General features: G+C 58.6%; 123 protein-coding genes, 4 tRNA genes, 1 riboswitch and 1 other annotated feature (1 of these 129 cut by a window edge). Of the genes, 32 read left to right on the top strand and 95 right to left on the bottom strand.

The window, feature by feature from the left end:
* Positions 1-219 (top strand): hypothetical protein (locus tag H7B67_RS30660; RefSeq protein ID WP_221468804.1); only part of this gene is annotated, 219 nt, incomplete at its 5' end.
* Between the two features lie 78 nt (positions 220-297).
* On the opposite strand, the gene H7B67_RS17965 is transcribed toward H7B67_RS30660, so the two are convergent.
* Positions 298-1254, bottom strand: coding sequence for a 3'-5' exoribonuclease YhaM family protein (locus H7B67_RS17965; protein ID WP_185121228.1), 957 nt, complete (start codon positions 1252-1254; stop codon positions 298-300).
* A 153-nt stretch (positions 1255-1407) separates the two neighbouring features.
* Between H7B67_RS17965 and H7B67_RS17960 the strand changes: the two genes are divergently transcribed.
* The gene (locus H7B67_RS17960) at positions 1408-2247 is read left to right on the top strand and encodes a cupin domain-containing protein (RefSeq protein WP_342592605.1); all 840 of its coding nucleotides are present in this window, start codon (positions 1408-1410) and stop codon (positions 2245-2247) included.
* A 73-nt stretch (positions 2248-2320) separates the two neighbouring features.
* Here the strand turns inward: H7B67_RS17960 and H7B67_RS17955 are convergent, their stop codons facing one another.
* From H7B67_RS17955 to uxaC, 9 genes are all read right to left on the bottom strand, one after another.
* Positions 2321-3940: a sensor histidine kinase gene (locus H7B67_RS17955; RefSeq protein WP_185121227.1), complete on the bottom strand. Its 1620-nt coding sequence runs from the start codon at positions 3938-3940 to the stop codon at positions 2321-2323.
* 213 nt (positions 3941-4153) lie between these two features.
* Positions 4154-9979: a glycoside hydrolase domain-containing protein gene (locus H7B67_RS17950; protein ID WP_185121226.1), complete on the bottom strand. Its 5826-nt coding sequence runs from the start codon at positions 9977-9979 to the stop codon at positions 4154-4156.
* A gap of 27 nt (positions 9980-10006) precedes the next feature.
* On the bottom strand, positions 10007-11617 hold the full coding sequence (locus tag H7B67_RS31325) for an S-layer homology domain-containing protein (protein WP_185121225.1): 1611 nt from the start codon (positions 11615-11617) through the stop codon (positions 10007-10009).
* Between the two features lie 25 nt (positions 11618-11642).
* Entirely contained in the window at positions 11643-14378 is a 2736-nt protein-coding gene (locus tag H7B67_RS17940) for a metallophosphoesterase (RefSeq protein WP_342592604.1), read from the bottom strand.
* Between the two features lie 266 nt (positions 14379-14644).
* Entirely contained in the window at positions 14645-15121 is a 477-nt protein-coding gene (locus H7B67_RS17935) for a CBO0543 family protein (RefSeq protein ID WP_185121223.1), read from the bottom strand.
* Entirely contained in the window at positions 15118-15609 is a 492-nt protein-coding gene (locus H7B67_RS31495) for a CBO0543 family protein (RefSeq protein WP_425353915.1), read from the bottom strand. The genes H7B67_RS17935 and H7B67_RS31495 overlap by 4 nt, the downstream gene beginning before the upstream one ends.
* Before the next feature lie 355 nt (positions 15610-15964).
* On the bottom strand, positions 15965-17506 hold the full coding sequence (locus H7B67_RS17930) for a 2-isopropylmalate synthase (protein WP_185121222.1): 1542 nt from the start codon (positions 17504-17506) through the stop codon (positions 15965-15967).
* A gap of 148 nt (positions 17507-17654) precedes the next feature.
* Positions 17655-17887 (bottom strand) — a binding site (T-box leader).
* A gap of 841 nt (positions 17888-18728) precedes the next feature.
* A complete protein-coding gene (locus H7B67_RS17925; protein ID WP_185121221.1) occupies positions 18729-20711 on the bottom strand; it encodes a heavy metal translocating P-type ATPase in 1983 nt (660 codons plus the stop codon).
* A gap of 199 nt (positions 20712-20910) precedes the next feature.
* The gene (gene uxaC, locus H7B67_RS17920; protein ID WP_185121220.1) at positions 20911-22311 is read right to left on the bottom strand and encodes a glucuronate isomerase; all 1401 of its coding nucleotides are present in this window, start codon (positions 22309-22311) and stop codon (positions 20911-20913) included.
* A 94-nt stretch (positions 22312-22405) separates the two neighbouring features.
* Here uxaC and H7B67_RS17915 point away from each other — a divergent pair, with 94 nt between their 5' ends.
* Genes H7B67_RS17915 through H7B67_RS17905 form a run of 3 tightly spaced genes read left to right on the top strand, consistent with a single transcriptional unit; the run spans position 22406 to position 25040 of the window.
* Positions 22406-23083 carry a GntR family transcriptional regulator gene (locus H7B67_RS17915; RefSeq protein ID WP_185121219.1) on the top strand — a complete coding sequence of 226 codons (678 nt, stop codon included), beginning with the start codon at positions 22406-22408 and terminating at the stop codon, positions 23081-23083.
* Positions 23084-23099: 16 nt separating this feature from the next.
* On the top strand, positions 23100-24167 hold the full coding sequence (uxuA, locus tag H7B67_RS17910; protein ID WP_185121218.1) for a mannonate dehydratase: 1068 nt from the start codon (positions 23100-23102) through the stop codon (positions 24165-24167).
* 18 nt (positions 24168-24185) lie between these two features.
* Positions 24186-25040 (top strand): SDR family oxidoreductase, encoded by an 855-nt coding sequence (locus H7B67_RS17905; RefSeq protein ID WP_185121217.1) that lies wholly within the window; start codon positions 24186-24188, stop codon positions 25038-25040.
* A 53-nt stretch (positions 25041-25093) separates the two neighbouring features.
* Here H7B67_RS17905 and H7B67_RS17900 read toward each other — a convergent pair whose 3' ends face one another.
* Positions 25094-25834, bottom strand: a complete 741-nt coding sequence (locus H7B67_RS17900) for an SDR family NAD(P)-dependent oxidoreductase (protein WP_185121216.1) — start codon at positions 25832-25834, stop codon at positions 25094-25096.
* 118 nt (positions 25835-25952) lie between these two features.
* Here H7B67_RS17900 and H7B67_RS17895 point away from each other — a divergent pair, with 118 nt between their 5' ends.
* A complete protein-coding gene (locus tag H7B67_RS17895) occupies positions 25953-26846 on the top strand; it encodes a LysR family transcriptional regulator (RefSeq protein ID WP_185121215.1) in 894 nt (297 codons plus the stop codon).
* A 25-nt stretch (positions 26847-26871) separates the two neighbouring features.
* Here the strand turns inward: H7B67_RS17895 and H7B67_RS17890 are convergent, their stop codons facing one another.
* Positions 26872-27624 carry a YdcF family protein gene (locus H7B67_RS17890; RefSeq protein ID WP_185121214.1) on the bottom strand — a complete coding sequence of 251 codons (753 nt, stop codon included), beginning with the start codon at positions 27622-27624 and terminating at the stop codon, positions 26872-26874.
* A 413-nt stretch (positions 27625-28037) separates the two neighbouring features.
* Positions 28038-28139, top strand: a riboswitch (purine riboswitch).
* 127 nt (positions 28140-28266) lie between these two features.
* Here H7B67_RS17890 and H7B67_RS17885 point away from each other — a divergent pair.
* From H7B67_RS17885 to H7B67_RS17875, 3 genes are all read left to right on the top strand, one after another.
* Positions 28267-28827: a phosphoribosyltransferase gene (locus H7B67_RS17885; RefSeq protein ID WP_185121213.1), complete on the top strand. Its 561-nt coding sequence runs from the start codon at positions 28267-28269 to the stop codon at positions 28825-28827.
* A gap of 32 nt (positions 28828-28859) precedes the next feature.
* On the top strand, positions 28860-30371 hold the full coding sequence (locus H7B67_RS17880) for an IMP dehydrogenase (protein ID WP_185121212.1): 1512 nt from the start codon (positions 28860-28862) through the stop codon (positions 30369-30371).
* 118 nt (positions 30372-30489) lie between these two features.
* Positions 30490-32115, top strand: coding sequence for a M4 family metallopeptidase (locus H7B67_RS17875; RefSeq protein ID WP_185121211.1), 1626 nt, complete (start codon positions 30490-30492; stop codon positions 32113-32115).
* 44 nt (positions 32116-32159) lie between these two features.
* On the opposite strand, the gene H7B67_RS17870 is transcribed toward H7B67_RS17875, so the two are convergent.
* The 19 genes from H7B67_RS17870 to H7B67_RS17780 form a co-directional block, all read right to left on the bottom strand.
* Positions 32160-32639, bottom strand: coding sequence for a VOC family protein (locus H7B67_RS17870; protein WP_185121210.1), 480 nt, complete (start codon positions 32637-32639; stop codon positions 32160-32162).
* A gap of 101 nt (positions 32640-32740) precedes the next feature.
* Positions 32741-41149: a cadherin-like beta sandwich domain-containing protein gene (locus H7B67_RS17865; RefSeq protein WP_185121209.1), complete on the bottom strand. Its 8409-nt coding sequence runs from the start codon at positions 41147-41149 to the stop codon at positions 32741-32743.
* A gap of 238 nt (positions 41150-41387) precedes the next feature.
* The gene (locus tag H7B67_RS17860) at positions 41388-42527 is read right to left on the bottom strand and encodes a GNAT family N-acetyltransferase (RefSeq protein ID WP_185121208.1); all 1140 of its coding nucleotides are present in this window, start codon (positions 42525-42527) and stop codon (positions 41388-41390) included.
* A gap of 15 nt (positions 42528-42542) precedes the next feature.
* A complete protein-coding gene (locus tag H7B67_RS17855) occupies positions 42543-43481 on the bottom strand; it encodes a Gfo/Idh/MocA family protein (protein ID WP_185121207.1) in 939 nt (312 codons plus the stop codon).
* Between the two features lie 39 nt (positions 43482-43520).
* Entirely contained in the window at positions 43521-45278 is a 1758-nt protein-coding gene (locus H7B67_RS17850) for an IlvD/Edd family dehydratase (protein ID WP_185121206.1), read from the bottom strand.
* A gap of 28 nt (positions 45279-45306) precedes the next feature.
* Positions 45307-46149, bottom strand: a complete 843-nt coding sequence (locus H7B67_RS17845; protein ID WP_185121205.1) for an amidohydrolase family protein — start codon at positions 46147-46149, stop codon at positions 45307-45309.
* Positions 46146-47051: a fumarylacetoacetate hydrolase family protein gene (locus H7B67_RS17840; protein WP_185121204.1), complete on the bottom strand. Its 906-nt coding sequence runs from the start codon at positions 47049-47051 to the stop codon at positions 46146-46148. The genes H7B67_RS17845 and H7B67_RS17840 overlap by 4 nt, the downstream gene beginning before the upstream one ends.
* A gap of 141 nt (positions 47052-47192) precedes the next feature.
* Entirely contained in the window at positions 47193-47963 is a 771-nt protein-coding gene (locus tag H7B67_RS17835) for an SDR family NAD(P)-dependent oxidoreductase (protein WP_185121203.1), read from the bottom strand.
* 16 nt (positions 47964-47979) lie between these two features.
* Positions 47980-48876: an SMP-30/gluconolactonase/LRE family protein gene (locus H7B67_RS17830; protein ID WP_185121202.1), complete on the bottom strand. Its 897-nt coding sequence runs from the start codon at positions 48874-48876 to the stop codon at positions 47980-47982.
* 359 nt (positions 48877-49235) lie between these two features.
* Complete coding sequence (locus tag H7B67_RS17825; RefSeq protein ID WP_185121201.1) at positions 49236-50003, bottom strand: SDR family NAD(P)-dependent oxidoreductase; 768 nt, start codon at positions 50001-50003, stop codon at positions 49236-49238.
* Between the two features lie 82 nt (positions 50004-50085).
* Complete coding sequence (locus H7B67_RS17820) at positions 50086-50742, bottom strand: RraA family protein (protein WP_209649213.1); 657 nt, start codon at positions 50740-50742, stop codon at positions 50086-50088.
* 67 nt (positions 50743-50809) lie between these two features.
* A complete protein-coding gene (locus H7B67_RS17815) occupies positions 50810-51808 on the bottom strand; it encodes a Gfo/Idh/MocA family protein (RefSeq protein ID WP_185121199.1) in 999 nt (332 codons plus the stop codon).
* Positions 51805-52803: a Gfo/Idh/MocA family protein gene (locus tag H7B67_RS17810; protein WP_221468803.1), complete on the bottom strand. Its 999-nt coding sequence runs from the start codon at positions 52801-52803 to the stop codon at positions 51805-51807. Before H7B67_RS17810 ends, H7B67_RS17815 begins: the two co-directional genes overlap by 4 nt.
* Before the next feature lie 205 nt (positions 52804-53008).
* On the bottom strand, positions 53009-55303 hold the full coding sequence (locus H7B67_RS17805; RefSeq protein ID WP_185121198.1) for a peptidase C14: 2295 nt from the start codon (positions 55301-55303) through the stop codon (positions 53009-53011).
* Between the two features lie 105 nt (positions 55304-55408).
* Positions 55409-57040 carry an extracellular solute-binding protein gene (locus H7B67_RS17800; protein ID WP_185121197.1) on the bottom strand — a complete coding sequence of 544 codons (1632 nt, stop codon included), beginning with the start codon at positions 57038-57040 and terminating at the stop codon, positions 55409-55411.
* Positions 57041-57204: 164 nt separating this feature from the next.
* Entirely contained in the window at positions 57205-58083 is an 879-nt protein-coding gene (locus tag H7B67_RS17795) for a carbohydrate ABC transporter permease (protein WP_185121245.1), read from the bottom strand.
* Between the two features lie 41 nt (positions 58084-58124).
* Positions 58125-59087, bottom strand: a complete 963-nt coding sequence (locus H7B67_RS17790) for an ABC transporter permease (protein ID WP_185121196.1) — start codon at positions 59085-59087, stop codon at positions 58125-58127.
* Positions 59088-59111: 24 nt separating this feature from the next.
* Positions 59112-60101, bottom strand: a complete 990-nt coding sequence (locus tag H7B67_RS17785) for a zinc-dependent alcohol dehydrogenase (protein WP_185121195.1) — start codon at positions 60099-60101, stop codon at positions 59112-59114.
* Positions 60102-60530: 429 nt separating this feature from the next.
* Positions 60531-61961: an extracellular solute-binding protein gene (locus H7B67_RS17780; protein ID WP_185121194.1), complete on the bottom strand. Its 1431-nt coding sequence runs from the start codon at positions 61959-61961 to the stop codon at positions 60531-60533.
* 213 nt (positions 61962-62174) lie between these two features.
* Between H7B67_RS17780 and H7B67_RS17775 the strand changes: the two genes are divergently transcribed.
* On the top strand, positions 62175-63893 hold the full coding sequence (locus H7B67_RS17775; RefSeq protein ID WP_185121193.1) for a permease: 1719 nt from the start codon (positions 62175-62177) through the stop codon (positions 63891-63893).
* 622 nt (positions 63894-64515) lie between these two features.
* Here H7B67_RS17775 and H7B67_RS17770 read toward each other — a convergent pair.
* From H7B67_RS17770 to nrdR, 5 genes are all read right to left on the bottom strand, one after another.
* Positions 64516-64591 (bottom strand) — tRNA-Lys (locus tag H7B67_RS17770).
* A gap of 34 nt (positions 64592-64625) precedes the next feature.
* Positions 64626-64701 (bottom strand) — tRNA-Lys (locus tag H7B67_RS17765).
* 57 nt (positions 64702-64758) lie between these two features.
* Positions 64759-64834, bottom strand: a tRNA-Lys gene (locus H7B67_RS17760).
* A gap of 6 nt (positions 64835-64840) precedes the next feature.
* A tRNA-Ala gene (locus H7B67_RS17755) sits at positions 64841-64916 on the bottom strand.
* Between the two features lie 225 nt (positions 64917-65141).
* Positions 65142-65603, bottom strand: coding sequence for a transcriptional regulator NrdR (gene nrdR / locus H7B67_RS17750; RefSeq protein WP_185121192.1), 462 nt, complete (start codon positions 65601-65603; stop codon positions 65142-65144).
* 144 nt (positions 65604-65747) lie between these two features.
* Between nrdR and H7B67_RS17745 the strand changes: the two genes are divergently transcribed.
* Positions 65748-65969 carry an alpha/beta-type small acid-soluble spore protein gene (locus tag H7B67_RS17745; protein ID WP_185121191.1) on the top strand — a complete coding sequence of 74 codons (222 nt, stop codon included), beginning with the start codon at positions 65748-65750 and terminating at the stop codon, positions 65967-65969.
* A 135-nt stretch (positions 65970-66104) separates the two neighbouring features.
* Here H7B67_RS17745 and H7B67_RS17740 read toward each other — a convergent pair whose 3' ends face one another.
* The 15 genes from H7B67_RS17740 to H7B67_RS17670 form a co-directional block, all read right to left on the bottom strand.
* On the bottom strand, positions 66105-66683 hold the full coding sequence (locus H7B67_RS17740) for a lytic transglycosylase domain-containing protein (RefSeq protein ID WP_185121190.1): 579 nt from the start codon (positions 66681-66683) through the stop codon (positions 66105-66107).
* Positions 66680-67276, bottom strand: coding sequence for a dephospho-CoA kinase (gene coaE, locus H7B67_RS17735; RefSeq protein WP_185121189.1), 597 nt, complete (start codon positions 67274-67276; stop codon positions 66680-66682). Before coaE ends, H7B67_RS17740 begins: the two co-directional genes overlap by 4 nt.
* Positions 67277-67296: 20 nt before the next feature.
* A complete protein-coding gene (gene ytaF / locus H7B67_RS17730) occupies positions 67297-67986 on the bottom strand; it encodes a sporulation membrane protein YtaF (protein ID WP_185121188.1) in 690 nt (229 codons plus the stop codon).
* Between the two features lie 103 nt (positions 67987-68089).
* Positions 68090-69046 (bottom strand): DNA-formamidopyrimidine glycosylase, encoded by a 957-nt coding sequence (gene mutM / locus H7B67_RS17725; RefSeq protein ID WP_185121187.1) that lies wholly within the window; start codon positions 69044-69046, stop codon positions 68090-68092.
* 97 nt (positions 69047-69143) lie between these two features.
* Entirely contained in the window at positions 69144-71810 is a 2667-nt protein-coding gene (gene polA, locus H7B67_RS17720; RefSeq protein ID WP_185121244.1) for a DNA polymerase I, read from the bottom strand.
* A 114-nt stretch (positions 71811-71924) separates the two neighbouring features.
* Entirely contained in the window at positions 71925-72767 is an 843-nt protein-coding gene (locus tag H7B67_RS17715) for a TerC family protein (protein WP_185121186.1), read from the bottom strand.
* A 303-nt stretch (positions 72768-73070) separates the two neighbouring features.
* A complete protein-coding gene (gene phoU, locus H7B67_RS17710; protein ID WP_185121185.1) occupies positions 73071-73730 on the bottom strand; it encodes a phosphate signaling complex protein PhoU in 660 nt (219 codons plus the stop codon).
* 15 nt (positions 73731-73745) lie between these two features.
* Complete coding sequence (pstB, locus tag H7B67_RS17705; RefSeq protein ID WP_185121184.1) at positions 73746-74495, bottom strand: phosphate ABC transporter ATP-binding protein PstB; 750 nt, start codon at positions 74493-74495, stop codon at positions 73746-73748.
* Positions 74496-74519: 24 nt separating this feature from the next.
* On the bottom strand, positions 74520-75278 hold the full coding sequence (gene pstB, locus H7B67_RS17700) for a phosphate ABC transporter ATP-binding protein PstB (RefSeq protein ID WP_185121183.1): 759 nt from the start codon (positions 75276-75278) through the stop codon (positions 74520-74522).
* Between the two features lie 12 nt (positions 75279-75290).
* On the bottom strand, positions 75291-76178 hold the full coding sequence (gene pstA / locus H7B67_RS17695) for a phosphate ABC transporter permease PstA (RefSeq protein ID WP_185121182.1): 888 nt from the start codon (positions 76176-76178) through the stop codon (positions 75291-75293).
* Positions 76175-77104 carry a phosphate ABC transporter permease subunit PstC gene (gene pstC, locus H7B67_RS17690; RefSeq protein ID WP_185121181.1) on the bottom strand — a complete coding sequence of 310 codons (930 nt, stop codon included), beginning with the start codon at positions 77102-77104 and terminating at the stop codon, positions 76175-76177. The genes pstA and pstC overlap by 4 nt, the downstream gene beginning before the upstream one ends.
* Before the next feature lie 102 nt (positions 77105-77206).
* On the bottom strand, positions 77207-78157 hold the full coding sequence (locus tag H7B67_RS17685; protein ID WP_185121243.1) for a phosphate ABC transporter substrate-binding protein: 951 nt from the start codon (positions 78155-78157) through the stop codon (positions 77207-77209).
* A 181-nt stretch (positions 78158-78338) separates the two neighbouring features.
* Positions 78339-79562: a methyl-accepting chemotaxis protein gene (locus H7B67_RS17680; protein WP_185121180.1), complete on the bottom strand. Its 1224-nt coding sequence runs from the start codon at positions 79560-79562 to the stop codon at positions 78339-78341.
* A gap of 209 nt (positions 79563-79771) precedes the next feature.
* The gene (locus H7B67_RS17675) at positions 79772-80950 is read right to left on the bottom strand and encodes a carboxypeptidase-like regulatory domain-containing protein (protein WP_185121179.1); all 1179 of its coding nucleotides are present in this window, start codon (positions 80948-80950) and stop codon (positions 79772-79774) included.
* Positions 80951-81026: 76 nt separating this feature from the next.
* Positions 81027-82781 (bottom strand): outer membrane protein assembly factor BamB family protein, encoded by a 1755-nt coding sequence (locus H7B67_RS17670; protein WP_185121178.1) that lies wholly within the window; start codon positions 82779-82781, stop codon positions 81027-81029.
* A gap of 426 nt (positions 82782-83207) precedes the next feature.
* On the opposite strand from H7B67_RS17670, the gene H7B67_RS17665 reads away from it, so the two are divergent.
* On the top strand, positions 83208-83618 hold the full coding sequence (locus tag H7B67_RS17665) for a cupredoxin domain-containing protein (protein WP_185121177.1): 411 nt from the start codon (positions 83208-83210) through the stop codon (positions 83616-83618).
* 201 nt (positions 83619-83819) lie between these two features.
* Positions 83820-84245, top strand: coding sequence for a cupredoxin domain-containing protein (locus H7B67_RS17660; protein WP_185121176.1), 426 nt, complete (start codon positions 83820-83822; stop codon positions 84243-84245).
* A gap of 60 nt (positions 84246-84305) precedes the next feature.
* Here the strand turns inward: H7B67_RS17660 and H7B67_RS17655 are convergent, their stop codons facing one another.
* The 3 genes from H7B67_RS17655 to H7B67_RS17645 form a co-directional block, all read right to left on the bottom strand.
* The gene (locus H7B67_RS17655) at positions 84306-85442 is read right to left on the bottom strand and encodes a Gfo/Idh/MocA family protein (RefSeq protein ID WP_185121242.1); all 1137 of its coding nucleotides are present in this window, start codon (positions 85440-85442) and stop codon (positions 84306-84308) included.
* 20 nt (positions 85443-85462) lie between these two features.
* On the bottom strand, positions 85463-86425 hold the full coding sequence (locus H7B67_RS17650; RefSeq protein WP_185121175.1) for a sugar phosphate isomerase/epimerase family protein: 963 nt from the start codon (positions 86423-86425) through the stop codon (positions 85463-85465).
* 203 nt (positions 86426-86628) lie between these two features.
* On the bottom strand, positions 86629-87678 hold the full coding sequence (locus H7B67_RS17645) for a Gfo/Idh/MocA family protein (RefSeq protein WP_185121241.1): 1050 nt from the start codon (positions 87676-87678) through the stop codon (positions 86629-86631).
* Between the two features lie 149 nt (positions 87679-87827).
* Here H7B67_RS17645 and H7B67_RS17640 point away from each other — a divergent pair, with 149 nt between their 5' ends.
* From H7B67_RS17640 to H7B67_RS17595, 10 genes are all read left to right on the top strand, one after another.
* Complete coding sequence (locus H7B67_RS17640; RefSeq protein ID WP_185121174.1) at positions 87828-88697, top strand: AraC family transcriptional regulator; 870 nt, start codon at positions 87828-87830, stop codon at positions 88695-88697.
* A 130-nt stretch (positions 88698-88827) separates the two neighbouring features.
* Entirely contained in the window at positions 88828-90288 is a 1461-nt protein-coding gene (locus H7B67_RS17635) for an ABC transporter permease subunit (RefSeq protein ID WP_245363943.1), read from the top strand.
* The gene (locus H7B67_RS17630) at positions 90281-91003 is read left to right on the top strand and encodes an ATP-binding cassette domain-containing protein (RefSeq protein ID WP_185121173.1); all 723 of its coding nucleotides are present in this window, start codon (positions 90281-90283) and stop codon (positions 91001-91003) included. Before H7B67_RS17635 ends, H7B67_RS17630 begins: the two co-directional genes overlap by 8 nt.
* Positions 91004-91245: 242 nt before the next feature.
* Positions 91246-92130 carry a carbohydrate ABC transporter permease gene (locus H7B67_RS17625; protein ID WP_185121172.1) on the top strand — a complete coding sequence of 295 codons (885 nt, stop codon included), beginning with the start codon at positions 91246-91248 and terminating at the stop codon, positions 92128-92130.
* A 19-nt stretch (positions 92131-92149) separates the two neighbouring features.
* Positions 92150-92995 (top strand): carbohydrate ABC transporter permease, encoded by an 846-nt coding sequence (locus tag H7B67_RS17620; RefSeq protein WP_185121171.1) that lies wholly within the window; start codon positions 92150-92152, stop codon positions 92993-92995.
* Positions 92996-93033: 38 nt separating this feature from the next.
* A complete protein-coding gene (locus tag H7B67_RS17615) occupies positions 93034-94812 on the top strand; it encodes a sensor histidine kinase (protein ID WP_185121170.1) in 1779 nt (592 codons plus the stop codon).
* Positions 94797-96395: a helix-turn-helix domain-containing protein gene (locus H7B67_RS17610; RefSeq protein ID WP_185121169.1), complete on the top strand. Its 1599-nt coding sequence runs from the start codon at positions 94797-94799 to the stop codon at positions 96393-96395. Before H7B67_RS17615 ends, H7B67_RS17610 begins: the two co-directional genes overlap by 16 nt.
* Before the next feature lie 121 nt (positions 96396-96516).
* The gene (locus H7B67_RS17605; RefSeq protein WP_185121168.1) at positions 96517-97932 is read left to right on the top strand and encodes an extracellular solute-binding protein; all 1416 of its coding nucleotides are present in this window, start codon (positions 96517-96519) and stop codon (positions 97930-97932) included.
* A gap of 103 nt (positions 97933-98035) precedes the next feature.
* Entirely contained in the window at positions 98036-98377 is a 342-nt protein-coding gene (locus tag H7B67_RS17600; RefSeq protein ID WP_185121167.1) for a cupin domain-containing protein, read from the top strand.
* Entirely contained in the window at positions 98374-100356 is a 1983-nt protein-coding gene (locus H7B67_RS17595) for an alginate lyase family protein (RefSeq protein ID WP_185121166.1), read from the top strand. Before H7B67_RS17600 ends, H7B67_RS17595 begins: the two co-directional genes overlap by 4 nt.
* Before the next feature lie 310 nt (positions 100357-100666).
* Here the strand turns inward: H7B67_RS17595 and rsgA are convergent, their stop codons facing one another.
* The 4 genes from rsgA to H7B67_RS17575 form a co-directional block, all read right to left on the bottom strand.
* Positions 100667-101788 carry a ribosome small subunit-dependent GTPase A gene (rsgA, locus tag H7B67_RS17590; protein ID WP_185121165.1) on the bottom strand — a complete coding sequence of 374 codons (1122 nt, stop codon included), beginning with the start codon at positions 101786-101788 and terminating at the stop codon, positions 100667-100669.
* 313 nt (positions 101789-102101) lie between these two features.
* A complete protein-coding gene (locus H7B67_RS17585; RefSeq protein WP_185121164.1) occupies positions 102102-102833 on the bottom strand; it encodes a response regulator transcription factor in 732 nt (243 codons plus the stop codon).
* A 125-nt stretch (positions 102834-102958) separates the two neighbouring features.
* The gene (gene pnpS, locus H7B67_RS17580; RefSeq protein WP_185121163.1) at positions 102959-104758 is read right to left on the bottom strand and encodes a two-component system histidine kinase PnpS; all 1800 of its coding nucleotides are present in this window, start codon (positions 104756-104758) and stop codon (positions 102959-102961) included.
* Positions 104759-104815: 57 nt separating this feature from the next.
* Complete coding sequence (locus H7B67_RS17575; protein ID WP_185121162.1) at positions 104816-106363, bottom strand: fumarate hydratase; 1548 nt, start codon at positions 106361-106363, stop codon at positions 104816-104818.
* A 218-nt stretch (positions 106364-106581) separates the two neighbouring features.
* Here H7B67_RS17575 and yfbR point away from each other — a divergent pair, with 218 nt between their 5' ends.
* Positions 106582-107175, top strand: coding sequence for a 5'-deoxynucleotidase (gene yfbR, locus H7B67_RS17570; protein ID WP_185121161.1), 594 nt, complete (start codon positions 106582-106584; stop codon positions 107173-107175).
* An 84-nt stretch (positions 107176-107259) separates the two neighbouring features.
* On the opposite strand, the gene H7B67_RS17565 is transcribed toward yfbR, so the two are convergent.
* From H7B67_RS17565 to citZ, 4 genes are all read right to left on the bottom strand, one after another.
* Positions 107260-107685, bottom strand: coding sequence for a hypothetical protein (locus H7B67_RS17565; RefSeq protein WP_185121160.1), 426 nt, complete (start codon positions 107683-107685; stop codon positions 107260-107262).
* A 192-nt stretch (positions 107686-107877) separates the two neighbouring features.
* Positions 107878-108822 (bottom strand): malate dehydrogenase, encoded by a 945-nt coding sequence (gene mdh, locus H7B67_RS17560; RefSeq protein ID WP_185121159.1) that lies wholly within the window; start codon positions 108820-108822, stop codon positions 107878-107880.
* A gap of 225 nt (positions 108823-109047) precedes the next feature.
* Positions 109048-110343, bottom strand: coding sequence for an NADP-dependent isocitrate dehydrogenase (icd, locus tag H7B67_RS17555; RefSeq protein WP_185121158.1), 1296 nt, complete (start codon positions 110341-110343; stop codon positions 109048-109050).
* Positions 110344-110462: 119 nt separating this feature from the next.
* Complete coding sequence (gene citZ / locus H7B67_RS17550) at positions 110463-111578, bottom strand: citrate synthase (RefSeq protein ID WP_185121157.1); 1116 nt, start codon at positions 111576-111578, stop codon at positions 110463-110465.
* Between the two features lie 283 nt (positions 111579-111861).
* On the opposite strand from citZ, the gene H7B67_RS17545 reads away from it, so the two are divergent.
* Positions 111862-113406, top strand: coding sequence for a Ppx/GppA phosphatase family protein (locus tag H7B67_RS17545; RefSeq protein WP_245363941.1), 1545 nt, complete (start codon positions 111862-111864; stop codon positions 113404-113406).
* 55 nt (positions 113407-113461) lie between these two features.
* Here the strand turns inward: H7B67_RS17545 and H7B67_RS17540 are convergent, their stop codons facing one another.
* Both H7B67_RS17540 and ppk1 read right to left on the bottom strand, forming a co-directional pair.
* Complete coding sequence (locus tag H7B67_RS17540) at positions 113462-113626, bottom strand: mechanosensitive ion channel protein MscL (RefSeq protein WP_185121156.1); 165 nt, start codon at positions 113624-113626, stop codon at positions 113462-113464.
* Positions 113627-113749: 123 nt separating this feature from the next.
* Positions 113750-115840 (bottom strand): polyphosphate kinase 1, encoded by a 2091-nt coding sequence (gene ppk1, locus H7B67_RS17535; RefSeq protein ID WP_185121155.1) that lies wholly within the window; start codon positions 115838-115840, stop codon positions 113750-113752.
* A 206-nt stretch (positions 115841-116046) separates the two neighbouring features.
* Here ppk1 and ytvI point away from each other — a divergent pair, with 206 nt between their 5' ends.
* Positions 116047-117168: a sporulation integral membrane protein YtvI gene (gene ytvI, locus H7B67_RS17530; RefSeq protein ID WP_185121154.1), complete on the top strand. Its 1122-nt coding sequence runs from the start codon at positions 116047-116049 to the stop codon at positions 117166-117168.
* A gap of 222 nt (positions 117169-117390) precedes the next feature.
* Here the strand turns inward: ytvI and H7B67_RS17525 are convergent, their stop codons facing one another.
* From H7B67_RS17525 to H7B67_RS17495, 7 genes are all read right to left on the bottom strand, one after another.
* Positions 117391-117798: an FxsA family protein gene (locus H7B67_RS17525; RefSeq protein WP_185121153.1), complete on the bottom strand. Its 408-nt coding sequence runs from the start codon at positions 117796-117798 to the stop codon at positions 117391-117393.
* 131 nt (positions 117799-117929) lie between these two features.
* Positions 117930-118385 carry an acyl-CoA thioesterase gene (locus tag H7B67_RS17520; protein WP_342592602.1) on the bottom strand — a complete coding sequence of 152 codons (456 nt, stop codon included), beginning with the start codon at positions 118383-118385 and terminating at the stop codon, positions 117930-117932.
* A gap of 88 nt (positions 118386-118473) precedes the next feature.
* Positions 118474-120231 (bottom strand): pyruvate kinase, encoded by a 1758-nt coding sequence (gene pyk, locus H7B67_RS17515; RefSeq protein WP_185121152.1) that lies wholly within the window; start codon positions 120229-120231, stop codon positions 118474-118476.
* A gap of 97 nt (positions 120232-120328) precedes the next feature.
* Positions 120329-121309 (bottom strand): acetyl-CoA carboxylase carboxyl transferase subunit alpha, encoded by a 981-nt coding sequence (gene accA / locus H7B67_RS17510; protein ID WP_185121151.1) that lies wholly within the window; start codon positions 121307-121309, stop codon positions 120329-120331.
* Positions 121299-122207, bottom strand: coding sequence for an acetyl-CoA carboxylase, carboxyltransferase subunit beta (gene accD / locus H7B67_RS17505; protein WP_185121150.1), 909 nt, complete (start codon positions 122205-122207; stop codon positions 121299-121301). The genes accA and accD overlap by 11 nt, the downstream gene beginning before the upstream one ends.
* A gap of 217 nt (positions 122208-122424) precedes the next feature.
* Positions 122425-122613: a glutamate decarboxylase gene (locus H7B67_RS17500; protein ID WP_136373484.1), complete on the bottom strand. Its 189-nt coding sequence runs from the start codon at positions 122611-122613 to the stop codon at positions 122425-122427.
* 257 nt (positions 122614-122870) lie between these two features.
* A complete protein-coding gene (locus H7B67_RS17495; RefSeq protein WP_185121149.1) occupies positions 122871-126566 on the bottom strand; it encodes a DNA polymerase III subunit alpha in 3696 nt (1231 codons plus the stop codon).
* A 128-nt stretch (positions 126567-126694) separates the two neighbouring features.
* Here H7B67_RS17495 and H7B67_RS17490 point away from each other — a divergent pair, with 128 nt between their 5' ends.
* The 3 genes from H7B67_RS17490 (at position 126695) to H7B67_RS17480 (ending at position 127949) form a co-directional block, all read left to right on the top strand.
* The gene (locus tag H7B67_RS17490; RefSeq protein ID WP_185121237.1) at positions 126695-127021 is read left to right on the top strand and encodes a YtrH family sporulation protein; all 327 of its coding nucleotides are present in this window, start codon (positions 126695-126697) and stop codon (positions 127019-127021) included.
* A gap of 6 nt (positions 127022-127027) precedes the next feature.
* On the top strand, positions 127028-127513 hold the full coding sequence (locus H7B67_RS17485; RefSeq protein ID WP_185121148.1) for a sporulation membrane protein YtrI: 486 nt from the start codon (positions 127028-127030) through the stop codon (positions 127511-127513).
* 130 nt (positions 127514-127643) lie between these two features.
* Complete coding sequence (locus H7B67_RS17480) at positions 127644-127949, top strand: YtpI family protein (RefSeq protein WP_185121147.1); 306 nt, start codon at positions 127644-127646, stop codon at positions 127947-127949.
* Here H7B67_RS17480 and H7B67_RS17475 read toward each other — a convergent pair.
* From H7B67_RS17475 to H7B67_RS17450, 6 genes are all read right to left on the bottom strand, one after another.
* Positions 127921-129270, bottom strand: a complete 1350-nt coding sequence (locus tag H7B67_RS17475; protein WP_185121146.1) for a DRTGG domain-containing protein — start codon at positions 129268-129270, stop codon at positions 127921-127923. The genes H7B67_RS17480 and H7B67_RS17475 overlap by 29 nt on opposite strands.
* Positions 129271-129397: 127 nt before the next feature.
* Positions 129398-131239 (bottom strand): ABC transporter ATP-binding protein, encoded by a 1842-nt coding sequence (locus tag H7B67_RS17470; RefSeq protein WP_245363939.1) that lies wholly within the window; start codon positions 131237-131239, stop codon positions 129398-129400.
* 263 nt (positions 131240-131502) lie between these two features.
* Positions 131503-132729, bottom strand: a complete 1227-nt coding sequence (locus H7B67_RS17465; protein WP_185121145.1) for an S-layer homology domain-containing protein — start codon at positions 132727-132729, stop codon at positions 131503-131505.
* Between the two features lie 14 nt (positions 132730-132743).
* Complete coding sequence (locus H7B67_RS17460; protein ID WP_245363937.1) at positions 132744-132974, bottom strand: helix-turn-helix transcriptional regulator; 231 nt, start codon at positions 132972-132974, stop codon at positions 132744-132746.
* A 293-nt stretch (positions 132975-133267) separates the two neighbouring features.
* Positions 133268-133957, bottom strand: coding sequence for an AIM24 family protein (locus tag H7B67_RS17455; RefSeq protein WP_185121144.1), 690 nt, complete (start codon positions 133955-133957; stop codon positions 133268-133270).
* A complete protein-coding gene (locus H7B67_RS17450) occupies positions 133954-134460 on the bottom strand; it encodes a hypothetical protein (RefSeq protein WP_185121143.1) in 507 nt (168 codons plus the stop codon). The genes H7B67_RS17455 and H7B67_RS17450 overlap by 4 nt, the downstream gene beginning before the upstream one ends.
* Positions 134461-134686: 226 nt before the next feature.
* On the opposite strand from H7B67_RS17450, the gene H7B67_RS17445 reads away from it, so the two are divergent.
* A complete protein-coding gene (locus tag H7B67_RS17445) occupies positions 134687-134944 on the top strand; it encodes a hypothetical protein (RefSeq protein ID WP_185121142.1) in 258 nt (85 codons plus the stop codon).
* A complete protein-coding gene (locus tag H7B67_RS17440; RefSeq protein ID WP_185121141.1) occupies positions 134944-135333 on the top strand; it encodes a retropepsin-like aspartic protease in 390 nt (129 codons plus the stop codon). Before H7B67_RS17445 ends, H7B67_RS17440 begins: the two co-directional genes overlap by 1 nt.
* Before the next feature lie 102 nt (positions 135334-135435).
* On the opposite strand, the gene H7B67_RS17435 is transcribed toward H7B67_RS17440, so the two are convergent.
* The 17 genes from H7B67_RS17435 to H7B67_RS17355 form a co-directional block, all read right to left on the bottom strand.
* Positions 135436-135660 (bottom strand): helix-turn-helix domain-containing protein, encoded by a 225-nt coding sequence (locus tag H7B67_RS17435; RefSeq protein WP_136373465.1) that lies wholly within the window; start codon positions 135658-135660, stop codon positions 135436-135438.
* A gap of 363 nt (positions 135661-136023) precedes the next feature.
* A complete protein-coding gene (locus tag H7B67_RS17430) occupies positions 136024-139647 on the bottom strand; it encodes a chitobiase/beta-hexosaminidase C-terminal domain-containing protein (protein ID WP_185121140.1) in 3624 nt (1207 codons plus the stop codon).
* A gap of 582 nt (positions 139648-140229) precedes the next feature.
* Positions 140230-142011 carry an extracellular solute-binding protein gene (locus tag H7B67_RS17425; protein ID WP_185121139.1) on the bottom strand — a complete coding sequence of 594 codons (1782 nt, stop codon included), beginning with the start codon at positions 142009-142011 and terminating at the stop codon, positions 140230-140232.
* Between the two features lie 106 nt (positions 142012-142117).
* On the bottom strand, positions 142118-143062 hold the full coding sequence (locus H7B67_RS17420; protein ID WP_185121138.1) for a carbohydrate ABC transporter permease: 945 nt from the start codon (positions 143060-143062) through the stop codon (positions 142118-142120).
* Positions 143063-143079: 17 nt separating this feature from the next.
* Positions 143080-144021: an ABC transporter permease gene (locus H7B67_RS17415; RefSeq protein ID WP_185121137.1), complete on the bottom strand. Its 942-nt coding sequence runs from the start codon at positions 144019-144021 to the stop codon at positions 143080-143082.
* A 790-nt stretch (positions 144022-144811) separates the two neighbouring features.
* On the bottom strand, positions 144812-146626 hold the full coding sequence (locus H7B67_RS17410; protein WP_185121136.1) for a cache domain-containing sensor histidine kinase: 1815 nt from the start codon (positions 146624-146626) through the stop codon (positions 144812-144814).
* Positions 146623-148242: a response regulator gene (locus H7B67_RS17405; protein ID WP_185121135.1), complete on the bottom strand. Its 1620-nt coding sequence runs from the start codon at positions 148240-148242 to the stop codon at positions 146623-146625. Before H7B67_RS17405 ends, H7B67_RS17410 begins: the two co-directional genes overlap by 4 nt.
* Positions 148235-149575 carry a glycoside hydrolase family 140 protein gene (locus H7B67_RS17400; protein WP_245363935.1) on the bottom strand — a complete coding sequence of 447 codons (1341 nt, stop codon included), beginning with the start codon at positions 149573-149575 and terminating at the stop codon, positions 148235-148237. Before H7B67_RS17400 ends, H7B67_RS17405 begins: the two co-directional genes overlap by 8 nt.
* Positions 149576-149961: 386 nt before the next feature.
* Positions 149962-150996: a phosphotriesterase family protein gene (locus H7B67_RS17395; RefSeq protein ID WP_185121134.1), complete on the bottom strand. Its 1035-nt coding sequence runs from the start codon at positions 150994-150996 to the stop codon at positions 149962-149964.
* Positions 150997-151030: 34 nt separating this feature from the next.
* Positions 151031-152968, bottom strand: coding sequence for a DUF2961 domain-containing protein (locus H7B67_RS17390; RefSeq protein WP_185121133.1), 1938 nt, complete (start codon positions 152966-152968; stop codon positions 151031-151033).
* Positions 152969-153055: 87 nt separating this feature from the next.
* On the bottom strand, positions 153056-154846 hold the full coding sequence (locus H7B67_RS17385; protein WP_185121132.1) for an L-fucose isomerase: 1791 nt from the start codon (positions 154844-154846) through the stop codon (positions 153056-153058).
* Positions 154847-154861: 15 nt separating this feature from the next.
* A complete protein-coding gene (locus tag H7B67_RS17380) occupies positions 154862-155710 on the bottom strand; it encodes a sugar phosphate isomerase/epimerase family protein (RefSeq protein WP_185121131.1) in 849 nt (282 codons plus the stop codon).
* A complete protein-coding gene (locus H7B67_RS17375; protein WP_185121130.1) occupies positions 155707-156660 on the bottom strand; it encodes a phosphoglycerate dehydrogenase in 954 nt (317 codons plus the stop codon). Before H7B67_RS17375 ends, H7B67_RS17380 begins: the two co-directional genes overlap by 4 nt.
* A gap of 13 nt (positions 156661-156673) precedes the next feature.
* Positions 156674-157267 (bottom strand): glucose-6-phosphate isomerase family protein, encoded by a 594-nt coding sequence (locus H7B67_RS17370; RefSeq protein WP_245363933.1) that lies wholly within the window; start codon positions 157265-157267, stop codon positions 156674-156676.
* Between the two features lie 47 nt (positions 157268-157314).
* Positions 157315-158307 (bottom strand): shikimate dehydrogenase family protein, encoded by a 993-nt coding sequence (locus tag H7B67_RS17365; RefSeq protein WP_185121129.1) that lies wholly within the window; start codon positions 158305-158307, stop codon positions 157315-157317.
* A 606-nt stretch (positions 158308-158913) separates the two neighbouring features.
* Positions 158914-160434 (bottom strand): xylulokinase, encoded by a 1521-nt coding sequence (locus H7B67_RS17360; protein ID WP_185121128.1) that lies wholly within the window; start codon positions 160432-160434, stop codon positions 158914-158916.
* A gap of 20 nt (positions 160435-160454) precedes the next feature.
* Positions 160455-161501: an alcohol dehydrogenase catalytic domain-containing protein gene (locus tag H7B67_RS17355; RefSeq protein WP_185121127.1), complete on the bottom strand. Its 1047-nt coding sequence runs from the start codon at positions 161499-161501 to the stop codon at positions 160455-160457.
* Between the two features lie 193 nt (positions 161502-161694).
* Between H7B67_RS17355 and H7B67_RS17350 the strand changes: the two genes are divergently transcribed.
* Entirely contained in the window at positions 161695-162489 is a 795-nt protein-coding gene (locus H7B67_RS17350) for a DeoR/GlpR family DNA-binding transcription regulator (RefSeq protein ID WP_185121126.1), read from the top strand.
* Positions 162490-162625: 136 nt separating this feature from the next.
* Here the strand turns inward: H7B67_RS17350 and H7B67_RS31320 are convergent, their stop codons facing one another.
* On the bottom strand, positions 162626-162726 hold the final stretch of the coding sequence (locus H7B67_RS31320) for a Gfo/Idh/MocA family oxidoreductase (protein WP_185121125.1). It continues 925 nt past the right edge of the window; only the last 101 of its 1026 coding nucleotides appear in the window; the start codon falls outside the window, past its right edge; it ends in the stop codon at positions 162626-162628.

The raw sequence follows: 162726 nt of genomic DNA, 5'->3' as shown, positions 1-162726 counted from the left end.
TATTTCATTACGCTCGATGTTCAGTTTTCAAGGAACAAGTCGAATCTTAACGATTCTATTCTTTTAACTCGCTGCCCCGTTACCGAAGCAGGAATTACATCTTACCGCATTCCGCCTTCGCTTGCAACCCACAATGTTTTCCAAGTTGTCGTCTTACCGATGATCTTGGAGTTTGTCGGTCGCGTTCGCTTCAGCGGCGCGAGAAATAATGTACCATAAAGCAAAGAGAGAACGCAACAGGAATGTTCTTCCATCTCGCATTCTCTCTTGTCCGCTCTAGTTGCGTCGCTTTCGCAGTTATATTTTCAACCGGTAAATCGCCTTGTTCTCCAGGCCGCGGATCATAGGCGTCCACTCCTCCGACTCCGGAGTCGTCGACAGGGCGTCCTCCACCATCTGCAGCTTCGCGTCCATCGCGTCGATAAAGTGCAGCGCCACCGCTTCCGCCGTCTGAGGCTGCACCGGGCTTCCCCATTCGCCGAGATTGTGATGGGACAGAACCAGGTGCTGGAGGCCGACTACCTTCTCCGATTCCAGCGGAATGCCGAGCCGTACGGCCGCTTCGACGATCCAGCCCGAGGCCAGCGCGATATGCCCGATCAGCTTGCCCGTATTGCTGTAGTCCGATACGATGCCCATCTCCGCGTTCATTTCTTCAGGCTTTGCAATGTCATGAAGGATTATTCCCGCCTTCAAAAGATCGGCGTTAAGGAACGGCCGCTGCTTGCAGAGGAATTCGCCGAGCTCCAGCATGCGCACCATATGGTAAGCGAGACCGCCGTAATAAGCATGATGGTGAGTCTTCGCCGCCGGATAGCTCGGAAGTCGCTCCTCTACCTTATTAATGCAATAATGAACGATCTTGCGAGTCTCTTCGTCGGAGATGCTCTCCATCGTCCGCTTGATGATCTGCACGAGATCGTTCGAGTCGATCGGTGCCGAACGGATGAAATCCGTCAAGGACACGCCGTCCTCCGCCTTAGCCGGACGGATCTTCGCGATCTTGATCTGCGGCTTCTCCCTATACAAATGAACGAGTCCGCGAACCTTCACGAGCCCCATCGGAAAGAACGTCTCCTTGTCCGCGGGCGACACGTCCCAGAACTTCGCCGGCAGCTGACCGCTCGAATCGCAAAGCACGATATCGAAATAATCTTTGGGGGGCGTTGCGTTCGTCTGCCTAACCTCTAATTCTTTCAATAAATAGAAGCCTTCGAATTCGTCCTGCGGCTTCAATTGCTTGATTTGCGTCATGTGCGTTTCCTCCCCCTGTCGATAGTGCCATTATACTATGGATAGCCGAAAAGAATAGCCGAAAAATCGAGAACCAGCGGATAGGCGATCGCATATATTGCCGCAGAACCGCACGCGCGCCGCGTGCTTAACGAAAGGCAGGGAAAACGCCCGGTGTCTTACAACGATCTGGGATTCGGTTCTCCGGACACGCAATTTTTCTTCGACGTGAATACGAATACGCTTTTCAAAAAAGACGATCGAAATTTCATCAACGCGTTGGGGATTCAACAGTTGAATACGCTCGGCAACTCCTCGCTGCTGGATATCTACTTAAGCGCCGGGAACGTCGTCGAGCCTCACTACCACCAGAACGCTTGCGAGCTCGTGTACTGCATCTCGGGCGCCGCCGTCGTCTCTATCCTCAATCCGTTCTCTAAGCAGCTGTTAAACATTCCGATCAAGCCCGGCCAAGTCGCCAACGTCCCGAAAGCGTGGTGGCATTACGAGATCGCTTCTGTGGACAATACGCATCTGCTTGCCATTTTCGACGCGCCGACGCCGGAGGTCATTCTGGGCTCCGACATTCTGCGGCTGACGCCGGCGAACGTCTGGGCGCATACGTATTGCCTCGACGAGAAAAAAGTATCGGAGACGTTCGCGCCGATCGAGCCATCCGTCTTTATCGGTCCGCCCGCGAATTGCCCGAAGCGTCCTCCGTTTTCGGCGGAATACGAGCAACGGTATCCCCAAGGTTATGCGGCTCCCCAGGGTTATGGAGCTCCGCAGGGTTATGGAGCTCCGCAGGGTTATGGGGCTCCGCAGAGCAGCCTCGTTCCGCAGGGCCATGTCCCAATTCAAGGCTATTCGGCTCCGCAAGTCTACTCCATTCCGCAAGGTTACGCGGTACCTCAAGGATACGCCGCTCCTCAAGGCCATGGAGAAGCGCCAGGAAATTCGCAGCCGTATTCGCTGCGATTCCCTCAACCGAAATGGGACGATCTTACCCTCTGATACCTGAAGAAAAAGGCTGGAGCCGAATTCAAGTCCATCGGGAACTTGCTTCGGGTCCAGCCCTTTTGCTTGTTTATGCGGTCGTGTCCAGCCTTCCGTCATCCGCACGGCGGGATGCCTCCGGCTCGGCGGGCAGCCAGCAGGAGAACGTGCTTCCCCGGCCGAACTCGCTCTCCACGCGAATGTCTCCGCCCATCAGCCCGCAGAATCTCTGGCTGATCGCCAGCCCTAACCCCGTCCCGCCGTATTTGCGCGTCGTCGACGAGTCCGCCTGCGTGAACGGCTGGAACAGGTTCCGGAGCTGCTCGGGCGTCATGCCGATTCCCGAATCCTTGACCCGGAATACATAGCCTTGGCGTTCTCCCCTGTCCATCCGTTCGACATCGAGTTCGACGCTTCCATCCTTGGTGAACTTGCAGGCGTTGCTGAGCAGATTAATGAGAATCTGCCGGAGCTTGACCGCGTCCACCGTCATGATGCCGTCCTCGGAACGCACCTGCAGCCGGTTCCCGTTCGCCTCGGCAAGCGGGAACACCGCCGCCTTCACGTCCAGGACCATATCGGGCAGTCGGCATTTCTCGTAATAAACGTCCATCTTCCCCGCTTCGATCTTCGAAATGTCGAGAATGTCGTTGATCATCTCCAGCAGATGGCGCCCCGACTTCGCGATCTTGGCGAGATCGTCCTTATAATCGTCGTGTCCGTTCTCCTCCGCATCCTCGGCGAGCATCTCGCTGTACCCGATGATCGCGTTAAGAGGAGTCCGCAGCTCATGACTCATGTTCGCGAGAAACTGGCTTTTGACGAGATTGGCGCGGATCGCTTCGTCGTGGGCTTTCTCCAGCTCGGCCGTTCTCTTCGCCACAAGCTCCTCCAGATGCTCGTTCATCTCGCGGAGCTCTTCGTTGATAAGCTGAATCTCCAGTTTCTTCTCCTCGATCTCCGAGTCTTTATTCGAAAGTCTCTTCGAGATGACGATTCCGATCAGCGAAATCGACAACGTGATCAGCGTTCCGAAACCGATGAAGAAAGCCAGCCACTTGTGGTTCAGATTGACTCCGGTAGACAGAATGGAATCCCCTCCCGGGTGGAAGGTCGATCCCCACATTCCCGTATAATGCATGCCGACGATCGCGGCGCCCATGATAAGCGCGCTGCCGAGCTTTTTCCAAATGGCCCCCGAACCGCTTGCCTTCCGGAAGTACAGCCCGAGCCATAGCGCCACGATGGAGGCGACGAGCGCAATGACGATCGATAGCGCGTAGAAAAACGGATGGTAATCGATATCCGCGATCATGGCCGCCATCCCGATGTAGTGCATCGCCGAGATGCCGATCGCGAGCATAACGCCCCCGCTAATCAACCGTATTAAAGATACGTTTTCCCGGCTAAGGACACGAAGGGCGACCGCGGAAGCCGCTATGGCTACCAATACGGAAATAACGACAACGACGATATCGTAAGAAACCTCGAAAGGAAGCCGGTATGCCAGCATCCCGATGAAATGCATCGACCAGATTCCCATTCCCATCGTGACGGCTCCGAAAAGAATCCACAGGAGACGGCTTCTTCCCTTCACCTCGCTAACCCGTACGGCCAGATCGAGAAGCGTATAGGAGGATACCGCAGCGACAAGGTACGAGAAAACAACGAGAAGCATATCGTGATCGCCGTGGACATGTCCCATATGCATGAGCTTAATTCCCCCTCTAGACCTCCATGGCCCGCTTAGCGTGAGTCGACTTTGTCAGATGCTTCCTACACCGATTGAACCACAAGTCGCGAGGCTCGGCAACAAAATTCAACATAAAAACAGATGGGATTGAAGAAGACTATCCGCTCAGCCTTACTCCTTACCTTAATAAGAAAGCTCCCGGCTGGCTCGCCGAGAGCTGTGCAAATCCTATTATCCTTTAGAGAAGATTATCCGGTCCAAGTTGCCGACATACCTCAGGCTCGATGTCGTGGTGCCGCGGAAGGAGACATAAAGCTTCTGCTGTCCGGCGACCGTCCGGCTCAGGTCGGCTTGGGCCGATTTGTACGTTCCCCAACCGGTTCCCGTATTCGGAAGATTGACGGTTCCGATGATCTCTCCATCCTTGTCGTTTAGTCGGATCTCCGCGACGACGTCCGCCGGAGCCTTATCGGAAGGGGCGTCGTACACGATAGAGACCCGGTTCTTGCCCTGAACCCCGAAGTCGATGCTGTCAAAAAGCAGCCACATTCCGTTGAAGGTGTTGGAGACGGTCGTTCCGCCATTGTTGTTCTCTGCCTTCAATGGCTGGTTATTGAAGGTATTGTTGTCCGTCGACCAGGAGCTGCGATTTTCGAATTCCACGGTCACGTCGGGCTCCGGCGCAAGCAAAGAGAAGCTCGCCTTGTCGAAGTTGCCGATGTACTTGTAGGTCGAATCCGTCGTTCCGACGAGAACGAAATACAGATCCTGGACGCCGGTCACCGTGCGGGTCAGATCGCCCGTTACGTTGGCGTAGGTGGTCCAGTTGCCGCCCGTCGGAGGAGCGGCGATCGTTCCCACGAGCTCTCCGTCGGCGCCGCCCAGCCGGATCTCGACTGCCGAATCGGCTGCCGTGTTCGTGCTGTTGCCCACATAGAGAATAGATACCCGATTCACGCCTTCGCTTCCGAAGTCCATCTTCTTGTATGCGAGCCATGCGCCGTCGAACGTATTCTTGATCTGCTGGCCGCTTTGGCCCTTTTCCGTGCCGAGCGGATTGTTGTTCGCCGGATTCACGGACGTCGACCACTCGTCATAGGTTTCCAGTTCCAGAGCCGCGAAGTCACTGCGGGCATCCTCGCCGGGATCCGGATTCTCCGGTTCTTCCGGATCCGGTTCCTCCGCGGCGAACGCGAAACTCGCCTTGTCGAAGTTGCCGATGTACTTGTAAGTCGAATCCGTCGAACCTACGAGCACGAGGTACAGGTCCTGCATGCCCGTTACCGTTCGCGTCAGAGTGCCGGTCACGGTCTCGTACGTGCTCCAGTTTCCGCCCGTCGGAGGCGCGGCGATCGTTCCGACCAGCTCCCCGTCGATTCCGCCGAGCCGGACCTCCACTGCCGAATCGGCCGCCGTGTTCGTGCTGTTGCCTGCATAAAGAATGGATACTTGGTTCACGCCTTCGCTTCCGAAATCCATGTTCTTGTAAGCAAGCCATGCTCCGCTGAACGTATTGGCGACCTGCTTGCCGCTCTGGCCGTTCTCGGTCTTCAGAGGGCCGTTGTTAACCGGATTTACGGCCGTCGACCACTCGTCGTACGTTTCCAGCTCCAAATCGGCATAGTCGCTGCGAATGTCCACCTTGTCAAATGCAAGCCAGTCGAAATTGCCGATATACGGAAGAGAACTGCTCGTATTGCCCTTCAGCACGATATAGACGTTCTGAGTTCCGACAATCGTGCGCTCGAGCAAGCCTGTCGCCGTGCCATACGTTCCCCAAGAGCTGCCCGTCGACGGCAGCGCGATCGTGCCGACGAGCTCCCCGTCGACGCTGCCTAGCCGGACCTCAAGAGAGCTGCCGGCCGGTACTTTCGCGGCAGGCGCATCGTACTCGACCGTAAGGCGGTTCGCTCCTTCGTCTCCGAAGTCGACGCCTTCGAACGCAAGCCAAGCGCCGTCGAACGTGTTCGCGACGACCTTGCCCTTATTTCCATCCTCGGTCTGCATCGGCCTGTTATTGAAGCTATTAACTTCCGTCGACCACGAGCTGTTCTCTTCGAATTGCAAGTTCAGAGCGCCCGGTACGCCGGGTACTTCCGGCTCGTCGGGCTCGATCGGATCGATCGGCTCCTCGGGTTCCTTATCGGGCAGAGGAATAAACTCCGGCAACGGCTCCTCGACCGGAGGCTCCGGATCCGGATCGCTTCCCGATCCCGGCGCCGGCTTCGGCTCCGGCTTAGAGACGGATGGCTGAGCCAGCCATAGGGAATCGTAGATGTTGCCGTTGAACGAATCAACGAGATAGACGTTTACCTCATACTTGTCGGCATTCACGTTGAACAGCTGCGTCAGATCGAAGTCCCCGGTCGGTACGGGCACCGCGCTGGTCATCCAAGCCTTATCGCTGCCGTCCATCAATTGGAACACCGCAACGGCCGTATCGTTATAGGCGCCTTTCAGCTTGCCTTGAACGGCGACGTTCATGTTGCCGCTGCCCTTTACGTCGACGTCAAGATCGAACACTTCCAGAATGTCGGGCGTGTAAGCCTTGTCCGAGACAAGAGCTTCGCTGGAGGAATGGCCTTGCTCCGCGTTCGCCTTCACCCGCACTTGCACTTGCCCTTCCTCGTAAGCCATCGGGCCTACCGGCTGCGGATTCGCGGTGGCCGTCGTCCAGCTCGCGCCGCCGTTCGTGCTGAATTCGTAGTCGGACGGTTCTTCGAAGCCCGCTACGTTCGTCCAACCGAACGTGTTCGCCTCGTCATCGACGACAGGCTCCGTCGGAGCCGTCGGCTTGTCCAACTGGCGCACCGCTGCCAGGCTGAACTCGAAAGCGATGTCCGAGCTCGTCCCGCCGGACTGGTGGACCTCGGCGGTCAACACGTTCGTTCCTTCTACCAGATAGGAGGGATCGATCGAGTACGCGTTCCGGTCTCTCTCGTCGTTCACGGTCGCATTCGCGTACGTGTCGTAACCGATGCTGCCGGAAGGCATGTTGGTGCGAATGATCTCGTTCCCGTTCAAGTAAACGACGGCTCCGTCGTCCCGAATCAGGCTGGCGTCTAATTGAAGAATACGGTCCGCGTTCTCCGCCTCGAACGTCTTGCGGAAGTACGTCGTCGGGTACTTGTTGTTGGCGTCCGGCCCATAGCTGACCGTCGTTGCCGGATTGCCGAACTTGTCGTAGCCGAGCATCGCCGGCCCGGAGGACCATGCGCTGTCGTCGAAGTCCAGGGACGTCCAGCCTTCGCCGGAGTATTGGCCCTTGTCGTAATATTTCCAGGTCGATTGCTCCGCAATCAGCTCTTGGCGGGTCAAGGAATCGTCCACTTCCGTATCGTAATCCGTCGTCGGAGGCGCGGCGCTTGCGACGGCGCCCCATGCCGCATTCGGCTCGGCGCCCATCTGGAACTCCAGAGTGCCTCCGTCCATAATGTCGGAGTAATCGATCCACGCCTGATTGAAGTTCTGTCCGTTCAGTTGAGCGGACTGGATGAACCGGTTGTCGCTCGACACTCCGTTCGCCTTGATCGTGAACGTTTTGCCTCCGTCCAGATGCAGTTTCACCTCGGAGAAGATAGGCGAGCCGATCAAGTAATACGGATCTCCCGGGGAGCCCGGGAATAAACCCAGCGCGCTGAACACGAACCAGGAGGACATGCCGCCGGCATCGTCGTCCATCGAAGGAAGATAGCCTTCCGGATCGTCGCGGTAAACGCGGGATTTGATCGGATAGTTGTATCTGCCATGATTATGATAATTCTGAGTGACGACTTCCGTCGTATACTCTCTGGCATAGTATTGCGTCAAGTAAGGATAGCCCAAGTAATCGAACAGATAAGGCGCATGCAGATCCGGTTCGTTGATCGCGACGTATTCGCCGATCTCGAAGAAATGCTGCAGCTGCTTGGCCATCTCCGTCTTGCCGCCCATCAGCTCGGCAAGCCCGTTCACGTCCTGCGGAACGGACCAGCGATACGTCCACAGGTTGCCTTGGTAAGCGTACTTGTCTACCGCCGTCACGTCGCCTTGGGCGACGGTCGATCCGTTCGGGGTGAAGAAGCCGCGCTCCGTCCCGGTCTCGTCGACTTGGCTCGGATTCCAGAGGTCTTTATAAGACAATGCGAGTTTTTTGTATTTCTCGTAGGTTGCCTGATCCCCGAGCATCTGGGCGAGCTTCATCGGGAAGGAAGCGCTGTTCGCCTTCTCCAGCTTCCCGGAGATCTCCCCGTCGCTGATAGAGAAGTTGTCCGCGTCGACCGCCATTCCTTGAAGCGCCTTGTACGCGTCGAAGTCCGTAAAGCCCTTCGCGTAAGCGTCGAGGATAACCGCTCCGTTGAATTCATTGCGTACCGTAGGGCTTGGCCAGTAGCCGTCTCCCCACTGCGTATAAGAACCTCTCGTGCCGTACAGATCGACAAGGGACTTCACCATGTTCTCGAACTTCTTCGGCTCGAACAGCGAGAACAGGGAGTATTTCCGATAATCGTCCCAGGTCGTCCAGCCGTTGTAATATTCGAAGTCGTCTCCGATCTCGGATACGTTGCGGACGGTGTCCTCGTCCCTGCCCGCCTTGAACGTGCCGAGAGAGCTCGTGACATTCTTCGGATGAAGGAACGAATGGTACATCTGGGTGTAGAACACGGTCTTGTTCTCTTCGTCGGAATCGGTAATCTCGACCTTGTTCAGCAGATCGCTCCAGACGCCTCTCGCCTTCTCGCGCTGCGCCTCGAAGTTCCAGCCCTCGATATCGTGATCGCGCTCGTACTTCGCTTGCTCGACGCTGACCGGAGACAGGCCTACCTTCGCCTGAACCACGCCGCCGTCGATCGAGTCGAAGTTTACCCAAACGCCGCTATTGGATCCGCTGCGGCTTGCTTCCGTGCCGACCGAATCTCCCGACCAAGAGGTGTAGGAATCGAAGTCATGGTCGAACTGAATCGAGAAGTACATCTTGTAGTAGCCGTTGCCGCATACGTTCTTGGATTGCACCATGCCCGAAATCTCGTTGCTGCCGTTCACCGTAAGATTGGCATCTATCATGCCGGCATAAGAATTGGACAGATCGACGAGAACGGATCCCGCTCCCGAGCTCGGGAACGTGTAACGGTGGAAGCCTACGTTGTCCGAAGCGGTCAGCTCGACTCCGATCCCGGAGGCAAGTCCCACGGCGTAATAGCCGGGAGAAGCCAGCTCGCTGGACTTGTCGTACGATTGCTTGTACTCGTTGCTGTTCTTGGTGAACGCGCGGGTCTCCGGCATCATCAGAATGTTGCCGCCGGCGCCGCTGCAGCCGACTCCGCTGAATCTCAGATGAGAGAATCCCTTCAAAGATTTATCCTGGTAGTAATAACCGCTGAACGCTCCCCCGTCGCTATCCGGTCCGAGCGAGACGAGCCCGAACGGAGTGGACGGTCCAGGGTTCGTCTGCCCGTTGTCCCCTAACGTATTAATGAAAGGATCGACGTAATCGACCGGATCGAGGTTAATGATCGGCACGGCTGGCGTCTGATCGGCATTTACCCCGTACACCTCGAATTCGTACAGCCTTACCGTGTTGGAGTCGTACGCGCCGTTATCGACATAGAAGCGAACATACCGCGCGGAAAAGGTCGGGACGTAGCGATCCACGATCGTCTGCGCGTTGTTCCGAACGACATCGACGTCTTCCCAGGTCACCCCGTCCTCGCTTTTCTCCAAACGGAAGTTTTTCGTGTTCCAAAAAGGGCTGTTCGAGGATTCGCCGATCGCGGCGTTCTTCACGACCCATTCGTTGATGTTGTACACCTGGCCCAAATCCAGCTTAAGCCACTTTTTGTTCTTGGCCGTATTGTCGCACCATTTCGTATCGGTTCTGCCGTCCACGGCGTTCGCCGCGCTCTCGTTGCTGTTGCACTGTCCCGACGCGGTAGCCGTCGCGTTCAAGGCCACGTTCCAGGTCGGCGTAAACGTGACGGGATCGGCGCCGGCGGCCGAAGCGGTCATCCAGCCTGACGGGGAAACCGTCAGGAATAGGATGATGATCGCCATCAAAAGGGATGTCAGGCTTTTGTTCATTCGATTCGCTCCTCCAGGGGAAGGTTATTAAGCGCCTGTCGGCAATAAACGCTCGATCATGACGGCGATTTCGGCTCGGGTCAGAGGGTTGCCCGGATGGAATCGCGTTCCGTCGCCCTCGATCAGCCCGTTCGCCGAAGCGGCTCTGACCGCTTCTAACGCCCAAGAAGAAATGCTGCCCTTGTCGCTGAAGCTAAGCTCGGCCGACCCCGTCATCTCCTGTCCGATGACCTTGGCCGCGCGGATCAGCGCGACGACCGCTTCCTCTCTCGTGATCAGGGCATTCGGGCGGAAGGCTCCTTCGTATCCGTTCAGAATGCCGAGGGCTGCCGATTGCGCCGCTTGTTCCGCGTAATAACGATCCGATGGTACGTCCTTAAACGGATTCGCCGCGTTCGGAATGGAGGCTTTGCCCGTCCAATCGACCGCCCTCATCAGCGCAACCGCGAACTCGCCCCGGGTAATGCTGCGGTTCGGCTCGTAATGGGAGTTGTCGACGCCGTTCACGATATGCTTAGCCGCCAGCGACAGAACGGAATTCTCCGACCAATGCCCCTTCAAATCGGCGAAGGTCTTGGCGAATTCGAGAATGGAATAAAGCGAGAAGTGATCCGTCTGGAACGTGAACGTGCCGCCGCTGACGGTTCCCTTCACGTATTGCGGCGCGCCTCCGTCGATGTAGTACACGCCCGCCAAGTTCGCCATGATTTGCCTCGCCTGATCGTCCGTCAGCTTAATGGCAACGGTGGCGGGTTTGTTCAGCTGATGAACGTTCGTTACTTTATCGCCGGAGATCCATTCGATCACGACGGACAGAACGACGCCCGTCGGCTTATAGTCCGAAGACGATTGAAGCGACTGGCTGACCAGCTTGCGCGCCTCGTCCGAATAGGCCGCTTGCAGAACGACGCGGAATCTCGAATTGTCTCCGGAGGATGCCGGAATCGAGCCCGCCGGCAGGCGAACCGTCCGGTTGCCGGACGTCAGGATCAAATCGAGCGATTTGTCCCGGAGGGCTTGAATCGAACCGGCCGGGAGCTCCAGGGCGGAGCCGGCTTCCGCCGCGGAAGCCGGAAGCTCGATCGTAACCGAGCCTCCGTTCGCCTGCGAGATCGCCCGGTTCATCGTCTCGCTGCCCGCGAGATATCGTCCGTCCGAGGCAAGCTCCGGCGTGACGACCGATCCGCTGGCCGACCCGGAACCGCTCGGAATGTCCTTGCCGGACGAAGCCGGCGGCGTTACGACGGGCGGATTCGTCGGAGTTGGATCGACAGGCGGATTGGTGCCGCCGCCCTGAACGACCGCGAAGGTCTTCGTGGCCGACTCGGCGCCGTTGCCGGCCACGACCGTATAGGTACCGTCCGGGGCCGAATTCGCGTCGCTCGGAATCGCGACTTGCGCCGAAAATTGACCGTCCGAGACGGTCAGGACGTCGATATGGAATACCGCATTATCGGGTTTGACGATCTTGACGACGATATCGCCGTTCTCGGCCGCCGCGGTACCTTTCAGGACGAGGGAGTCTCCTCGCTGTACTTCCGTCGCGCTTAATTGGAGAGTAAGCGGCGATGCGGCATAAACCGACAAGGGCGCCAAGACGAACAGCAGCGCCAAAAGCGACGCGATAGTTTTCTTCACCGGATTCCTTCCTTTCTTCTATCCGTTACTGGAGCTCGATCGGTCTGGCCAACTGAACGGGAACGGCTAACTCTCCGTCGAATTTATCGAAGACGAACGCTTTGACCCGGTACTCTTCGCCGCTGACGTTGAAGTACTGGGAAAGGCTCAGCTTGTCCTGCTTTACCGAGACCGCGTTGATGAGAACCGGCTCGTCGCCCTTCAGTAGCTCGAAGACGAGGTAGGCGTCTCCGCCGTAATCCGCGACCTGTTCCGCCGACACGTCGATTCGAAGCTGATCGCCGCGGGTCATCGTTCCGGCAAGCTCGTAGGTATCGCGAACGTTATTCGCGGTAAAAGCGGCGTTCGACGCGAGAGCGTTGCCTGCCGGCGTGCCTTCCGCTTCGTTCGCCCTAACCCGAACCTGAACGGTCCCTGCCGGATAATCGCCGGCTTCGAGCTGCTGCGGATTCTGCTCTACCGGCTCCCAAGTTGCGCCGTTGTCGACGCTGTATTCATAGTCGGCCGGGTTGTCGTAGCCGGGAACGTTCGTCCAGCCGAACGTGTTGCGGCCGTCGTCCACTACGGGGGAGGTCGGCGCCGCCGTCTTGATGTCCGCCGTGCTGACGAAGCTGGCTTCCGAATTGTCCCTCTTGTTTACGGTTTTCACGGCAAATTCATAGACCTCGTCGGAGCCGGTACTTTCCACCGTGAATCGATAATCGGTTTGTCCTTCGACGGCCGGAACGTATTGGCTCCAGTTCGCGCCCAGCTTGCCATTCGCCTCGTAGATCCGGAAGCCTCTCACTTGATCTTCGGAATCGGAATCGTTCGGCTTCGTCCAGGAGATCACCGTCTTCCCGTCGCCCGTCTTCTCGGAGGTTAGTCCCACGACCGGCTCCGGCTTGCTGTCGTTTCGGATGATCGTGTACGTGTCGAACGGATCCGCTTCTCCCGATCTGTAGGACTCGATCGTGAGGCTGTTCTCGGTCATTCGGATGCCCGAATATATCGCGACATACGGCTGCTCGTATACCGCCGCGTAATAGCGGTCGACCCCGCTCTTGAGATCGTAAAACTTCCTTCCCGACGCATTGTTGATCATGTACAGCGTTCCGTCCGGATTCAGGACATTGCCATTATCATCGGTTTCGATGTCGGTCGCCGGCTTGCCGTTATACATCTGATAGGATCTCATGAACGTGTGATCATGCCCTTGCAGGACGACGTCGATGCCAAGCTCGTCGAAGATCGGATACATTTTTTGCCGGAGCGCGATAATATCCGAATCCGTCGAATGGTTGCCAAGCGAATAGATCGCTTTGTGCATGGCGACGACCTTCCACTTCTTGTCCGTTTCGGCCACTTCTTTTTTCAGCCATTCGATCTGTTGCTCGAAGGATTCGCTTTGCGCGCTGTCCCAATTGATGTCCATCGTGTTCAGAACCATGAAGTGGGCATCCCCGTAATCGAAAGAATAGACGGTGCCCGGCGGCAGCTCGCTATCGATCGCGTTCGTCGGATAGTTGAAATGATAGGAGAAGTTCGGATTGTAAGGCCCTTCGTGATTGCCGATCGCTGCCATCAGCGGCAGGTTCAGCAGCATGTCCTGAGGCTTGCCGAAGTAATCGAGCCATTGGGATTCCAGCGCTCCCGCATCGACCTGGTCGCCCGGCATCAACAGAAACTTGGCGTTCGGGTAATCCTCCAGCCCGTTTCTCAGCGTATTCGCCCAAACCTCGTAATCTCCCGAATTCGCTCCTTGAGAGTCCGTCAAGTATAGAAAATCGTAGGATTTCTCGTCTTCCGCTTCCGTCGTAAAGCTTCCGGTTTCACTCCAAAGACCGTCGCTTCCGACCCGGTATTCGTACTTCGTTCCCGAAGCTAATCCGTCGGCGACGACTTTGTGGCTGATAAAAGAACCCGTGGTGGAGCTCGTCACCTTAAGGGTCAAAGCCTTCGTATCCTCCGGATCTCCCGTGAAGCGCAGCTTGGACGGAGAGTCGAACCCCTCGCCTGCCGGCACGACTTCGACGATGCTATCCATGACGTTCGCGGGAGCGTTCTGCGGATTCGCATAATTGGTATACCAAGCGAAGGAGCGGCTCGTTTTCGCGTTGCCATACAACGACATCGCGATCGCGATCGGCGCGTAAGGCGAAGTATCCGAGCTCGCAAGCTCCAGCGAGAAAAACAAATCCGAGCTGGTCGCCGCGTTCTGATGCACCTCGACGGCGATAACGTTCGTCCCGTTTACGAGCAGGGACGAATCGATGCTGAAGTCGTCGTTCGTCCGCTCGTCGCCGACGGCGCTGGAAGCTAGCGTAGCGTAGGAGATCGTTCCGCTTGGCATGTTCGTGCGGTAAACCTCCCGGCCGTTCAAGTAAACGACGGCTCCGTCGTCGCGGACGAGCGTGGCCGCCAGCTGCTTGATCGCCGCGAGGTCGGTCACTTCGAACTCCTTGCGGAAATAAGTCGTGATATATTTGCTGTTGGAATCGGAGCCGTATCCGATCCACGTCTTAAGGTCCAGCCCCTTGCCGCTGCTTGCGTAGCCAAGCGGAGCTGCCGCCTGCTTCCAGACGCTGTCGTCGAATGCGGCCGAACGCCATGCGGTGCCTTGATCGGTGCCGTCGTCCAGATACGTCCATTCGCTGTCACGCGCGAGAATGACGTTGCTTGTCGTCTCTTCCGCGGCCGCTCTATCCGTTGAAACTCCCAACGTAAATACTAGAGTTAACAGCATAGAGAGCACGGTTAGAGAACTGACTGCTTTTTTCACTACGATTCCTCCCGTTTCCTTCCCGTTCATTCATTTGAACGGTTGATTCTTGTCTCGTAACCCGATCGATTATAGTTTCTGAGAGTACGGGGTATGTTCGGGAAGTGTAAAACTGAGGTAAATTATGCCACTGTTTCTCTTTTTTCGACATTTTTCGAGCTTGTTGCTGCTGCCGAATACAAAAAAGCCCGGTTTCTAAGAAGCCGGGCGTTCAGTTGCTCCGATCGTATTGAAAAAAAGCCCTGAGCTTGAGTGTCGCTTCGGGGCTAATCGCTGGCTATTTTGCTGATGCTAAAGTACCACTTGCAAAATTTACGGGACATAAGAAAGGTGGCAAACAGCGTTATCCATGTCCAGTACCAGTTCCAATGAAGATACCTGATTAGATCTGTATTTATTTCGATCAGCAGTTCTATTACGGTTATTACACTGCAGTACGAGCAGTAGTAAAGCAGCTTAAAACCCAAGCTTCTATTCTCCGGATAACGAGCATTAAAAAGCCCGCATACGATGGGGTAAACTAAATACTCAAAAGTGAAGCTTGATCTGTTTTCGGATGCAAACTCACGTACCGGGTATTCGATCAAGCCGAGTTCTACCACGACAAGACCGATTATCCATGTAATCAACTGCTTGAACAATATTGCCAATTGAGCCAACCGAAATGCTTTGCGAGGAATGAAGAAAAACAGGGAGAACGCCGTTACCCATACAGCAACCAATATCATCCATTCCCTACTCATCGAGCCGTTCTCCGTTCTTGATATAATACTCCACGTTTGAAAAACCATTTACAATAAACGTTGGTTAACAAGAATATCAAGAAGAAATCGATCCATGTCCAATACCAAGAATAGTTTGTGTATTTAATAAGGTTCGTGTATGTACTAATAATTACATCAATGAGGGTTAGACAGGATATGCACCCGGCTAGATAGAAGAGCCGCAGCAGGTTACTTGATCCGGGTTCATGAATAAAATAAAGGGAACACATCAAAGGATACATCATGTACTCCGAAGTGAATAAAAGATCGGTCGCTTTCGGAAATTCTCGTACAGGAAACTCAAGCAAACCATATTTAACGTGAAGCATGCTGTTCACCCATGTAATCGCTTGACACGCAAGAAAAGATAATATGGCTTCTCTTCGCTTGTTTTTTGGAATAAACAAAATGATTGCAAGGATGCTTACAATCCAAATTACTATGAGTACAAGCCGCTCTAATGTCATGCTGCGCGATTCCTCTCCCTGCTTGAAAACACTCTTGTTATGTTCCCCAGGTTCTTGAGGATTATTTGAATATTCCTTTGGATCCGTGCCTGACTTCTTCTGGCCATGGCTATTTTCAATGTCTGCGATTTGGGGTCTTGACAGAGTCTTGTTGCCGCCCCTAAAAAAAAGCGCCAAAGACAGAAATCTGTCTCCGACGCTTCATGGCTCAATACTCGAACGTAGATGGACATCTCACCTTCAAATCCTCGGTCTCCGTACCGTGGCCACTTGATTGCAGGCAGCATGCTCCCTTTTATAAGCGACTGATCGCTTCCCGTCGTCAAGGCTTTAATGATGTCGAATTCATGCCGAATCACCTCAGCACGGGCTGCTCATCCAACACGGCGGCATTGATACCGTTCAAGAAAGCAAGCGCGCTGGCCTTGAGAATGTCCGTATCCATCGCGCGGCCGGAATAAATCTTGCCCTGGTATTCCAGGCGGATGCTCACCCGGCCGACCGCTTCCGTTCCTCGCGACAGGCTGTTAATCTTATAATCCTTCAGCTCCACGTCCAAGCCGGTCAGCGATTTCAGCACGCCGTACAGAGCGTCGATCGGGCCGTCTCCGACCGACGTTCCCGTGAACGTCTCGGTCCCCTTCTTGAGCTGCACCGTGGCCGTCGGGTACAGCTCGTTGCTGATCACCTGGAACGATTCCAGCTCGAACAATTGCCGGTCCGCCGCCGGAATGTCGCGATGCTTCGTCAGCAGGTAGAACACGTCGTGGTCGTACACTTCCTTCTTCGAGTCGGCCAGCGCCAGGAACTGCTGGAACAGCTGCTCGAAGTCGTCTCCTTCTCCCGGCTCGAAGCCCATCTTCTCCACCGCGTTCTTGAACGCGTGGCGTCCCGAACGGGCCGTAAGAATCAGCTCCATGCTGTCGCCGCCGATGTCCTCCGGAGACATGATCTCGTATACGTTCTTATCCTTCAGCAAGCCGTCCTGGTGAATGCCGGACGAATGCGCGAACGCGTTGTCTCCGGTAATCGCCTTGTTGACCTGTACGTCCAAGCCCGTCAGCAGGCTGACCAGCTTCGACGAACGCAGCAGCTCCTTGGTCTCGATATCCGTGCGGCAGTTGTAGAAATTCTCCCGCACCTTGATGCCCATGACGACTTCTTCCAGGGAGGCGTTGCCGGCCCTCTCGCCCAAGCCGTTGATCGTGCATTCCACCTTGTCGGCTCCGTTACGCACCGCGCTAAGCGTATTCGCCGTCGCCATGCCCAAGTCGTTGTGACAATGAACGCTCAGAATTACCTTGTCGTTCAAGTTCTTCAAACGCTCGTTGATCCGGCGAATCAGGTCGCCGAATTCCTCCGGCACGGCGTAGCCGACCGTATCGGGCACGTTGATCATCGTCGCTCCGGCCTTGACCACAGCCTCGATCGTGCTCCACAAATATTCGAAATCCGAACGGGACGCGTCCTCCGTGGAGTATTGCACGTTAGGCAGCAGCGTCTTCGCATACTTGACCGCATCGACCCCCATCTGCAAAATCGCGTCCTTGGAACGGTTGAACTTTTTCTCCACATGGACGTTCGACGTGCCCAGCACGATATGGATCAGCGGATTCTGCGCCAGCTTGATGCTCTCGTACACGGAATCGATATCGTTCTTGACCGCGCGGGCCAGGGCGGTGATCGACACGCTGTCGCCGACGCTCTTTACGATCTGCTGCACGGCTTGAAAGTCGCCCAAGGACGAGGCCGGAAACCCCGCTTCGATAATGTCGACGTTCAGCCGCTTGAGCTGCTGCGCGACCTCCAGCTTCTGCTGCACGTTCAGCTTGGCTCCGGGCACTTGTTCTCCGTCGCGCAGCGTGGTGTCCAAAACGATAATTTTACGGTTGCTCATATGGTTGGCCTCCTGTAGGATGCGGAATGGGTTAGGGTAATGCGGCAAAGACGACGAACGATTATATGTGAAGCGCGGTCGGTTAAATCCGGATTTTAACCCACCAGACGCAACTTGTTCGAAGATGCAAAAAAACCCCGTCTCTACGCATAGAGACGAGGTTTGAACTCGCGGTACCACTCTAATTCATTCCCATGTGGAAATGATCTTCTTCGATGGCCATCACCATCTATCCCTGTAACGGTGGAACTCCGTCTAACCCTACATTGTCGGGCAGCTGTTCATAGACGAGTTCGATGGGATCGACGCTGCCGTTTCGCACCAACCAACGGCTCTCTGAAAGGTCATATCGCATCTACTATTTCTAATCACAACATTTAGCGTATTGTGTTGTCGCTTGATTCATTCATCACTTGATTAAGTGCAATTCTACGCTCCGGATTCCGGAATGTCAACCGTGTTTTTCGCGGAGATCGAAATTTTGGCAAACGTAAAAAAAGAGCCTCTCTGTTATCTCTAGGATATCGGAAAAGCTCCGCTTTTATTCGCTCGCCTGCATCTCGCGGCTGCGCCGATCGTTCGCCATCGCCGCGAACAGGCAGAAAGCGCCCAGAATCACGAGCACGAACGTCGTTGCCGGCAGTAAGAATTCCATCTTCTTGCCCCTTCCTCATCCGCTCACGTTAATGATAATCATTATCATAATTATAACGGAAACGAAGGATTTCGCAACCTGTATTTTGCGGCATTCTCGCTTTGCATTTCAAGTTATTCGTCGAAAATCCTAGGTCTGGTCTTAGCTTTGGTCTTAGCTTTGGTCTTAGCTTTGGTCTTAGCTTTGGTCTAGCTTTGGAACTGCACGACTTGCTGAGGTCTCACCTTCTAACGGAACTGACAGCCGCTATTTGTCTTCCTACGCCCACTTCTGAAGTTTAACGGAACTGTGAGCCTCTATTTTGACGAAATGATGATGAAACGGGCTGTTTTTCCAAAATAAGGGCTCTGATTTCCGTTAAAATGGAAACCAGCCGTGTTGAACCCAAATAACGGCTGTGCGTTCCGTTAGAGTTCGAGAAACCAAAAAAAACGCCAAGCTCGAGCCATTATCGAGACTTGGCGTTTATCATGTTGGTCTTGTTTCCGCTATCTTGCGCCTGAGCGAAGGGGAGAAGAGGCCAAAGCCAAGCTGCGAAGCTAAGAGAAGCCCCCCCTCACCCATCCCTTACCCTTTGACGTTAACGGCCGCCGTTCTCTCCGCCCTGCGCATCCTCCCGTTGCCGAGAAGCCGCAGCCCGTTCAGAATGACGAGGATGGTACTTCCCTCATGCCCGACGACGCCGAGCGGAAGAGCGATCCCTTGGGCAAAATTGCCGACGATGAGCAGCACGATGACGCTTAGAGCAAAGACGATGTTCTGCTTGACGATTCTCCGAGTCCGTTGCCCCAGCTCGACGGCGTCCGCGATCCGGCCGATATCGTCGTTCATCAGGACGACGTCGGCCGTCTCCAGCGCCGCGTCGCTGCCCGCTCCGCCCATCGCGATCCCGACGGATGCGACGGCCAAGGCCGGCGCGTCGTTGACGCCGTCGCCGACCATCGCGACGGAGCCGCGGCTCGCCCCGAGCTCCTTCACCTTCGCGACCTTGTCTTCCGGCAACAGCTCCGAATAAACTCGCTCGATCCCCAGCTCGTCGGCAATCGCCGCCGCGGTTCTACGGCTGTCTCCGGTCAGCATCGCCACTTCGATGCCCATTCCTCGAAGCCTGGCGACGGCGCTCTTCGCCTCGGGACGCACCGCATCCCGCAGGGCAATGATTCCTGCGACTCCGCTCTCCCGATGCAGGACCGTTACCGTCTTGCCCTGCCCCTCCAGCCGGGAGACCAGGTCCGCGAGCTCCGGCGTGCGGAGCCGTTCTTCGACGTAGTCCGCCTTGCCCAGCTTCCAGACTTCGCCATCCATCTCCGCCTGAACGCCCCATCCGGTCAGAGCCTGGAAGTCCGACGGACGCCGAAGCTCCACGCGGTTCTCCTCCGCTTCCTTAACGATAGCCCGGGCGAGCGGATGCTCGGACAGGCTCTCCATCGAGGCGGCGATGCGCAGAACCTCCTTCTCGGAGAACTCTCCCCATCCGACGAGATCGGTAACGACCGGCTTGCCCTCCGTCAGCGTCCCCGTCTTGTCGAAAGCGACCGCCTTGACTCCCGCGATGTGATCGACATGGGCGCCGCCCTTAAAGAGCAGACCATGGCGCGCTCCCGTGGAGATCGCCGACAGCACGGCCGGCATGATGGAAGCGACAAGCGCGCAAGGCGAAGCGACGACGAGGAACACCATCGCTTTGTAGAAGGTCGACTCCCAAGAATAACCGAGCAGAAGCGGCGGAACCGCGATCAATAAGGCCGTGGCAATCAGAACGATACGTACGTAGACGCGCTCCAGCTTCTCGATAAACCGCTGCGTCGCCGGCTTCTCGCTCTGGGCTTCCTGGACGAGACGAATCATCTTGGCGAACAGCGTCGAGTCGCTTCTCCGGGACACTTCGACGAACAAAGCTCCTTGGCCGTTAAGCGTTCCGGCGAACACCTCGTCCCCGGCTCCTTTATCGACCGGGAGCGATTCTCCCGTGATCGAGGACTGATTGACGGACGACGTTCCCTCGCGAATGAAGCCGTCCGCCGGAATCCTCTCGCCCGGACGCACCAGTACGACATCTCCCACGTTCAAGCTCTCGATCGGAACGACGGTCTCTCCTTCGTCCGTATAAAGCACGGCCGTCTCGGGCTTCAACCCCATCAGAGAAGAGATGTCCCGGCTGCTGCGGTTCATCGTGTACGTCTCAAGCGCTCCGCTCAGCGAGAAAATAAAGATAAGGACGGCGCCTTCCGTCCAATAGCCGATGCTGGCGGCCCCGATGGCGGCGACGATCATGAGCAGGTTCACGTCGAGTTCTTTATCCTGAATGAGAGTCTCCCATCCTTCTTTCGCTTTGGCGAAACCTCCGACGAGGAACGCCAATACATAAAAGACGATCGAAGCCCGCTCCGAATACCCGGACAGCGTCCAAGCAACGCCGATCAGCAAGCCGCTCGCGAGAGCGGCGATCCCTTCCCCGTAGCGTTCCAGATCCGCTTTAAGCCGGCTCCCGGCCGGATTCGCCGCTTTTTCGATCCCGCGTTCCGTTTGTTTAGTCATCGCATGATTCATAATGTTTCCCCCTTTTAGTGAGAATGAATCCCATTATTACGGCCCTTAAAATGACACATGCAGCCCCCCAGGAAAGGGAGCTGCATGACGAACGAGGCCATTCTCGTTGAATTGGATATAGAACTTGTATCTTTCTACATTAGAATAATTCCAAAATTAAAGAAAGTAAAGAGTCATTTTCAAAATTAGGCGATCCCAATTAAATGCCGAAATAAGACTCCGCGTTACGGTAGCAAATATCGCGGATCATCTCGCCGATATACTCGTAATCCATCGGAAGCTCGCCGTCTTCCATCCACGTTCCGAACAGGCCGCACAGCACCCGGCGGAAGTACTCGTGGCGCGGGAACGACATGAAGCTGCGGGAATCGGTCAGCATGCCGACGAAGGTGCTGATGAGGCCTATGCTGGACAGCGCCTTGAGCTGCTGGATCATCCCTTCCTTCTGGTCGTGGAACCACCATGCGGAGCCGAGCTGAAGCTTGCCCCGATGTCCTCCTCCCTGGAAGTTGCCGATCGTCGTCGCGATCATCTCGTAGTGATAAGGATACAGCGAGTAGACGATCGTCTTCGGCAAGCGATCCGCTTGATCCAGCGCGTTCAGCACCCCGTTCAGGGAGCGCGCCAGCTGATAATCGAGAATCGAATCGTAGCCGCTGTCCTTGCCGAGCAGCGAAGACATTCGGTCGTTGTTGTTGCGGATCGCCCCAATGTGAAGCTGCATCGTCCATCCGCGAGCATGATACTGCTCCCCGAGGCGCAGAAGCATATAGGTTTGGAACTCCGCGGCCTCCGCCTCCGTTACCGATCCTCCATCCAAGGCTCGCTTCAGGATTCTTGCGATCTCCGATTCGGGCACCGGCGTATACGGCAGTTCCCCGAAGCCGTGATCGGACAGCCGGCAGCCGTTCGCGTGGAAGAAGTCGATCCGCGTGCCGATAGCCGTCAGCAAATCCGCCAATCCCGTTATCGCAACGTCCGCCGCTTCTCCGAGCTTAGCGATATAGTCCCGATAATCCTCTCTCCGAATATCGAGAATCCGGTCCGGCCGGAAGGTCGGAGCCACTCTCGCCCGGATCGATGGATTGGCCTTGATGGATGCGTGGTCCTCCAAGGAATCGATCGGGTCGTCCGTCGTGCAGACGACGCGAACCTTGAACTTCTCCAGAATGCCCGAACCGCCGAAGTCCGGTTCCTGAAGCCGCTCGTTCGCCCGATTCCAGATCTCCTCCGCGTTGCTCTCCGACAGACGGTCCCCGATGCCGAAGTAACGCGACAGCTCCAGGTGCGTCCAATGGTACAGCGGATTGCCCGCCATCGCGGGAGCCGCCTTCGCCCAGGCGAGGAATTTGTCCTTGTCGGAGGCCGAACCGGTTATGTAGGCTTCATCCACTCCCAGCCAGCGCAGCGCTCTCCACTTGTAATGATCCCCGTTCAGCCACAGCTCGGTCAGGTTGCGGAACGGCTGGCCGGACGCGATCCTGCGCGGATCGAGATGGCTGTGATAATCGTAAATGGGCATCTCCGCCGCATAATCGCGGTACAGAATACGGGCACTCTTGTTCGTCAACAGCAGATTCTCCGTCGAAAACGCTATCATTCCGTTAGATCCCCCCGTTTAAAATAATCTCCTTGGCAGTTCCATACTACCATACAAGTGTGGTAGTATGGAACCGAAAGGAGTAGATTTGCCCATGACCTTTATCGGACCGTCGCCGACCCCATCCGCCAGAGACTTCGTTTACACGAAGCTCAAGAGCCAGATTCTCAGCCTGGAGCTCCCTCCCGGCACCGCTTTATCCGAGAAAGAATCTTCGCTTGCTTTTAGCGTGAGCCGCACCCCGGTTCGGGAAAGCTTCCTTCGTCTCGCTCAGGAAGGTCTTGTGCAGGTGCTTCCGCAGCGCGGCACCTTCGTTTCTCTCATCGATCCCGAGCTGGTCGAGGAAGCCCGGTTCATGCGCGAGCAATTGGAGAAAGCGGTCATTCGGCTTGCCTGCGAGAGCTTCCCTTCCGATAAGCTCGAAGAGCTGCGCGGCAACCTGAAGGAGCAGCAAGAGAGCATGGCGAGGAAGGATGACCTGCGGCTGTTCGAGCTGGACGAGATCTACCACCGCACGCTGTTCGAAGGCTGCGGCAAGCTGAACACGTGGGCGGTCATTCAACAGATGAACGTTCATCTGAACCGCACCCGGCTGCTGCGGCTCGTCTCGGATCACCAATGGAACCATCTGTACGAGCAGCACGAGACGATGGTTCAAGCGATCGAAGCGCATGATGCGGGCCTGGCGGAGAGCACGATGCAGGAGCATCTGCTGTTAAGCGTCAAGGATCAGGTCGTCCTGCGCGAGAAATTCCCGCATTATTTCAAATAAGGAGGACACATTCGCTATGAAGATGGGTTTCCGGTGGTTCGGCGAGGGGAACGATACCGTTGCCTTAAGCCAGATCAGGCAAATTCCCGGCGTGGAGACGATCGTCTGGTCGCTCCACGACGTTCCGGCGGGAGAAGAATGGCCGATGGACAAAATCCTCGCGCTCCGCGACGAGGTCGAAGCGGCCGGCTTCAACATCGACGTCGTCGAGAGCGTGAACGTTCACGAGGACATCAAGCTGGGGCTTCCGAGCCGCGACCGTTACATCGAGAATTACAAGAGAACGATCGAGAAGCTGGGCCAAGTCGGCGTCAAGGTGATCTGCTACAACTTCATGCCGATCTTCGATTGGCTCCGGACGGACCTGCACAAGGAGATGGAAGACGGCTCCACCGCCCTTTTCTACGAGAAGGCCCGCATCGAGAACATCGATCCGTTCGACCTGGTCGCCAAGATCAATGAGAATTCGGCTCTGACGATGCCCGGCTGGGAGCCGGAGCGGCTTGCCCGCCTCACTTCTCTATTTGAAGCTTACAAAGGCGTCACAGACGAGAATCTGTGGGAGAACCTCCGCTACTTCCTGAACGAGATCATTCCGGTCGCCGCCCGTCACAACATCAAGATGGCCATCCACCCGGACGATCCGCCTTGGTCCATCTTCGGGCTTCCCCGCATCATGACGAGCCAGGAGAACTTCCGCCGGTTCCTGAAGCTGCACGACAGCCCCTATAACGGCATCACGCTGTGCAGCGGCTCGCTCGGGGCGAACCCGGACAACGATATCGTCGCCATGATCCGCGAGTTCGCGGACCGCATCCCGTTCGCGCACATCCGCAACGTGCGGCGCTACGAGAACGGCGACTTCATCGAGTCTTCTCACCGGACGCAAGATGGAAGCGTTGACATCGCGGGCATCGTGAAGGCTTACCACGATATCGGCTTCGCCGGCTACGCCAGGCCCGACCACGGCCGCCACCTGTGGGGCGAGCAGTGCCGTCCCGGCTACGGGCTGTACGATCGCGCTCTCGGAATCATGTACTTGTGGGGACTGTGGGACGCTGCCGAGCGCAGCGCTCAAAAATAACGGAAAGAAGGCAGCGGCATGAGCGGACTTCCTATTCATTCTTCCTTAAGCGGCAAAGTCGTCGTCATTACCGGAGGCTCCGGTGTTCTGTGCAAAGCGATGGCCATCGAGCTCGCCCGCCAAGGCTCCAAGGTCGCCATTTTAAACCGTACATTGGAAAAGGGCGAGGCGGTCGTTCGCGAGATTAGCGAATTCGGAGGAACGGCGATCGCCGTCGCCTGCGACGTGACGAACGCGGAGAGCGTTCGCGAAGCGGAACGCGTCGTCGGCGAGAAGCTCGGCCCGTGCGACATCCTGCTGAACGGAGCCGGCGGCAACCATCCGAGCGCGAATACGACGAACGAGGTTTATAAGCCCGAGGATCTGGCCCAAGACGGCATCACTTCCTTCTTCGATCTCAGCATCCCGGGCTTCCGCAACGTGCTGGACCTGAACTTCATGGGAACGATGATCCCGTCTCAGGTCTTCGCCCGGTCCATGACCGAGCGCGGAGGAGGCGTCGTCCTGAACGTCTCCTCGATGAGCTCATACAGCCCGATGACGAAGGTAGCAGCCTACGGCGCGGCCAAAGCCGCGATCAACAACTTCACGCAATGGATGGCCGTCCACTTCGCCGAATCGAACATTCGCGTGAACGCGATCGCTCCCGGCTTCTTCGAGACGGAGCAGAACAAGACGCTGCTCCGCAACCCGGACGGAAGCCTGACCGCCCGTTCGAACAAAATCCTGACCCACACCCCGATGCGAAGATTCGGCGTGCCGGAGGATCTGCTAGGCACGGTGCTGTGGCTGCTGGACAACGACACGTCGGGCTTCGTTACCGGCGCGGTTATTCCGGTCGACGGCGGGTTCATGGCTTATTCCGGCGTTTAAGGACAACAAGGCCAAGGCGGCTTAAGGGTTCATCCCTTCGCCGCCTTGTTCCGCTATAACGTCTGCCCGCAGTCTACGGTAATGATCTGCCCGGTCATCGCTTCCTGCTCCAGGGCGGAGCAGATCATGGCGGCGATATCTTCGGGCGTCGAAATCCGCCGCAGCGGAAGATTCGGGGCGAGCTGCTTCATCTGCTCCTCCCTGCCTTCCCACCACCGGGTCGCTACCGCCCCCGGCACGATGCAATTCACCCGAATATGCGGCGACAAGGCTCGCGCCAACGATTTGGTCAGGCCATGGACCGCCGCTTTGGTCACGGCGTAAGGAAGAGAAGAACCCAGTCCCGTCTGGCCGGCGATGCTTCCCAGATTGACGATGGCGCCTTGTCCGCCCGCCTTCATCCAGGGGGCGGCCGCTCGCGCGCAATAAAACATGCCTTTCACGTTCACGCCGAACAATTCGTCCCAAGCCTCCTCCGTCGCGGAATCCAAATCCTCCATCGGGATATGGCGGGTAATGCTTGCATTGTTTACGAGCATATCCATGCGACCGTAAGAACGAACGGCAAGTTCCATCATCCCGCGAACGTCGGCGTCTTGCGACACGTCGGCCTTGATCGCTAGGGCCTGTCCCCCTCTCTCTCGAATCAGCCTTACGGTAACCTCCGCTTCGCTATGGGAACGCGAATAATTCACGATCACCTTCGCTCCCCTTTCGGCGAGCTCCAAGCTTGTCGCTCGGCCGATTCCCGTTCCCCCGCCCGTCACAAGCGCCACCTTGCCGAGCCATGTCATCCCGCAACCACTCCCTCTGCTTCGTTGAATTCATTGTAATCGGCAGAGTCCGTTCCGTATAATTGAATTAAATGAGTATTCTGTTCAAAAATTTTGAATTCGATCGGAAGGGACCGGGATGGATCTTAAAACGCTCAAAACTTTTCAGTCCATCGTAAAGCATCGAAGCTTTAACCGCGCGGCGCAAGAAATGAATTACGTGCAATCCACGGTCACCATGCAGATCCAGAAGCTCGAAGCCGATCTGGGGGTCGTTTTAATCGAACGAGGGAGAGACTTCCGTCTCACGGAAGCCGGACGCTTGTTCTACGAGCAGAGCCTGCAGATCGTCAAACAGATGGAGCAGCTTCAGACAAGCATAACGGATATGAGATTGGGCGATGCCGGACATGTCCGCTTGGGGGTAACGGAGCCGACGGCCAGCTATCGCCTCCCCGCCGTCCTTGGCAGGTTTATGCGCGGCTCCCCCCACATCCGAATCTCCTTGGAGATCTCGGGCACCCCTTATCTATGCGAACGTCTTATCGGAGGAGAGCTCGATTTCGCTGTCTCTACGGCTCCCGGCTTGGGAACGGAGCTCGAATTCGAGCCTCTATTGCGGGAGGAGTTCGTCCTGCTCCTGCCCGAAGACCACCCGTTAGCGGATCGGGAGAAGGTTGAAACGGAGCATCTGGAGGGACACCGGCTGCTTATCACGTCCGCGACGTGCCCTTACCGGAGAAAACTCGAGAGCGCGATGCAAGAGAAGGGCAACGTGAAGCTGGACACGATGGAGATCGGGAGCATGACCGCGCTGAAGTTTTACGTAGAGAGCGGATTAGGGATGGCGCTGGTCCCCCGCATCGCCGCGGAGCCTCTGACTAACGGAATGACAATACGGCCTATCGGCGACAGCCTCATCCATATGCCTATCGGGATTCTCCGCAAGCGATCCGATCCGTTGCCGCTAGCCAGCCGCAAGCTATATCAAGCCCTGAAGGACGAATTAACGGAAAAAACGGCGCCGGGATAAATCCCGAACGCCGCTTCTCGCATCGTTAACGAAGAATGTTGGCCGCGAGCAGCCCCAAATACTCCTTCAAGGCGGTCCCGGTCGTCGACACCGCGTCCGCGTTCGGAGTCAGCTTGGAGACCGAGAAGCTCCAATCCTCGTCCGTCCGGTAATCGACGGGATAAGGCAGAACGTCGACTCCGAAGTGCCGGAATTCGTGCACGGACCGCGCCATGTGGAAGGCGGAAGTGACGAGAATCGGTCGGGCGAGTCCCTTCTGCTTCAGAAGCTCGGCGGAGTATTCGGCATTCTGCTCCGTATTGAGCGAACGATTCTCGACGAGGATGGAGGGTTCCTGAATACCCAACGCGATCAATTGACGGCGGGCGATGTCCGCTTCGTTGCCGCTGTCGGAATATACCTGACCGCCGGAGAAGAGTATCGGAAGCCCGGTCTCGCGGTGCAGGCGGGCCGCCGCAAGCAGACGGTTCGCAGCGCCGCCGGACAGGTTGCCCTGGCCGTCGAGGTCGGGAGTGGCGCGGGTCGCCCCTCCTCCCAAGACGACGATGACATCTCCTTGGGGATCGCTAGGCTGAACGTAAGTGCGCTCCAGCGCGCCGATCAAGGCTCCCGAGACAAGCATTGTGGAGCTTAAATAGAACAGGATCGTCAGAACGGCTAGCAGGAGCGACGCGCGACGAACTTTTCGCCATAGCCAAATGGACAGCACCAGCAGGAGCACGATAAAAAGGCCGGGAGGAAGCACGAAGCTATAAACGAACTTGATGAAATAGACCATCCGAGGTACCTCTGCCATCCAAGAGAAGTCTGTCTTTCTCTTTTCTTGTCATTGTACCACGAAGCAGCGAGGACGGGACGAGGACGGAGAAGCGTTATTTTTACTGCAAGCGATCCGGGAACTCCTGTCGATGGGTCCCCGTCTTCACTTCGGTAAACAGAGTATCGTCGCCAGCAAAAGGGGGCGCCTACGGAAAGTATGTTCTCAGCAGCATCTCCAAATCCCCTTTGATTACTTATTGTCGCGCAATCACCTCTGTTATTATGAGCTCATACCACCCAATTCTTGCCTCGCAGCGAACGGATTTCGGAATCAGCGGGCACTCGCCTTTATGAATCCATGCGGCAACGAACCGATTGACAGCCCCTTTCCGCGATGATACTATTGGGAAAATCCTTCTATGTAATAAAACTTAACACCAACCTGCAATCTCTTGTATAAGCCCGCTAATACGGTGCGGGCGTATCTACAGGCAACCGATAATTGCCCCAGCTACAAGAGGCGCATCGCTCTGAGACGCTGCCCGTTCTTGCCCCGAGCCAGCTTCATGCTCCCTGCCTCGGCTGAACGAAGGCGCGCTCCGGCGGCGCCTCTTCGCTCGGGGCTATTCGGCCTATTCCCTACCCTCAAGGAGTGAGAACGATGACCAAGGTTTACGCGCAGCTCGACCGGTCGATCCGCGACGCGAGAAGCGTCCGCATCATGAAGACGCCGACCACAGCCTACGATTTCAAGCTGTATCCGTTCGGCGAGCGGGGCACGTACATCGCGCCCGAGTTGATGGCGGAGATCGCCGACAGCTTGGCGGAGAGCGCCAGGCAGCATTTCGGGGAATACGATTATATCGTCTCGCCGGAGCCGGGCGGCCACACTTGGGGAATACTCGCCGCCTACAAGCTAGGCAAGCCGATGAACATCCTCCGCCTCAGCACGGAGCTGTATGAGGAATACGAGGTACGGATCAAGCGCGAGACGGCTTACAACGAGAACTACTTGTACTTCGACGGATTCAAGAAGGGAGACCGCATCCTGCTCGTCGACGACGTGATCAGCTCGGGAGCGACTATCCGGTGCATCGCAGCCCAGTTCCTCGAGATGGGCGTGGAGATGGCCGGCATCCAGGCGATCATCGCCAAGGGCGAGCATTACCGCAAGCTCGAGACGGATCTCGGCGTTCCCGTTCGTTGTCTGACTTACGTGTAAGTTAATCTAACGCTAGAGAGGAGAGAAAAAGCATGGCTTTTTACTACGAGCAGCCCTCCCGGACATTTAACGAGTATCTGTTGGTTCCCGGACTGACGCGGAAGATCAACATTCCGGATAACGTTAATCTGCAAGCTCCCGTTACGAGGTTCAAGAAGGGCGAGAAGCCTGCTCTTATGATGAACCTGCCGATCGCCTCCTCGATCATGCAAGCCGTCTCGGACGCGAACATGGCGATCGGGCTGGCGAAGTGCGGCGGCATCTCGTTCATCTACGGCTCGCAGTCGATCGAGAAGCAGGCGGAGATGGTGCGGCGGGTCAAGAAGTTCAAGGCCGGGTTCGTCATGAGCGCTTCCAACCTGCGTCCCGAGGATACGTTAAAGGACGTGCTCGCGCTCAAAGCCCGAACCGGCCATGGCACGATCGCCATTACGGAGGACGGAGCTCCGAACGGCAAGCTGATGGGGATCGTCACGAGCCGCGATTATCGCGAGAGCCGCACGCCCCTCTCCTCTCCGGTGTCCGAGTTCATGACGCCGTTTTCTTCCCTTATCTACGCGGAGGAAGGCATTACTCTCTCCGAAGCGAACGACATGATCTGGGAGCATAAGCTGAACAGCTTGCCTATCGTCGATAAGAACGGCAGCCTTCTTTATCTTGTTTTCCGCAAGGACTATGACAGCCAGAAGGAAAATCCGCTGGAGCTGCACGACGAGAACAAACAGCTGATCGCCGGGGCGGGCATCAACACGAGGGATTACGCGCAGCGGGTTCCGGCTCTGCTGGACGCGGGGGCGGACATTCTATGCATCGATTCCTCGGACGGCTATTCCGAATGGCAGGCGGAGACGATTCGCTTCGTGAAGGAAACTTACGGGGCTAAGGCGAAGATCGGAGCCGGCAACGTCGTCGACCGGGACGGGTTCCTGTACTTGGCGGAGGCCGGGGCGGACTTCGTCAAGGTCGGCATCGGCGGCGGATCGATCTGCATTACCCGCGAGCAGAAGGGGATCGGCCGAGGGCAAGCCTCCGCGGTGATCGAGGTCGCGGCCGCGAGACAGGAATATTACGAGAAGACGGGCATATACGTCCCGATCTGCTCGGACGGCGGCATCGTGCACGATTATCACATTACGCTGGCGCTCGCCATGGGAGCCGACTTCGTCATGCTCGGCCGCTACTTCGCCCGCTTCGACGAAGCGCCGGGACGCAAGCTGCTCGTGAACGGCAACTTCGTGAAGGAATATTGGGGCGAAGGCTCCAGCCGGGCGCGCAATTGGCAGCGGTACGACTTCGGCAGCGCGGCCAAGGAGTCGAAGCTGGAATTCGAAGAAGGCGTCGATTCGTTCATCCCTTACGCCGGCAGGCTGAAGGACAACCTCGACATCACCGTCAGCAAAATCAAATCCACGATGTGCAACTGCGGCGCGTTGACCATTTCGGAGCTCCAAGAGAAAGCGAAAATCACGCTTGTCTCCTCGACCAGCATCGTGGAAGGCGGCGCCCATGACGTCATCCTGAAGGAGCAGGAGCGCACGAGCTGATCCGGTCCTAAACGATCATCCCCCTGTTCATAGAGACTATAGTATAATAGTAGGAACATGTCCCGACGCCTTCGGCCGTTACTTGCCGGAGGCATCGTTCGGATAACAGGGGGTCCACATGCGGCAGCACCGTTTAAGAACGACAATTCTTTTTATAGCCCGAACGATGATCGTCGCGGCAGCGATTCTCCTGCTCGCCGCGGCGGCGGCGCCATCCTCTTTTTCCTCCGGATTGCATGCAAGCGCAGTCTCTCTCCCGGCTTTGCCCCAACCTTACGAAGACGACGCAAACTACCAAGTGCTCCATAAGAGCGCGAACTCCGATGGGAGCGTCAGCTATCTGCTGCAGTCTATCTATCGAGGAGTCCCCATTCACGGCAGCTACCTCTCGCTAGATCGGAAAGCAGGTTCGGCGGACATTCAGATTCGCGGCGAGCCGAAGCCGACTCCTGACTTATCCGAGGTGAACGTCGAGCCCGAGATGACGGGGTATGAAGCCATCTCCCTCTATCGGGCGGCCCTGGAACGCAAGCTTCGCGGGAAAATAGGCGTCGGAGCGCAGGATGGCGATGTACCGGAGCCGTCGGCGACTCTTCTCCTTTATCCATTTGAAGGTCAAGCGTATCTTGCCTATAAAGTAGAGCTTCGGTTCACGCTGCCGGAGCTAGGAGACTGGGTTGGCTACATCGATGCGCATACGGGGCGCCTAATCGACGAATACAGCCGGTTAAGCGGAGCCCAAGCCTCGGCCTCTCCCGCTCCTCTCGTCGGTTGGGGCAAGGGTTATAACGGAGTTCAGCAGTCCTTCTACATAAAGTCGGAGAAAACCTCGGGGAAGACCGTCTACCAGATGATAGACGATACCCGGCCGGCGGCGATCAAGACGCTGGACTTCCGCAAGGCGGTCCAAAGCAAGTCCCGACCCGAAGGCTTCGATTATATCGCGTCCGGCTCCAAGACATTCGGGGATGCGGCGGCCGTGGATGCGACCGTCCATGCCAAACGGGTCTACTTGTTCTACAAAAACCGCTTCGGACGCAACAGCATCGACGATAAGAACATGGACATCCTTTCGTTCGTGCACGTCGACAGCGCCGCGATGCGAAACAATGCGGTATGGACCGGTTGGGCCATGTATTACGGCGAGGCCACCGGTCTGAAGAACGGCGGCGTCGACTGCACGTCCTGCGCCTTCGACCTGGTCGCCCACGAGATGACCCACGGCGTGACGCAGCACACGGTCGGGCTCGAATATCGCGGCCAGTCCGGCGCTTTAAGCGAATCGATCTCGGACGTCATGGCCGCCGTCATGGATTCGGACGATTGGGAGATAGGCGAGGATACCGGAGCCGCTTCGCGAAGCTTGGCCGATCCGGCCAAATACGGGCAGCCGGCCAACATGAGCGAATACGTCGAGCTTCCCGAAGACGAGAAGCACGACAACGGCGGCGTCCATCTCAACAGCGGAATCCCGAACCGGGCCGCTTACCTGACGGCGCTGAAGATCGACAACGCCGACATCGGCCTGAAGGGCCGCGACACGCTGGGCCGTCTCACCTACGTCCTGCTTCGGGATCGTCTTCTCTCGCCGACGGCCGACTTCCGGGAAGCGCGCGACGGCTACGTCGCCGCCGCCTCCAGGCTCTCCGGCTTGACTGCCGAGCAGAAGAGCGCGCTCGCCTCGCTGGTAAGCGACGCTTGGAAGGCGGTCGGGATCGGGGAGCCGAGTTCAAGCAAAGGTTAACGCGAAGAAGCTGCCGATCGCGTCGGCAGCTTCTTTAATCTGTCTCATTTCTCGTAAGCATCCTTCAAAGCTTGAATATCGATTTTGTCCATCCGCATCATAGCTTCCGATACGTTGCGAGCTCTCCGGGCATCCTTGTCCGCCAGCAGCTCGCCGAGGAGGGCGGGAACGATCTGCCACGACAGCCCGAATTTGTCCTTCAGCCAGCCGCACCGGCCGGGTTTCCCTCCATCGGCGGTAAGCTTCTCCCACAGCTCGTCGACTTCCTCCTGCGTCGCGCAGTTCACGAAGAACGAAACGGCCTCGTTGAACTTGAAGTGCGGACCGGCGTTCAACGCCATGAATCGCTGTCCCTCCAGCTCGAAAGTGGCGGACATCAGCGTCCCTTTCGGGAACGGCGCTCCCTCTCCGTAACGGGTAACGTTTAACGTTTTTCCGTTCTTGAACACCGAGCTGTAGAAATCGATAGCCTCCTCCGCGTTGTCGTCGAACCACAAAAAGGGAGTAATTTTGTCGGTCGGCACGGGCTTACATCTCCTTATATCCGATTCTTGAATCCCTATTAAGTAAAACACGACATCCACGCCCTTGGAAAGGAAGAGGATGTCGTGTTCCTATTCTTTCTTTATTTCGATTGAATCAAGTCGCTGCGGATGAGCAGGTTCTGCAGCATCGCGGCGGTTTCCTCTCTCGATACCGTGCGAAGCGGCTTCACGGTGCCGTCGACGTAGCCGGTGAGAAGTCCCAGCTGCACGGCCGAACCGATGGAGGCGCGAGCCCAAGCCGGAATCTCGGATTGGTCAGCGATTCTCTCGAGAGTAAGCGCCGATTCCGTCTCGCCGATCGCCGTCTTGCCGGCGAGCACCCACGCCTTATTAAGGATGGCTACCGCTTCCGCGCGGGTAATCGTCTGAGCCGGACGGAACGTTCCGTCCGTGTAGCCATTGATGAGACCGTAAGTCTTCGCCGTCGCCACGAACGGAGCGTACCAATCCTTCGCCTTCACGTCGCCGAAGCTGGAGTCCGCCTGAGCCGGCAGACCGAGCGCCCTGACGATCATGGCCGCGAATTCGGCGCGGGTGACGCTGCGCGTCGGCGCGAACGTTCCGTCGCTTTGTCCCGTTACGATCTTGCGGGACGCGAGGTTCTCGATGGCGGCTTGAGACCACTTGCCCGCGATGTCGCTGAACGTAGCCTTGTTGTAGATCACCGCGTACACGCTGTTCGTGAAGCTGTTCATGACCGCGAAGTAGCGATCGCCGACCTGCTTCACGTATGTCGGAACGTGATACAAGGTGCCGTCTTCGAGAACGCGGACTCCGGTCGTCACCTTCGAACCGTCCGTGCCTTCCGGCAGGGCGATGCCGCGCTCGATGTATTGCGAGAAGCGATCCGCGGATATCGTCCGTCCTTCATACGTATAGTTGACGTTGAAGTCGATCGCTTGACCGACGAGCGTCGCGCCGGACTTGTCCGCCTGCTTGCCGATGGACTGCTGCTCATCGGCTCCCAGAAGGCGAATATCCAGGCGAACGGTCACTTCCTCCAAGGTCTTCGGAGCGAACGTGCTGCTCAGTTGAGCCAGATTCATCGCCGCTGTCGGAAGCAGGTAATAGGAATCTCCCGCCTCGATGAGAATAACGGCATTCTTCTGCTGCATCAGCTGAACGAGATCGGCCGTCAGCTCGGTCGTCATCCGATCCGGAGAGAAGCCTGCGTTAATGGTGATGACCGGATTCGCGGTTTCGCTCTCGAGCAGCTTCTTCGTCTCGTCGCTTAGGAAGGATACCTTAAGAAGCGATTGCCCGTTCTCTTCGGTCTTCTTGCCCGTTGCGATCTTATCGTTGGAGTTGCTGTTCACCTTCACTTCGAACTTGTCCGTCGGAGCTCCGCCGCCGACATAACCGCGGGTAATCCCGATCGAATACGTATTCGTCTCGGACTTGTCCGGAGATTCGACTTGAACGAGAACCGAGTTGTCGCCTACGTTGAGCGAAGCAATCGCAGTACCTTCACCGTTCAATTCCTGTCCGTTCACCTTCACGACGGAATCTGCGTCCGCCGCTTTAGCCGTAACTTTAACGCTGGAGCCTAACGTGCTGTCCTTCGCATTATAATTTCTTACAAGCGGATTGAATTCGCTCGTCAGCTCATAGCCTTCGACAGACAGCTCGCTCAGCAGCAGCGCTTCGGACAACGGCTTGTCCCGGTACACGACGATCGTATACTCGCGGGAAGTTCCGTCTTGGGCCTCGACTTCAAGGATGAATCGATTATTGCCTTCGATCAAAGTACGGTCCGTGCTGCCGGAAGCGCTCAGCGCCTCTCCGTTCAAGGTAACCACGGCTCCCGCATCGGAGGCTGCGTAGTTCAATGTTACGGAGGTGGTATTCGCTCCGACGCGAGCCGTGTATTCGGACACTTCGGCATTGAACTCGGCCGGCGTCATCGTCGTACCCGCAAGCTGAAGCTGCGAGAGAGTCGCATCGCCGCTTGCCTTGCGAGCGATCGAGATTTCGTACTTCTTGGCCTTGCTCCAATCCGGCGAAGACGCGGAAGCCTCGCTTAGAGACAATACTTCTACCGTGATCTCCGGTTTCTTGCCGGCATCTAGCGCGATCGTTCCGGACAGTTGGCCGGACGCAACCGGCGTGCCGTTCACTCGGATCAACGAACCGCTTACCGAAGCCGTTGGCTTCACCTTCACCGATGCAACGTTCGACTCGACTTCGGCTTCATAGCTCTCGATCGTGCTTCCGAAGGAGCGGGACAGCTCGATCGGCACCTCGGCAGCGTCCGTCTGAACCCCGGTAAGCTGAAGCCCGCTCAGGCTCGCCAGATCCGATTCGGATTTAACGGCGATCGAATACTTCTTCGGTGCGCTACCATCGCTCGTTACGGAGATCGGGATCTCCGTGCCTTGCGTTACGTTGATCTCGGCGGAATAGTGCTCGTCCGCCGCTTGGCCCGCGATCGTCACGGCAGCGGACGGGTCGGCCGGTACCGCCGTCACGCGGAGCTGCTTCGTGCGCACGTCGAGCGCAAGCTCGTAGTTCGCAACGTCCGGTTTGAATGCCGAGGTGAAGACACCGTCGTCCGTTCCAAGCGTTACCAGTTCGGAGGAGGATTGCCCTTCGCCGTCGCCCGAGGAGAACACCTCCAGACGGTGAACGGTTTCGTTGCCGGCTTGGTCGACCGCGATCATCTCGATCGGCAGCACGCCTGCTTCCGGAATGGAAGCGTAGTAAGCATAATGCCCCATCGCGTCGACCGGCACGGTTACGCCGTTAACGGTCAGCGCAACTCCCGCTTCCGACACGCCTTCCAGGAGGATGCGGTCGTCTTCCACGACTTGTCCGTTCGTTGCCGACTTCAAGTAGAGGTAAGGAGCGGTTCTATCGGCGAACAATCTTCCGACCGACGAGCTGATGTCGCCTTCGGCATTGACAGCCTCGACTTCGATCGTATAGTCCTTCTCCGCGAGAGAACCGAGATGGAACTCGTTCGGAGCTCCGTCTGCCGCCTGCGCCTCGACTCCGTCTACGAACAGCTTAAGCGTTACATTCTGATCGCTCTCCACCTTAACGGTGACGTCGTCGGAAGCCGTAATCGCCATCGTTTGCTGCAAGCTCTGTTTTTCTTCGGCAGTCAAACCGGCCAGCTTCTCCTCCGTCACGTTGTACGGATAATAAGAGCGCGTGACCGTCGGCGCGTCGCCGGTCAGGTAAGTCACGTTCAGCTTCGCCGGATTCGGCACCGGCAGGCTGACGCTAGCCGCATCGGACAACTCGCTGACGTACAGGTTCGCCAGCGCATCGTCGTTGACTCCCGGAATCGATCCGTATACCGCTCGGATAGCCATCACGCGGAAGCTGTAATCGCGTCCCGTCTCCAGTCCCGACAGGGTGACGCTTTGGTTCGCGCCGTTCGCCGGAACGACTTCTCCTTCGTAGGAGGTTCCGTTGAAGTCTACGTTGCCGGCCGCGTCGGCCGGATAAATCCGGTAAGACGTCGTCTCGGCGTATCCCGGATCGTTGAAGCCGATCTTGATCTCGCCGTTGCCGATTGCCGTCGCTTGAACTCCGGTCGGCTTTGGCTGCATTTTCACCGCCTGATAAGTAAGCGGGTCGTTCAAAGTCTTGAATACCGGTCCGTACGATTCGCTGTCGGCCACGACGGCCAGGTAATAATCGCCCGGCAGATAACCTTCCGGCAGGGTTACGGTACGAATGCCCGCCGCCGGCAGATCGGATGCGATCGTGTCGCCGACCGGAATCAGTTGGCCTTCCTCGTCTCTATCGCCATTAGCCAGAAGCAAGCTTACCTTCGTGTCCGGCTTGGCGTTCTCGACCTTCCACTCCACCTCGTACGTATTGCGTTGAAGCTGAGCCGACGCCGAGAGCTTCGTCACTTCCGGAATCGGGGTCAGCAGGTATTGCTTGATCGAAGCGCCCGGCTTCGTCGTAATGCTCACGATTCCCGAAGCGGGAACGTCGAGGGTCACCATCAAGCCCTTATCGTCGATAATCGCGTTCTGCGAAGGAGAACCTTCCGTGCTGTTGATAGTAGCCGCCGCGTTGTTCACGTTGATCTTCGCGGTTGCGTCGCCGCCGGCGATATCGAACAGATACTTGCCCTTCTCCTGGATTTGCAGATCGTAAGTAATCGTCGTATCCGAACCGTACAGCTCCGCCATCGTTAACTTCTGCGACAACGTCAAGCCGTTGGAATCGGTGAAGCCGTTCGATTTGATTAACCAAATGCCGTCTTGGTCGACATCGACCAGAGCATGGATTACGCCTTGAGCAGCGTCATAGCTGGCGTTCCAGTTCGAGCTTGCTTGGTTCAAGTCGAACGGATAAAGCGTTCCGTCCGGACGATAGAGGCGGGTCGCTTCGGTTGCTCCTTGAATCTCGAGCAGCACCTGCATTCCCTTAAGCCCGGTGAACTTCGCGGCCGAAGAGAATTCGTCGCCGCCGATCCAGGCAAGGGCATCGCCCATCGTCGTTCCGACAGCCATCCGGTACAGGTTCGCATGAGCGTCCGCGCCGGCGATCGCGTACCAGACGCCTGCATCCGGAACTTCGACGAGCATGTAAAGCTTGCCGTCCGCCGAATCCCAATACGTATTGTAGGCATCGCTTACGGAATCGGCTTCGGTCGCATACGGTCTGCCGTCCGCCTTAATCAGCTTGGCGTCCGCGGCGCCTTCGCCGACTTCGACCAGATAGGTTCCTCGTTTCTGGAACTCGAGCGGAACGTACGCTTGAACGTCGGATGCGGCGAGTTCGGTTGCCGCGGCTTCCAACGTCAGCGAAGGATTCCGATACAGCTCTCTGCTTACCGACAAGGCCAAGCTGCTGCCCGAGGTCAGCTTCCACGTTCCCGGGGTCAGATTGACTTCCAGAATCGTCTCGTCGTTCGCCGCGTCATAGTAGGCATTGATTGTCTTGTTGTCTTTTTCCGCGAATCGAATCTCGTAAAGAGCTCCGTTCGGCTGGGTCAATCGGACGCCGGAAGCGTCTCCTTGGACCTTGATCAGCGCCGGATAACTTTCTTCCGCGACGAAGGATTGGCTGATCTCGCTTCCCGACTTCGTCATATTCGGGTTCGTCTCCGTAACGACGGTCGCCAGCTTGCCGGACGAATACGTTCCGACTTCCGTCGCGCGAATGCCGCTTGCGGAGAACAGCTTCTCTCCGACAAGACCAGGTACGGCCTCGACGGAATCCGCGGCGGTCCATTCCCCGGCCTTGCTCGGATCGTCGTACCAGATCCAGCTCGTGAAGGCTTTCACGACGGATTTGCCCACGTTGACGACCGCGTTCGCCACGTTCTTGATCGTCGAGCTCATGTCGACGTCCCAATCGAACTTGCTCGTCGAGAACGGATATTTCACCGTAAAGCCGATGCCGATGACCGACAGGGCGCCCTTGAAGCGGGTAGAGTCGACGCCGACTTCGGCCGAGGTCAGCTTCTTGCCTCCGACGAGAGGAACGCTGCCCGGAATTTGCACGGCCGTCTTGGCGTACCCCGTGAACGAGGAGCCTTGGAAGTAGTTCGCCATCACCTTGCCGACGATAACGTCGATGATGTTGATCGACGCGTTGAAGTCGAAGCCGGCCTTATTGTAGCCCTTGTAGCCGGTCGGGTTGAAGACGACGAACATGTCGACGCCCGCGATGTTGATCTTGTAGATGGCCAGCTTGCCCGACGCTCCGAAGTGGTTCGCGGACAGCTCGATCTTCAGATCGTTGCCGTTCACCATATACGTATTGGCTAGCTTCGGCGTAATGTAATCCGACATGCCGCCCAGCACGGAGAACGTCAGAGGAGCCTCCGATTTGCTTGTCATGTTGGACACGCCGCCGCCGATCTTGGTCAGCTGGGCGCCCGTGGAGCCGAGCTTCATCTCTTTGACCACGGCGAAGCTGAGCGAATCGAGCTTCTTGTCGACGATAAGCAGGTCGATATCGAAGCCGATTTTCGCTTTCTTCAGCTCGGCGGAAGCTCCCGCCCCGTATTCGGGAACGCGGGTATCGAGCGAGAAGCGGAGCGCGCCCGCTTCCAGAGGACCGGACTTGAAGTCCGCGTTGAGCTCGAAGTCGGCATCCAGATCGAACCGATTCTTCTTAAACTCGAGAGCGTCCAGGTTGGCTTTGCCTCCGATGGTCGCGCTTCCCATCTTGAAGCCGAGGTTGATTTCGCCGGCGAGACGGATTCCGCCCGGGATAAAGACTAATTTATTGACGTTGACCGGAACGTTCAATCCCGTCAGGTCGGAAGCCGCTCCCGCAAGCCCGCCCTTCAGATTAAAAACAAAGTTATCCGTCGTGAATTCGAACTCGCCTTCGTAAACCGTGTACGTCGCGAGCATCGGAATCGTGTTCTTGCCGTTCACGTAGAAACGGCCGCTGCCGGTAATCTTGCCCGCGTTCGTGTCGACCGTTAACTGCGATCCCTTGAACAGAAGGTTGTCGTTAAAGGTAAAGACGGCGTTCGAGTCCCGCTGTTGGTAAATGCCTGGCGATGACGCCTGGACGACGAACGGGCCGCGGACCGCGATCGAATCCAAGTCGTTCGGATCCGGTCTATGATTTAGCGTATCCGTTACAACTACTTCTTCGTAATTGATCGAACGGTAAGACGGATCGTCCGTCAATTCGATTGCGCTTAGGAACGTCTTGTCGCCGAAGAACTCGTGCTCGATGACCAGATTGTACTTGCCGAGAGGAAGCTTGGCCCCGCCCGGGGTCGGCAGCTTAAGCTTAAGCGTCGAATTGGAGACCGCTTGAATGTCGGAGCGCGGGATCGCGTACTCCTCGCTTCCGCTGGTTAGCTTCACGCTCAGATCCTCATGCGGCAGCCGCTTAAGGAGCCAGTACAAATTCTCGCCTACGACCTGCATGCTCTCGGCGTCGTCGCGATAAATTTTGGAAGGACCTGCATTCGTATATTTAACGCCGTCCGCCGGCATCGGCATTTGCACGGCGAACGTGACGGGCTCGCCGCGAACGGCGCCCTTCGAGTTGCTCGCGTATGCCCGAGCTTCGTAATAAGTGTCTTCCTTAAGTCCGTTCAATTGAACGTAATACGTTCCGGATGCCGTCAAGACGGGCTGAGGAACCGATCCGTAGACGGTCGGGCTCCATTCCCCGTTGCCGTCGGCGGTCTTCTCCCGGTATTCGACGCCCCACTTCACGTTCTCGCCGCCGGTGTTGACGATTTGGACCGGGATGGAGGCTCCTTGGTTCGCCGGAGCGTTAGGCACATACTGCGGGTTGGCGGCCCCGGTCGCTACGGTTGGGGGAGCCGTGAACCTCAAATCGTAATAGGCCCCGTATTCCGTGGATATCCGGAAGTTCGGAATCGCCTGGGTCTCATCGACGGCCGTGTAGTAGTAGGTCGCCTTGCCTTGAGCATCCGTTACGAGAGCAGGCGGCGACGCCAGCGGCGCCATCTCGTTGGCCGGATCCAGGAAGGCGGTATTGTCCAGATTCTCCGCGATCAAGCTTACGCCCGGACCCGGCTCGTTGGAAGAATTGACGAGCGTCACGTCGCTCTGGTAATAAGTCGCTCCGGTGACCGACGATTTGCCATAGACGGAGGTCGCTACCGAGAAGATGCTCGGAGCTTCGACGTAAGTCGCGCTGGAGAGATCGATCGGATCGTATCGATTCGTGAAATACCATTGCTTGATGTCGTGATTTTGCCACGCGGCTCCCGTCGCCGCGGTAAAACCGACGTAAATGTCGTCTTGTTTAAGACGCTCCGCAAGATTTAAGCCGGTTTCGGTCAAAATCGGAGAGCTCGGCCGATTGCTTGAAGAGCTCAAGAACACTTCCAATTTCTGCTCGGTCGACTTGTAATCGATCCAGACGTGTACGTCCTGTCCGGAATTAAAATCGACTCCGGGCACGTTGACGGCTGCCGGGTTCCCGTTCTTGCCATGGGTGACGACGCCGTCATAATCGACGGCGACATGGTTATTGCTCGGGTCGCCGTTGCTGCCCCACGTCGCGCTGCCGTTATCGAACGTATCGAACTCGATGCCGACGCTGTCTTTGATGTTCTCGAATCCCATGCCGACGCCCAAGCTGCCGGCGCTGTTCGAGCGCGTCTGCAGAGCGAACACGATTCCGTCCGCTCCCTTCGGCGTCGTCCCCGATCCGTCGGGGCTGGACATGTTGAAGGTAAAATAAGTACTGAAGCCGGTACCGGCACGCAGAGAGACTCTCTCTTTATTAAAAACGGTGCCGAATTGGTTCCCTGCGGAAGGAGTCAAGCGAAGATCGCCTTGATTGGCGCCTGAATCCAGATAATCCGCATTGCCGTTGAACTGCAATCGGCTGGACGCCTTCGCGAAATCCTGGTACAAGAACGTAATGTACTTGGTCTCGCTTACCGCGCTCGCGATGCCCGCCCCGCCGATGATCGACGAGTAACCTGACAGGACAAGCTGCAGGGCAAGCGTAAACGCCAGCGCCGCGGCTATCCTTTGCCGACTGAACAGCCTCTTGATCGAGCTCCTCATTTTGTCCCTCTTCCTGATAGATAGATTTTTTCTGTATCCGGTCTTTTCCCTGCGGAATTCGGAATCTAGTCCTTTCCGCTCAGCGGACCGGTTCTTCCGACCCAAGTATATAGAGGAGCTCTTAAAAAACACTAAACAATTCGACAAAAACTGCCACATTTCGCTCCATTTGTCCTAGTTCAAGGAATATTTTCGCAAAAAAAAGAATTCCTGTCCGAAAGAACAGGAATCCGTAAGGTCATACGAAGTTTAAACCGGAAGGAGATGGCAGCGGTATCGGCAGTAACGCGTTTAGCAAGTCCGCTCGACGGAAGGACTCCCGCGGGCCGGATGCCGGGTCGAACAGAAAGGAGATCAGCTGCTCCGCGGCTAGACGTCTGGTCTCCCCGTCGATCGACACGTCCGCGGTGCCCGGCTCCTCTCGTACGTCGGATATCGCGACCTGCCGGGCGGCACCGGGATGGAGACTGTCCAGATATGGCCGAAGCTGCTCCCATAATCGGCTAGGGTTCCCGACCTTGACCGTTCCGGAGTGCTGGACCTCTTTATACGTCAACCCCTCGAGAGCCTGCATCAGCTTGCGCTCCTGCCAAGGAACGAATGCGTCCAGTCCTTCCTTCAGCTCGAAATGGACCGCGGCAGCCGACATCAGCTTGGCGGCATCCTTCGCGTCCCCTCCCCACTCCACGACGAACGGCCGCGTCTCCGCGGGGATTTCCCCGGGAAGGGCCAGTACCAGAAAGGCCGTGGCTTGGCCGCCCCTGCGACCTAGCAGAACTTTCTGCTTCATGCGGCAAACTCCCGCGAGAGCCGCCGTGCGAAGCAGCTCCGCCGTCTCGTATAGGCTCCTGTCGTAGCGGACCTCATGGCCTTCGGACAGCTCCTGAAGCCGATGCAGATCCGTTGCCCGAAATTCGCTCCACTCGAATGCCGGATCTTCGGGTTGAACGGATGCCTCTTCGGGAGATAGCCGGTATTGCCGGACGGAACCGAACGGATGGCATCCATTCCTGCGATAGATAGGGAGCGTGCCGGAGACGAACAGCAGCGAGCCGCCGGCGTCCTCGATGTGGCGGAAGGTCTCGCGCAGCAGCGCGCTTGCGTATCCCCTGCCGCGGGACTCCGGAGCCGTGCAGACGGCGCCGATGGAGAACAATGGGACGCGCGCCGGGCCGATCCGAAGAACCGCCGGGACAAGACCGACGAAGGCGGCGAGCCTATCCTCCTCGTACACCCCGTGGGAACAAGGAAAGCTGCCGGAGAAAATGGACGGAAAAGCCGCCCCCATAAACGTCTCGCCTTCCCTAAAGACGCGATCCGCGAGAGCGGCGGCTTCTTCCAAACGACCCTGGTCTACTCTACTGACGATTCCGTTCATGCTTCGCCTCCGCGTTTATTCGATCTCATGCAGCCGCACTTCTCTGCCGCTCTCGCGGCTTCGATTGGCCGCCTCCAGAAAACGGATAATCTCCAACGATTCGTCCGTTGTCGGCAGCCTATCCGCCCGTCCGTCGCGGAATAGCCCGATAACCCTCTCTAGCAAGCTTGCGTAATAAGGCTTGGATTCCGGCTTGATCGGGACATAGACGCTCTTCGCTCCAAGATGAAGCACCGCCGCGAATTCGCTTCCCTCGAAGCTGCCGCGTACGGTGCCGACGCGCCCGCCCGGCCAAACGCCGACCAGATGCTCGCCCCCGGGCGATGAAACGGCGGTCACCCGCTCGCAGCCCGTTCCCATCGCCGCATAGAGCATCTCCGCCGCATGGATGCCGTACCAGAGATAGCCCCCCTGAGTCGGCTCCATCGAGATCGGGCCGAAGCAATCGGCGCCGTCGACGACATCCGAGCCCTCGTTATTCGAGCCCTCGGCAGCCGCAAGCGCCGCGACGAGATCCTCGGCGTAGCGAAGGGAGGAGCCGGTCATGAACGGCACGCCAAGCCGCTCCGCCCGTGCGGCGATCTCCTTCGCTTCCCGGTAGGTCGTCGCGAGCGGCTTGTCGATGAAGACCGGCCGTCCCGGCTCCGCGACCCTCCGGAACAGCTCGAGATGCTTCCGTCCGTCGGCAGCCAGCAGCAGAACGCCGTCGGCTCCCTCCGCCGCTTCCTCCGGGGTCGCCGCAAGCCGGACGCCGAACTCGTCCCGCAGCCGCTTCGCGAAGCCGTCCACTCGGGACCGGCTCAATTCGAAATCCGGCGAGCCGCCCGGATATGCGGCGATCACCCGAGCCCCCGGGACATGATACGGATGCGCCTCGTCCTGCAGCAATTGAGCAAAAGCGACCGAGTGGGAGGAATCGGTACCGATGATCGCCAGCCGAATCGTCTTCTTCATGTTGCCACCTCCTCTCGATGGCTTGCTGCCGTCCCTTCTTTATTCTCCGCTTCCCCCAAGCAATTCCTGCCGCAGCTCCTTCGGAAGCAAGAAGTCGAAGTCGCAGCCGAGATCCGCCTGAAGCACCCGTTCGTGGAAAAGCAGCCCATAGCCCCGGTCGTAATGAGGCTCCGGAGCCTTCCACGCCTTCCGGCGCTCCGCCAGTTCCTCGTCGTCCACCTTAAGCTCGAGCCTTCGCGCCGCGATGTCCAGCTCGATCTCGTCGCCGTCGCGCACGAGCGCCAGGTTCCCGCCGACCGCCGCTTCCGGCGCCGCGTGTACGATGAGCGCGCCGTAGGACGTGCCGCTGATCCGGGCGTCCGAGATGCGCACCATGTCGCGTACTCCCTTCAGGAGCAGCTTCTTCGGGATCGGGATCTGCCCGATCTCCGGCATCGCCGGCGCCCCCCTCGGTCCCGCGTTCTTCAGCACGAGCACGCTGTTCTCGTCCACGTCCAGATCCGGATCGTCGATGCGCGCCTCCATGTCGGCAGGACTATCGAAGACGACCGCCTTCCCCGTATGCTTCTTCAGATGCTCGGACACCGCCGTCTGCTTGATGAGCGAGCCGTTCGGCGCAAGGTTGCCTCGCAGCACGACGACTCCGCCTTGGCTGCCCAGCGGCTCTTGCACCGTCCGGATCACGTCCCGGTCCAGCGTCATCGCTTGCTCCAAGTTCTCGCCGATCGTTCGTCCGGTAACCGTCAAGCAATCGAGATGAAGCTTCGACTCCAACTCCTTCATGAGCGCGGGAACGCCTCCCGCCTCGAAGTATTCCTCCATCTGATACTTGCCCGAAGGACGCAAGTTCAGAATAAACGGCGTCCGCGAGCTGATCTCGTCGAATTTCTCGAGCGGAAGCTTGCGTCCGAGCCGCTGGGAGATCGCCACGAGGTGAATGATCGCGTTCGTCGAGCCTCCGCTGGCCATCGTGACCGCGATCGCGTTCTCCAACGCTTCCGCCGTCATGATGTCGCGCGGACGGATGTCCCGGCGAACGAGCTCGACGATCTGCTTGCCCGTCCTCTCCGCCATGTGCCGCCTGCGGCTGTCCGGAGCCGGAATGGCCGCGTTGCCCGGCAGCGCCATGCCGATCGCCTCCGCGATGGAAGCCATCGTGCTCGCCGTTCCCATGACCTGGCAGTGGCCGTCGCTTCGGCAGACCGAATTCTCGGCGCTCGCCAGCTCCTCGTCCGTGATGTTGCCCGCTTTATGCTCCAGCGTGAAGCCGTAGCAATCGGTGCAGGCGCCGAGCGAGCGGCCGTTCTTCCGCCCGTTCAGCATCGGACCGCCGGTCAGGACGATCGCCGGGATGTTGACGCTGGCCGCCGCCATGAGCTGCGCCGGAACCGTCTTGTCGCAGCCGCCGATCAGCACGACGCCATCTATCGGATGGGCCTTCATCATCTCCTCGGTGTCCATCGCCATCAGATTGCGCAGCAGCATGGACGTCGGTTTGATGTACGGTTCGCCAATCGAGATCGTCGGGAACTCCATCGGAACCCCGCCCGCCTGCCAGACGCCCCTTTTGACATAGTCGACCAGTTCATTGAAGTGCGAATGGCACTTGTTCAGCTCGCTGAACGTGTTGCAGATGCCGATGACCGGCTTGCGGAGATCCTCCTCGGTGTAGCCCATCGACTTCGTGAACGAGCGATGAATGAACCCCCACAGATCCTTCTCCTGAAAATACTTCTCGCTCTTCAGCTTGCGGCCCGCTTGCTCCGTTGGTCCGCGTTCCTCTCCCGTTGATGCCATCCCGCTCTCTTCCCTTCTGCTACTTCGATTATTTGACTAGTCCCAAGAGCTCCGGAGTCGGCCGATGAAGAATCGCTTCGATCACGCTGTCCGGCACGCGCGGCAGCTTCGTTCCTTCGACCAGATCGTTGATGCGCATAAGCGAGTCGATCGTCTGCTTGGTCGTGAAGAACGGGTAGTCGGAGCCGAACAGGATTTTGTCCTGTACGCCGTACTCAAGTGCCGACACGAGAGCGTTGTAGAATTGCCATGGACGGCCGCCGAGCGCGGACAGGTCCATGTATAGATTCGGGTGCTTGCGAACGAGCGAGATACACTCATCCACCCACGGATGGCCCATGTGCGCCACGATCATTTTCAAATTCGGAAAAGCCCGCGCAATCGGATCCAGCATCGCCGGACGGGACGCATCCAGATAGCCTTCCGGCACGAACGAGGTGCCTTGGTGCCACAGGATCGGAACGTTCAGCTCGTCCGCCTTGGCGTACAGCGCAAAGTGCTCCTTGGCGTCGGGATAGAAGTTCTGGTAGATCGGGCCGAGCTTGAGGCCTCGCAGTTTCATTTCGCGAATCGCCGTCTCGAACTCGGTCACGCAATTGAGATGATTCGGGTCGACGCTGGCGAAGCCGAACAGCCGGTCCGGATCGGTCGCGCAGTAGTCTGCCACGTACTCATTGGGCACGACCATGCCGGTCGCGTTGCCCGCGAAGGCGAGCACGATCGAGCCGCGGAAGCCTTCCAGGTTCTCGCGGTGCTGCTCGGGAGTTGCGATAATGTTCATGTTGGGGCCCCAGGCGCGCTTGATCGCTTCGTCGGAAGGACCCGACACCATGCCCGGACCGAAGAGATGAGTATGACTGTCGAAAATCATGCGCCCGCCTCCTCTGAGACCATCGTGTTCGTGATCGAACCGAGCTTCTCGATCTCGATCGTGACGACGTCTCCCGGCTTGAGATAGATTTGCTTCTCTTCCGGATAGCCCATCACGACGCCCTCAGGCGTACCCGTCATGATAAGGTCGCCCGGCTTGAGCGTCATGACCTGCGACACGTAGCTGACGATCTGCTTGACGTCGAAGATCATGTCGGCCGTGTTGGAGTTCTGGCGTATCTCGCCGTTTACGATGCAGCGGATGTCAAGGGCGTTCGGATCGCGGACTTCGTCCGCGGTCACCAGGTAAGGGCCGATCGGCGAGAAGCCGTCGCAGGACTTGCCCGTCAGCCATTGGCTGGTGCGGAACTGCAGGTCGCGAGCCGACAGGTCGTTCGCATTGCAGTAGCCGAAGACGTAGTCGAGCGCGTCGGCTTCGCTTACGTTCTTGGCGTTCTTGCCGATGACGACGGTCAGCTCGGCCTCGTAATCGACTTTGCTGGAGTTGCTCGGCAGCGGAACCGTGTGGCCGTGGCCGTTCAGCGTATTCTCGAATTTGTTGAACAGGATCGGGAACGCCGGAATCGGCATGTTCGTCTCTTCCGCGTGGCGGCGGTAGTTGAGGCCGATGCAGATGATTTTGCCGGGGTCGGCGACGCAGGGGGCGAGGGTGAGTCGGTCTTCTTGCTTTAAGTAGTTGGCGTTATCGGTCGGCGGCAGGTTGGCGATGTAATGAGACAGCGCGTCTTGCGCTTGGGGTCCGCCGTTCAGTACCTCGCGCACCGTCGTCGGCACCTGCAGGCTCGTCGGGTTCGCCCGCAGCGCCAGCTCGACGTCGACGACTCCCTTGTCCGTCACGACTCCCATTCGAAGTCCATTATCGTAGTAGTTAAGCAACTTCATCTCGTGGTCCCTCCTGTGGGTGCATGAATTGACTTGAATACGACCGTACGGTCGTTGTGGCGATCTCGCCACATTTCGCCCTTCGAACCCTTTGTGCGAGGTCCGTTGTGGCCATTCTCGCGACGATTCGGCTTGCAGGCGTTAAGCGTTCTTCCCGTGAATCAGCCCTCCGTCGACATAGAACGGCGATCCCATCACGAAGCGCGACTCGTCCGACGCGAGGAAAAGCGCCGCGGCGGCGACATCCTCCGGGCGGCCAAGCTCTCCGCTGAGCTGCCGGTTCTTGATCGAGGCGATAGCCGCTTCGCGATCCGGCGACTTCGCGAGGTAGCCCTCGACGAACGGCGTCAGAATGGTTCCGGGAAGCAGCGCGTTCACGCGAATGCCGTACGGCGCGTAATCGACCTGCATCGCTTTCGTCAGCGCAAGAACAGCTCCTTTCGAAGCCGTGTAGGACGCGCGCTCCTTGACGCCGATCTCCGCGATGCTCGAAGACATGTTGATGACCGAGCCCCTTCGCTTCTCCATCATATATGGGATCGTCGCCTTGCAACTGAGGTACACGCCGCGCACGTTCGCCTTCATGACCCGGTCCCAAGCTTCCGGCTCGATCTCGTGCAGCGCGCCGACTCCGCTGACGCCCGCGTTGTTGAAGAGCACGTCGATCTTGCCGAAGCGCTCGACCGCCTTGCGTGCCATCTCGTTCGCTCCATCCGGCTCCGAGATGTCGCCGTGAACAAAGATCGCTTCGCCGCCGGACTCGCGAATCTCATCGGCTGCATCCGCTCCTCCTTTCGCGTCGGCGTCCGCGATCACGATCGCCGCACCCTGCTCGGCGAACAGAAGCGCGGATGCTCTGCCGATTCCGGAGCCCGCTCCGGTAATGATTGCTGCTTTATTTTCAAGGCGCATCGCTACCCATCCTCCCTCACTCGTTGTATGCACCATAACGCCGAGAAGCCGTTCCTTTCACTCCGGGGCGCAACTTGAACAAGCTGCCCGATAAAGGATAATTCTGAAGTGTCGCTTCCTTTAATCCTTCGCGCGCCGTCGTGACATACAGTTCATCCAGTTCCTCCCCGCCGAAAACGCAGGAAGTAACAAGAGGAGCAGGCAGCTCGATTTCGCTCAGCTTTTCCCCGCATTGCGGGTTCCAGCGTGAGAGGCGTCCGCCTCCCCAATGGGCGATCCAAAGCATGCCTTCCGCGTCGATCGTCATTCCGTCGGGCAAGCCTTCGAACTCCGAGAAACGAATGACCGTTTCTCTTCGATCAATCTCGCCTGTCGCATCATCATAAGCGAATCGGTCCACCCGGCGGGTCGGCGTATCGATGTAGTACATCGTTTTCCGCTCCCCATCCCATGCAAGACCGTTGGAGCAGCCTACGCCCGAGAGCGCTTGGCGAAGCCGCCCGTCGGTCTCGAGCACGTACAGCCCGCCTGCATTCGGCTCATTGTCCATGCTCATCGAACCGACCCACAACCTTCCCGCGCGATCGCACTTGGCGTCGTTCAACCGGTTGCGAGGCAGTTCCGATTCAATAGGTGCGATCTTCCGCAGAGTGCCCGACTCTCCCGACTCTTCATCGAACCGATAGACTCCGTCTTGCATCGCAAGCAGAAGGCCTCCGTCCGAGTCGGGGAGAACGGCGCTGACCATCCTATCGAACGAGTAACTAGTCTCTGCGCCGCTCTCCGGATGATAGGCATGCAGCTTCCGCCCCGTGATATCGACCCAGTACAATCGCCCGGACTCCGCATCCCAGTGGGGGCCTTCGCCTAACTGGGCGTTAACCGTACCGACTCGCTCCCAATGAATGCTCATCTCGCTCCATCCTCTCGCTACCGTCTCTCCTGCTTAAAAAGGGAGTTAGTCGATTTTTTCGACTATCTAGCTGTCGCACACGCCCTCCGGGCCGTCGTTAGTCGATTTTTTCGACTATCTCGCCGTTACACACGCCCTACAGACCGCCGTTAGTCGATTTTTTCGACTATCTCGCCGTTACACACGCCCTCCGGTCCGACGTTAGTCGATTTTTTCGACTAACTCACCACTGCACATGCCCTACAGACCGCCGTTAGTCGATTTTTTCGACTATCGGATACTCATTATTCACTCAAGCCCGGCGTTGCACGGTTTTTTATGCATCTCCGGCCAAGCCCGCGAAGCAAGCAAACGCCACCCTACAGCTCGCTCCCGTTCGCCAGGTGCCCGCCGTCGACGCGGATCGTCGAGCCGGTGACGTACGACGCCTCCTCTGATGCGAGAAAAAGAAACACGTTCGCGATCTCCTCGATCGTGCCGCCGCGCTTCATCGGCGTATGCTCCGAGTAGGCGGGCAGGTTCGACTCCTCCCGCAGCTTGCGGTCCAGCGGCGTGTCGACGAAGCCCGGCGCCACCGCGTTCACGCGGATGCCGTACGGCGCGAGCTCGACCGCCATCGACTCGGTCAGCAGCACCACCGCCGCCTTCGACGCGTTGTAATGCGCCAGCTCGCCGCTCGCCGCGAGGCCGTTCTTCGAGCTCATGTTCACGATCGAGCCGCCGCTCCCCTGCGCGATCATCCTCTCCGCCGCCAATTGCCCGAGCCGGAAAGTCGCGTGCACGTTGATGTCGAACACGGCGTCCCAATGGTCGCGCGTGATGGACAGGAACGGCTCGCGAAAAGCGATCCCGGCATTGTTGATCAGAACGTCCACGCCACCGAAGCGGTTAAACGCGCTCTCCGCACTCTTTTCCAAGCCGTCTACGTCCCGCAGGTCGCACACCTCCATCGCCACACGTCCCGGCGCCAACTTCTCCAGCTCCGAGCGCGCCGCGATCAGCTCCGCCTCGCTCCGGTCGAGCAGCACGACGCCGGCTCCCTCCTCGAGGAAGCGCTTCGCGATGCCCAGCCCGATGCCTCTCGCCGCCCCCGTCACGAGCGCGCGCTTGCCCTTCAGCCTCACCATCCACCCTCTCCAATCCCGTCGAATTCCGCAGAGCCTCTCCATCCTGCATCTCGCAAATCCGCCTTCGGCATGCGCCTGCTCCTTACAGAACCCCGTACTTGTCGTAAACCTGGCGAAGCGTCCGCCCCTGCAGCAGCTCGTCGCGCGTATGGTTTTCCCGGGTCGCCTTGTCCAGCGCGCGCTTTACCACCTCGTCCACGATCGCAGCCGGAATGACGACGATGCCGTCCCGATCCCCGAAAATCACGTCGCCCGGATTAACCAGAACGCCGCCGCACTTCACCGGAACGTCATACTGGATGACAAGGCCGCGCCCCTGCGAATCGACCGGCTTCGTGCCCGTCGCGAACACCGGGAAGCCGAGCTCCAGAATCTTCTTCGTGTCCCGGATCAGGCCGTCGACGATCGCCCCTCGGGCCCCGCGCATTTTGGAAGCCGTCGAGAGCAGCTCTCCCCACAGCCCGTTCTGCAGCGACTCGTTCGTGCAGCCGATGACGACTTCGTTCGGCTTGATGCTGTCCACCGCCGCGATCTCCTGCTCGTACGGGTTCTCCGGGATGTAGTGGACGTCGACCGACAGAATCGTTTTGGCGCGGCCGGCTACGACCCAGTTCGGATCGATCGGATTGATGTTCTCCCTCATCACTTGATCGCGGTAGCCCAGCTCGTCGAGCGTGTCGGAGATCACCGCAGCGTAGAGTGATTCGGTCATGCGGTCGAACAGTTGTTGATCGTTCATCGTTGTCATCCTCCATAGGGGAAAAGGTAGTTTAGTAGAATGGCCTCAAAAAGCGGTAACGCGAACTTCAAACCTTAACGGGCGAGCCTGCTTCCACGGAATCGTATGCCCGCAGGGCCACGCGAGCCGAGCGCAAGCCGTCTTCTCCCGTCACCGGGACCGGCTTGCCTTCGAGAATCGCCGTCACGAACGCTTCCAGCATGAGCGCGTTCATGTCATCGCCCCAGAACGCCCAGTCGCCTTTGCCGGACTTGCGGCTGTAGACGCTGTTTTTCTGATTGAAAGCATCAATAGAGATGACGCCCTTCGTGCCGATGATGTCCATCGTGACGTCGCCCCACGTCGGGAAGCCGGGATTGCGCGACCAGCTCGGATCGAGCACGGCGCTGACCCCGTTCTCGAATGTGACATGCACCATGCCCGCGTCGTCGATCGTCCGCTTGCCCTCCGGATCGAACAGGGTAGCCGCATAAGCGTATACGCTCGCCGGATTCGAGCCCGTGAACCAGTTCATCAGGTCCATGACGTGAACCGTATGGTCCAGCACCGCGCCGCCTCCGGAGAGCGACTTGTCGGAGAACCAAGGGACATCCGGGAACGAGCCGCGGTTCGTCGCCTTGAACGAGAGGATCTCGCCGATTTCCCCGCGTTCCAGCGCTTCCTTCGCCCGGACGACCGGGGTCAGATAGCGGCAAGGGAACGCCGTCATGAGTTCGACTCCCGCTTCCTTGCACGCGGCGATCATGCTCTCCATCTCTTCCGCGCCGAGGCCGAGCGGTTTCTCGCACAGCACGTGCTTGCCGGCCTTGGCGGAAGCAATCGTCAGCTCCGCGTGGCGGACGTTCTCCGAGCAGATGACGACCGCTTCCACGGAAGCGTCCGCCAGAAGATCGCGGTAATCCGCGTAGTATGGAATCGAGTGGCGCGCCGCCAGCTCCTTCGTTCTCTCCGGCGCTTCGTCGGCAATCCCGGCGACCTCGACGTTCCGCATCCGCAGCAGGCTGTCCAAATAATCGAACGCATGGCTATGCGCGAAGCTCAGCATTCCGATTTTCAACTTTCTCATCGCGCGCCCCCCTCTCCGAGTTTGACCGGCTGGCCGGTGCGGGCCGATTCCAGCGCCGCTTCCGCCCATCGCACAGCCAGCAGCGCATCCTTCGCCGTAACGATCGGTTCGCCGCCGCTCTCAATGCAAGAGAGAAAATGCGCCAGCTCCCGATAATAAGGATCCTGAAGGAGCACGCTTTGCGGCGTCTCCACGAACCCGGCCGCCGATCCCGGAGGCGCGGCGACGCGCACGCTCAGGCTCTCCGAATCCGAACTCGCACCGCGAACGATGCCGCCCGCCGCGGCGTACTCGAACGACGTATAGAACGGCCCCGGGTAGCCCCAGAACGCTTCGATCTGCGCGATCGTGCCGTTCTTGAAGCGGAATGTCGCCGTCGCATAGTCGATGTCGTCGGTCACCTTGTTGAAAGCGAACACCTCCGTCGCTTCGCCGAACGTTCCAAGCGCGTAGTCGATGTCGTGAATCATCAGGTCGAAGACGACGCCTCCGCTCTTAGCCGCATCTTTGAACCAAGGCTGCACGAGAGCCGGATGGCTGCCCGCCCGCTTCGCGTGGTATACGCCGCCGCGTTCGCCGCCGAATTCGCGCACCTTGCCCGCGAGTTGCTCGTAGTTCGGGAAGAACCGCACGACGTGGCCGACGAACAGCCGAACCCCGCGCTCCTCGCAATAACGAATGGCCTCCGCCGCTTCCGCCGACGACAGCGCGATCGGCTTCTCGCAGATCACGTGGACGCCGAGATCCGCCGCCTCCTTCAGAAGAGGCACGTGTAAATACGTCGGAACCGCCAGGCTGACCGCCTCGGCGCCGACCTCCTTCAGCATCTCCGCCATCGAGGTAAACCAAAGAACCCCCATGGCGTCCCCGAGCGCCTTCGCCGCCGCTTCGTTCACGTCGCAGACGCCGACGAGCGAAGCCTCCGGCATCGACGCATAGCGGTCGGCATGAATGTTGCCCATGCCGCCGCAGCCGACTACCGCTACTTTTATCATGTCAGAAGGACTCCCTTCGTTCGTTTCCGTTTCTGCGTTGATTTTCTAACGGACATAGAGTCCGTTAGAGCCTCTAAATGGCCTGCTTCGGTTTCTAACGGACAAGAGAAACTCTAAGAATGGGAAAGTCGCCAGTAACAGAGCCATTTCTGACGCTTAACGGACTCCATGTCCGTTACGTTTCCAAAGCAAGATTTATCGGCGTTTAAGAGTCGCCGGTGTCCGTTAGCCGGGCCGGAAGGATCAAATTCCCCTGCACGTGCCGGACCGCCGCCGATTCCTCCGGCAGCTCGCTTCGGTCCACGCCGCGCTCCACGTTGGAGGCGTGCAGCATCAAACTCCCCTCGCCGAAAGCCCCGTCGGCAATCTCGAACCGGCCGCCTTCGAACGTCGAGCCGGTCGCGACGTATTCGTTCGCGCCGCCGGAGCCGCCGGAGCCGCCTAAGCCTTCGTAGCTGCCCGATACTCCGCGGCCGCCGATCGCGTAATGCGCCATGGCCGGATCGGCCGCGCGGCTTGTCATTCCGTCGAATCTCCAGCGGGTCGTCGCCTGCGAGGCCAAACTTTCCCATGACGTTCCCGCTTCAACCGCCGCTATGCCTGCTCTTACATTAATCGCAGACGTTCCTGCTCCAGTCTTCTCCGTTCCCTCTCCGGCAGCCGACATTCCTGCTCCTGTCCCGCATCCGGCCGCCCCGCTCCGCCGGAAGAAAGCCTGTTCCCCATTGCTCCCCGACACCTGGGCGCCCGAGCCGACATCCACCCGAAGCTCGCCCTCTCCAAGGAAGCGGAATCCGGTATTCCGAAGCTCCCCGCCCCGGAATACCAACTCTCCCCCATGAATGCGGAGCGGCAGCGAGTCCGAGCCCGCACCTTCCACACGACAATCCGAGAACCGCACGCCCCCCGGACCCGCGAACGAGTTGCCGTCGGCGCCGGTGAACCGGCAATTCCGAAACGTCAGCTCCGCCGATACCTCCTCATGGGAGACGCGGCGCCCCGCCGTCAGCGCGAACGAGCAGTTCTCCGCCACGTTGGGTCGGCTGGAGCGCGAGGACGCCTGCTTAAACTTCACCAGTCGATCCGCCGTGCAGTTCTTCATCTGGACGCCGTCCGCGTTCAGCCAGAACGAGCCGGTGTTCTCGGAATTGTCGACCCCGGCGCGATACCGCACGTGAACGTCCTCCAGCGTCAGGTCCGTTACCTTGCGGAACGCCAGGAACCACGAGGCGACGTGCTGCTTCACGGTGATTCGCTTCGCGCTCTCGCCCCAAGTCGGCCCGCTGTTCGCGAACGACATGAGCCCGGAGTTGCCGACGTACGTCAGGTCGTGCTCGTACTGTCCATGCGTGACGAACGCGCCGAGGTCATCCCCGTCCGCGTGGCAATTCTCGACGTGGCAGTAAGCCGAGCCGGTGAAGTCGTTCAGGTGCCGTCCGTTGCTCGTCAGGCAATCCCGAACATGTCCGTACAGGCAGTAAATCTGCTGCGTCAGGTACCCCGTTCCTCCGACCACGACCTCGGTCGGATTCAGAAGCTGGCAGCGCTCGGTGACGTAGTTCGTGTTGTAACGCCGCATGACGACCGGCCAGAACGTGCCCGTAGCGTCGATGCCGACCGCGTCGCACTCGACCGCGAACTCGAACGCGAGCGGATGCGAGCCCTTCACGTCCGTCGTCCCGTCAGCCACGAACTTCATGTTCCTCACGCAAGCCTGAACGACGGGGTTCACCCTCCGGTAGGTCACCGTACGACCCGCGGCGATAGTCCATCCGTTCTTATACTGGAAACGGACGCGAGTCGAATCCAGCACCTCCGTCACCTTGACGAGCTTCTCCAGCTCCCTCTCCGCGCCGCCGGACAGCCGATCCCCGCGCACCAGCCACCATTCTCCAACCTTAAACGCCGAAGAGTCCGCCACTTCGAAGCGCTCTTCCAACTCCGCGAGCTCCTCCGACAGAACGACGCTTTGCTCGTCTTCCGTCTCCTCGCCGCGGAAGAAGAAGACCGCCGCGAACGGATCGTTGGGCGGCGCGGGCTCGATTCCTTCCGTCGTAACCGCGAAGCCGTTAAAATCCAGATCGATAAAGCTGCGATGAATGCGGTGCCTGCGCGTGAAATTCAGATCGGAATCCGCTTCGATCCGGCGAACCGAAGGGTCGGCCAGCATCGCTTCGAGCGCGGAATCCGCGGCCGTCTCGGGCCCGAACACGCCAAAAAAACGGAATCTTCCGACTCCTCCGTGCTGTACGACCCATCTTCCTCTGCCTCCGTCGACCGGAGCGTGTATCGTCCCTCCGTTATCGGCAAGCGCGCACCCGACTCGCCACGACACCAGCTTAGCTCCGCCGTCGCCGGGAGCTGCGAATCCGCGAACCCAAATCGCCTCTCCTTCCCGCCGACCGACGGACGGCAGGCTTCTAAGCGCCGGAACGCTATCTACCTGCCGGATCGCTTCGAGTTTCGCCCTTTCGATCTCCTGCCGGTCCCAACCTTCCATGACGGCTCCCCCCTTCGCTAAGATGGTTAGATAAGGCGGAGAGCCGCGCGTTCCGTCTCTCCGCCTTTTTCAACTCTTATTGCCTCGCTTCATCAATCCCGGAGATCAGCTGCCCGAATTGAACGTAATCGTCGTGCCGCGGGCTTCCGATACTTGCTGGGCGTAATAGTCGAAGATTTCCTTGCCTTGGTACTTGGTCATCAGCTCTTCGCGATACTTCGGCCAGTTGTCGGCGTTCTTGTCGTCGTAGAGCACCTTGACCTGCAGCTCGTTCATGCGCTTGCGAAGCGCGGCCAGATCCATGCCTTCCTTGACGACCATGCTGGTGCCGACGCTGTCCACGAGCTTGTAGGAGTTGATCGTCTCGAGGATCTGCTTGTCGCGCTCGGTGACGTTCGGGTCGAACACTTCGATTCCGAACGCTTCCGGACCCGAGATCGGCGTGAACCATTGGTAGACGGACAGGAAGTTGCCTTGGTCGGTGACGTTCGTCTTGAACGCTTCCTGATTCAGCGCGATCGTGCTGCCGTCGCGGGTGAACTCGGTTCCTTCGCGGCCGTAGTGAGTCATCAGGAAGCCTTCCTCGCCGGCGAGCCAGTCGAGTATCTGCATGGAACGGTCGATCTCTTCGTCCGACGACTTGGAGCTGAACAGGAACGGGTTGCCCGGCACCGGAGTCAGGTAGGTGCCCGTCTCGGCGAACGGATCGAACGCCGCCCAGTTGGCCGTCTCGACCTTGGTGATCTCCTTCGTCTTCGCCTGCAGGCCTTCCGGATTGTTGTCGAACGCCAGGTTCTTGCCGAAGCCGAGCACGATGCCGACCTTGCCCTGCTCCGCCTTCTCGAGCTGCTGGCCGTTCTTGTTCAGCAGCCAATCCGGATCGACGACGCCGAGGTCGAGAAGCGCGCGGGTATCGGTCAGAACTTGCTGCATGCGCGGATCGGTGCGGGTGTCGATGAACTGATCGCCTTCGACCATGAAGTCGCCGAACAGTCCGTTCTTGACGTAAGTAGGGAATTCGAGCGACATGTTCGTTCCGTTGCCGTACGCGGAGAAGCCGTACGTGTCGTTCTTGCCGTTGCCGTCCGGATCGCCCGTCGTGAACGCCTTCATGACCTCGACCATCTCGTCGTAGGATTTCGGAACCGACAGGCCAAGCTTATCCAGCCAATCTTGTCGAATGTAATAAGAGCGGTAGTAGTTCTTCTCGTACGGAATCGGGGCGCGGGCGAACTTGCCTTGGACCTGATACTTCGGAAGCTCCTCTTCCGTGATCCAATACTTGAAGTAGTTCGGCATGTTCTCCGGAGTGACGAGGCCGGTCATCTCGCGGGCGACGCCGTCCTTGATGTACTGGTTGGATGGAATGCCTTCGGAGAAAAAGACGTCCGGGATGTCGTTGGAGGCGACGAGCGAGTTGAACTTGTTCTGGAAGTCGGTGCCGAGCGGCATGTAGTCGACGACCAGGTCGACGTTGAACTTCTCGTCGATCGCCTTCTTGACGAAGTCGGCGTCTCCCTTGGGAAGCTGGGCGTCCGCCGAAGCGATAACGTACCAATTGAGCTTAAGCTTCTCCGTTTGGGCCGCGGACGCCGACGGAGAGCCGGATGCGGACGAGCCGGAGCCGGGAGCGGGCGACGCTTCGTTGCCGTTGCCGTTGTTGTTGTTGCCGCTGCAGGCGGTCGCCAGAACGGCTACGGCCGTAAGACTTGCCAGAAGTGCGCTTGATCGTTTCATGTGTAGACCTCCCTTGGTTTGGTTGAACCTGTCGAGCTTGCCTTGCCGCAACGCGGTTGCCTTGAACGCCTATCTGTCCCCCCTATCGGTCGCCGGCGCCGCTTGGCGCTTGGGCTCGCGCATACCCCCTTCATGTCATTCACTGTTTCTTCCGTTTGTATGGATCAGCCCTTCACGGCTCCGAGAAGCATGCCCTTGATGAAGTACTTTTGGAGGAAAGGATAAACGGCGATGATCGGAACGATCGCGACGACGACGGTCGCCATCTTGATCGATTCCGGCGGCAGGGAGCTGAGCTGGGACTGCGGAACGGACAGCTCCTGGCTGACGCTCGGCGTAATGATCATGTTCCGGAGCACGACCTGCAGCGGATACAAGTCCCGATCGTTCAAGTACATGATGCCGCCGAAGTACGCGTTCCAATGGTTGACCCCGTAGAAAAGCCCCAGGGTGGCCATGATCGGCATGGAGAGAGGAAGCACGATGCGCAGGAGCGTTCCGACGTCCGAGCAGCCGTCCACCTTCGACGCCTCTTCGATCTCCGCCGGAAGCGATTCGAAGTACGTCTTCATGACGAGCAGGTTGAAGGTCGACACGAGTCCGGGAATGATAAGAGCCCAGATCGTATTCATGAGCCCCGTCGCTTTGACGGTGAGGAAGGTCGGGATAAGACCGCCCGAGAACAGCATCGTGAACACGATTCCCATCAGCACCGCATTTCGTCCGGGCAGGAACTTTTTCGATAAAGGATAAGCCAGCAGCGTGGTCACCAGAAGGTTCAGGGCGGTGCCCAGCAGGGTGATAAGGATCGTGACGTTAAGCGCCTTCGGAACGACGCCGCTCGTGAAGATAGCCTCGTAGGCATCCCAGGTGAACGTCTTGGGGATGAGGAGGAATCCGCCGTTGCGAAGAACTTCCGTGTATGGCGTGATGGAGACGACCGCGACGTAATAGAGAGGGAATAGGGTCGCCAGGCCGAAGACGGCCAGAACGGCGTAAATGACGGTGTCGACGATGCGGTCCGGAATCGACTTCTTGAATATATAGGGCACTTGCGCCACCTCCGTTCGATTCTTCTACGCGGTTACCAGATTCCGGAGCCGCCGAACCTCTTCGCCAGCCGGTTCGCCCCGAGCACGAGCGCGAAGCCGATGACTGACTTGAACACCCCGACCGCGGCCGGCACGCTGTAGTTCATCTCCTCGATGCCCCGGCGGAAAATCCACGTGTCCAGAATGTCGCCGACGTCGTATACGCGGACGTTCAGGAAGATGTACACTTGCTCGAAACCGGCATCCAGGATGCTGCCGAGGCGAAGAATGACGAGAAGCATGAAGACGTCCCGGACTCCGGGCAGCGTCACGTGCCACAGCTGGCGCCAGCGCCCGGCGCCGTCGATCGCGGCCGCCTCGTACTGCTCGTTGTTGATGCTGGCTAGAGTGGCTAGATAGATGATGGCGCCGTATCCGGTGCTTTTCCAAATGTCCGTCATGACGAGCATCGGCCGGAACAGATCCGAATTCGTCAGGACGTCGACGTTGCCCCAGCCCATGTCGCGGAAGAACGTGGTGACGAGGCCCGAGCCCGGCGCGAAAAAGGAGAACATGATGCCGTAAACGATGATCCACGATAGAAAGTGAGGTCCGTAGGTGAGCGTCTGGATCGTTTTCTTGAACCAGCGGACGCGGATTTCGTTCAGCATGAGCGCCAGAACCAGATCGGGCAGCATGCCGAAGACGAGCCGGTACAAGCTGAGGATGACGGTGTTCTTCATTAATTGAGGGAAGTCGGGAGATTCGAAGACGGCCTTGAAGTTATCCCAGCCGACCCACGGGCTGCCCGTGACGCCCTGCATCAGGTTGTAGTCCTGGAAGGCCACGACCAGGCCGAACATCGGCACGTAATGATAGATAAGGTAATAGAGAATGCCCGGTATCATAAAAAGGTAGAGCCAGCGGTAACGCCACATTTTGCTTCTTAAGCCGGGCTTATGAACGTCCGGGACGCCGCCGCCTTCCAGGGCCGCCCTTGCGGAACCCTTCGCCATGCCGATCACTCCTCTTCTGACGTCTTAATCGAACCGAACGACGATTCCCATCATCTTCCGGGGAGTCGCCTCGACTTGCCGGTACAGCTCCGGCAGCTCGTCGAACTTGACCCGGTGGGAGATGAGCGACTTGATGTCGATTCGTTTCTCCTGGACCATTCTCAGGAAATCCTGCACGTTGCGGCCTTCCGTCCAACGAACGAACCCGATCGGGTAGTCGATGCCGAGCTGCTCGTAATCCGGCTCGTAGCGTCCGGGTCCGCCGGCCCTCGAGATGTGCACGCTCGCTTCCTTGGAGAAGAGCAGGTCCCGGTCGAACTCCGTGCCGGTGTCTCCGACGATGACGACCCGGCCGCGATCCCGGAGCCAATGGAGGGAGGAATCGATCAGGCTGACCTGCCGGTTGCTCGCGCAAACCAGAACCGCATCCGCTCCGAGGCCTCCGGTCGTCGAGCGAAGCGCTTCCGCTACCTCTTCCTCATCCTTGCAGGCGTATGGAATTCCGGAGGACAGGAGCATCTGCCGTCTCTCCTCGAAATGCTCCAGCCCGATGACGCGATAATTGGACGCGTGGGCGATCCGCGCGATGATCTGTCCGAGAATGCCGACTCCGACGACGAGTACCGTTTCCCCGAACTCCAGCTCCGCTTGCCGGAGAGCATGGATCGCGATGGCGCCCAGCCCGCAGAACGCCGCTTCCTCCGGTTCCACTCCGTCCGGGACGGGAACGGTCAGATGCTTCGGGGACAGCATCACTTCCCGGTGCGCCGGGCTTCCGTAACAAGCGACTCTCTGGCCCGGGGTTACGTGGGTGACTCCCTCGCCCGCTTCCAAGACGATTCCCGTCGCGCTGTAGCCAAGCGGCGCCCCCGGGTTGGTGCGAATCATGAGCAGCTCCGTGCCGATGCTGACGGAGGAATGATCGATTCTGACTTTGACATACTGCGGCTTGATCTCGGGATCGGGTAAATCTACGATTTCCGCAGTGCCGCTCCGGCTTTTAATCGCTCGCATACGCGCCTCCTGATTTATAACTGATTTACATTCCATCATTTGTAAATAATTTAGATGATTTTTGATGTACAACTGATGTACTGATTATACACAGCTAACAAAAAGACCGTCAACCCTAAATAAGCGATTTTCGGCCTTTTATTAGCAGCTTACATTTTTCAAACAAGCGAGTTGTAGTGAATACGCTAACATTCAAGGGGATCAAGCATGAAATCGCTATCAGATTTTAGAGAAAACCCACTAATATTTGCCACGCCACCCCCCTCTGCCCCATTGCTTCGTTTGCCGGAAACGGAAGGTGCGCCCTGCCTCAGCCACCGCTTCTCTCTGCTTTTTCGTCCCCAAATCGACTTGAAACAACAAAAAATCCGCCTCCGATGTCTTCAAAATGACATCAGAAACGGATATGTGATGTACGAAAATCGGGGATCAAGGAATCCCATTTTCATTAGCTGCTGTACTTCGTTCGCCCGGTTTTAGACCTGTCCGGTATAGCTCCTCCAACTTTCGTCGCAGCGTCTCCTCGTCGATCATGTCCGACCAATACTCCTTGAGCCACTTCGTGAACTGCCTTAAATCCTTTATTTGCAGGCCTAGGTCGCGATGATAGGAGAACGACGGGAACATCTCCCGGAACATCCAATAGCGCGACGGGCGCTTCAAGCCGTCCATCGGCGCTCTCTCCGCCGACGCCTTGCGCGCCGGAATGCTGACCGTGCGATCCCGAATGACGTTCTGCGCGTCCTCGGACGCCAGGAAGTCGACGAACCTTCTAGCCGCCTCCTTCCACTTGGAATGCCGAACGAGCGCCATGCCGATGGACAGCAGCAGCGTCTTCTGGGGATCGCCCCTCTGCAGGCTCGGAAGCGGGCAAATGTCGTATTCCAGCGGCAAATGCGCGAATTCATTCAGATTAAAGTACGTGCACAGGATGACCGAAACCTGGCCCTCCGCGAACAGCTGGACGGTCTCGTCGTTGCCTTGCGCCCAATAATTCGGGAACACCTCGCGGCTCGAGATCAACTCGTTTAGCGCGCGCAGCCCCTCCTGGACGTTCTCGTTCAGGCCGCTGCCGCCGATTCCCTTCGGGCGGTTGCCGAATCCCTGAAGCAGGAACACGGGATAACGATTCTCGGAGGCGGGCAGGAAGTAGATGCCGTGGCGGCCGCGGGACTTGGACAGCTTGGAGGCGGCCGCCATCAGGTCGCTCCAGGTCCAATAGCTGTCGGGCTCGTGAATGCCGGCTTCTTGAAAATGCCGCTTGTTATAGCAGAGGACGACCGGCGAGAAGGAGACCGGCTTCGCGTAGCCCACCCCGTCCACCCGGAAGGCCTCCTCGGCGATCGGATAGATATCGGGATCCGAATCCAATCCTTCCAGAAGGGAAGTCAGCCCTTCCTCCGTCCACTCCTGGAATTGGGGGCTATTGAAAGCGACGACGTCGAGCAGCCCGTTGGAGATCATCTCCTGAGCCGACTGGGCGTAGCTTAAATGGTTCAGCGTAATTCTCCGGACGTGAATGCCCGGGTTGCGCCTTCCGAATTCCGCGATAAGCTCGTCGATCAGGAAGTCCGTCGTCAGGGAGATCGGACAGCCGAAATTAAGCGTGATGGACTCTTTCGGACGCGGCGTCACCATGCTGCCGACCCGGTCGATCTTCTGGATCAAGCCTTCCTCGACCAATTGCTCGAGCCCTTTGCGAATGGACTTGTTGCTGAGCTGGAACTGCTTGGCCAGGGCGCTCTCCGCGGGCAGATAAGTGCCCTCCTGCCGGATGCCGTTTATAATTTCCGTACGAATGACGCTGACGAAGTGATCTAGCCGCTCCTGGAACGATGGACGATCTGATTTATAACTCATGTATAATTCACCTGTCTCTCGCGGCATAAACATCAGCTTATATTCTCGAACATTTCACATCAAATGTCAACTCGGCCGCTGGCCGCCGGAATAGCGGGACATGCGGCGCAGCCTATCGTTCCGGCTCTGTTCCCGGCTTTCAATCCCGTGTATAATGATTTTGTAAAACGTTTTCTTCATCGTCTCTCATCCCTATTCGAAGGAGCGATACCCATGTCCGACAAGTCCTACGACCAATTCCAACTAGCCATCTACTGCACGGCCGGCTGCCTCTCCGGCAGCTTCGATCAGTTGGAGCAGGAGCTGGCTTTCTTCCGCAAGCACTTGAAGCTGTCCAAGGTATACATCGAGAATCACCGCGGCGACGTCAGCTTAAGCCGGGAACGGCTGCTGGAGCTGAAACGATTTTACGAGGAACGCGGCATCGAGACGGCCGGGGGCATCACTCCCACGCTCGGAGACGCCTATCGGCCCGGTTACAATCGGCTATTCGGGGGCATCTGCTATACCGAGGAGGCGTCCCGCGCCAAGTTCCGGGAAGCGGTCGAGACCGCGGCTTCCGTCTTCGACGAAGTCATCTTCGACGACTTCTTCTTCACGAACTGCGCCTGCGACGATTGCCTGGCGCGCAAGGGAGACCGAACCTGGGAGGAATTCCGGCTGGAGCTCATGGCCGAGGTGTCCGAGAATCTCATCATGAAGCCGGCCCGCGCCGCGAATCCGAAGTCCCGCATGGTCATCAAGTACCCGAACTGGAACGAAGCCTATCAGGCGTCCGGCTACAACACCGAGAAGCAGCCGGACATCTTCGACTTCCTCTACACCGGAACCGAGACGCGAGATCCGGCGATCAGCCAGCAGCACATTCCGAGGTACGCGTCCTATTCGCTGCTTCGCTGGATGGACAACCTGGCGCCGGGGCGCAACAACGGAGCCTGGTTCGACAGCTTGGACTGCACTTATCTCGACTATTATCTGGAGCAAGCGAACCTGAGCGTCTTCGGCAAAGCCAAGGAGCTGACGCTGTTCTGCTACTCCCTACTGAAGGACAGCGTGCACGTTCCGGCACTCGGCTATCAGCTGGATAAGCTGGACGCGGCAGCGGCGGCGCTGGGCCGTCCGGTCGGCGCTTGGGTATACGAGCCGCACCACGCCAAAGGCGAGGATCATCTGTACGATTACCTGGGAATGCTCGCGATTTCGTTCGAGCTCACGCCTCATTTTCCGACGGACATCTCCCGGCCCTTGCTCGTCACCGCGAACGCCGCGCGGGATAAGGACATTATCGATCGGATGAAAAGCTACTTGAAAGCGGGCGGACAGATCGTCATGACGTCGGGCTTCGTGGAGCGCTTGAGCGGCAAGGGAGCGGAGGAATTCACGACCCTGCATCCGACCGGCAAGAAGCTGGCGGTGCGCCGATTCGCGATCGACACGCACAGCTGCACGTTCGACCGGTTCTCCGAGTCCTCCGAGGAACTCAGCTTCCCGATTCTCGACTACAGCACGAACGGCACGTGGCAATCCGTCGTCGCGCTTAAGGGACACAACAACATCCCGATCCTGATGTACGACAATTACGGCAAAGGCAGAATCCACACGCTCGTCATCCCGGACGATTACGCGGATCTGTGGAAGCTGCCGGAGGCGGTCGTTTCGAAGCTGCGCTCCGTCCTCGCTGGCGATGCGCACCCTTACCGTATCGAAGGCCCCGGCCAGGCGGGCTGGTTCCCTTACGACAACGGAACGTTCGTGCTCGAGAACTTCGCACCGATCCCGCAGCGATGGGAGATCGCGGTGCCGGAAGGCTCCGAGCTCGGCCGAATCGCCGGGCGGGAAGCGCCGAGAAGGCTGGGCACCGATGCGGACGGTTCCTCTCGGTATGAAGTCCGTCTTGCTCCCTCCTCTTTAGTCGTTTGCCGACTCCAATAAGCACAGCAAATGCAAAAGGCACTCTCCTCCGACTATCCGGTCGGCGAGAGTGCCTTTTCTTTGTATGCGATCACTCAAGCGTACTCGTTTCGCCGTCTAACGGACATCTGAAGCACTTAGAAGAGTAAAAAGAAGCTTTTCGAATTCTAACGGACACACGATACGCTTACCTTCTCTTTTCTCGGTTGATTAGGCGTTTCCCAACGTTTAAGAAGCTCTAATGTCCGTTACAATTCAGAAATGGCGTTTGCGGCCGTTTAAGGGTCTCTGGTGTCCGTTAGAACTCAAAGGGCAGATCCGCAGCCCGCCGCCTCAACCGTTGGCTCATCAAGCGCGCATAATTCGTTTGGCATTTCCGGAGAGTGCGGCAGCTCCCCTGACTCGGCTGCAAGTTAACCCAACATCATATAGGAAACGCGCCTGTTAACGCTCCGTCTTCGGGCTTCCCGTCGGACGGAGCGTTCTTTTGTCACGCGAAATTGGAATGGTCTTGGCGGTCAAACCCCCGATCCCTCCACCCGCATAGCGGGTAGCTTTATGTTTCGCGCGTTTCACGCTCTCAACAGGCTTAAGCCTACAAACAACAAAAAAACGGCATCGCTGCCGTTTCCGTTTCATAAGTTGGTGGATTCTCAGGGACTCGAACCCTGGACCAATTGATTAAGAGTCAACTGCTCTACCAACTGAGCTAAGAATCCATATTATGAAGTTGTTCTTCGGTCAAGAGAAGAATGGTGGGCTCTCAGGGACTCGAACCCTGGACCAATTGATTAAGAGTCAACTGCTCTACCAACTGAGCTAAGAGCCCATATTGGATAACGTGTCGTTCCACATTATGCCTGCAAGTATCGCCGTAAGAGAAGACTGGTGGGCTCCCAGGGACTCGAACCCTGGACCAATTGATTAAGAGTCAACTGCTCTACCAACTGAGCTAGGAGCCCATATTATGGTGGACCCAAGGGGGATCGAACCCCTGACCTCATCGCTGCCAGCGATGCGCTCTCCCAGCTGAGCTATGGGCCCGGAACGTCTTGTCTCTCTTGGCGACAAGAATGAGTGTAACACAAGCAAACAGGAGGTGTCAACGGCTTTTGACGCGGTCAAACGAACTTTTTTCTGGAATCCCGCACTTTAGCTACTATCGTGCAAAAACGCCTCCGAAGTCACTAGGGACGCCGAAGGCGTTCTGCCCGATCGGGTATATGATGTCAATCGAATTAGCTTGTCCGATTTTCCTCTTGCCCGAGCTTAAATGCCGTGCTTGTTGATCAATACGTTCAATTCCTTGAGAAACATATTGATATCTTTGAATTGTCGATAAACCGAAGCGAAGCGAACATAGGCGACTTCGTCCACGTTGTACAGCTGTTCCATCAGCAGCTCGCCGATGATACGGCTCTCGATCTCCGGATTCGCGGTATTGCGCAGCTCCCGCTCCACGTTCGAGACGATGACCTCGAGCTGTTCGATCGATACCGGACGCTTCTCGCAGGAACGCAGCAGCCCTCTGAGCACCTTGTCCCGGCTGAACTCCTCGCGCCCCCCGTCCTTCTTAATGACGATCAGAGGGGTCTCTTCGACCATCTCGAAGGTGGTGAATCGTCTGCTGCACGACTCGCACTCTCTCCGCCGGCGGATGGACTTGTTGTCGTTAGCGGGACGAGAGTCCAATACCTTCGTTCCATTGTAATCGCAGAATGGGCATTTCACTTGTCGCTTCATCTCCTCTCCAACTATAAATTCGTTTTTACGTCCGATCTTTCGACCTTATCCGATAATTCCCAACGATAATTCTACATGATGCGATCGTTCCTGCACATAATACTTGTACCAACCGCAAGGAGGTGAACAACAATGGGTCAAGGATCCCGCAGCAGCAACGAGCTGGTCGTTCCTCAAGCGTTCGGCGCGCTGGACCAGCTGAAGTATGAAGTGGCTCAAGAACTCGGTATCGCTATCCCTCAAGACGGTTACTACGGCAACATGGTAACTCGCGACACCGGTGCTATCGGTGGTAACATCACCAAACGTCTGGTTCAGATCGCCGAGCAGCAACTTGCCGGTCAATTCAAGTAAGGCCTAGAAGCAATCTTCATCGGAAAGTCTTGAAGCCAACCCGGCTTCAAGGCTTTCTTCATGCACGTTTCAGCCGGGATTAACGTCTTCGCATAGCTTCTTAGGCGCCCAAGGACGCCGATGCGTTTTGGCTTGTTAGAATAAGTCCTTATGCACTTCTTGATACTTATTATAATAATACAACACTTTCTTAACGTAATGCCTGGTCTCGCCGTAAGGAATATCGCCAAGCCTCTTCTCGGTGCCGTCCCAAACGTTGTCGTCCACCCACTGCTTCACCTTGCCCGGTCCCGCGTTATAGGCGGCGAGCGACAGGTTCAAATTGCCGTCGAACTGCCTTAGCAGCTCTTGTATGTACCAGGTTCCGATACGAATGCCGGCTTCCGGATTCCGGCCGATATCCTCCACGGTGATCGCTCCGAAATCCTCCTTCTTGAGAATCCACTGGGCCGTATCCGGCATGACCTGCATGATTCCGAGAGCGCCCTTGGCGGATACAGCTTCCGCTTTATAGTTCGATTCTACCCGAATAACGGCGGCGATCAGATGAGGATCGATCTGGTACCTTTGCGCGCTGCGCTGGATTTCATCTTTATAGTATATCGGATAAATCGTTCTGCCAAGCCATTCCGACTGGAAGAACAGGAGGCCGACCACGACAAGGAATAGCAGCAGGACCAGCCCTCTTCTGCGTTTGGCTCTGCCCTTCTTCATAGCTGTCCGTGCTCCCGCCAGAAATCGTCGATTTGCCGGATCGTGTCTTCCAAGCTCCCGCTGTTATCGATGACGTAATCCGCCCGTTTACGCTTCTCCTCGATATCCATCTGAGCATCCAATCGGCGTCGCGCCGCTTCCAGGCCGAGCCGGTCTCTCTCCATCAATCGGGCCAGCTGAACCTCTCGGGGAACATAAACGACCATGACTTTGTGGAAAAGAGAGCCGAGCTCCGATTCGTACAGAAGAGGGACATCCACCACGACGAGCCGCTTCGGGTTCTCCCGCCCGAAGTCGGCCATCCTGTCTTTCATGATCCCGCGGATCGCCGGATGCGTAATTTGCTCCAAAGCCTCGCGTTCGGAAGGATCCGAGAACACGATCTCGCCGAGTTTCTTGCGATTGAGGGAACCGTCCTCCAGAAGGACGGCTTGTCCGAACCTCTCGGCGATAAGCCGGAGAGAAGGCTGCCCGGGCTCCACGACCTCCCGGGCAATCTTATCCGCATCCACGAGAGCGGCACCGCGCTGGACAAGCAGCCGGCTGACCGTGCTTTTGCCGCTGGCGATCCCTCCCGTTAAACCCATATTCATTCTAGGCACCTCGACTTTGTCTATAACAGCTTCATGATTCCCATAATAATGAGGATAATGCCTGGAAGTATGCTTAACCGCCGTACCCACTGCATCCCCGCGACCAGAAAACCGACCCTCATTCCAAGCCAAAGAAAGATTCCGCTCGTCGTTGCGATCAGCACCGCCGTGATTACCGGCGAGTAGCCGACAAGCGCGGCCCCGATCCCGGCTCCGAACGCGTCCAGGGACAGGGCGATCCCGAGCAGGAAAGCTTCCCCCGTCGTAATGATGCCCGAGCGGTCCATATCGGCGGCGGAAGGGGTGCGGAGAATTTGAATGATAATGCCCATCCTTCGGAGCTCCAGCGTGATCAAAGCGCGCTTCTGAATCGGAGGAGAAGGTTGAGCTTCCGCCTCCGGCGCCCCTGCCGATGGCTCCTCGTTGTCCTTCTGCCGGTTCTGCAGGAACCGGATAAGCGCCCAACCCCCGATTCCGATGAGGATGACCGCTCCCAGAGCGGAAGCCCCCCGCGGCGACAGCCAAGAAGACAGCGCGACGCCGACCATCATCGACAGAAGAATAATCAGTCCCGAACAAACCGAGATAATTAGAACCGAGACGACGGGAATCCGAATTTTGCGCAAACCGTACGTAATCCCGACTCCGAAGCCATCCAAGCTGACCGCCATGGATAGCAATAAGAGTGATAGCAAGCCGTAAGGGTGCATTCGCCGTTCCTCCTGCATAAGCGAAACCTGATCGATTGCGGACGCATGCCGTATCGACTTCATTCCATCCTATGCAGCTACGGGCGGGAATGCCCCCGCGGCGTTATTCCGCTTTGCCTTCCTTCGGCTTGCTTCCTCTCGAGACCGCGCCGTCCAGTCTGCGCTTGACCGCGTTGCTCTCCGATTTGCCTGCCGAATGGCGCTTCATGGCCGGAGCGACCGAACTTCCCTTCGGCGGCTTCTGGCAGCGGAGGCACACATGGGTGCCACGTCCGCCGAGAACGAACTTCACGATCTCGTTTCCGCACTCGCGGCAGGCTTCCCCCGTTCGTCCGTATGCTCTTAGCTTATGCTGGAACATTCCCATTTCGCCCTGTCCGTTGACGTAGGACTTGATCGAAGAGCCGCCGGCTTCCACCGCCGAGCCGAGCGTCGAGACGATCGACTCGTGCAAACGCTTCTTCTCGGAGCGGCTTAAGCTGTCCGCCGTTCTCTCCGGATGGATTCCCGCTTCGTGCAAAGCTTCGTCCACATAGATATTGCCGAGCCCTACGATAACTTCCTGGTTTAGCAAGAGCGGCTTAATCTTCGTCGACCTTCGTCCGATGGCTTCGTCGAAGGCGGCGAACGTGAACGTATCGCTAAGAGGTTCGAGCCCCAGCTTCTTCAACGGAGCCGATTGAAATTCCATGCCCGGCTCGAATAAGTGCATGGTGCCGAATTGGCGAACGTCCTTATATCGCAATGCCGTACCGTCCGTAAAGTGGAAAATGACGTGGGTATGATTCTCGACCGGATCTTCCTCCCGGTATAATCCATAGCGGCCTTCCATTCGCAGATGAGACACCAGCACGATTCCGTCCAGGAGCAAACGAATGAACTTGCCTCTCCTCTCGACGCTTTGGAAGGTCCTTCCTTCCAACAAGGCTGCGAACAGCTGCGGATCGTCGGGCTTCTGAATGATTCGGGGCAAGCTTACCGTCACTTGCTTGATCGTTTTCCCGGCGATTAGGCTGTTCAAGGTGCGGCATACCGTCTCGACCTCCGGCAGCTCCGGCATAATAGCTCCCCCTCTCTTGACTTTTTATATCTTATCAATTATAGCGCAAACAAGCGGCCTGAACCACCCGGTTCAAACCGCTTGTCCTCTAATGGTTTTATTTGGCCTCGTACCAATTCAAGCCGACGTTCACTTCCGCCTTGAGCGGAACGTCCAGCGGAACCGCCTCCGCCATGATGGCGGGAACCAGCTCCTTCATCGTGTCCAGCTCATCCGGAGGAACCTCGAAGACCAGTTCGTCATGCACCTGCAGCAGCATGCGACTGCGGAGGCCTCGGGCCTTAAGCGCTTCGTCCATCCGAACCATCGCGAACTTGATGATATCGGCCGCCGTCCCTTGGATCGGAGTATTCATCGCCGTGCGCTCGGCGAACGAACGGATATTGAAGTTCGACGCCTTGATGTCCGGCAGGTAACGGCGTCTTCCGATCAGCGTGGTGACGTAGCCGTCTATCCTCGCTTGCTCCTTGATGTCGTCCATGTACTTGCGCACGCCCGGGAATGCGCTTAGATACTGCTCGATGAAGTCGCCCGCTTCTTTGCGGGTAATGTTCAGGTTCTGGGACAGGCCGTAATCGCTGATTCCGTAGACGATGCCGAAGTTGACCGCCTTCGCCTGGCGGCGCATGTTGGAATCGACCTGCTCCGCCGTTACCCCGAACACGTCCATCGCCGTCTTCGTATGGATGTCCATCTCGTTGCGGAACGCTTCCTTCAACCCTTCGTCGCCCGAGATGTGGGCCAGCACGCGAAGCTCGATCTGGGAGTAGTCCGCCGCCAGGATCAGCCAGCCTTCCTCCGAAGGAACGAACGCCTTGCGAATCTGCCTGCCTTCCTCCAAGCGGATCGGGATGTTCTGCAGGTTCGGGAACTGGCTGCTCAGGCGTCCCGTCGCGGCGATCGTCTGGCGGAAGTACGTGTGGATTTTGCCGTCCTCCGGACGGATTTCCTTCAGCAGGCCTTCGATATAGGTCGATTGAAGCTTGGTCAGCGTCCGGTAGTTCAGGATTAGCTGAACGATCTCATGGTACGGCGCCAGACGCTCGAGCACCTCCGCGTCCGTCGAATACCCGGTCTTCGTTTTGCGGCCCGAAGGCAGCCCCAGCTTATCGAACAGGACCTCGCCAAGCTGCCTGGTGGAGCCGATGTTGAACTCCATTCCGGCGAGACGGTGGATATTCGTCATCATGCGATCGATGCCGGTCTGGAACTCTTTGCCGAGCTCCTCCAGCGCTTCCGCCTTCGTCCGGATGCCCTGCTTCTCCATGCCGGCGAGAATGCCCGCCAGCGGCTGCTCCAGCTCGTAATAGAGCGTCTTCATTCCGGTCTCGTCCAATTCCTTAGCCAGCGGCCCCGCCAGCCTCCGAACCGCATCGGCCTTCGCCGCGAGATGGGAGAACAGAACGTCTCGGGCGGGCAGCTTGAACTTGACTCCTTTGCCATAGATCGCTTCGTCGGAAGGAATGGCGCGTTGTCCATGACGCTGCAGCAATCCCGTCAAGGAAGGATCCGCTTCGGTCGGATCGAGAAGGTAGGCGGCAAGCTGAACGTCGAACTCCTGCCCTCTCAGCTCGATTCCCGACCTTGCGAGCACCAGCTCGGCTCGGTGCAGATCGTAGCCCGTTTTGCCCTTGGACGCATCCGCCAGCCATTCCTTCAGTTCCGAGGCCTCTTGGGACAGAAGCTGCTCATACGTCAGAAGGTAGATTTGCTCCGGCGTCGCTACGGCGATGGCGATTCCTTCGCTCTGATGGGGGTTGTCCCCATGCGATTCGACGATGAACAGGTCGGCCTTCCGCAGGTCGCGGTTCAGAGCCTCCCAATCCTTATCTTCCAGAACGGCTACGTATTCCACGGCTTCGGTTTCTTCCGCCGCGCCGCCCGCTCCCGCGGCATAGAGATCCAAGCGCTCGATCAGCGACCTGAACTCCAGCTTGCGAAGCCCGGCTTCGAGCTGGGAAGGATCATACCCGCTCCACGCCAGCTTGTCCCACGTCCAGTCCATCGGAACCTCGCGGAATATCGTCGCCAGCTTCTTGCTCATCCGGGCGGAATCCGCGTTGTTCCTCACGTTCTCGCCCAGCTTGCCTTTGATTTCGCCCTGGTGGTCGAGTACGTTCTCCACCGTGCCGTAATCGGCCAGCAGCTTCAGCGCCGTCTTCTCGCCGACGCCCGGGATTCCCGGAATGTTGTCGGAAGAATCGCCCATGAGACCCTTCAGATCGACGATCTGGGCGGGCGTCAGGCCGTAGCGGTTGGCGATTTCCTCGGGGGTGTAGCGTTCCACCTCGCTGACGCCTTTGCGGGTGAGCAGCACCGTCACGCCGTCGGAAGCGAGCTGGAGCATATCCTTGTCCCCGGAGACGATAACCGCCTCCTGGCCTTGCTCTTCCGCCATCCTTGCAAGCGTGCCTATAATGTCGTCGGCCTCATAGCCGGGAAGCTCGAATTGCTGGATCGAGAACGCGCCGATCAGCTCCTTGAGCAGCGGGAATTGCTCCGACAGCTCCGGCGGCGTCTTCTGGCGTCCTCCCTTATATTCCGCGTAGCCTTCGTGACGGAACGTTACCTTGCCGGCATCGAAGGCGACCAGAAAATGAGTCGGTTTCTCTTCCTCTATCACCTTAAGAAGCATCGTCGTAAAGCCGAAAACGGCGTTCGTATGCACCCCGCTGCTATTCGTCAGCGGCGGCAGGGCGTAAAAAGCCCGGTTTACGATGCTGTTCCCATCGATCAGCAGAACTTTCTGCCTGTCGGTTCCCATCATTCAACGACCACCTTGTCCGGTAACTATTTTCCAGTGTTATCATACCACATCGAAGCAGGCGAGGCGATTCATGGCAAGCTCTATTCCGCGCAGACAAAAAAAACGAGGGCGTCAGCCCCCGCTTTTCTCCAGCCGGTTGATTTTGCTCTCTCGATCGCCTTCGCCGGTTCCGCCGTGAGCGCCGCCGCTCGACTTCTTCGGACTCGAGAAGAACCAGCCGCATACGGCGATAAGGACGAGCACGATGTAGAATGTCGCCTTCCAGGCGCCGCTCTCCGCAAAATCGTGCGAAAGAACGTGCACGTTCTCGTGAGCGAGCGTGTGAACCGCCAGCTTGACGCCGACCCAGCCTACGATGACGAATGCGGCCACCTCCAGCGAAGGACGGGAATGCAGCAGCTTCACGAAGAAGTTCGCCGCGAACCTCATGAGCACCAGACCGATGAAGCCGCCCAGGAACACGACGATGAATTGTCCGCCGTCCATGCCGCCAAGCTCGCGGATTCCGCTCGGAGGAAGAGCGACGGCCAGCGCGACGGCGGCGAGGATCGAGTCGATCGCGAACGCGATATCCGCCACCTCGACCTTGACGACGGTCGCCCAGAAGCCGCTTTTTTTGACCGGCTTGTCGCTGGCCGCGGCGATTTCCTCCTCCGTCTTGCCCCTTCTTCGAACGAACTTCACGATGTTGCTTATCGCGATGTACAGCAGGTAAAGAGCTCCCAACGCCTGAACCTGCCACACGTCGACGAGGAACGAGATGATAAAGAGCGATGCCAACCGGAAAATGAAGGCGCCGGCCAACCCGTAGAACAAAGCCTTCTTGCGTTCCTTCTCGTCCAGATGCTTGACCATGACGGCCAGCACGAGCGCGTTGTCCGCCGCGAGCAGGCCTTCCAGAGCGACCAGAACGACGAGCACCCAAGCGTACTCCATAAACAAAGACATATCCATTGGAATTCCTCCTTCTTTAACTTGCGTAGCGAACGCGTATCTATGCAAAAAGACCTTTACCATTGAAGCTAGGTACGCCCGGAAGGACGCCTAACGTTCCATGGTAAAGGTCTCGCCAACAATAGTTACATTGCCAATAAAGCCGGAGACTTCGCGTCTCGTAATGACGACTTTATTGTAGCAGCTACTCCCCTTTAAGGGTATTCGGTTGGAAGGAGGCAGATTTGCCTCCCAAGCTCTATCGGAATCATAAAAGAGATCCGAACGCTTGTCAATCTATTTCTCAGAACGTCTATCGGACTTCTATTGATTGAGGTCCGGCCGCTTCCCTACCACGAGGAAAACGACGCTCTCGCCGATGTTCGTCGCATGGTCAGCGATTCTCTCGATGTAGCGGCCGACGAAGCTCAGGTGCATCGTCTGCGCCACCGACTTCGGGTTGTCCGCCATGTACGTGAACATCTCCCGGAGGAATTGAGAGTACATCGCGTCGACCTGATCGTCGTCCTTGGCCATCTTGTAAGCCAGATCGACGTTCTCGTCGATGTAGGACTGAATCGATTCGATGATCATCGTCCGTACGAGAACCGCGATCTGCGGAAGATCGTTAATCGGCTTCAGGAACGTTTGCCCTTCCAGCCGGATGACAACCTTTGCTATATCTACGGAGAGATCACCCATCCGTTCCAAATCCGAAGAAATTTTCAGCGCGACCAGAATACGGCGCAGATCCTTGGCTACGGGCTGCTGCGTCGCGATCAGCTTCGCTCCCAAATCGGAGATGTTCTCCTCGATCCGGTTAATGACGGGATCGTCCTTGACGATGGCTCGCGCCGCCTCTACGTTAAGCGTCTCCAGAGCGTTCATCGCATCCGCGAGCGCCCGCTCCACTTTCGTTCCCATCTCGACCAGCATGTTTCTGAGCTGTTCGAGGCCTATGTCGAATTCTCTGCGAGTCACCATGCCGCTAAGCCCTCCTTAACCGAATCTTCCCGAGATATAATCTTCCGTGCGCTGATCGACCGGGTTGGAGAACAACGATTGCGTATCCGACGCCTCCACCACCTCGCCATTTAAGAAAAACACCGTCCGGTCCGAGATTCTCGCCGCTTGATGCATGTTGTGCGTAACCATGACGATCGTGTAATTCTGGCAAAGCTCGCGAGTGAGCTCTTCGATCTTCGTCGTCGAGATCGGGTCCAAGGCGGACGTCGACTCGTCCATCAGCAGAATTTCCGGTTCGACCGCCAGCGCCCGCGCGATGCACAGCCTTTGCTGCTGCCCGCCGGATAAGCTCCAAGCCGACTTCTTGAGAACGTCCTTCACTTCATTCCAGAGCGAGGCGGAGCGCAGGCTCTTCTCGACGATGGCGTCCAGCTCCGATTTCTTCGAGATTCCGTGCAAACGCGGACCGTACGCGACGTTGTCGTAGATCGACTTCGGGAACGGATTCGGCTGCTGGAACACCATTCCGACCTTCTTCCGAAGGAATTCGACCTCCATATCCGAGGAATAGATGTCTCTTCCCTGAATGTCGACCTTGCCTTCGATCCGTACCCCGGGAATCGTATCGTTCATCCGGTTGAGAGTGCGAAGCAGCGTCGATTTGCCGCAGCCGGAAGGGCCGATGAAGGCCGTGACGCTCCGTTCCGGAATGGACAGGTTCACGTTCTTAAGCGCGTGGAAATCGGTGTAATACAATTGAAGCTTATCAATTTCGATAATCATGGGGGATCCTCCTTCCGCCGCGGCTTAGCCGAAACGTCCCGAGATGTAATCGTCGGTCGACTTTTTGCTTGGGTTCGTGAACATTTTCTGCGTATCGTCGTACTCCACCAGGTCCCCGAGGAAAAAGAACGCGGTGCGGTCGGACACCCGGGCGGCTTGCTGCATGTTGTGCGTGACGATGACGATGGTGTAATCCTTCTTCAGCTCCGCGATCAGCTCTTCGATCTTCGCCGTCGAGACCGGATCGAGCGCGGACGCCGGCTCATCCATAAGAAGGATGTTCGGCTGCACCGCAAGCGAACGGGCGATGCACAGCCGCTGCTGCTGTCCTCCGGACAGCGCCAAGCCCGATTGATTCAGGCGATCCTTCACTTCGTCCCACAGCGCCGTCTTCCGCAGGCTGGTCTCGACGATCTCGTCGAGCTGCTTGCGGTTCCGGATTCCGTGGTACCGCGGCCCGAAGGCGATGTTCTCGTAGATCGATTTGTGAAAAGGATTCGGCTTTTGCCAGACCATGCCGATCTTCTGGCGCAGAGAAACGACGTCCGTGCCCGGATCGCAAATATTCTGATCCCCGATCCAGATTTCTCCCTCGATGCGGGCGCCGGAGATCAAGTCGTTCATTCGGTTGAGCGAACGAAGGAAGGTCGACTTGCCGCAGCCGGACGGCCCGATCAGCGCAACGACTTCCCGCTCTGGGAAGTCCATGCTGACCTTTTTGACCGCCTGCTTTTCGCCGTAGAAGACAGATAAATCTTTGGTAGTTAAGCTTTGTGCAGACATTCGTTATCCCTCCTACTTGCTCGCGGTCAGCTTGCGGTAGACGACTCGGCCTAACCAGCGCGCGCCGAGATTGAACAAGAGCACCATGATGACGAGGACGGCGGAAGCTCCGGCCGCGATCTCCGGCGCATCGGGCGCAAGCCCTTCGCTATTGATCTTCCAGATATGAACCGCCAGCGTCTCCGCGGGACGCATCGGATTAAGCGGCGAAGTCGGGCTCAGCGGATTCCAGTTCGAGAAGTCGAGCCGCGGGGAGCTCATCCCCGCCGTGAATAGAAGCGCCGCCGCTTCGCCGAACACCCGTCCGGCCGCCAGAATCGAGCCGGTCACGATCGATGGCAGGGCGACCGGAATCATGACGGAGGTGATGGTCTTCCATCGGGACAGACCGAGGGCTAGCCCCGCTTCCTTCTGCTCCTTCGGGACGCTGCGAAGGGATTGCTCCGTCAGGCGAACCATCATCGGCAGATTAAATATCGTGAGTGCCAACGCTCCGGAGAGCAAGGAATAGCCGAAGCCGAACGTGTTTACGATAACGAGCAAGCCGAACAATCCGATAACGATGGACGGGAAGGAGGACAGCACTTCGACGATAAGGCGAATGAAGGCGGTCAGCTTGTTGTCCTTCGCGTATTCGCTCATATAGATGCCGGCGCCAATCCCGAGCGGCACCGTTATGATCATGGTCAGAACCAGCAAGAAAACGGAATTGAACAGCTGCGGGCCGATACCTCCCCCGGCCTTAAGGGCTTGCGGCGCGGAGGTCAGGAAGTCGAAGCTGATATGGCCGAGGCCCCGAACGAGCAAGTAGCCCAACAAGGCGGCCAGCAATAGAATGATAAATCCGGCGACGCACACGATGACGGCCGTCGCGATTCGGTCGACTGTCTTGGCTCTCATCGTTTGACCCTCCTTTCCAGTACTCGAACGATAAAGACGAACAGGAAGGTCATCAGAAGCAGAATAAGCGCGAGACTCCACAGCGCGTTATTATGCAGCGAGCCGCTTGTCGTGTTCCCCATCGATTGCGTGATGATGCTTGTTAACGTCGTAGCGGATTCGAACAGCGAATGCGGAATGTGCGGCGCGTTGCCGATGACCATCTGCACGGCGAGCGCTTCGCCGAACGCGCGCGCGATCCCGAGGACGACGCCCGTTAGCAGCGAAGGAAGCGCCGTCGGCAGGATCATTCGGTAGATCGTCTGCCACCGCGTAGCCCCAAGGGCATACGAGCCTTCTTTAAGACCGTTAGGCAAGCTTCGGAGCGCATCCGTCGCGATCGTAGTGACGGTAGGCAGAATCATAATGGAGAGGACGGTAGCGCCGGCCATGATCCCGATGCCTTGTCCGGGGAACGTATCCCGGTAGAACGGAACGACGACGGACAGGCCCACGAAGCCGTAAACGACGGAAGGAATGCCCGCGAGCAGCTCGATCGCCGGCTGAAGCGCGCTCTTGCCGAACTTCGGCATGATCTCCGTCATGAAGACGGCGGCGCAGAAGCCGAGCGGCGCCGCGATAACCGCGGCAAGAATCGAGGTCGCAAAGGAGCCGAACAGGAACGGCAACGCTCCGAATAGAGGCGGATTCCCTTCCGGCTTCCACTTCAAGCCGAACAGCATGTCCTTGATGCTGACTCCCTGCGAGAGAAACGGAGTCAATCCCCGGGAAGCGATAAAGTAAACGATCGAGAATATCGTAATGACGAGCAGGAGAACGCAGAAATAGACGAACGCCTTGCCGCGCAGCTCCTCCATCACGTGTTTTCTGAATTTATTTGGCTTGGTCGCGAGATCTTCGCGGCTATTAGGTGCTGGTAAATTCATGCATGCCTCTCCTTTAACGGCAAGGAGAGGCGCACTTGTCGTCCGCCTCTCGCCGCAGTAGATCGATTGATCTTCAGGGATATTTATTCCGTTGTCGTATGATTACTTGTTCGTAACGTTGCCCGCCGCGTCGCGCTCAACCTTCATCGCGGAGACCGGAACGAAGCCTTCCTCGATAACGAAGCCGTTCTGAATCTCATCGCTCATTACATAGTCGATGTAAGCCTTGGCGGCCGGAGTCGGTTCGCCCTTCGTGTACATGTGCTCGTAAGCCCATACCGGATAAGCGTTCGTCGCAACGTTCTCGGTCGTCGGCTCAACGCCTTCATACTTCAGAGCGACGATGGAATCGTCCAGGTAGGAGAGCGCCAGGTAACCGATCGCGCCGGGAGTCTCGTTAACCAGTTTCTTAACCGTACCGGAGGAATCTTCTTGAATGGAGCCTTGCAGGTCTTCCGTCGTCGTTCCGAGAGCGAACTTCTCGAACGTGGCGCGAGTACCGGAGCTGGACGGACGGTTCACGATAACGATCTTTTGATCGGCGCCGCCTACGTCTTTCCAGTTGGTGATCTTGCCCGTGAAGATGTCGACCAGCTGTTGCTTCGTCAGGTTGTCGACGCCTACGTCCTTATGAGTAACCGCAGCCATGGCGACTACGGCGATCTTATGGTCAACCAGCTCGGCTGCCTTGTCGGCTTCCAGCTTCTCTTCGGCGAAGATATCGGAGTTCCCGATGTCGGCTTGTCCGTCGGACACTTGGGAGAGTCCCGTTCCGCTGCCGCCGGCTTGAACCGTTACGGAGACATCCTTATAAGCGTCCTGTGCCATGAAATCATCGGCTACGGCTTGCGCCAGGCCTTGCATCGCCGAGGAGCCTACCGCGATAACCGAACCGCTGACGGTTTCGGCAGGAGCCGACGCGGAAGCGGAAGCGGACGGGGAAGCCGAAGGAGAGCTGCTCGAACCCGAGTTGGAGTTATTGTTGTTGTTTCCGCAAGCGGCGAGCGAGAAGGCGAACGCCAGCGCGAGAGTCGTAAGCAATGTTTTCTTCATCTTCATTTCAAGAAATCCCCTTTCCTAATGCCAACCTTTTTTTAGTATGATTCCGGCTTGAGCGACGTGTCGACATTTGGCTTGCTTGTGATTACGTTTTTGATTCTAACTTCCCTGCGTAAATAGCGTGTTTTCGTTTTGTTAACGCAATGTAAAAAATCAATTCCTTTTACAATCAATTTTAAACGTTCGTTCCGTTGAGCTCGGAAGCGAGTCTCAGCAGCTGCTGCCGGATTTGCTCCGTGATCGAGCCGGCCTCGAGGGAAGCCTCGGTCAGTTTAACGGTATCCGCCGCGTGTCCCGAGCTGATCGTCCACAATTGATTGAAGGTCGCTTCCGTGCTGCGCACGCTTCGCGCTCCTTCTTCCGCGCCCGTCCGCCCTTCGCGGACATCGGCGGCCGTCGCTTCGGCGGCTTCGGCAATATCGGTCAGCTGGCGGTTGATCCGAACGGTCGATTGCTTCGTTTGATTCGCCAGTTCGCGAATCTCCGAAGCGACGACGGCGAAGCCTCTCCCATGCTCGCCGGCTCTGGCCGCCTCTATCTGAGAGTTTAGGGCAAGCAGATTGCATCGGTCGGCCAGCTCCGAGATCAGCTTCGTAATGCCGAACGCTTCATTCGCCTTGTCGAGCAGACTGGCGGCCGATTTCTCCTGCCGGTTCGCCGAGTCGTTCCATAACTGGAATAGATCCAGCGTTCTAAGCAGCTCGCTTCGGCCGCGTTCGGTCATCTCCGCGATTCGGTCGCTGCTCTCCCGGGAGCGGCGGGACGTCTCCGTCACTTTCATGACCGCGTCGTGAATGTTAGCGATCATTCTCTCCGTGCCGCGAACGGTTTGGATCTGACGCTCGGACGCTTCTCGTTGAAGGAGCCTTGACAGCTGTAGCAGATCGCTGACGGTCAGAATGCCTGCCGTCTTGCTTTGGCGCGTCATGATCACGGCATCGTATAAGGTGTCTTCGCTTCTCGACATCGCGCCGTCAATTAAAGCCTGAGGCAGCGTATCCGCCTCCGCCGTCATGGGATTCGTTTCCATAAGCTTGGAAATCGACTTATCCCCGAATAGCGATGGACCGAACCTGGAGCCGAGCGAACGAAAAAATTTATGCTTCATCATCAGTCCGACCGGGCGCTGCTCGTCATCCGAGACGACCACGCATTCCAAGTCCTTGCGGTCCCGGAATAACGCCTCTACTTGCCCGCAGGTCTGATTCCGATTCACGATCGGACAGGTACGGATCCAATCTTCAAGACGCACCTGAGTCCAAGCGGGCTCTTCCATTCTCGGCGCAGGTTCGGCATCCGGCATCGATAGTCTCGGCTCGGCTTGGGTCGGATTCAATGGAACGTTATCAGAGGACTCGCGTTTCTTGGCAACAAGCGGTCTGTCCAAAAGCAGACTCATGGCAGTCCCTCCTTTTCCCCTTGTTTGGGTATGTATGCCTTGATGCTAGCAAAGGGTTGTCAACCGACCGTTCGAGGAATGTTCCTTCTATGTAAACTTTAGTCTTTAAGAACTAATCAACGAACGACAAAAAGGCGACGCGGGAACGATCCCGCATCGCCTGATCAGCTTTTTCTTCTTATTATATAGGAGAATAGTACGACTCGCGCTTATGCGCCAAGAGACTCGGCAACGATGTGCTTCGGATCGCTCGCTCCCGGCTCCACGAAGCTGGAATCCAGCGTATCTCCCCAGGTCAATTCGCGATCTTCGACGAACTTGGTCAGCTTCGTCTCGAAGAAGGTCGGGTGCCGCTCCCAGACTTCTTTATCCACCGTCACTTTGAAATTGCCTTCCTTATCCGGAATGGTAACGGTATAGGCAACGTCGGAAGGAACGTTAAGCCCGGCCAGAATCCCCGTGTACATCGCTCCGTCGGACGTTACGCTTTCCAAGGTAGGAGGCTTGTCGACGATCTCGTAGCCTTCTTTAGGAAGCGTGATATTGATCAACACGCTCGTTTCGTCGGGGATATGGAATACCTTCCCTTCAGGCAACGTGTAGCGCGTCGTTCCGATCGTAACCGTTAAATTCGTTCCTTCATCCGCCTCCGGGAGATAGAACAGCTGATACTCGCCTTTCTCGTTCGTCGGAGTCGACTTGCCGAATCCTTCTCCCTCGTCCCGGTCGATCCAAACGACCGCGTTCGGAACGGGATTCCCGTCGGCATCCTTCACGACGCCGCCGATCCGATATTTATCCACTTGGAAAAACGAAATGACGTCGCCTTCCTGCGACTTGATTCTCGCATTCACTTCCACTTTGCTCGCGTCGGCGGCGGAAGGCTGAACGCTGCCGATCTCGATCGGGTAGTTCACCGTGATGAAGGTGGAGGCTTTAAGCAGTTCCTCGGAAGCCGAGCTGTCGATCGGTCGGCCTCCGATCGTCGCATTGTCCAAGGATACGACTTTAACCTCTGTATCCTTCAGAAGGCTTTGGTCGACGATGAGCTCGAAGGAACCCGTTTCGTCCGTTACGATATCCTTCTTGTTCTCTCCCGCGTGAAGAATGGCGTTCTGCACGGGAGAATCGCCGACGACCAGCTTCCCCTCTACCGTCGTATTATGAGTTCCATCTTGCTCCCATTGCTTAAGATCGAAGGAGGTTTGACTAATATCCAAGCGAATGTCTCCGCTTAAAGCAGCGGAAGCCGATGGCGATGCCGATGCCGACGGCATGGCGCTGACGGTAGCCGAGGGGGAAGGCGCAGTCTCGTTCGAGCCGCTCTCGCATCCCGCGAGCGCGGCGGCGAGGAGAACGAATACGGATAAGGCTCCCCACTGTTTCATGCTTCTGCTCCTTTCCTAAACGCAAGTCGGGGCAGGCTTCAAGAAGAAGCCTGCTCCCGACTGTCGCTTCTATCTATTATTTCGAGTGTGCGCTGCCGGTGTCGGCCGTTCCTGCCGCTCCTTGAGTCTTGTTGCCGCCAAGCGCAAACACGTAAACCTTAGGCTTGCTGCCGCCGGAGGTGAACGTGATATATTCCTTGCCGTCGACCGTGAAGATAGCCGGAGCGGCTTGGATGTTGTCTCCTTCCGTTTGGAAGGTCCACAGAATCTTGCCGGTCTTGATATCGAGAGCGTTCATTTTGCCTTCAAGCTCTCCGAAGAAGGCAAGGCCGGAATCGGTGCTGCTCAAGCCGCCGCGCTGCGGGCTCGTCGTCTTGATTTGGTATGCTTGCTTGCCCGTGTTGACGTCGATCGCGGTAATCGTGCCGTAGCCGGTTTCCTCGTTCTCGGCCGCTTCGTAACCCGTTCCGAATGCCATCGCTCCCGGGAATTCGGTCTTGGATTCTTCTTGGCTCTTGGCGGATTTGATGACGACGCCTTGCTCGACGCCCGGAATAAGTACGTAATTCGTTGCCGGATCATAAGTTTCCGGAGCGTAGTTCTCGCCGCCGAGAACGCCAGGATACACCAGAACGCCTTCCGGAGTCGGAGTCGGGTGGTCGATTCTCGCGAACGGAATTCCGTCCCATACGACATCGCCCGTAGCCGCATCCCATGCGAACCATTGACCGGATTTGCCGCCTTCGACGACGATCTTCTGCTGCTTGCCGTTCACCGTTGCGTTCAAGATCATCGGGGATGCCGCGGCATCGTAGTCCCAAAGGTCGTGGCTGATTTCTTGCTTCGCCCATACGAGCTTGCCCGTCGCCGCTTCAACCGCGACGACCGAGTCCGTATAAGGGTTGTCGCCCGGACGGGATTCCCCGTAGAAGTCCGGCGCGGGATTGCCGACGGCGAAGTACATGATTCCGGTTTCGGTATCGATCGCAGGCGGGTTCCAAACGGCGCCGCCGCCTTGGAAATTGCTGTTCGCGAGCCAATCCTGGCCCTTCGGCGGGACCGTCCAGAACGGGCTGTCCCATGCCGGCGTCAGGTCGCTCGATTTGAAAGCGGCTTCGAATCCGCGCACGCCGTTGTCTCCGCCGGAGCTGCCTACGTAGACGATGCCGTTGTAGAACAGCGGAGCGGTTGTCTCGTAGTATCCGTTCTCCATGGTGACGTCCGGATAGTAATCGCTCAGCTTCACTTTCTTGACCAGTTCGCCCGTCTTCTGATCGAGAGCGACGAGCTGGCAATCGATCGTGAGCATGAACACCTTGCCGTCGCCTACCGCTACGCCGCGGTTCGCGATAATGCCGGCCTTGCTGTAGTTGGCGGCTTCTTCTGCCGGCGGCTTCCAATGCCAAATTTGATTGCCGGTTACCGCGTCGAACGCGAATACTTGGTTGCCGGACGTCGAGATGTAGATGACGCCGTCAACGACGACCGGATACGATTGGTTGCCGTTCTTAACGTCGGCATCCAGCGTCTTCAGGTCGGCGGACCAAACGACGCCCAGATCGTTCACGTTGTCGGCCGTAATCTCCGTAAACGGCGCATGACGGGTGTTGTTCAGATCGAATCCGTACGTGCCCCAGTTCTCAAAGCTGGTTCCCGTAACCGTCGCAGGGGCGCTGGCCGATGCGGACGCGGAAGCCGATGCCGATGCCGACGGAGACGCCGATGGCGACTCGCTGGCGCCGGAGTTGTTGTTGTTGTCGTTGCTGCACGCCGTAAGCGCGAGGCTGGCAGCCAGTACGCCGCCGATAACCGCGAAAGAAGTTTTCTTCACAGTCGATTCCTCCTGATGTCTGAATTTTTAGCTCTCTTAGTCCCCTTACTTAATGACTACCCATGTCTAAAGACGAACCAAAAACCCGCTACTTCAACAGCAGCGGACATGCCTAAAGACCCTAACCCTTTAACTTCAAAGCAAAAAAATAATGGCGACAGGAACTTCGACTTACCAATAAGATACTCACAAGCAAAATGTATGTTACTCCTCTAAGTGCACTCCGTCAATGATTTTTTGACAAAATTATGTCCGAACATTGGCGTAATGTGACAAATTCGTGTTGTTAGGGTAATAAGGACTAATTAACGCGAGAAGGCGGTGTTCATATTGACGATCTAAAGAAGAGAAGCGTATAATGATCCATCGACAGGATACTTACTGGTAAGATACAAACAAGGGAGTCTATCATCAGGAGGCAAGATAATGAACAAGAAATCGTATCTCTTTTTGGCACTCGTCGCTATCGCTGCCGTAATCGCCCTTAGCGCATGCGGCAACAACAACAATAACAACTCGAGCGCATCCAGCTCTCCTTCGGCTAGCGCAAGCTCTTCCGCGGCTGCCGGCGGCGAAGCCAAGGCCATTACGATCAGCGCCAAGAGCTTCGAATTCGACCAAACGGATATCCAACTGAATGTCGGAGATACCGTAACGCTGACTTACACGAACACGGAAGGCAACCACGGACTGGCCATTCCGGACCTGAACGTTAACCTGAAGAACGGCGAATCGACTACCTTCACGGTCGATAAAGCCGGAAAGTACGACTTTAACTGCTCCATCCAATGCGGAGCCGGCCATGATAACATGACCGGTACGATCACGGTATCTTAATCCGCTAGCCAGCATCACCTAAGTATTCCTGCAATCATAAAGCGACTCCGCAATAGGAATTGCCCTCTGCATGGTCTTTATGTCCATGAAGCGGGCAATTTTTTTGTCTAATGGCATCCCGTCCGCAAGAATGAAATGTCTCAAATTGGGGATATTATTCATGACATGACGTATAGCAACCATTCAGGAGGGTCCAAAAAGATGAACAAAAAATCCATAATGTTTCTGGCGTTGGTAGCGATCGCCGCCCTAATCGCGCTGAGCGCATGCGGAAACAAGACAAATAACAACGCTAACAATGCCGGGAACGCCGCAACGGGAACGGCTCCCGCGGGCACTCCTGCCGCCGGCGGCGGCGAAGCCAAATCCATAACGGTCAACGCGAAAAATTTCGAATTCGAACCCGCCGAATTCCAAGCCAAAGTCGGCGATAAGCTTACGATCTCGCTCAACAACACGGCCGGCAATCACGGGCTGGCCATTCCGGAACTGGGCGTCAACCTCAAGAACGGCGAATCCGCGACGGTCACGTTGGACAAAGCCGGCACCTACGACTTCAATTGCTCCATCCAATGCGGCTCGGGACACGATAACATGGTAGGCAAGCTTACCGTAACCGAAACCTAAAAGAACAAAGCGGATCCCAGGGTCGGAACGACCCCGGGATCCGCTCTTTATTATTTTCGCTTAAACCTCTTCCACGCTTACCCACGTTCCGCGCTCGATAGACAGATCGACGGCTTCCAGAACCTCCTGGCAGCGAACTCCGTCCTCGAAAGTCGGAGCGAACGGAGAGCCGCTGGCCAGATGCTGAACGAATTCGTAAGCGATGTGCACGAAGCCGTGCTCGTAGCCGATGATGTGTCCGGTCGGCCACCAATTGCCGGCGTACTTGTGTTCCGGTTCGGTCGCGAGCACGCGGCGGAAGCCGGCCAGCTCGGGCTCGTCTTCGCGGAAGTACACCTGCAGCTCGTTCAGGTTCTCGAGATCCCAACGAATCGTTCCCTTGCTGCCATGGATCTCGAACGTATTGTGGTTCTTGCGGCCCGTCGCGAAGCGGCTGGCGACGAACATGCCCATCGCGCCGTTCTTGAAGTCCGCCAGGAACGCCGTCGCGTCATCCACCGTTACTTCGCCCTTCTCGGTAGCGGAACCCGTTCCGGTCAGGCCGCTGGAGCTCTCGAGCACCGGACGCTCCTTGACGAACGTGCGATTATGGCCGATTACGCGGTCGAACTCTCCGATCAGGAAGCGAGCGAGGTCGATGCTGTGCGCGTTGATGTCGCCGTGGGCGCCGGAGCCGGCGATCTCCTTCTTCAGGCGCCATGCGAGAGGAGTCTCCGGATCGACGAGCCAATCCTGCAGGTAAGTCGCGCGGTAATGATGGATCTCGCCAAGCTTGCCGCTGTCGACGATTTTCTTCGCCAGCTGAACCGCCGGCAGGAACCGGTAATTGAAGCAGATTCCGTGCTTCACTCCCGCTTTCTCCGCAGCCGCAAGCATCTCGCGAGCATCCGATAGATTAAGAGCAAGCGGCTTCTCGCAGAAGACGTGCTTGCCTTCGGCGATCGCGGCAAGCGCGATCTCCTTATGCGCGTCGCTCGGCGCGTTGATGTCGATAAAGTCGATATCGTCGCGCTTCACCAGCTTGCGCCAGTCGGTCTCGTAGCCTTCCCAGCCGAACTTCTCGGCGGCGGCCTTGACGCCTTGCTCGTCGCGGCCGCAGATCGCCTTCATGACGACTTCCGCGTCGGGATCGAAGAACATGTTCACTTGCTTATAAGCGTTGCTATGGGCTTTGCCCATGAACTTGTAGCCGACCATGCCGACGTTGATTTTATTGTTTACGCCCACCACATCTCACCAGCGCTTTCTTTCAGAATGAGTCCGTTCAAGAAGTTAGCGGCCTTCGTGAACCCTTCGTTCACGCTCATGATGCCGTCTTCGTGCTCGATGCTGATCGCGCCGTCGTAGCCGACTACGCGCAGCGTGCTGATCAGGGACTTCCAGAACTCGTCGTCATGCCCGTACCCGACGGTGCGGAACACGAACGAGCGGTTCAGGATGTCGCCGTAATGCTTCGTGTCGAGAACGCCGTTAAGCGCGGTATTGCGCGCGTCGATCTTCGTATCCTTGGCATGCACGTGGTAGATGGAATCGGCAAGCGCCTTTACGCACTCGATCGGGTCCATTCCCTGCCAGAACAAGTGGGACGGATCGAAGTTGACGCCGATATTGTCTCCCGCTTCGCGGCGAAGCTTCAGCGCCGTCTCCGTGTTGTAGACAAGGAAACCCGGATGGGATTCGATCGCGACCCTTACGCCATGCTTGCGGCAGAACTCGGATTGCTCCTTCCAGTACGGAATGGCCACCTCGTTCCATTGCCATTCGAGCACCGTCAGGAAATCCGGCGGCCATGGGCAGGTCACCCAGGACGGATATTTGGAGTTCGGCGATTCTCCCGGGCATCCCGAGAACGTGATGACCGTATCGACGCCAAGCTTCTCGGCGAGCAGCACCGTGGCGACGAAGTCGTCGTGATGCGCTTTGGCTACGCTTTCATCCGGGTGCAACGGGTTGCCGTGGACGCTGAGCGCGCTGATGGACAAGCCGCGCGATTCGACCGCATCCTTGATTCTTGCGATTTGGGCTTCGTCATTCAGAACGGCCGCCGCGTTCACGTGCGCGGTACCCGGAAACCCTCCGGTGCCGAGCTCGACGGTCTGAATGCCGGCGGCCTTCGCCGTATCGAGCGCTTGTTCCAACGATTGTTCGCCGAATAAAACGAGAAATACTCCAAGCTTCATTACCTTCACCTTACCTTTATGGAATGATGGGTACAGCGTCTTGGCTTGCCAGCCGGAGGAAGATCGAAGCGACGCGGCGCCTCGACCTCCTTCCCTCGATAGGCATGGCATCAAGCCTAGTTTACTATTAGTCTTAAGCGCTGTCACGGGACCCGCGATCCGATTCCGGCCCGATCGGCCCTGCCGTCATTGCCCGGGCAATGTCAGACGAACGATACGGCTTGCCCCTTCTCCGCGGACTCGTAGATCGCTTCCAGGATCTCTTGCACGACAAGAGCTTGCTTGGCGGTTACGACCGGCTCCGTATCGTTAAGAATCGAATCGATCCAAGCCCGCGCCTCGCGCTCGGCCGAATCGTTCGGAGGCGCGCTGTTCCACTGGTCGCCGAGCACGATCTCCTTCGTATACAGGTGGCCATGCTCTTCCCCGTTGATGCGCAAGCCGTTCTTCATATCGGCTCCCGCCTTCGTTCCGGACAGCGTCACCTTCGCCTCGTCCACGTCGAGCGTGTTAAGCGCCCAGCTCGATTCCAGCCAGATCGTCGCGCCGTTCTTCATCGTAATCATGGCGAACGCGGAATCCTCGACCGTGAACTTCGCGGGATCCCAATTGCCCCAGGCGTTAGCCGGGCTGCCCTGCTCCGCCAGCTTGCGGTAGGTCGTGCCCAGAACGTTCTTCGGCTCATAGTTATCCATCATCCACAGCGCGATATCGAGAGCATGGGTCCCGATGTCGATAAGCGGTCCTCCGCCCTGCTTCTCCTTATCGAGGAACACGCCCCAAGTCGGAACCGCGCGACGGCGCACGGCATGCGCCTTGGCCATGTAGATCTCGCCGAGCTCGCCCTTGCGGCAGGCTTCCTTCAGCCAGCGGCTGTCGGCGCGGAAACGATTCTGATAGGCGATGCTCAGCTTGCGCCCCGTTCTCTCGGACGTTTCCAGCATTCGGCGGGCGTCCTCGGAGGTCTTCGCCATCGGCTTCTCGCAGAGCACGTGCTTGCCCGCTTCCATCGCCGCGATCGAGATCTCCGCATGCGTGTCGTTCGGAGTGCACACGTGTACAACCTGGACGTCAGGATCGTTCAGGAGGTCTTGCACGCTGGAATAAACCTTGGCATCGGGCGTTCCGAATTTCTCCTTGGCATCGTGGGCCCTCTCCGCCGAAACATCGAAGAACGCCGTCAAGCGAACTTCCGGAATTTTGGCCAGCGATGGAAAATGTTTGCCATAGGCAATCCCGCCGCAGCCGATCATGCCGACATGAACTACGCTCACAATCGTGTCCTCCTTGCATGGATGCTTGTTCTCTTCTACAATTCAAGTATAGCAACTTTCCGATGGATTCCCATTGCCAATGATGGGACGGCATTATGCTATTTTGTCATTAGGGGGCTACTTTCGACATGCAGGTCCTACCCGAGAAGATCCAATACGAGAACCCGCTGCTCTCCATTAAGATATGGCAGGCGACGAGAGCTCCCCATATCCTCTACGACTGGCACCATCATCCGGAATGCGAGCTGCTGCTGATACAAAGCGGTCAACTGGACGTCGAAGCGGCGGGCGAGATTCATTCCCTGCGGTCGGGCGACGTCATCGTGCTCGGAAGCTCGCAGCTGCACCGGGACCGGAGCCACGAGGAGAAGGTTCAATATACCGTCCTGCAATTCGATTTGCAGACGTTCTTCGACCAGAGCACGATCCCCTACCTGCAATACTTCAACGAGACCAAGGTTCCGCTCAGCACGATGAACTACGTTTTCCGGGAGAATCCGTCCGCCAGGCAAGAGGTGGCCCGCTGCATCGAAGAGATCTATCGGGAGACGTTGACCAAGGACAGCGGATACGAGCTTGCGGTTAATCTGCTGATCAAGAAGATCTTGCTCGTTCTGATCCGAAGCGATACGCAGGGGCTTCTCGCCAATCAGGACCGCGTCGAACGGATCCGCCTGAAGCCGGTGCTCGATTACGTCGAGGACAGCATAGGCGACCGCATCAGCGTGGAGGACGCCTGCCGGCTGGCCAACATGAGCTATTATTACTTCGTTAAATTCTTCAAGAAGAACATGGGATTATCCTTCACGGAATATGTAAATTTTCGCAAAATCAAACGGGCGGAGCAACTTCTTCTGACGAGAGACCTGAGCATCAGCGAGGTAGGCGACTTGACCGGCATGCCGAACATGGCGCACTTCTACAAGATGTTCAAGCGATTCAACCACTGCTCCCCGAAGGAGTTTCAGAAAAAAATGCTGGCGTGGGGACGGGAATGACTTCTTCCGGATTGGATTTGGATAATTTTCTGCATTGTGACCATTGGTTGCTTTTGGGTATATTAACTATGGCGGCTGCTCTGTCAGCCGCCTAATTTATGCGCCGGAAGTGGGTAGGAAGTTGAAAGCATTGGATTCTTTAATAAGCCGGGCGCTCGTCGCCCTTGCCTGCCTCTGCGTGCTTGCGGGCTGTTTGGTCGTTCCCGGCGCCTCGACCCCGTCCGCCGCCGCCGCGGGGAAGACGATCACGATGGGAACTTCGCCGGATTATCCTCCTTACGAGAACATCGACGCCGCCGCTGGCGGGGAAATCGTCGGGCTCGACATCGATATCGCCCTCGCGATCGCGGACAAGCTCGGGTACGAGCTGAAGATCGCTCCTTCCGACTTCGACGGCTTGATCGCCGCCCTCCAATCCGAGCGGGTCGACTTCGTCATGTCCGGCATGTCCGTCACCGAAGAACGGAAGCAGAGCGTGGATTTCTCCGATATTTATTACGTCGCGAGCAACATGATCGTCAGCTTGAAGGATTCCGGCTACGATAGCCTCGACGATCTGGCCGGCAAGAAGGTCGGCGTGCAGCTCGGCTCGACTCAAGAGAACGTCGTCTCCGGGATCGAGAAGCCGGACGTCCTGAAGCTGAATAAGATTCCCGACCTGATCCAGGCGCTGAAGGCGGACCGGGTCGACGCCGTCATCGTCGAGGATGCCGTCGCCGCCGGGTATGCCGGGGCCAACGAGGACTTGAAGATCGCGGCTATTCCTGCGAGCGACGAAGGAGAGGGCTACGCGATCGCGTTCCCGAAGGGCTCCGAGCTGACCGAGCCGTTCAATAAGGCGCTTCAGGAGCTCAAAGACGACGGCACCCTTCAGCAGATGATCGACAAGTGGTTCGGAACGGAATCGACCGCCGGCACCATGGGCAAGGGAGGCGGCCTGCACTTCGAACGTTTGGAGAAATACTTCGGGTATATTCTCCGCGGCGTCTATGTGACGCTGCTGTTCACGCTCGTCTCCGCGGCGTTCGGCTTCGTATGGGGCGCGATCCTGTCTCTGTTCAAGCTGTCGAAGGTGGCCGTGCTCCGCGGCTTCTCCACCGTCTACACGTCTATTTTCCGGGGAACCCCTTTGCTTCTGCAGCTGGCCTTGATTTATTATGCCGTTCCTCAATTGACCGGCTACAACATTCCGCCCCTGCTGGCCGCCGGACTCGCGTTCGGCTTGAACTCCGCCGCTTATCTGTCCGAGACGATCCGGGGCGGCATCCTGGCGGTCGACAAGGGGCAGCGGGAGGCGGCCCTGTCGCTCGGCATCCCTTACCGGACGATGATGTTCAGCATCATCATGCCGCAAGCGGTCAAGAACATCCTGCCCGCGCTCGTGAACGAATGCGTGGCGCTCGTCAAGGAGTCGTCCCTCGTCTCCGTGATCGGGGTGGCGGACCTGATGAGAAGAGCTACCGTCGTGCAGGCGAACACGTTCCTAGCGTTCGAGCCGCTTCTCGTCGTCGGGGCCATCTATTACGTGCTGGTGCTCGCGCTGACCTCGGTTGCCCGATTGCTAGAAAGGAGGATGCGCCGCAGTGATTAAAGTGGAAAACGTAACGAAATCGTTCGGCAAGCTGGAGGTGCTGAGAGGAATCTCGACGACGGTCGAGCGCGGAGAGGTCGTGGCGATCATCGGGCCGTCCGGCTCCGGCAAGTCGACCTTCCTTCGCTGCCTCAATCTGCTCGAAGTGCCTACCGGCGGAACCATCGTCGTGGACGGCGTCGAGCTGACGGACCCGAAGACCGACATTACCCGGATTCGCCAGCGGATCGGAATGGTGTTCCAGCATTTTCACCTGTTCCCTCATCTGACCGTGATGGACAACCTGATTTTCGCCCCCACCCGGGTGAAGGGAATCGCCAAAGCCGAAGCCCGCGACAAAGGAATGAAGCTCCTCGAGCGGGTAGGGCTGGCCGACAAAGCCGACGTTTATCCGTCGAAGCTGTCCGGAGGCCAGAAGCAGCGGGTCGCTATCGCGCGATGCCTCATGATGGACCCCGACGTCGTCCTGTTCGACGAACCGACGTCGGCGCTCGATCCGGAGATGGTCAAGGAAGTGCTCGCCGTCATCCGCGACCTTGCGCATTCCGGATTGACGATGCTGATCGTCACCCACGAGATGAAGTTCGCCCGCGAAGCCGCGGACACGATCTACTTCCTCGACGGCGGAGTTCTTCTCGAGCGTTCTTCGCCCGAAGCCTTCTTCGCGAAGCCGCAGACGGAACGCGCCGCTCGATTCTTGGAGCAAGTGCTTTAACGGCAAGAAGCCGCATAGGACTCGGAAGCTTCGCTTCCTCCTTATGCGGCTTTTTTTCTGCGTCAAGAAACGAACTTCGTTCCTTCGTAATGGTCTGCCGGCCATTCAGCCAACTCCCCATCCCATCAGTCTGTTCCCCATCACAGTCACTTTCTCCCCTCTAGACAGTGGAATCGTCCGTCCCGCCGCCAAGTCCCCCTCTTCTATAATCGTTACTATCTACTCGAGGAGGGTTGCGGACCATGAGAAAAATCCAACCGTACGTATTCGTCATGCCGAGTCTGCTGCTGACCTTGGCGCTTGGGGTTTACCCTATCCTGTGGGCTCTGAGATACATGTTCTACGACTATCCGGGCTACGGTGCCGCCACTTATGTCGGCTTCGACAACTTCGCCCGGCTGATGCGGGACGCCGAATACTGGAACTCGGTGAAGAACACGTTCATCTACGCCGGCGGCAAGCTCGTGCTGACGCTTCCGATCTCCCTGATCCTGGCCGTCATCCTGAACAAGGCGTTCCGCGGCCGGCAGCTGCTGAGGGCGATCTACTTCCTGCCCACGATCATCAGCGCGTCCGTCATGTCCATCGTCTTCTTCATTATCTTTAACGCTTACAACGGCATGGCCAATCAATTCCTGATGAAGTACCATCTGATCTCTTCCCCGGTCAATTGGCTCGGCGCGGACTACGCGATGCTGACCACGATCCTGATCGCCGTGTGGGGCGCCGTCGGCAACTACATGCTGCTGTTCCTGGCGGGCCTTCAAGGCATCCCGAACGACCTGTACGAAGCCGCCTCGCTGGACGGGGCGAACGCGTCGCAGAAGCTGTTCAAGATCACGATCCCGATGCTAGGTCCCGTCCTGCAGATGATCGTCATGTATGCCATCACGGTCGCGCTCAAGGGCTACGAGAGCATCATGGTGTTCACCGGCGGCGGCCCTTACGGCAAAACCGACGTCATGTACCTCTACGTGTTCAAGCAGTTCTTCCCCATCTCCGCGGACACGGCCAGCATGCAGCGCTTCGGCTACGGCAGCGCGGTCGGCTTCGCTTCGGCGGTCATCGTCGGCGCCGTGACGGCCCTGTACTTCTACTTCTCTCGAAAAATGGACAAAATCTACTAAGAAAGAGAGGCGGCTCCCCATGTCATCGGCGAAAATGCTGGCTTTGGTGCCGAGAACGATCCTCTGGCTGTTCCTGCTCCTCACGGCCTTCCTGATGCTCTTCCCCGTCGCGCTCACCGTGCTTGGCTCCTTCAAGACGAACCTGGAGGTCACGACCGGAGCGACGATCTTCCCCAAGGTATGGCAGTTCGGCAATTATACGACCGCTTGGAAGGCGGCCAACTTCTCGCGGTTTACTTGGAACAGTACCTTTGTAAGCGTAGCCACGACGGTCGGAACGCTCCTGGTGACGACGATGGCGGCTTACGCGATCGACCGCGCCAACTTCATCGGCAAGCGTTTCTACGTAGTCCTGCAAGCGAGCACGCTGTTCATCACGATCGGGGCCGTCGTGCTGCGTCCCCAATTCGACATGATGATCGGCCTCGGCCTGCAGAAGTCGCTGTGGGGCGTCGTGATCATCCTGATCAGCGCCCACGCTTCGATCTTCTTCATGCTGATCGGCTTCTTCCGCGGCATCCCCCGCGATCTCGACGAAGCCGCTCTGATCGACGGCTGCAACTTCTACTCGGTATTCTGGCGCATCGTGCTGCCGCTGCTTCGCCCGGCTCTCGCCGTCTGCGGCCTGTTCGTCTTCCGCGGAGCGTGGAACGAGTACATCCTGCCGCTCGTGTTCACGATGACCAGACCCGAGCTGCAGACGCTCACCGTCGGCCTCGCCGGCCTTCGCTACAGCATCGGCTCCGCTTCGGAGACGCAGCTCATGCTCGCCGGAGCTTGCCTGTCGATCCTTCCGATGCTGATCGTATATATTTTCGCCAACAAGTCGTTCATGCAGGTGTCCGCCGGGGCCGTGAAGGGATGACGAGTTGCGTTATAATGGGAGGCGGGGAGTGAGATCTCATGAAGCGTGCCTACTACCGGTTATCCCTGAAAAAAAGAATCCAGCTGTTCTACATCCTCTTGACGGTCTTCTGCATTCTCGTGACCGGGATGCTATCGGATTACTTCGCGTCCCGGGTCATGGAGCGCAACGCGCTCGGCCTCAGCCAGAACACGCTGAACAAGTCCGCCCAGGTGCTGGACGAGCACCTCCGCCACGTCATCGTATCCTCTTATACCCTTATGTTGAGCGACGCCTTCGTCCAGACGATGAAGGACGTCCAGTCGAAGAACGACGCCAGCTATTACCGGAACCTGTCCGCGCTGCAGGTTCCTTTCGTGCAATTGAAGCTGAACGAGCCGCTCGTGGAATCCGTCCTGCTGAACACGCCGATCGGCGACTTCTACTCCACGAAGGACACCCGCTCCGCCAAGTCCGACTTCCGTCAAGAGTTCGGCTCCTGGCTCGATCGGCCTTCGTGGAGCGTTCAATGGATCGGCGCGCACGACGACCCGCTTTTTCTCGGCGACAAACGAGTGCTGTCCCTTCTGCTGAGGCCGCTCAGCAGCCAATACTCTCCCGACGTCTTCCTGACCGTCAACTTGAACGAGTCGCTCGTGAAGAAGATCGTCGAAGAGAATTTGATTGACGATAAGGTTGGCTTGTACTTGCTGTTTTCGGACGGCTCGGAGATCGTGCGTCCCACCCGATCGACTCTCTCGTTCGGCGATGAGCCGGGCTTCATGACGGCCATGTCCCAGAGCACCGGGAAGGGCTTTTTCCGTTTTACCGACCGCGAAGGGAACCGGCAGCTCGTCAATTACGCCAACCTGACGATGAACGGCGATTGGACGCTCGTCGGAATCCAGTCCGAGGCGGAGCTTCTGCGGCCGATGAAGAACATCCGTTGGCTCATCTTGATTATTATGGCGGCCTGCGTCGTCATCGCCCTTCTTTTCTCCAAGCTGCTGTCGGACGTGCTGCTGAAGCCTCTCTACAAGCTGCACCGCCTGATGGTCAAGGTCGAGAAGAACGACCTCGACGTCCGCTTCGAGAGTCCCTACGAGGACGAGGTCGGGCATGTCGGACACAAGTTCAATCGGATGCTTGAGCAGCTCCAGACTCTGATCGAAGAGGTCAAAGCGTCGGAGCAGGAGAAGCGCAAATCGGAGATCAAGGCGCTTCAGTCGCAGATCGAGCCGCATTTTCTATACAACACCCTTAACACGATCTATTGGAAAAGCGAAAGCGAGGAGTACGCCGACGTGCAGGAGATGATCGTCTCCCTGTCCCTTCTGTTCCGGCTCGGCCTGAACAACGGCAACGAGATCACGACGCTCGAGAAGGAGCTCGACCACGTCCGGCAATACCTGCTTATCCAGCAGAAGTGCTACGAGGACCGCTTCGACTTCTCGATCTCGCTCGAGGATCGAGAGCTTCTCCCCCTGCCGATCCTGAAGATCCTGCTTCAGCCGCTAGTCGAGAATTCGATCCTGCACGGCTTCGAGCACGCCAGGGAGCGAGGAATGATTCGGATCGACGTCCGCAGGGAAGGAGCCCATCTACGTCTACGCGTTGCGGACAACGGCAGCGGCATGGACGTGGAGCAGGTGCTCCGGAGAATGAACGATCCCGACTCGTCCTTGAAGGGCTATGCTCTTGCGAACGTTCGGGCGCGGCTGACGCTTTATTACGGCGTTCAGGCGTCGATGACCTTGGAGAGCGACCCCGGCCGGGAGACGGCCGTTACTTTGCTTATCCCCTTGCCTAAGGAGGTTTACGGATGGAACGGATCGTAACGATGTGCGTCATCGACGATATTAAGACGGTCGTGAACGGAATCGCGACCCGCATCCCTTGGGAGCAGCATGGAATCGAAGTCGTCGGGACGGCGCTGGACGGCGCGGAAGGTCTTGCGCTGATCCGGGAGAAGAAGCCGGACATCGTCGTGACCGATATTCGCATGCCGAGCTTAAGCGGAATCGATATGGTGAAGCTGGTCGCGGACGGGGACATCCCGTCCAAGATCATCTTCATCAGCGGTTATACCGACTTCGCTTACGCGCAGGAAGCGGTTAAGCTCGGCGCTTTCGATTATTTGCTTAAACCTTTTACCCCCGGCCAGGTGATCGACGCCGTGACGAAGGCCAAGGAAGCCGTGCTTAGCGAGCTGTCGCGCCACGATGTCCTTCGCGAGATGGAGCGGCAGCTCGCCGAGAGCATGCCCCACCTCAGGCAGGAGTTCTGCCGCCGCCTCCTCCGCTACGACTCCAGCCTGGAATCGTTGAACCGGCAATGGGGCTTCCTCCAGATGGAGATGGCCTATTCGCCCCTTCTCGTCATGGTCGCGGAGATCGACAACTTCGAGGAGAAGGCCCGCGTCCTGCCGATCAAGGAGGTCGAACTGGGCCGGTTCGCCGTGCAGAACGTGCTGGAGGAGACGCTCTCCTCCCATACGAAGTTCATCCTGCTGCGCGAGAACGTGCACCAATTCGTCGCCGTGCTCAACCCTCCGGAAGACCTCGACGCATCGGAGCTGCTGGAGCGCTGCCGGGAAAATATCGACCGCTGGACGTCGCAGTCCGTCTCGATCGGCATCGGCTCGCAGGTGGACGGGATCCAGAGCGTCTACCTTTCTTACGAGCAAGCGAAGGCCGCGCTGTCCTACTCGTTCTATAGCGGGGGCAATTGCGTTCTTCCCTACACCGAGAAGAGCGGGTTCATCTCTCCCCGCTTCTCGGCCGACAAGGAGAAGGAGCTTCTGTTCGCGCTGCGGTCGGGCAACCTCGAGAAGGCGTGCAAGATGCTCGACGATATTTTCATGGAATGCTCGCAGTACCCGGTCCCTCCCGAGCCCGCCATCATGACGAACCTGTTGTACGGCCTCGCGTTCTCGATGTTCCGGGCCTTGTCGGAGCAAGTTCAGGACGGGGAGCGGCAACAGCTTGAGACCAAGCTGGCCGAGATGAAGGAGTTCTCCTCCCTGTCGCTGGGCGGTTGGCAGCGGAAGCTTCACGACTATTGCGAACTCGGCTGCGGCATGCTCGAGAACCGCCAGAACCGCGACGCGGCGAAGCTGATCGTGCGGACCAAGACGTTCATCGAGGAGAACATCGAGCAGAGCCTGACCGTGAACGATTGCGCGAGATCGGTTCACCTCAGCCCGAGCTACTTCGCCAATCTGTTCAAGAAGGAGACCGGCATGACGCTGATGCAATACGTCACCCAACAGCGGATGGAGAAGGCCAAGGCGATGCTCGCCGACGGGCTCCAGGTGCAGGAGATCGCGGCCTCCCTCGGGTACGAGGACCGGCCTTATTTCAGCGAGCTGTTCAAGAAGCACACGGGACTGACGCCGACGGAATACCGGAACAAAAAGTGATTTCCTCCTCCCTGCACAGTAGGAATGTCCTTCTCCCCCTTCGCGGGTTCCGTCCTATAATCGAGTCAGTTAACCGGGCTCTCGTCAGGCTAACGCACATGACAAAGGGAGGTTTTTCTACGTGGTAAAGCAATGGGGTTACGCGGCGCTCGGCGCGACGCTGGTCATCGGACTAACGGCTTGTTCTTCTTCCGGCAACGAAGGCGCTTCTCCGGATGCCTCGAATAGCGGGGCCGCCTCTGCAAGCGCTTCCGGACAGAACGCCGGCGAGAAAACCAAAATCGCGTACTGGACGCCGGACCGTCACGACGCGGTGTTCATGCAAGCCAAGATCGACGAGTTCAACAAGACGAACACGGACAACATCGAAGTCGAGATGACGGTCATGGCCGACAACTATCCGGATGCCGTCGACATCGCGTTCGCGAGCAAGCAGGCGCCGGACGTGCTGCGGATCAATAACCTGGAGACATACGTGAAGAAGGGCTACATCACGCCTCTCAACTCCTACATGGACGACGCGACCAAGGAGCGCTTCTCCTCCGTCCTGATCGAGAACAAGAATATGATCGGCGGGGAGATCTATTCTCTTCCGAACACGGGCCAGACGTGGCGGCTCATCTACAACAAGGACCTGTTCGCCAAGGCCGGCCTTACCGAGGCTCCGAAGACGCTCGACGAGCTCGTGGAATACGCGAAGAAGATCACCGAGGCGGGCAAGGCGGAAGGCGCCTACGGCTTCGCCAGCAACTTCAAGAGCTCGTCCGGCTTCTGGCGCCCTTCCATCACGGTATCGACGGCAAGCGGCACGACCGGCGCGGAAGGCTACAACTTCCAGACCGGACAGTTCGACTTCAATTCGGTCAAGGATATCGCCCTCGCCCTTCGCCAGATGAAGGAAGACGGCAGCATGCTTCCGGGCGTCGAGAGCCTCGACATGGACCCGCTGCGCGCGCAGTTCGCTCAAGGCAAGATCGGCATGTACATCAACCATTCCGGCGAGCCCTCCGTGTACAAGGACCAATTCCCGACGACCGTCAACTGGGCCGCGGCGCCGCCTCCGACCGCGGACGGAACGATTCATGGCGCGATCAACGTCGTCGGCGGCTGGTACGTCGGAATCAGCAACGACTCCCCTAACAAGGAGAAGGCTTGGAAGTTCCTCGAATACTTGTACAGCCTCGACCTGCAGAAGGAATATTACGAGAACGGCTACGGCGTCTCGCTGATTCCGGATGTCATTGAAGCGGCTTCCTCCCCTTCAACCCCCGGCATCGAAGGCTTCCTGCCGACGAAGTACGACGCCCTCTACCCGGACACCCCGCTTACCGCGACGGAGGCCGCTCTCGAAGGCACGAAGTACGGCGACGTCCTTACCAAGTATGTCGTTGTGGGCGGGGACCTCGACAAGCTGATCGAGGACCTGAATACCCGCTACAACGCGGCGCTCGCCAAAGCCCGCGCGGACGGCACCACGAAGATCGAGGCCGACCCAGACTTCGACGCCTCCAAGCTTCAGGGCGCTCTCGCTCAATAATCGCCGATTCCCTTTTATCGCAACGTTATTTATCGCGCGCCGAGATTCTTCGGCGCCCTTTTTTGCCCTCTATGACCGACAACGAACGAGGAGGACCCCCGTCATGATTCTTCATAACAACGATATCCCCAGCCGCAAGGTGGACGACTACGCATCCCGCAAAATCCTCGGTACCGGAGGCAGCCTGATGATGGTGGAAGTCCGCTTCAAGAAGGGCGGCATCGGCGAAGTTCACTTCCACGAGGCGCATGAACAGACCAGCTACATCGTCAAAGGCAAATTCGAGGTATCCGTGGACGGCGTCAAGTCGATCCTGAGCGCCGGAGACAGCTTCTACGCGGGGCTCCGAGTCCCCCATGGCGTCGTGGCTTTGGAGGATTCGATCATTCTGGACGTGTTCACGCCGCTGCGCCAAGACTTCCTGGAAGCCGAGGTGGGCGAATGAATCCGTTCTTCCTGACGCACGAGGAACTGCGAGAAGCCGCCAAAGTGTTCGCCGAAGCCTATCCCGACCAAGCGAAGAAAGCCGTCGAGGTCGCCGAGCATGCGGGCCGCAACGAATTCCGCCTTCCCTTCACGATGGCGATGCACCGCTGGGTCGACATGGGGGCGCCGATCGACTGGCTGTACAACCCGACGCAGGATCTCGAATACACCTGGATTCTGAACCGCCACTGGCACATGGAGGATCTGGGCAAGGCTTACCTGCTCACGGGACGCGAAGATTACGTCCATACGTTCGTCCGGCACTTCGAGGAGTGGCTCGCGCAGAACTCCCCTCCCGCGGAAGTCTCTTATGAGGAAGCGACGTACTTCCAGCGACCGGGCCCATGGCGTTTGCTCGAGACCGGCCTTCGCGTGCAGTCGTGGATCTGGACGTACCGCATGGTCGAATCGAGCCCCCGGCTGTCCGAATCGTTTCGCGAACGCTTCTTCTCCGCCCTCGCCGAGCACGCGGATTACCTGGTCCGGTACCTGGGAAGCGCCGAGATCAACCACGCGATCATGCACATGCAAGGGCTGTTCATGATCGGCGTCTTCCACGCCGGCCATCCGCGTTCGCCTCTATGGCGCCAGCTCGCCTCCGAGCGGCTGGAGCTGTGCATGCTGCGCCAGGTCGGGGACGAAGGCGTACAGAGCGAGCTGACGACGCATTACCATAACGGCAGCATCGGCATGTTCGGAACGCCTTATCTGCTCGCCCTGAAGACCGGCTTCGAGTTCCCCGAGTGGTATGGCCGCAAGCTCGCCCGGATGGGGGCGTTCACCGAAGCCGCCATCCGTCCCGACGGACAGGCGACGCCGATCGGCGATTCGGATTGGGTCAGCCACGGCCGGAAGCCGCTCGGCCTTCTCGGAGCGATTCTCGGGGACGAAGGCTTGCTTGCGGCCGGAGAGGTCAGCGAGGAGCTGCTGTGGCACTTCGGGGCGGACGTCTATCGCCGGATGCGGGATAGCCAATCCGCCTTCTCCCCTTCCGCGGAGAGCTGCGCCTTCGAGCAAACGGGCTACTACTTCGTCAAGAGCGAAGGCCAGCATCTGTTCTTCGACGCGGCCGGGATGGGAGGCGCCCACGGCCATGCCGACGCTCTTAGCCTGGAATGGATGTGGAACGGCCAGCTTATCTTCGCCGATCCTGGAAGGTACACGTACGAGGAAGGGGAATGGCGGCGTTATTTCAAAAGCACCCGGGCGCACAACACCGTAACGGTAGACGGAGAAGACCAGACCCCGTATGTCGCGACGCAGCGCTGGGGCGAGCCCGTCGCGGAATGCGAGACGCTGCGCTGGATCGACAACCCGAGCTTCGCTTTCCTCGAAGCGACCCACGATGGATACCTCCGGCTGGACCGTCCCGTCCTGCACCGGAGATGGACGCTCGTCGGCAAGGAAGCCGGCGTCCTCGTCATCGTGGACTGGCTGGAAGGCGACGGCGAGCGGACGATCGAGCAGCGGTTCCAGCTGCATCCGGACGCCTCCGTCGAGCTTGGCGGCTCGGAAGGCGTTGCAAGCAATGGCACCGCGTCGCCTTGGGCCAGAATCGTCTATCCGTCGACGGGAGTTCTTGTCGATATGCATTGGGCGACGGCCGGCGGCGGTGTTCGTACCGGTACTGGCTTCGGCAATGACGCCGGGCCCGGCTCCGGCTTCGTCGCCTCCGAAGAAGACGGCTGGATTTCGCGCCTCTACGGCGAGAAGGAGCCTAATAAGGTCCTCTCGATGGGCGGGTCCGTCGACGGAACGGCAGGCATCGCCTGCGTCGTTCTGCCGCAGCTCGCGGCCGACGGTTCCCCGATTGCCCGGCTGGAGGAGCTGTCCATCGACGCGGAGAGCCAATCGGCCTCTGTCATCTATTCGGCGGCCGGGCGGAAGATCCGCATTTCGATCGACCGGAACGACGTGAAGTGGGCGGTTGAGGAGTAACAGGAATAGGGCCCTCTCCCATTGTCATGTTAGATGACCTTGGGCGAGGGCCCTTTTATTTGGTGAACCTCCTATCGCTCGCAGCTTCGCTTATTAGCAAATGTGGTGCACCCAGTGCACCTCTTTCGCTCGCAATCTCGCTTTCCGCCAATGTGGTGCACCCAGTGCACCTCTTTCGCTCGCGGTCTCGATATTCCGCCAATGTGGTGCACCCAGTGCACCTCTTTCGCTCGTTTCGCTCGCAATCTCACTTTTCCGCCAATGTGGCGCACCTAGTACCCCAATCAGGGATAAGGTTGGTTGATGCGCCTTAATCCTCCAAGTCCGCAGTGCCGGACCGGTGCTTCGGCTTCCTCCCGTACTCCTTATCGCGAGCTCCGCCGTGTTTCTTATGCCGCGCGGCGGCGGACTGCTCCTTGCGCGCCAGGCGGGCTAGCTCGCGCTCCGTCTTCCGATAGTTCGCGTACCTTGTCGCTTCCAGCTCGCCCTCCTCGATAGCGGCGCGAACGGCGCAGCCGCTCTCCGACTCATGCCGGCAGTCGCCGAACTTGCATTGCGAAGCCAACGCTTCGATGTCCGCGAACGTCATCTGCCAGCCTCCCTGCGAATCCCACAGCTGCAGCTCCCTCATGCCGGGCGTATCGAGCCATATCGCGCCTCCCGGCAGCAGGAACAACTCGCGATGGGTCGTCGTATGGCGGCCTCGAGCGTCGTCCTCGCGGATTCGTTGAACCGCTTGAAGATCGTCGCCTGCCAGCCAATTCAGCAGCGTCGATTTGCCGACGCCCGAAGACCCGACGGCCGCAACGGTCCTCCCCGGCTCCAAATACGGCTCCAACTGCTCTCTGCCCCGTTCCTGCATCGCGCTGACGGCGAAGACGGGGACGCCGGAAGCGATCTGCTCCGCTTCGGCGATAAACGCGGCCGGATCGTCGCACAGATCGGATTTGGTGAGCAGCACGACCGGAAGGCTTCCGCTTTCCCTCACCGCGATCAAGTACCGCTCCAAGCGCCGCGGGTTCCAATCCTGATTGAGCGAATTAACGATAAACACGTAGTCGAGGTTCGCTCCGATGATTTGCTCGTCCATCGTGTTCCCCGCGGACTTGCGGATCATGGCCGATCGGCGCGGAAGAACGGCGTGGATGACGGCGCGGCGTTCGCCTTCGAGCAGTTCGGCCGCGACCCAGTCTCCCGCCGCGGGAAAATCGCCCCGCGAACTCGCTTCGTATTCGAATTTTCCCGATACCTCCGCGTACCTCTCTCCGTCTTCGGCGACGATCTGATACAGCTGAGATAACGGAGCCGTTACTCGAGCCGGTTCCAGGCGCTTGTTAACGAAGCTGGAAGCAGCGAGTGCGTCGAAGCTTGCTTGCCAAGACTCGTTCCAGCCCCATTCGATTAATTTCACGTACTTCGATATTGGATTCATTCGATTGCTCCTTTATTGTCCTGATTAATGTTGCGATTAAACGCAAAAAAACCGCAGGATCCCCCTGCGGCAAATACAAAAAACCGCGAGAAACCTGTGCGGTCCCTCGCGGTCCTAAAATAAACCAACCTGGAACGGTTAGCTTACATTCATCCCGTAGAGACCGATGCATATGCTGCTGTGAATCCCGTGACGTTCATGATCGATTGGCGCATACGACATCAGCCTCCTTGTTAAATAGTTGAAATTAGTATAATTCTCCCTATCCGCGTCCGTCAAGCTTATCGAGCAAAATAAAAAAGACTTACCCGGATCACTTCCCGGATAAGCCTGACTTGCGATTGACGATCAGCTTGTAGCCGACCCCGCGAATCGACTCGATCTGAACGGTCTGCTGATTGAGCTCCAGCTTCTTGCGCAGAGAGCTGACGTGAACGTCCACGGTCCGCTGGCCGCCGATATAATCGAAGCCCCAGACCACGTTCATCAGGTCGTCGCGCGTGATGACGATCCCCGGCCGCTCCGCCAGATAGAGCAGAACCTCGAATTCCTTAGGCCGAAGAGAGATCCATTGGCCGTTAAGGTGGACCTCGTATTTATCCGGGAAGATTTGCAGATCTCCCAGCGTAAGCACCTTTTCCCCTCCCGGCGCGCGGGCCGTTTCCGTATCGCCCTCGTTGCGCGTGCGCCTGAGAACCGCCGACGTTCGCGCGAGCAGCTCCGCCACGCCGAAAGGCTTCGTGATATAATCGTCCGCGCCGAGCTTCAGCCCTTGAACGACTTCCTCTTCCGCATTGCGTGCGGTCAGAATAATGACCGGCGTCTTGACCCCGTTCTGTCTCAGCTTCTGAAGCACCTCGAAGCCGTTCATCCCCGGAAGCATCAGATCCAGGAAGATGATCGCATAATCTTCGTGAATCGCATTATGCAGCCCTTCCGCCCCGTTGCCGACGACTTCCGTTTCATAGCCCTCGAGGGAGAGATTATAAGTAACGAGTCGAGCGATCGTCGGCTCATCTTCAATGATTAGCACTTTGTCCGACATGGGTACCTCCGGTCCGGCAGGAAAGCCGTATTGTGCTCATGCTCTCTTTGCCAATATATCATGCCACTGTTAATCTTAAGTTAACGATTTGTTATCGGAACGTAAAATAGCGGCGATGATGACAATCAAGGCTGCAAGAGCGGAAGCTCCAAAATAAATTGCGAGCCGACTCCGACCGTACTCTCCACGCGAATGGTGCCATGGTGCAGCTCCGCCAAGTGCTTCACGATCGACAGCCCCAGCCCCGTCCCGCCCGAGCTTCGGGATCGGGCCTTGTCCACCCGATAGAAGCGCTCGAAGATGCGGGGCAGGTCCTTCCTCGGAATGCCGATTCCGGTATCGGACACCGTGATGCGCACCCGATCCTCCAGCCCCTCCTTATCCGTCCCGGGAACGAACTCGGCCTTCACCTTAACCTTGCCCCCTTCGGGGGTGTAGTTGATTCCGTTCTGCAGCAGATTGAGCAGAATCTGCCCCAGACGATCCTCGTCGGCTTCGATGAACAGCTCTTCTTCCGCCTGAAGCTCCAGCTCGATGTTCTTTTTGGTCGCTTCCGTCGACATGAATTCCGTAATCCGCTCGAGGAAGGCGTAAAGATCGACGGGAGAGAACTGGAGCGGCGAACGTCTCGACTCGATTTTGGACAGTTCCAGGATATCTCCGATCAACCGATTAAGCCGATCGCTCTCGTCGTGAATGATCGTCAGGAACGATTGAGCCGTCTCCCTGTCGTCCATCGCCCCGTTCAGAAGCGTCTCCGCGAAGCCTTTGACGGCCGCGACCGGCGTTTTCAGCTCATGGGACACGTTGGCGACGAACTCGCTGCGCATTTTCTCCAACCGCCGAATAGCGGTGACGTCCTGCATAACGAGCAGCAAGCCCGGCTCTTCTTCCTCGCTCATGCTCATCGGAATCGCGCTCAGCTCCAGCAGCTTCTCCTCCGGATAATAGACAGTAAGCTCCTCGTGAATCGGTTCGTGAACCTGGAGCGCTTCGCGAATGAGCTGGACGAGCTCGTACTGCTGCCTGATCTCGCTGTAGCTGCGCCCCGTTCTCTCGGCTGCCGTGCTGCCGAGCAGCCCTTCCGCCCCGCGATTGTACAGCCGGATACGCCCGTCCGCTCCGATCATGATGACTCCGCTCGTCATGTTATCGAGAACGGACTGCAGCCGAACCTCGTTCAACCGAATTTCGTTCACCTGCTGCTGAAGGCTTCCCGCCATCGCATTCAGCGCGCGGGCCAGCTCGCTGACCTCGTCCTTGCCGCTGTCCGGAATCCGGAGCTTATAGTCCATGTCCGCCATTCGCTTCGCCGCCGCCGTCATCTTCTCCAGCGGACGCGTTACGCTGAGCGCGATCCGGTAGCTTACCGCAGTCGCCAACAGGAAGAGAATCAGCAAACCGGACACGAGAGCAATCCACATGTTGCCGAGGCTTCTCTCTACGTCGTTCAGACTGACGGCCAGCCGAACGATGCCTTGCGGCTCGCCTTGGGCGGGCACCTTCATCGCGACATAGAGCATGTTCTGATCGAGCGTCGGGCTCTTGCGAACGCTGCTTCCGATGCCGTTCGCCAGCGCTTCCTCCACTTCCTCGCGATTGGCGTGGTTCTCCATCGTAACCGGATCGTGGTCCGAGTCCCCGAGAACGACTCCGTCGGGCCGAATAAACGTCGCGCGCATGTCGGCGATGTCCTTGAAGTGCCGCGCGGCCTCCTGCAAGAAAGCGGTCTGCCGCTCCTCGGACTGGCCCTCCGGCCAAGGCACCGCTTCGTTCAGCACGCGTATCTCCGACAGCATATGGTCTTTAAGAGAGCCGAGATGGTTTTTCTTATAGGAGGTACTCATCAGGATCCCCGCGGCCAGCACGGTCAATCCGATGAGCAGCATAAACAGCGCCGTCAGCTTAAACCGGAATTTGTGCATGTTCGAATGTGCTCCTCGGCCCCGCAAGCGGATGGACTTGGGATAACGGCAATTTTATTAGGCGAAAACGGGATCCTTAAATTGGGCGAGCTTCTCCTTCGAGTCGCGCTCGACTTCGGCGTGCAGGCTGTTGCCGTGGGAATCCATCGTGACGACGGCGGCGAAGCCTTCGACTTGAAGGTGCCACATCGCTTCCGGAATGCCGAATTCCAGCAGGTCGACGCCATTGACCTTCTTAACGCATTCCGCGTAATACTGGGCGGCTCCGCCGACGGCGTTCAGATAGACGCCTCCGTGCTCCTGGAGCGCCTTGAGCGTCTTCGGCCCCATGCCGCCCTTGCCGATGACGGCGCGAATGCCGAACTTCTTCATGATGTCGCCTTGGTACGGCTCCTCGCGGATGCTCGTCGTCGGGCCGAACGCCTTCACGTGCCAGCCTTCGTCGTCCTTTAGCATAACCGGACCGCAGTGGTAAATAACCCCGCCGTTCAGATCGATCGGAGCGTCGTGATCCATCAGGTGCTTATGCAGCGCGTCGCGTCCCGTATGCATCTCGCCGTTCAGGATAACGACATCGCCCACGCGCAGCGAACGGATCTGCTCTTCGGTCACCGGAGCGGTCAGCACGACCTCGCGGCGCCCTTCGCCGATCGCCTTCTCCGCTTCGACCTCCGCTTTCTCCTCGAAAGCGTTCATCGGATGGTTGGAGCCGCTCTCGTAGATCCATTCCTTGATCTCATGCGAGCTGCCGTCCAGCAGAACGCCTTGGCGACGGTAAGCCCAGCAGTTGTAAGCTACCGAGACGAAGAAGCTTGCCGGCAGACGGTTCATGACTCCGACCTTGCAGCCGAGCAGCGTGACGTTGCCGCCGAAGCCCATCGTGCCGATGCCGAGCTTGTTCGCGTTCTCGAGCACGTACTCTTCCAGCTTAGCCAATTCCGGAATCGGGTTTACGTCCTCGATATGACGGAACAGCTGCTGCTTCGCCAGTTCGTAGCCGCTCGTGCGGTCGCCTCCGATGCCGACGCCGATGAAGCCCGCGCTGCAGCCCTGGCCTTGCGCTTGGTAAACCGCGTGCATGATGCACTTGCGAATGCCGTCCAGGTCGCGTCCGGCTTTGCCCAATCCTTCGATTTCCGTCGGGAGGCTGTATTGGATGTTCTTGTTCTCGCAGCCGCCGCCCTTCAGGATCAGGCGCACGTCGACCTCGTCCTTCTCCCATTGCTCGAAGTGGATGACGGGCGTGCCCGGTCCCAGGTTGTCCCCGGTATTCGCTCCGGTGAGCGAATCGACGGAGTTCGTGCGCAGCTTGCCGTCCTTCGTCGCGCGCGCGACGGCGTTGCGAATCTCTTTTTTCATGACGATTTGGTTGGCGCCGACAGGCGTATGAACGATAAAAGTAGGCATCCCCGTATCCTGGCAGATCGGAGACACGTTGCATTCGGCCATCTCGATATTTTGAACGATGGTAGACAAGGACAAGCCCGCGCGCGTAGCGCTGTCTTCGGCCGCTTTGGCCGCGGCTATCGTTCTGCGCACATCGGCAGGAAGATTGGTAGACGTCTCGACGACAAGCTTGTAAATACTTTCTTCAAATGCGGACATAATTGCGGGATTCTCCTCTCGTTTCGCTTTTCCTCAACCTCTCTATCATAGCACATGCTTTTCCAATCATCGATTCATAAAGGAATCGAAATCCTTCACGGAATGAGAACAATTCGCCACAAAACCATTCCAATTGAGAATCGTTCGCAATATCGTCTTGGAGGTATGATATAATCTCTTATTATTTCCTATCGATGGTGGATGAGAAGGGAGCTCCCATGTCCAATCCGTTTCTAGCTTATTTATATCGCCTGCAAAATATCGAACGATGGAGCCTCATGCGCAAAACGTACGGAGAGAACGTCGCGGAGCACTCCTTCCATACGGCTCTGATCGCCCATTTGCTCGGCAGCATTTCCCGGCATGTTTTCGGCAAAGACATCGATCCGGACCAAGCGGCTTCCTATGCCTTGTTCCATGATGCCACGGAAGTGTTTACGGGAGATATTCCGACGCCGGTCAAGCATCATAATCCGGATATTCTCTCGAATTTCCGGCAGATCGAAGCGCTGGCGGCCGACCGTCTTCTGGCCACCGTCCCGGAGGAGCTTCAGGAGGCGTATCGCCCGCTGCTCCACCGCGGATCCGAATCGCCGGAGCTCGCGAAGCTGGTCAAAGCGGCCGACGTGCTCGACGCCTACCTCAAGTGCGTCAGCGAGATGTCCGCAGGCAACCGCGAATTCGCGACCGCCCGCCGCCAGATGGAGGAGAGGCTTCGCGGCATGAATCTGCCCGAGGTCGACTGGTTCCTCGACCGCCTGACCGCAAGCTTCGAGAGAACGGTCGACGAGCTCGCGGAGGAAGAAGCGTAATCCGACACGCGCAACGCGCCCCGAGCGGACTCCATCCGGAGCCTGCTCGGGGCGCGTTAGGTACGGGATAAGTTGAGGCGACGCTTACGCGTACCAAGGATCCTGCATGAGCCAGATAATGACGAGGAACAGAACGAACGCGATCGCGCTGAACGTCTGAACCTTCGACACGTTGGCGGAAGCATCCTGATTGCCTGCGGCTGCCGCGCGGATCCGCTTAAGCGGGCCTTGAACCATTCCGGCCATGGCGCCGATCGCGACGAAAATAACGATAACGACGACCATCCAAGCTACCGTGTAATCGGCTTTGGAGATCAGGTAACCGCCCGTAAGAAGCTGAAGCACGAGCGAGAATTGGCCGATGCGGCCTGCCCCTAGAAGACCGCTTGCAAGGCCCTCTTGGGCCGGCGTCGACAGCTGTTTGAACTTCCCGACGAGGAAAGGCAGAATCGCGTAGATTCCCATTCCGACGGCGCCGACGACATGTAGAAACAACATTACCGTATTCATTGTCACAAGTCCCCTTTGGCAAAAAAGTACAAAGACATACCATGTCCAGTATACACAATTCGCCGGACAAACAAAACAAAACCTTCCATCCTTTAAGCTGGGTCTTGAACAATCGGTGACAATTGAAGAAAAAGCCCTCTCTTCAAGGCGTTCCCCGCCTTAATGAGAGGGCTTTGCGCAGGACACGGTTCCTTACGCGTTCTCGACGATCTTGATGACGCCGCGAACGGAATCCGCGGACTTGTCGAGCGCGGCTTTCTCCTCGGGCGTCAGCTCGAGCTCGATGATCTTCTCGATGCCGTCGCCTCCGAGAATGGCCAAGACGCCGATGAACAGATTTTGATAGCCGTACTCGCCTTCCAGCAGCGCGATAACCGGAAGGATGCGCTTCTTATCCTTCAGGATCGCTTCGGTCATCTGAACGAGCGAAGCCGCCGGGGCGTAATACGCGCTGCCGTTGCCGAGAAGGCTGACGATCTCGCCTCCGCCGACGCGGGTTCGCGCCACGATCGAGTCGATCTGCTCCTTCGGAAGCAGCTTTTCGACGGGGATGCCGCCGATGGTCGTATAGCGAACGAGCGGAACCATGTCGTCGCCGTGGCCGCCGAGCACGACGCCGCGAACGTCTTCTACCGATACGTTCAGCGCTTGCGCCAAGAACGTATTGTAGCGGGCCGTATCGAGAACGCCGGATTGGCCGATGATTCGGTTCTTCGGGAAGCCGAGCGTCTTGTTCGCCACGTAGGTCATGGCGTCGACCGGGTTCGACAGGATGATGACGTAAGCGTTCGGACTCGTCGCCTTCACGTTCTCGCATACCGACTTCACGATGCCGGCGTTCGTGTTCACGAGGTCGTCGCGGCTCATGCCCGGCTTGCGGGCGATCCCGGCCGTAATGATCACGATGTCGGAATCGGCGGAATCGGCGTAGTCGGCCGTCCCGACGATGCGGGCGTCAACGCCTTGCACCGGAGTCGATTCGAGCATGTCCAAAGCCTTGCCCTTCGTCGGGTTCTCCATCTGGGGAATGTCGAGCAGAACGACGTCCCCCAGCTCCTTCTGCGCCAGCATGAGCGCCGTCGTCGCCCCCGTAAACCCCGCCCCGACTACCGTAATCTTCGCTCGCTTTATCGCCATTCGTTAATTCCCTCCTGTTCGGGTATGCAAGCAACTCCAATAAAAATAAACTCCCTCTTCCATTCCCATTATTCCCCGCACCTCTGTCACTCAGACGTTATTCGTCGGGTGTCCAGAGGGCGGAGCCCTCGGAGTCCCCCTTGGAAGGGGGATTTAGGGGGTCGCGGAATAGTGGGTTGATTGCTGGAAATAGGGAGTTTAACAGGGATTCGTAAGGGCCAGCCCTTACATGTTCTTAATGATTTCGTCCGCGAACTCGGAGCACTTGACTTCGGTTGCGCCTTCCATCAGGCGAGCGAAGTCGTAAGTAACAACCTTGCTGTTGATGGAATCTTCAAGACCCTTGTAGATAAGGTCAGCCGCTTCTTGCCAGCCGAGGTGCTCGAAGAGCATAACGCCGGACAGGATAACGGAACCTGGGTTTACAACGTCCTTGTCGGCGTATTTAGGAGCCGTGCCGTGAGTCGCTTCGAAGATAGCGTGGCCCGTCAGGTAGTTGATGTTCGCTCCCGGCGCGATGCCGATGCCGCCTACTTGCGCAGCCAGAGCGTCGGACAGGTAGTCGCCGTTCAGGTTCAACGTTGCGATAACGTCGAAGTCGGTCGGACGAGTCAGGACTTGTTGCAGAGCGATGTCGGCGATAGCGTCCTTAACGAGGATCTTGCCTTCGGCAAGAGCAGCCTTCTGAGCCGCGTTAGCCGCTTCTTCGCCTTGCTCGGCTTTGATCTTGTCGTATTGGCCCCACGTGAAGGTTTGGCCGGCAAACTCGGTCTCTGCTACTTCATAGCCCCAGTTCTTGAACGCGCCTTCCGTGAACTTCATGATGTTGCCCTTGTGCACGAGGGTAACGGATTTGCGCTTGTGCTTGATCGCGTATTCGATCGCGGCGCGAACGAGACGCTTCGAGCCGTCGGAGGATACCGGCTTGATGCCGATGCCGGACGTCTCCGGGAAGCGGATCTTCTTAACGCCCATTTCCTTCTGCAGGAATTCGATAACCTTCTTGGCGTCAGCCGTCTCCGCTTGGTATTCGATACCTGCATAGATGTCCTCGGTATTCTCGCGGAAGATGACCATGTCGACCAGCTCCGGACGCTTAACCGGGGAAGGCACGCCGTTGAAGTAACGAACCGGACGCAAGCAGACGTACAGGTCGAGCTCTTGGCGAAGAGCAACGTTCAGGGAGCGAATGCCGCCGCCGATCGGAGTCGTCAGAGGTCCCTTGATCGCGATGATGTATTCGCGGATTGCCGTCAGCGTATCGGCCGGCAGCCACTCGCCGTAAGTATTGAATGCCTTCTCGCCGGCGAACACTTCGTACCAAGCGATTTTTTTCTCGCCCTTATATGCCTTCTCTACGGCTGCATCCAGAACGCGTTGGGAAGCGCGCCAGATGTCGCGGCCCGTTCCGTCGCCTTCGATGAACGGGATGATCGGATTGTTAGGGACGTTCAGAACGCCGTTCTGAACCGTAATAGCTTCGCCGGAAACCGGCGGCGCGAATTTCTCGAGTTGTGCCATGAATGTTTCTCCTCCTAAATATCGAATAAGTGTATTTTACCGCAAAAACCGGCGCTCGTCCTCTCCCGCTAACGAAGCGGACAGGAAGACGAGCCGCCGGAGATGGAACCGACTCGTTCTTAAGCGCGATCGGCTACGGCCACGTAGTGTTGGCCGACGGGACCGACGTATTCGGCGCGAGGACGGATCAGACGGTTGTCCTCGTATTGCTCGAGGATGTGCGCCGTCCAGCCGGATACGCGGCTGATCGCGAAGATCGGGGTGAACAAGTCGCGCGGAATCCCCAACATGGTGTAGCAGGAAGCGGAGTAGAAGTCGACGTTCGGCTTCAAGCCCTTCTGTCCGACGACCATGTCCTCGATCTTGACGGACATCTCGTACAGTCTCATGTCGCCTTTCAGTTCGCCGAGCGACTTGGACATCGCTTGAAGATGCTTCGCGCGAGGGTCGCCGTTCTTGTAGACGCGATGGCCGAAGCCCATGATCTTCTCTTTCTTGTCGAGCTTGGCTTGAACGTACGGCTCTACGTTCTCGAGCGTGCCGATCTCGTCCAGCATGACCATAACCGCTTCGTTGGCGCCGCCGTGCAGAGGACCCTTCAGGGCTCCGATTGCGGACGTAACGCCGGAGTAGATGTCCGACAGGGTGCCGACCGTTACGCGGGCGGCGAAGGTGGATGCGTTCAGCTCGTGGTCGGCATGCAGAACAAGAGCCTTGTCCAATGCTTCTACCGCTACGGCTGCAGGCTCTTCGCCCGTCAGCATGTACAGGAAGTTGTAAGCGACGCTTACGCCTTTCTTAGGAGCAACCGGTTCCTTGCCTTCGCGGATGCGGGCGAATGCCGCGACGACCGTCGGAAGCTGGGCTTGGAGCCGGATCGCCTTGCGGACGTTCGCTTCGCGGCTCATGTCTTGCGCTTCCGCGTCATACAGCGCGAGGCTGGAGATCGCCGTGCGGAGAGCTGCCATCGAGTTGCTTCCGGAAGGATACAGACGAAGGCCTGCGATAACCGCTTCCGGTACCGCTGCGTATTCATCCAGTTGAGCCTTCAATCCGTCGAGCTCGGATTGATTCGGCAGCTTGCCATGCCAGAGCAGGTAAGCTACTTCCTCGAAGGACGCCTTCTCTGCCAGTTCATCAATGTTATAGCCGCGATACGTGAGCACTCCGTCGATAATGGAGCTGATCGAAGATGTCGCAGCTACGATGCCTTCCAGGCCTTTCGTTGCTGTCATGGATATCTCTCCTTTGTTCGTAAAAGTAAAGAAATCACCCGGAAATAGCGTAAAACCGCTAGAATGATCCCATTTTCCCGAAATCGTCGATATTGCGACCTCATTCGGCCTATTATTAGCTGAAATCGAGAATTGTTACGAAATTAAGTCATAGTTAATGATAAACGATTTGAAACTCGATTGGAACAAAACGGGACATAAAAATGCTTTATCGATGGTATAAAGGTTCTTTTGTCAGGCCGTGCGGAATGATAGAATAGTTCCTAACCGGAGGTGCCTCGATTTGAACATAGACCAAATTACCGGAATGATCGATATCGGCTCGAACACCGTTCGACTTGCCGTTTATCAGGTGACCGCGAACGGCGCGTTCCGCGTCATCGACCAGGGCCGCTGGCCCGCCAGGCTCAGCCAGAAGCTGACTCAGGACGGGGAGCTTCCGCAGGATGCGATCCGCGAGCTCGCCGAGGTGCTCCTTCACTTCAAACGCATCTGCCATATGCATCAAGCGACGAGAATCAAAGCCGTGGCTACGGCGGCCATTCGCCAAGCGACGAACCGCGAGCAAGCGCTGGAGCAGCTGTCTTCCTTGACCGGCCTCTCCATCGAGCTCCTCTCCGGCGAGGACGAAGCGCGATACGGCAGCGTCGCCATGCTGCGCACGATGGACGTCGAGGACGGCTTCGTCGTGGATATCGGCGGCGGAAGCACCGAGATTACCCTGCTGCGGAAGCGCGAGATCGTCGCTTCGATATCGTTCCCCTTCGGGTGCGTAAATACGGCCAGACGTTACGGCTTGAAGGACGACGCCGTCCCTTCGGCCGCCATGGAGCAGATAACCGCCGATCTGGCGGCTCAGCTTCGCGCGGAGCCCTGGATTCGTTCCCATGCCGGACTCCCCTTGATCGGATTGGGGGGTACGATTCGCTCCTTTGCCAAGATTGCCCAAAGAAGCGTCGATTATCCCATCTCGAACCTTCACGGCTACGAATTCCCGCCGAACGCGCTCTCCGACACGCTTCAGGCTCTGGCGCCGCTTAACGTCGAGAGGAGACGCAAGATCCCCGGCTTGTCCAAGGACAGGGCGGACGTCATCATCCCGGGCCTGCTGATCCTTCAGGCCGTATTCCAAGCTTGCCAGGCCTCTCGCCTGATCGTCTGCGGCGCAGGCCTTAGGGACGGAATCTTCTTCGAAACCTGTCTTCCTTCGGAGGAAGTGCGCCTTGCTTCGCGCCAAGTTCTGGAAGACAGCATACGCAATTTAACCGCATTATATCCAACCGTTCCGCAAGTTCATCTGGATCAAGTGAATCGGCTTGCCCTGAGGCTGTACGACAGCCTTGCCCCGGATGCGGGACTTCCGCCCTCCTGCCGGCCGCTCCTCGATTCCGCCTCCCGGCTATTCAGGATCGGATCGATCATCGACGTGGGAGACAATGCCGACCACACCTTCTATATCCTGATGCATGCCCATTGGAACGGGCTGGGGCACCGGGAGATGCTGCTGACCGCCGCAATCGCCTCGTTCAAGGGCACCGGAGCCATGAGAAACAAGCTGGCGCCCTACCGTTCTCTCCTGACGGACGGCGATTTCGAACGCATCGGGAAGCTTGGCATGCTGCTCCAGCTTGCCGCGGCGCTCGACCGGAGCGAGTCCCAAGGCATCGCCGAACTCGAGATTGCCATTCACAAAGGCAAGCAGCTCGTGTTAAGCGCTGCCGCCAATCATCCTCTTCAAGTCGAACGAATGGAAGTCGAGACGCTCGCGAAGGATTTCAAGAAGAGCTGGGGGCTAACCCCGGTCGTCCAAATCGCGAAGTTCGTCTAGACAAGCGTCGCTCCCCTATTAAAAAAAGATAAGGTGCTTCTCCTGCACCTTATCTTTAGTAAACCATTCTTCTTCTCACTTGCACGTTAAAGCCGTATTTCCTCTTGAGAGCCCCCATCGACCGACGGTTCAGAAGCTCGTAAATGTCTCTTAGCCTCTGCGTCTTCGGGCGAATCGTCTCCTGCACCTTGCCGTCCACAATGACGTCGAATTCGACCACAACGTTCCCTCCCATCTCCCTGGCTGTTGATTTCATTGTAGGAAGTTACTATTAGCCAGAGATTAGGTAAAAGTCAACTTTTTGTGAAAACGATCGGATTCGCGCCGGAAAAGCAAACTTCGTTTAAAGCTGTTCCATCGAGGCGATGGCGACCGTCTTCCACAGCGGAATGTCGGCGGCGCCGAATTGGCTTCGGAGCGGCTGTTCGGCGCCGGCGACTCGGGAGTAGTTGCCGCTGGGCTCCAGCTCCCTGGCCTTCACGTTATCCAACAGGTTCATCTGCAGCAGGTTCAGCAGCATCTGCCGGATGGACGGATCGTAGACCGGGCAGAGCAGTTCCACTCGCCTGCTCAGGTTGCGCGTCATCCAATCCGCGCTCGAGATGTAGACCTCTTCTTCCCCGCCTCCCGATACGGCAAGTATCCGGGAATGCTCCAGGAAGCGATCGACGATGCTGATGACCCTGACATTCTCGCTAAGCCCGGGAACGCCCGGACGAAGGCAGCAAACCCCTCGCACGATCAGATGGATCGAGACGCCCGCTTGCGAAGCCTCGTATAGCTTGTCGATCATCGACTGGTTGGACAGCGAGTTCAGCTTCGCGACGATGCGCGCGGGCTTGCCCGCCTTCGCGAACTCGATCTCCCGGTCGATAAGATCGAACAGCTTCGGCTTGAGCCCGGCCGGAGCGACCGCGAAGGCCCGCCAATCATGCGGCGTGGAGTAGCCCGTCATTTCGTTGAACAGGGCGGAAGCGTCCGTGCCGATATCGGGGTGGCAAGTAAACAGGCCGGCGTCCGTATATACCTTCGCGGTATTCTCGTTGTAATTCCCCGTTCCCACATGGACGTACCTCCGCAGAGAACCTTCTTCTCGGCGTACGACCAGCGTAATTTTCGCATGCGTTTTAAGACCGACCAAGCCGTAGACGACATGACAGCCCGCCTTCTCCAGCTGCCTCGCCCACGCGATGTTGCGCTCCTCGTCGAACCGGGCTTTCAGCTCCACGACGACCGTTACCTGCTTCCCGGATTCCGCCGCCTGGGCCAGAGCCTTTACGAGCAACGAGTTCACGTTGACCCGGTAGAGAGTCATCTTGATCGCCAGCACGTCGGGATCGACGGCCGCCTCGTAAATAAAATCGTTTACCGCTTCGAACGATTCGTAAGGGTGGTACACCAGCACGTCGCGCTCGCGGATGACCGACATCATCTGCTCCGTCTCCTCGAATTCCACCGGGTAAACCGGATCGAGCGGCGGGTACCGCAAATGCTCCGAATTCGGAAGCGAGGAGGCGAACTTCGAGAGGAACGTCAAATCGAGAGAGCCCTCGATCTCGAAAATATCGTCCTCCGTCACCTCCAGCTCATCCTTCAGCAGCTCCAGCGCGTCCCCGTGCATTCCCGTCTCGACCTCGAGGCGCACCGGGAACCCTCTCCTGCGGCGGCGCAGCTCCTTCTCGATCTCTTGCAGCAGGTCCTCCGCCCCTTCTTCGTTGATCGCAAGATCGGAGTTGCGGGTAACCCGGAACGCGTGAACGCCTTCGATCTCGTAACCGCTGAATAGCTGGCCGATATGTACCTTGATCAGGTCCTCCAGCAGCAAGAAAGTCATCTTGCGGGAATTGCGTCGCCCGGGCACTTCCACGGCGCGCGACAGGATCGACGGAACCTGGACGATGGCGCTGAACGTCTGGCCCTTAAGCTTCTCATCCGCAGGGTCCGCCTTAAGCACGACCGCCAGATAAAGCTCCTTGCCGTGCAAGAGCGGGAACGGCCGGCTGCTGTCGACCGCCATCGGCGTCAGCACGGGATAAACGATCTTCTGGAAGTACTCGCTCATCGCCTCCGCCTGTTCGCGGTTCAGATCCCCCCACGACAAGAGCGTCGTGCCTTCCTTCGCCAAACTGCGCATCAGCTCCCGATAAACCTTGTACTGCCTGCGCACCATCTGGCTCGTTCTCTTCATGATTCTCTTAAGCAGTCCGTGCGGCGTATATCCGGTAAAGTCGGCTTTCAGGAACCCCGCTTTCAATTGATCCTTCAAGCCGGCTACTCTCACGCTCATGAATTCGTCCAGATTGCTGGACACGATGGACAGGAATTGCATTCTCTCCAGCAAAGGAGTCGCAACGTCCTCCGCTTCTTCAAGCACTCTACGATTGAACTCGATCCAACTTAAGTCCCTATTGATGTACTTTTTGGATGCTGTCATCCGTAGTTCCCCCTAGTTTTCTCGCTATGATCCCTTGTCCCTCCATTATGCCGGATAATTGTTAACTCGGTGTAAAATCCGAATCGCCGCGGGCGGCGGAAGTCGAATTTGCTCGGCGAAATGGGAAGCAAGCCATAAGCGAAGCTTAATGCCGATCCACTACAATGAATTCATCGCGTTATGTTCCAGAAGAGGAGGCGCCCGGAGTGGATCGACGGATCGGTGGTCAATGGCTTCGCCTTCTTATCCTGCTCGTCGTTGCCGTCGGCGGAGTCTTCGTACTGGGCTGGGCTCTGCCGCTCGTCTATCCCTTCCTGCTCGGCTGGCTGCTGGCCTACGCCCTGAACCCGATCGTGAACGGCCTTCATCTGAAGCTGCATATGCCAAGGTGGCTTGCCGTCACGCTTACGCTGCTGCTGTTCACCGCATCCATGCTGACCGTCATCTCCGCGCTTGTCGTTCGGCTTGTCGGGGAGATCATGAATCTATCCGGTTCTTTGCAGCAGCTTGTCACATGGGCTGAGGACACCATCGAGAGATTCCTGGCCAGTCCCGACATTCAGCTTCTGATCGGGAGAATCAATACTTTCTATCAGGAGAACCCGAATTATCAGGAGACGATCAACAACCGGATCTCCGACACGGCCAAAGCCGTCGCCGAGGCGGGGACGAATTTGGCCGGCGCGTTTCTCAACGGGGTCGTCGACGTCCTTGCTTCCTTGCCGCAGGTCGCGACCATCGCCGTCGTCGTGCTTCTCGCCTCCTTCTTTATCGGCAAGGATTGGAGCCGGTACGCCTCGCGCATGGTCGGCTGGTTCCCGGAGAGAACCCGCAAGCGCGCCTCCGCGGTCTGGAAGGATATTCGCCAAGCGCTCTTCGGCTATGTGCGGGCTCAGTTTATCTTGATCTCGATTACGGCGATCGTCGTGTTTATCGGACTTCTGGTCATAGGCGTCAAGGATGCGTTGTCCGTCGCTCTCGTGATCGGTTTCGTCGACCTTCTCCCCTATCTCGGAGTAGGCGCCGCGATGGTGCCGTGGATCGCATATCGGTTCATCGTCGGAGATTGGGGAATGGGAGGCGCCTTATCCCTCCTATACGGAATCGTCTTGATCGCAAGGCAAGTCATCGAGCCCAAAGTGCTCGCTTCCAGCGTGGGTCTCGATCCGCTGCCCACCTTGATCGCCACGTTCGTCGGGCTGAAGCTGTTCGGGTTCCTGGGGCTTATCATCGGTCCCGTCGCCATCGTTATCCTGACTACGTGCCATAAGGCAGGCTTCTTCCGGGATATCGGGCGGTACATCCTGCACGGCAACAAGTTTCTGTAACTTATGTTTATTATACAGGACAAGCGCTCGATTCAGCTTCATCTTCGCAGGAATCCGCCAAAATCGGCTTTGCCGTTTCTCCCTTTGGCTCAGTTCCGCTCCCGAATAAGCTTTTTAACTAAACAAACCTCCGAATCTAGTCGGTTCGACTAGACCGGAGGTTTGGGCTCTGGCGTCCTGCCGGCGGGATTGCGGCGGCGAAGGCCTTGCGTCATGGCGCGATCAACGCCCGAACGGACCGCGGAACACGCGGACCTGGCCCGAGCGGAACTTGCGCTCCAGCCATACGTACATGAAGCCTTTATACAACGGGCGGGTAAAAGGAAGCAGCAACGTGATGCCTACGATGTCCGAGAGAAACCCGGGCACCGCGAGCAGAAATCCTCCCGCTATGACACAAATTCCGTTCAATACCGCCGGTCCCGGCGGCTGTCCGGATTGCATTAAGCTTCTCACTTCGATCCAACTCTTGCGTCCTTCCGTCTGAGCGAGCAGCCCTCCAAGAGCCGCTCCGATTAGAAGGAGTCCGAAGGTCGGCCAGGCACCGATCCAGCTGCCCATCGCAATGATGCCGGCCAATTCCGCTATAATCGCGATCAGGAGGAACAGCCCTGCCTTGCGAATCCACATCGTCATCCCCTCCTCGTATTCCTTTACTACGGACAAGGAGGAGGCCCCGTTTCACGAATGAGGCCGCATTCCGGCCAAGCCCCCTGCGTCAAACGAGACGTTGGGAGCCACTCGCGATTGCGAGCTTCTCCCTATTCGGCCAGCTTCTTCAGCAGCTCGTACAGCTCCGGCGCCTTCTTGTCGATTCCGACGACCTTCCAGTCCGAGTTGATCCACCCGTGAAGAGAGCTCCCGCTCGTCAGCAGGGGAGCCTCCGGCGCTTCGCCCGTCACCCGGCCTTCGGAAGTAACGTCTCCCAGCAGAACCTTGTATTCGAAGCGCAAGCGCACCTTGGAAAATTCGGTTACCCGGGTGCAGACGGTAATCCAATCGTCGTACTTGGCCGGCTTCAGGTAAGAAGCTTCCAAATGAACGACCGGAAGCATCAGGCCCTTCTCTTCGATATCGCGGAAGGAGACTCCCGCTTGCCGAATCCATTCCGTCCGTCCGATCTCGAACCAATTGATGTAATTGGTATGATACACGACAGCCATCTTGTCCGTCTCCTGATAGCGTACCCGAATCGGGTGCATAAACCACTGGCTCACTTCATTTTCACTCCCGTCCTAAGGAAACAAGGAAGCAGCGGCCGTCTAGAAGCCGCTACTTCCTCGTGGATTAACCGAAACAGTTTACTTAGAGAACCTTCGCTTGGCCGGAGTAGATAACACCCTTCTCCGCGTACAGCGTCACTTCCGTGCCGTCCTTGAGCAGGTCGACCGCGTCTGCCACGCCGACGATAACCGGGATGCCCAGGTTGAGGCCGACGACGGCCGCGTGGCACGTGATGCCGCCGCCTTCGGTAATGACGGCCGCCGCCTTCTCGAACGCCGGCATGTAGTCCTTGTCCGTCGAAGGAGCGACCAGAATGGCGCCGCTGGTCATCTTGGCGACGGCTTCCTCCGGCGTGCGGGCGGTCACGACCTTGCCCGTCGCGCTCTGGGAGCCGATGCCTTGTCCTTGGGCGATCAGCTCGCCGATATGGTGGATCTTGATCAGGTTCGTCGTTCCGGAGCGGCCGACCGGCACGCCGGCCGTAATGATGACCGTGTCGCCCAGGCGGACGATCTCCGTCTTCAGCGCGCCTTCAACCGCAACGTCGAACATGTCGTCGGTCGTGCCGACGAGCGTGCCTTGAACCGGCACGACGCCCCATACGAGCTGCAGGCGGCGAAGCACTTGCTCTTCCGGCGTTACCGCGATGATCGGGGACTTCGGACGATACTTGGATACCATGCGGGCGGTATAGCCGCTCTCCGTCGAGGTCACGATCGCCTTCGCATCCAGCTCGAGCGAGGAGCTCGCGACCGCTTGGCTGATCGCTTCGGTTACCGAAGTCTGCTGGGCCAGCGCCTGCTTCTGGAAGATCTCGCGGTAGTTCAGAGCGGATTCCGCGCGAACGGCGATCGCCGCCATCGTCTGAACCGATTCCGACGGATACTTGCCCGCCGCCGTCTCGCCGGACAGCATGATGGCATCCGTGCCGTCGAAGATCGCGTTCGCGACGTCGGACGCTTCGGCGCGAGTCGGACGCGGATTGCGCTGCATCGAGTCGAGCATCTGAGTCGCGGTGATGACCGGCTTGCCCGCGCGGTTGCACTTCTCGATCATTTGCTTCTGGACAAGCGGCACCTCTTCGGCCGGGATCTCGACGCCGAGGTCGCCCCGGGCGACCATGAGGCCGTCGGACACTTCCAGGATCTCGTCCAGGTTGTCGACGCCCTGCTGGTTCTCGATCTTCGAGATGATCTGGATATGGCGGCCGTCATGACGCTCGAGCAGCTCGCGAATCTCCAGCACGTCGCTGGCGCGGCGAACGAAGGAAGCGGCGATGAAGTCGACGCCTTGCTCGATGCCGAAGCGAATGTCGCTGGCATCCTTCTCGGTGATCCCCGGCATGGAGATCGCGACGCCCGGAACGTTGACGCCCTTCTTGCTCTTGATCTGGCCGCTGTTCACGATTTCGCACTTGATCTCGGTTCCGGAGACCTCGAGAACGTTCAGGCCGATCAAACCGTCGTCGATCAGAATCGTGGAGCCAACGCTCACGTCGCTAGGAAGATCCTTATACGTAACCGGGATGCGGTCGATGTCGCCCAGGATCTCTTCCGTCGTCAGCGTGATCCGCTCGCCTTGCACGAGCTCGATCGGCTCCGACTTCAGCTTGCCGAGGCGGATCTCCGGCCCCTTCGTATCCAGCAGGATCGCGACGGTCTTGCCGAGCTCCTTGCAGGCTTGGCGGATCGTCTTGATGCGGTTGCCGTGCTCCTCGTAGTCGCCATGCGAGAAGTTCAGACGCGCGACGTTCATGCCCGCTTGGATCAGCTTCTTCGTGTTCTCGAGGGATTCGCTTGCGGGACCGATTGTACATACGATTTTTGTTTTGCGTACCATTTCTTTTCCTCCGTTTTTGTCCATACGTTAACATGCTTGAAGCCCGAAGCCTCGCCGTCCGGAGGACAACGATAAACTTCGGGGAAATCGGCTTATGTCAAGGAGTCTCGCTCATGGCCGGCGCCAGCTCGGCGAACCTGCCGATCGCGCGGAACTTCCGGTAACGATCTTCGATAAGCTGTTCCGGCTCAAGCGCGGACAACTCCTGCAGATGTCTCCAGAGAGCGTCGCGGATCGACTCGGCCTGAACGGCCGGATCGCGGTGAGCGCCTCCCTTCGGCTCGGGGATGATCTCCTCGATGACTCCGAATTCTTTGAGATCCTTGGCGGTGATCTTCATGGCTTCCGCCGCCTGATCGGCCTTCGAGGCGTCCTTCCACAGGATCGAAGCGGCTCCGTTCGGCGAGATAACCGAGTAGATCGAGTTCTCCAGCATCAGCACGCGGTTGCCGACGCCAAGCGCCAGAGCGCCTCCGCTTCCGCCTTCTCCGATCACCACGCAGATGACCGGAACTCCGAAGAGCGCCATCTCGCGAAGGTTGCGGGCAATCGCCTCGGATTGTCCGCGGGCTTCGGCCGTATCGCCCGGATAAGCCCCCTTCGTATCGATGAAGGTAATGATCGGCCGGCCGAATTTGTTCGCTTGCTGCATGAAACGCAGCGCCTTGCGGAATCCTTCCGGATGCGGACTGCCGAAGAATCTCTGGATGTTATCCTTCGTATCCTTCCCGCGCTGGTGGCCGACGACGGTAACCGGCACTCCGTTCAGCTTCGCCAAGCCGCCGACGATCGCCAGATCGTCCGCGAAGAGCCGGTCGCCGTGAAGCTCGATGAAGTCGGTGAACACCAATGGAATATAATCGAGAGTCGTCGGCCGCTGATGCAGGCGAGCCAGGTGCATGATATTGGCCGCGCTCAAGTTGCTGTAAATCTCGTCTTCCAGCTCTTTATAACGCTCTTCCAGCCTGGCTAGTTCTTCCGTGAAGTCGATCTGCTGATCCTGGCCGACCTTCTTCAGATGGTCGATCTTCTTGCGCAGATCTTCCAGCGGCTTCTCGAATGGCAATTCAACGGACATCCGCGCGCACTCCTTTCCCGGCATGCATATCCAGCAGCTTCGTCAGGAAGGACTTCATGTCCTTGCGATGAACGACTTTGTCCAGCTGGCCGTTCTTCAGGTTGAATTCGGCCGTCTGGAAGTTATCCGGCAGTTTCTGGCGAATGGTCTGCTCGATAACGATGCGTCCCGCGAACCCGACCAGCGCTCCCGGCTCCGCCAGATTGTAATCGCCCAGGCTCGCGAAGCTCGCCGAGACGCCGCCCATCGTCGGGTCGGTGAACACGGAGATGAACAATCCGCCGTGGTCCTGGAACTTCGCTAGCGCGGCGCTCGTCTTGGCCATCTGCATCAAACTCAGGATGCTCTCCTGCATCCGCGCTCCGCCGGAGGTGGAGAACAGGATTAGCGGAAGGCTCTTCTCGCCTGCCAGCTCGATCACGCGGGCGATCTTCTCCCCGATGACGGAGCCCATGCTTCCGGAGAAAAAGTCGAAGCTCATGACGCCGATCGCGACGGGGAATCCGCCGATCTCTCCGGTGCCCGTGACGATCCCGTCCTTCAGCCCGGAGTTCTCCGTCTGCTGCGCCAGCTTCTTCTTATAGCCCGGGAACTCGAGCGGATCCTCGGAGACGAGGTTCGCGTCGATCTCCGCGAAGCTTCCCTCGTCTACGGTCATCGCGATGCGTTCCCAAGCGTTCAAGCGAAAATGATGCCCGCAGGTCGAACATACTTTAAGGTTCTTCTCGAGCTCTTTGGTGAATTGGATATTGCCGCATTTGGAGCAACGGTTCATGAGTCCTTCGGGAATCTCCCGCTTCGGACGTTCCTCGGCTCCGCTCTCGGTCTTATTAGGGGCGGCGTTCGTCCCCATGGGAACGACAGCGTATTTCTTCTTCTGGAAAAAATCCTTGAACACAGCGACACCTCACAAGGCACAAAAATGGCGGTCCGTCCGAACGAATCGAAACGGTCCGCAGCGTTCAGGCGTGACGTGCGCAGGGCCGTCCGCCGATGCCTGCGGCGAACTCCCTATCGTCCGATCAACGATTTCGCTGCCCTGCTTCAGGGCTTGCTACTCAATCGGATGCCGATCCAAGGGAAAGCCGGACGGCTGTTCCCCTCTACGGAATCGGCTACAGATGCAAAATGCTTCCGAGAACCTCTTGCACTTCCTGAACTTCGCCGGACGGAACCAAAATCTCGTATTGAGGCTTGGTCAGATTGATGGGGCGTATCCGAACGAGGAATCCTTCCTCCGTCAAACGCTTCTGGATCCGCTCCGCAATCTTGGCGGTCGGCGCAATGTAAATGACCGTCCACATGAAGCGGGACCCCCAATGGATGGCTTAATCTTCGGCTTCTGGCTCTTCAAAGCCTGTCCTAATCGATGGAAGTCAAGGACCTCCACATTAATGAAATGATAGCACACATGGCTTGAGGCTAGCAACCGAGCAATGCGGCCTACCCGCCGGACGCCGCGCCCGCCATCCGGTTGAATTCGTCTAAGAACGGACAGGAGAACCGACGAAGATGCCCTCCTTGGACCGTATCGGCCAAGCGGAGGGCATCTCCGTTTCCCTTATTTGACGCGAACGCTTCCCGGTCCGAGAAGGGACTCGATGCGCCGGACCAGCTCCGGCGACGGCCGGACCATCAGCTCGTCGGACAAGGCGACCGTTCGGCGCTGCTTCTCGTAAAAGAGCAGGGTCGGATGGTTGCCCGGATGCTCGGCGAGCAGCGTCTTCAGCCGGTTCAACGTGCTCGGCCTCTCGCTGGCGGCATCGATCCGAATGTACACCTTCTGGTCGCTGGGGATCGGCGGCTTGACGGGCGCAGCCGGGCCCGAGTCCGCGGATGCCGCGACGCCCGATCCGGCGGGCTGCGGCGGCCGCCCGGAGGCAGACGCCTTCCCGGCAGGCCGGGAATACGGCGGCTTCTCCGCTCCTTCGCGGGACTTGCCGCCTCCCGGGCTTCCGCCTCCCGGGCGATTGGCCCCGTATATCGGCGCCCGCGCTCTTCTCAAACGCGCCGCTTGCGCGGCCAAATCCGGAACCGTAAGCGGCACGAGCTCGTCCGCGAGCAGCTTGAAGTCCTCGTCGCCCTGCTGCAGCTTCGCCTTCACGAGCAGCAAGGAGCCTTTGCTCACATGCTGGGCCGCGCTCTTCCATACCGAAGGGAAAGCGACCAGCTCCGCGCCCATGATGCGATCCTCCAGCTCCAGGAAAGCCATCGATTGCCCGCTTTTGGTCAGGATCTGCTTCACCGACACGACCATCCCCGCCGTGACGACGGACGCGCCGTCCGCCGCTTCCGTCAGCTCCACCAGCCGGTCCAGGCCGAGCTCCTCCCACTTGGGCTCGTATTCGTCCAGCGGATGCCCGGACAAGTAAAGGCCGAGCAGTTCCCTCTCCAGCTCAAGCGTCTGGGTCTGCGTGAACGGAGCGATGTCCGGCAGGTCGACGCTCCAATTCGGCGCTTCCCCCAGATCCGACAGATCCAGCGACAGCTCGAGCTGAAGCTCTTCCTTCTCCTTGCGCCAAGCGGCGGCCGCTTCGACCGTCTCGTCGAGCGCGGCGAGCTGCTGGGCGCGGTGGCCGGGCAGCGAGCCGAACGCCCCGGACAGGAGCAGCGACTCCAGGACGCGCTTGTTGCAGACGCGAGGATCGACTCGGCGGCATAGGTCGGTCAGGCTCTCGAACGGCCCCTCCGAGCGCGCCGCCAGAATGCTCTCGATCGCCTGCGTGCCGACGTTCTTCACCGCCGCCAGGCCGTAGCGGATCGCGGGCGAATCGCCTTGAACGGGCGTGAACAGCACTCCGCTCTCGTTGACGTCGGGAGGCAGCACCGCGATGCCCATCCGCCGGCACTCGTCCACGTATTCCGCCGTCTTGCGCTGGTTGCCGATGACGGCCGTCAGCATCGACGCCATGAAGAACACCGGGTAGTGGGCCTTCAGGTAGGCCGTCTGGAACGCAAGCACCGCGTAGGCGGCCGCGTGCGCGCGCGGGAACCCGTAGTCGGCGAACCGCACGATCATGTCGTAGACGCGGTTCGCCTCCTCCTCGCCATACCCCTGCTTCAAGCTCCCCCCGACAAAATGCGCGCGCTGTTCGTCCAGCACCTCCCGCTTTTTTTTGCCGACGGCTCGCCTTAACAGATCCGCTTCCCCAAGTGAGAACCCGGCCATGCTCGAGGCGATCTGCATGATCTGCTCCTGGTAGACGATGATGCCGTACGTGTCCTTCAGGATCGGCTCCAGGTCGGGGTGCGGATACTCGCTCCCCATCTCCCCGTGCTTCGTGCGGATGAACTGCGGAATGAATTCCATCGGCCCCGGCCGGTACAGCGCGACGACCGACACGATGTCCTCGAACGAGCTCGGCTTCAGGTCCTTCAGCACCCGCCTCACTCCCGCGGATTCCAACTGGAAGATGCCCATCGTATCGCCCTTGCCCAGCAGCCCGTACGTCGCCGGATCGTCGAAGGGAATCGTCTCCCAGCGAAGCTCGGCGCCTTCTCTCTCCTTCACCCACCCCATCGCTCTCTCGATGATAGACAACGTGCGGAGCCCGAGAAAATCCATCTTCAGGAGGCCGACCGCTTCCAGATGCTCCATGGAATACTGCGTGAGCGGCACGCCTCCCGTTCCTTCCTGCAGGGGAACGTAATCGGTTAGCGGCTCCGAGGAGATCACGACTCCGGCGGCGTGCGTGGACGCGTGGCGCGGCATGCCCTCCGCCCGGCGGGCCATCGCGATCAGGTCCCCGATCTGGCCTCCCTTATCCGCGAGCGCCTTGAAGTCGGGGTTCTCCTTCATCGCGCGCTCGATGGACATGCCGGGCGCACCGGGAATCAGCTTGGCCGCCTTGTCCACCTCGCCGTAAGGCAGATTCATGACGCGCCCGACATCCCGCACGGCAGCGCGCGCCGCTAACGTTCCGAACGTGATGATCTGCGCCACGTGACCGTTGCCGTACTTGTCCGAGACGTAGCGGATGACCTCGTCCCGGCGCTCGTCGCTGAAGTCGATGTCGATATCGGGCATCGTCACCCGCTCCGGGTTGAGGAACCGCTCGAACAGCAGCTTGTGTCCGATCGGGTCGACGTTCGTAATCCGCAGCGTGTAGGCCACGAGGCTCCCCGCCGAGGAGCCTCGTCCCGGCCCGGTCGCGATGCCGTTTTCCCGGGCGAACCGAATGAAATCCCATACGATCAGAAAATAATCGTCGAACCCCATCCGGCCGATGACGCTAAGCTCATACTTAAGGCGATCCTCCGCCTGCTGCCGGAAGGAGGGGACTCCGGTCGCCGCCGGAGCCGGGTCGTTCCAGTCCGGCCGATGCGAATAGCGTTCCTCCAGCCCCGCGCGGCAGAGCGATTCGAGATAGGCGCCCGCGGACATTCCTTCGGGAAGCGGATGATACGCCGGAAGGATGTGGCCGCCGAGCTCCAGCTCCAGCTCGCAGCGGTCGGCGATCCGCGCCGTGTTCGCGATGGCCTCCGGAAGATGGGGGAACAGCCTGCGCATCTCCTCCTCACTCTTAAGGTAGAGCTGGGTGGTTTCGATCTTCAGTCGGTCTTGATCCTCGAGAGTTTTGCCGGTGCCGATGCAGATGAGAACGTCCTGAAGCGAGGAATCTTCTTCGCTCAAATAATGGGAGTCGTTCGTCGCGACGAGCGGGATGCCGGTCTCCTCCGCGAGGCGCGCGATCCCCGCGGCCACTTTCTTCTGCTCGAGAATCCCGTGGTCCTGAATTTCGAGGAAGTAGTCCTCCCCGAACAGCCCGCGGTAACGAAGAGCCGTCTTCTTCGCCTCCTCGTACCGATCGTTCGCCAGGTGCTGGGACAGCTCTCCCGCCAGGCAGCCGCTCAGGCAGACGAGTCCCTCCGCATGCTTCTCGATCGTCTCGAAGTCGATGCGAGGCTTATAGTAGAAGCCCTCCAGGTGCCCGATCGAGCTCAGCTTCATCAGGTTCCGGTATCCCGTCAAATTCTTCGCCAGCAGCGTCAGGTGATAGATGGGCTGTTCCTTGCGCGACACCCTCTCCAACCGGGAGCCGGAAGCGACGTACGCTTCCATGCCGATGATCGGCTTGACGCCGCGCTCCCGGCAGGCCTTGTAGAAGGGAATCGCCCCGTACATGACGCCGTGGTCGGTCAGCGCGAGCGCCTTCATGCCGAGGTCGGCCGCCTTGGCCGCCATCTCCTTGATGCGGGAAGCCCCGTCCAGCAGACTGTACTCGCTATGAACATGCAAATGAACGAAACCGCACATGGAAATCCCTTCTTTTTGGTCCGATTAACATACGATCATATGTTTGTTTCTTTAATTGTATCATATGACGCGAAGCCCGTCCCATATAGATGTTAAAGGAGGGGATCGGAATGAACGATCTGAGCAATATGAATCGGTTTTTCACCCAAGCGACTCTCGATTTCTTCGTCGCTTTCGGCGTCGTGCTGGGGGCTTCGATGCTCGCGGGGATGGCATCTTTGTTCCTCTGGCAGTCCCCGCAGACGACGATGCTCGATATCGCGGCGCGAATCAAGATATGGGCCGTCGTCGTCGCCATCGGCGGATCGATCGACCCCATCCGCGTCATCGAATGGAACGTGTCGGAGGGCTATTTGTCTCCCGCGATCATGCAGATCGCCTATATTCTATTTGCCTTTCTGGGGGCTCATCTGGCCGGCGAGCTGATTCAATGGATGTGCCGGAGCGCGGGGTGACGCACGGTGAGGGTACCTGACTTTAAACGCTATCGCAAGGGGATGCACTCGATGGCGTTCTTCCTATGCGGGATGATCGTCGGGGCGGCGATTTTTAACAGCATGGTGGCGGACCAATCGCATCGCATTATCGAGCAAAATTACGACCTGAAGGAGCAGCTCACCCTGACCGAGGCGCAGTTGAAGGCGAACAAGCAGGTGACGAAGATTCGCGAAATCGTCGCGTTCGTACTGGAGCCGGAGGGCAAGCCCCCCGTCGATAAAGTGGCCGAGGCCGAGCTCAAGAAAAAGGTGGAGAAGGACCTCTCCATTCTGATCGGGAACAGCATCTACGACATCGGCTCCGATGCGGAGCTCGTGCGCAAGCTGATCAATGGCAAGGTGTACACGGACGTGAAGAGCAAAAACTATTCCGTCAGCATCCGGACGATGCTTCTGGCCGATTCCGTGCTCCAAGTGTGGGTGGAGGCGAAGCAGGTTCTGACCAAGTAATCTGGCGAGAATAGCGAGTACGAAGGATTTGACGGATACGACGGAAATGGAAACGCCTAGAAGCGGATTCCCTACGATTATGCTACAATAGAGGACAAATTCTTCAACCGAAGGAGCTGCAACTCGAACTATGGAATCCGCACTTCAATGGATCCTGGGCGCGCTAGTCATTCTGTCGTCCGTCCTGTCCGTCTTCTTCAGCTATCGTTCGCGGAGAACCGCCAACGCCGTTCTGCGCGGCCTGTACGGAGCCCGGATGAACATCTGCCTCGGCTCGACGCTCATCCTGCTTGCCCTGATCCAGATGCTCCTCTTCAGCGGCTCGACGCTGCGCGTCATCGTCGGCGCTGTTTTCCTAGTGCTGGGACTGTTCAACCTGTTCGCGGGAATGCGCAACCATTCCCACTTCACCAAGCATCGATCGTCTGCGCAGTAAGCAGAGCCCGGGCCATCACGTCTCCGTCCTGAAGCACCGTCACTTCCATCATCAGATGGCGTCGGCTTACCTCGATGATGCTCGGCAGGATGGAGAGCGTGGCTTCGATCGGCACCGTCCGGAGAAAATAAGTCGTCATGTTCTGCAGCACGTGGTCGCGCCTGTGCAGGTCGTTCGCAGCCCTGGCCGCCGCCTGCTGCATCAGCATCGTCAGGACTCCCTCCGACACGGTGCCGAAGGATCCGATCATCTGAGGAGTGGCCAGTCCCGTGAATACGAGCCGGTTCTCCTCGTCCCTTCTCTCCGAGAACCCTCCCCAGATCAGCGCGTCGAACGTCTCTCCTTGCTGCTGATTGTTGGAGGAGAACTGCATCGCGCGAAGCACTTCCGCGCGGCTTACGACTCCGATCAGCTTTCTCTGTCGGTCGACGACCGGCAGCAGATCGATGCCTTCCGATACCATCCGGTGAGCGGCCGACGCGATCGGGGTCGCCATCGTCACCGTCATCGGCCTGCGCGTCATCAGCTTGTCCAGCGTCTGGGCTCCCGGAGATCCGACGACGTCCTTCGAGGTGACGATCCCGACCACCCGGTTCCAATCGTCCGTTATCGGGAACCGAGAGTAGCCCGTCTCCTCGCTCAGCTTCAGAAACTCCGCCACGGAAGCGTTCTGCTTCAGGGCGCCCGTCCTCGCCTGCGGCTCGACCAGGTCCGCGATCGTCATGATTTTGCGCTTGATCAGCCGGTCGTACATCGCGCGGTTGATCATCGAAGCGACGGTGAACGTGTCGTACTTGCAGTTCAAGATAGGCAGCTGCCTATCGTCCGCGTATGCCCGCACTTCTTCGCTCGCTCCGAAGCCCCCCGTCACGAGAACCCCCGCACCTTGCTCCAGCGCGACCCGCTGAGCGTTCGCGCGGTTGCCGACGATCAGCAGGCTTCCCGCATCGATGTACCCCATCATCTCGTCCAGCTCCATCGCGCCGATGACGAACTTATGGAGCGTCTTGCCGAGGCCTTCCTTGCCTCCCAGCAGCTCCCCTTGCACGATCTCCAGCACCTCGGCGAACGTCAGCTGCTCCGGCTGGCCGCGCCGCTTCCGGTCGACGCGCACCGTCCCGATCCGTTCCTTCGTGTTGACGTAGCCGAGCTGCTCCGCTTCCTTCAGCGCGCGGTATGCCGTCCCTTCCGACACGTCCCGCTCCTTGGCCACCTGACGCACGGAGATCCGCGTGCCGACCGGCAGCTCCCTAATGTACTGCAGCAGCAGCTCGTGCTTCGTCAGTTCCCCGTTCGTTTCCTCTATGCCCTTGCCCGACATCGTTCCGCCCCCTGCGATTCTTGTCCTTTCATCATACTACAAATGAAGGGCGCGTCTCCAGAACGACGGTACTCAAGAATTGAAGAAAGACCGCCCTCGCGGACGGCCCTCCTCTCCTCCAAGCCGCTTAAGCCTGAAGCTGCTTCAGTTGATAGAATTCGCCTTGCTTCGCCATCAGCTCCTCGTAGGTGCCGATCTCGACGCACTTGCCCTGCTTCATGACGACGATGCGGTCCGCGTCGCGGATCGTGGACAGCCGGTGCGCGACGATGAACGTCGTTCGGTTCTTGATCAGCTGCTGCATCGCCTGCTGCACGAAGTATTCCGACTCGTTGTCGAGCGCCGACGTCGCTTCGTCGAGCAGGATGATCTTCGGATCGCGGATCAGCGCCCGCGCGATCGCGATGCGCTGCCGCTGGCCGCCGGACAGCTTGCCGCCGTGCTCGCCGACCGGAGTGTCCAGCCCTTGCGGAAGCATGGCGATCACGTCCTGCAGATGCGTCATGCGAATGACTTCCTCCAGCTTCTCCTCGCTCACCGTCGGCAGTCCGTACGTAATATTTTCCCGGATGGTTCCCGAGAACAGCACCGTGCTCTGATGGACGACCGCCAAGCTCTGCCGGTATACGGACATGTCGAGATCGTCCATCGGCATGCCGTCGAGCAGGACCCGCCCCTTGGTCGGACGGTTGAAGCCGATCGCGAGATTCAGCACCGTCGACTTGCCCGCTCCGGACGCTCCGACGAGAGCGATGCATTCGCCCGCCTTCACGTCCAGGTTGAAGTCGCTCAGCACGTGCCGTTCCGAGTTCGGATAGCCGAAGTGAACGCCTTCGAACTTGAAGCTTCCCGATACGTTCTCCGGCTTCTTCTTGCCCCGGTACTCCTCTTCCTCCTTCGAGAACAAGATCTCCGTCACCGAGTAGATCGACTCGAAGCCTTTGGCGATGTTCGGGTACACGTTAAGCAGCTGGCTCACCGAGTTCAGAATCATCGTGAAGAAGGACTGGTACAGCACCACGTCCCCGACCGGAATCGTCCCGCGGTACGCTAGCAGGATCGTAAACGCCAGGCAGAGCACCTGGAACACTTGGAACGTCACCCATGCCGAGGAACCGAAATAGGCTTCCACGATGTCCAGGCGATAGCCCTTGTTGCGCAGGCGGCCGAGCGTCGAATCGATCTTGTTGATCTCCGTCTGCTCCAGCCCGTGAGCCCGGGTGACCGGCATCATCCCCACCATCTCGGACACTTGGCCGGACATCGACTCGATCTGCTTGCGGAACTCCGTGTTCGTTCTTTGAATCTTTTTGCGGAAAAAGGAGATGACCACGAGCGCGGCCGGAATCGTCAGGACGAAAAATCCCGTGACGAGCAGGCTGCGGGAAGCCGTGATGTAGATCGCGACGATAACGCTGACGATGGCGGGAATGACCGAGAGCATCATCTGGCGGGACAGGAATTCGATCGCCTCGACGTCCCGCAGCACCTTCGCTTGCAGCTTGCCCGCGGCGAGCTCCCCGTGGGCCGCCATCGAGAGCCGCTGCAGCTTGCGCACCAGCGTGCTTCGAAGGCCCGCTTCCACGTAGCGGATCGCTTTGCTCATGTAGGAGATATGCAGCACCTGGGTCGGGATATTCTGCACGATAACGACGAAGAGCAGAATGAAGTTCCACCATAATTCCGTCCGGCCATGTTCCTCCGGTTTCGTCGCCATGTTGATGAGGTTGGCCGTGACGATCGGCAGCACATAAACCGGGGAATGCTTAATCAGGAAAAAGAAAACCGAAATCGCGAGCTTCGTCCAGTGGTCCTTGTACAAGAGAGACAAGAATCGGGCCGGACGGCGATCCGTCAGCGATTCGTTCTCGAATAAATGCTCCATGCCGTAAGAGGCCCCGCCTTCCCTGGCATCGGCTCCGAGCTTCCTATTGAGCGCTTCCTGTGCGGAAGCCGCCGCGGTATTCATGATGATCCCCCTCAGTAAACGCGTGTTCACAAAAATCCAACTTCATCATTGTCGGGCAAATCGGGCTTCGTGTAAACCGCGGAAATCAAGGAGCGGCTATCCCATTCGGCGATAATCAGCCTTGTCGTCCGGTTAACCCGCGTTAATACCAGGATATCTCGGTATTACACTTGAATAGTCATCTATTCGCCAACAAGCGATGATCGCGGCAAAAAGCCCCCGGCACGCCATCAATGGCGCACACAGGGGCTTTGGACTAAAAGTTACAGCGCTTGCCTGATCTTCAGAAATTGCGACAACACCTTCGACGCTTCCGCCCGGGTCAGCGAATCCCCGGGACGGAATTCGCCAAGGTCGTTGCCGCCTACGATGCCGGCTTCGGCAAGCGAGAGAATCGCTCTCCGATCGGCGGGCTTCAGCGCGTCCACGTCCTTCAACGCGGCGCTTCCGTTCTCTTGAGGCGGAGCGAAGGACGGCATCGCCGCCGCCAGCACGCGGGCCATCTCCATTCGGGTGATTAACCTGGAAGGCTGGAGCCTACCCGTGCCGTCCGTATCGATAACGCCGATCTCGTAGGCGAGTCCGATCTCCTTGCTCGCCCAATGCGTCAACGGCACGTCCGAGTAAACGACGGCCGGCGGCGAGAGCGGCTCGACCTGAAGGGCACGAATAAGCATGGCGACGAACTCGGCCCGGGTCAGCTCGCGATCCGGCTGAACGGTTCCGTCTTCGAAGCCCTTGATCATGCCCTTGCCCATCAGATCGAGCACGTACGCCTCGCCCCAGTGGCCGCTCAGGTCGGAGGGGACCGCCGTCGCCGGCCCGGCCGGCAGCGCAACTGGCTGCGGGGCCGTCTCCTTAAGTTGCGACGGGATGTCGGGCAAAGCCCTTACTTGATGGGCAACGCTGGAGAGCGCGACGGATCCGTCCTGCGGGAGAATCCCGTAGACATCGAAGAAGCCGTCCGCCGGAAGCGCCGGAACGCCCCTGGCCTGTGCTTCCGGGTCCGTCGGCAGATCCGCCCAAGGATACGTCTCCGTTCCCGATAAGGTTCGGAATTCCTTCTGGCTGGCGGCGGCGAAGTAATTCGGGGCGACTCGGGCATAGTTGACGAACACCTGGATGACGGAGCCTTGCCCGGAGATATCCAGGACATCCCATTCCGTCATCAGGTCGCTGCCTTCGCGCACGCCGGTTCCGCGCCACACTTGGAGCTCGTACGCGAACTTGCCCGCTTCTCCCCCGACCTCGTTCACGACGGCATACGGCTTATGCGAGATGACTTGGCCGACGGTCCAATTCCGGACGTCGAAGCTAAGCTCCATCAGCGCCGAGCTCCGCTTGGAATCGTCCAAGTAGATCAGCTGCCTGAGAGAAGGCGAAGCTTGTCCGTGAGCGGCGGGGACCGGCAGCAAACCGAAGATAAGACAAATATAAGCAAGACGGACTAAAGCAACGGATCCGAATTGGCGATAACGGCTTGATAACATCGTTCCGACCGGCTCTAGGCGCTGATCAGCTTCAGAATGAGGGAGGCCTTGGAGTTCACCTGCAGCTTCAGATTAATGCGGGAGATATGGACCTTGACGGTGTGCCGGCTAATGCCGAGGAGAATGCCGATGTGCTTGTAATCGTAGTCTCTCATCCAGTAAGAGAGAATTTCTTTCTCCCTCTGAGTCAAACGATGCTTCTCGGCCAATTTCTCAAAATTCGTCTCGATATTCACGTTTTCCATGTCCAATCCCTCCATTTGCATTTTGTAGAGCAATTAAGCGGAATTTCCTTCATTATAGACACCATCTTCCGCGGATGCTGTCAGTTCGTCGTGTCGGATGCGCATTCGGGCAAAAAAATTTGTCCGAGCAACGCAAAAGCCCGGCCCGCAAGGGCCGAGCCGTGTTATAAGCTTACTTTCCAAGGGATCATGCCGATGGATTACGGGCTCGAAAAAACGCCGAAAAGTCGATTTGCGCGGCAGATCTTCCGAATCGCGTCGAATCCGGGAAAACGCTTGCCCTGAAAGTCCTACTACTTAATATACACGCTGCCGAACGGAAGCAGTTCCCTAAGCAGGCGTTTGATAAGGCCGTCCCCTTGAAGGTGATCGCTTAAGCCGGAATCGGCCGCTCCGCACTGGATCAGAATCGGCCCGCTGCCCGTCAATTGCCATTGAACTCCCATATGCTGGCTGGCCAACGTGTTCCCGTAAACGGACAATTGAACGTTCGCCTTCTCCGGATAGGCGACGAGCGAGCCGGCTTCGGCGAATATCGGCATCTCCGGACGGAGCGGCATCGTGGCGAGCGCACCCGAAGTGACGAGTCCCAGCTTCCCCGGTCCCGCGAAGCGCATCCTCACCCATTCTCTTGTTATCCAGGCGGTTTTGATTTTCTGAATGCGGCTCTTCATTTGAAGTCCGTCGGTGTAAAAAAGAACGTGGCGGAAGTTGAACAGCAGATCGCTGTCCGCCTCGATATCCACGACCGTTAGCGAGCATTCGGCCGGCAGTCCCAGCACGGCTTCGGCAGGGCCCGTCAGCTTGGAACGGATCCACTTCTTCTTGCGGTAGGCGTTCGATAGATCCATCACCCGGTCTTCCCGATTCCGGGGAGAGCCTTGGAAGGCCACGATGGACTTCGGATGCAGAACGTGCATTGCCTCGCCGGCTTCCAGCTCGATTCGAACGTGATCCTGCGGCGGAGGCGCCGTTATGTTCATCGGCTCTGCCCTCCCGTAAGCCGCTGATGCCGCCGCCATGCCGTAAACCGCCACATTCGAATCGATAAGAAGTACGCCATGCCGAGACCGAGTATCGTCACGGCCGTCAGGACGATTTTCCGCGTAAGAGCCGCCTTCTTCTCCTTCTCCCGTTCCGCTTGGTCCAACCGCTCGAGCAAGGCCGCATTCTGCGACGCGAGAGACTCGTTCCGGGCAGCCAAAGCTTCGTTCCGGCCCATCAGCGCCTCGGTTTGCTGCTGCATTTCTTCCCGTTCCGCGGCGAACTGTTCGGTCTGCCGGTTCAGCTCTTCCTTCGCTTGGTTATATTCGGATTGGATTTCTTCCAGCTTGTCCGGCGCTTTATAGATGTCTTGGAGACGATCGATCAGCCCCGCTTGCGCCGGCTCCGCCAACAGGAAAGCGGAACACATGACGGCTGTTGCGATAAGGAGGGCCATATTCCAAATCGGGTGGCTGGCTGCAAATTCTCGAATGAGCTTCATTCGCTACACCGTCCTTTGGTTCGACTAAGAATGAAAACTTTCAATCTCTTATTCTATCAAACGAGACGGCAGGCGCGGAAGTTCCAATAATTTGGGGAAACCGACAATGTACGATCCTTTTTTTCGCTGATACGATTGCGAATTGCACTACTTAATAGGACACGATTAAATCGCTCCTCTTACTTGTGATATAATAGGTGCAAAATGATCTTGCGGGGTGAGGACGATGAAATGGACTGAAATCGCAGAGCGGCATCCGGATCGTCTGGTGTTGGTTGAAGCAATTAAAGCGAACTCCAATAACCGCGTGCGCAAACTTGAAGACATGGCGGTCATTCGAGATTACGACAACCCGCAAGAAGCATGGAATAGCTATAAAGAGTTCCGTAAACTTTATCCTTCCCGAGAACTTTATATTTTTCATACCAGTCGCTCCGACGTGGAGACGGTGGAAGAATTTTTTACGGGTGTGCGCCATCTCTAATGAAGATCAGCCTGTTAAATGGACTTCCCGTCGTGTCGTTAACGTTGACTTATCGAGAAGATTCGATAAACGCACCAAACGTATTATTCGATACGGGATGCGGTGCTACCGTATTTGATACCGATCTTTTAGCGCATTTAGGCATTCAAATTGATTTTATCCATGGCACGGCCAAGCGTATGTATGGGATTGGGGGAACAGGCGAGCTTTGTTATGAACAAATGATTCCTGGCTTGCGAGTACAACATGTTTCATTTGATAATTTCCCCATCCAACTAGGGTCCGTACAAGAGCCTTATGGGTTTGACGGAATATTAGGCATCGATTTTATGAGAAAGGCAAAATTAGTTGTCGACTTTGACACGATGCGTATCAACTTCTCGAAGTAAACGATTATCTTCAATAAAACCAAAGGGCCTCCTCTCCCGCCGCTTGGAACAAGCAACGAAAAAGAAGGCCGGCTGCATCCGCGTACCGCCTCGCATGCCGCGTTAAATCTTGAGCTCCCCGAGCTTGATTAGCTCGACAACCGCTTGCGAACGACCTTTGACGTTCAACTTCTGCATCACATTGGAGATGTGGTTGCGGACCGTTTTCTCGCTTATAAACAACTGTTGGGCTATGTCGCGAGTCGTTTTGTCCTGAACGAGCAGTTCAAATACCTCGCGTTCCCGATTGGTTAGAAGGAATTTGCTTTTGTGGTCGTTGCCTTTCAAGTGTGTCACCCCTCCTTGCCCGGGAATGGAATGATTACAAGGTTAAGGGATACAGTCAACTTTATCATATGAATAGCTCTAGATGCTGGTGCGGTAACCCGGTAATTTTGGGCGTACGACCATGTCTGATTTTGCGGCAGCCATGTCGTCCAGAAGCTTACTCGGCCTGTCATGGATTTCCGGGACTCAACATAATATATGCAATCGCATCCGGGGCGCGCAACCGGGCAAGAGCCTGTATGGCGCAGGAGTACCGCCCATTTTCTACCCTTCGATCGCAAAAATGAAGAGCCCCGGAAGGGACTCTTCATTTATATTTATGAAACTTTTCGATTACGGCCTCGTCACGCTTCGGACAGTCGACTAGACTTCTGCGGCGCTTGTTTCCGTCTCCGTCACCGGAGCGTTCGCCGGCTCGATCGCGATATCGTCGACGAAGGCGGTGTTGTCTCCCGTCGTCGTGGTCGCAACGAAGCGGATCTTATGCCGTCCCGGCTCGGAGAACGTAAAGCTCTCGGTCGAAAAAGCGGCATAGCTTCCTGACGAGGGCTCGAACGAGCCCACGACTTCTTCGTCGACGTAAACATCGAACTTCTGCTGCCCGCCGAAGCCGGCTCGTTTGGCCGCTTGGAACGTAATGGCGAACGTCCCCGCCGGGAAAATCGCGCTTTGGCTGAATTCGCCCGCGTTGCCGTTCACGGTCTGCAGGTAGCCTGCCTGGGTTCCTTCGGGCGCGTCGGCCGCGCCGAACACGCTGCCGTTGCGGATCATGCCCGACGTGAGACTGAACGCCCAATCGGCGTTGCCTCCGACCTTCACTCCGTTGCCGCTCGTCACGGCGGGGGTTTCGAACCCGCCGTTCGCGATAGCGGCTTGCTCCGGAACGGCGATGCGTTCAAGCGACGCGCCGTCGATCCAGAGCATCCCCTCGCCGATGCCGGCTTCAAAGCGGACCTCGTGCTCTCCCGCGGAGACCGTGAAGAACTTCGTGCCGAAAGCCTTATAGGCGCCCTGCGTCGGCGCGAATTCGCCGAGAGCTTGATCGTCTATATAAACCTTAACGGTCTGAACATCGTCGGCAGCTGCCCGGAAGTTAACGACATAAGTGCCCGCCGGGAAATCGACGCTCTGACGGAAGGTCCCGCCCGCCGAGGCAAAGGCCGCTTGAACGCCGAGAGGCGCATTCGGGGCGCCCTGCCCTCCGCTGCCGCGGACGATGCCGGACGATTCGTCGAAGCTCCATCCCGCCGTCAGGCCGATCAGAACCCCGTTCCCGCTAACCGCGGCAGGCGTCTCGAAGCTCGGATTCGCCAAATACGGAGCCTCCGGCTCGACAGGCGGCGTAATCCGGACGTCGTCCAGGAATGCGGTGTTGTCCCCGGTAGTCGAGGTAGCCAGGAACTTGAGGGTGTGACGTCCGCCTTCCGTCTCGAAAGGCTCGGTCCGGTATTGGACGTATTCGCCCGTTGTCGGAGCGAACGAACCGATTGCCGTATCGTCGATATACACGTCGAATGTCTGCGTACCGCCGAAGCTCATGCGCTTGGCAGCCTTGAACGCAACCTGGTAGGTTCCCGGCTTGAAGTTGATCGACTGGCTGAGCACGCCGTTTATGCCGCCGTCCGTTTTCAGATAGCCGGTTTGAACGCCCTGCGGAGCGTCAGGCGCTTGGAATACCCCGCCGTTATGCTGAACCCCCGCGCGTTCCGAGAACGTCCAGCCGTTGGTCATCGGCCCCGGTCTTGCCGAGGCCGTCGCCGGCTTCTCGAAGCCCGCGTTATAGAACGTGACGACCGGAAGCTCCTCCGGAACGTCCGCGCTGTAGAAGCATCGCTTCGGCACGCCCGGCGCCGGATCCCCGAAGACGTCCGCGCTGCAAACCGCTCCGTCCGTCATGACTTTGTAGTTGAACAGGCCGTCGGCCCCGAAGGCGACGATCGCTTCCCCTTGGAAGTTGCAAACGCCTTGCCCCTCGTACATGCAGAAGGAATAGCCGTCCGGCGAGTTGCTGACGTCCCCCATCTGGTACAGGGAAGAGGTCGTCCCCGACGGCTTCATCCCGGCTTTGAACGCTTTGGCCTTATAAAGGGCTAGCGATGCATTCGGCACGATAATCGGCTTCTCGTACAGGGCGGAGGATTCCGTCGGAGTGCTGCCGTCCGTCGTGTACCGGATCTCCGCGCCCGGAGTCGGCGTGGTCAGGAACAGCGCCTCCGCCGACGGATATACGCCGGGAGCCAGGCTGAACTGCGGCACTTCGACCGTGTTCGGCTGCGACTTCGGAAGTACCTTGACGAGCGCGATCCCGTAAGCGGACGGATCGTTCACGCTCGTAGCCATGACGGCGATATACGTCTCGTCCTCGACCTTCGGCGCGTGATAAACGCCCGTGTTCTTGTTGATTTGCCCCTTGTCCTTCGGTTGGCCTTCCTTGTCGCCGACGATGCTCCACTTCACGCCTCCCGTATTGTCGATCACGGTCGCGCTCAGGTTCAGCTTGTCGCCCGAATTTACGGTCGGCGTTAGGGGCGTTACCTTCACCTGCGTTGCGGAAGGCGCCGTCGTGTAGACGGCTACGCCGTAATCGCTGCTCACGGACGCGTCATGGAACGAGGTCCCGGCTTCGAACGAACCGGAGGCGGGCGGCAGAACGGCATTGCCTTCCAGCTCCACGTCGTTCCGGTACTCGTGCTTGACGAAGGTCTTGTTCACGGCGACATCGCCGAAGTCGAACGTGACGTCCTTGGCCGCCCCCTCCTTGCTCTCGAGCAGGATCGTATAGTTGCCGTCCTGCGACTTGAAGGCGGCCGCGCGAACGTCCGGCGAGTCCGTCTCGACCCGGAGAACGGAGCTATGCGTAGGGAGGTAGCGGGTCAAGAGACCGCCGATGTAGAACGTTTTGCGGGGCTGAACGCCGAGCAGCAGCGAGTCCCACATCGTATAGCCGCCGTTCGTTCCTCCGAACGGATCCGGGCTCCACGTGCCGTTGAGCTGCCAGATGAGCGCGGAACCGACCCCCGAATTCGCCGCTTGGATAACGCTGTTCGCGTATCCGGCCGTCCAATTGCTGGCGTTATCGTCGGACCAGCCGAACTCCGTCAGGTGCACCGGCTTGCCTTGCGCCGCATTCTTGCGAGTTTGGATCTGGCCGCCCAACCCGTCATAGCTCTCCCCGTACACGTGGAAGGTGTAGGCATCGAACACGTCGTCGGCATGGTCCTTCATGTATTGCGTCCACGCCGGGGCTCCGGATTCCTCGGGTCCCCAGATCTGAATGCGGGAACGGAGGCCGTCCGCTTCGAGCCGGTCGCTTACCTTGCGAGCCATATCGGCGTAATAAGCTTGCTGGTCGCCGGGCAGCTCGTAATCCCAGCTGCCGTTCGGCTCGTTATAGAACGTCAAGTATTTAACGTTCGTGTAACCGCGTCCGTCCAGCAGCTCCTCGAGCAGCGCGGAAGCCGATGCCGCGAAGGCGTCCAGGTCCGCCGGCGCGCTCTCCGCTTGGGACACGCCAGGGAAGGTGAACCAGTCGTGCACCGCGGAGCCGTTTTTCCAGCCGAAATTCAGCTCGATCTCGGTTCCCGCTTCCTTGAACGCGTCGAGATACTTGTATAGCCCCTTCATCTCCGGACTTTCCCAAGTGTAGACTCCCTTCTCGGGCTCCATCCAATCGATCTGGAACCAGAGCCGCGCCACCTTCGGACGAACGGTCAGGATCCTCTTGCGATCCATCTCCCAATGCGCTTCGGTGTACCCGAACTGAGTCGTGCCCTTCATGAGATTCGCGGGAATGACGTTTACGCCGACGCCCAGCCAATCGTTCTGGACGATCTGCTCCGGGTGAATCGACACGGTTACCGGGGTCGGCGCGGTTGAACCTCCCGTGCCTTCCGCGGCCGCTATAGCGGGAATCGAAGCAGGCAGGACAAGCGAGACGGCCAGCGCGAACGCCGCCGCCGATCTGGCAAACTGCTTTACTCGTTTCATTCCGATTCTCCTTTCGACTCATAGCGTTTCTAGTGAATCGAAGCTCCTTCGGCCTTTTTTAGCGGCCCAGCCTCACCTCCTCGCCTGAACATCTTCATCATATAGCCAGGAAAGCGTTTACAAAATGAACGATCTACGGAAACGCTTGAAAGGAAATAGCGATATTCTCGTTCCCTTATTTCCGGATTTGAACAATCTTGCGATTCGGTTGAACATTCCTTAGGGGCAAACAGATATGGAAAAGGGAAGGGCAACAAGGCAGCAAACGCGGATAAAGTTTTGGCTCAAACAGGCGCCGTTGCGCGGGTTTTCCGTGCATCTCCTGCGGACTTTGCCCCGTGCGGGCGCCGTTGCACGGTTTTTCCGTGCATCTCCTGCGGACTTCGCCCCATTCGGGTACCGTTGCACGGGTTTTCCGTACAACTCCTCCGGAATCGGCCCCATGAGGGAGCCGTTGCACGGGTTATCCGCGTATCTCCTCCTAACTCGGCCTCCCTCTTTTTCACGCGCACGCTAAAAACGGGCCCGCGCCCGATAGCGCAGACCCGCTTGCTTTTTTTACCTAACAAACCTTGCCGAACTTTACAGCCCGTGCTCCGTTCTCAGGCGAGTAACTTCGTCGTTGTAATACTTCGTGAATTCCTCGGCCCCCGCTTTCTTGAATGCGTCGAGCGCCTCCTGCTTGTTCTTCGCGAACGCGGCGTCGTCCTTCGACAGGACGATCTTGGCGGCTTGGCGGGTCGCCAGCTCCTTGAGGGCCGCTTCTTTCTTCTTCCAATCGTCGTTCAGCGTCACGCCCGGAACCGTGTTCCGCTTCAGAATCTCGTCGTCGGACATGCCGTCCATCCAAGTCGTGAACGTGATCAGCTTGCCTTCGTCGATGAGCTTCTCGAACACTTGGCCGGAATACGTCGCGCCGTAGTGCTCCGCGAAGTCCTTCTCCAGCGGCGTCGCCGCCTTGGCCAGAGCTTCTTCCGTGTTGAACAAGTTGACCGGCTGGCCGTCCTCCGGATTGATCAAGTCGCCGCCGAGGCCGATGATGTTGAGATCGAGTCCGAGGCCGGACGATTCCAGTGGAACGCCGCCCGTCGCCTTAAGCGCCAGGGTTTCTTCCGTCAGCGTCGGTTTGCCGTCCACCAGGGTCCAGTCCTTGCCTTCCACGCCGTTGTACATCGTTCTCGCGCCGTCGTAAGAGAAAATGTAGTTCAGGAACTCCATCGCTTTCTCGGGATTCTTCGAGCTCTTGGATATCGCGTACGCCTTATCCTGCCAGCCCAGCGGGTTGACGCCGCCGGTCCAGGCAACCTTGCCGGCCGGGACGACGAGGAAGCCTTTGCCGTCGTTCGTATGCTGCGCGTTGAAGTCGCCCATCGCCCAAGTAGCGGGTCCGACCACGATCTGGCCGGCCGTCGCCTTGGCCATGTAATCGTTGTTCTTCATCGTCAGCGAGTCCGGATCCAACAGTCCTCTGCGCTGCGCTTTATTATAGAAGTCCATGGCAGTCCAGAAGTTGGAATTCTCGTCCGTCAGCGTGCTGATAAACTCGGCGCCCCCGATCTGGGATGCCGTCAGGTCGCTGGTCGCTCCGGTCAATCCCGTGAACGTAAGAGGCGGTATCAAATATGGCCACAGTCCCCAATCCTGCCACATCGACACGCCGTAAACCTTCTTGCCGTCATCGGTCGTCGGGTGCTTCTCGACGATCTGTTCGACGGCGTTCAGAAGATCGTCCATCGTGTTCAATTCGGGAGCTCCGATCTCCTTGTACCAATCCCAGCGGATCGTCGGGCCGATCGTGATCGGTTTGACCGCCGTGCCCGGCTTCGGCTGAACTTGAGGCGGCAGGAAGTACAAGCTGCCGGTGCCGTTGCTCCAGTTCTTCTTGCTATAGTCGACGACCGTAGCGATGTTGGCTGTAATGTCTTTGCCGCGGTCGGCCAGCATATCGTCCATCGGGACGATCAGGTTGCCTTCGATGAGCTGCTTCTGATACTTGTTGACGTCCGTGCGGACGATATCCGGCAGGTCGCCGCTCGCCAGCAGAACGTTGAATTTGTTCTCGTCGGCTTCGACGTATTCGATCTTGACGCCGACTTTCTCGGCGATGTCCTGGGCAACCTTGCTGTCCGGGTATTTGTTCCATTTCGTACCCGGCTCCATGACGAGGACGCGCAGCGTAACGAGCTCCTGAGGCTTGCTCGATTCCGTCGCCGCGGCGCTTCCGGACGGGGACGCGCCCGAAGTCGCGCTCGGACTCTCCCCTGCCGTATTGTTCGAACCCGAATTGTTGGAGCAGGCCGAGAGCAGCATCGCCGCGCTCATCATCATGACCGCTGCCGTTTTCAATGACGCTTTCTTTCTCATTCGGTGAACCTCCCTTAATGATCTATAATTATCGGCGATTATAGCCAGATAATCCATGGTAGAATGCTAAACTTCCGAGGTCTAACCCTTCCCATCAGCCGGAGGCTTATCCCTTCACCGCGCCCATCATGATGCCCTTGACGAAGTAGCGCTGCAGAAGCGGATAGACGAGAACGATAGGCAGCGTGACGAGCATCGTGATCGTCATCTGAATCGACTGCGGAGTCAGCGTGCGGACCAGGTCGCCCCGATTGAGCTGCTCGGTCGTCGCGTTCGCCAGGTTGCTGGACTGGTTCAGGAACGTGTAGAGAACGAGCTGCAGAGTCTGGAGCTTCGGATTCTCCACAAGGAACCAATTGTCGAACCAGGTGCTCCACTGGCCGACCGCCGCAAAAACCGCGATGGTCGCGATAATGGGCATCGACAGGGGGAAAATGATGCTCGTAAAGATCCTCATGTATCCCGCCCCGTCGATTTTCGCCGATTCCTCTAGCGAGGCCGGCAGCTGCTCGATGAACGTTTTGATCAAGATGACGTTGAAGCCGGCGAGAGCGGACGGCACGATGTACAGGAGGAAGTTGTTTTGCAGGCCGTACGTCTTCATCGTCAGGTACCACGGAATGAATCCGGCGTTGAAGTACATCGTGATGAGCACGAAGCGATAGACGTATTTGCGCAGCAGCATCTCTTCCTTCGTGATCAAATAAGCGAAGAACGAGCAGCAGAGCACGGTGAGGATGGTCCCCAATACGGTCCGGGAGAGCGAGACGATGGCGGCGTCCTTGATGCCGGGCAGGGTGAGCGTTTTCTGGTACGCCTCGAGCGAGAAGCCGGCCGGCCAGAACGTGACGCCCTTCTGGGCTTCTATCGAATCGCTGATCGAGTAAACGAAGATATAGTAGAACGGATAGATCGTTATCAGGATGAGAATAGTCAAGATAAAGTAGTTGATAGCGTTGAACGAGAAGTCCTTCCAATCGATCTTCCGCCGGCGGCGGGCCGGCTTCGTCTCCGTCCGTCCGGCCGGTTGCGCGCTTGCTTGAGTGTTCATGGGACGAGCTCCTTTCTCTATACGATGCCTTGACCGCGGAATTTCTTCGAGAGGAAGTTCACGGTGAACAGCAGCAGAATGCTGATGACCGACTTGAACATGCCGACTGCCGTCGAATACGAATAGTCTCCCGTTACGAGGCCGAGCCGGTATACGTAAAGATCGAGCACCTCGATCCGGTCGGCGACAAGAACGTTGTTGAAAACGAGGTATTGCTCGAAGCCGGCGGACAGCAGATTGCTGATGGACAGCAGCAGCAGAACGATAAAGGTCGGCATGATGCTCGGAACCGTGATATGCCAGATCGTCCGAAGCCTTCCCGCTCCGTCGACCTTGGCGGCGTCGTACTGCTCGCTGTCGATGCTGACGATCGCGGCGAGGTAGATGATCGCGCTCCAGCCGACTCCCTTCCAGAGCAGCAGCAGCGTCTGCACCGTCCATACCCGGTCGTAGTTGCCGAGCACGTTGACCGGCGTGTCGCTGATGCCCAGATGCGAGAAGATCGTGTTGACCGCCCCTTCCGTGCTGAACATGCTGAACGCGAGCGCATACACGATGATCCAGCTAATATAATGGGGCAGCGTCGATACCGTCTGGACCAGGCGCTTGAACCAGCCGCTCTTGACCTCCGACACCATCACCGCGAACAGCATCGGGATCGGCGCGGTCAGAATCGAGAGGAAGCTGAGGGCAAGCGTGTTGATCAGGACCGGTCCCATACGGGGATCGCTGAACATGTCTCGGAAATTCTGAATCCCGATGAATTCGGTACGGTTGAGCGGAATGCCCGGGTGGTAATCGAAGAAAGCGTAAATCCAGCCGAACAGCGGTACGTAACTGAAGGCGAAGGCGAACAGGACAAAAGGGCTTGCCATCAGCAGCAGCTTGACGCCGTCCTTGCGGAAGTGCCTCGATCTGCCGGACTCCTTGCCTTTTTTTGCCGTGAGGGTTAGGGCCATGGTCTTTCTCCTTTGCTTGATGTCTGTCTGTCTCTATGGCTTAATGATAGCGCTTCAATTCGCGCCTTCGAATGAAGGATCTGACGATCTGTTTGAAAAAAACGGCTCGGAGTCTCCCCCGGGATTGAACGATTTAACGATTCGGTTGAACGATTCGCATACTCCCGCCGGATGCTTTTTGACTGTGGGGATGCGACGAGGCTCCGTTGGCGAATTTGCCGCGCTGCCCTCCGTGCGTTCGGAAGAGTTTCTTAGCGATTCGCAGGGAAAATCCGAGCTCAGTTGGGTCGTGGCTACTCATCTGGCTTTGATCGTGAGGACACTTTGCGCTCAGTTGGGTCGTGGCTACTCATCTGGCTTTCCTCGTGAGGACACTTGCGCTCAGTTGAGTCGTGGCTACTCATCTGGCTTTCCTCGTGAGGACACTTGCGCTCAGTTGAGTCGTGGCTACTCATCTGGAACGTACTCCAGCTATGTTGCGAGGCTGTGTGTTTTTTGTAGGTGATACGACGGGGATACGGTACTTTGCGAGTGGAGATAGTCTCGGATGAGACCATCTCGGCGAGGACGCGACACTTTGCGAGCGGAGATAGTCTCGGTTGAGATCATCTCGACGGAATTGAGGTACTTTGAGAGCGGAGATAGTCTCGGATGAGATCATCTCGATGGAAGCCATTCAACGCTGGCCCACCGAGGTTACATCCCACACTCGAGCCTAAAGACTCCAGCACGCGCCCCCTATAAGCAAAAAAAGAACAGCGCCAAAGCGCCGTTCCTCCAAAATCGCTTATTAAGCCTCGCCGGCCGGAAGCCGAACGACGACCTCCGCCCCCTTCTCCCTAGGCTCGAAGTGAATCCCGTACTCCGGCCCGAAGTAGAGTCGGATCCGCTTGTTCACGTTGCTCAGGCCGATACCGGTGCCTCCGCCGGACGACTCATGGCTCTCGCCGGATTCGAGCTTGCGGTTCAGCTCCTCGAGAAGCTCCGGCTCGAGGCCGATGCCCGAGTCCGATACGCGGATGCGCAGCTCGCCCTCCTCGATCTTCGCATGGATGCCGATGAAGATGACCGGCTCCTCCTCCCGCTGCCCCGCGGCGATGGAGTTCTCCACCAGCGGCTGCAGCAGGAAGCGCGGGACGCGGCATTCCAGCTCCGGCTCCTCCACCTCGATCTCGAAGCGGATGCTGTTGTTGAAGCGCATGTTGATGATTTTGATATAGTGCTCCAGGTAGCTCAGCTCGTCCCGCAGCGAGCACATCGGGTCCTTGCTCGAGAAGACGGGCCGCAGGATGTTGCCGAGCGCGACGATCGTGCCCACGATATTGTCCGCCTTGATCATGGTCGCCATCCAGCGGATCATGTTCAAGGTGTTGTAGAGAAAGTGAGGGTTGATCTGCGACTGAAGCGCCTCGATCTCCAGCTCCCGCTTGCTCTCCTGCATGCGGTTGTTCTTGTCGAGCAGGTCAACGATGCTGAGCGACATCTCGTTGAACCGCCTCACGACGATGCCGAGCTCGTTGTTCGGGATCCGATCGAAGGTGACCCCGAGCTCCCCGCGGCTGACGTCCTTCATCTTGCCGGCCAGCAGATGGAGCGGCTTGATCATTTTCCTCAACCAGAAGTACGACACGGCGAAAATAATCAGGATACTGCACAGGAAAACGGCAATCAGAGTGCGCTGAACGGTCAGGATCTGCCCCGAGTACATCCGAAGAGGGATCTCCTTCACCGCATACCAGCCGGCATCCTGAAGCTTGTAGTAGACGAGCTGGTAAGAAGCGTCTCCCGTCCGGTCGTCCATGCTCCCATAGGTTTCCTGCCCCGCCTCCGAAGGATGGAACGCGCTAGTGGTGCCGATCCGCTCGGGACGGCTGCCGGACAGTATGCTGCCCTGCGAGTCGACGATGTACATGTCCCCGTCGGAAGGATTCAGATCGGCCGAATAGAGCGAGGCGAGGTAGCGCTCATCCACGTTAAAAATCAAGGTGGCGCTCGTCTTCGGATCGTAAATGGCCCGCACGCCGCGGATCATGCTCACGACCGAGCCGTCCTTCGTCCCGGTCATGTAGGGATTGAAGTACGATTTTCTCAGGCCGCCTTGGATGATCATCTCCGGGAAAGCCTCCACCGACCTCCGGAACACGTCCGAGCCGAAGAAGCTCTTGTTCCATTCCTCTTGCGACTGGACGAGAGTCGTATCCCCGCTTCCGCCCATCGCTCCCAGGTTCTCGGTCGTCAGGTAGACGGAGTGGACGTAGCCGTAATTGCTGATGAACTTCTCGATCTGCGCGTGCAGCAGGTTCTTGTAAGCCAGGAATTCGAGCTCGCTCTTGTCGGACAGGTGCAGCAGGATTTCCTGGATCTGGTCGTCGAGCAGGAATAGCTTGGATAGGCGGTCCACGTCCGCGACGAGCCCGTGAATGTTATGGTCCGCCTGCTGGAACTGCTGGTACATCAGCCTCTCGTTCTGTCCCTTGATTTGGTTCAGCATGAACGTATAGATGATGTAAGAAGCCGCCGACAGCACGACCAGGCTGATGATCATGAAGAAAAGGATCAGTTGGGCGCGCAGGCTGTTCATGCGAAGGCGTCCCGCCCTTTTCATGTGTCCGCCTTGGCGCCGGCCAGCCATTCCCGCCGATATTCGTTCGGGTTAAGTCCCGTCACCTTTTTGAACACTTTGCTGAAGTACGTGTATTCCGGCGAGAAGCCGACCTCGACGGCGATGTCGGACGACTTCTTCGAAGTGGTCGCCATCAGCTCCTTCGCCCGCTCGATCCGGTATCGGTTAAGGTAGTCGATGAACGTGATTTGCAGCTCTTTGCGGAAAAGGTTGCTGAGGTATCCGGAGCTCAAGTCGACGTAGTCCGCAACGGTCTGCAGGCTGATGTTGTCCGCGTAGTGCAGCTTCACGTATTGGATCGCTTTGGCGATCTCGTCGCTCATCTGGAGCCGTTCATGCGCTTGCTTCGCCAGCTCGGCCACGTATGCCGCCGTCTCGTCGAGCATGCCGGGCAGCGTATCGCTGTCCTCAAGCCGCTCGGTGATATTGTAGAGCAGCGCTCGTTCGTTCTGGTTGCTGTCGTACATCTGGGTAGCGATCCACTGAACGAATTGGAAAAGCGCGCTTGTCACCGCTTTGCGGTCGCCCGCCTGCTCCTCGATCAGCTCGAGGTATCTCTCGTACTCCTCCTGTTTAGCCTTGGGCAGCAGCGAACGAATCGGTTCGTACCGACGCATGGCCGCCAAACGGCCGCGGTAGCCGGAGGTCTCCCTCTTACCGCCGGTTGCGTGCAGCTGGCCAGGCCCCGCGAGAAACTTGCGGCCGAGCGCCTGCTGCGCTTCCGCGTGCGAGGAAGGCAAGGAAGCGTAGCCGCTGCGCGGCGCGCTGATTCCGAAGGAGACGGTCCCGTTGAAGTACGTTCGGATGACGTCCTGGATCTGCTGCAGAATCGCGCCGGTCTCCGCCTGGATGCTCTGCTCGGAGTGCAGATCCCCGTAGGAGAACAAAAGCAGGTACCGGTTGTCGTCCAGGTGGAACGCCTCTCCCCGCTTGCGAGAAGCGAGAATCTCGCTGAGGACGTTGAGCAGGGACATCTTCACGAGGTGACCGTGCTCGTCCTTGAACTTCTGCTTGATGCGGGAATACCGGTCCAGCTCCATGACGCAAGCCTGGAGCCGGACCGGCGAGAGCCGCATGCCGCTTCGCTGGACGAACGAGCCGAATTCGTCCGGGCTGAAGATGCCGTAGAAGAGGAAGTCCTTCAGCATCTTCTCCTTGACGAGCTCGAGGTTCGCCGGAAGGTCTCCGGCTCCCCCCGCGGTCTCGCTCTTGCCGTTTAACCGGCCGAGTTCCTCGGAGACGCCGTTCAGAACGTTCGAGATTTCTTCCTCGGTCATCGTAAGCTTGAGGATGTAGTTGGAGACGCCGAGCGTCATCGCCTTGCGGGCAAGGTCGAATTCCTCGAGGCAGCTGAGCACGACGATCCGCGTCCGCTTGTCGCGCTCCCGGATCCGCTCGATCAGTTCCATGCCGTCCATCCGGGGCATCCGAATGTCGGTGATGACGACGTCCGGATTTTCCCGCTGGATAAAGTCCCATGCCGCCTGGCCGTCCGGCACGTCGGCCGCGACCTCCATGCCGAACCGGCTCCAGTCGACCGAGTTCTTGAGCCCGAGCCTGACCAGCATCTCGTCTTCGACGATCAGAACTTTATGCATGGGGAACCTCCTTCAGCCGGAGCACCCAATCGTTGCCGCGTCCGCTGGACGGGGCGTCGAAGCGCCGTACCCCTTCGCCCTCGCAAGTTCCGGCTTGCGTGTATTCGCCGCTTCGCGGATCGAACCAGGACGCTTCGACCGCGGCGGCTTCCAAGCGCCCCAGATCGATCTCCGCGAACAATCCGTTCGGGCAGTAGACGAGCGCTCCGGCCTCGATTCGCGCCGCGACCATCCGGTTCGAGCCGGGGAAGTTGCGGGCGAGAAGTTGCGGGTCGGGACGGAGAGAAGCGAACCCCGAAGTCTCCATCAAGGCGCGCACGTGCTTCATCTGGTTCGCTCCGGGCCGGCGAAGCGCCGTCTTCCAGTCCATGAGGAAATAGGCGCCGGGCTCGGTCATCTCGTTGTTCGCGTAAGCGCCTTCAGCCATCGACCAGACGGAGTGATGCCCGTACGTATGGCCGCACGCGCCGGACAGGACGGCGTAATACGCGGCCCGCCGCGCGTCGGCCTCGTCGAAGTAGCCGTTCGCGGCATCGAAGCCGATCGGGATGTCCTCGTAGCAAGGCTCCGAGTCGAGCGTCGGCTTGACCGGCAGCCTGGCGTAGTCCGCCGCGACCCGCAGGTCGTTCGCGATCGCCGCTTCGCCGTGGCCGGACTGGATCATGTTGAAGTCCAGCCAATCCGCATCGTGCAAGTGATGGGACGAGGACTCGGCCCCCTTCGGGTGGAACGTCCGGAGGTGCGCGCCGCCGTCCCCTTCAGTCAGCCCTTCGGCCATCGCTTCGACGATGGCGAAGTGCCGGGAAGTCTGCAGCGGCCGGTCTCCGCCGAGCACCCAGACGAGGTTCGGCCGGTGCTGATAGCGCGCTCCGAGCCAGCGGCCGTAGGTCCGCGCGTTCTCCGGGGAGAAAATCTCCGGCCCCTTGCCCCACAGCTTGTTGAACTTGTCTCCCCACGTCGGCAGCAAAGCGATATAAATGCCGTAAGCCGCGGCGGTATCCAGAACGAAATCGATGTGATCCCAGTAGCCGTTAGGCCCTGCGAGATCGGGCCGGGACGGATCGGGAAGCCCGGACGAATCGGCGAGCAGCGGCAGCCGTCCGTACGCGTTGCCCGTCGTGACGCCCTCGAACTCGGCCAGCGCTACCGCCTGAACGACGTTGAACCCTTGCTCCGCCCGGGTGCGCAGGTAATGCTCCGCTTCCTCCCGGTTCAGCTTGTGGAACAGCTCCCACGCGGTGTCTCCCAGCCAGAAGAACGGGGTTCCGTCTTCCTTCTCCAAAAATCGGCCTCCGTCGTTAACGCGAAGACGCTGCATTCTCGTTTGGATCATTTCGCCGCACCCCCATGCCATTCCCAATAGCATCCAACAACAGATAACAGTTAATGATAATCTAAGCATAGCATAATTCGAATCGGCGTTGTATCGTAAATTGCTACGACAGAGACTGCATAAAACGGCCCTTGCGCTTCCCGTAACTCGACATCACAGACCGCTCAAGCCTCCTGTAACCCGACATCGTCGGGTTACAGCTCCAAACCAACCGCTCGCGCCTCCTGTAACCCGACATCGTCGGGTTACAGCTTCAAACCAACTGCTCAAGCCTCCTGTAACCCGATATCCTCGGGTTACAGCTTCAAACCATCCGCTCGCGCCTCCTGTAACCCGATATCCTCGGGTTACAGCTTCAAACCATCCGCTCGCGGCTTCTCCAATGCTTAGTTCAACCCCGCTCGGCTCCGCCAAGAGAACGCCTTGGCCGGATTCTTCTCCATCAGCTTGACCAGTTGCTGTCCTGTCGCTCCTTCCAGAGCCAACAGGGGCAGAAATCTCTGCGCGATGTGCCGCAGGCCCGGCCAGCCGCCGTAAGCGGCGAGGCGCGCACGCGTCGTGTCGAGCCCGAGCAGCAGCCGGTCCTCCAGCCCCGCCGCGAGCATCCGCGCGATCCACTTGGCCTCTTCCTCGTCGGAATGGTACTTGAAGCGGCCGATCGTATCGTATTCGAGATAGGCGCCTTGGCCCGCAAGTTCGAGGTGCGCGTCCGGATCGTCCAGCGTCCGGTCCAAGTGGCAAAGGATGACCGACTCGGCCGGAACGCCCCGTTCCAGGTAGAAACTCAGCAGCCACCTCGCCTGCGCCGCGCTCTCCGTGTGGCACATGATCGGAGCGCCCGTCTCTAGCGAGGCGTTCGCAGCCGCGGCGAACCACCGCTTGTCGGGATCGGCCATCCGCTCGGCGTCGACCGCCGTCTTGATCTGGCCGGCCCGGCCTTGGACGCGTTCCGCCGCTTCCGGCTCCAGCCAGTCGGTGCCGGACAGCATGCCGTCCTCCAGCTCGCCGATAAACAGCTCCGTCAGCTCCTTCTCCCCGAGCTTGCGAATCCAATGATCCGGAGGGTAGAACGCGAGCTTGTGGAAGCCCGTGGACGCCACGACATGGATGCCGGCTTCTTCGGAGACGCGCAGGAGCTCGGTCTCCATCCGTCCGCAGGCGAGCGGTTGGGCGTCCACGATCGCCTCTCCTCCGATCTCCCGGAACGACCGGAGCTCCCGCAGCGTCAGCGCATAATCGTCGATGAGCAGATCCTTGTTCACCGTCTGAGGGAAGCCGGGAGCCAGAAAAAGATGCTCGTGGCTATGGCAGAAGCCGAGCCGCCTAGGCTCGATGTCCCCCAGCACGGTTCGGATTCGGCCTGCCGGTTCCTCGGCCTCTCTATTCCAGGGGATCGTTACATTCGGATCTATCGAGCTCATCGCTTCCCGCTCCTTTTTTTGCCGCCTCGTGTCTTTAGATAATCGAGTATATCCAATAACGGAATTCGTTCCAAGCCCTCGTTTCGCCTTCCTGGACGTATTCGAGCCTAACCTCGATATCGGTCTTGCCCGCCGTGTAGGAAGCCGGAATCTCGAACTCGTCCTCCAGCCAGCGCTTGTACGGGTTCCGATCGGCGAAGTACCAGCTTCGCTCCGCGACGAGGACGCCGTCGACGTATACGTTCGCCCGTTGCCGCCCCGCGATCTGGTCGGATCTTCGGCGCAGGCGCACGCCCCGGTTGCGAGGATCGACCGAGACGACGAACCGGCTGTCGCCCTCCGTCTCGTGTCCCTTGTCGCGGAAGACCCGCCCGGTTCCGTCCTCGTATTCGCTCTCGACCTCGTAATGCCCTCGACTTCCGGTCGACCGGTAGACGTGAACGCCTTCGGACGCCTTGTCGCCGATGTCGAGCTCGTCGGTCAACAGAAGTCCCGGCTCGTCGATTCCATAGTAGAACAGAATGCCGGAGTGCCTCAGATATTGATTGTTGAACTCTCCCGACTCGATTCCGAATACTAATTCCTTGCGGAACGGGTACCAGTCTCCGCCGCACAGCCGGACCATCGACCACGGATTGTCCGGCAGTCCGTCGTACGCGCTGGACGGATTCGACTCCGGCGGCGTCGGGAAGCCCCAGCCGTAGCACGCCCAGCTCTCGGAGCCGTCGCTCTCGACCTGCGGCGTCGCGATGCCGTCGATGAGCACGCGAACGTCCCCTTCGCAGCTGATAACGCCGGGCTTGCGGGCCCGGGCGGTCACGTGGCCGGCGACGAGATGCCCGCGGCCCTCGATGCGCCCGATGACGCTGTCGGCACCCGGCGTCGCCTTCGGCTCATAGTACGCGGACGAACGGAAGTAGCCCGCTCGGCCTTCCGGATACGTATGCGGATCCGATGCCGTATATCGCGTCTCCCACCGGGCGAACCGCACCGGCGCCGTTCCTTGGTTGACAAGCTCGATTCGCGCGCTTCGCCAGAATGGCATCGGGAAGTAGTGGTAGCAGCTTCCGTCCGGTCTCCGGCCGTGCGAGAGGACGCCGACGGGGTTGTACCCCAGCTCGTTGGCGAAAAAGAGGCCCGCCGGACACTCGACGTCGGGCTTCGAATGGTCGTCCCACGTCGCCCGAATCCACAGCTCGCGCAGCCAGGACTCGTCTCCCCCGCTATCTGGCTCCGCTAGGACGGCGGCGACGCTCCCCGCTCCCCGCGCGTCCAGCACGACCTTCGTCTCGCCCGGCTCGATCGTCAGCTCCGAGCGAAGCTCGGCCTCGGCCGGCTTCGCGGGCTTCGGGTCCTCTCCGACCCGGCTCCACATGTTCAGCACGCGTTCGTACGATTCCGCGCCCGTGAACGTGCGGACTCCCTCCGCATCGGAGTAGGAGTGGTAGACGACATGACCCCAGCCGCCGTCGCCCTTTCCCGCTCCCTTCAGCCGCAGGTCCGACGTGATCCGGCACGACTTCGCGTACGGCATCGGCACGAAGCTGCGCACGACGCGGATCGGGCCGCGCCCGTTGTCCTCCGGCCCCAGGTAGGCGTCCGCGAGCGGACTCAGGAACGGCGGCTTCGTCCCGAACTCCGACGGCTTGATCGCGAACCTGGGCTCCTTTTCCCCGTCGAAGTAAAACCGGAACGTCGGCTCCGCGCTCTCCGGGTAGCGATGCTGCACGAAGTTATAGATGCAGCCGGGTCCGTCGACGTCGAAAATGACCCATTCGTCTCCTTCCCGGTACAGCCACCAGTCCCAATCCGCGTTATAGCCCTGCTTGTCGATACTGCCCTCGTACCGCACCTGAACGCCGTCCCGCAGCAGCGGCAGCAGATCGAAGCGCTCCAGGTTCGCGAGTCCTCTTAAATCCGATTGGCGTTGCACCGATCGGTCTTCACTCGAGCTCGTTTGGTTATCGGACATGTTTACCCCTCCTATCGCCGTTTAAGCGCATCGCAAAGAACCAAACCGCGTCGCGCGGGAGCGGTTTGGCCTTCGCTGCCTATAAAATTATCCGTATAAAGGCCCGTAAGCCGCGCAAGCCCGGAAGTCGGCGCTCTCTGCGTCCTTCGTGCCGAACGCGCTCCACGCGCTCGGGCGGAACAGCCGCTTGGAGCCGACGTTGTGCATGTTCACCGGAATGCGCAGGATGCTCGCCAGCGTAATCAGATCCGCGCCGATATGGCCGTAGCTGACGACGCAATGGTTGGAGCCCCACGCTTCCATCACCGAGTAGGCGTCGTCGAAGACGGGATCGCCCGGCACGAGGTTCGGCACGAACCAAGTCGTCGGCCACGTCGGCGTCGTCCGCTCGTCCAGCTTCGCGTGAACATCTTCGGGCAGCTCGACCGTATAGCCTTCCGCCAGCTGCAGAACCGGACCGATCCCTTCGACGAGGTTGACCCGCGCCATCGTGACCGGCATGCCGCCCTTCGTCAGGTAATCGGTGGAATGGCCGCCGCCCGCGAACTGGTCCATGTACGTCGGCCGCCACGAGGTCGCGGCCAGGCAGCGCTCGACTTCCTCCTCGCCGATCTCCCAGTGAGGCTTCATCGCCGGTTGGCCGTCCCGCATCATCTCTCCCGTGCCGTCCAGGGCGGCCGGACCGGAGTTGATCAGGTGCAAGATTCCTCCCGCCGCGCGCCCTTCCAGCCGGTGGCCGGTCACCCGCTCCACCGCCTCCGGACTCCAGTAGGTCCGGACGTCGGCGAAGATCTGGGCCGTGTTCGTCAGGTAATGCTGGAACAGCATCGTCACGGCGTTCAGGTTGTCGTTCTCCGTCGCGACGATATACGGCTCGCGTACCCCGTTCCAGTCGAACGAGCTGTTCAGCACCGCCTCCAGGAAGTCGGCGCTCGGGAAGTGGTCCGTCCACTCCCGCTGCCCCTGGAAGCCGGAGGCGATCGCGTTGTACCCGTACGCTTCCTCCTCGTAGCCCCGTTCGGCCAGCTTCGGATTGCCGATCATCAGGTCTCGGACGATAAGCGCCATTTTCACGACCGTCTCCCAATTCCGCTCCTTCTTCTCGTCCGGAATGACCAGCTCAGCAGGGTTCGGGTCGGGGCCGATCCGGCACTTCTCCTTCACCCAGGCGAGGGCGATCCGGAACTCTTTCTCGTCGTAGATGCCGCGCTCGATCCGCCGGGTCACCTCGGTCATGTCCACGTAGGCGTTCTTCATGCCAAGGTAGCGCTGGTAGAACGAATCGTCGACGATGCAGCCCGCGATGCCCATCGACACCGAGCCGATCGACAGGTACGACTTGCCGCGCAGCAGCGCCGCCGCCAGACCCGCCCGCCCGAACTGAAGCAGCTTCGCTTGCACGTCCTCCGGAATCGATCGGTCGTCCAGGTCCTGGACGTGTTTCCCGTAGATTTTGAATATCGGCAATCCCTTCTGGTTATGGGCCGCGTGAAGCGCCCCCATGTACACCGCGCCCGGCCGCTCGGTGCCGTTGAAGCCCCATACGGCGTGAGGCAGCTGAGCGTTCGTCTCCATCGTCTCCAGCGGGTAGCACCAGCCGGAAGCGACAGTCACGATGACGCCGACCCCTTCCTTCGCGAACCGGTCCGCGCACTGCGACGCTTCCTTGAACCCCGAGATGCAGACGTCGTTCACGACGCACTCCGCGGGCGATCCGTCCGGGTAACGCAGCGTCTCCGACAGAAGCTTCGCCGCCGCGCGGGCGAGCTCCATCGTCATGTCCTTCGTTGCCGCCTTCACCAGCTTGCGGCGGTCGATAATCGGCCGGATGCCGATCTTCGGAAAACCGTTCTCATAGCGATGCGCCTTGTCCGCCACCGTTGCTCTCTCCTCCTATGCCAAGCCGTACTCGGCCATTTTGCCGCGAATGAAACGCACTCCCTCGGCGACCAGAACGTCCCCGCTCGGGGCGAGCTGCCGCCATACCCAGGTGTTCATGTTGTCGGTGACGTCGACGAACGATTCGAGCGCCGCGTATCCGGTATAGTTGAGCTCCGAGAGAGCCCGGAAAATCGAGTCCCAATCCACGAGCCCCGTTCCCGGAATGCCCCGGTCGTTCTCGCAGATGTGATAATGGATCAGGTCGCTTCCGGCCGCCTTCGTCGCTTCGTAGAAGCTTTTTTCCTCGATGTTCATGTGGTACGTGTCGAGGTGGATCTTGATATTCGGCTCTCCGACCAGGTTCTTCAGCTTGAGCGCCTGCTCGCACGTGTTGATCAGGTTCGACTCGTAGCGGTTGACCGGCTCCAGGCCGATCTGCACGCCGAGCTCGCGGGCATAGACTGCCGCTTCTCGAAGGCCTTCCGCCGCCCAATCCCATTCTTGCTCCGTAGGGCGCGCTTTCGCGTTCTTGACGTGCTCCGAGTAGACGACGCCGGAGAGGTTCGTTTTGCCGATCGCCGCCGTCGCCCGCGCGCAGTCCTTCAAGTATTCGATGCCCTTGGCGCGAATGGCCGGATCCGGGCTCGCGATGTCCGTTCCGCGCAGCAGAACTGTCGACGTGACAGCGTCCAGCCCCGCATCCTCTAGACGCTTCTTCACCGCTACGGCGTCGAACGTATCCAGCGTCATGAGCGGAATCTCGATAAAGTCGAGCTCGAGCCTCTTCACCCGGTCGATCAGGTCGAGCGTGCCGTTGCTCCATTGGGAGCACCACGCGTATGCATGAATGCCAAGCTTCATTCGGTCTCCACCCCGTTCAGCTGTTGTAGATGATTCAGGACTTGCTTCGAGGCCATGACCCCCATCTTGTCGACGGCCTGCACCGTCGAAGCGGCGCAGTGCGAGCCGATGACGAGCCGGTCCAGCGAGAGAAGCTCCGGGTTGTCCGGGGGCTCCTTCTCGAAAACGTCGATGCCGGCTCCCCAGATGGTGCCGTTCTTTAGCGCTTCGCAGAGAGCATTCTCCTCCACGAGGCCGCCCCGCGCCGTGTTGATCAGGACGGCGGTCGGCTTCATGAGGCGAAGCTCCCGCTCCCCTATCATGTGGCGAGTCTCTTCCGTGAGCGGGACGTGCAGGCTGACGAAGTCCGCTTCCCTTAACAGGTCGTCGACGGACTCCGCATATCGCACCCCGGCAGCGCTTGCAAAAGCCTCGTCGCGCACCGCGTCGTAAGCGAGAACACGCATGCCGAAGCCTTGCGCCCGGCGCACGACCGCCTTGCCGATCTGGCCGAGCCCGATCAGCCCGAGCGTGCGGCCGTTCACGTCGACGGCGGTTCGCTTCGTCCAGTCGCCTTCCCGGCACGCCTTATCGATCGGCAGCACTCGCCGCGCGGCCGCCAGCATGAGGGCGAACGCGTAGTCCGCCACCGCTTCGGTGTTCGCGCCCGCCGTCGTCGTCACCTTGATTCCGCGCTCCTGAGCGAAGCGCATATCGATATTGTCGGTGCCCACGCCGTATTTGGCAATAACCTTAAGGCGCGGCGCCTTCTCCAGCACCTCCCGGTCGAGCGGATCGACGCCGACGATGACGGCGTCCGCCTCCGCGATATGCGCGATCATCTCCTCCTTGGCCATGATGCGGCCGTGGGGATTGCGCAGCACCGTGAGCCCTCCGTCCGAGAGCAGATCGAGCGGCTCGGAGCTGTGCGCGGCGAAGGAGCGAGGCGTCACCAGCACGTTCAAGCCCATCGCGAGTCCCTCCTTACGCCCATTTCGGATTGTCGAGGATGACCGGCTTGCCATCCTTTTCGACAACGATTTTGCGGAACCCCTTCGTCTCGATGCTGCCGTAGTCGTGCCCCGCGTCGGCCCGGAACACGTAGAACGTGATCAGCGGCTCGGTTCCGGTATTGATGCTGCGGTGCGCGTAACGGCCGGGCACGTAGACCGCCTTGCCGGGGGTGAACTCCTGCGCGTCCCATTCTCCCTCGGGATTCTCCATCAGCATGAGGCCGCGGCCGCCGATACAGTAGTACACCTCCGCCGTATCGATAATGGTGTGAAAATGCCCCTTGGTCATGTAATACTCCTCGCCCACCTTGCCCGGATAGACGATGCTCGTTCCGAAGGCGAGGTTGCCGTCGGTCTCCGTCACGCCCAGCTCGTGGAACTCGTAGAGAAGCGGGTTGCCTTCTTCCAGCAGAGCGGCGGTCGCCGCGTCGTCGGCGTACATTCCTTTCATCTGGCTTAAGAAGCGCTTGAGGGACGGCTTCGTATCGGATAGGCCGTTATTAAGACTGAAGTAGACGGAAAATGGATTCATCGGCAGTGCGGAATTCGGGATCGTCGAGCTCATCGGGCTTCCTCCTTCGGCTTTTGATCTTGCGGCTTTTGATTTTGCGGCTATCGGCCTTGCTGCTGCTGACCTTGCCGTTCCTGACCTTGCTGTTGCTGACCTTGCCGTTGCAGCTCCAGCGCGATTTGCTCGAGCCGCCGGAACGTCGGCTTGTCGATGTGAATTTGGAACACGTCCTGGATCACCTGCGTCCAGCCGTGCAGGAAGTAGATCCAGCCGTCTTCGACGCGGAGGCCGCGTTCTTCGCGCTGCGCTTCGGCTTGGCGAAGGAACAGCAGATCGCCGCGATAGTTCAGCTCCCAGACGAGGCTGCCTGCCGGGAAAACCGCTGCGTCCGTCAGAGGAGAGCCCGGGCGGTCCTTGCCGAGTCCCGTGGCGTTGACGACGAGCGAATGCTCCGGCAGCCCGGCGAGCACGGCGTCGTTGTCGCGCGGCTCGGGGCAGAGGCGGTACTCGAAGCGCGTCTTCGTCTCGAGGCGGCCGAGCAGCTCCTTCGCGGAATCGAGCCGGGCCTGGCTGCGGTTGCTGATCACGATTCGGGACGGAATGTTGTCCCCATGCTCCGGCCTAGTCAGGTACGAGCTGATCGCCAGCGCGCTGCCTCCCGCTCCCATGAGGAAGACGTCGCCGCCGCGCGCCCAATGGTTCTGCGGGATAAACGCCTCCATCGCCAGACCGCTGGAGATCGGGTCCTTGGCCGCCCCGAGCAGGCGTCCGTCTTGCTTGGAGATCGAGGAGAGCTCCTCGAACTGAAGCGCGTAGGGGTCGAGTTCGTCGAACAGGTCGCGTGCCGCATGGAAAAGATCGATTTTGTGCGTCGTCACGAGGGCTCCGAGCGAATTCGGATCGTTCTTGAGGAAGCCGACGGCTTCGCGGTAAAGCTCCGGCGACGCGTGGATCGGCAGGTCCATTCCCTTGATGCGGGCGTCCGTAAGGCCCAGCGCTTCCGCCCAGAGCGGGAAGAGCTTCATGATGGACGAGGAGCCCGTCGTCACGCCGATGAAGTAGAAGGTCGGCCGGTCGTTCGGTTCGTATGGCATGGCAGTCGATCCTTTCTAGTCGTAAGTAGGCGGCCTTTCGGCGCCTTAACGGACATCCAGTCCGTTAGAGCCGCTGAACGACCGTTATGAATTTCTAACGGACATAGAAGACTCTTAGAAGGGAGAAATCGCTTTTGGGAGGCTTTTTCGGCCTCGTAACGGACTGGATGTCCGTTAGAATTCCGGAATGCAATTTTTCGGCGTCTAAGCGTCGCTGGTGTCCGTTAGCCGAGGTGGAGCGACCATTGGGAAGTCTGTCGGTAGGGAAAGAAGCCTCACGTGCGTAGTTTGGTTCCTCTCTTAAGCCAACTCGAAGCGTTCTTGTCTCATGTGCGCAGTCTGGTTACTCTCTTATACCAACTTGATGCGTACTTGCCTCATGTGCGCAGTCTGATTACTCTCTTAAGCCAACTCGAAGCGTACCTGCCTCATGTGCGCAGTCTGATTACTCTCTTAAGCCAACTCGAAGCGTACCTGCCTCATGTGCGTAGTTTGGTTACTCTCTTAAGCCAGCTTGAGGCACACTAGCCTCATGTGAGTAGTTTGGTTACTCTCTTCAGCTAACTTGAGGCGCACTAGCCTCTTGTACGCAGTCTGGTTACTCTCTTAATCCTCACCCTTCAACCGCCCGTACAATGCCGACAGCCCCTCGACCGCCTGCCGGTAGCGCCGCGCCGGGGCGGCGTAGCTCTCGCGGCCTTCGGGCGTCGGCTCGTGGACGTCGCCGAACGCGAGGAACGATTCGGCCGTCTTCGCCAGGTCGTCGAACAGCCCCACGCCGTACCCGGCGATAACGGCGCTGCCGGAGATCGTCGTGTCGACGCTCTTCAGCGTCCGCACCGGAATGCCGAGCACGTCCGCCTTGATCCGGTTGAACAGGCCGCTCTTCGCTCCCCCACCCGCCGCGTTGACCTCGTGGTAAGGAATCGAGCCGGACAAGCGCTCCAGAATGTCGAGATACGAACGGTACTCGTAGGCGATCGATTCGAGGATCGAGCGGTACATCGCGGCTTTGCCGTGCGACCAGTTGAGGCCGAGCCAGGCGCCGCGCAGGTCCGCGTCGTTCGGGCAGACGCTGCCGCCGAAGTGCGGCACGAACAGCAGCCCGTCGCTTCCCGGAGGGACGCTCTCCGCCATCCGGTTCAACTCGTCGAAGCTTGGAGCCCCGGCTTCGTCCGGGCCGATAAGCTTGCGGTACCAGGAAAGGCATTCTCCTCCGCCGTTGATGTAAGCGAGTGGAGCCCACAGCCCAGGGATGACGGAACGGGCGAAGATCAGCGTCTTCGTCTCGACGTCCGGACTATAACGGTCTACGCCGCAAGCGAGCACGGATGCCGTGCCGGCGATGTCCAGCAATTGGCCCGGGCGAACGAGTCCGCCTCCCAGGGATGCCGCCGCCGTATCGCCGCAGCCCGCGACGATGGGTGTTCCGGCGGCTAGGCCGGTCAGCGCGGCATATTCGGGCGTCAGATAGCCGACGACGTCCCAAGGGTTCACGATCCTGGGCAGCTTGTCGGCGTCCAGGCCGAACGCCCGGATCAGCTCGGGCGACCAGCGATTGCCTTTCGCGTCGGCGAAGCCGGTGAAGTGCAGGTGCGTGTAGTCGACGAACGCCTCGTCCGCGGAGAGGCCGGCCAGCCGTCCGGCGGCGAAAGCGCTCGGCACGACGAACTTGGCGATTCTCCGGTAGACGTCCGGACGCTCGCTCCTCCACCACAGCTTCTTAGGGCCGTGCGCATACGTAACGGGGGCTCCCGTGAGACGGATGACTTCCTTTTCCCCCCAGGCCCGAATCTCGGGCATCGCGGACTCGCAGCGGGTGTCCAGCCAGGAGTCGTAAGGGGTAACGGCGTTCCCTTCCCGGTCGATGCCGAGGATGCCGGCCATCTGGCCGTCCAATCCGATCGCCGCCACCTCGCCTCCGGAGACGCCGGACGCTTCCAGCGCTTCGCGAATCCCTTCGACGACGGAGCGGAACATCTCCTCCGGGTCCTGCTCGACGCTGCCCCGCGCCCCCCGGATCAGCCGGGACGGCCGAAACGCCGTTCCCGCGATCTCGCCGTTTGCGCCGACGATCGCCGCCTTCGTGCCTTGCGTGCCGATATCGGCCGTAACGAGATATGGCATAACGGATGTCACCCGCTCCCTCAATCGAAAGTAATTAGAGTCTTGATGCCTACCGAACGCGACGCGGCTTCGACCGCCTGCCCGAATTCGGAGATCGGGAACCGGTTCGACACGAGCTTGTCGGCATCGATCAGACCGCTGGCGATAAATTGCAGAGTCTTGCGAAAATGATGGTTGTTCGCCTTGGTGGAACCGGTTGCAAGGATCTGCTTGTAATGAATCCGGTTCGTGTCGATCCCGACCGGGACCGCGTTCTTGGGCAACCCGCCGAAAAAGTTGATTCGCCCGTTCATCGCCGCGACCTCGACCGCAAGCTGTTGCGCTTCGGGGGAGGGATTGGCCGTGACGCACACGTCGACGCCCCGCCCCCCGGTGAGCTCCAGGATCCGTTCCTTCAGTCCGTCCGCCGCAAGGGCGATGAACGACTCGTCGATCCGCTTCGCCAGCTCGAGCCGGCCGGCCGAACGGTTGGCGAGGAAAACGCGCCCCGCCCCCGCCCGCTTCGCCATCTGCGCGTACATGATGCCGATCGTCCCGGCCCCGATGACCAGCACGTCGTCGCCGAGCGAGACCGGACAGACCAGCAGACCGTTGTAAACGCAGGAAAGCGGTTCGGCCAGCGCCGCCTGGTCGAAGGTGACGTGGTCCGGAAGCTTGGCGACGTTGCCGAAGCGGACCGCTTGCTCGGGAACGACCGCGTACTCCGCGAAACCTCCGTCGAGCTGCACGCCCAGAGCCCGATAATCCGGGCATAAGTGGTAATCTCCCTTCACGCACTCGTCGCAGATGCCGCAGCCGATATTGGGAGCGACGGCGACCCGGTCCCCCGCGGCATACCCTTGGACCTCGCTTCCGACTTCGTCGATGACCCCGGCGATCTCGTGGCCGAGCGTGCGCGGCGATTCCGGACCGATGCCGGCGAAGCCGTTCGCGATCATGCGAAGATCCGTTCCGCAGATGCCGGCCCGCTTGACCTTAAGAAGAATCTCCCCCGCCTTTATGGCGGGCTTCGGAACCTCCGCGACGCGTACGTCGCGGATCCCGTGCATTTGAGCCGCAATCATCATCGTTGTCATCCCACCATTGTTTAATATCTTTTATTGTTATTTGTTATTATATTTGAATCATAGGCGCAGGACGGCCGAATGTCAATGCACAATTATCGCGAAGAAGCAAGGATGAAACCGATTGTTAGAAAACAATAACAAATGATATACTTAGAGATATCAAATTCATCTCATATGAAAATGGAGCGTTACCATGAGCGACAAAACTACCGAAGTGCTATTCGCCGAGGAGAGGAGGGCGCAGATCGTCGAGCTGGTCAACGAGCGGAAGAAGGTGCTCGTCCCCGACCTGATCGATCACTTCAAGGTGTCCCCCGCGACGATCCGCGGCGACCTGCGCGACCTGGAGGCGGCCGGGCTCATCAAGCGCACGCACGGCGGCGCCATCCCGAGCGGCTTCTCCAAGGTCGGCTTCGAGCCGGACACGTCCGCGAAGAACGTCAGCCGCTTGGCGGAGAAGCGGCTCATCGCGCAGGCGGCGGCCGAGATGGTGGAGGACGGCGACATCGTCATCCTGGACGCCGGCACGACGACGCTGGAGATGGCGAAGCTGCTCCGCGACAAGCGGAACGTGACCGCCATCGTCAACGATCTGAACATCGCGATGTGCCTTCAGCAATTCGACGGCATCAACGTGATCATCCTCGGCGGCACGCTGCGCAAGAACCTGCATTGCACGGTCGGCCCCTTCGCGAACAATCTGCTGTCGGAGCTGAACGTCGACAAGGCGTTCCTCGGATCGAACGCGTTCAGCGTGCAGAAGGGCTGCACGACGCCGGATATCAACCAGGCCGAGATCAAGAAGATCATGGTTAAAGTCGCCACGCAAGTCATCGTTCTATGCGACAGCAGCAAGATCGGCAAGAGCTCGTTCCTCCAGTTCGTTCCCGCCGGGGAGATCCACACGTTCGTCACGGACGCGGGCATCGGCGAGCTCGACCGCAACGAACTTAACGAGCTTGGCGTGGACGTAAAAATCGCAAGATAATCGGCGAGCAAGTTCGGACGAGTGCGGACAAGCTCCTGCAAAAGCGTTGGAACCGGTTGGCCCTGTGGGCCTACCGGTTTTTTATTTTCGGCTTAATCGTAATCCGCGCCCCGGCAAACGACGACGATTCGCGGCATCAGTCCGCCAGCCTCACAAGCTCGCCTCGCGCAAGCGAAACGTTGCCGGCCTCCACGATGCGGACGGCCATCCTTCCGTCATGCCCCGTCACCGCGGGCG

This window comes from Cohnella thailandensis (assembly GCF_014212135.1).
Lineage (GTDB): Bacteria > Bacillota > Bacilli > Paenibacillales > Paenibacillaceae > Cohnella > Cohnella thailandensis.
This window is presented reverse-complemented; position numbering and strand designations above follow the sequence as displayed.

Excerpts from the sequence above, each read along its gene's own strand:
- H7B67_RS17965 (WP_185121228.1), bottom strand. The coding sequence starts at position 1,254 with ATGACGCAAATCAAGCAATTGAAGCCGCAGGACGAATTCGAAGGCTTC.
- H7B67_RS17955 (WP_185121227.1), bottom strand. The coding sequence starts at position 3,940 with ATGCATATGGGACATGTCCACGGCGATCACGATATGCTTCTCGTTGTT.
- H7B67_RS17950 (WP_185121226.1), bottom strand. The coding sequence starts at position 9,979 with ATGAACAAAAGCCTGACATCCCTTTTGATGGCGATCATCATCCTATTC.
- H7B67_RS17935 (WP_185121223.1), bottom strand. The coding sequence starts at position 15,121 with ATGAGTAGGGAATGGATGATATTGGTTGCTGTATGGGTAACGGCGTTC.
- H7B67_RS31495 (WP_425353915.1), bottom strand. The coding sequence starts at position 15,609 with ATGACATTAGAGCGGCTTGTACTCATAGTAATTTGGATTGTAAGCATC.
- H7B67_RS17930 (WP_185121222.1), bottom strand. The coding sequence starts at position 17,506 with ATGAGCAACCGTAAAATTATCGTTTTGGACACCACGCTGCGCGACGGA.
- H7B67_RS17925 (WP_185121221.1), bottom strand. The coding sequence starts at position 20,711 with ATGAATCATGCGATGACTAAACAAACGGAACGCGGGATCGAAAAAGCG.
- uxaC (WP_185121220.1), bottom strand. The coding sequence starts at position 22,311 with ATGATAGCGTTTTCGACGGAGAATCTGCTGTTGACGAACAAGAGTGCC.
- H7B67_RS17915 (WP_185121219.1), top strand. The coding sequence starts at position 22,406 with ATGACCTTTATCGGACCGTCGCCGACCCCATCCGCCAGAGACTTCGTT.
- uxuA (WP_185121218.1), top strand. The coding sequence starts at position 23,100 with ATGAAGATGGGTTTCCGGTGGTTCGGCGAGGGGAACGATACCGTTGCC.
- H7B67_RS17905 (WP_185121217.1), top strand. The coding sequence starts at position 24,186 with ATGAGCGGACTTCCTATTCATTCTTCCTTAAGCGGCAAAGTCGTCGTC.
- H7B67_RS17900 (WP_185121216.1), bottom strand. The coding sequence starts at position 25,834 with ATGACATGGCTCGGCAAGGTGGCGCTTGTGACGGGCGGGGGAACGGGA.
- H7B67_RS17895 (WP_185121215.1), top strand. The coding sequence starts at position 25,953 with ATGGATCTTAAAACGCTCAAAACTTTTCAGTCCATCGTAAAGCATCGA.
- H7B67_RS17890 (WP_185121214.1), bottom strand. The coding sequence starts at position 27,624 with ATGGTCTATTTCATCAAGTTCGTTTATAGCTTCGTGCTTCCTCCCGGC.
- H7B67_RS17885 (WP_185121213.1), top strand. The coding sequence starts at position 28,267 with ATGACCAAGGTTTACGCGCAGCTCGACCGGTCGATCCGCGACGCGAGA.
- H7B67_RS17880 (WP_185121212.1), top strand. The coding sequence starts at position 28,860 with ATGGCTTTTTACTACGAGCAGCCCTCCCGGACATTTAACGAGTATCTG.
- H7B67_RS17875 (WP_185121211.1), top strand. The coding sequence starts at position 30,490 with ATGCGGCAGCACCGTTTAAGAACGACAATTCTTTTTATAGCCCGAACG.
- H7B67_RS17865 (WP_185121209.1), bottom strand. The coding sequence starts at position 41,149 with ATGAGGAGCTCGATCAAGAGGCTGTTCAGTCGGCAAAGGATAGCCGCG.
- H7B67_RS17860 (WP_185121208.1), bottom strand. The coding sequence starts at position 42,527 with ATGAACGGAATCGTCAGTAGAGTAGACCAGGGTCGTTTGGAAGAAGCC.
- H7B67_RS17855 (WP_185121207.1), bottom strand. The coding sequence starts at position 43,481 with ATGAAGAAGACGATTCGGCTGGCGATCATCGGTACCGATTCCTCCCAC.
- H7B67_RS17850 (WP_185121206.1), bottom strand. The coding sequence starts at position 45,278 with ATGGCATCAACGGGAGAGGAACGCGGACCAACGGAGCAAGCGGGCCGC.
- H7B67_RS17845 (WP_185121205.1), bottom strand. The coding sequence starts at position 46,149 with ATGATTTTCGACAGTCATACTCATCTCTTCGGTCCGGGCATGGTGTCG.
- H7B67_RS17840 (WP_185121204.1), bottom strand. The coding sequence starts at position 47,051 with ATGAAGTTGCTTAACTACTACGATAATGGACTTCGAATGGGAGTCGTG.
- H7B67_RS17835 (WP_185121203.1), bottom strand. The coding sequence starts at position 47,963 with ATGCGCCTTGAAAATAAAGCAGCAATCATTACCGGAGCGGGCTCCGGA.
- H7B67_RS17830 (WP_185121202.1), bottom strand. The coding sequence starts at position 48,876 with ATGAGCATTCATTGGGAGCGAGTCGGTACGGTTAACGCCCAGTTAGGC.
- H7B67_RS17825 (WP_185121201.1), bottom strand. The coding sequence starts at position 50,003 with ATGGTGAGGCTGAAGGGCAAGCGCGCGCTCGTGACGGGGGCGGCGAGA.
- H7B67_RS17820 (WP_209649213.1), bottom strand. The coding sequence starts at position 50,742 with ATGAACGATCAACAACTGTTCGACCGCATGACCGAATCACTCTACGCT.
- H7B67_RS17815 (WP_185121199.1), bottom strand. The coding sequence starts at position 51,808 with ATGAGAAAGTTGAAAATCGGAATGCTGAGCTTCGCGCATAGCCATGCG.
- H7B67_RS17810 (WP_221468803.1), bottom strand. The coding sequence starts at position 52,803 with ATGATAAAAGTAGCGGTAGTCGGCTGCGGCGGCATGGGCAACATTCAT.
- H7B67_RS17805 (WP_185121198.1), bottom strand. The coding sequence starts at position 55,303 with ATGGAAGGTTGGGACCGGCAGGAGATCGAAAGGGCGAAACTCGAAGCG.
- H7B67_RS17800 (WP_185121197.1), bottom strand. The coding sequence starts at position 57,040 with ATGAAACGATCAAGCGCACTTCTGGCAAGTCTTACGGCCGTAGCCGTT.
- H7B67_RS17790 (WP_185121196.1), bottom strand. The coding sequence starts at position 59,087 with ATGGCGAAGGGTTCCGCAAGGGCGGCCCTGGAAGGCGGCGGCGTCCCG.
- H7B67_RS17785 (WP_185121195.1), bottom strand. The coding sequence starts at position 60,101 with ATGCGAGCGATTAAAAGCCGGAGCGGCACTGCGGAAATCGTAGATTTA.
- H7B67_RS17780 (WP_185121194.1), bottom strand. The coding sequence starts at position 61,961 with ATGAGTTATAAATCAGATCGTCCATCGTTCCAGGAGCGGCTAGATCAC.
- H7B67_RS17775 (WP_185121193.1), top strand. The coding sequence starts at position 62,175 with ATGTCCGACAAGTCCTACGACCAATTCCAACTAGCCATCTACTGCACG.
- H7B67_RS17745 (WP_185121191.1), top strand. The coding sequence starts at position 65,748 with ATGGGTCAAGGATCCCGCAGCAGCAACGAGCTGGTCGTTCCTCAAGCG.
- H7B67_RS17740 (WP_185121190.1), bottom strand. The coding sequence starts at position 66,683 with ATGAAGAAGGGCAGAGCCAAACGCAGAAGAGGGCTGGTCCTGCTGCTA.
- coaE (WP_185121189.1), bottom strand. The coding sequence starts at position 67,276 with ATGAATATGGGTTTAACGGGAGGGATCGCCAGCGGCAAAAGCACGGTC.
- ytaF (WP_185121188.1), bottom strand. The coding sequence starts at position 67,986 with ATGCACCCTTACGGCTTGCTATCACTCTTATTGCTATCCATGGCGGTC.
- mutM (WP_185121187.1), bottom strand. The coding sequence starts at position 69,046 with ATGCCGGAGCTGCCGGAGGTCGAGACGGTATGCCGCACCTTGAACAGC.
- polA (WP_185121244.1), bottom strand. The coding sequence starts at position 71,810 with ATGGGAACCGACAGGCAGAAAGTTCTGCTGATCGATGGGAACAGCATC.
- H7B67_RS17715 (WP_185121186.1), bottom strand. The coding sequence starts at position 72,767 with ATGGATATGTCTTTGTTTATGGAGTACGCTTGGGTGCTCGTCGTTCTG.
- phoU (WP_185121185.1), bottom strand. The coding sequence starts at position 73,730 with ATGGTGACTCGCAGAGAATTCGACATAGGCCTCGAACAGCTCAGAAAC.
- pstB (WP_185121184.1), bottom strand. The coding sequence starts at position 74,495 with ATGATTATCGAAATTGATAAGCTTCAATTGTATTACACCGATTTCCAC.
- pstB (WP_185121183.1), bottom strand. The coding sequence starts at position 75,278 with ATGTCTGCACAAAGCTTAACTACCAAAGATTTATCTGTCTTCTACGGC.
- pstA (WP_185121182.1), bottom strand. The coding sequence starts at position 76,178 with ATGAGAGCCAAGACAGTCGACCGAATCGCGACGGCCGTCATCGTGTGC.
- pstC (WP_185121181.1), bottom strand. The coding sequence starts at position 77,104 with ATGAATTTACCAGCACCTAATAGCCGCGAAGATCTCGCGACCAAGCCA.
- H7B67_RS17685 (WP_185121243.1), bottom strand. The coding sequence starts at position 78,157 with ATGAAGAAAACATTGCTTACGACTCTCGCGCTGGCGTTCGCCTTCTCG.
- H7B67_RS17680 (WP_185121180.1), bottom strand. The coding sequence starts at position 79,562 with ATGAGTCTGCTTTTGGACAGACCGCTTGTTGCCAAGAAACGCGAGTCC.
- H7B67_RS17675 (WP_185121179.1), bottom strand. The coding sequence starts at position 80,950 with ATGAAACAGTGGGGAGCCTTATCCGTATTCGTTCTCCTCGCCGCCGCG.
- H7B67_RS17665 (WP_185121177.1), top strand. The coding sequence starts at position 83,208 with ATGAACAAGAAATCGTATCTCTTTTTGGCACTCGTCGCTATCGCTGCC.
- H7B67_RS17660 (WP_185121176.1), top strand. The coding sequence starts at position 83,820 with ATGAACAAAAAATCCATAATGTTTCTGGCGTTGGTAGCGATCGCCGCC.
- H7B67_RS17655 (WP_185121242.1), bottom strand. The coding sequence starts at position 85,442 with ATGGTCGGCTACAAGTTCATGGGCAAAGCCCATAGCAACGCTTATAAG.
- H7B67_RS17650 (WP_185121175.1), bottom strand. The coding sequence starts at position 86,425 with ATGAAGCTTGGAGTATTTCTCGTTTTATTCGGCGAACAATCGTTGGAA.
- H7B67_RS17645 (WP_185121241.1), bottom strand. The coding sequence starts at position 87,678 with ATGATCGGCTGCGGCGGGATTGCCTATGGCAAACATTTTCCATCGCTG.
- H7B67_RS17640 (WP_185121174.1), top strand. The coding sequence starts at position 87,828 with ATGCAGGTCCTACCCGAGAAGATCCAATACGAGAACCCGCTGCTCTCC.
- H7B67_RS17625 (WP_185121172.1), top strand. The coding sequence starts at position 91,246 with ATGAGAAAAATCCAACCGTACGTATTCGTCATGCCGAGTCTGCTGCTG.
- H7B67_RS17620 (WP_185121171.1), top strand. The coding sequence starts at position 92,150 with ATGTCATCGGCGAAAATGCTGGCTTTGGTGCCGAGAACGATCCTCTGG.
- H7B67_RS17615 (WP_185121170.1), top strand. The coding sequence starts at position 93,034 with ATGAAGCGTGCCTACTACCGGTTATCCCTGAAAAAAAGAATCCAGCTG.
- H7B67_RS17610 (WP_185121169.1), top strand. The coding sequence starts at position 94,797 with ATGGAACGGATCGTAACGATGTGCGTCATCGACGATATTAAGACGGTC.
- H7B67_RS17600 (WP_185121167.1), top strand. The coding sequence starts at position 98,036 with ATGATTCTTCATAACAACGATATCCCCAGCCGCAAGGTGGACGACTAC.
- H7B67_RS17595 (WP_185121166.1), top strand. The coding sequence starts at position 98,374 with ATGAATCCGTTCTTCCTGACGCACGAGGAACTGCGAGAAGCCGCCAAA.
- rsgA (WP_185121165.1), bottom strand. The coding sequence starts at position 101,788 with ATGAATCCAATATCGAAGTACGTGAAATTAATCGAATGGGGCTGGAAC.
- H7B67_RS17585 (WP_185121164.1), bottom strand. The coding sequence starts at position 102,833 with ATGTCGGACAAAGTGCTAATCATTGAAGATGAGCCGACGATCGCTCGA.
- pnpS (WP_185121163.1), bottom strand. The coding sequence starts at position 104,758 with ATGCACAAATTCCGGTTTAAGCTGACGGCGCTGTTTATGCTGCTCATC.
- H7B67_RS17575 (WP_185121162.1), bottom strand. The coding sequence starts at position 106,363 with ATGTCCGCATTTGAAGAAAGTATTTACAAGCTTGTCGTCGAGACGTCT.
- yfbR (WP_185121161.1), top strand. The coding sequence starts at position 106,582 with ATGTCCAATCCGTTTCTAGCTTATTTATATCGCCTGCAAAATATCGAA.
- H7B67_RS17565 (WP_185121160.1), bottom strand. The coding sequence starts at position 107,685 with ATGAATACGGTAATGTTGTTTCTACATGTCGTCGGCGCCGTCGGAATG.
- mdh (WP_185121159.1), bottom strand. The coding sequence starts at position 108,822 with ATGGCGATAAAGCGAGCGAAGATTACGGTAGTCGGGGCGGGGTTTACG.
- icd (WP_185121158.1), bottom strand. The coding sequence starts at position 110,343 with ATGGCACAACTCGAGAAATTCGCGCCGCCGGTTTCCGGCGAAGCTATT.
- citZ (WP_185121157.1), bottom strand. The coding sequence starts at position 111,578 with ATGACAGCAACGAAAGGCCTGGAAGGCATCGTAGCTGCGACATCTTCG.
- ppk1 (WP_185121155.1), bottom strand. The coding sequence starts at position 115,840 with ATGACAGCATCCAAAAAGTACATCAATAGGGACTTAAGTTGGATCGAG.
- H7B67_RS17525 (WP_185121153.1), bottom strand. The coding sequence starts at position 117,798 with ATGTGGATTCGCAAGGCAGGGCTGTTCCTCCTGATCGCGATTATAGCG.
- pyk (WP_185121152.1), bottom strand. The coding sequence starts at position 120,231 with ATGGTACGCAAAACAAAAATCGTATGTACAATCGGTCCCGCAAGCGAA.
- accA (WP_185121151.1), bottom strand. The coding sequence starts at position 121,309 with ATGTCCGTTGAATTGCCATTCGAGAAGCCGCTGGAAGATCTGCGCAAG.
- H7B67_RS17500 (WP_136373484.1), bottom strand. The coding sequence starts at position 122,613 with ATGTGGACGGTCATTTACATTGCGCCGACCGCCAAGATTGCGGAGCGG.
- H7B67_RS17495 (WP_185121149.1), bottom strand. The coding sequence starts at position 126,566 with ATGTGCGGTTTCGTTCATTTGCATGTTCATAGCGAGTACAGTCTGCTG.
- H7B67_RS17490 (WP_185121237.1), top strand. The coding sequence starts at position 126,695 with ATGAATCGGTTTTTCACCCAAGCGACTCTCGATTTCTTCGTCGCTTTC.
- H7B67_RS17480 (WP_185121147.1), top strand. The coding sequence starts at position 127,644 with ATGGAATCCGCACTTCAATGGATCCTGGGCGCGCTAGTCATTCTGTCG.
- H7B67_RS17475 (WP_185121146.1), bottom strand. The coding sequence starts at position 129,270 with ATGTCGGGCAAGGGCATAGAGGAAACGAACGGGGAACTGACGAAGCAC.
- H7B67_RS17470 (WP_245363939.1), bottom strand. The coding sequence starts at position 131,239 with ATGAATACCGCGGCGGCTTCCGCACAGGAAGCGCTCAATAGGAAGCTC.
- H7B67_RS17465 (WP_185121145.1), bottom strand. The coding sequence starts at position 132,729 with ATGTTATCAAGCCGTTATCGCCAATTCGGATCCGTTGCTTTAGTCCGT.
- H7B67_RS17460 (WP_245363937.1), bottom strand. The coding sequence starts at position 132,974 with ATGGAAAACGTGAATATCGAGACGAATTTTGAGAAATTGGCCGAGAAG.
- H7B67_RS17455 (WP_185121144.1), bottom strand. The coding sequence starts at position 133,957 with ATGAACATAACGGCGCCTCCGCCGCAGGATCACGTTCGAATCGAGCTG.
- H7B67_RS17450 (WP_185121143.1), bottom strand. The coding sequence starts at position 134,460 with ATGAAGCTCATTCGAGAATTTGCAGCCAGCCACCCGATTTGGAATATG.
- H7B67_RS17445 (WP_185121142.1), top strand. The coding sequence starts at position 134,687 with ATGAAATGGACTGAAATCGCAGAGCGGCATCCGGATCGTCTGGTGTTG.
- H7B67_RS17440 (WP_185121141.1), top strand. The coding sequence starts at position 134,944 with ATGAAGATCAGCCTGTTAAATGGACTTCCCGTCGTGTCGTTAACGTTG.
- H7B67_RS17430 (WP_185121140.1), bottom strand. The coding sequence starts at position 139,647 with ATGAAACGAGTAAAGCAGTTTGCCAGATCGGCGGCGGCGTTCGCGCTG.
- H7B67_RS17425 (WP_185121139.1), bottom strand. The coding sequence starts at position 142,011 with ATGAGAAAGAAAGCGTCATTGAAAACGGCAGCGGTCATGATGATGAGC.
- H7B67_RS17420 (WP_185121138.1), bottom strand. The coding sequence starts at position 143,062 with ATGAACACTCAAGCAAGCGCGCAACCGGCCGGACGGACGGAGACGAAG.
- H7B67_RS17415 (WP_185121137.1), bottom strand. The coding sequence starts at position 144,021 with ATGGCCCTAACCCTCACGGCAAAAAAAGGCAAGGAGTCCGGCAGATCG.
- H7B67_RS17410 (WP_185121136.1), bottom strand. The coding sequence starts at position 146,626 with ATGAAAAGGGCGGGACGCCTTCGCATGAACAGCCTGCGCGCCCAACTG.
- H7B67_RS17405 (WP_185121135.1), bottom strand. The coding sequence starts at position 148,242 with ATGCATAAAGTTCTGATCGTCGAAGACGAGATGCTGGTCAGGCTCGGG.
- H7B67_RS17400 (WP_245363935.1), bottom strand. The coding sequence starts at position 149,575 with ATGATCCAAACGAGAATGCAGCGTCTTCGCGTTAACGACGGAGGCCGA.
- H7B67_RS17395 (WP_185121134.1), bottom strand. The coding sequence starts at position 150,996 with ATGAGCTCGATAGATCCGAATGTAACGATCCCCTGGAATAGAGAGGCC.
- H7B67_RS17390 (WP_185121133.1), bottom strand. The coding sequence starts at position 152,968 with ATGTCCGATAACCAAACGAGCTCGAGTGAAGACCGATCGGTGCAACGC.
- H7B67_RS17380 (WP_185121131.1), bottom strand. The coding sequence starts at position 155,710 with ATGAAGCTTGGCATTCATGCATACGCGTGGTGCTCCCAATGGAGCAAC.
- H7B67_RS17375 (WP_185121130.1), bottom strand. The coding sequence starts at position 156,660 with ATGGGCTTGAACGTGCTGGTGACGCCTCGCTCCTTCGCCGCGCACAGC.
- H7B67_RS17370 (WP_245363933.1), bottom strand. The coding sequence starts at position 157,267 with ATGAGCTCGACGATCCCGAATTCCGCACTGCCGATGAATCCATTTTCC.
- H7B67_RS17365 (WP_185121129.1), bottom strand. The coding sequence starts at position 158,307 with ATGCCATACGAACCGAACGACCGGCCGACCTTCTACTTCATCGGCGTG.
- H7B67_RS17360 (WP_185121128.1), bottom strand. The coding sequence starts at position 160,434 with ATGCCATATCTCGTTACGGCCGATATCGGCACGCAAGGCACGAAGGCG.
- H7B67_RS17355 (WP_185121127.1), bottom strand. The coding sequence starts at position 161,501 with ATGATGATTGCGGCTCAAATGCACGGGATCCGCGACGTACGCGTCGCG.
- H7B67_RS17350 (WP_185121126.1), top strand. The coding sequence starts at position 161,695 with ATGAGCGACAAAACTACCGAAGTGCTATTCGCCGAGGAGAGGAGGGCG.